This is a genomic window from Akkermansia sp. RCC_12PD (genome assembly GCF_036417355.1).
Classification (GTDB): Bacteria; Verrucomicrobiota; Verrucomicrobiia; order Verrucomicrobiales; family Akkermansiaceae; genus Akkermansia.
The window spans coordinates 2072621-2303306 of the sequence record NZ_CP143889.1; the positions used below are offsets into that span (position 1 = coordinate 2072621).

Genomic DNA, 230686 nt, shown 5'->3' on the forward strand with positions numbered 1-230686 from the left:
GTGCCTTCCGCTTCCGTAGTTGCGGAAGTGGAGAGGCTTTCCGATGCCCTTGTTGAGCATTATTGCCCGGAGTGGGATGAACGTATGAATGAGCTTATTGAAAGGATTTACGGTATTTCCGCCGAAGAAAGGGAGGTCATTGTTCAGGCAGTTTCTCCGGCTCCGGGCGGGAAGGGAAACAGGCCAGAATGACGATCAGCAGGAACCAGACGTTTCCCACGACGGCCAGAAACAGGGTGGTCGTGTCCATGCTGCCGTCCATACTGTACCGGAAACGGTCGAAAACCATCCATTTGATGAGGCCGGCGATTCCCAGCGCTATGTAGCCGTACCCCCATGCCGTATGGAATCCGGCGTCGCGGAGCCTTCTGATGATGGCGCTCCAGAAGGGGAGGTAGATAGCCAGGAATACGACCTGCATGGTGATGATGAAGTACATGAAGTGTTCCTGGGCTATGGCGTGGAATACTTCCTGGTTGTCCGTGGCAAGAAGTTCCTTCCACGGCAGGGACGCGAGGGTCAATATGGTTCCCGCGAAGGAGAAAAACAAGGCGCCGAGAAACAGGAACAGATTGAATCCCCAGAATTCGCGGCGGGAGGACTTGCCGGAGAAGTCGGCATATTTTTTCGTCAGGCACAGGATGAAGTTTTGCCAGAGGGAGGGGCGGATTGGAGCATTCATCATTTTTCTATTCATAGCACATGTCATGGGGAGGCGGCAATGGCAAACGGAAGATCAGGACTTGATTTTCAAAAGCATCCCCGTATGGTGTGCGTCCTGCAACCCTGATTTGATTCAATCATGATACCTGTTTGCCTGAGGAATTGCCTGTTCGGCGCGTGCTGGTACGGGGCCTTGAGTACGGCGAATGCCGGCATTCCGGCCATGCAGGGGCAGGAATTCCCTTCTCCATCTTTGTGCGGAACCGTTGTCCGTGGACCTGTCCTGTACCGTGATGATTTCTCCTGGATTCGGAAGGTGAAGCTGACCTTGATCGGCCAGTATCAGACAGCGGCCGTCAGCCCCAATGGCTCCAACAGGTTTTGTCCCGGTTCCGGAGGCCATAACAGCGAATGGCGGCGTGCCTATCTGGGGGCGGACATCCTGCTGGGCGACGGTTCCTGGCGCCTGTCGAACCTGACGAACGTGGGGGACCTGGAAGGCCGCCACCGTGAAGTGCGCGGAGAGTGGACGGGAAGCCATACGGAATGGTCCCTGTATGAACTTTATCTGGAAAAGACGCTGCCCGGCGTCAAGCTGCGGGCCGGCAAGCTGACTCCGCACCTGACTTCGGAATATTGTCTTCCTTCCTCCCGGATCAAGACGATAGAGAGGTCCGCCATCTGCAATGAACTGATTCCCATTTCCAACTGGGGGCTGGAAGCCAATTTCCAGAAGAATCCCAAAAGCCTGTATCATTCCTACGGTGTGTATCTGAATGCAAACGGGACGGATTTGACGGATGAAATCCAGTTCCATTCCGACGATAACGTGTTCGCCCTGGTCGCGATGAAGTGGAGTGTGGCTTCCCCCATGTGGGATTCCCAGAGCCTGGGATACCAGTACGCCCATAATTTTACGGAATGGCGCGGCAGAAAGATTGCCTCCGGTTCCGATTACCAGGGCCCCGGCGCGCAGGATGTGCTTTCCCTGAGCTGGGACGCCAAGCGCGGAAATCTGGCCGTGATGGCTAATTTGCTGGCCGGGGTGGGAATTGTGGGACAGCCTGGGGCCAAGAATGTGTACGGACTTGTTTTACAGCCTGTTTACCGGATTTCCCCGCATCTGGAAGGCGTTTTTCAATATCAATGTTCCTTTGGAAACGGCTCTGTGCGCCTGAACAGCCGTTATGTCCCTTCCGTGACGCGCTATCCCGCATGGGTGGACAGCATGAATTCCTTTTATCTGGGCCTGAATTGTTATTTGTGCCCGGAGTCCATTGATACGGTAAAGCTGATGCTGGGGCTGGAATACGTCACCAGCCATACGAATTCTGCCACGGCCAAGGCCTTTAACGGATGGTCCCTTTACGGGGCCGTGCGGTTCAAGTTCTGAAGATCCGGAGAGAAGCTCCCTCTTGAGTTTTTAAAAGCAGCGGGCTGGTAGGCAGGCAGTGCGGGAATGGGAACGTACCCGGGGGGAAGGTCGTCCCATACGGGATGGAGCGGTTTGGGTTCCGTTTCAAAAACCTCTCCGTTGAAGGATTTGATGATGGTTCGGAAGGAACCCTGCGGAGACGGACGGATTACGAAAGGACGCGGCGCCGATTCCGGAAGATTCATGCTCAAATTCACTTCTTCCTCATTCCATGCAGGCCAGACGTCTGCCGGAGCCGATATTTCACGGATTTCCGTATTGGTTGCGGAACGGGGCGTGTGGAAAAAGGGGCTGTCCGGGTCTCCGTCATTCAGCCAGGCTTCCTCGTCCGGCGTTTCCGTCGTGATGATCATGGCTTCCTGGGTGGTTGAATGGTTGAATTCGTACCCCGTCAGTCCGCCGCCATCCGCATCAGCCCTGTCGCTGTTCATATGGATATTGATGGAAACCTTGTTTTCCGGCGCTTCCTGCTCCTCCGGCGTCTGGAAAATGGCCGCCTGCCGCTTCAGCGCCTCCGGGGAGGTGCCGCGCGCGTATTTTGGGAAGAAAACGCTTTTGGTGTCTATTTTCCCCGGCTTGACTTTCACGGGTTCGTCGGACAGCTCAAAGATGTATTTCACAGGTTGTTCTTCTGCGTAGGCACCGTGAAAGGCGCCTTCCAGAAACGCCATAGCCAGACATGTCAGAAGATACAGGCATGGAGAAGTTTTCATGATAGGTGAACGACTCTGTTAGAACAGAAAGAAGGCAAATATTCAATGCTAAAAAGCAAGAAACTCAGCGCGCTTTCCGGGTGCTGGCTCTTTATTTGCCATACTACGAGGCCAAAACGGCGTTTCTGTCGTTTCTCTGCTTGGCAGCTGTGGGCGGCTGCCTTATGGTGAACGCATGATGAAGAAGATTTTCCCCTGTCTGCTGACCTTCCTGACTGTTTTCTGGTTCGGCTGCGAAAATAAGCCGTCCGGAGGAGAAAAAGAGCCGGTCCGTTCTGAGAAGAACGGGGAAAAACAGGCTGAATCTTCCGCAGACACGGGAAAGGCCGGAACCTGGAAAAACCGTCTTCAGGCGGCTTCCGAGGAGGCGGCGCGGGCCAAGGGAGACGACAAAAAACATGTGGAGGCCCTGAACGAGCTTGCCTCCCTGTATGCGGAAGGCCTGCAAAACGGCTGGGTTCATCCGCTGGATGTCCGTTCCTGGTGTGAATCCGTGGCGGAGTCTGGCGCCGGTTATTCCGGGGAGACGGTCATCGGAGCCCTTTTTCTTTACGGTACCGGAGTAACGCGTGATCCGGGCGCAGCCAGGGAATGGTTTGAATATGGCCTGGCCCGGCCCGGCAGCCAGCGGGGAAACGCCCTGTACATGCTGGGCATGATGTATTCCAAAGGGGACGGCGTCAATCAGGACCAGAACAAGGCCCTGGAATTGTGGCACAAGGCGGCGGATGAAAATCATCCGGGCGCCCTGTCCCTGCTGGGCCGCGCATCCATGGAAGGGAAGCTGGGCTTTGACAAGGATGCGGCATCAGGACTGGCCTTTCTGGAAAGGGCCGCCAACGGCGGGGATGTGGCGGCGTCCATGTATCTGGGGCGCATCTACGCCAAGGGGGAGGGAGTGGCGCAGGACATGGAGCGCGCCTTGAAATGGTACCAGCAGGCCGCTTCCGCCGGGGATCCCCATGCCCAGTATATCGTCGGGCTGGCTTATCTGGACGGTTCCGGCGTTCCCGTGGATGAGGGGAAGGCGTTCAACTGGCTCCGTCTGGCGGCGGGGCAGGAACACGTGAACGCCATGCTGATGCTTTCCGTCTGCTACAGCACGGGCAAAGGCACCCGGCAGGATGCGAATATGGCGGAAGTCTGGAAAAAGAAGGCTCTTGAGCTGAATAGCCGGAGGCAGACGCGGCAGAGAAACTCCAGCCTTACCCCGCCAAATGAGTAAGAGTCAGTTTTCCTGAATTTCCTGATGCAGGAATTTCAGGGCTTCCTTCCGTTCCAGAATGGCGAATCCCCGCTCGTCGGGGATGACGAGCAGCCCGTTCCGGTTTTCCAGAATGGCGTGAATCATGGCAAAGACGTGTCCCATGGCGCATTCGTCTTCCAAAATGAAGCGCAGCATTTTGGTGCGGTCTCCTATTTTTTTCAGAGCGCCGCGGTCGCGTTTGAAGGCTTTGCGCGCGTCTTCCGTCTCCATGACCCAGAACACGTCCAGCTGGGATTCCCCTTCTTCATCCAGATAGCTGCCTTCCAGCACATGGTCCGGGGCTTCTTCCGGAGCTCCGGACAGGTTTAGTTGAAAACAGGGGTCCAGGCGGAACATGGCCTGCTGGAGTTCTTCCCCGGAAGGCAGCGGGGCGTCCTGGACGAAAAGCCAGAATTCCTGGTCGTCCCCGAATGAAGCGGCGTGGGTCATGGGCCGGATTTTGGCATTCCTGCGCCATTTTCCCACAGGGATTTGTGACAGTTGGGAGCCGCTGGTTGATTTTTGTATGTTCAACGTCTTCCCGCACGATTAAAAACAGGGGCATGAGCGAGATTCCCGTAATGATGACCATCGCCGGTTCCGACTGTTCCGCCGGGGCCGGCCTCCAGGCGGACCTGAAGGCGGCGCACGCCATGGGCGCTTTCGCGCTGACGGCGGTCACCTGCATCGTCTCGGAAGTGCCCGGACTGGTGCGCGGCATTCAGGAAGTGGAGCCGGAACTGGTGGCCGACCAAGTCAGAATCAATCTGGAACATTTTCCCGTTGCCGCCGTGAAGACGGGGATGCTGTATTCTCCCTCCATTGTCCGCGCCGTGTACGGGGTAGTGAAGGATGCGGATATTCCCCTGGTGGTGGATCCCGTCATGATCGCGACGGCCGGCGACCGCCTGATGCGGGAAGAGGCCGTGGCCGTTTATGAGGAACTGCTCCTGCCGCGTGCCGCTCTGCTGACCCCCAATCTGGACGAAGCCGCCGTGCTGCTCCGTTCCTCCTCCAATCCGGAGCGGGATGAATTGCCGGAAGCCGCCGCCAGGCTGGCCCTACGGTACGGGTGCCCCGTGCTGCTGAAAGGCGGCCATCTGGCCGGGGACTGCCGCGACGTGCTTGCGGGGCCGGACGGCCGCATGCTGGGGGAATGGACGCGTCCGCGCGTGCGGGATGTCAGCACGCACGGAACGGGGTGCTCCCTGTCCGCCGCCATTGCCGCGCGTTTGGCGGCCGGGGACGGACTCGTGACTGCGGTGGAACGCGGGCTGGAATTCATCGCCGCCGCCATCCGCGACCATGTGCGCTGGGAGTGTCCCGTGCGCGTGGATGCGCTGAAGCTGTGGTGACCTTTTTCCCCGTACGGCCTTTGCGGGAATGGCGCCGTGATGCGGGGAAACCCGCTGAAGAGCGGATGGGAAAGCCGCCTTTCTGTGCCCTAATAACGCTTTGTGCTTGCGTATTGGATGCCGGATTGGTAGTCCTATCTGCGCCCATGTATGGCATGGAGCTTTTCAAAAATTAGTAATTATCATAGCAATATCACTATGGGACAGCAAATCCGCAAAGTCACCAAGCGCCGCAGACGTGCCGATTACCTTAAGCGTAAGAAGGAACAGGCCAAGTTGAATTCCAATACGCCTATCCGCCTGGCTACTCCCGTTGCCAAGGAAGCAAAGCCGGCCGCCAAGGAAGTTCCCGCCAAAAAGACCGCGGCCAAGGCTCCTGCCAAGAAGGCTGACGCGAAGAAAACGGAAACCAAGAAAGCGGAACCCAAGGCCGCTGCCGCCAAGAAGGCTCCTGCCAAAAAGCCGGCCGCCAAGAAGGAAGCCGCCGAGCCCACGGCTGAATAATTGTCCGCATAGCCGGGATTGCCCCCGTGCGTCCATCAAACGGTTTTACAAGCCGCCCCGCCTGATGCGCGGCGGCTTTTTGCGCGCCGCGTCATCTTCCGCATCCGGGCATATTCGCGGCACCGGGCGCAATTTTCCGGAAAATGTATTGACGCTTCACCCTTCGCGGACCTACATAGAAGGGAATATCATTCCGTTTTTCCGCCATGCGCCACGATACGACAGACAAACCCAAGGGACACCGCAATTACATCATCATTGCCTGTGATGTCCTTCTTTTCCTGGCCATGCTCAAGTGGCTTCCCGTGGAGCCTCAGATAGCCAAGGGGCTTGCCGTGCTGACGTTCATCGGCATCCTGTGGCTGACGGAGGCTTTGCATGTGACCGTAACTGCCCTGCTGGTGCCTGTTCTGGCCATGTTCATGGGCATTCTGCCGGGTGCCAGGGCGCTGGCCGGATTTGCGGACCCCACCATTTTCCTGTTTTTCGGCGGTTTTGCGATAGCGGGGGCTCTGCATGAACAGAAGATAGATTCATGGCTGGCCGGAAAGATACTGACCGTGGCGCGGGGGAGCCTGGGCATGGCCCTGGTTCTGATTTTCCTGGCGACGGCATTCCTTTCCATGTGGATGTCCAATACGGCCACCGCGGCCATGATGCTGCCGCTGGTAATCGGCCTGCTGGACCGCATTCCGAAGGAGAAAATCAAGACCACGGCTCCGTTCGCCGTACTGGGTGTGGCCTATAGCGCGTCCATCGGCGGCATGGGCACACTGGTGGGCTCTCCTCCCAATGCGATTGCGGCCCATGAGCTTGCCATGGGGTTTGCGGAATGGTTCCGCATTGCGATGCCGATTGTGGCCGTGTTCGGCGTGTTGGTGTTCTCCCTGATGTACCTGTTTTTCAAGCCCAACCTGAAGCTGCACGTGGATATGGCGCCCGCCATGGACGAGGAACGGCCTTCCGGCCTGGACGGAAAGCAGATCCGCGTTTTGATCCTGTTTGCTGTGATTGCGGGGTGCTGGATGGGCAGCGGTTTTCTTTCCTCCCTGCTGGGCGGCATTCCTTCCATGGATACGCTGATTGCCCTGTGCGCCGTGGTGCTGCTGCCCCTGTGCGGCGTCATCAACTGGAGCGGCATTGCCAAAAATACGGACTGGGGTGTGCTGCTTCTGTTTGGCGGGGGCATTACTCTCAGTACGGTTCTCGTTCAAACGGATGCGGCCAAATTCCTGGCAAACCAGGTTTCCGACCTGGCGATGGGGCAGAATCCCCTGATCATTCTGCTGATCATCAGCGTTTTTATTACGTCCCTGACGGAGTTTTGTTCCAATACGGCCAGCGCCGCCCTGGTGGCTCCGCTGATGGTGACGGTGGCTTCCGCCATGGGAATGTCCGCCACTCCACTGGTGCTTCTGGTAGGCATCGGCGCTTCCTGCGCATTCATGCTCCCCGTATCCACGCCGCCCAACGCGCTGGCCTTCGCCACGGGGAGAGTCCCCCAGATGTCCATGATCAAGGTCGGCCTGCTGATCAATGTGGTGCTCGTGTTCGTCAAGGCATTCTGGGCCAGGATATTCTGGATGTAACGCCGCCGGAAGGAGAAAATGGCCGGTTTCATGGGGCCTTCCGTTCTATCCGGGAGTGTTGTCCTACACCCTTTTCATGAGGCCTTTTCCTGCCGTTCCAGAGCGGCCTTCTTGTCCAGTTTGGCCAGTTTGGCGATCAGGTAGAAGAAGGAGGGAATGAAGAAAACGCCGATAAAGACGGCCGTAATCATCCCCCCGATCACGCCGATGCCCACCACCTGCCGCGCCGCCGCTCCCGCGCCCGTGGCCAGGGCCAAAGGAAGACAGCCCATGATGAAGGCGATGCTGGTCATCAGGATGGGCCGCAAACGGATTCTGGCCGCATCCAGGGTAGAGGTGAGCAGGTCTTTCCCCTGTTTGAGTTCCAGCACGGCGAATTCCACGATGAGGATGGCGTTTTTCGCCGCCAGGGCAATCAGCACGATGAGCCCGATTTCCGAGTAAATGTTCAACTGCTGGCCGAAAATCCACAGCGCCGCGAAGGCGCCCAGAATGGCGATAGGTGCGGTCATGAACACGGCGACGGGAAGCGACCAGCTTTCATACAGGGAGGCCAGGATCAGGAAAACGAATATGGCGGAGGCCGCGAAAATCATGCCGATGGTGATGCCGTGCTGTGCCTGTTTTTCCTGATAGCTCATGCCGGAATAGCCGTAGCCCATGCCTGCGGGCATCGTCTGGGCAAACACTTCCTCCAGGGCGTTCATGACCTGTCCGGAGGAATAGCCTTCCGCCGGCGTGATGTTAAGCTGGGAACTGTTGAACATGTTCTGGCGGATCAGGAATTCCGGGGCCCATCCATGCGTGACGTTGATGACGGAGTCCAGAGGCACCGGGTCCCCGTTATTGTTGCGCACGTAGAACATGGAAAGCTTGTCGATGCTGTCCCGGTACGGGGCGTCCGCCTGCATGTACACCTGCCATTCCTGGCCGTAGATGTTGAAGTTGTTCAGGAAGGTACTCCCCATGTACGCCTGGATGGTGGCATAAATCTCATCCACATTCATGTTCTGGAGGGTGGCCTGTTCCGTATTGACGTTCAGATTGTATTGAAGGTTGGAGGGAGACATGAAGTTGCTGATGCCCGCAATTTCCGGCCTTTTCCCGGCCGCCTCGATGAATTTGGATGTATTGGAGGCCAGGAATTCCTCGCCTATGCCCTGGCGGTCTTCCAGCAGGAAGGTGACGTCCCCGGACGTGCCCACTCCCGGAAGGGGGGGAGGAGGAACCACGTAGGCCATGCCGGAGGAAATTGACGCGTTCAGCTTGCTCTTCAGCCTGGCGGCGATGGCGTCCGCCGTCATGTCCGGGCCCTTCCGCTGGGACCAGGGCTTCAGGGAAATGAAGAAGAAGGAGTTGGAAGAGCTTTGGACAGTGCTGATCAGGTTGAAGCCGTTAACGGTGGTGACCACCTCCACACCGGGGTCTTCCCGGATGATCCGTTCCATCTCCGCGGACGTTTTCTCCGTGACATTCAGGGAGGTGTTGTCCGGCAGCTCCACACCTCCGAACAGATAGCCCTGGTCTTCATTGGGAAGGAAACCGGAGGGGATGAGTTTGGCCAGCGGAAAGAGCAGGGCGGTCATGGCGGCCAGCAGCAGGATGGACAGCCACATGCGGCGGATCAGCCAGGAGCAGGCATTGACGTACCAGTCCCGCGCCTTGTTGAATCCCTTGTTGAATATGTTGAAAAAGGGGCCCAGCAGCCAGATGGTGTCTGAATTGCCCGCTTTCAGCAGTCGGGAGGACAGCGCGGGACTGAGGGACAACGCGCAGAAGGCTGAAATGATGATGGACATGCCGATGGTCACGGCGAACTGCTCAAACAGCTTTCCTGATACGCCGGGGAGCAGCAATGTGGGAACGAACACGCAGGAAATCACCAGGGCCGTACTGACAATGGGGCCGGATACCTCCCGCATGGCTGCGATGGTGGCCGGCAAGGGCTTTTCTCCGTTGGAAATGTGGTTTTTCACCGCTTCCACCACCACGATGGCGTCGTCCACCACCAGGCCGATGGCCAGCACCAGCCCCATCAGGCAGATGGTATTGATGGAAAAGCCGAAGAACGGGAAGGCGATGAAGGCCCCGACGATGGAGACCGGAACGGCAAATGCCGGGATGAGTGTTCCGCGCCACCCCTGCAGGAAGATGAATACGACCAGGACCACGAGCCCCAGCGCGATGAGCAGGGTGCTGACAATGTCTTCAATCCCGGCGCGTACGGCCAGGGTGGAATCCAGGGAAACCAGGTAATCCATGTCCGGCGGCAGGTTGCTTTCCGCCAGAAGGGCCTTGATGTTGTCCACGAGCTGAATGGCGTTTCCGCCCGGCGCTTCGTAAATGCCCAGGGAGGCGGCCGGCATGCCGTTGACGGTGGAGCTGAGGCTGTAGGTTTCCGAACCCAGTTCCACGCGGGCGACGTCGCTCACCCGCACGATGGAGCTGCCCTGGCCGCGCACCACGATGTTTTCAAACTCCTCCACGGTCGTCAGGCGTCCGGGAGCCTTGACGGTAAAGGAAAGCTGCTGGTCCGGCGGAGCGGGCTGGGCGCCTATCTTCCCCGCCGGATTTACGGCGTTCTGGGCCTGGACGGCCAGCATGACGTCCCTGGCCGTGATGTTCAGGGCCGCCATTTTTTCCGGATTCAGCCAGATGCGCATGGCGTAGCGGCCGGAGCCGAAGACCTGGACATCCCCCACTCCGGGGACGCGCTTGATGGCATCCACCATGTTGATGTAGGCGTAGTTGGCCAGCCACAGGCCGTCATAGGTTCCGTTGGGGGAATAAAAGCTGATGACCAGGGCGGGCAGCCCGCTGGTTTTCCGCAGGGAGATGCCCAGTTCGCTGACTTCCGGCGGAAGCTGGGAGGTGGCCTGTCCGTAGCGCAGGTAAGAGAGCACCTGGTCCATGTTCGCCTCCGTGCCTGTCTCGAACAGGATCATCATGCTCATCTGCCCGTTGTTGGTGTTGACGGAGGTCATGTAGGACATGCCGTCCACGCCGGACATTTGCTGTTCGATGGGGGAGGCGATGGATTTGACCACCGTCTCGCAGTCGGCCCCGGGATAGGTGGCCGTCACCTGGATGGAGGGGGGGATGATGTCCGGGTATTCGGAAACGGGGAGGCGCAGAATGGAGAAGGCCCCCAGCAGGACGATGATGATGGAAAGGCAGAAGGAAAGAATGGGGCGCTTGATGAAGAAGTCGGCCATGGTGAAAAAGGGCTTATTGGTTGGAGGCAGGGACCGCTTTCAGGCGGGCGTCCGGATTCCGGGTGGCCGCCTCCGCCTGGAGAAGGCCGTCCACGACTACTTTGCTCTGCGGGGTGAGGGAGTCCGGCTTCAGGGGAGTGACCTGCTGCCGTTCCCCGATCTGGGCCCCGGCCTGTACGGGGACGATGGAGGGACGGTTGTTTTCATCCAGTGTGACCACGAAGAAGCGGCCCTGCGTGGAAAGAATGGCCTTGGCGGGCACCGTCAGCGCATTTTTAACGGTGGCGAGCTGCGCCGTGGCGATGATAAACATGCCGGGCCTCAGCAGGTAGTCCCTGTTGGGAAGGTTGGCCTGCACGCGGATCGTTCCCGTCTGGGGGTTGAATGCCCGGTCAATGGCTACGACGGTGGCTTGTTCCGGGTAGGTGCTGCCGTCCTTGAGCGTGATATCCAGCTTGCTGTCCGTGCGGATGCCTTCATCCCCGTTTTTTCCCGCCTGCTGAATCCATTCCTGCTGGGTGACGGCAAAGTTGACGCGGATGGGGTCCACGGAGGAGACGATAGCCAGGGCGCCGCTTTCCGGACTGACCAGGTCGCCTATGTTCGTCTTGGAGATGCCGGCGATTCCGTCAAAGGGGGCGTACAGGATGGTGTAGGAAAGGTTCTTTTTGGCCAGTTCCAGTGCAGCCGTGGCCTCCCTGACCTGGGCTTCCGCAGCGATGGCGGACAGGCGCGTGTCTTCATATTTTTGTTTGGAGATGGCGTTTTCCGCCGCCAGCGGCTTGTAAATCTGCAAGTCGTAATTCAACTGCTGCAACTGGGCCTGCGACTGTTCCAGCGTGGCCTGGGCCTTGGTTACCTGGTCCTTGAAAACGGTATCGTCAATCCGGAAGAGGACTTCCCCCTTTTTCACGACGGCGCCGTTGGAATAGTTCTGCGTTTGCAGGTAGCCCGTTACCTGCGGCACGATGGAGGCGTTGTCCACCCCGTCCAGATGGCCCACCCAGCTTCCCTTGACGGGAATGTCCATCGCGACCGGATGTTCATACGTAAGCGTGGGCATTTCAGGAGCCTGCCGTTCCGCTTTTTTACAGCCGGGAAGGAGCAGGCAGGTCAGGGAGAGAAAGGCGGCAAAAACGGAAATAGAGCCCGTCAGGCGTGTCAAGTCCATGCATGGATGACACGCCCGGGCTCCAGTTTGTTGAAAGAAGCGCGCCCGGAAGAGGACCGCATCCGTGTCATGCCGGAGGACACGGATGCGGAACAGCGGGCTGGATGCCGTTCAAGAACGGGGTTTTTCCGGCGTCAGGGCTCGGAATAGTTCCCCGGCCCACAGGACGATGGAGGTGCCCCCCAGAATGAGGCCCCAGTCCGTCCAGCTCAGCGGGACGACGTTGAACATTTTCCCGCCGAAGGTGACGATGACGTATTGCCCCGCCAGGATGAGGAACGCTACCAGGCCGAATCCGCCCATGCTGGCCCCCATGCGTGAAAAGGCGCTTCTGTTTGTATTGAATGCCTTGGCGTTAAACATGTTCCAGAATTGGAGAAGCACGAAGATGGTGAAGAACAGGGAAAGTTCGTAAGGTGTCAGTTCATGTTCTGGGGATGAAAAGTCCAGGTAGCTTCCCAAATAGCCGGAGACGCTGAACTGTGCCAGGCTGGTGATGTCCGTATGCTTGAAGTACTGGAGAAGCCCGAACAGAAAGGCCACGAACAGAAAGCCCACGCCCAGGATGTCCCTGCCCATGGGGCGGGTGATGATGTGGTCCGTGGCCTTGCGCGGCGGGTCCTGCATCACGCGTTCGTCCGGCGGCAGGGAGGCCAGAGCCAGGGCGGCGAAAGTATCCATGATCAGGTTCACCCACAGCATTTGCGTAACGGTGAGGGGGGATTCCGTTCCCAGAAAGGCGCCGATAAGTACGATGAGGCAGGCCGCCACGTTGATAGTCATCTGGAACACGATGAACCGCTGAATGTTCCGATACAGGGAACGGCCCCACATGACGGCACGGGAAATACTCATGAAGGAGTTGTCCAGAATGGTGATGGCGCTGGCCTCCTTGGCGACGGTGGTGCCGTCCCCCATGGAAAGGCCCACTTGGGCGGCGTTCAGCGCGGGGGCGTCATTGGTGCCGTCCCCGGTGACAGCCACCACCTGGCCTTTCTGCTGGAGCAGTTTCACCAGGCGTTCCTTGTCCATGGGCCTGGCGCGGCACATGATTTTGAGGTCCATCACGTGGTCCAGCAATTTTCCGTCCGGCGTCTGTTCAAATTCCACACCCGTCATTAGACGGTCCGGTGTGTCCGCTTCCGTCCACAGGCCGATCTGGCGGCCGATTTCCCGTGCGGTGCCCGGCGTGTCTCCCGTGACGATCTTGATGCTGATTCCGGCATCCATGCAGTCCTTCACGGCCTGCGGAACGTCGTCTCTGACGGGGTCGGAAATGGCGGTGATGCCCAGGTAAACCAGATCATGCCTGGCCAGTTTTCCATCTTGGAACACGGGGGCGTCATCATCCAGAATACGGTAGGCAAAGCCCAGCGTGCGCATGGCTTGGTTCTGGTAGGCCAGCAATTGTTCCTCAATGGCAGGGCGCATGGCGGCGGCGTCTGTTTCACCGTCCGGCGTGCGCACTGTGGCGCAGTTTCCCAGCACGATTTCCGGCGCGCCCTTCACATACAGTACTTTTTTACCCAGCAGGGGAGAGTCCACAACGGTGGCCATGTATTTGCGTTCCGTGGAGAAAGTGAGCTGTTCCAGAACGCGCGCGTTTTCCCGCAGGTCCAGGTAGTTTACTCCCTGGCCGTGCAGCCAGAGCAGCAGGGCGCCTTCTGTAGGGTTACCCAGGGCCTTGATTTGGCCGGGATCCGAATAATCCAGGAAAGCGGTGGAATTGACGGCAATGCCTTCCCGGATCAGGTTCCCCAGTTCGTCCTCCGCCGGGAGGGCGTCTCCCAGACCGTAGAAATTAGCCTTGTAGACATTCATCTGGTTGCGCGTCAGGGTGCCGGTTTTGTCCGTGCAGATGACGGTGGTGGCCCCCATGGTCTCGCAGGCGTGCATTTTGCGCACCAGGTTGTTGGCTTTCAGCATGCTTTTCATGCTGAGGGCCAGGCTCAGCGTGACGCTCATGGGCAGCCCCTCCGGCACCGTCACCACGATTACCGTGACGGCGATCATGATGGTGTTCAGAATGTAGCTGCCCGCGGCCAGCCAGTCCACCGAGCTTTCCAGATGGGTAAAGTACAGGGTAAGGCGGCCAATAATGATGAGGGCGGCAATGGCGTAACTGGCCCAGGTGATCAGGTCGCCCAGCCGGGAAAGCTGGCGGTTCAGAGGCGTTTCCACCTTGTTGTCTATCTGGGAGCCTTCGTAAACCTTGCCGTATTCCGTTTTGTCCCCCACGGCCGTCACTTCCATAATGCCGTGGCCGTCCACCACGGTTGTTCCCTTCAGGACGTGGTTGGAGGGATAGGTGGCGTCCGGCTTGAATTCGGCTTCCACCGTAGTTTTGCTGATGAGGGGCTCTCCGGTCAGCGTGGATTCGTTGACCTGAAGGGAAACGGCATCCAGAAGAACGCCGTCCGCAGGGACTTCCTCCCCGGTGTTCAGGACGACCACGTCTCCAACCACCACGTCGCGGCGCGGAATTTCGCAGATATTGCCGCCGCGGATGGCTTGCACCATCGTGTCGTCGTTGACCTGGTTCAGGATTTCAAATTTTTTGTTGGCGCTTACCTCAAAAGCAAAGCCTACGCAGGTGGCCAGCAGAATGGCCACCAGAATGCCGACAGGTTCCAGAAAGACGCTTGCCGGTTCCGCCCCGGAGAAAAATTGGTAACAGGCCACGCCTACGGACAGGACCAGGGCTACGAGGAGTATCTTGATGATGGGGTCGGAGAATTTTTCCAGAAACTGCTTCCACAGAGGTTCTTTTTCAGGGGGAGTCAGGATATTGACGCCGTATTTGTCACGGTTTTCCAGAACCTGCTTTTCCGTGAGCCCCTGGTAATGTGCTGTATTCTTCATGTCCGGAACGCCTGTTTACCCGATTCTGCTCCGGGATGGAAGTACATAGGGCGCTTTGAAGGGACTATGACGAGAGTTTTTACGGCACAGGCCCCTCCTCCGGGTATATTCTGAATTGCAGACTTGACTTTGAATGTGTTCCAGCGATTCTGATGAACCTATGTGGAACGATCTCTGCCATGGCTTCTCCATTCTTTCCGCCGCTTTTGCGATCGCCTGCCGGTCGTGGGGGTTCTGGATGTCCGTAGGCAGCGTGGCAGGGCTGGCCGCGGTTTACGTGTGGTGGAGGCGGAGGATGGTGCTGTGGGCTTTTTTCCTGGCTCTCCTGTTCCCTTTGGTCGTAGTGGGGATCGTCTGTTACAAGCTGATGGACAGGGACAGTTTTTTGTGCGTGGCGCAGCCGGAGGTCAAATCCCTGGCAGGCGTGTATAAAGTGGAATCCACTCCCCGCGAGCGGTGGTTTTCCCGCCCGGTGGAGCTGAACCGTTTTTTTCCAGGTCAGTTCATCCACCATCCAGCTCCATGAAGACGGAAGCTGCGAGATTTCCTCCTTTCCCCGCCGGGAATCCTGGGGATGGTGGATATCACAAACGGAGAACAGGGACGATTTGTCCGTGCTGGAGGAGGATCTCGTCTCCACCCACCGGGGCTCCTGGTCCCTGACGCAAAACGGGGGATATTACGCCGTATCCATTTCCTGCCCTCCCGGAAACGGCTATACGCTTTACCTGGGCGGGGAGAATGCGCAATGCCTGGTGATGCCCGTCAATCCCTCCAATCCCATGGAGGCGATAACGTTCGAGAAGGTAGGGCGGTGATAGGCAGCCTGGGAGGAAACGGGAGCGGTTGGGAAAAAACTTGGCACCGTATCCGTTTTTTCCGTTTGATGGCTTTTTACGACGGGATTCGTCCCCTCTTTTTGGGGGCGGGAGAGGCGCCTCACGTTAACAATATTGCCAGTTTAATACTCGGAAGAATGGCGGCTTCCATGCCCGTAAACGGGGCCCGGTTTGGCTCGCTTGCCTTGCGGGCTTCGTCCCGCACAGTCCGGACGACCGGATGAATAGCCGGTTTTCCGGCCTTGACGGTTGATAAGTTTCCGCAGCGCCGCGAATGGAAACGGTTCGTAAGCTGTTCCGCGGCTCCGGAAATCCGGAAGCTATTTGACTTTTCCTCCTTCGTAGACGAGTACCTCGAAGGGTTTCAGCGTGAATGTGAGTTCCTTGTCAATGTCAACGGTTTTTCCGGTGAAGCCGTCTAGGGGGCGCTGATCGTCAAAGGAGTCCTTGAAGGTGATCGCGCCCTTGACGTTTGCGGGAATGTCCAGGATGCAGCGCAGGGTGGCGGTCAGGCTCTTTTCCCGGTCAGAGGAATTGCGGAGGGCCAGCGTAGCCTTGTCCCTGTTCCAAGCGGCCCAGCCGTAGACGGAGCCTTCCTTGCTTTCCTTGTCCCATGGGTTGCCGCCCACCCAGTGCACGTCGTCCAGCACGTCCGCATTGCGGCGTATCCACTGGATGCCTTTGGCAAGTTCGTCCCAGAGCACGCCGTCATTGGCGTTCATCAGGTCGCGGTCCAGATAAAGTTCCTGAAGAGAGGTCCCGCAGGCCACGGCGCAACGGAGTTCCTTTTTTACGTTTTCCGGTTCCTTCGGCATGCAGTTGGGCGGACCGTGCCTGGTGACTATCAGGCCGTGCGTCATTATGGAGTTGATGGGCATCAGGGGAGAACCCTGGACAAATACTTCATGCACCAGGCGGTCGCGGTAGGTGATCCACTTGTCGCGGTTGTCGCCCACGCCGATGGTGCCGAAGTCGTTTTCCTGCCTCCAGACGGAATCCGCATAACGGAACCAGAAGGGGGAGGCCCAGGTGCCTACGGTGCAGTTGATATACAAGTTGCCCTTCTTTTTGCGAAGCGCCTCCACCACGTGGATGATACCTTCCGCATCTTCCTCGCTTCCGGGGCCTTTGGCATGGAAATGGGTGCTGATGCCGTCGAATTTGAAGTATTTCATGTTGTAGTCCTTCACCATCTGGGAGCAGCGGCCCACGAAGGCATCGAAGTATTCCTTGTTGGAAAGCTGGAAGTTGCCGATCTTGTTGTCCGGATGCTTGACGTTCCAGTGGGCGAGGCGCTTGCCTTTGGAGGTTCCATAGCCGCCCACCGGACCCAGCCATGCTCCGATGCCTGCCTTCTGCCTGGCGGTGGCGGCATCAATGCGCTTGAAGCCCTGCGGGAGCATTTTGTGGAAGTCCCACAGACTGTTGAATTCGTCCCACCCGTCATCCCATACGAAGGCGTCAATGGACGTGCCGCGTTTCTGGAAAAACTGCTCCTGCCAGTCTTTCAGCACGGCCAGGCATTGCTCTTCCGTCATGCGCCTGGCGGGGTCGGAATCGTTGTTGCGGTTGATGTTCAGTTCATACCAGGAGTTGTAATGGATGAAGGGGCGGTAAGGCATGGCGCGCTCCCGTTCCATGTACGCGAGGAAGGACCTGCGCTGCTGGCCGGGGGCGAAGAGGCCGATAACGGAGGATACGTTCCAGGTTTCCCTGGGCTGGAGGGTTGTCTTGCGGCTCCAGACGCCCTGCGCCATTCGGGAGTCCGCCGACAGGGCGTCTTCCTTCTCCGCGGTGGTTACGGGCAGGGAGAAAGTGATTTCCCCCTTGCTGGCGATCGGCTCCGTCTTTGTTTCCGCCCAGTAGCGCAACATGTAGCCGCCCCTGGCGGGAACCTTGACCTTGTAGGTATTGTTGGTGCTGGAGTCTCCCGTAGCGCCGGAATGGAAATCGGAATCAAGGACGGCTCCCTGCGCGGACAGGAGCTGCACCCCGGCGAGGTTCAGCTTGTTGTTTCCCCCGTCGCCCCCTGTGTACCGGAACGTAATCGTGAGATTGCCCTTGCCGCCGATGGAGACGGGGCCTTCCGCGGAGGCAAGATTGTCCCCGTACTGTTTTTTTAGTTCCCGTGGGATGTTGAAATTGCCCGTCCAGGAGTTTTTCACCCATTTGTCCGCTTTCCAGTCCGTGCCGCCGTCCCCGGCATTTCCCGCGTTTCCGGCAGTATTGATGCCCATGGGTGTTTCCAGCGCGGCGAATGCCAGGTCATTGACGACGAGCGCTCCCCTGGCATTGCCGGAAATGCGTGGTTCCCCGGCCTTCCCGCCGATGAGGTCATACTGCATGGCCACGATGTTTTTCATCTGAACGGGCTGGGTGCTCACCAGCCGCAGTTCCTGGCGCAGGTAGTGGGAATTGTCCCGCAGTACGGCGCACCAGGAAATGCGCAGCGTACCGTTCAGCGCCTGAAAGGTGGCCGTCAGGGCTTTGCCCGGGTAGCGTTCCGCGAGTCTGAACGCCTTGGGATCGGCCGGCAGGTTGGCGATTTTGACGTTGGCCGCCTTCAATTCGGAAGATTTGATGCTCCGTCCGTCTGCCAGGTTGACGATGAACAGTTCTCCTCCCGCCTTGGCGACGGGGCCCAGTTTGGACGTGAGACCGCCAAAGGAAATGCTGCCGTTTTTATCCAGGAATTTGGCTGTCAGGATACTGTTGGAAAGAGTATAGGCGGAGCCGGACTGTACTGCTCCGGCGGCTCCGGGAGGCGGTCCCGGGAAGACGACAGCCGCCGTGGCTGCGGACAACATGGCCGGTACGGCGGCCAGTATAAGAATTCTGTTGAGGAATTTCATGGAGCAGAATGAATAGAATTGCAGAAAATCATAAAGTTTGACGCTGTTTCTTCAAGGAAAAACGCTCCGGATAGCTGGCCGGCTTCCGGAGCGTTTTTCAATGCTTTCCGGATACGGGGAAAAACGGGCCTTTTTGCCGTGGCATGACACGAAAGCATTGATTTTTTGTCCTGCGCCCTGGGTCTAATCGGCATGTACAGGGTAGCTGATCAGATCGTTGAAATTTTGGAAAGGGCAGGCGTCAAGCGGATTTACGGCATTGTAGGGGACAGCCTGAACCCTATCACGGATGCGCTGCGGAAGAAAAAGACCATTGAATGGATCCATGTGCGGCATGAAGAGGCCGCCGCCTTTGCCGCGAGCGCGGAAGCCCAGTTGAGCGGGAACCTGGCCGTCTGCTGCGGCAGCAGCGGCCCCGGCAACCTCCATTTGATCAACGGCCTGTTTGACGCCCACAGGAGCCACGCTCCCGTGCTGGCCATCGCCTCCCACATTCCGCAGAGCCAGATAGGCCTGGAATATTTCCAGGCCACGCATCCGGAACAGCTTTTCAGGGAATGCAGTTCTTATGCGGAACTGATTTCCGAAGGGTCCCAGGCTCCCCGCATCCTGATGTCCGCCATCCAGCATGCGTGGGCCAGGCGCGACGTGGGCGTTGTCGTCCTGCCCGGAGACATCGCGGACGCCCCTGCGGAAATGGAGGACCTGGTGCATCTCCCCTCTTATACCTGTGAGCACGTCGTTCCGGAACACGAGTCTCTTTCCCTTCTGGCGCGGATGTTTGACGAGCACCACCGCATCACCTTTTTCTGCGGCGCCGGATGCGCCGGGGCGCAGGACAAGGTTGTCCGGCTTGCCCACCGCTTGAAGGCCCCGATCGCCTACACGTGGCGCGGGAAGGATTATTTTGAGCATGACAATCCCCTGGGCATCGGGATGACGGGGCTCCTCGGCTGGGGAGACGCCTACAAGGCCATGCACGAAAGCGACATGATCGTGCTGTGGGGGACGGATTTTCCCTATTTCAATTTTATTCCCACCAAGCCGAAGATCGTGCAGATCGACAGGCGCGGGGAAGTGCTGGGACGCCGCTCCCGCCTGGACCTGGGCATTTGCGGGGACGTATCCGTTACGGCGGAAGCGTTGCTGAACATGGTTCAGGAGAAAACGGATTCCGAGCATCTGGAGGCCTCCCTGAAGCGCCACGCCAAGGACGTAAAGGACATGAACGCGTACATGGAAGGCAACGACAAGGAGTCTCCCATCCGTCCGGAGCAGCTCACCACCGCCCTGAACAAGTATGCCGCTTCCGACGCCGTGTTTACGGTGGATACGGGCACCCCGTGCATCTGGAGCGCCCGCTTCCTTTGCGCGACGATGGGCCGGAGCATGATTGCCTCCTTCAACCACGGTTCCATGGCCAACGCCATGCCGATGGCCATGGGCGCGCAGAAGGAATATCCGGACCGCCAGGTGATTGCCCTCTGCGGGGACGGCGGCCTGTCCATGCTGCTGGGGGATCTCATCACGATCGCACAGTACAAGCTGCCGGTCAAAATCGTGGTGTATAACAATGGCTGCCTGGATTTCATCCAGCTGGAAATGCAGGCCGCGGGCCTGATTCCGTGGCAGATCGACCTGGACAACCCGTCTTTTTCCGCCGTGGCGGACGCCGTGGGCATCAAGGGGTTCCTGTTGGACAAGTCCAGCCAGGTGGACCAGATGGTGCAGACGTTCCTGAATTATCCGGGGCCGGCCCTGCTGGACGCCCATGTGGACCGGGATGCCCTGGCCCTGCCGCCCTATATCAGCGTGGGACAGGCCGCGGATTTCTCTCTTTCCATGATGAAGCAGACCTTCACCGGAGAGATCAAGCAGGTCTGGAATACGCTGGCGGGCAACAGGAAGCTGTTCAAGCCGTGATGTGCTGCGGACAATGGGCAGATGCCGGAGATTAAAGATGAAGTTGTCTTTTCTGTCTTTAATCCTTTGTCGTGGGTCACTCCATTGAAAGGGCTTTTTTCAGCGCTTCCGTCACCATTTTCGGGTTGGCCTTACCTCTGGCGGCTTTCATGACCTGGCCGGTGAGCCAGTTGAGGAGCTTGTCGTTGCCGCCCAGGATTTCCTGAACCTTGTCCGGGTTGGCGGCGATGACTTCCGCCACAATGCCGTCCAGGAAGGAGGAGTCCGCCTTTTCAAAGCCGAGCAGTTTGGCGGCTTCCGCCGCGGAGAGGTCCGGCACCTCCCACATTTTGTTGAAGACTTCCCGGGCCTGGTTGTTGGAGACCGTGCCGTCGTCAATGATGGCGATCAGCCCGCGGATGGCTTCCGGCTTTACCGGACATTCGGACGGGCGCATGCCTTTTTCGTTTAGGACGGAGGAAATGTTGTTGATTACCCAGTTGGCCACTTTCTTGCCGCTGGCGGCTCCCTGTGCGGCTTCTTCAAAGAAGCGGGCCAGCTCCAGGTCTCCTACCAGCACGTTGGCGTCGTATTCGCTCAGGCCGTATTCTTCCATGAAGCGTTTCTGCCGCTCCTGCGGGAGTTCCGGAATCATGCCGCGCACCTTGTCCAGAAGCGGGGCCGTGCGCACGGGCACCAGGTCAGGGCAGGGGAAGTAGCGGTAGTCGTGCGCGTCTTCCTTCGTGCGCATCACGGAGCTTTCCCCCCGTTCGTCGTCCCAGCGGCGCGTGGACTGCACCTGGGGAATGCCCATGTCCAGTTCTTCCGCCTGGCGCCGGATTTCGTAATGCAGGGCGCGGCGCACCGCGGACATGGAGTTGAGGTTTTTCATTTCCACCTTGGCGCCCAGCTCTTTCTGGCCTTTTGGCCGCAGGGAGATGTTCACGTCGCAACGCATCTGGCCCTTTTCCATGTCGGCGTCGGAAATGTCGCCGTAGTTCAGGATTTGCTGAAGGGATTTGAGGTAGGCGTAGGCTTCTTCCGGAGTGTCGATGTCCGGGTCGGAGACGATTTCCATCAGCGCGGATCCGGCGCGGTTGTAGTCGATCAGGGAATAGGTGGCGTGGTGGGTGATTTTGGCGGCGTCTTCCTCCAGATGGATGCGTGTGAGCTTGACCGTACGGAACGGGGGCACTCCGGCCTTGATCACGTCGTTGGGGTAGGACCACGGGTACAGAGGCACTTCGCCGCCCAGGCACAGGGGCAGGTCAAGCTGGGAGGTCTGGTAGTTCTTCGCCATGTCCGGGTAGAAATAGTTTTTGCGGTCCCACTGGGATATTTCCGGGCTGGAACAGCCCAGCATCAGCCCGGTCAGCAGGGTGCGTTCAATTGCGAATTCGTTCAGGACGGGCAGGGCGCCGGGCAATCCCAGGCAGGTGGGGCAGACGCGCGTATTGGGTTCAAAGCCAAAGCCGGTCTCGCAGGAGCAGAACATTTTGCTCTTTGTCTTGATCTGGCAGTGGACTTCCAGGCCAATGGTCACGATGTAATCTGAAATTGCCATAAAATTCGGAACGCTTGAATACCGCGGAAACTGTACGGGAGCCTCTTTCCCCTGTCCAGTAAAAAGGCCTGCGGCGGCAGGGTGGAGAGTTCTTCTTGATTGGGGGCGATTTTTTGTTGGACGTGAAGAGGCTTTTGAGTGCTTCTCCGTCCCGGTAGATACCGGCGTGCATTTCTTCCGTCACGAAGAACGTGTCCTTGAGCGAGTCCAGCCAGTAAAGGGTTTCTGAACATTCCTTCAGAGCAATATGGATTTTGAAAATGAAATCCATATTGCTGATGGCGCATTCAGCTTCCATCAGATTGGCCCAATGCCGGTGCCGTTCTTCAACAGTTGTTTGGAAAGTACGAATTCCTTCCTGTCATTGCACAAAAACTGCTACAGAGAGACAATGCACCCCGCAAATTTCCGGCTTTTTATTCTGGAGATTCCTTCCGTGTCACTCACCTCCCCACTCTTCACAAAATGCCCAGTTCCTTGAGCTGCTGGATGGGGCGTTCCGGCCATAGCTTGTTGGCGATGGGGCTGGCGGGGCTCGGATGGAGCAGGGTGCCGATGGTGAACGATTTGTCCGGCAGGAGCGCGGCGGCAGCCCGGAGTTTTTGCGTGGCGTACGCCCCCACGCCCACGAGGGTATGCGGATTCAGGATGGTGATGAGGGCTACCAGATGCCGCATGCACACGGCGTCCACGGCGGCGCGTTGTTCCGCGGGCAGCTTGTCCGGAGTGATGTTGGCGCCTGTGGCGCTCATCCAGACCAGGGGGCAGTAGTTGGCCACGTAGTTGTGGCGGAAGAAGTTTTCCGCCGTGCCGAAGGTTTCCGCAAACAGCCCCCACAAGCGGCGGCCGCTCACTTCCGAACGCGGGCAGTCAAACCCCTCCACGGGGCGTTTGGGGTGGGTGTGTTCCGGTCTGTCCACTTCTTCGCGGATGTGCATCCAGTTGACGACGGCGTCCACTTCTCCGAAGGGTACGCCCGTCTGGGCCATGCCGAAGGGGCCGGGATTCATGCCCAGGAAAAGGTGCCTTTTTTCACCGTTTCCGTATTTCAGGACGTATTGTTCGTGCGGTACCCATGCGTAGGAAAGCGGGTTGTAGGTGAAGTGTACGGGATCTCCGAACAGGAGCCGGGCTGTTCCGTCCCGGAGGTCGGCCGTGGCGTTCAGAATGGCGGATGCGGTGGCGTTCATGCTTTCTTATCATGGAGCCTTTTCGTTTATTGCGCCAGCAAAAACTCCGCGCTTGCATTATTTGTCCGGCACGGTAAGATTTCCCCCCGGACAAGTTAACCTTATTACTTATGAGTGGAATAGCCATTATGACATCGGGCGGTGACGCCGCCGGTATGAATCCGGCGATCAAGTCTGCCGTGGATCATGCCCGCCAGCTTGGAATGAATCCCTTCGTTGTCTATGACGGTCTGGAAGGGCTGATCGATGGAAAAATCAAAGAGGCTACCCGGGAACTGACCAGCGACATGATTTACCGGGGCGGAACTCTCCTCCGCTCCTCCCGCTCCAAGCGCTTTTTCGACTACGAATTCCGCAAGCAGGCCTACGAACATCTGAAGGAACGCAACATCAACAAGCTGATCATTATGGGCGGCGACGGCTCCTTCCGCGCCCTGAACGACTTTTTCAACGATTTTGAAGTGCCCTTCGCCGGCATTCCGGCCACGATCGACAACGACATTGCCGGTACGGACTACTGCCTGGGTGTGGATACGGCCCAGAACGTCATTCTGGACTGCATCGATTCCGTGCGCGATACCGCCCGCTCCCATCACCGTGCGTTCGTGATTGAGACCATGGGCCGCGACTGCGGCTACCTGGCGATGACCACCGCCCTGTGCAGTGCGGCGGATATTTGCATCGTTCCCGAAATTCCCTACGATCTGGAGTCCATTTACAAGCGCCTCCAGCCCGCCATCAACGAGGAAGGAAGCTGCATCATCGCCGTGGTGGCGGAAGGCACCCGCGTGGCCCAGTACCTCACCCGCTGGTTGACGGAACGCGCCGGCATGGATACCCGCCTGACTGTTCTGGGCCATGTACAGCGCGGCGGCTCTCCCTCCGCCCGCGACCGCCTGATGGGCACCCGCTTTGCCACGCGCGCCGTGGAAGCCCTGCACAAGGGGGACATCAACCAGATCATGGTGTACCACGACGGACAGTACGGCTATGCCTCCCTGGACGCCGTGGCCGGCCAGCAGTATTCCGTCAATCCGGACATCATCAACCTTTGCCGCGAATTGAGCTGCTGATTCGTTCCGCGGCCGGACGCATCTTTTTTCCGCCCATGCGCTTCTTTCTGGAAGCATGGGCGGATTTGTTTTGAAAAGCCGCATCCGTCCTAGTATCATAAAAGCGGAAATTTTCCTGAAAACAGTATGATGAGAGTTATCGTTACGGGCGGAGCCGGATTCATCGGCTCCAATCTGGTCAGGCTGCTGCTGGAGCGCGGCTGTGAAGTCCTGAACATTGACGCCCTGACTTATGCGGGCAACATTCATTCCCTGGATGACGTGGCGGACCTGCCCGCGTACCGTTTTCTGCATGCGGACGTGCGGGATGCCGAGCTGATGCGGCGCACCATGAAGGAGTATTCCCCGGACTGGGTGATGCACCTGGCGGCGGAATCCCATGTGGACCGCTCCATTGACGATCCGGGCGATTTCATTACCACGAACGTGATGGGGACTTTTTCCATGCTTCAGTCCGCCCTGGATTGCTACCGCTCTCTGGAGGGGGAAAGGAAGCAGCGTTTCCGTTTCCATCACATTTCCACCGACGAAGTGTACGGTACTTTGGGCCGGGACGGCCTGTTTACGGAAGCCACGCCGTACAGCCCCCATTCCCCGTATTCCGCCAGCAAGGCGGCCAGTGACCATCTGGTGCGCGCCTGGCACGATACGTACGGCCTGCCCGTACTGGTCACGAATTGCTCCAATAATTACGGCCCCTACCAGTTTCCCGAGAAGCTGATTCCCGTGGTGATCCTGAAGGCCCTGGCCGGGGAGCCCATCCCCGTGTACGGCAAGGGGGAGAACGTGCGGGACTGGCTGTATGTGCTGGACCATTGTGAAGCGCTGTTCACCGTCGTTTCTTCCGGGAAACCCGGGGAAACGTACAATATAGGCGGCAATAACGAAAAAACGAATCTGGAACTGGTGGAGCTGCTGTGCTCCCATCTGGATGAACTGCGGCCGCGCGCGGACGGCGGAAGCTACCGGGACCAGATTACTTTTGTCCGGGACAGGCCGGGGCATGACCTGCGCTACGCGATCGACGCTTCCAAGATACGCCGGGAGCTGGGCTGGGAGCCCAAGCAGGACCATTCCTCCGGATTCAGGAAGACCATCGAATGGTATTTGACCCATGAAGAGTGGTGGCGGCGCATCCTTTCCGGGGACTACCGTTTGGAACGTTTGGGAATTAATGGATAGGAGATTGATATGAAAGGTATTGTTCTGGCTGGAGGAAGCGGTACCCGCCTGCATCCCGTGACGCTTTCCGTCAGCAAGCAGCTGCTGCCCATTTACGACAAGCCGATGGTGTATTATCCCATTTCCGTGCTGATGCTGGCCGGAATACGGGAGATTCTCCTCATTTCCTCTCCGGAGGCCCTGCCGCTGTACCGCGAGCTGCTGGGTGACGGAAGCAGGTTCGGCGTGACTTTCGATTTCAAGGTCCAGCCCAAACCGGAAGGTCTGGCCCAGGCATTTATCATTGGGAAGGAGTTTATCGGGGGAGATACGGTGGCCCTGGTGCTGGGGGACAATATTTTTTACGGCCGCGGCCTGACGGAGAAGTTGAGAAGGGCCGCCGCCCTGGAAAACGGGGCGACCGTTTTCGGCTACCAGGTGCATGATCCGCAGCGTTTCGGCGTGGTGGAGTTTGACGAGGAGGGAAAGGCGGTCTCCATTGAGGAAAAGCCCGCTAATCCCAAGTCTGACATGGCCGTGACGGGGCTATATTTTTACGACAACCAGGTGGTGGACATCGCCGGGCAGATTCCCAAATCCGCCCGCGGGGAACTGGAAATTACATCCGTGAACCAGGAATACCTGAAGCAGGGGCTGCTGCGCGTGGAAAAACTGGCCCGCGGCTATACCTGGCTGGATACCGGGACGCACGATACGCTGCTGGAGGCGTCCATGTTCGTCCGTACGCTGGAGCACCACCAAGGGTTCAAGGTGGCGTGCCTGGAAGAAATCGCCTTTAACAACGGATGGATTTCCTCAGAAATTCTGCAGAAGCAGGCGGAAGCCATGCGCAACAACAGCTACGGCCAGTATCTGCTGGATTTGCTTCCTTGAGAGAAGAAGGGGATTTCCTTCCTTCTTCCGCGAATTCCATGCTCCGGCCAGAGAGAGGCCGGGGGAGGGATGCTACCTCCTTTGGAGATTCCCGCCGTTAGGGAAAGTGGATAGTCTTATGGCGGCCCGGTTTGTGTTGCTTCCCCCGGAATTCCAGGGAGCATTTTTTACCCTGCCTGGTATCTGCGGCAGCCTGTTCCAGTGTGGAGGGTGCGCAACCCGTCAAAGGAATCCGGAATGGGAATGGATGTCGTGATGCCGGCGGCTGCGACAGCGTGGAAAGTACATGCCTGGAACATTTTTCCCGGCCTCTTTTAAAGGCTGTTCCGGCTGATTCACTTTTTTTCTTCAGGAAAGCGGGGATCGTTTTTTTCAGGCATGGAGACGATCAGGGGAACGCAGCGGTATAATGTCCACGCCAGAAGGACGGAGAAGAAGCACAGGGCCAGTTCCAGTGCGCAGGAGAGCGCCATGAGTATTCCCGGCAGGAACTGCGGCGCCTTGGCCACCTGGTTCATCCAGAGTGACATGAGAAGAACGATCACGGCGCCTTGCAAGGCATAGCATGCCGCGAGAATGGCCCAGGCCAGGAAACGCTTCCTCCAGGCGACCGGATAGCCTTTTATGTACGGCAGGGAAAAAAAGGCGGTGGCGGCAGCCAGCAGGAATGTTGTTTCCAGAACCGTGTCTGCCGCCGTAAGCCTGACGACGGCAGGACTGGAGGACAGAAGAAGTAGGGCCGCATACAGGGCGGGGAAAACCATCAGGAAACTCAGTGTGCGGGTGACATAGTTGCCGCGCGATGCCAGCAGGGCGCGGGCGCCCCACGCGACAAGCACGGACAGGGAAATGATGGTGGCAATTTCCACCAGGAGCGCTGCGGGAACGCTCCATGCCGCGCTGCCCGGGAGATGAAAGAGTACGGGCATCAGCAGATGGTGCAGGACGGTCAGGACGATTCCAGCGCAGAACGCAAGCGCGCAGATGCGGACGGCCTGCCTGACGCCCGGATAAATCATCCAGTCTTCGGGGCGGGGGGAAGGGGAGTCGTTCGGCATGGCAGCGGCGGAGTCATGAAAAAGGGCCGCTTCCGGTGAGGAAGCGGCCCTGCGAGTTTAACGCGGAGACGCGAATGGTCAATGCGGATCAGGCGGAAAAGTCGGCGTTTCTCATGTCGCCGGTTTCCTGGAACTTGGTGTGCATTTCAAAGGCCTTGGCCAGGCAGTGGGGCGTATGGCCCTGAGGCGTGAGCGCGATGTACTGGCGCAGTTTTTCCTGATAGTCCGGATGGACGCACTTGGTGATGATTTCCTCCGCGCGGTCGCGGGGGCATTTGCCACGCAGGTCGGCCACACCGTATTCCGTGACGATGATGTCCACGTCGTGTTCCGTGTGGTCGTGGTGGGAAACCATCGGCACGATGGAGGAGATGGCTCCGCCCTTGGCCGTGGAGGGGCAGGTGAAGATGGTGAGGTAGCCGTTGCGGGCAAAGTCCCCGGAACCGCCGATGCCGTTCATCATCTGCTTGCCGAAGAAGTGCGTGGAGTTCACCTGGCCGAAGAGGTCCACTTCAATGGCCGTGTTGATGCAGATGAGGCCCAGGCGGCGCACGATTTCAGCGTTGTTGGAGATTTCCTGCGGGCGCAGAATCACCTTGGATTTGTAGAAGTCCAGATCCTTGTACATTTCCGCCAGCATGGCGTCGGAGACGGTCAGGGAGCAGCCGCCAGCGAAGGTGCAGCGTCCTTCCTTCATCAGCGTGATGACGGAGTCCTGAATTACTTCCGTGTACATCTGGAAGTTCGGAATTTTCTTGTTGCGGCCCAGGGCGCCCAGGACGGCGTTGGCAATGTTGCCTACGCCGGACTGGATAGGCAGGAAGGAGGCGGGAATACGCCCGGCTTCCAGTTCTTCTTCCAGGAATTTGGCGACGTTTTCACCGATTTTGTCCGTGATGGGGTCTCCAGGCTTGAAGGCGCCGATGCCGTCCGGTTCATTGGTGCGGACGATGCCGACGACCTTGGAGGGGTCGATTTTCCAGGTCAGGGAACCGACGCGTTCGGAAGGTTTGGTGAGGGGGATGGGCTGGCGGTTGGGCGGATCCAGCGGCATCATCAGGTCGTGCATGCCCTTGAGTTCCTTCGGATGGTAGGCGTTCACCTCCACGATGATGCGTTCCGCGAGCTCGCAGTAGGTGGGGGTGTTGCCCGCGCCGGTGGTTAGCGTGATTTCCCCTTCCGGAGTGATGTCCGCCACTTCAATGATGGCGGTTTTTACGGCGGGGATATGGCCGTAGCGCATGTACATGGCCGTGTGGGACAGGTGCATGTCGTTGTAGCGGGTGCGGCCGCTGTTGATGTTTTTGCGCAGGGCCGGGGAGGACTGGTAGGGCGTGCGGCAGTCCACGGCGTCCGCTTCCGCCAGGGCGCCGTCCGCGGAGGCGCTGGTGGAGGCTCCCGTAAAGATGTTTACCTTGAATGGACGGCCCGCTTCATGTTCCGCGGTTGCCCTGGCGGCGATGGCGCGGGGAACCGCCTTGGGTACTCCGGCGGCGGTGAAGCCGCTGAAGCCGATATTTTCACCATGTTCAATGAGAGCTGCTGCTTCTTCTGGTGTCAATTCCTTGTAACTCATGTCAGTTGATTTTTGTTGAATGAAAATGAAAGAATCCTCCGTATTTATGGAAAAGGGAGGGATAGGCTCATTCTTCCTTGAGCCTGTTGACCAGGTGTGCCGGAATGGTTCTGGCGCGGCCGGCTGGAAGGGATAACACAGGATTGCCCTGATCGTCAATCCCTGTAAATATTCCCTGGACGGTTTCGTCATCCGTGAAGACGGTCACGGGCCGGGGTTCCGCCCAGGCTAGGGCCAGGGAATCCCGCAGGGCGGAGATGCCTCCGCGTGAAAATGCGGTGAAAACCCGGTCCAGATGGGAGGCCAGAGCGGCCATGACATCGTGTACGGACGGGCAGTCCGGCAGCAGGTCTGAGAGACGGGCGGGCGGGTCCTGCACCATGCCGGCAATTCCGGTCACGTCATTGAAGACGTTGACGCCGATGCCGATGACCGCCATATGGTCCGAGGGGCGTTCCACCAGGATGCCCGCCAGCTTGGAGCGGTTCACAAGCAAATCGTTCGGCCAGCGCAGGCGGGCGGTCCGTATGCCCATGTCCCACAGCATGTTCAACAACGCAACTCCTGCGACCAGGGGCAGATGCCCCCAGCTGATTTCCGCGGAAGCTTCAGGCGGAGTATCCAGGGGAACGGTAAATGAGGCCCACAGTCCGCCTTTTTCTCCTATCCATTGGCGGTTGAATCTGCCTCGCCCTCCGGTCTGCACCCGGCAGACGGCGATATGCCGGGGCGGGAGCGTGCGGGCCAGGTCGTTGGTGGAAAAAGCCTCGGCCCATTCATGATAGGTCCAGTCGCCGCATGGTCCTTCCTCCTCTGCAGGAGTGGGGCATGGGGGTGTGGAGTTCATGGGATGGGCCGAGGCCTGGGATGATGTTTATTCAGGTTATCTCGCCAGTGTGGCGATGTAGTAGCCCGCGATGACGGCGGTGCCGATGACGCCCGCAACGTTCGGTCCCATGGCGTGCATGAGAAGGTAGTTGGAGGGATCGTATTTCTGGCCCACGTTGTGGGAGACGCGCGCCGCCATGGGAACAGCGGAGACGCCCGCGGAACCGATCAGGGGATTGACCGGGTTCTTGCGCCAGATGAGGTTCATCAGCTTGGCGGCAATGACGCCGCCGGCAGTCGCTACGCCGAAGGCTACGATGCCCAGAAGAATGATCAGCAGCGTTTCCGGCTGCAGGAAGCGGTCTCCCTGCATCGTCAGGCCCACGGAGGTGCCCAGGAAGATGGTGACGATGTTGATGATTTCATTCTGGGAGGCCTGCACCAGGCGTTCCGTAACCTTGCATTCGCGCATGAAGTTGCCCAGCATCAGCATGCCGATGAGCGGAGCGGCGTCCGGAATCAGCAGAATGGTGACGATGGTAACCAGCACGGCGAAGAAGAGTTTTTCTCCCTTACTGACCTGGCGCAACGATTTCATGCGGATGACGCGTTCCTTCTTGGTGGTCAGCAGCGCCATGATGGGCGGCTGTATCAGCGGGACCAGGGCCATGTACGTGTACGCGGCCACGGCTACGGCGCCGAGGAGGTGCGGGGCCAGCTTCATGGTCAGGAAGATGGAGGTGGGGCCGTCCGCACCGCCGATGATGCCGATGGAAGCGGCTTCTTCCGGAGTGAAGCGCATGAACAGGGCCATGAAGAAAGTGGCCGCCACGCCGACCTGGGCCGCGGCACCCAGAAGAAGGGTGCGCGGAGCGGCAAGCAGCGGGCCGAAGTCCGTCAGGGCGCCCACACCCAGGAATATGATGGGCGGGAAGATTTCCGCCTTGATGCCCAGGCCGATCCAGTCATACAGGCCGCCGTGGATGGAGGTGATCATGAATTCCCGGGTTTGCTGGCCTACGGCCACGTATTTGCCCGCGGCGGAGACCACCAGGGGTTCCAGCCTGTCGGTTTTCAGGTCCACCGGAATCCGGTTGCCGCTGGTGTCAAAGTAGTCCGTTCCCTGCTGGCGGACGACAATGGTGCTGGCTTCCCGCGTGAGCAGGAAAACGGGATTATTGACGTTGTCATCGCTGACATTGGAGAATTCCTTCAGGTTGGGATCAACCACCAGGCTGTCGTCACCCAGCGCCGCAGCATCCGCCTTGGCCCTTTCCTGGGATTCGCGCACGGATTTGATCTGGGAGACGGTCAGCTGCTTGCCAGGATAAACCTGCATGGGCTGGTGCATACGTTCCAGATATTGGGCGCGAGCTTCAGGCGTGGTGAGGTTGTCCGGCACCTTGATGGGCGCCTCCTGGAGCGGAGCTACATGAACGCGCAGATACCCCACGTTGTTCAGGGATGTAGCCGTAACCTGTCCCTTTTCATTGGAGGAAATGACCTGCTGGTTCATCTGGGAGATGAGCATTCCGTTGTCCGGAATGTTGGCGATGAGGGCGCCGAAGGCAATCGGAACCATCAGGAGCGGTTCGTATTGCTTGGCCACACCCAGATACAGGAGCAGAATGGCGATCCCCCACATCCCTACCATTTGCCATGATAGGGAGAAGATGCCCATCCCCTGTAAAAAGGTGATTAATGAATCTAAAAGACCCATATGGAATATTCGTTATAACGGGTTGTAGTCTGAATCAGGTTCCAGAACCACTGGTGGTTCCGGACGATTGCGGCCGGATTTAACCGATTTTGGCCAGGGGCTGCCCTTCCTGCACCGTGTCGCCTGCGCTTACGCAGAAGGCGGTAATCGTGCCGGCGGAGGGAGCGTAGATGATGGTGTTCATCTTCATGGCTTCCAGAGTCATGATCTGGTCGCCGGCCTTGACGGCGGTACCGGGGGCTACATCCAGGGAGACGACCTTGCCGGCAAGCGGGCTGGGAATGTCTCCGGCGCCGGCGGCGGCAGGAGCGGGTGCGGGGGCCGGAGCAGGGGCCGCAACGGGAGCGGAAGCTGCGGGGACCGGGGCGGGAGCTGCTGCGGGAACGGGAGCCGCCGTCGTGGAGGAGACCTGGTCCAGGAGTTCTACGGATACGTCAAATACCTTGCCGTCAACGGTGATGCGGAGTTTCTTCATAATAATGTATTGGTATGGAATGTTAAGTTAGATGCTGCCCGCCTGCAGGCGGGACTGTAGTATAAGGTGAATAATGGATTGATCACCGGGAGGGCCGGATGCGGTGGGAGGCGAAGATTTCCGCCCTGCCCGCGGCCGCATAGCCGGAACCCGGGGATTGCTTGATTTCCACGATGCGGTGGCTCATGCCGTCCAGGCCCGCATCCACGGCTGCGGAGATGACGGCCACCATTTCCGGCGTGAGCTCCGTCATGGCGGAGTCCACGGCTGCGGAGAGGAGGGCGAGCATTTCCGGAGTCATGCCCTGCTTGCCTGCGGCCGCGGTAGCGGCGGCAGGCACGGCGGCGGGGATAGCGGCCTTGGCTTTAGCCCTGTTCTGAATGGCGGCGGCTATGGAACCGCTGACAGTCAGGATGACGGCCAGGCCACCCAGGCACAGCATGACTACCATGATGCCTACAATCTGGTAGTTCAGATTGTTCATGACGTTGGCCATGCCCTGTGCGAAGGCGAGTGTTGTAAGTAGCATATGAATCCGTGAAGATGGATGTTAAAGCGGCATGTTGCCGTGCTTCTTGGCCGGGCGCACTTCCTTCTTGTTCAGCAGGGTGCGCAGGGCGAAGGCGATCTTGGCGCGGGTTTCTTCCGGATTGATGACTTCCGTGATCTGGCCCATGCCGGCGGCTACGTAGGGATTGTAGAAGGCTTCGCGGTATTCTTCCAGAAGCTCTCCCTGGCGCTTGGCCTTTTCCGCAGGGTCTTCCACGGCCTTGAGCTCGCGGCCGTAAAGCACCGGAACGGCGCCTTCCGCACCCATCACGGCGATTTCCGCGCCGGGCCAAGCGAAGACGGCGTCAGCGCCGAGGTCCTTGCAGCACATGGCGATGTACGCGCCGCCGTAGGCCTTGCGCATGATCAGGGTGACCTTGGGCACCGTGGACTGGGAATAGGCGAAGATAAGCTTGGCACCGTGGCGGATGATGCCGCCGCGTTCCTGGTTTTTGCCGGGCAGGAAGCCGGGCACGTCCACCAGGTTGACCAGGGGGGTGTTGAACGCGTTGCAGAAACGGATGAAGCGGGCGGCCTTGTCGGAGGAGTCGATGTCCAGGCACCCGGCTTTCACGTTGGGCTGGTTGGCGATGATGCCTACCACCACGCCGCAGATGCGGCCGAAGCCGACGACGATGTTTTTGGCGAAGTCCTTCTGCACTTCCAGGAAGTCTCCGTTGTCCACCAGGCGGCTGATGATGGGCTGCACGTCCAGGGGCGTGCGGTTGTCGCTGGGGATCAGGTCGTTCATGCCGCCGTCCATGCTCAGGTCCAGCGGGGTGTCCAGCTTGTGGGGAGGTTCTTCCGTGTTGTTGGCGGGCAGGAAGGACAGGAGGCGCTTCAGGATGTCCAGCGCGTGGGCGTCGCTGTCCGCGACGAAGTGGACGTTCCCGGAAACGGAAGCGTGGATGGCCGCGGAACCGATGTCGTCCATCGTGCACTTTTCATACGTCACCTGTTCGATTACCTTGGGTCCGGTGATGTACATGCCGGCGTTGCCGGAGTTGCGCATGATAATGAAGTCCGTCAGGGCCGGGGAGTAGGCCGCGCCGCCCGCGCAGGGTCCCAGGATCATGGATATCTGCGGAACCACGCCGGAGGCCAGCACGTTGTTGTAGAATACCTGCGCGTAGCCGGACAGGGCCGCCACGCCTTCCTGCAGGCGCGCGCCGCCGGAGTCGTTCACCGTCACCATCGGGATGCCGGCTTTCAGGGAGTATTTCTGCGCGTCTGCGATTTTCATGGCGTGCATGTAACCGAGGGAACCGCCCTGTGCAAGGAAGTCGGAAGCGGCGCAGGCGACGGGGCGCCCGTTCACCAGGCCGAAGCCGGAAACGACACCGTCGCCGGGGATTTCCTTCTTTTCCATGCCGAAGTTGTGGCAGTTGTGGCGCACGTGCATGCCTATTTCAGAGAAGGTGCCTTCTTCAAAAAGGTACCCCATGCGGTCGCGGGCGGTCATTTCGCCCTTTTCGTGCCTCTTGTCGATCTTTTCCTGGCCGCCGCTGAGGATTACCTTCTTGCGGCGGCTGTTCAGATCGTCAATCAATTTGGGATCAATAGCCATTTGTATAGTGATGTAGTATATTCAGGAAATATGTTTAGTGTTCGCATCCGCAGCCGCCGGGATGCTGGCAGAATTCAGTGAGCACGCCGAAGGTGCACTTGGGATGCAGGAAAGTGACCTGGGTATTGTGGGCGCCGGGCACGGGCGGATCATTCAGCACGATCAGGCCGGCATCCTTGGCCTGGGAGATGTTCCCGGCGATGTCGTTGGTCTTGAAAGCGATGTGGTGGATGCCTTCGCCCTTTTTCTCAATGGCCTTGGCAATGGCGCTTTCCGGAGAGGTGGGTTCAAGCAGTTCAATGTGGACTCCGGCAACGTCGAACATGGCGACGCGCACCTTTTGTGTGGGAACTTCCTCGATGTGGGGTTCTCCGAGGCCAAGTGCGTCACGATAATAGGGAACGGTAGCGTCAAGACTCTTGACGGCAATGCCGATATGGTCAATTTGCTGAATCATATGCGTATGGTGGTTATGAATGCAGGCATCAGCCTGCAATGCATCACGAGTCATTAAAGCGGATTTTTTTTAGAAGTGAAGCGAAAAGCGGAAAAATGGCGAAATCGCATCCGGGCCGTTTCGCCTGCTTGATTGCTTGCGCCGATCAGGTAGGATAGGGGCATGTTCAAGAGGGGATTAGCCATATTGCTGTTCCTGGCGGCTTGGTTTTCCGCCGTAGCCGCCTATGAACTCCAGCCGTCTCACGTGGCTGTGGTTTACAACGGGAAATCAATTCTGAGCCGCCGCATGGCCGTGGAGTATGCACGGGTGCGCGGCGTGCCGGAACGGAACCTCATTGCCCTGGATTGCCCCCAGGTGAACGAGATATCCAGAAAGGAGTTTGACGACCTGATCCGGCTCCCGCTGCTGAAGTCCGCGCGGGAGCAGAAGTGGTGGGTTTCTTCCGGAATTTCCTCTTCCCCCATGATGGATCGGAAGATTTTCGTGCTTCTCCTGATGTCCGACCTGCCGATGAAGATACGGCACGAGCAGCCTGTCCCGCCGCCGGGAAAGGATATCAACCAGATGAAGACGGACCGGGCCTCCGTGGATTCCGAATTGGCCCTGCTGGCGTTTGACGGCTATGAAAGGCAATCCTGGCTGGCAAATCCCTATTTCAATAAAAGGGAGGATTTTGTGGGCTCCGGGCTGCCTACGTTCCTGGTGTGCCGCATGGACGGTCTGACGGCTGCCACCTGCATGCGTCTGGTGACGGAACCTGCGGCCGTGGAAAAGAAGGGGCTGTGGGGGTGGGCCGTGGTGGACCGGGGCGGTCCCCATGCGGAGGGGGACAAATGGATGGACGCCGTGTTCAGGCGCGTCCGGGAGGCCGGGATTCCCGTGTATCTGGACGATTGGCCCCAGACGCTGCCCTCCAAATTTCCGCTGAGTCGGGACGTGGCCCTGTATTGCGGATGGTATGCGCCGGATGCGAACGGTCCGTTTGCCGATCCTTCCTTCCGCTTCCGGCCCGGAGCAGTGGCCATGCATCTTCATTCGTTCAGCGCGTCCGAGTTCAGGACGCCGGGCAGGGGTTGGAGCGCCGCCCTGCTGGAGAAAGGGGCCGACGTGACGGTGGGGAATGTGTATGAGCCTTTCCTGGGTGCGAGCCACCGCTTTGACGTGTTCGTGGACCGCCTGCTGGACGGCTATACCGTGGCGGAGGCCTCCTGGATGAGCATGTCCGTGGTTTCCTGGCAGGGTGTGGTATTCGGGGATCCTCTGTACCGTCCGTACGCCCGCATGAAAAGCATGGATGTGCAGCCTTCGGAAGAGGACCGCTATTTCCAGGGATGGTGGGCTTCCCGGCTCCAGTTCGGGGACCGCTGGCGGGAGCGGGCGGAACGCCTGCTGGAATCCGCGCGGAAGGCCCCGTCCTCCTTTCTTTATGAAGCGCTGGCCTTGGAATACCTGTACAGGAAGGAATATGTTCAGGCCGGGAACATGGTTTCCACCGCGCTAAGTTCCGCACCCGATGCCCGGGACCATTCCCGCCTTCTGCTGGAGTCCCTGCTGGTGGACCGTGCCCGGGGAGGGAACAAGGCGTGCCTGCTCCAGATGGACAGCGTCCAGGCCCGGATGCCCTCCGCGGACTTTCTGCCTGCGCTTGAGGAATGGCGCAGGAGGGTGACTCCCCCGCCGCCCGCCCCCGTTAAAAAATAAAATTGCGCCCGCATGTCAAATTTGGATTGCCTTTTAGGGGATTATGGACCATATTCTGCGTCCCGTAAGTTTTCCTTTTACTGATATTCACCAGCAACAGATAACACAAGATGAACATTATCAACAAAATCGAGCAAGAGCAACTCAAGGCGGATGTGACCCCATTTAACGTAGGTGATACCATCAAGGTTCACACTCGTGTTATTGAAGGCGGCAAGGAACGTATCCAGATTTTCCAGGGCATCGTGATCGCGAAGCGCGGTTCCGGCATCAATGAGGCGTTTACCGTCCGTAAAATTTCCTATGGCGAAGGCGTGGAACGCGTGTTCCCCCTGCACACCCCCCGCATCGCCAAGATTGAAGTGGTGAACCGCGGCAAGGTTCGCCGTGCCAAGCTTCACTATCTGCGCGGCCGCATTGGCAAGGACGCTATGATCGTCAAGTCTGCCACCCGGTAATTGGAAAGGCTGTTATATTTTGCTGGCCCGGTTCGTCGTGAGATGGACCGGGCTTTTTGCGTTTTTGTCGTTTGCTTCGTTGTGGTTCCTAGGGGGAATAGGGGGAGGTTGGGAAGAGAGGCGTTCTTTCCTTTCTGTACCCGGAACAGGCTATGGATGATTTATTCAGTTGCAGGACGGCTGCATCCGGCGGCTGCGGGCGTCCAGATAATAGATCATCAGGTTGGAAGCCAGCAGGCTTAGCATGAATACGATGCCGTTATAAAACAGAACAGGCCCCAGCATGGCGCTGAAGAGGGACTGTATGTCTTGAACGACCGGTTCCATGGGGAAGGAATCCGCCTCTTCCTGCCACCCTCCGAATGTCTCCATGAACGTGATGAATGGGTGGATCAAGGTATAAAGGAGTGTCAGGAGCGTGACGGGTACGCTGAGGGCCCAGGCTGTCCAGATGAGCACTTTTCCGGAAGTTTGGCTTGTCGGGGACAGAATGCTGTTGATGTTTAGCAGGGCTTTCACGGGCATCCACAGGTTGCCGACGGGAAGGATGAAGGAAAGAACGCATTTTGCAGGGCTGGGCTGCATGAGTTTTCCTCCAATGCGCCGGGCATCCCATGCCAGGCGGTAGATGAGCAGGAGCCAGCAGGCGAAACAGGCTATGGAAAGCGGGAACATGACCAACCCGATTTCCGAACCTGGATAGGTGATCTCCATGCCGGAGGGAATTGTATGGAGCGTCGCGAGTTCGGAAGCCATTTGCCCGATCATTTTCCGGACGGCTTCCTGAATCCAGGGACGCTGGACGAAGATGATGAAACACGTCCCGGCAATCAGGAACAGGGAAAGCGTTCCCAGCAGGAAAGGCAGCCATCTTCCCGCCCGGAAAAGAAGAGGATGAGGTCCGGGAGGGGATGAATTCATGGGGTTACTCCATTTCTTCCGGGGCTGGGGCGGGTGCCGGTTCAGCTTTTTCTTCCGGTCCGAACACTTCTACTTCCGTCAGGGCCAGTGGCCGGGCGGGGTTGGTAGATTCGATGCGCAACGCGCGCGCCTTGACCGGAGAGTCCAGCTTCCAGGTGCTGATGTTGGTGGATTTTTCCGAAGGAGTGGTGGTGAAGGTTTTTTCCGCGAGTACATTTTTTTCATTGTCGTACAGCATCACCTTGAATTCCTCCATGGTTCCCAGCAGGGTCAGGTTGGCGGGCGTATAAATGACGATTTTTTCCACGGGACGGTTGGTTTCCGCTCCGAAGTCGATGCCGAACCAGGCGCTCTTTCCTTCCACGACGCCGGTGGCGCTGATGGAAACGTCGGAAAGCCCGGAACTGGTATTTCCGTCCACGGCTTTTTCGGGTCCGTAGGCCGCCAGCATGTTGCGGGTGGAACTTTGGCGGACTTTCACGCCGGGCTGCACGCTCCAGTTGATTTCACCGGGTTCGGCGGGGACGTGGGGAGCTGATTTTTCAGGGGCAGCCGGCTGGGGCGCCGGGACTGGAGGTTGCGGAACGGAGGCTGCCGGGGCGGGAATGGCAGGGACTGCGGGCGCATGGTGGCGCGCTTCCTTGGCCGCCTTGTTGGCTTTCCGCACGACATCGGCTTTCGCCTCGTTTGCCTTTTGCACCTGTTCGTTGTAATCGCTGCGTATTTTCGCCACATCCTTCTTGTACAGGATGCAGGTATACGTCAGCACGATGCCCACGATCAGGGCCGGAATAAGATAATAATAAACATTTGACTGCCCCTTCCCCGATCCATTCAGGGCTATTGCGGGCTGGACGGCCGACTTTGCCGGCGCTGCGGAGATACCCCCGGCAGGGCGGGCGATGGCTTTGTCCAGGTCTGTGATGAATTCCCCCATGTCCCGGTAACGTTCCCGGGGAGATGGATTGATGGCGCGAGAGACTACGGCGTCCACTTCATCACTGCACCGAATCAGGGAGGAAGGCATGGCAAACTGTGCCTCTAGGGGAGTAGTGCGGGTCAACAGGAGGTAAAGCGTCAGCCCCAGGGCGTAGATATCCATGCCCGGAGTGAATGCGGGTTCCGCTCCCGTGACCCATTCCGGGGAGGCGAAGTCCCCCATGTCCACGGGAGGCTGGGCAGGATAAATATTGATGGGCAGCAGCAGCGCATCTCCGCCGTCGGGGCGCACGGTGATCTGTTTGGGCGTGATGCCTCCATGAAAGATCCCTTTCCGGTGCAGGGTCAGCAGGCCCTCCGCCAGGTTGCGGATAATCGTGAGTGCCGTCTGCGGCTTGATTTGCGGAATTTTTTCTATGTCCGCCAGGCGCGGATAGGGGGAATGGGCGGAGATGATGAAGGTGAAGGACCCGGCCTGTCCTACTTCATAAACGCGGAGAAGGCCCTGGTGGGATTGCTCCACAATGGCGCGGGAACGGATAACGAACTCGGGCGTCCAGCCGAAGACGTCCGCTTCTTCCGTAGGAACCAGCCTCAGGATAACGGGGGCGAAGTTGGACTTGAGCGTAGCGGAAAAAATTTGCTGCGGGCCTTTTGTTCCAATAAGCTGGATGTTTTCCAACTGGGGAAAGAGATTGGAAATCTGGTCCAGGGAAAGGAAGTCGTCGGAAGGCATGGAAGAGGGGAATTGTATTGGCGAATATTCTAGCTTAAAATCACCCGTGGAGGCAACTCCATAAGCAGGCATTTATGCCCGTTACGGTCTTTTCAGGATAATAGGAGGGGCGGGGTTGGTCTGCCAGACGGGCACGGCGGCGTTTGCTTCCGTTTCTTCCAGCACTTTTTTGCCCTTTACGTTGACGAGGTGTTCCCGGAGGATTCTGCGCAATTCCACTGCCGCGGCGGGATCGTCCTGAACGCTGTGTCCGGATGGGACGATTTTTTCGCTGACGCTCCAGTCCAAATGGGAGGAGCGGTATTTCACGATGCCGTCCGAGGAGTAGGGAGTGTTGTTTTTTCCTCTGTCCCCGATAATGGAATGGACCGGAATGGACGGATCGCAGCGTAGCTCGGACATATATTTGACCAGCGAGGAGTGCGGGGAAAGCTGGCGGATGCTGGTGAGTTCGTCTTTCAGTTGCAGAGGATTGAGCAGGAACATGCCCCGGCTGAGGGTTGCAATGCGGGTGGCTTCCTCGAGCACATCGGAGGGGAGGTCGATCAGGCGCTGGCCCAGACGGCCTATCCAGTTGTCCGCAAAGGTGGAGCCGCGGTGGGGAGTGGCCATGTACACGATGCGCGTGACTCCTTTGGCCGGGGTGAAAATGAAGTTGTTATGGAGCTGTTCCAGCGTATGGTCGTCGCAGTTCAGCGGGGTGAGCCCTTCCTTCCAGTTGTCCGCAGTCATGCTTTCAAAGGTTTCCGGAGGGAGTTCAAACAATCCTTTCATGAGGATCCACGGCTTGGTGGATGTGTTGAAGCGGGTGATGAGGCCGCCCATGGAATGCCCCACCATGACGATGTTGTTCATTTCCCTGGAGGCGCCGAGGGAATTGTATTCCTGAGTGAGTTCCGCCAGCGCGGCGCGCTGCCTGCCTGCCGGAATGGTCCAGGCCAGGCCGGAAGGGTAGCCGAAGAACCAGAACTGGTAGTTTTCCCGGATGACGGGGTCCACCAGCAGGCGGTTGGTGAGATTGGCAAAGGTAGCGGGGCCGGACATCAGACCGTGGGTGAAGAGGACGGGAATTTTCTTCGGATCGTAGGGTTCGGAGAAATAAAGTCCCATGGTGCTGATGGCCTTTTTGGGCCGGAAGGCGCCCAGCAGTTCCGTGCCGTCTGCGTCGGAGAGCTTCCAGAAAAGGGCGATCGGGACGGAAAAGTTGGCAGCCAGAGGCTGGCGCACCTTGTGGCGGCCGATGAGGATGTGCTCGTTCATCAAGCGAGGCAGGGTGCGGAGAGTGGGCTTTCCGTCCACCATGCGGTCAAAGTCCAGGATGGCCGTCAGGGTATGCACGTTGCCGTTGTCCCGGAGCATGTTCGCGTGGGGGCGGGAGGCCCCTTCCGGAGCCAGTCCCGCCAAGGGGATGCCCATTCCCTCCACGGTGACGGTTTCCCGCAGGCGGTAGGTGGGGTCCACTTCGTCGGACATGAAGATGGCTTCGTAATGCCAGGGATTGCTGTCCCTGGCATAGGGAGATTTTTCAATGACAAAGGGGAGGCTTTGGCGGGTGGCTTCGTCCATGCCGCCGTTGCGGCTGGCCTGCTTGAGGTGGGAGGCGAGTTTCCGGATGCAGGCGTTGTATTTTTTTCTGGCTTCCGGCCATTCATGGCTGCGTCTTGGGGATGAAAGAACGAGCCATGCCTCGCGGGCTTCCTGGATAGCCAGCGCATCGTCCTGATAATGGGTGTAGGGAGGCTTCTGCAGCTGACTGTGCACGGAACAGCCGGAGAGTCCCAGCATGAGGCCGAGAAGAATGACGAGAGAAGCCGTATTCATGGAGGGATGGACGGAGGGTGGGAATGGATCAGGAAAGCATTTCCAGCGCCCTGTTCATGGATTGGAGGAAGGTTTTCACTTCCTCTTCCGTGTTGTACAGGGCGAATGAGGCGCGGGTGGTTCCCGTGGTTCCCAATGAGCACATGAGAGGCTGGCAGCAGTGGTGCCCGGTGCGCACGGCTATTCCCATCTGGTCCAGAAGGGTTCCCAGATCGTAGTGGTGGATGCCCTCCGCCAGTACGGAAACGACGGCGTTGTGCGGCACATCCGGGGCCAGCACGGTCAGCTGCGGCATGGCCTTCAGTCCCTCCACGGCCATGTCCGTGAGCTTTTGTTCATGAGCGGCGATGTTGTGCAACCCCAGCCCGGATACGTAGTCCATGGCGGCGGCCATGGCGACGGCTCCTTCAATGTTGGGGGTGCCTGCCTCATATTTGAAGGGGATATCGTTGTAAACGGTTTTTTCAAAGGTGACTTCCTTGATCATTTCGCCGCCGCCCATCCACGGCGGGAGCTGCTCCAGAAGTTCCCTCTTTCCCCACAGGGCGCCGATTCCGGTGGGAGCGTACAGCTTGTGGCCGGAAAAGGCGTAAAAATCGCAGCCAAGTTCCTGAACGTCGACTTTCATGTGGGAGACGGCCTGCGCACCGTCTACCAGAACGATAGTGTCCGGCCTGTTTTGTTTGGCTAGGGCGGTGATTTCCCGAATGGGATTGACCGTTCCGAGCGTGTTGGAGACATGCCCGATGGCCACGATGCGGGTCCGGGAGGAAAGCAGCCGCTGATAGGCCTCCATGTCCAGCATCTGGTCCGGCATCAGGGGTATGACGCGGAGGACCGCGCCCGTGCGTTCGCAGAGCATCTGCCACGGGACGATGTTGGAATGGTGTTCGGCCGCGGACAGGATGACTTCATCCCCGGGTTTGACCATCCCGGATTTGGCAATTGTGTCCGCCGCCAGGTTGATGCCCATGGTACAGCCGGAGGTGAACAGGAGTTCCGCCGTTTCCGGAGCGTTGATGAATCCGGCGGCTGTTTCCCGCGCCTGTTCGTGCGCTTCCGTGGCCAGCTGGCTCAGGTAATGGGAGCCGCGGTGGACGTTGGCGTTCTGCGTTTCATAATAGCGTCGGGAGGCGTCCAGGACGACCAGCGGCTTTTGAGTGGTGGCCGCGTTATCCAGGTAAATAAGCGGTTTGCCGTGCACCTGGGTTTCCAGAATCGGAAACTGGGCGCGGATGGTTGCTGTATCAAGCATGGTTATTGTACAAGTGAAGGTTCTTTGCGCAGTTCGTCCCAGCCGCCTTCCAGAATGAAGACGGGCGCCCGGATGCCGTATTCCGGCTTTTTAAGTTCGTTAGCTACGGCTGTGCTGGAATTGCAGTCCCTGCTGCAGAAAATGACGATGCAGTATCCCTTGTCCTCCGCCGTCATCAGAGCTTCCATGGCATTGGCAAGCAGTTCCTGGTAATTGTCGTCCGCAGGGCGCACGGGATAAACGGGGGCCTGTGTAATGGTGTGGCGTTCGAAGTCGTCCTGCTTTCTGGCGTCTATCCAGACGATTTTTCCCGGCCAGTCCTTCAGCAGCTGGGAAAGGCAGACGTGCCCTTCCTCCAGCAATTCCGGATTGCAGGGCGGCGTGCGCAGCGGCTGGATGACGCGCAGGTCCAGCACGGCTATCCCCACGGCCAGAAGAAGTATGACCAGCAGAAGTTTCAGGGCGGTGGAAAAGGCGTCTCTCATGGCGGGGTATGATGGGAATCAGTCTTCCTTGATGGTCAGGAATCCCATTTGCCGCTTGTAGCGCGGAACAGTGGAGTCCGTCCGCACCCAGATGGTATTGAAAGCCGGCTTGTCCGTAGATTTGGGAGTGACGATGATTTTGTATTCCTTCCCTTTTTGAACGGTGACGGGCTCGTAGTCAAAAGCGTCCCCCGTCAGGTCAACCGTTGTCAGGTTGACGGGCAGTTCCTTGGAGATGGTGATGTGGATGGTCTTGGGGGTGGAAGGGGCCCCCTTCGTCCATTCCAGCTTGCGGGGCTCCATGCGGATGATATCCGGAATCTGTGCCCGGATGATCAGCTTGTAGGTGGAGCCGTTGGCGTGTACGGTCATGTCTTTGTCCACCGTACCGGAAAAATTGCCGGTTTTCATCACGGCTGTCACGGTTCCGGATTCCCCCGGAGCGTAAGTCAGCTTGTTGTCCGTGACCCCGGCGGTGGTGCAGTCACAGGAGACGTTGATTTTGCTGATGGTGACGGGAACGCCGGAAGTATTGGTGAAGGGGAACGCCGCCGTGATGCTGTCCTGGGCCGGGGCCACCTTGACGGGGACGACCATTTCCTTGAAGGACAGCTCATCCTTGCCGGAAGCGGCGCTTCCGCACAACAGCAGGCCTGACAGGATGAAAGTCCGCAAGGTCATGATCGTTTCAGGATGGGGTTGCCTCTTTGCTGCGGGAAGAGAAGATGCTGGCGATGAAGAAGATGATCGCCGCCACGAAGATGCAGGAATCCGCCACGTTGAAGGCTGGCCAGCGGTAGTTGATTACGGGAAGGGTGACGTCGATGAAGTCCACCACATAGCCGTTCAGCAGCTTGGTGAAGAAGCCGTGCGGCTGTTCGTAGGGAAGCAGGAACCCCTGCAGGAGGCGGTCCGTCAGATTGCCGGCCACACCTGCCAGCAGAAGCACGTACGCAAGCTTGAGCCATACCGTATGGAAAAAGTTTTTCCGGTATAGTATGATGAGGGCGATGATTGCCAGCACGGGAATGCCCAGGAAAACGTAGCTGGACCAGGCCGTTCCGTTCCCCAGGCCGAAGGCCACACCCGTATTGTGCACCCTGGTGATGTTTACCGTTCCATCAAGGAAGGTGATGGGCTCCAGATCCCGGAGGCGGTTCAGTGCGTCCACTGAATTCTGATTCAGGTCGGTATATCGTGCCATGTCTTCAGCAGGTACGGGACCGTTGGTGAAGAAATCGATGATGCCGTCGGCATGAACGTGCTGAAACCCCGGAAAATCGGGTATATAAGCATACTTGTGGGCATGCTCGTCCACATAATTCAGCGGAAAGCGATGGATGATCCACAGCTTGCTGACCTGGTCCAAAATGTACAGCCCCACGCCCAGCAGGCTCCACCAGAGCCAGCCGAGGTTTTTCTTTGTGCGGGGAGCGGAGTCCGTTTCCGTCTGGTTGTCCATGAGTCAGGGAAGGATTGTTTACGGTTCAGGAAAGTACTTCCGAGCAGCGTTCGCAGACATCTGTACCCTCTTCTTCAGGTTCATACCGGCGGCATCTTGGGCACATGGCGTGTTCCGTCCTGAGGGCAGTAGCGGCCAGTTCCGGACCGGTCTGGACACTCAAGCCCGCAATGATGAAGAATTCCGTGCAGAAGGCGCGGTCTTCCAGCAGGGCCACCACGTCCTCGCTTTCATTGGCGGGGACGGTGAGCCGGATGTCCGCTTCATTATTTTTGGAGAAGGTTTTGGCCTTTACCTGCTCTTCGATCGCCACCTGGATGACGGATTTGATTTCCAGCAGGCGGGAGACGACGGAGGAGGCTTCCTGCGTATCATATTCCGGCATGGGGACGGGGAAGTCCTGTTCATGCACGCTGCCTTCATAACCGGCGTATTCCCAGGCTTCGTCCGCCGTAAAGGCCAGGATGGGGGCCAGCAGGCGGCACAGGGCCTTGAAGATGATGGTCATGGCCGTCAGCGTGGCGCGGCGGCGCACGGAAGTGACGGAGTCGCAGTAAAGGCGGTCCTTCGTGGTGTCCACATACAGCGCGGACAGGTCGCTCGTGCAGAATTGGTTAATGACGCTGAACGCCTTGCGGAAGTCATAGGCCTCATAAGCCTTGAGCGTTTCACGGATAACGGCGTTGAGGCGTTCCAGAATCCAGCGGTCCAGGATGGGCATGTGTTCCGGAGAGACGGCCTGAGCGGCAAAGTCGAACCCGTTGATGTTGCCCAGCAGGATGCGCAGGGTGTTGCGCAGGCGGCGGTAAGGTTCCGTGACCTGCTTGAAGAGGTCTTCCCCGAAGGGGACCTCATTTTGCCAGTCTACGGAGGCGGCCCACAGGCGCACGATGTCCGCGCCGTACTTGTCGTAGTAATAGGCGGCGTCGATGGGCTTGCCACTCTTGGCGTCAGACTTGGAAGTCTTTTTCCCGGTGTCCTTGTCCACCACGAATCCGTGGGTCATCACAGCCTTGTACGGAGCCGTGCCGCGCCAGGCGACGGAAAGCATCAGGGAACTCTGGAACCAGCCGCGGTGCTGGTCCGTGGCTTCCAGGTACAGGTCCGCAGGGGCGTCCAGGCCGGGGCGGGAATCCATGACGGCCATGTGGGAGCTGCCGGAATCAATCCAGACGTCCAGTGTGTCCTTGCCCTTTTTCCAGTTTTTGGGAAGGCCCAGGCGTTCGCACAGGGCTTCGTCGGAAAGTTCAAACCAGATGTTGGAGCCGTGGGATTCCACCATGTCCGCGATTTTGCGCACCAGCGCGGCGTCCAGAATGGCTTTGCCGTCTTCGTCAAAAAAGACGGGAAGCGGGACGCCCCACGTGCGCTGGCGGGAGATGCACCAGTCCGGACGGGCTTCCACGGTACCGTAAATGCGGTTGCGGCCCCAGGCGGGCAGCCATTGCACCTTGTCAATCTGTTCCAGAGCTTGCGGGCGCAGCTTGTCCATGGAAATGAAGAATTGTTCCACCGCGCGGAAGATGATGGGTGTTTTAGAACGCCAGCAGTGCGGATATTGGTGGCGGTATTCCTCCACGCCGAAGAGATTGTTGTCCTTTTCCAGCATGGCGATGACGTCCTTGTTGGCGTCAAACACGTGTTTCCCCACCAGGGCGGGAACACCCACTTCTTCCGTGTATTTGCCGTCGTCGTCCACAGGGGAAAGAACGGGCAGCCCGTACTGGCGCCCCGCGTTGTAGTCGTCCGCACCGTGGCCGGGAGCGATGTGGACCGCGCCGGTGCCGGTGTCCGTCGTGACAAAATCCGCCAAAATGATTTTGGATGTGCGGGAGAGGAAGGGATGCCGGGCTTCGCAGTTTTCCAGTTCCGCCCCCTGGAATTCACGAATGGTTTCCGCGAGGGCCCAGCCCGTTTTCTGCGCGAACGCATCCAGAAGCTCTTTCACGATGATGAGGGTTTCCGTCTGGCCGTCCTTCATGAATTTTCCGGCCACATACGTGAAGCGCGGATGAAGGGCGATGCCTACGTTGGCGGGCAGTGTCCACGGAGTGGTGGTCCAGATGACCATGGAAGCCTTCAGCCCCAGGGGATTGTCCAGCAGCGGGAAGCGGACGAAAACGGAAGGACTGACCTTTTCCTTGTAGTCGATTTCCGCTTCCGCCAAGGCCGTATAAGCGCCGTAGGACCACTGCACGGGTTTGCGACTCTGGTACACGGCTCCGTCTTCCACCAGTTTGGCGAAGACACGCAGGATGTTGGCTTCATAGGCCGGGTCCATCGTCAGGTAGGGGTGCTCCCAGTCGCCGAAAACGCCCAGGCGGCGAAAGGAAGTCCGTTGAATGTCGATGAAGCCCTTGGCAAATTCTACGCAGCGGCGGCGGATTTCCGCGGCGTCCAGGTCGCGGGCCTTCTGCACCACCTTGAATTCGATGGGGAGGCCGTGGCAATCCCAGCCGGGAATGTACGGGGCGGCATAGCCGGCCATGGTTTTGGACTTGAGGACCAGATCCTTCAGAATTTTATTCAGGGCCGTGCCCATGTGCACGTCGCCATTGGCGAAGGGGGGGCCGTCGTGAAGGAGGAAACGGGGTGCGCCCTGTTCTATCCTGCGGGACAAAATTCGTTCGTACAGCCCGGTGTCTTCCCACTTTTTCAGGCGTACGGGTTCGTTTTTCGTCAAGTCTCCCCTCATCGGGAAGCCGGTCTTCGGCAACAGGATGGTGTCTTTATAATTTTTTTCGGGCGCACTCATGCCCGGAAAAAGTATCACCCGGTCCGTTTCCGGTCAACCCCGCGGTGCGGCACAGCCCGGACCTATGCCGTTCATTCCTCCCGCTTTCCGGAAGAATCCACCTCCGCGGTATTATCCGTTCCGCGGCTCGAGGCGTCGGCTGGCAGGATTTTCCGTTCGGAAAGCCATTTTTCGGCGTCCTCCGGCCACCGGTCGGTTGGATTGCCGCGCTTCTCCATGCCGTAGCCGTGCCCTCCCTTGGAATAAAGGCGCAATGTCACGGGAACTGCTTTGTCCCGGCAGGCCTTTTCCATGAATTTGCTGTTGGCGGAGGCTACGCCGTCATCCTGGGCGTGAACGAGGAAGACGGGCGGCGTGTTTGGCGTAACCTGCCGTTCGGAGGAGCACAATTCTTCCAAAGACGGGTCGGGCTTGGAGCCGATGATTTTGTTGCGCGTGCCCGGATGAGTATCTTTTGGGGCCATCGTGATAACGGGATAAATCAGCATGGCAAAATCCGGACGGGCGGAGACGGATCTGAGGGGATTGTCCGCTTCTTCCGGAAGTGTCTTGTTCCACAGTGTAGCGGCCATGGCGGCCAGATGGCCTCCTGCGGAAAAGCCCATGACGCCGATTTTTCCGGGATCGACGCCGAGTTTCCCGGCATGCTTGCGCGTCAGGCGCAGGGCCTGCCGGGCATCCAGCAGGGGGCCGGGAAATTTGCCTATGGCATTGTTTTCCTGGGAAACGCGGTACTTGACGACCACACCCACCATGCCATGCTCCGCCGCCCATCGGGCGATGTGCGCGCCTTCCTTGTCAATGGCCATGAGGGCGTAGCCTCCGCCCGGAAAGATGCACAGGGCCGGGCGTTTGTCCCGGGAGCGCCACCCGGCGGGAAAATAAAACTGCATTTGCGCTTTCCCCACGTCCGTGACCCTGGTGGGATCAATGTATTTTTCCTGCATGTCCGCCGCCTTGAGTTCCAGAGGAATCCCGTTGGAGACAAAGGAGGACTTCCCGGATTCCGCGGGCAATTTTTTGAGAGTGGCGGAAAAGGAATCCGCACCGGACGAGGCGGGAACAAAAATCAGCGAGACGGCGCAAAAAAGGGATGGAATGTTCATGGTTTGCTGGCAATGGAAATGATGAGTCCGGCAAGTCCCTGAACGACTTCCGCAAACTGGGGATAGTCCAGTTTCTCGGCCGTGTCGCTGGTTTCATGGTAGTCGTCGCAGCGGAGGAAGGCCGTATCCGTAACGGCAAAGGAGGGAATGCCCTCCTTCATGTAGCCCCAGTCGTCGGACCAGGAAACGCCATTCGTGTAATAGGGGAAGGAGGCGGAACGCACCGGGAACCGGCTCAGGGCGGCAAACTCGTCGGCACAGGAACGAGCGAAGTTTTTCCCCGTATTGGTGGACAGGAAAGCCACATAGTCGCAACGGTCCGGCAGTCCGGCCAGTCCGGCGACCACGGCCGACTTGCGCTTCTTGTTCACCCGCGGAGAATAGCAGCCAAGCGTTTCCAGGGCGATCATGCCGATGACCTTGTCTTTTCCCGGCCGGGCGGCGATGGATTTGGCGTGTACCACGCTGCCCATGGCGGGGGTTTGGTAAAAGGGCGGTTCCTCGTTGGCATAAGCTGCCAGGCAGACGTCGTGAAGAGTGTCGGAGACCGCCAGAATCCGGGCCACTTCCAGCAGGGCGGCTACGCCGGAAGCGTTGTCATTGGCTCCGGGCGTGCCCGTGCGGGAAGGTCTTGCGGGGCCGTGGTCGTGCCAGTTGTCCATGCCCACCTTGGTATCGTAATGCGCGCCGATGATGAGTGTTTTCGCGTTGGGGGAGCTGCCTTTCTTCGTGGCAATGATGTTGTACACGGTTCTGTCGCGCACGGCTCCGTATTCCCCGGAGCGGGGAATACGCACGGCCTGGCGCGTGACGGCATAACCCATTCCGGCCAGGGCCTGTTCAATGTATTGGGCGGAACGTTCCATGGTTCCTGCCTTGTAGGCGTTGCGTTCCCCGATAGTATCTGCCAGTTGGAACACATGCGTTCTCAAACGCTCTTCCGTTTGTTCCGTGTTCGGAATATTGCCGGAGCCGCAGGGCTGGAACAGCCGGGTGCAACAGGGGAGGGACAGGAGGAGGGCCATGACGGCCAGGACTGGAAGAAGGCACAGAGAGAGAAGAAGGGGCCGGTTCATAAGGGCGGAAGCGATTGAAACCATGCTAGCCCTGCGGGCGTCTGCTGTCAATGAACATGTTCCGCCGTCCGGAGGCTGGAGGTTATTTCCTGAACCTGTTCCCGGTACTGGCGTAAATGACGGCGAATGTAATAGCGGCGACAAAAAGAAACACGGCGATGGAAAGAAGTACGGGACTTTCCAGAATGGTGCTGATGATGCTGAGCAGCATGCAGAAAGCCAGGAAAAACATCAACTTGCCGGCGAAGCGGCACAGGGCGCGTTCATCGTACCGTTCTTTTTTCTCTCGGCTCATCAGATTATAACCGGCAATCAGAAAGGAGCATTTCTCCATGGAAAGAATGATTCCAAGGAAGATGAAAACTCCCATTATGACGACAGGTATCAGAAGAGGGGCATCCATAAAGCCGTAACGGATATTAGTGGCGTTTATTCTTTGCCGATTCCAAGGGGAAGGCAAGCTGCCAGTTCGACTTTAAAGACATACGCTTGAAAAAGGCATCTTTTATCAGGGAAAGGTCTGTTTTTGAAAAGAGAAAGAATATCGGCCTATCCTGTCGGGTTCTCCGTCCGTCAGAACAGGAAAACCGGATGAAAATGATATGAGGCCTGGCGTGGGTAATCAGAAATTCTCTGTTTTACATCTGCGTCGTTTACATGCACTAATTGTCTCTTTGCCTTCTGCTTCCAAAGATGATAAGCCACAAAAAATAGCTCAAGCATGCATTAGTTTCAATATGATTTTCATCACACTCAATAAGTATGCCTTCGTACAATAAATATATTTCAGCCTGATAACCCTTGGAACTGGCAATAGTTAGTTTTCTCCTATATAATTTTATGGTACATGTATCGCCTGACTTAGTTTTGACAATTATTTTTGGCTCAAGAGTACTTTAGCGTCATGCATGGAGATGTAATTTATTCTCTATGAGTGCGCAATAGATATATTTTTCGTTCCCATATTTCAGAGAAGAAGTTTAGAGAACTTATTCGTTTGTTTTCTCTTGATATTGAGGCCTCAAAAATATCAGTTTTCACAGGCATCAGTCGCAAAACAATCAATAAAATACTTCATGCCATCAGAGTAAGACTTGCCGAGCTATGTGAAGAGCAAGCCATTTTCTCGCAAGGAGTCTTTGAATGTGATGAGAGCTATTTTGGAGCCAGGCGCATTAGAGGTAAAAGAGGTCGGGGAGCAGCCGGTAAAATCATTGTTTTTGGCATCTATGAAAGATACACGGGAAGAGTTTATACATGTATCGCGCCCAACGTAAAAAGTCAGACACTAATTGAGATTATACGGAAGAAGATTCCCTTGAACTCGACAATCTATACCGATGGATTCCGTAGTTATTTGCCTCTTGCTCGATATGGATACCTCAAGCATGAAAGTATTGATCATGGCAAAAACGAATGGGCTCGGAATCAAATCCATGTGAATGGTATTGAAGGTTTTTGGGGCGTGTCAAAGACAAGGATGAGCAAGTTTAGAGGGCTCAGAGTATCTTTATTTTCTCTTCATCTCAAAGAATCTGAATACAGATTTAATCATTGACATGAAAATCTCTACCAACTCATTTTAACGAACCTTCGGAAAACTCCGCTAAAGTACTCTTGAACCAAATTCAAAAAAAGTATGGACGGGATAATTTTTTAAAGGAACTATTTACTTTAGTCTTGTATCAGTCGTTTTGGCTGCCTCTCCTGCCAATTTATTACCGAATATCAGCGTTAGCACCAATGCAACATTCCAACAAGATTATTCTACATAATTCCGATTTTTTAAATTATTATTTTGGTAGGAATTTTATTTTGCTTGTTGAAGAGAAAAATAAATAACTAAAGATGAATTTTTATATGATGATATCCATTATTTTTTAGTTAAAATTTATTCTCATAAAAATATGGGAATACATTATTATTTGACCAGTAGGAGCCATTAACCAATAATACATATTATCGTCATATTGTAATAAGTTGACGAGTGTAATAACTAATATAAAGGAAATTATAAAAATAATCGTTTTTTTAATGATGTTTTTCCGTTTTACAATATTTTTGAATATTAAATTTTCTATGAAAATAATAAAAAATCCAAATATTAGTGGAATAATATAGATGAGAGATAAATTAATATCTTCGTGATAATATGATTCTGGCTGTGTTTCAATTATAGGAAAAAAGATTAAAACGGAGTTGAAAATCATATAAATGAAACACAAGTTACTTATTTTTAAGCTCATATTTTATAATATTAACTATGAAATAGACGTTTAATTTTTATATTACAACAACATTCGCAATCTTTAGAACTTCCTTCGTTAAGGCAAGCTAGATCAGCTTCCAAATCTTTTAGAGAGTCAGCTATGACTCTTCCTAACTGAGCATCGGAAATGCTTCCCCACCAATTTTCAACCTGTGCAGTGAGAAGATCTGCTACTTCTTTTGCCGTACCTGTTCCTACTGCTGTCTATTTCCCACAATTCGTAGAAATAAGGCAGGTTGCATAGCAATGCTTAAATTTATCATCTTTAGTACTATGAAACCATGCTTTTATAAAAGCATGTGCAGCACAAGCAAGCCATAATGCAAAGCTAATACCTCCTCCCCATCCAGAAGCTGATTTTCCCAATATATCATATTTTAGAATCGGAGAATTCATACATAAAGTATACAAATTCCATCCACCTTGTTCAGCAATGGAATCACGATTAATCCATCTGCCGGTTAAGGGGTTGAGATGCCGATAATTGTAATAAATAAGTCCTAATTCATCATCCTCATACTCACAGGAAAAACGGAATTTGTTGTTTTGGGCCATATCTCCTTCCATTGTCAGAGGGGCACCAAAGGGAGTATACTCATAGCGAGCTCTCCGTGTTTGCAATCCGTCGAAAATAGAGGTGACATTTTTCAGAATATCATACATAAAATATAGATGTTCTTTAATTTCTGTCACGTTCTCTTTCTGGAATGTCATCATTAAGATGTGCGTAGTTTCCAGTTCCGTTGGCTCCCATAAATAGCTTTTCACCAGAATGGGGACCGGTTGCATCACGTCCAATTCCGCTATTTGCAGATAGTTTCGGTACAAATAATAAGTATGGCTGATATATGTTCCGTTGACTATTACTTTCTTTTCAAAGCGGCGTCCCATATAATCGTAATTGCAAACTACTAAAGTATAACCATCTTCGCTGGTAAAGGAAACAGGCCTGTCATTGCCATCGTAGCAAACATTCCAGATGCCCGTTGAGGTTTTCATCCTGGTCTGATTGCCGTCCGCATCATAGAGAGGGTCAAAGGAAACATCCGCCTGAATTATGTTTGTGTACTGGTTGAGACTGTTGGCATCGTAGGATACCTCTTCTTCCAGCTCCCGGGCGGTTTTGCGATTGCCGATGTTGTCGTACTGATAGGCAAAGTTGCCTCTTTGCTGTATCTGATCCCCTGTCAATTCACTTCTGCCGTTGTAGGTGAAGTCCCTGGTGGTTGCCGGAGTGGCAGCCTCCCATGAATCCTTTCGTTGAACGGGACGCATCAAGTGGTCGTACTGGTAGACATGTCCAGCCACCCTACCGCCATTCCCGGGGACCTCATAGCCGATGGAAGCCAGGAGATAGAGCTGGGGATGATAGGTATTCCTGCGGACCATGCCGTTGGGATAGGACAATTGATTGAGGAAGCCGCTGATCTGGTCATACTGCCAAGTGAAGGGAGTATCCAAGCCTTCCATATTCATCCCGATCATGGCACCTTGATGGCCATAGTCAAGATGGGAGTATTGCACGGTGCGGGTTCCGATCATCAGGCGGTATCCGCAGGGACGCCCAAAGGCGTCATACTCTTCCTGGATGCAGCTTTCCACGGTCCCAAAGGAATTATTCTGTTGGGTTCTTCCATAGGCATCATAGCAGAGTTCTCTGGTTCCTGAGGCATCGTAAACAGAGGTCATCTGCCCGAGGTGGTTGTAGGAGTAGAGCCATGGCTGGGTGTTGTCGCTGTGAGAGACGGAGACTAATTCCCCGGTGGCCGGAGCGTACTGATAAGTTGTCACAATGCCCCTGGCTTTGGTGAGTGTTTCCAGGCGGTTGAGCCTGTCGTAGGTTTTGGAAACACAGGAACCATTGGCATAGGTTTTCTTGAGTTCCAATCCCGTGGCTGCATCGTAGAGCCACCTGGTGGTGTCTCCGTCGGTGCGGCTGGAAGGATCGGTGGTAATATCGCCTTCATCCGTCCTGAAGGTGGTTAACGATGTCAAGCGTCCTGCTTCATCGTAAGCAAAGCAGGAGGGCTGTATGGCAGTGCCATATTCAGCAATCTTTCTGCCGCGGATGTCATAGGAATAGCGGGCAGTGTCTCCCAGAGCATTGGTAATACTGGCTGGCGCATCACAGCAAGGAGTGTAGGTAATAATGGTCATGTTGCCAGCTGTATCTGTTGTCTGAACAGCACGCCCAGCTAAGTCGGATTCTATTGTCATGATATTGCCCCTGGCATCGGTTTGCTTCAGCATCATTCCTGTGGAGGTATAGGAGCGTTCCTGTGAAGAGTGGATTCCTGCACAATTGGTTTGTCTTATGGTAAACCCATCGACTACCAAAGATTTAGCTATTATATCGGAAGTAGGGATGTGGCTGAATTGGGTGCGTTTGGTAGGGGCGGTGTATTCTGTCCATTGGATGCTCTGTTGTCCGTAGATATCAGTAGTAATTTTTTTACTTTCCAAAGTGGAATTCAGTTGAGAAACTATTTTTTCTATTATCTGAGTCAGGGGAAATCCTTGGGCATTGTAAGTGATAGTAGTTTGCACTTCGTAAACACCGTCTTCCCGTATCTGGTAGCACAAGGAGCTTCCTGATATCCTGTTTTTAGTGGGATCATGCGGATGCAATTCATCCAGAAGAATGGTCTGCCTTACGACATTGCCGAGTTCATTGTAGACAGTCATTGTAGGTGCCATATCTTCTGATTGAGATCGGACAAGCTGTCCCTTGTCGTTGTAGGTATTTCGGGTGACAATGAAACCTTCCAAAGTATTGGGCTGTTCCTGTCGGATAGTTTGACCGAATCCATTTTGAAGAGTTCGGGAAAGAACGACTCCCTGGGACAGGGTGGTGGTGAGGATGCCTTCCTGTGTCAACTCAAGCTGGGTTTCCATTTCCCGCTGGCCGGTTCCGGCCTGAAGGAGAATGGAGCCGTCATAATAAGTTTGAGTAATTAAAGTAGCCCCTGAAGGATTGGTAATGGTGGTGGTGAGTTGATTGTCACTGTATTGGGTCCTGGTCACACGTCCGAGGATATCGGTTGTGGAAATAACCCTTCCCAAATCGTCGTACTCCGTGCTTTCAACCGTCGTCAGGGCACCGACATCCTTTCGTGTGGAAATAATCCTTCCTGCGGCATCATAAATGTAGCTGGTGATGGTTTCAGGCGTGGTTTCCGTGGCGGAACGAATAGTTTCAACTAGTTGCTTGGCCGAGTTGTATGCGTAGCTGGTTGTGATGCCATCTTCGTCGGTTTCTCTCAAGGGACCGCAGCACATCCATTCCGTCGTGCGGATGCGTCCATTGCCCTTCGTCGTCTTGGTACGGCGAAGTTCAACATCGTATTCATAATCTTCCGAAGTAATTAAAGACCAATTTTCACCTGTGTGGACGTATTGCTCCTGTCTGGTGGTGGTGCCGTTTTCAGCGACGTATTGCACGGTTCTGGTACTTTGGCCGGGAACAATGCTCCCGTTTGCCTGGACAGTTGAGGTCACCTTGTGGGTAGCACCATGATCCGTGGTGGCTTCATAGGTATAGACGGTCTGAACGCCGTTGATACCCTGGCTCATCTTCTGTCTTCCCCGGGCATAAGGGTATTGTGTTGCTTCTCCATAAGTCTCCGAGATGCTTGTGTGAACCTCATCGGAGCCCAGAGCCGTCTCTGTAACTGTGGTCCGGTTGACTTCGTGGCTGTCTTCATAAGTGTAGCTCCTTTGGTCAGAACGGTTTCCGTTCCGTCCTGGGCAATGATGATTTCCCTTTCCGTTGCCGGCCTGAAATCATTGAAACGCAGGTCGGCATAGGTGGTACGTGTTCCTTTTTCTCCTCCTCCTGCCCACGGTGTTGCTTCCAGAACCACCCGGCCCTGGTCGTCGTACTCATAGCGCGTGTAGCCTCCGTCGGGCTTGATTTCCAATGACACGCGGAACTGGTCGTTATACGTGTAGAGTGTTGTTTGGGCCAGGGGAGTATCGTAGCCTTCCGTGCTGCTGATGGTCAGCCAGCCTCCGTCCGTGCTCTTCTGGACGGTGCGTACGCAGGATACGGGCGTTTCCTCGTTGATCTTGCGGTAGCTCTCAATCATTTCCCACTTGGAGCCGGGCAGGAAATTGCGCTCAATCCGCCGTACGATGCGCTCGTCCCCTTCACCCTGGGTGATAGTTACATTGTTGCCTTCCACTTTCCGCTCCGTGCGGAAGGCGGGCATGCCCTGCCTCTGCTCGGTGATGAGCATCACGGGTTCTCCATCCTTGACAGTATTTTCATAGCTGACCGTCTTGTAGGGAGTCCCGGAAGCAGCTACGCTCCGGGCGGTTTTGTTCACCTGGGAGGGGGAGTACCACTCCAGGGTGAGTTTGTTGCCTTCAGGCACTGCCTGGAGAAGACCCTGCGACTGGGACCAGATGCTTTGGATGGCGCCGGTGGAGGGATGGCGGTTGACCTGGAGTTTGGCAGCATAGGCTTCCGCCGTGGTTTCCACCCCGGAAGAAGAAATCAGGGAAACAACCTTGCCGGTGGAAGCCGAGAAGCGCAGGGTACTTCCATTGCTCTGGACCATGTCCAAATAGGCGGGATCCCCGTTCATACAGGGAGACTTGTCCTGGTTGAGCAGCCGGACCCTGTAGTTGAGTTTGCGTGAGCCTCCGGAAACGGGAGCGTCGGCGCTTCCGGCGTCGGCGCGGAAAGAGATGGAGCTGCCGGTGGGGCGCTTGACAGTTGCCTGGCGGGAAGCGGAGTCCCAGGAGCAGGTCCATTCGAGGGGATGCTTGTAGCGCAGTCCAATGGAGCATTGAGGATTGGCCCGGAAACTGAAGGAAGCTGCGCCGCCTCCTTCATCCCCGCCTCCGGAGTTTTCCCCGCCGACTTCCAGCATGCCTTCACAGTCGTCGGCATCATCCGGGTTGCCGCCGAAGGAGTGGCCTCCGGCAGAGTTGGGTCCTCCATTCTTGTCACACTCGGATTGAGCGCTTTCTTCCTCGCATTTGCAGGAACAGGGGCATGGACAGCCTTCTTCTTCCGGTCCGCTGGAGGAGGAAGAGGAATTGCTGCTGGAGCTGGAGCTGGAACTGCTTGACTTGGGATCAAACTCAAAATCATCCCCTCCCCCTTCCGAAGAGCTGCTGGAGGTGGTCTCTTCTTCCTCGTCCCGATAAAGATTGACCAGGGTGATGACTTCCTCTCCTTCCTTGTCCGGAGGAGTTACATTAGGGTCGAGGTAGGAATTAATATCGGGCGCCTCCGCCTTGTCGGAAAGAACGGCAATGCAGAACTCCTGTCCGGAGCCCAGGGCGGCATGGTGCTCATGGACGATTTGGCACCAGTAATACCCCTGTTCCAGCACGACGCTCTCCGGCTTGACGGAAAGGTCCTTTGCTTCGCTGGTCAGTTCCACATTCCTGAATGGGATGGCCAGGGAGATGGAGGAATCGGCGTCCAGGGAAAGGAAATAGGTACCGCGTTTCATGATCTTGAGGTACCCGGTCCATTCATGGCGAGTGTCATCGGAAGCGGAACGTGGGGAGATGAGAACGGGGGCGGTGATGCCGTTGACGTAGAAGTCGGCCTGCGGGAGTCCGTTGGCGAACATGGGAACGAAGGGATAGCGGGGTTCCTAGGTAATTTGGGTATTGTTCATTGTCTTGTAAACCAGTATTGTTAAGTGATTTGCGGACAATGTAGAACTTTCTGTCACCCAAATGAAAGACGCCTGAAACGTTAGGATTCATTTTATTTTTGAAATGGAAGGTAATACACAAGAAAAGACCTTATCCCTTCCGATAAATTTCTTAGAAATACCAGAATAAAAATGAAAATTGCGCTAGAATCAACGCCTTAATTATAGCCGATTGCCGGAACAGGAATTTATTCCATTTAAAAAATCCTTCTCCTGATTACATTAAAGTTTTAACTTTTAATGACAGGGATGGGAGTGGCCTACCTGGTTCAGAACAGGAAATAGCAGGAGCAGAACCAGGCGATAATCAGCAGGCCGCAGGTGAATTCAAGCAGAAGCCCCGTAAGCATCCCCAGGGCGGCGCCTGACCCGGCCTTGAATGCGGCGGCAATGTCCTTGCGGGCGAAAATAAGTTCGGCCAGGAGTGCCCCCAGGAACGGCATGACCAGAAGGCCGACAATGGGGGTGAACAGGATGGCGCCCACAATGGCTCCGATGACGGCGCCCCAGATTCCTGCCGAGGTACTGCCGAATTTTTTGGCTCCCATGCCGCCGGAAAGCTTGTCAATGACGAGTCCTCCCGCGACCAGAAGCGCCAGCACGGTCCACTCCCACCACGCCAGGGTCTGGCTGCCCATGACTCCCTGCCAGATGCAGCCGGCCGCAATGATGATGATGCCGGGCAGCATGGGAATAAGTGTGCCGATCAGTCCCATGCCGAACAGGAGCAGGGTGACGCACCAGATGAGGGTTTCAGAAAGTACCGGGGGCATGTTTTCGTTCTTAGCAGGAAGCGGGAGATGTGGCAAGGATTCTGCCCGGCTTGCGGCATGACGGAAAAACGCTGGTCGTCTGATGGATTGCTGTTGCAGTTTCCGTAGTCTGAGTATGCAATGCATGCCTATGGTTTTTTCCGGTTCTTTTTTACGGAACGGAGTCTTGTGTTCCTGTGCCCTGCTTATGGCAACAGTTTCCTTTTCCGCCGAGGTCCCGGAAGGGGATTCCGTCGCCATCCGGGAAATTGTCCGTCCGCTGAAAGCGCATGTGGGCGTTTCCGCCGTCATGCTGGACACGGGCGAATCCGTCTCTGTGGGGGACGAAGCTTTTTACCCCATGCAGAGCGTTTATAAATTCCCGCTGGCCCTGTCTGTGCTGAAACGGGTGGACCAGGGAGTTCTGGACCTGGATCAGAAGGTGAAAGTGACCAGGGACCAGTTGCCGGAAAAAACATGGAGCCCTTTGAGGGACCGCTTTCCGCAGGGCGGCGAGTTTCCACTGAAGGAATTGTTGCGTTTTTCCGTGCAGGAAAGCGACAATAACGCCTGTGACATCCTGTTTTCCCTGATAGGCGGCCCCGCAAACGTTCAAAAGGATTTGAAGGAATGGGGGGTGGAGAACATGAACGTCAAATACACGGAGGCGGACACACACCGGAATCATGAATGGCAGTATTCCAATTCCGCCCGTCCCACCGCCATGACCTCCCTGTTCCGGATGTTTGACGAGGGGAAGATATTGAAAAAGGATACACAGCTTTTTTTGTGGGATATGATGGCTTCCTGCGCTACAGGGGCGGAGCGGTTGAAGGGCCTGCTGCCGAAGGAATACGTGGTGGCGCACAAGACCGGAACGGGAGGAACGTTGCCGGACGGCGCCGTTTCCGCCATCAATGACGCCGGGATCATTGTACTGCCCGGCGGCAGGAGAATGGCTGTGACTGTTTTCGTGATGAATTCCAAGGATTCTCCCGCCGTCTGCGAGGGGACGATCGCTTCCGTAGCCCGCTGGCTGTGTACGGAATGGAAAGCCGCCGGAGGCGTTAAGAAGTGAACGTCCGGGCCGGGACATGTTTTAAGCTTGGAAAGGCCGCGTGCATCAGGCAAGGTGTGCCGCGTTATTCATGAAGAACCTATTGAGCCGGTACATCAGTCTGAGTCTGGCGCTGCGGTATTTGAATCCGCTGCGCACGTTCTTTTCCATCATCACCCTGATCTGCCTGCTGGGCGTCTCTCTGGGGGTGATGGTGCTCATTGTCGTGTTGTCCGTCATGGGAGGTCTTCAGAAGGAAATTCAGGGCAACCTGTTCGCGCATTCCCCCCATGTGCAGGTATGTTACAGGAATGATTTCGGTGTCCGTGAAGTGATTCCGGACTGGGTGGAGCTGAGCGGCAGGCTCAGGCACGTTCCCGGCGTCCAGTCCACGTATGCCCTGATTGAGGATTATGCGCTGGTGGACGTACAGGGGAAGCAGAGGCCCTGCTTTTTCCGCGCCATTGATACGGAAAATGCGGCACAGCTTGAGGATTTGAAGCATTTGATCGTTTCCGGAAATGCCGATCTGGACATGGGGGAAAAGGCAGTCATTTCTTCCATCGTGGCGGAGAACATGGGCCTGAATGTGGGCGATACCGTGCGCGTGTACACCACCCGGAATTTTCAGGAAATTTCACACGCCTATCAGCAGACGGAACTACCTCTGCTGGCGGAAAAAAACGCCGCGGAGCTGGATGAGCTGAAGAAATGGGGAAAATCTCTGAAAGCGGAGCAGGGGCGTGAAGAGGTGTCCCAGGCGTCCGTGGACCAGGCGTTCGCCACTCTGAACAGCCTGTTGGCCGTCCCCCGCAGGGATACGGAACGCTCCGGCCTGCTGGACATGATCGGCCTGCTCAATGAAGGGGAGGCCCTGGAGGGAGGCAAGGCAGCTTTTCCGGAAGGTACGGGCAAGGAATGGGAAGCTGTTTTGGCCGGATTCACCGCCGAACGGCGCAATGAGGCGGACATGGAATGCTTCCGTAAAATCAAGGAGCTGGTCATGCCCAAGGATTTGGAAGTCATCGGCATTTACCGCGCCTCCCAGCACACGCCCAGCCCGGACCTGTTCATTCCCCTGGTCATCGGCCAGGAATTGCTGGGGTATGAGGATGATGTGGTGCAGGCCGTGGCCCTGCGCGTGGATGATCCCTACCATGTGGAGACCATGCTGGCGCCCGTGATGCAGGCTCTGGAAAAGGAGAAGCCTGCTTCTTCCTGGGTTCTGGAAACCTGGCACGACCGGTTCAATTCATGGTTTGAACTGATGCAGAAGGAACGCATGATGATGAGTTTTGTCCTGTCGTTTATTTCCCTGATATCCGCGTTCTGCATCATGGCGGTGATGTTTACCGTTTCCATTCAGCGCAAACGGGAGATCGCCGTCATGAAGGCTTTGGGCGCCACGCCGTTCCAGGTGGTGCGCGTGTTTCTGTGGCAGGGGGTGATCATCGGTTTTGCAGGGGCCCTTCTGGGCGTTGGACTGGGGCTGCTCGTGCTGGAATACCGCATGCAGATCCAGGGTTTTCTGGCGGGAATAGGCTTTGATCCGTTCCCCGTGGCCTTCCACGGCACGGCGAATATCCCGGTGGTGGTTGATTGGGGGGAACTGGCATGGCAGGCGGTGAAGGCCTTTGTGATGGTCGTCGTGGCTTCCATCATTCCCGCTCTCATCACGGCGCGCCAGGATCCGGCCCGTTCCCTCCGCAGCATGTAAACGGAAGCGACTCATGGATATTTACTGGATTCAGGATCATGAAAAAAAGGGGCCTTTGCCGGAAGTGGAAGTCATTTCCATGCTGGAGGCGGGCCTGATCCCGGAAACCGCCCGCGCCTGGCATGCCGGGTGTGACGAATGGGTGCAAATACGTGAACTGCCTGTGATGAAGGAAATGTTTGACCGGAAAGATGAAGAGAAACGCCGAACCATGAAGGAAACCGCCCCCGGAGAGGATAGCGTGCTCACTGGACCGGAGGAATCCGGTGGTGAACGTTCCATGGCGGAGGCTGGGGAAAAATCTCCGGAGGCGGAAAATGAAGTGGTTCTGGTCGTTCCTTACCCTTACGTCCGTTTTCTGGGAAGGATGGCTGACGTGATGATGCACATGACGCTGTATCTGGCCCTGCTCAGGCTGTTCGGTATAGGATTCCAGCCCGGACTGCTGCCGGGCACGTATGAAGCTCTTCTTTACATCTGCCTGCCGATGACGCTTATTGAGGCTCTTTTCCTGAGCACGCTGGGTACGACGCCCGGCAAATCCATGCTCGGCGTTTCCGTGCGCGACTATTTGGGAAACAGGCTGTCTTTCTCCACTGCGTTCAGGCGCTCTCTGTTCGTGATGGTGCTGGGCCTGGGGTGTTTCGCCCCCACTCTGACGATGCTGGCCCTGTTTTTTTCCTGGTGGTGGGTACGCCGTTTCGGCTTCACGCCGTGGGACAGAAGACTGGGAACGACGGACGTATTGAACGAGCCCCTCTCCTTCCGCAAGGTGGCCATGACCCTGGCCCTGATCATTCTGTGTTTGCAGATCATGTACTTCCTGATTCTTCCCTGGCTTCCGGACATGGAGGCCTATGTGCAGGCGTCCTCGCAAATGTGACAAAAAGGCCGTTTTTGCGGGATTTAGTCTTTTCATCACCTGAAATTTTCTCATACTTGTGGCGCCATGCCAGAAATACACCCAACGGCGGTAGTGCATCCTACTGCGGAAATTGCGGATGATGTCAAAATAGGCCCTTTTTGCGTTGTCGGGGAGCAGGTGAAGCTGGGGCCCGGATGCGTGCTTCACAGCCACGTGGTCATTGACGGCCCGTCCTCCTTCGGCAGCGGCAATGAATTCTTTCCATTCTCCGTCATTGGGCTGAAAAGCCAGGACTTGAAGTACCGGGGCGAACCCACTTATCTGGAAGTGGGGGACAACAACGTTTTCCGGGAAAACGCCACTATCAACCGTGCTACGGATATTGGCGGCAGAACGCGGATCGGAAACAACAACTTGTTCCTGGTATCCTGCCATGCCGGTCATGACTGCCAGATTGGCAACCATGTCATCTTTTCCGGTTTTGCGACGGCTGCCGGGCATGTAACGGTGGAGGATTACGCCATTCTGGCGGGATGCTGCGCCGTGCACCAGTTCGTCCGGATTGGAGAGCATGCCATGGTGGGCGCTGTGGCCCGCGTGGCCCAGGACGTGCTGCCCTACACCATTGTAGAAGGCCATCCCGCCGTTACGCGCGCCGTCAATTCCATAGGCATGCAGCGGCGCGGTTTTTCAGAGGAAGACCTGCGGGCCGTGCGCATGTGCTATAAGAAGCTTTTCGTCAACAAAAAACTGACGGTGCATGAGGCCATCGAGGAACTTTTACAGTCTCCTTACGGGGAAAATCCCTGCCTGCAGCGCATCATTGAATTCGCGCAGACGTCGGAACGCGGATTCTGCCACTGAGGCTATGAAAACAGGTTTTGTCTTTGACCTGGACGGAACGCTGGTGGACTCCATTCCCGGCATTGCCCGCGGATTGAACCTGGCTCTGGAATCCTTGGGATGCCCGGAACATTCCGTAGAAGCGATTCGCGGAATGGTTGGGCGGGGCGCCCGGGAGCTGTGCGTGGCCGCCTTGCGTGGATATTTTAACGGACCCGTTCCGGAATCCGCCTTTGAAGCCTTGCATGCGGGTTTTATGCGGGAATACCGGCATACCTGGGAAAACGGAACAGTTCCTTATGCTGGCATTCGTGACATGCTCCTGCAACTAGCGGAAGAAGGCCATCCCCTCGGCGTTCTGTCCAACAAGCCGCACGTGGTGACCGTGCCTCTGGTGCATCACGTCTTTCCGGATGTGCCTTTCCGGATTGTAATGGGTTTTTCCGAGCGTTTTCCCCGCAAGCCGGAGCCGGATTCCCTGCTGTCCATCGTCCATGAATGGGGCAGGAAACCGGAGGAGGCATGCATGGTGGGAGATTCCGCCCACGACGGCAATACGGCCGTAAATGCCGGCACCCGGCTGGTCCTGGTAGGGTGGGGGTACAGTACCCGTGCCGCCCTCGACGCTTTCCATGTGCCTGTGTGCGGTTCCGTGCAGGAGCTGTCCTTTTGCCTGGAACATGAGGAAAACCTGCCGTTTCCGGTTCTGAAACAGGGGGACGAGGTTTCCGAATAGGCCGGAGGCCTGGTGCAGAAGCTTTGCGCAAAGCTTCTTTTTGTCCGTTTTCACTCTTCTTCCTGTACGTCTGTGCCCTTTGCCCGCAAGGTGATGTCTTCCAGACCGGAAGGCAGGTCCTTGGATGACGTGACGCCCAGATTCTTCAATTTCTGGGCCCGCGGAATGAACCGGTGCTCAAAGGAGGAAACGGTCTTGTTGTACTGGTTGACCGCTTGGTTCAGGCTTTTGCCCAGGGAGGAAAAATGCCCGGTGAGGATGGCGCAGGTATCGAACAGGTCCGTTCCCGCTTCAGAAATCTTTTTGGCGTTGTCCGCCAGTTGTTCCTGTTTCCAGCCGTAGGCTACGGTTTTCAGCAGTGCGATCAATGTGGAGGGTGTGGACAGGATAACCCTGTTTTCCGCGCCGAATTCGATCAGGGACGGGTCGGCTTCCAGAGCTGCCTGGAAAAAGGCTTCCCCCGGCAGGAACATGATGACGAATTCAGGGCACGGCGAAAACTGGGCGAAGTAGTTTTTGGCGCTCAATTGCTGCAAATGCTTTTTGACGTCCGCCGCGTGACGGCTCATCCACTGGCTCCGTTCCTCCTGCCTGTCTGTCTCTCCGGCATGGAGGTAGGCCGTCATGGGAGCCTTGGCGTCAATGATGATGGAGCGTCCTCCCGGAAGATGGATGACCATGTCCGGGCGGATCCTGTCCTCCTCTCGAGAACGGGTCTGCTGCGTGGTGAAATCGCAATATTCCACCATGCCCGCCAGTTCCACCACACGGCGAAGCTGGAGTTCTCCCCACTGGCCGCGGGCGTTGTTATGGTGCAGGGCCTGGGAAAGCCTGGCTGTTTCGTTCTTCAGGGCCTCATTGCCGGAAAGGATGTAGCGTATCTGGGTTTTCAGGTCCGCATAAGCGCCCACGCGCTCCTTTTCTATTTCTCCCAGGCGGGACTGGACCAACTTGAGGGAGTCACTCACCGGCTTGAGCAGGGACTCAATGGCCTGCTTTCGGGATTCCAGATCATGCCTAGCCTGCTGGTGCTGGTTCTGGAGACGCGTTTCCGCCAGATTGAGGAATTGTTTTTCCGAGTTGCGAAGGACTTCCGCACTGATGCCGGCAAAGGAATTCCTGAGCACTTCTTCCGCGGTGCGGAGCATCTGCGTCCTGTCCTCCGCCCGTTCCCGCCAGGAGAGGGATTCCGCCTCCAGGCGGACGGAACGATCCCGGTAGCGCAGCAGGGCGACCAGAAGCGCCAGGCAGGCAAGCAGGAGCAGGGCGGCCAGAAGCCAGGGAATGAAGGGGGGAATCATGGAAGGTGGTGGATCAGATGGGAGTGGCGTAGGGGATGCCGTCCGTTTCATCTACGGGTTCGGCCAGCGGAATGTTGTCATCGGAACTGTCGAGCGGCTCTGCATAGGGAATGTCTTCTTCCGAGCCCGGCTCCGCAAGGGGAATATGCTTTTCACACATTTTGGCCGGGGCCTGGTAGCCTACCGTTGTTTCATAATAGGCCGTTTTGGCGTATTGGCAGCCGGAATGGGCCAGTTGGTTGGATTCCCGGCATACGAGAACGGCCTGGCCTTCCGAGGCTGCCCTGGTGCGGATCGCGTTGGAGGGATAGCCTTCCTTTTGGGAGGCCAGCATGATATCCGTCCAGATGGGAAGAGCCAGCGTGCCGCCGTACCCTTTTTCCAGAATCTTGGTGGCGGTGTCAAATCCCACCCAGACGCTGCATGTCAGGTTGGAGGTGTAGCCTGCAAACCAGGCGTTCGTGTAATTGTTCGTAGTGCCTGTCTTGCCTCCGCACGGCGCCTTGAACCCCAGGGCGGTGATTCTGCCCGCAGTGCCTCCGGGCTTGCAGACCTGCTGGAGAATAGAGGAGGTGATATTGGCCGCGCGCTGGGAATAAACGGCGCGCCTGCTCTTGGTGATGGCAAAGCGCGGCTGTCCTTTGGAGTCCGTAATGTGGTCGATGATGTATGGCGTGGGACGCACGCCGCCGTTGGCAAACACACTGTAGGCGCTCGCCACGTCCAGGGGGGAGGCTTCCCAGGTGCCCAGGAACAGGGCTGGAGTCTTGGAGACGTTTCCATGGAACCCGGCCAGCTCGGCGGACTGGATGACGTTGCCCAGCCCGGCCCGGTTGCCGATGCGCACGGACATGGTGTTGCGGGAAAGAATGAGGCCGAAGGAGGCGGGTTTCATGCCGCGGTAGGTGCCGTCCGAGTTGCGGGGGGACCAGTTGGCTGCGCCGCGTATTTCCCCATGGGCGATGCGGTCGTCGGAAATGCGGGTATCCGCGGAATTGCCCTGCTGAAAGAAAGTGGCGTAAACGAACGGCTTGAACAGGGAGCCCGTCTGCCGCCGGGACTGGATGGCGCGGTTCAGCTTGGATTCCTCCGCGTCCCGTCCGCCGACAACGGCCAGAAGCGCTCCCGTGGCATTGTCCATCACCACGGCCGCGGACTGGATGTAATTGGGCATGGGGGGCTGGGTCTTTTCCCTCTGTTCCGCAGGAATTGCCTTGTAGGCGGCCAGAGCCGCCTCATATTCCGCCTTGGTGGTCAGCTTGTTTTTAACGATGCCGCGCTTCTCTCTTCTGGCCTGGAGGGAGGCTAGGTGCTTTTTGAAATCCTTCCGGCTTTCCAGAGCCGTCATGTGCTTGTTGATGATGTCCAGCGTGGCGTTCTGCAGGTCCAGGTCCAGCGTGGTATGGACCACGAGACCTCCCAGGCGGATGTCTTCCTCTTCCAGAATGGCGTCCAGCTCCCGGCGCACGAGGTCCATGGCGTAGTTTTCCTCGGACCTGGACTGCGGCGGATGCGTCACGATGGGTTCCGCGAGAGCGGCGGCGTATTGCACTTCCGTGATCTTGCCGGCGTCTTTCAGCAGCCCGAGCACGATGTCCCGGACTTTTCTGGCTTCTTCCGGGTGCTTGAGGGGGGAAAAATCATTCGGGCCGTAGATGATGCCTGCCAGCGTGGCGCATTCCGAAAGGGAGAGGTCGCGGGGCTCCTTGTCGTAATAGCCGCGGGACGCGGCGGCTATTCCCAGGAAGGTGTGGCCCCAGAAAATGCGGTTAATGTAGGTTTCCAGAATTTCGTCCTTGCTGTAGGTTGCCTCAATGCGTTTGGCCAGAGCTACTTCCGTCAGTTTGCTGTGCAGGTTGCGTTCCTGGTGGTTATAAGTGATTTTGGCAAGCTGCATGGTCAGGGTGGAGGCGCCCTGCGTGGCTCTTTTGTGCTTGATGACCTGGGCGACGGCGCGGCCCACGCCGATCCAGTCCACGCCGCCATGGTCGTAAAAGCGATTGTCTTCACGGAGCAGCAGTGCATCTATAAAAATGGGAGGAACTTCCTGGAGGGGAACGCGCCTGCGGTTCTCTCCGTGCAGGGTGCCGATGGTCCGGTTTTTGCGGTCGAGAATAACCGTGCGTTCCGGAATGTTGCTTTTCACTTCCGAAATGTCGTAGCGGTTGGAAATGGTACCGTACAGGAAAACGAGAATGGCACCGACGACGATGCCTACAAAGGAAACGCTCAACAGGATGCGGAGGGGCCAGCTGATGAACCAGCGGATATTGCGGGTCAGGGCGCCGATGAAGCGGAACGGCATTGTCAGCACGAACCACAGGGCTCCGAAGATGGTGAAGCCCGGTTTGCGCCGCTTTCCGGAAGGCCGGGAACTCCTTTCCGGAGTGGCTTTTTCTTCATCATACTCAACCTGGGGTGCGGGACGGGGTGCTTTCCGTGGCCGCGGGGAGGGCGCGCCATACGGAGAGGAGGAATCGCGCGGGCCTGCCGTTCTGCGGGTGGGGCCCGGAATCACGGCCGGCCGTGGCTCTTCTCCCGGCAGACCGGGATAGGAAGGGCGGGGCGGCTGCCTCTTTCTGCGGGCGGACCTGGCGCGGGAAGCCGGCTGGGCGTCCGGGATGCGTTCCCTCCAGGAGCCGGCGTTTCCTTTCCGTGATTTGTCGTCTGCACCCATCCGTGGAAAAATTTTATCATAAATATTTCGGATGGTCGAAGCAAAAGATAGTGTGCCATGTCGCAAATCCATAGACAAATCCTGTCCGTATTGAACGTTCTTGTAGTAGGATATGTCAAACCACCCGATTATCGATAATTTCATGATATCAAAACGCAGAATGGCGAGTTTTTATTACTTGGTCGTTGGGGGGCTTTTGCCCCTGTTATTCGCGGGGAGCGGCATCGCGGAGACTGTGCCGGCCATGGCAAACTTGCAAAAACAAATTCAACAGGTAGCTCAATCCGCCACCGCCGCTACGGTAGCCCTGGTTTCCGATGGAGGAGAAACGGGCAGCGGTGTCATCGTAAGTCCCCAGGGGCTCATTCTGACGGCGGCCCACGTGGTGGGCGGCGACGAGATGATGCGCGTGGTGTTTTCAGACGGGCGCGTGATGAAAGGCCGCGTTCTGGGAGCCAATTTTACCCGTGACGCCGCCATGGTGCAGATTCTTGGCGAAGGCACTTATCCTCATGTGGAACTGGGCGAGTCCGACGCGTTGCACGTAGGAGACTTCGTGGTGGCCCTGGGGCATTCCAAGGGATTTGACCCGGAACGCCGTGCACCCATCCGCATGGGAAGGCTCTGCACGGACGGAAAGCAGCGGTTCCTGATCTCCGAATGCACGTTGATAGGCGGCGATTCCGGGGGCCCCCTCTTCGATCTGTCCGGAAAGCTGGTGGGCATCCATTCCTCCATTGGGCCGATGCTGAAAATCAATAACCATGTTCCCGTTTCCGTCTTCCGCCATGATTGGGAGAAACTGCTCTCCGGCCGCCAGTGGGGCCAGTTGGGACTGCATCCCATGGCTGATCCGGACTCTCCCGTTCTCGGCTTTGCCATGATGGATGTGATGGGCGTGGACGGCGTCGTGGTGGAGGATGTGGTCGTGGACTCTCCTGCGGATGAGGCGGGAATCAGGCCCGGAGACGTCATTACGTACATGGACAGCCGTGGCCTGCGCTCCGTGCGCGACATGCTCCGGGAGCTGGGGCGTCACAGGCCGGGAGAAACGGTGCCTTTGGTCGTTCTCCGGAAAGGAACTGCCTATAAGGCCGACCTTACCTTCGGCAGGCGCGGTGACCTGATGTCCGGACTGAAACAAATGGAACAACCTCAGGGATGATGATCAGATACCTATTGACAGTGTTGGCTGCGGGTGCCGTGTGTGGACAGGAAATAGCTTCCCCCCTGCCCGCGGACCAGATGATTGCTCCGGAGGACAAGGCGGTGCTGGATGCCCAAGCCCGCCAGATCTTCCGGGATTGGGACAAGGTAGCCGTTCCCATCGGTAAATCCGTGGTGGCGCTTGTGGCCGGCAACCGTCAGGTGGCGCTGGGTACCGTAGTAGGCAAGGGAAAAGTACTCACCAAGTTGAGCGACTTGCAGAAGGAAAGGCGCCCGGTCATGCTGGTGGACGCCTCCGGAAAAGTTTATGATGCCAAGGTTCTATTTGCTCTTCCGGAACACGACCTACTGATGATGGATGTGCCGGGGCTGCCCGCACCGCCCATTGACCTGGACTCCTATGTGCAGGCCAAGGAAGGGGATATCATTGCCGCGGTATCTCCCACGGGACATGTCAGTGACTTCGGCGTGGTGTCCGTAGCCCAGCGCAGCCTGAGAGCGGACGACCAGCCTTATCTGGGCATCGTCTCCGATCCCCGCTGGGATGGCGAGGGCGTGATGATTGGCGGCGTGGAAGCCGGGAGCGGTGCCCACCGCAGCGGCCTTCAGGCCGGGGATGTGCTCATGAAGCTCAATGGAAAGCCTGTGGACGGGATGTATTCCATACGTGCGGCCATGGTGGGCGTACGGCCCGGGGAAACCGTTCCTGTGGAAGTGGTGCGCCAAAACCGGAAGGTTGAGGGGCAGCTTCTCACCGGGGCCAGGCCAAAAGTGATGAAATTCCCCCAGAAACGGCTGGACATGATGAATTCCATGGGTAACCGCATGAGTCTGAAGCGTGACGAATTCCCGCTGGTCATCCAGTCGGACATGACTTTGTTTCCGGAACGGGCAGGATGTCCGGTCATTGACGTCAACGGCAAATTCGTGGGACTAGCCCTGAGCCGTGCCGGACGGACGGAAACGTACATTCTCCCTTCCTGGATATGCCGGGAGCTGGTGGAGGGCGTGCTTCCGAAAGTGCAGCAATATCAGGCAAGCCGTGATGAAAATATCCCGGAAGCACAGCCGGTGGACGATGCTTATGACGCGCGCCGCCTGGAGGAAAACCGCCGGAAAGTGGAAGACAAGATGAGCCGTCAGGGCCTGGTGCCGAAGGTGTATTAAGGTGGGCGGAGGAATGGAAAGCCTGTGGACGGGGCCAGGGAGCCTTCCATGGTTGCTCATGCATGATGGCTTCGGAACGGAACGTCGTGTATCTCCTCGGCGGAAAGTCCCTTCGGAAAGAACTCTTCATGGTCTCCCGTTCTTTGAGGCATTCCTGAAAAAGTTCTGTTTTCTGTGCGGCGTATAAAGGTAATGGGTTACATTACCGGCTACCGGAGAAGTGGAAACAACGGACGAGGAGCGCTCCGTTTCCTGGAAATATGCGGGGTATCATCATTTTCCAGTTTCTTCATGTTAATCTGAATGCGGGAAGGAACCTTGTGTTGAATGAAACCGTCCCTGTCCGTATATTCAAACTCCACTTTCTCCGCATGGTCCGGTTCTTTCGGATACTGCCGGCTAATATTCGCGGAAAGACTGTCAATTCCGGTCCGTAAATGTTCAGAGCAAGGGAATCAAGTGCCACTGCCGTTCATTCGGCATCCGGTTTTCTCCCAGAGATTTCATGCAAAGAAAGTTTTCTACGCTGTCAGATAGGCAGCTGAGTTTCTTCAGCTTGTTCTTGATCCTGCCTGAATGCCGGTGAATTCCTTACGGATGTTTGCATCAGCCGATTTAGCTTTCTTCATAAGAATCCCTTGAATAGTCGTATTTATCAAGGTGATTATATATGTTGAATTCTTATCATTCCAAGAGCTACTTGAATGGCGATCTCCGGGACGTTCGCATGCCCCTGCCGGGAAAGAATGGAATGGAGGCGCTTGAATTCCATCCTCTCGGAAATGACCGGAGGACTCTCTGCATGGACTTTCCTGGAAGGAAGCTGAAAGGTTTCCCGCAGGAAGGACGGTATCCGTTATCGTGCTGGAGACGTGGCAACCGTTTTTTCCTTGAAAATCATCAGTTCTGAAAGAACGACGGTGCGTCCGGAAGCATCCGGAGAAATGATCATGACGACTTTGCGTCCGGGATAAGTGGTCAGCATCATGCCGCGTTCCTTGACCTTGACGACTTTTCCATCTTTAAGGCGTGCCATGTACGTCAGATTGGCGGGAGTGGAGCGGGCCGCGCTGGCTCCTGCCACATCCTTTCCAAAGACGTAGGTCGCCATGCTGGGGAGCTCAATGGCGCTTTTTTCTCCCATAGGAGGATTGGGCAGCTCCAGGGTGAACGTGCGTCCGGTGAGGTTCTGGATGTAGATGCAGTTCATCGGCAGTTCCGCTTCATTGATGAAATCCAGCGTGAACTCTCCCTTGCTGTTCTTGCCTACCAGGGCCAGCGTTTTGGGACCGAGATTATCCGGGAGCGGTTTGGAAACCAGCTTATTTGTCGGCATGCCTTTTTGGTCCAACCCTCCGAAAAGGGTAATGATCTTGCTCCGGGGATAAACGCTGCGGCGTCCTGGCAGCGCGGCGCGAAGTTCCACTTTTTCCAGTCTTTTGCCGTCAATGGGCATGTAAATGACTTCCGGGAGAGTCATCGGGGTTTTCAGCACGAAGCGAATACCGTTGACGGAAGCAGGGGAAAGAGACTTGTCCACCGTGTCTCCCGCAGGGGAATTTCTAGCCGGTTCAGGCGTTCTGGGTGCTGCAGGCTGGCGGGACTGCCCATGTACGAGGGGTACGCTTCCGAGGAAGCAGGAAAGGGTCAGGATGAATGGGATGCGCATATGTTCTGGAAAATATGAAGTGTAGGAAGAGAACCCGATACCAATTGTTTGACCGGAGCATTTAACCGGCACGGGAGCGGTTGGAAGACGGATGCTGCGGAGACAACGGCAAGTCAATAAAGCATTGTTGGGAATGCCAGTCTTGACGGGTTTTATATCCCTTGTGAAGTACATGAATGGGGAAGGCCGTGCAAGCTTAAAATAGGGATGTGGAATATTATGCAACAAGAAAAAACGAAACCTGGAGACGGCGGCCCGCAGATAAAAAGCCGCCGCGTTCCGGGAAAAGGAAGGCGGCGGCTGTCAATGATTGCCGAATGCTGAAAGAAAAGGGCGGTAGGAAAAGGGGAGGGATTCCCGGACAGGAAGCCCTTCAACCCATTTTTTACTTCTTTATCACACCTCTTCAGGTGAGAGCCATCGGAAGGAAACAATGTTGAAGCGTCGGCCAAAAGCCTTGTTCACCGCACTCAAATCCGTCGTTTCCAGCGCCCCGGTCTTCATGTTCACCTTCGTTGCCGCCGTCTCGGGACTGTTCACAGGGTCCACGTAGTTGATGCCACGCTGCACCACCGCCTCGCACCACGCACGGGAAAGCACCACTCCCTCCCGGCTCGTCACTTCCCCGTAGGCGCGGATTGTAAACGTGTCGTCGCGCGTCGTCAGGATGTTGCCCAGCACCGCAAGCACGTCCGACTGGATCAGGTAGCCGGGAGCCGCCGTGAAGACCGACCCCTTGGCCGCATCCGCGTTCGGATAACCCGCCTTGGGTGTGATGACCATGTCCGTGAGTTCGTCAAAGGTGCTGTTGATTGAGCTTTCGTCAATGGCCGCCTGAAGCGCCCCCTTCACCCCCATCTCTCCGCTCTGCAGGCGGCGGTTGATGAAGTCGGACATGTTCAGGAAGGGGCCCCTCTTCTTGACTTCCTTGACCATGTTGTCGGCCAGTGCGCGGATCTGCGTGTCGCTGAGCGTGCGCAGGTCCGACCAGGCCATGGCCTCCCCGTCGGGGATGCCGTTGGTGATGCCAATGGAGCCGTAGTCGTCCACGTGGGACTTGTTGCTGCTGGCCACCCCGAAGCGGGAGAAATTGGCCTGGTTGCCGCTCAGCACCGAGGGCCTGCCGTTGGAAGAGTAGAGGAGCTTGCGGTTCTTGAGGCCCATGAGCATGGCCTCCCAGGCTCTCCGGGAGGTGGAGTTGACGTTGAAGCCCCCGGCGATGGGCAGGTACTTGGCGGAGAGCTTGTAGCCCTCGTCGGTTTTGGCCAGCTCGTCGATGACCGCTTCGGCGGGCTTGCCCTGAAGGTCCGGGGAGAGGCGCCTGTTGGCAATGCCTGCGGCCTTGTTGGAGGAAGTGTCCGTGGAGAAGGCCTCCTTGAGGACGGCCTTGAGGTCCTCTTTGGCGGAGCCGCCGATGCTGCGGGGCCGCGCGGCCAGGGATGAGGTGAACCAGGAGTCCCAGAGGGCGTCGTTGATCATCAGTCCGTGGTCCCAGAAGTCTCCCAGGGAGGCGTCGCCCATGATTTCATTGTGGGAGAATACCTTGTCGGCAGGCAGCATGGGGTCGGCAAAGGAGTTTCCGATGCCCACGCCCGGAACGCCTGACTGGTAGGCGAAGCGCTTGGCGATGGCAGCCCTGGAATCGGTCTTGTACCATCCGGGAGTAAGCCTGAATCCTGCGAATCCGGCGAGGCTGGAGGGCTGCTGGAATGGGAGTTCGGCGGCCACAATCTTGTTGACCTGTTCGGCGCCGGGTCCGCCGAAGGGGGAGAGTCGGGTGCCGTCGTTGGAGAGGATGTTGGAGATGGTGATGGGGAAGAAGTCGCTGTTGGCATTTTTGACCTCGAACTGGTAGGGGCTGTATGAGCGTCCGAGTTCGGATGCGGTGGGCATCTGGCCGCCCCAGAAGAGGGGGCTGGAGTGCTGCCAAGTCTTGGCGCGGTAGTCCTTGCCTTCCGGGTAGGCTCCGATGACCGGAGGCTTGCCCCATTTTACTGAAACCCCGTAGTAGGCTACGAATGTGGAGTCCTCTGCCGCAGTACCGTAAAAGCCCCGGCGTTTTCTGTTGTCATCCGGTCCTTCATTGTCCAGGAACATGTCGGCCGGGAGCTTGACTTGATCAAGCAGGGGCTTTTCCCAGGCACCCCAGTTGAGGTTTAGGATAGCAGGCATGGCTTTGTCAAATACGGCAGGGTCACTGCCGTTTGATAATGAACCGGATTGGCCTAGCTGTCTGGGATTCATGATCCCGGAAACCATGACAAGAGTACCGAGTTTTTTGGATTGAGAGGAAAATTCATCCGTGTATTTCGTGCAGAGGACAATGTTGTGCGGCGTATAATTGAGGTCGTCCAGATCTTCCGCAAATTTAATGGACATCATGGCGGTGCCTCTGTCCTCATAGCCGCTTCCGGATAAATACTGATATTGAATACCGTCAGCCTGGTTGATGGCATAGGAACTGACCTGCCCCGGATCCTGAGTCCAGCCTTCCTTGAAGGCGAAGTTGTCCACGCGGATGTCATTTTTGTTGGCCTTGGACTGGGTGACCGCGTTGCCATGTTCAATTTTGGCTACGACAGGATGTGCAAAAATGACGATTTCTCCGGCTTTAAGTACGGAAGGTTCTCCCGCCTTGCCTACGCCGCCAGAAAGCAATTCCGAAGTTTTACGGAACGACGCTCCGAAGTCGGCAATCTGCCTGTTGTTGTAACCGTCATTGGGTGAATAGGGAGAGAATGGAGATTCGGAATAAGTCGCTGAAGAGGGATCCCAATTCTCAATCAGGTTGGCCTGCATGCGTGAATAGTTGTTCGTCTGCATGATCGGCATGTATCGGTGTTCCCCGAAGTAGGAGCCCCAGGGGCCGCCGTCCGCCCCGGTGAACGTCATGTCCACGTTGTACGGGTTCCACCACACGTACACCGGGATGACGGAGACGCGCACGTCAATGTGGCCGCCGCGGGAGCCGTGTTGGGCGTTGCGCTTGACGTAGTTGATCCCCACGAAGGAATAGAAGCGCAGCAGGATGGGATGGCGCATGTAGGTGTAGCGGTTGTCCATCATTTCCATGTTGGCGGAGGCGTCCGCGGCTACCAGCGTGCTGGGCGTCTGCCCATTCCATTGCAGTGTGGCGGAGGCATCCTGGCCGTCCCTTTTGGTTGAAGAGTCCCACACATTGGCCCACAGGTGGAGCTGGTTCCAGGAGCCTATCGGCCGGTTCTGTTCCGTCGGAGTTCCGTCCTCCGTGGCGTAGGGACGCAGGCCGATGTCCGCCGTATCTCCACGGAACTCCTCAGGCAGTTTTTCCTGGGAAAGAAGAATGTTCAAGTCCTTCTTCAAGCCACCGAATTTGGAATCCGCATTTATCTTTATAACCTCAATAAAACATTTGATTATAAATGAATAAAAATATTATTCCAATTCATCTCAGAGCTCAAATAAAGGGAAAATTCCGGTTCGGAAAACAAGGTTTCAGCATCCTTTTTCAACCAATTTTAGGCTTGCATGCACCCTCCGCTTTTTATAAGGTTCGGAGATAAGAATTGGCTTTTCGCCTTTCCATATTAGTGGATGGCTTGGCAACTCCAAACTAATAGGAAGACGTCTCGCTAAAAACCATAGCTTTTCATGAAGATCAAACCTTCCAAAAAACGCCCTATTAAACACGTCAGCAAGGGTTTCGCTCTCATTGCCACCATCACCTTGATGATGCTCCTGGCCCTCCTGAGCGTAGGCCTTCTTACCATCGCATCCTCCCAGGTGCGCATCTCCGAGAAACAGCTCTTCGCTGCTGAGGCCAAGTCCCTGGCCAGATTCTCCCTGGAAGTATCCCTGGGACAGCTCCAGTGCGAGCTGGGACCCGACCAGCGCGTTTCCGCCAACTCCGGCATTCTCTCTTCCGGCACCAGCGAAGGAAGCTCCCCCTACATCCTGGGCGCCTGGAACAGCTGGGACACCTGGCTCAACAGGAATAATTCCTCAGGCATGAGCATCGCTTCCACTTACGATACCGGCAGAAGCTCCATGTTCCGCCGCTGGCTGATTTCCGACCCCGACCTGCGCAGGCTCAGCACCCTGGAAGCCGGAAAAAACCTTCTGGGCCAAAGGACCCGTTCCAACCGCAATTTCCGCAGCGTCTGCCTGCTGGGCCCCGGCACCGCAGGGACTCCGGTGGGAGCCCGCAACCAGGACAAAAAGGAAATCTACGCCCGGCTGGTGCGCGTGGATGATTTTTCCAGGAATACGGGGCTGAAAAAGAATGCCAACAACCGCAAAAACATTGCCTGGTGGATTACGCCGGAAAACCAGAAGGCACGCATCAACCTGATGCCCCATGCCTCCCAGGAAAGCACCGACACGCTGACCGTTTTGCGCTCCACCTGGGATACCCCCGGCCCGGATCTGGACACCCTCAATATTGCCTCATTAATGTCGGAAAGCTCCAGCGACGATTCATCTGCAGCCAGAAAATTGATCTCCCGTGACACGCTTCTTGCCAACAGCAAAAACGGCCGCCTGAAAGACCTGGGAGAGCTTTACCATGACATCACCCTGGTTTCTTCCAGCCTCCAGACGGATTCCAAATTCGGCGGTTTGAAGAAGGACTTGAATATTATGCTGTCCCAGGAAAAACTGCCTGAGGAGTTCCGTGGAGATACGGCGGACATCGGCCTGCGTCCCTACGCCACGGAGGACGGAACTCCGACGGAACAGAACCGGCCGATAGGCTCCTGGAACCAGCTCCACCTGTGGGCCAATGTGTGGGACTCTTCAACCAAAAGGGACGGCCAGGATGCCTCCGCCGCGCTGGAATGGAATGGACAGACGCCCAGCACGCTGGTAGCCGCGGACGCTTCCGCCAACATGGGAATGATGGACAACCGCTACACCTACATGCGCCATCCCATCCTGCTGCGTTACTACAATTTCATTGGGACCTATCTGACAAAGAACGATTTCCAGGCCCAGAACGGCGGCTGGATCAACACGTCCGTCTCCGTCATCCCCGTCTTTGTCTGGTGGAACCCGTACAATGTGGACATGAAAATGGAAGGGGCGTCCGGCTCCCCGTGGGGTTCCTACTTCGGGGAACACCGTTTCATGCCCATGCTGTTTGCGGACAATGTCAACGGAAGCAGCCAGCCTCTTTCCGACTTGAGAAGATATACGGAACATCCGCTGACTCCTTACACCCAGGGTTCCTATGGCGCCGTAAATGACCGCCAGATTGCCGACTTCGGCGCTTCCTACAGAAAGTCGGCACGCCTGAACGACAGCACCGGAGAGGTAAACAAGGGGGACGTATCCATCCTCAAGGCCGGGGAAATCGTCGTCTTTGCCCTTCCCTCCACCACGCGTACCGACAAAATCCAGCAAGGAGCCGTTTACAAATCCAAAATCAACGGGAATGACATCCGGACGGACAACTTCGCCCTTCGGGAAGGCTGGCCGCAGGACCTGAGCGAGATGGCTTCCTACGGCGTCAACATTTATACGGGACTCCAGTACCAGTATTTTGAAAACACCGAATTCGACACGCCTACCAAATATACGTTCTGGGCCCGGTTTGCGGAAACGGATGATGAACTGGTGGGCAACAATGGCAACAAATCATGGGGCACTCCTCCCGACCATGTTCTGTGCCATAAGTATACGGACGAGTTTTCCTCGGCATCCAAAAAGCTGCGCACGTTTGTCATGGGCGCCGGGCTCATGAACCCCGGCCAGATAGGGAAGCCTACGACGCTCTCCGGCTCCTCCACAACCGATCCGGAAGTTTTCGCTAAAATCTCCCCTGCCATGCTCAACCTGAACTGGGGATTTGAAGAACAAATCATCCAGGCCACAAGGATTCCGACGACCGGATGGACCAACAATACCAGCGGAGACTCCAATGAAAACGATTCCAAGCGGGGCAAATTCGCAGAACCGGAATCCGGAGGACCGTATCCCTACTTCATCGCCTATTATGGAGTCTCCGCCAAATGGGGCAAGACTCCCGTCGTAGGCGCCTACCCGGAAGGCAAGGACTACCGCGCCAAGACTTGGCAGCACTCCAGCCCCCTCTTCTGGGGCGGCCAGATGCCCACCGCATCCGAACTCGGACGCTCATACAGCCCCTACCAGTTCGAGGTCAAGCAATCCAACAGCGACTTCTTCCAGATCACCATCTCCAACATCCTCTCCAACGACGGCACCCGACTCTCCCCCTTCGGCGGACCCGGCGCCGAACAGGTCAACAAGATTGTGGCCGCCGAACTCCCATTCCAGCAGCCCTCCAGCCTCGCCGGATTCGCAGGATTCAGGCTTACTCCCGGATGGTACAAGACCGATTCCAGGGCTGCCATCGCCAAGCGCTTCGCCTACCAGTCAGGCGTTCCGGGCGTGGGCATCGGAAACTCCTTTGCCGACCCCATGCTGCCTGCCGACAAGGTATTCTCCCACAATGAAATCATGGGCGACGCCTCCCTGGGAGACTTCTGGGACCACGGACTGATGATCAACGACGCCCTCTGGGACTCCTGGTTCACCTCATCCCTGGCCGCGCGGCCCCGCAGCATCGGCGGCTCCGCCAAAGAGGACCTCAAGGCCGTCCTCAAGGAGGCCTTCTCCACGGACACTTCCTCCAACAAGGCCGCAGGCATTGCCAACAGGCGCCTCTCCCCGGACCTTCAGGGCAAGCCCGCCGAAGCGGTCATCGACGAGCTGGCCAAAACCGACGAGGGCTACAAGCTCTCCGCCAAGTACCTGCCCATCGCCGGGGGCTTCAACGTCAACTCCACCTCCCGGAGAGCCTGGGAGGCCATGCTCATGGGCCTCAAGAACCGCAAGCTCCTCTACTCTTCCAACGGCAGGCCCTCGGTGCTGAGCGGCAACCAGGCCAATTTCTCCCGCTTCGGGGTGGCCAGCAGCAACAAGTCCCACGTGGACGACTACGGCTCCATTGGCATCACCAACGGCATCCCCGACGGGGAGGCCATGGCCTGGTCGGACCTGCGCACGCTCAGCGACACGCAGATCCGCGCACTGGCCGACAACATGGTCAAGGAAGTCAAGAAGAGGGGCCCCTTCCTGAACATGTCCGACTTCATCAACCGCCGCCTGCAGAGCGGAGAGATGGGGGTGAAGGGGGCGCTTCAGGCGGCCATTGACGAAAGCTCAATCAACAGCACCTTTGACGAACTCACGGACATGGTCATCACACCCAAGGCGGGTTATCCGAACGCGGATGCGGCCAAGGGGTCGGTCTTCACGGCGGCTCCCGGCTACCTGATCCAGTCGGACGTGCTTGCGGTGCTGGGCAACATCCTGACGACGCGCGACGACACGTTTACAATCCGCGCCTACGGGGAAGTGACGAGCCGGGAGGGAGTGGTGCTTTCCCGTGCGTGGTGCGAGGCGGTGGTGCAGCGTGGCATCAACTACGTGGACCCTGTGAACAGTCCCGAGACGGCGGCAACGAAGGTGAACATGAAGACCGGGGCGCTGGAAACGACGGATTTGAGTGCGGTGAACAAGGCTTTTGGCCGACGCTTCAACATTGTTTCCTTCCGATGGCTCTCACCTGAAGAGGTGTGATGCGTGGAGAAAAGGAGAGGGGTAAAGGTAACAGCGTTTGTCCGGAGGGAGTCCGTGGCACGCGTCGGGTTCCTTGCATGTCCCCAGGTTTTTCTTGTCCGTAAATTGTGATTCCGGGAAGGAATAATGCCCTTTAACGGGGAAGTTCGTGACGGCTGCGGAAGCACAGTCCGACGAAGAATGTTGCCAGGGTGCCGATGGTGACGCGCCAGGGAAAGGCTATTTCCGGAATATGCTGTTCCCAGGAAGCCGGGAGAGGAATGAGTCCGGTCAGAACAGCTATGACGATGAAGCCTGCCGCCATGGCAAGGATGTTGCCGGTGTCGTTGCCCCTGGTGCGGGTCAGCATTCCCAGCAGGAAGATGCCGAGCAGGGATCCATACGTGTAGCCGAAGATGCCGAGAGCAATTTGGATAATGCGTACTTCCGGATGATGTACTACGTACCAGGCCGTGACGGAGCCCACCATAATGAGCAGCAGGGAAAATCCCACCGTGCCCCACCGCACGCACCGGAGCAGCTGGCGTTCCGTGGCGTCCGGCTTGAAGATGCCCTGGTACCAGTCCTTCGTGGCGGTGGTCGCTAGGGAATTGAGTGCTGTGGACAGAGACCCCATGGCGGTTGCGAGCAGTCCGGCGATGAGTAGCCCGCGGACTCCGCCGGGCAGTTCATGAATGATGAAGTAGGGGAATACGTGCAATTTGGGCGTGTCTGCGGGCAGGGCTGCCGGATTGTACTGGTAAAAGACGTACAGGAGAATGCCCGTGAAGAGGAACAGGAGGACGATGGGGAAGTCCATCAGGCCGGATACAATGACTGCGCGGGTTCCGGCCTTGCTGTTTTTTGCAGCCAGCATGCGCTGGACCATGTCTTGGTCCGTCCCGTGTGTAGCCATCGTGATGAACGTAGCGCCCAGAAACGCTGCCCATACCGTATATTCCTGTCCCAGAATGTGGGAACACTGTTCCAGGAAGCTGAGTCCTTTTTCCGTTCCCCAGGAAAAGAATTTCCAGTCATCCCCTCCGTTCATGACGGCGGAAATGGAGTCCCAGCCGCCGGGAATGTGGGAGAACAGTATCCAAAGGGCGGAGAGCATGGAGACGCCGAGTACCGCCGCCTGAAGTACGTCTGTCCAGACGACAGCTTTCAGTCCGCCTATGGCCGTATAAATGGTGGTGGCAATGCTGATGATGACCAGAGCGGCGATGTAGAGCAGGACTATCTGTTCGGAATCTGCCGGAGTATTGGTGATAAACTGATAAGCAATGACAAGCAGAATGCCTGCAAAGTAGAGCCTGGTTCCGCTGGCCAGAACCCGGCTGATCAGGAAGACCATGGAGGCAGTGCGCCGGGTCAGCAGTCCGAACCGTTTTTCCAGATATTCATAAATGGAGACTACCTTATAGTCGTAATAAGGTTTGAGGAAGAGCTTGCCGACGATAATACGGCCCAGAATCGTGCCTATGCAGAGCTGGGCATAGGTGAAGTTGCGGGTATGGTAGCCTTCCCCCGGCGCTCCCAGGAAGGTGGCCGCGCTGATTTCCGCAGCCAGGATGGAGGCCAGGATGGCCCACCAGGGCAGGGAACGGTTTCCCAGAGCATAATCCGTCAGGGTTTTTTGTTTGCGGCCCGCGTAGATGCCAATGCCGAAGATGGCCAGAAAGTAGGTGGCTATGACGAGGGAGTCCGTAAACATGCCGGGAGAGGAAGAGTTTTTCCGGAATTTCAGCTCCGGAAAAACTCTTGCAGGTCAGGGATGGGATCAGGAGCGGCTTTTATATTCCAGCGCTGCAGAGACCAAGCCGGAGAAGAGCGGATGAGCCCTGTTGGGTGCTGACTGGAATTCCGGATGGTACTGGCAGGCGATGAAGAAGGGGTGGGTTGGGAGTTCCACTACCTCCACCAGTCCGTGCTCATCGTTGATGGCGCTGATGACCAGACCCGCTTTTTCCAGATCTTCACGGTAGGCTGGGTTGAACTCGTAACGGTGGCGGTGGCGTTCGTTGACGTTATCTTTGCCGTAAAGCTTGTGTGCCAGGGTTCCCGGTGTGATCAGTGCCTTGTAGGCGCCCAGGCGCATGGTGGCCCCCATGTTTTCAATGCCTTTCTGTTCTTCCTGAAGGCAGATGACGGGGTAGGGCGTAGCCTTGTTGAATTCCGTGGAGTTGGCGTCGTCCATGCCGCAAATGTGGCGTGCATATTCAATAACGGCTACCTGCATGCCCAAGCAGATGCCCATGAAGGGAATGCCCTTGGTGCGCGCATATTGTACGGCTTGTATTTTTCCTTCAATACCCCGGTCGCCGAAGCCGCCGGGCACCAAAAGGCCATCCACGGAACCGATCAGGGCTTCCGCTCCCTTTTCTTCCAGTTCTTCCGCATCCACCCGCAGGATTTCCACGCGGGCGTCATTTTCCGCGCCGGCATGGGTAAAGGATTCATAAATGGACTTATAGGCATCCTGAAGGGCGATGTATTTGCCGACAACGGCGATTCTTACGGAATGGCTGGGGCTGACGACCCTGCCTACGTAGCGCTGCCAGTCCGCCAGATTCGGGGGAGGGACGTCCAGTCCCAGGCGTTTTGTCACGATGCGGTCGATTTTGTCCTGGCTGAGGTCCAGGGGGCATTCGTAAATGGTGTTTTTCACGTCACGGAACGCAATGACATTTTTAGCCTCTACGTTGCAGAACATGGCGATTTTGCGGCGTTCGTCCTCGCTCATGTCGTATTCCGTCCGGCAGATGATGACGTCGGGTTGAATGCCGATTTCCCGGAGTTTTGCGACGGATTGCTGCGTAGGCTTAGTTTTCATCTCCCCGGCCGCCTTGATGTAGGGGAGCAGGGTGACGTGGATGAAACAGACGTTGTCCCGGCCCACTTCTAGGGCAAATTGGCGGAGGGCTTCCAGGAAGATGTGGCCTTCCATGTCTCCTACCGTGCCTCCGATTTCCGTGATGATGATGTCCACGTCGGATTTTTCCGTCACTTCATAGAGCCTGTTCTTGATTTCATCCGTAACGTGGGGGATGTATTGGACCGTCTTGCCCAGGTAGTCGCCGCGGCGTTCCTTTCTCAATACGTTTTCAAAGACTTGCCCGGAGGTGAGGTTGTTGAGGCGGGAAAGGCTGCAATGGACGAAGCGTTCATAGTGCCCCAGGTCCAGGTCCGTTTCCGCACCGTCATTCAGAACGTACACTTCTCCATGCTGGAACGGGCTCATGGTGCCCGGATCCACGTTGAGGTAGGGATCGAATTTCTGCAGGGTCACTTTCAGTCCGCAGCGTTCCAGCAGAGTGCCGATGGATGCGGCTGCCAAGCCCTTGCCCAGAGATGATACGACGCCGCCTGTGACGAAGATGTATTTCATGATAATGTCTGTTCCTAGTGTGTATTTAATAAAATCTGTTCGACCTGGGCCGCCTGTTCCGGCGTATCCACTCCCACGCTGACATGGTCCGTCAGGATGACTCTGATTTTGGCCCCATTTTCCAGTGCGCGCAATTGTTCCAGGGATTCCGTGAGTTCCAGGGGGGTAGGTTTCCAGCAGACATAGTTTGCAAGGAAGTCCCGGCGGTAGGCATAAATGCCAAGATGCCTGAGGGGCGGGGAAATACGTGAATTGCGGGCGAATGGGATGGCGGACCGGGAAAAATAAAGCGCATCTCCGCTGCCGGCAAGAACCACTTTTACAATGTTGGGATTGTCCAGGTCTTCTTCTCTGTCAATGGGGCAGGCGACAGTGGCCATGGGAAGGGCGGGATCTGTTGCCAGCACATCAGCCAGGCGGTCGATCAGGGCCGGATCAATGAGAGGCTCATCCCCCTGGATGTTGACGATGTGGGTGGCGGAAGGAAACGCTTGGACGGCTTCCGCCAGACGGTCACTGCCGCTGGGATGGCCCGGAGAGGTCATGATCGCCTTTGCCCCGAACGCCAGCGACGCCCCAAGGATACGTTCGTCATCCGTGGCAATGGCCATGTCGTCCAGCCGGCTGCAGCGGGCAACCCGCTCCCATACGTGTTGGACAAGTGGTTTTCCGGCAATGGGATGAAGAGGTTTGCCGGGGAATCTGGAAGAACCCCAGCGCGCCGGGATAAGGCCAATGATGTGTTGGAGACGGGCGGATGCCATGGAGAGGTTAAACGTTTCGGGACCTTATCAATTCCCCTCCGAATAGTCCAGCCTCAAGCAATGAAAGAAGACGGTTTTTCTGAAAAATGAAATGGAGTATTCAGCAGGGAATTCCGGAAGGGCTGGGGAGCGCGGCTTTTTCTTTCTTCTGCTGTATCATGAGAGGAACATATTCCCTGCGCATATGGATGGAAACGTACAATCCCTCTCTTTTGGCACAGGAGAACAAGACCTTGATGATTCCCAGTGAAATGATGTCCTCAGTAATAGAAGTACTTTCCCCGAAAATGAAAAAGAAACCCAGAGGACGGGTAAGGTAAATGGCTGTAACGAACAGAATACCTAGGCTGTATTTGCTGTAGCGGTAAATGCGGCCGACTTGCCATGCATAGACCATGCCAATGATGGATATGATGAAATATAATGTGAGACCTACATATCCAATGGTCTGAATAGTAGATACCGGGCCGCTGTGCCATAATCCGTTCCAGGCAAAGGAGAGCTGCTGGTTATTGGTGAGATGGTAAGCTTCTTCGTAAATGTTTGCTTTGAGGATATTGATGTCGCGCGCGAATCCATCGCCGAACACCTTATCCTGAATGAATCTTTCCCTGTCGTCAAAAGCCCATTTCCACATTTCAACTCTCCATTCGGTGGAAGCCAGTGCATTCTCCCTGGCCTGGGAATTGACTTCGAGAAATGGGAGGACAGATAAGATGCGTTGTATCCCAAAAGGAAGTTCAAGCAAGGTTTTTGAGGAAGAGAGAAGCATAAGCATACCTAGCCCGAGAAGGGGGACTACAATGCTGACAAACCATCGCTTGTAAAGTAAGCAGACGATAAAAAAGAGCAACAGGATAACGGCAAGGGTGGAACGGAACCCACTAATTAAAATGCCTGCGCATGCCGAGGCTGCCAACAATCCCCACCAGGGGCGTTTAATCATCTGCCATACAGAGTATTTTAAGATAAGCACTTGAAGTACCAGTGTGGAAATGGCCAGAAAAGATGAATTTCGTCCATCTTCATTCATTTCTGTTCCCACATTCCCCGCCATGCCTTCTGCTGACTCGGGAGAGAGTAATGCCCTTGCCGTTTGGACCAGTGTAAAGAAAAGGATCAGGGCAATAGACCATTGGAGTACTTTTCCTAGCTCCTGGCTGCTTGTTTTCAATGAAGACAGACATACATATGCCAGCAGCGCCTGCAGAAACATGATATAGCCCTTACCTCCATAGTAATCTTCCAGAATGTTTATTCCCAATCCAAAGGGATGAGTCAGAAAAACATAGGCAACATGGATGAAAAGAAGGAAAATTAAGGTATCCAGCAGAGGAATAGAATTCCAGGTCAAGCTGGAGCGTCTGAGCATGACATTCCATAAATAAAAGGGCAGCACGACAGAATAGGCGAATAGGGGAGCATAGGAATTAATTGAAAAAGGAATAAAGAGAGGAGGAATGAGTATCCAGAGATACCATACCTTTTCCTTCATCATGTATAGTCCTGCCAAGGCGAACGGGGCTATGGCAAGGGCAATGGAAACTGGATCGCCGTCTGCGGATACAAGGCCCCCGACAATGGCGAGAAGAATGGCAATGACTGAAATCAGTGTAATCTTGAATAAGTCGCCATTCATAACGCGGTCTGAAATTCTGTACGGGACAAACCGGCAGCAGAAAAAGATGGATGGTGGAGTATAGGGGATTCGAACCCCTGACCTTCTCATTGCGAACGAGACGCTCTACCAACTGAGCTAATACCCCTCTAGGAATTACCGGAGGCAAGCTACTCGACATCCTTGTGGAGATCAAGCACAATTGAATACAGGAAGGCAATTTTTTTATAATGCCCTTAAGCATATAGCGGCCCCTTTACTGCGGTGTGTTGAAAACCCGCGGAAATCAGAGGAATCCCTGATGAATTGTTGTTTCTTCGCCCCTATTGATAATATGCGGATGAAGTTCCGTGCTCAATAGGTTAGAATTTATTTTATTTCAGGCGGTCCTGATTTTCTTTCCTGTTCCGTGTAGCAGCAAATTTGTATCGCGGGAAGGAGAATGCTTTTTAGCAAGATCATCTTTCTCCGGATTTTGCCAAGGAGAGATTCCTCGTGATGACAGATCATTCCGGCAATGAATGCGGCAGAAGAATAACGCCTCCTTCCAAATGAAAAATAAGAAAGATGCCGTGGGGGATCGCCCGGTTCTTCCGGAACTCCGGTGTGGTTTAATGTTTTTGTTTGTTTTTGATGCGGTTTTTAAGATGGGCTTCTTCAATAAGACCGTCCATGTATAATCCTGTGGCTTGCGCCCTTCTGAGGCTTTGGGCTGCATTTCTCAAAGCAGGCAGCACCTCCTCATAGGATGGGACGCGTCCTTTCTTCAAGGGGGAGGCTTCCATGATGTGCCATCCCCATTTGCTTTTGACGAGCACAGGCGTGTTGTCAGGCAGGGAGGCAATGTCCAGATCCAAGGTTTCCGCAGTACGGGCCGGGTTGATCCAGCCCAGGGAGCCTCCGGCGGAAGCCGTCCGTTCATCTTCGCTGGTACTTTTGGCAAGCCGTTCGAAGGATTCTCCGGCCCGCAGGCGCGCCAACAGGGCTTCCGCCGCCTGCTTGACCTGATTGTCATCCTTGTGCAGGGTGGAGAGGAAAATGTGTCTGGCCTGCCGCAAATCCGGCGTTTTAAGCCTGTCCTTGACCAGATTGTAGTAGATTTTCAGTTCTTCGTCGGTAGGATCCGCAACCTTGATGGTTGCGCGGTAAAGCTGTTCCGTCTGCTTGAGGCGGGCGGCAATTTTCTGCCGGAGCTGCTCTTCGTTGAGTTTCTGGCCGTGGAGCATTTCCAAATATTTCTCCCTGTCGCCGTCAAAACGGGACTGGATTTGCTTTTCCGCCTGGGCGGCTTCCGCATTGCGGTTGGGGAGCTGCAAATCGTTGACCCGGGTTTTCAGGCGCAGGAGAGAGGAGCTGATGAGGTCATATCTAGCACGGGGGACCAGCTCCTTCTGCACATCCAGTTCATGGGTGAGCGTCATGCCGTCTCCCATGTCCAGCACGGCGGGCTGGCGCAGAATGCCCAGCTCCGCAATTCTCCTGTTCAGCTGGTTGGCGGTAAGCGGTTCTCCGTAAACTTCCGCGATGCGTTCGGAATTGTCTCCGGGCGGCCCCGGCATGGGTTTCAGGTAGGCATCCATCCTGCCCGCCAGGAAGCCGTGCCAAATGAACAAGTCCCCCACCAGATAGAGCAGGAACGCTCCATAGATCACGAGCTTGAACGTGAATTTTCCGGTGGGGGACATAAGGGGCAAGGTACGACGGAGGCTTAGTTTCCACCACCGGAATCCGCCAGACGGGCCGACTCGGGGGGCAGGAAGTTGCGGAACCTCTTCTTTTCAATGCTCTTCATGTAAGCTTCTTCCGGGGAAACGATGCCCTGCTGGAGCTTTTGCCAGATGGCGTCGTCCATGAATTGCATCCCCATGGATTTGCCGCCCACGATGACATCCGGAATCTTTTGCGTAGCGCCTTCGCGGATGATGGCGCCCACGGCGGGAGTGGCAAAGAGGATTTCATTGACGGCCACGCGTCCCGGCTTGTCGCTGCGCTTCATCAGGAGCTGGGCCACGACGCCGCGGAGGGAACCCGCAAGCATGGTGCGCACCTGTGACTGCTGATCGGAGGGGAAGACGTCAATAATACGGTCAATGGTTTTACTGGCGTTGTTCGTGTGCAGGGTACCGAAGACCAGAAGGCCGGTTTCCGCGGCGGTGAGAGCCAGGGAGATGGTTTCCAGGTCGCGCATTTCCCCCACAAGCACGATGTCGGAGTCTTCGCGGAGGGAAGCCCGCAAGCCGTCCGCGAAGGAAGGCGTCTGCAGGGGAACCTCCCTCTGGGTGACGATGGATTTTTTATTGGGGTGGACAAATTCGATAGGTTCTTCCACCGTGATGATATGCCGTGCCTGGTTGCTGTTGATGTAGTCGATGATGGCGGCCAGCGTGGTGGATTTACCGGAACCGGTGGGGCCGGTAACCAGCACCAGGCCGGACCTCATGTGGGCGAATTCCTTGACCACCGTTGGAACGCCCAGCTCTTCCAGCGTAGCGATTTTTGTGGGAATGAGACGGAAGACGGCGCCCAGTCCATGCTGCTGCTTAAAGTAGTTGCAGCGGAAGCGGGAAGTTTCGTCCATTTCATAGGCAAAGTCCAGATCGCCTTCTTCCAGATATTTCTGGAATGCCTGCGGGTCGCAGATTTCCGAGAGCAGGGTCTTGAATGCCTGGCCTTCCAGATTTTCATCAGAGATGGCGGAAATGGTGCCGTTGACACGGATTTTTGGGGGCTGGCCTTCGCTGAGGTGAAGGTCGGAGCCTCCGGATTCTACGAGATATTTGAAGTATTGGTCGATAACAGCCATAACAGGAATGTGTCAAAGTTAAAGGTTACTTGATGCCCAGGAAGGCTTTCATGATGGTTTTGTCTTCGGAGCGGAAGAGACAGTCGTCTGCGGTGATGAGCCCCGCTTGGTAAAGGGCCCTGAGTGAGTCGTCCATCAGAATCATGCCTTGGGCCTTTCCTGTCTGGATGCAGCCGGGAATCATGAAGGTCTTGCCTTCGCGGATGCAGTTGGCAATGGCGGGCGTGTTGACGAGCATTTCAATGGCGAGGGCGCGGCCGTTGCCGTCCGCCCGGGGAACAAGCTGCTGGGAAATGATGCCGCGCAGGGATTCACTGACCATGATGCGGATCTGGTCGCGCTGTTCCACCGGGAAGACGTCCAGCACGCGGTCCACCGTGCGGGCTGCGGATCCCGTGTGCAGCGTGCCGAGCACCAGGTGGCCCGTTTCCGCGGCGGTGAGAGCCAGGGAAATGGTTTCCAGGTCGCGCATTTCCCCCACCATGATGACGTCCGGGTCTTCACGGAGCGCGCCGCGCAGAGCCCGTGCGAAGGATTCCGTGTGCTTGTGCACTTCACGCTGGTTGACGTGGCAGTTTTTAGAGGGAATGATGTATTCGATGGGGTCTTCAAGCGTGATGATGTGGTCGTGGCGATCCTGGTTGATGAAGTCCACGATGGAGGCCAGCGTCGTTGATTTACCGGAACCCACGGAGCCCGTCACCAAAATGAGGCCGTTGGTGTAGCGGGTCAGAGGCACCACATAGTCCGTCGGCAGCCCGATTTCCTCCATGGTGCGGACTTTCGTGTTGATGATACGGAAGCAGATGTCGTAGCCCAGGCGCTGCTTGACAACGGAGGCGCGGTAGCGGCCGAAGTCGTTGGCATAGGCAAAGTCCACGTCGCCGCGCTGCTGAAGGCGGTTCCATTCAGGCTCCTCCAGAAATCCCCGGGCCAGGATTTCCGTGTCCTTGGGGGTGAGGTTGGGGGCTTCTTCCCAAATGGGCAGAAGCTGGCCGAACCGGCGCCATGTGGGGCGGCTGTTGACGGCAAGGTGGATATCGGAACAGTCAAAGTCCTGTCCAAGCTTAAGATATCCGTCGACGTGGGGCAAAATGTATTCGCTCATGTTTTGAATGCAGCAAACTGATAAAGCTACATACTAGCGGAAAGGGGCCTTTTTTGACCAGCAAAAAATAAAAAGTCCTCCACTTTCGGAACCGCCGTAAAAATAGCGTTTTTCCTTTGCCGGGCTGGGAGCCGTCAATGGCTCCGGAATTTGAACAGGCTGAGGATTTTTTTGTTGGCCAAGTCAAATCCCAGCTTTTTCAGGGAGGGGAAGGCCAGGGTAATCAGGATTTCAATAATGAACCTGAACATGGAGGAATTGACCAGTCCTCCGGGCAGGCCGGACAGGCGCGGACGCGCCGGGGCCGGATGGCTCTTTTTTCCCGTGAGCATTTTGATGAGTAGAATGCCTCCCACTGTGCCGACGATGGAGCCGATCACAGGAATGGACATGGCTCTTTTTTTCAGCTGCCGGAGATGGTCCGCCTGATGCTGCACCTTCTGGGTGAAAGCGTCGGTCTCATTGACGATGTCCAGCCGGGAAGTGGCTACCTGCATCAGGAGTTCGAGCTTTTTTTGAGAGCCATTTGCAGACATGATAAATCCGTTTTAAGTTCTTCCGCCGTAGCGGGGGCGATGGGAGTGACGCGAATGCGGCTGAACATGGCCAGAGCAATGGCGGCAACCAGAATGTGGAACCCGGCTGTCACGGCAAGCCCTGCGATGATGTTCCAATAATAGGCCATGATCATGGTCAGCAGGCACCATACGAAGAGGTAGCCGAAGAGGGCCATGAAGGCGGCCAGCAGGAGCAGGGCCATTTTTTGGCCCAGCCGTTTGGACGCTTCTTCCAGCTCCAGCTTGAGCAGGCCGTACAAGGCTTCCAAATGGGAGAGTGCGGCCGCACCGGCTTCCCGGAGAGAACGCGCCATAGCCATCCCTTCCTCTTTTTCCTCCATGACCGGGGTGACGAAGGTGCGTTTCAATTTGTCGATCAGACCCATGGCACGAATTGGACGGAAGGGGAAGCGCCATGCGCGCGGGACGCATGGCGCGGGACAGATTAACGGCGGCGGATGAGGAGTCCGATCAGGAGACCCACGCCCATGGCGATGAGCATGGACTGGGTGGGCTTTTCCTTCACGTATTCTTCACTGGCTTCATGAAGATGCTTGGCCTTGTCGCGGATGACCACTCCCTTTTCCTGGGCGTAATCGCGGATGGTGCCCGCCTGTTCCGTGGCTGCCTTGCGTATTTGGTTTACTTTGGCCGCAGCGAAAGCCCGGGCCTGGTGAAATCTGGTAACGGCCATGTCGCGGGCGGAGGGGCAGGAGCAGCTGGCATCCGTTGCTGTTACGGTCGGTTCAAGTTCGGTTTGATTGTCTTGCATGATTGATTAGAGTGTTAAGGTTGAATTCCTGTTGAAAACATGTCGGCTTACATGTGTTCGCCTCTCACATTAGGGATTTTTAGCATTCTTCCCACTAATGGCAAGTGTGTAAAATGGCTTCATGCGGAATTGTGGGCCGCCGTCAGCGTCGGCTGCCGGAAAAACCGCCGCGCGGGTCGGGCTTGATCTGGGGCTCGTTCGGGTTCCGGTAGCGGAGAATGCCGTAATCCCTCAGGTTGCGGATGAATTCCTGGGCGTTGGCGCGGAAGCGGGCGTCATAAAGCAGCAGGCCCAGGAAGCCCTGGTTCTTGCGTGCATCCGCCGTAACGGAGGCAATGTGGTCGGAAGCCTTGCGCAAGGCGGTGAGCGTGGAGGGAATTTCCTTGATGGCCGGATCCAGTCTCTCCAGCTTGTCTTCCACTCCGTCAATGATCTTGCGGGCATCCCGGATGGTTTCCTTCATGGAGACTATGGACGTTCTGGTTTCTTCCATCAGGCCGGGGAGTTCTTTCCCCGTCTTGTCCATGTTCATCAGTACGCCCTTGACGTATTGGAGGTTCTCCTGGTCCAAAAGGTTTTCATTGATGATCTTGGTGGTCTGCGACAGGCCCTTGGCCGCCTCGCTGATGTTGAGAAGGGCTTCGTCAATATTGCCGGAATTCTTTTCTATCCGTTTCAGGATGGCCAGGATTTCCTCGCTGGCCACCACGGCATTGTTCTTGAGCTTGCTGATGTCGCTCTCCGCCTGTCCCATGATGGTTTCATGAGGCTGGATGTATTGGTCCGTGGGTGGGGAAGGGGGAACGATTTCAATATACTTGTCTCCCAGAATATTCTGCATGTCTATGCGGAAGACGGAACCCACCTGGATTTTTACGCCGCGCTGGATGCTGGCTTCCAGCATCACTTCATTGCCGGAAGGCAGAAGTTCCGGGGCCTTGGTGACTTTTCCCACGGAAACGCCGCCCAGCCGTATCTGGGAGTCTTTGATGAGGCCCGCCGAATCCTTGAAAATGATGTTGATGGGGTAAGTTTGTTCCTTGGTGGTTTTCAACCCTCCAAAGCCCAGAATGACCCCCAGGATCATGAGTATTCCGGCAATCAGGAAAATGCCTACCCATGTTTCCGGTTTAAGTTTTTGCTTCATGTTGTGATGGCGGTTTTTCTATTGGTTTCTTTCCCGTTCCGCACGTTCCAGCAGAACCCGTTGAAAATTTTCATGCATTCCCGCCAGGGAGGCCCAGTCTTCCCCGGAATCCCCGTACAGGAACTTTTTCAGGACCGGATCTTCGGAATGCAGCAGTTCCTCCGGCGTGCCGGTCCAGTAAACCGTTCCCTCCCGGAGATAGACGATTTTGTCCGCAATGCGGATCACGCTGGGCATGTCATGGGAGACGATGACGGTGGTAATGCCCTTGTCCTTGCAGATCTGGCGGATCAGGAAGCTGATGCTGTCCGTGACGATGGGGTCCAGGCCAGCCGTAGGTTCGTCGTACAGGAGGCATTCCGGCGTCATGACGATGGCCCTGGCTACGGCCACGCGCTTGATCATGCCTCCGGAAAGGTTCGCGGGCATTTTTTCTTCCTGTCCTGAGAGTCCGACGGATTCAAGCGCCGCAGAAATCCGGGAATCCAGCTCTTCTTCATTTTTCAGCCCTGCTTCCTGCAGGGGAAAAGCTACGTTTTCCCCCACGCTGAGGGAGTCGAACAGGGCCCCCTGCTGAAACATGAATCCAATCTTGCTCCGGATTTCCCTTTTTATTTTTTCCGGAACATTGCTGATGCGCCTTCCGTCTATGTCCACATAGCCGTCCAGAGGGTTCATCAGGCCGTCCAAATGCTTTAAAATGACGCTTTTCCCGGCGCCGGAACCGCCGATCAGCGCCAGAAGCTCCCCCTTGTCCACATCAAAGCTCACGCCTTTCAGCACCTCCTGGGCGCCGAAGCTTTGTTTGAGCTGGCTTACGCGGATGAACGGCTGCATGGCTTTGGAATAAAGGTTACCTCATGAATCCCATGGGGAAGATGGAGTTGAGAATCATGGTCAGGATGAAGTTGGCAATGAGGAGCGCCACGGAGGCATACACCATGGCCTGCATGGTGGACTTGCCCACTCCCACGGCCCCGTTTCTGGTATTCAGGCCCTCCCGGCAGGAAATGAGGGAAATGATGAGTCCGAAGACCAGCGCCTTGACCAGCGCCACGATGATGTCCCCCATGGCTACGAATTTGCTCATGAAGTGCATCCAGTACGCCTGGTCCACGTTGAAAGCCGTAATGCTGACGATGAAGGCGGAGACGATGCCCACCAGCACGGCTTCCATCATCAGGATGGGCATGGAAATGAGCATGGCCTGGATGCGGGGCTTCACCAGGTAATCCACGGGGTCCACGTTCATGGACTTAAGGGCATCCACCTGTTCCGTTACTTTCATGGTACCAATTTCCGCGGCCATGGCCGATCCCACGCGTCCCGCAAGCATCAGCCCGGTGATGACGGGCCCCAGCTCCCGGAACATGCCCACCGCGACGACGGCTCCCCCCATGGTTTCCATCCTCACCGTCTGAAGCTGGAACAGGGTCTGCGCCTCCAGCACGGCACCCGTGAAGGCTCCGGTAATGATAACGACGGGCTGGGACTGCACGCCTATTTTTGCAATTTGTTCCACAAGGACGCGCATCCGGAACTTTCCGGTCCACATGCAGGCGCACACTTGGTACAGCAGCAGTCCGATTGATCCCAGACGATCAATCAGGCCAATGGCGGTGCGGCCAATCATGGTGGCTACATAGAACTGCATGGATCCTACTAATCACTTATTCCGTGCGAAGAGCAAGCGCAATGTACGCCACAAGGTTAAAAGGGAATAGGCGTGTCCTAGTCCGCCATCTGATGGATTGCAGGTACTTCCGGAGTGCCGGGAATGGAGCGCAGGAAGAGCCCGGGCGGCAGTTTTCTCCGGTCCCATTCCGTAGTACGGGCCAGCCTCTGCAACCTGCGTATTTCCAGTTCCCGGTCCAGCATGAGAGCCGCCAGGTGCGTGGCGGACACATGCTCCCTGTGCAGGCGCATGAGCAGGCCGTCGCGGAGGACCGCCTCCGGTGATGCGATGGCGAATTCAGGGAACAGGGCAGCCAGTTCGGATTCATACAGGTCTTTCAGCGGCATGAAATCCGCCGTGCAGGCCGCCCGGATGGCGCGGAGGTCCGTCGTGATGTCCGTTCCGTTCAGGGATGAGAGCAGAAGCGCCCCCTCTTCATCCGCCAATGCGCGCATGCGGCATGCGGAAAGACAGCCTTCTTCTGCGGAACCGGGCTGCACTTCACTCATGGGCGGCAGGCTGATGGTACGGATTCCCAGTCCGGCGGCCAGATGTTCCGCACGGGCAATGTCCTTTTCCGGCGTGCCGGACAAACGGGGAATGAATCCCGTGACAGGGAGATCGGGGAGTGATTTTTTCAACACATGGACCAGCAGGCTTGAAGAAGCGTTCTCCAGCAGGTTCAGGCATGCGGAGCCGCAGCCGGCCTTCAGGATGAAATCCGCTATCCCCTTGCGGAGCGCATGCCGGGTTTGCCGGTCCGGGGCAGGGAGTGGGGCGGTTCTGTCCGCTGGCGTTTCTGCCGGGATAACTGCCGCGTCCCGTTCAAAGAGCTGCAGCCTGGCGGCCAGCTCCCCCGTGCCGGACCACAGGGAGGAAGCTCCGGGTAGCATAAACGGACCTTCCCCTCCCGCCAGGCGGACGGTTGCTACCGGGAGGGCTGTTTCCAGCGCCAGACGGCGGCTTTCCTCTTCGTCCTGTTCCAGTTGTCCCTCATGCCAGGGAGCCGCAGGCATGCGCAGAAGCAGGCACGGCTTGAAAGATGGGCGTTCATTCTGTTCCCCCACGGGACGGACAGTAAATTCCCCGGATTCCTTTCCCCGGAACAGGCCTGCGGCCGGAGCTGAGTTTTTCTCCTGGCGTTCACCCGGGATGACGGCTTTCTGGGGAAGGAGACGGCCTGAGCGGAGCAGATAAAGGCGGATTCCTCCGGCATCCGGAGCGCCAAGCAGAAGGGGAACTTCCGCTATTTCACGGGCCAGATATTCAAAGGCGGCCTGGTGTTGCGCCCGAAAGCCGCTGCGCAGGGCCAGTTCCCCCGTGTTCATGCCCCCCAGGGCCAGAGGCGGGCAAATGACGATTTCCGCTCCCCGGTCCAGGCAGGTCCGGTACAGTTCCACGATGGCCCGGAGATTTCTGGGAAATTGGCCGGGAATGGTTTCCGGCTGGATCAGTCCTGTTCGCAACATGGTCCGGCAGGCTAGCCCATTCCGCGGTTCCGGACAAGCCGGGATACCGTGAATTCCCCATAAAGGGAATATTCCTGTGGAGTTTTTACAGCAAGGAGCTTGTCATGTCCGCGCTTCATGGTATGATCCGTCCCGATTGCCTGCCGTCCGTTGGCGGGGGCATCAGTCGCAACTATTTATGAGGGAACAGTCAACACAGGGGCAGGAACCCGCTGCGCAGAACATCGTGCATTTATGGCGCGAATACCTTCGCCCTTACAAGTTAACCCTGGCGGGAGCTGTGCTCGGGGGCGTTATCGCCGCCCTTTCCAGCGGCTTCGGCATTCCGGCGATCCTGCAGTCGGTATTCTCCGTGATCTTTGACGGAGAACCGCTCCCCGTCTATGCGGAACGCCTCATGCTGCTGTTCGTGCGGCCTGAGGAACTGCCCTGGCTGACCGTCTGGGCGGCGGCGGCCCTGCTGCCCCTTGTCGTGGTGGTCCGCGGCCTGTCTTCTTTCGTCAATGTCTATTTGCTGTCCAAAATAGGGCTGGGCGTGCTGGAAACCATCCGGCTCAAGGTGTACAGGAAATTTCAGGACCTTTCCCTTTCCTTCCACGACCGCTGCCAGCGGGGGGACCTGCTGAGCCGTCTGATGCAGGATACCCAGTTTCTCCAGGGCGCCCTGGTTCAGATTGCCAATGATCTGATCATCCAGCCCCTCACCCTGTTGGGTGCTCTGGGATTTCTGGTTTACAAGGCGTCCGTCAGCCAGCAGTTCCTGATTCTGCTGGCCAACATGCTCCTGGTGGGGGCCTGTGTGATCCCCATCCGCTATATCGGCAAAAAGATGCTTGTCCGCGCACGCACGGTGCAGGCCAGTCAGGGGGATCTTTCCTCCACGCTCCAGGAAAATTTTTCTTCCCAGCGGGACATCCGCGCCTTTGAACTGGAGCAGCAGCAGACCAACCTCTTTAAAAACAGGATACGCCGTTACATCCAGGCTTCCATCAGCGTGGTCCGATGGCAGAGCCTGCTGACGCCCCTGATTGAATTCGTCAGCGCCGTTGCCATGGCCGCCACCCTCTTTGTCGCCAACATGAACGGGATGAGCATGGGGGACTTCGCCTCCCTGGCTACGGCCATGTACCTTTGCTATGAGCCGGTCAAAAGGCTGGGAGCGGTCCACAACAAGGCGGAGACCCTCAAAGCCGGGCTGGAGCGCATTAATGAAGTGCTGCATGCCGCGGACGACGTTCCCGAACCGAAAACCCCGAAAAGTCCGGAAGAATGGAAGGGGGAAGTCGAATTCAACAATGTCTGTTTCAGTTATCAGGAAGATGCCCCTGTCATGCGGAATATTGACGTCCGCATTCCGGCGGGGCAGGTGGTTGCCCTTGTCGGTCCCAGCGGGGCGGGAAAAACGACTTTCATCAACTTGCTGTGCCGTTTTTACGACGTGCTCTCCGGTAGCGTGAAGGTGGACGGAGTGGACGTGCGGGAAATGAGCAAAAGGGACTTGCTGTCCCACATTGCGCTGGTGTCCCAGTATCCCGTCCTGTTCCGCGGGTCCGTGGCGGACAACATCCGCATAGGCCGCCCGGAGGCTTCGGACAAAGAAGTGGAACAGGCAGGGAGGATGTCCGCCGTGGACAGTTTTGTGAATGAGACTGGGGAAGGCTACGGCCGCCTGATCGGCGAGATGGGGGAAGGGCTCTCCGGCGGCCAGCGTCAGCGCGTGTCCCTGGCCAGGGCATTTCTGAAAGACGCTCCCATTCTGGTGCTGGATGAAGCCACGGCATCCCTGGACATGAAGAGCGAGGAACTGATCCAGAAGGAAATCGAGAAGCTGGCTTCAGGAAGGACCACCTTCATCATTGCTCACCGATTCAGCACCATCCGCATGGCGGACCGCATTCTGGTTCTGGAAGGGGGGCGCATTGCCGCGGACGGCACGCATGAGGAACTCATGGAAAAATCCCCCCTGTACCGGGATCTTTACACCAAGCAGCAAATGATTGCGGAAGAGGAAGGAGGCTCGTCATGTTAAGGCAGTTTTTCGAGTACGCGCGGTATTTGAAGCCGGTGGTGAAGCTGTTCATCGCCGCACTGGCCGCCGGAGCCCTTGCCGCCGCCGCCAGCGGCTTCGGCTTCCCCGTGATGATTGCCAAGGTATTCCCCGTGGTATTCGACAATACGCAAATTCCGCCGGAAATACATGACATCATTGCCCGGACGGTAGCTCCGGAACACATGCACGTCGCCGTGCTTGTCGCGGTGTGTTCCCTGCTTCCGCTGATATTTGCCATCAGGGGAATAGGCACCTTTTTCAACGTGTACTGGATCAGCATCGTCAGCATGAAGGTGCTGGAGGAAATCCGGCTGGACGCCTTTTCCAGGCTGCAAACCCTTCCCCTGTCGTTCATCGACCGCCAGAAGCGCGGAGACCTTATCAGCCGCCTGCTGAATGACGCCGCCGGCGTGCAGAGCGGCCTGGTTGTGGCGGCCAATGACATCATCAAGCAGCCCCTTACGCTGCTGGCCGCGCTGGGATTTCTCGTTTACCAGGTCTTCGTCAATCCGCATACGGCCATCGTGCTGCTGAATCTCGGGCTGATTGCCCTGGCGGTGTGGCCCATCCGCTTTTTCGGCCGCCGCATCATGAAGAAAGCCAAGCTGGCGCAGGAGGAACTGGGGAACATCACCGCCGCCGCGCAGGAAAACCTGGCGGCGCAGCGTGAAATCCGCTCCTACGGCATGCAGGAACAGCAGGTGGGATTATTCCTGGGGCTGATCCAGCGGTTCTTTCAAATTAACCTCAGGACGGTAAAATACAGGCATTTCCTGGTGCCGGTCCTGGAAATCGTAACGGCTCTGGGCCTGGGCATCCTGCTGGTGAAGGGAAATGAAATGGGCATGACCAAAGCCGAATTTACGGCCCTGGCCGCGGCTCTGTTCATGTGCTATGACCCGCTCAAGCGCCTGGGCGTCACCCTCACCAACCTGAAAAGCGCGTATGCCTCCCTGGAGCGCATCAACTACATTCTGAAAGAGCCCGACACCATGCCGGAGCCGTCCGACCCCGTTCCGCTGGGGCGTGCGGCGGGCAGGCTGGACTACGATCATGTTTCCTTCTCCTACGACGGAGCCCGCCATGTGCTGAACGGCATTGATATCCACATCCGCCCCGGTGAGGTGGTGGGGCTCGTGGGGCCCAGCGGAGCGGGGAAAACCACCTTCGCCAGCCTTCTGCCCAGGTTTTACGACGTCAGTTCCGGCGCCGTGCTTGTGGACGGCGTGGACGTGAGGGCCGCAACCCTGCACGACGTGCGCAAAAACATCGCCTTCGTCTCCCAGCATCCCGTGCTGTTCCACGGCACCATCATGGAGAATATCCGGCTGGGGCGCCAGGACGCCACGGATGAGGAAGTCATCGCCGCCGCCCGTTCCGCTTCCGCGGACGAGTTCATCATGGGCATGCCGGAGGGCTACCAGACCGTGCTTGGCGACGGCGGAAGCGGCCTGTCCGGAGGCCAGCGCCAGCGCGTGGCGATTGCCCGCGCGTTTTTGAAAGACGCCCCGATCCTGATTCTTGACGAAGCCACCGCCTCCCTTGACGCGGAAAGCGAGGCCCAGATCCAGCATGAACTGGACCGGCTGGTGGAAGGCAGAACGGCGCTGATCGTAGCCCACCGCTTCAGCTCCATCCGGGTGGCGACGCGCATTCTGGTGTTTGAGGATGGCCGCATCGTCGGGGACGGCACCCATGAGCAATTATATGCCTCCTGCCCCCTGTACCGGGAACTGTACGACCGCCAGTCCCTGTAAAGGGACTGCGGCGGAAGGGCCGGTTTTGCGGGAAGAAAGGGCCGGGCTTCCCTCCCGGCGGCTGGCCGGAGGAAATATGGCTGTTTTTTCTCAAGGCATGGAGGAAAGAGCTATTGTCAAACAGGATGCATGATGTAGTATTCCGCCAGCATGAATACATTGGACGAATCTCTGACGAACGCCGTGAAAGAGGGTAGGCTTTTGGAATCTTCCCTGACCAACATCCGCCTTCTTCTGGCGGGAACGAGGTCTCCCGTGGCGCGCCAGGCCGTGGAGGAGTTGGCCGCCGCCGGACAATGGCAGGAACTGAATGACCGTTTTTACAAAACCCTGGCTTTCGGCACGGGGGGGCTCCGCGGCCGCACCATCGGTAATGTGGTCACGACTGCGGAAGAGGGGAAGGGCGGCGTGAACGGCCGTCCGGAATATCCCTGTGTGGGAACGGCCTGCATGAACTACTTCAACGTGGGGCGTGCGATGCGCGGCCTGATCATCTATGTGAAAAAACACGTGGAGGCTACGGAGCCGGGAAGAAAGCCCCGGCTGGTCATCGGGCACGATACGCGCCATTTCTCCCGTGACTTTGCCGAATTCTGCGCCGGAATCGGCACGGACCTGGGCTGTGACGTTTATCTGTTCGACAGCCCCCGCGCCACGCCGGAAATCTCCTTTGCCATCCGTGAACTGAATGCGGACTCCGGCGTCGTGCTGACCGCCAGTCACAACCCCTCCCACGACAACGGCTTCAAGGCCTATTTCAGCGACGGCGCCCAGCTTGTCCCCCCGCATGACAAGGCGGTGATTACGGAAGTGAACGCCCTGACCTCGGAAGAATACGAACCCCTGCCGGAAAACCGGAGGGGAGAACTCCACGTGCTGGACTCCTCCTTTGACCGCATTTACATGGACAGGCTGAAATCCGTGCTTCTGCGCCCGGAACTCTTCGCCAAAGGAGGCGCCAAAATCGTTTACTCCAACCTGCACGGCACGGGCGGCCACATCATCGTTCCGCTGCTGAAGGAATTGGGCTGCAATGTGCAGACCGTGGCGGCGCAGGACGTACAGGACGGACGTTTCCCGACCGTGGCTTCCCCGAACCCGGAAAATCCGCCGGCACTGGCCATGGCCATTGAACAGGCGGACGCTTCCGGAGCGGACATCGTCATCGCTACGGACCCGGATGCGGACCGCATGGGCGTGGCCGTGCGTGGGGAAGACGGAAAAATGCACCTTCTGACGGGCAACCAGATCGGCTCCCTGCTGGCGTGGTACCGCTGCATGAGCATGTCGGAACTCGGCATCATCAATGACTCCAATCGTTCCCGCGCCGTCATGGTGAAAACATTCGTCACCACCGGGCTGCAGGACGCCATCGGCCACCACTTCGGGTATGAAGTGGTCAACGTACTCACGGGGTTCAAATACATTGCCCAGAAGCTTGGGAAATACGAGGAAGCCATCCCGGCGGAAAAACGCAGGGACTACCGCAGGATGAGCGAGGAGCAGACGCGGGCCCTGCGTCTGCAATACAGCCGCTACTTCGTTTTCGGCGGGGAGGAAAGCTACGGTTACCTGGCCCAGGACTTTGTGCGCGACAAGGATGCCAACTCCGCCGCCATCATCTTTGCGGAACTGGCCGCTTATGCGGAAAGCGCCGGAAAGAGCCTGCTGGAACTCCTGCATGAGCTCTTTGAAAAATTCGGCGTCTATCTGGAAATGGGCAAATCCCTGGTCATGGAAGGTGCGGACGGTGCCGCCAAAATTGCGGCCCTCTCCGCATCCTACTCCGCCAATCCTCCCGCGGAACTGGACGGCGTTGCCGTCAGCGGCATCCGTGACTTTTCCAAGGGGGACATGGTGGACGTGGAAGGCGATCCCATCCCTGCGGAAAAGATGATCTTTGTGGACCTGGCGGACGGCCGCAGCTTTGCGGTACGCCCTTCCGGCACGGAACCCAAGATCAAATACTACCTCTTCGGCCACGGGAAGCCGGGTGAGCCCGTGAAGGAGGCGCTGCCCAAGGTCCAGGCCTCTCTGGACTCCCTGTGGGCGGCCGTGGAAAAGGATGCCCGCACCCGTTCCGACAGCTAAATATTGTTAACAAATTCGCCCCGGCTACTACGCAATGTGGACGGGGCGAATTTATTTTCTTGCCAAAGGAGGCGGATTTGAGCAGTTTATAGTCCTTATGACATTTGCGGTTCAAAAACCCCTCTGCCTGGTTTCCGCTCTGTTTGCCGGGCTTATACTCTCCTCCTGCTCCTCTTCCCAACAACAAGTTGAAGCTCCTGCGCGCCTTCCCGCCTACAGCTTCGTTCCCGGGAAGACGGCCGTTCTCCACAACGGAAAAGCTATTCCCCCCAGGAATGCCCCCGTCCAGGTGAAACGGGCCATCGCAGCAGCCAACTCTCTAGTCAATAAACCCTACCGGATGGGGGGCGGCCACAGGAAGCACTATGATACTCATTACGACTGTTCCGGCAGCACCTCTTTTGTCTTGAAAGAAGCCGGCCTCCTGACTTCCACCCGCCATTCCAAGCTGTTCCTTAATTACGGGCAGAAAGGGTCCGGGGACTGGATCTCCGTTTATGCCAAGAACGGGCACGTTTTTCTGGTCATCTGCGGCCTCCGGTTTGACACTTCCGGCAGCGGCAGGCGCGGCGAAGGCCCGCGCTGGAGGGTGGACGGCCGGAACACCAGGAACTTCCTGGTGCGCCATCCTACGGGACTTTAACCCGTCCTCTGCGGTTTCAGGCCGTGTTTTTTGTGTATGTTCGCACGGGCTTTCTTGATCAATGAAGCCTGATGTGCTATCAGGTGTGAGGACGTTGATAGTTCCTTGACTTTCATGGCTAAGACAAAAATTCACGTAGGGCTTGAAATAGGTACGAGCAAAACCTGCATGGTCGTGGGCGAAGTGAAGCCGGACGCGACCGTGACGATCATCGGCGTGGGTGAAGTTCCTAGCGAGGGGGTGGTGCGCGGAGAAATAGAAGACACCTCCAAGGTCATCCAGTGCGTTTACGACGCCTGGAACATGGCCCAGGACCATGCGGATGTGGACATCATGACCGTTTACCTCTCCGTGACGGGGGCCCACATCGTGGGACAGAACAACCGCGGCACCTTCCGCCTGCCTCCGGATGAAAGCATCATTTCCCAGGAGCACATGGACGAGGTGACGGAAATCGCCCGCGACGTAGCCCTGGGACCGGAACAATTCGTCCTGCACCGCGTGCCGGGCCTCTTCTCCGTGGACGGGCAGGAAAACCTGACCAATCCCGCCGGACTGACCGGCAGGACGCTGGACATTGACTGCCACATCATTCACGGCATCAAATCCCGCATCACCAACTCCTTCCGCTGCGTCAGAGAAGTGCCTCTGGACATTGCGGACGTGGTCTTTGCGCCCATCGCTACGGCCCAGTTCGTGCTCAACAGGCAGGTGAAGCAGGCGGGTGCGCTCCTGATAGACATGGGGGCGGGCACCACGGACTATGTGCTGTATCTGGACGGCCAGCTCGTGGCCTCCGGCTGCGTGCCGCTGGGCGGGGACCATATCTCCAACGACATCACCCTGATGACCGGCATTCCCCTTCCGCAGGCGGAACTGCTGAAAAAGACGGAGGGTGACGCCAACAGCTTCTCCGGAAAAACCAATGAAATGGTGCGCGTGCGCGGGGAAGGCGGCATGAAGGACGCCGCGGTTGAACGCAACGTGCTCAATGAAATCATACGTTCCCGCCTGCTGGAAATCTTCAATCTGGTCAAATCCTCCCTGCCCAAGGACACCTTCAAGGGCAACCGCTGCCACGGAGTCTATCTGTGCGGAGGCGCCAGCCTGATGCGCGGCGTGGGCGAACTCGCCTCCCACGTATTCGGCGTGGCGATCAGCCGCCCAACGCTGTCCAAAAACGGAGCCCCCTCCTACCTGGACGACCCGCGGTATTGCACGGCCATCGGCCTGATCCGCTACGCCCAGATTCTGGACGCGGAGCTGCCGCCGCAGCGGAGCTGGCTGGGCCGCCTCTTCGGCCTCTTCTCCAAGGAACGCTCCTGACACCCCCACATCCCTATCACCATGCTGGACTTTTCTACACGGGAACCGGCCGCGCGGTCCGGAAAAACCTGCCTCTTCGGTGCAGGTTCCGCAGGCACCAAGGTCATGGAGGAAGTGCTGGCCCTGGCGCCGCAGACCTCCTCCGTATGCGCCATGAATCTGGACGCACGCCTGCTGAACGCCTCCTCCGTCCCCTGCAAGATTCATCTGGGCGCCAGAATCACCCGGGGGCTGGGATCGGGCGGGGACGCCTCCGTGGGCGCCCAGGCGGCGCGGGAAAGTGAATCCGCCATCCTGCGGGCCCTGGAAGGCTGCGACCTGGCCGTCATCGCCGCCGGGCTTGGCGGCGGTACGGGGTCCGGCGTGGCTCCGGAAGTCGCACGGCTTGCCAAGGAACAGGGCGCCTATGTCGTCAGCGTCGTTATCCGTCCTTTCGGTTTTGAGGGGGAACGCCGTTCCTCCCTTGCGGATGAAGCGCTGGCCCGGCTGGCCCTGTACTCGGACATGGTGCTGCGCTTTGACAACGACGCCATGGAAAGCCTGATTGATTCCGACAAGGGAGTGCTGGAAGCCTTCTCCGTCGTCAACGCCCTCATGGCGCGCGCCGTGCTGATCGTACCCTCCCTTCTCGACTCCTCCGGGAGCCTGCTCCAGGTTGGTCTGGACGACCTGCTGTGCGTGGCCGGAGCGGGGAAAGGCATCTGTTCCTTCGGCGTGGCGGAATCTTCCGTGAACGCCCCTGTGGAGGAAATACTGGCGCAGGTGAAAAATTCCCCCCTCTTTCTGGAAAAGCGCCTGAGTGCGGTGGACGATGTTCTGGTGCTGGTCCGCGGCGGAGCTTCCCTGACCCTCCAGCGTCTGGAAATGCTGGTGAACGGCATGGCGGAAATGCTGGGCGGTTCCGTGCGCCTCCATATCGGCGCGAGCGTGGCGGACGGCATGGATGACCGTCTGGCATTGACCGTACTGGGTGTCGTGCCGGCGGAAAAAACGGCGTCCCGCCCCGTTCCGCCCCTGAAGCCGGAAACGGCGGCACCTGTGGAACCGGAATTGGTGCCGGAGGAAAGTCTTTTTGCGGGGGCCGGGAAAACCATTCAGCCTTCTTTCCCCGCGGCGATGCCGGAACCCGAACCGGAGCGGCCCGTTCCCTCCGTCAAGAGCAATGAGCACGAACTGGAAGAGGAACTGGTGCCGGTAAGGTCGGTCCTCCCGGCGCCGGGTGCCGTCCCGCCGCCGGAAAGCCCCCTGGTGGAGGAAAAAGGCGGGACGGATGAAAAACCGGAGGAAGAACCGGAACCCGCTCCCGACATCAAGGGGCTGGAGGAAGGCGCTTCCCCCGCGGAGGGCGAGGAAGAACGCGCCGGGCACGGCTTGTTCGCCCGCGTGCGCCCCCTCATTCTGGACGGGGAAGACCTGGACCTTCCCCCGGCGCTGAGAAAAAGGAAACCGGACCAGAACTGATGCCTTCTCCCCGCGCGTCCAGGTTGTGGTTTTGGGCGATAATTCTCGCCTCCCTCCTGTATGTGGCTCTGCTCAGTTGGTGGAGTCCGTTCACGTCCGATACGTACCACCATGCCCTCACGGGCATGGAACACCGTTTTTCCTTCACTCTGGTCTGGGAACGCTGTGTGGATTCCTACATGACCTGGAATCCCAGGATAGGGGAATATCTGGCATTTGCGGTGGCGACGGCCGGCAAATGGCTCTTTATCCTGCTCAATCCCCTGGTGCAGGTCGGTCTGGCGCTGATGATGTTCTACCTGGCTGCCGGGCGGAGGGTGAACCCCCGCTCCTGGCCGGGCGTGCGGCTGTTCGGACTGGGCCTGCTCCTGCTGTTCACCTGTACGGCCCGTCCCGGCGTCACCATTTACTGGCTCTCCGGGGCAACCAACTATTCCTGGGCCGCCGCCCTGTGGCTGGGATTCCTGTGCCTGTACCGCGGTCTGGCGGAAACGGAAAACCAAGCGCCGTCCGGCTGGCGCAGGTGGGCGGCCGTGCTGGTTCTGGGATTCCTGGCGGGCATGACTAATGAAAACAACATCCCCGGGACGTGGCTCCTGCTGGGAATCTTGTTCCTCTTCGTCCGCGTGGTCCGGAGGAAAAAACTGCCGCTGTGGTTTTATGGAGGCCTTGCGGCGCACGTGGCGGGTTCGTGCTGCATGCTGTTCGCCCCCGGAGTCTCGGCCCGGATGAACTCCGCCGCGCCCGGCTGCGCCGTGCCTCTCTCCGGCATTCCGGACAGGCTGGAATCCGTTCCCGTCCTGCTTGCCAGAATGCATGAATACCTGGCGCTTCCCCTCTTGCTGGGCCTGGCTGCGGCCTGGATACTGTGGAAACATTCCGGCAGGGACCGGAAGGCGTTTCTTCCGTGGAGAACGGAAATGGGAACGGCAGCGGCCTGTATAGTGACGGCATATGCCATGGCGCTCTCCTTCTGTGCCGCCGTGATTCCGGCGGACCATGCCATGTTCTCTGCAACCGTGTTGTTCGGTACGGGCGTCATGGCACTGATCCATGTCTGGTACGGCCTTCCCGGCGCTGTTCCCCGTCCGCGGATATTCATTGTCTTCTTTCTGGTCTTCTCCAGCGCATGCGTTGCCTCCACGCTGTACGACCACCTGCTGATGTACCGCCAGCACCGGGAACGCGTCAACATGATTCTGAAACAAAAAAAAGCCGGAATCCGGGACCTTTCCGTTCCGCCTTTCTCCCGTCCGTCGCCCTGGTGTTCCTTCATCTTCTGGGTGGATTTGTCCGAATCGCCGGAGGACTATGTTAACCGTGGCGCGGCCTCCTACTATGGAATCCGGAGTATCAGGACAAAATAAAAGGGGAATAACTTCCTGCCTGTCTTCCTTTCTTCCGGTTGTTTTTTCCCTGCGACAAGGTACGGGTTGTGGAGCGTGGAAATGTGCGGGCCGCCCGGATGGAAACGGCCTGAAACTGGGAGGAAAAGAAAAAATGAAATACGGAAGCTGAATGGAAAATATCCCGTTGGGGGAAGCGCGGATGCGGAAAAAGTCAAATTGAGAGGCTGGTGGAGAGGCAAGGAAAAGCGGATTTACATCCGGCAGGAAAAAAGACTTTATGGAAACGGTGATTGCTTTTTGGCGGGAAACAGGTAGGCCGTGGAAGAACAAAACCTTCAGCCGGAATTCGGCCATGAGGAAACAAACGGTTGAATGGACTGGATAGCAAGGCGGAATACTTGGACGGAATCTTTGTGCAGAAATCATCGCGAACATAATCACGTCAGGGAAATGCGGTTTTCTTCTTTCTGCTGTCCGCTCTGATGGATATTCCAACGCTTGCCCAAACGGTTTAGTCGCACCTCATGTGAGGTGCGACAAAAGCCTTGTTGCTCCGGTCATGCGTCAGCCCGGTTTCAATCCACGCACCTCGTGTGAGGTGCGACAGTCATGGGACATCAAGATTTTTGATTACTGGTGGTTTCAATCCACGCACCTCGTGTGAGGTGCGACTAGTGGACGTGGTCGAAAATCTGGTCGCATTGGACGTTTCAATCCACGCACCTCGTGTGAGGTGCGACCCGACAGCCAAAAATGGATCATCGACCCCAGCACAGTTTCAATCCACGCACCTCGTGTGAGGTGCGACTGTCCATGATGCCGGGATACCGGTACAATATCAAGTTTCAATCCACGCACCTCGTGTGAGGTGCGACTCGCCTACCAAAGATGGATTGGCCGTACCATCAGGTTTCAATCCACGCACCTCGTGTGAGGTGCGACACATGTATTCGCCATTAAGCTGGTTGTAGTAGGCGTTTCAATCCACGCACCTCGTGTGAGGTGCGACCGCCTATCTCTCCGAGATTCTTAAACTTCTCTGGTTTCAATCCACGCACCTCGTGTGAGGTGCGACCTTGTGTCATACTTGCTATTGAGTGAGTTATGAAGTTTCAATCCACGCACCTCGTGTGAGGTGCGACGTCAATCTTTCTCCTTGTAATATCCCACAAAAGAGTTTCAATCCACGCACCTCGTGTGAGGTGCGACAAACTTATTTTTAGACTGTTTCAAAAATCGTTTTGTTTCAATCCACGCACCTCGTGTGAGGTGCGACGGCAGGGGAGGTATCCGGCTGATGTTCAGGTGGGCAGAGGATGTTTTGCGCCAACCTGTTTATCAGAGGGATATTTCCAACCCGCCGTTTATTGTTTCCATGATGTCAATATGCAGTCCTCAATAACTTGTAGCAATCGCCGGTGTCCCGGGAATTTTCTGTGAGCTTGAGGTTGGCGCTGTCCGGCAGAAGGGAGGCGGGCATGTTCCTTCTTTCTGCCCTGGCATTCCAAGGTGGAAGGGAGTTTATCCGGAAAGCTCAAGCGCGTCCAGTTTCCTTTCCGGTGAACAGGGAAGGAATGTTCTTTCCTTTAATCCATCGGGATCCGGTAGGAAGGGAGTTTCTTGAATTCGTCGCTTTGCGGACCCTTGTCCGTGGTGCCGTTGTTGGGGGCGGCGTAGGTGTCCAGCGTCATGGAGTCCGGATGGATGGTCAGGATGTAGTAGGCCGTGATGCCGGAACGGTACTGGAGGGTCTTGACCCGGGATTTTGTGGGCAGCAGCAGCGGCAGAGGCAGCACCTTGTTCCCGGCGGGGGCGCAGATGAGGGAGGTCAGCCTGTGCTTCCTGTCCGGGGAGGTAATCGTGTAGAGGTCGTGGGCGTGCAGGTGTCCCGTGACGACAAAGCGCACGCCGGCTTCCCGGAGGTTGCGGTAAAAGATGTTCTGTTGTTCGGCGGCGCTGTCGTTGTAGCGGCCCCACAGGCATTCCCGGAATTGCATGGGCGTTTGCAGGGTCCGGTGAGTGAACACCAGGCAATGGCGGGGGACGGAGTTCGCCTTGTTCCTGTTTCTCTTGATCCACGCGCTGAAGTCCACAAGCTGGGCCGGAGTCAGGTCGATGTCCATGAAGTACAGGGAGGCATTCTTGTGGCGGATGCCGTAGTTGAGCTTTCTGGTCGCCAGTCCCTTGGCCTCCTGTTTGCGGGTGGGCAGGAAGAGTTCGCGGAATTGAACGGCGCGCCCGGGAATGGCTTCGTGGTTGCCGCGCAGGGCGTAGAAGGGAATGCCTTTTTCCTCCAACATTTTGTTGAGTTCCTTGCGTTTGGCAAGTCCCTTGACGGGTGCGCTTCCCTGAATGTCCGCCATGTCGCCCACCTGGATGACCATGTCCACCTGGTGCTTCAGGATCTCTCCGTAGAGGGTCTTGATGAAATTGACGGCCACGCCTTCGCTTCCTTCCATGCGAGGGGGCGCGTCGTGCGTATCTCCGATGATGGCGATTTTCCAAGGTTCTTCCGCCCACGCAATTTGAAGCAGAAAGATGAAGAACAGGGCAATGAATCTCATGGCTTCCCCATTATTGTCAGGGATCTTCCTTCATGCCAGAAAAAAATCCCGGATGCGCCCTGCGGGTTTCATTCCCGTTCCTTTTGGAAAAGGAGGCGGCAAATCCCGTTTTCTTCCCCATCCGGCAGGGGAAGAGGGAAGGGAGCCGCATCCGGATATCATCCTGTGGAACGCCCCGGCTATGGACGGGCTGAAAAAAACAATGGACGTCGCGGTTTCTCCCCTGCGCCAGTCGGCATACCGGGGCCACGGTCCCCAAGAGCCGGGGCAGGCGCGGCGGGTTCCGGGAGAGGACAGAAAGCCCGGTCTTTTTCCCGGCTCGGAATGAAGCCCCCGGCGGCACTGCAAAGACTCGGTCACGAAAACAGTACGTCATGGGAAAGGGAATAAAAAGGACCGTCCCTGCCGTGAGGCGGAACGGTCCTGAAAAGGGGAAGAAACCGGGAGACGGAGGGAGTTACTGGACTTGCAGGTTTTTCGCCTGTTCTTCCGTGAGTTCGATGCAGTGCCAGGGCAGGCCGCGCTTGTTGAGCTCCTCCATGAACGGATCCGGGTCGTTCTGCTCCATGTTGAAGACTCCGGCTCCGGACCATTTGCCCGTGAGGATCATTTCCGCGCCGATCATGGCGGGAACTCCCGTGGTGTAGGAGATGGCCTGGGAGCCTACTTCCTCAAAGCATTTTTCGTGGTCGCAAATGTTGTAGATGTACACGGCCTTGAATTTGCCGTCCTTGACGCCGGTGATGACATTGCCGATGCAGGTTTTTCCCTTGGTCGTTTTGCCAAGGTCTCCGGGGTTCGGCAACACGGCTTTCAAGAATTGCAGCGGAATGATTTCCACGCCGTTGTACGTGACCGGGTCAATGCGGGTCAGGCCCACATTCTGCAGCACTTCCAGGTGCTTGAGGTAGTTCGGGGAAAAGGACATCCAGAATTGAGCCCGGCGGATGGTAGGGATGTGCTTGACCAGGCTTTCCATTTCTTCATGGTACATGCGGTAGATTTCATAGGTGCCCACTTCCTGCGGGCAGTTGAAGCTCTGGTGCATGCTCATGGCGGGCGTTTCCCGGAAGGCTCCGTTTTCCCAGTGGCGGCAGGGGGCCGTCACCTCGCGGATGTTGATTTCCGGGTTGAAATTGGTGGCGAAGGCCTTGCCGTGGTCGCCGCCGTTGACGTCGATGATGTCCAGCGTGTGGATTTCATCAAAATGGTGCTTGAGCGCCCAGGCCGTGAAGACGTTGGTCACACCCGGATCAAATCCGGAGCCGAGCAGGGCGAAGAGCCCGGCTTTGCGGAATTTGTCTTGGTACGCCCACTGCCAGGAGTATTCGAATTTGGCTACGTCCCGGGGTTCATAGTTGGCGGTGTCCAGATAGTTGACGCCGGTTTCCAGGCAGGCGTCCATCAGGGTGAGGTCCTGGTAGGGAAGGGCCACATTGATCAGCAATTGCGGCTTTACCTCCCGGATGAGGGCTACAGTGGAGGGTACGTCGTCCGCATCTACGGCATGGGTGGTGATGCTGATGCCCGTTCTGGCGCGCACGTCGTCCGCAATGGCGTCACATTTGCTTTTTGTGCGGGAAGCCAGGTGAATGTTCTGAAAAATTTCCGGCAGTTGAGCGCATTTATTGGCTACTACATGGCCTACGCCGCCTGCTCCGATGATTAAAACTGTATTCATGACAGGTCCAGTACATAAGGGAAAAGAGGCTGAAAGGCAATCCCGGAATTGGTGCAATAGTGTCACTCCCCCCGTGTTGCCGGAAGAGCGGATTCTCCCGCAAGCCGTCTTTCGTTTTACAAAAGGGAGAATGTTGAATTTTGGATATTTTTAAAAATGATTGGGATAAAGGGTGGCATCCGGCAGGCACCGTCTTAATGTGAAATCCTAGCCATGGCCAGATGCCTTCTGCCGATAGTTGTTGCCGATTGCACCCTGTTTTGCCGTGGAAGGATGGCTGACCGGTATGGACGCTGCCAGAAAGAAAGTTGCCGAACAGTATGGCATGGCGGGATTTCCGGTCCGTAGTGTTTGCGGATGCTTCCGGCAAGTCTTTCGGCGTTTTGTGGGGAAATGCCCAGGGAAGACGTTATAAAAGCCATGCAGAACAAGGAAGCCCTCCAGGCGGCGGAAATCTGCGTTGCGAAGGCTTCCACGGATGAGCCAGGTCGCGGCGTGGAATGTTTCCCGATTCCTTCCTATGGGAAATAAGGATGGCGTTTGATGGCCGTATTTGGTCCATCTGTCATTTTCACCGGATATGATGCGCCATTTTGGTTGTTTTCTAAAAATGATTGAACGGGAGATTGACGGCGTGTGTCCGACCCTTCAATATTGATTGTAGCTATGATTAGACAAATTCTGCCAATAGTTGTTGCCGCCTGCATCGCACCCTGCTTTGCCGCGGAGGGATGGCTGACCGATATGGACGCCGCCAAAAAGGAAGCTGCCGAACAGAAGAAGGACTTGATGATCGAGTTCACCGGTTCCGACTGGTGTCCGCCCTGCATGCAGCTCCGCGCCAATGTGTTCAGCAAGCCTGATTTCCAGAAGGAAGCTCAAAAGAACTTTGTGCTGCTGGAACTGGATTATCCGCGCGGCAAGGAACAGTCCGCTGAAATGAAGGCGGCCAATCAGAAGCTTGCCGAACAGTACGGCGTGACGGGATTTCCGACCGTAGTATTTGCGGATGCTTCCGGCAAGCCCTTTGGAGGCTTTGTTGGCGGAAGGCCCAGGGAAGACGTCGTGAAAGCCATGCAGGACGCCCTGAAGAATAAGGAAGCCCTCCAGGCGGCGGAAGCCAGCGTTGCGAAGGCTTCCACGGATGAAGCCAAGGTTGCTGCGCTAATGGAAGTTCTTAAGCTGGCCCCCAAAGAGTATGTGGACAATTTCTACGGTGACGTGAAAGCGGAAATCAAGAAGCTGGACAAGGACGACAAGTCCGGTCTGAAAGCTGCGGATGCCCACGCCGACCAGCTCAAGAAGGAACGGAAGGAAGTGCAGGATTACCTGGCCGGCAAAATGACGGCCAATACCACGCCCGCCGAAGCTCTTCAGGTAGTGAAGTCCTATCCCGACCGCGACAAACTTCTTCCGGAAACCCAGCAGGAATTGCTGATGATGGAATTCGGCACTTTCCTGAATTCTACAGGTGATGTGGACGGCGCCGTACTGATTCTGGACAAGGTCGCGGAATTGAAGCCTGGTACGGAAGCGGGCCAGCAGGCCCCCCGCATCAAGGCTGGAATCCTTGCCAACAAGGACCGGATCAAGGCTCAGATTGAAGCTGCTAAAAAAGCTCAGAACAAGTAGCTGACACTGTTTTTTCCCTCCTGATACGGGGGAGTGCCCCGCAACGGCCCGCATGGCCATTGCGGGGTTTTTTATGCTTGCGGAAGCCATTTGCGTGAACAAGTGCGGAAGAAACCTGCGCTGCCTGAGGAAATGTTGTTCCGTACGTTCCTTTGATGGTTTTTGCAGGAACGGGAAGCAGCTCGAAGGACGGCCCATGAGTCTTCCTATAGAATAAAAGCCGGCCCCGGATGATACCGGGACCGACTTGTTGCCTTGTCTGTTTCCTGATGTAAAAGAGAGGTTATTGAAGCTTGATGACGGTATCCCATTTGTCCCAGGACATGCCTTCGGGAAGCGTGATTTTGTACTGGCCGTCTTCCTTCTCCAGCTTGGCTTTCTTTCCGTTGAACTTGCCGTCCACGATTATTGTCGCCTTAGTGAATTTCTCACCCGTATCCTTGATGAACAGGTGTTCGGAACCTTTCAGTTCTTTTCCTTTCTGCGCAATCAGGGGGCTGACGTGGAGGTAAACGGTTTTTTTGCCGTTGCGGTTCATTTTGTAGCAGCTTCCGCCCCAGGGCATATCCTTGTAGGGGCCGCCGCGCGTGCCGTAGATAGCCTCACGGTAGGGGGCGATCCACTTGCCCATGGCCAGGAAGGTATCGGCCTGTTCGGGGACGAAGGTGCCCAGCGGAGTCGGCCCGATGTTGTAAAGCAGGTTTCCGTCCTTGACTGTGTTGTTGATCAGGAATTTGATGGATTCTTCCAGTGGCTTGACTTTGGCTTTGGAGGTGTAGGACCAGTTGCCTGTCCAGCGGGTGCCGGGAATGTCGGCCACTGTCATGCAGCTTTCCCAGGGAGTTTTGTCATTGAACGGTCCCAGCTTGCATTCCGGAGTCAGAAAATCGCCTTTCAGGTCTTCCGCCAGGGGACCCTTGTTGCCTCCTCTGGTGCCGTTCATGCGGTTGTTGATCAGAATGTCGGGCTGGTATTGCTTGATGCGGCGGATCATGGTGCGGGGATCCCACTGGTTGAGGGAGCTGTTGCCCAGGTTGTCGAACCAGATGATGTCCACCTGCCCGTAGCGGGTAAGCAGTTCGCTGATTTGTCCGAAGTAATATTCCAGATAGCGGTAATGCTGGTTGGTCAGGTAATAGGGGTTGTACCAGTCCCGTCCGGAGTAGTAGAAGCCTAGTTTAAGCCCGGCCGCATGCACCGCCGCTGCAAATTGGCCCACAATGTCCTTGCCGTAAGGGGTATTGGTGATGGTAAACGTATCGTAGGCAGAGGGGAAGTTGCAGAAACTGTCGTGGTGCTTGCTCGTCAGCACGGCATATTTCATGCCGCTCTTCCTGGCGACGGATATCCATTTTTTGGGGTCATATTGTTTGGGATTGAAACGGCGGTAAGTGGAATCGTATTCGAAATCCATGACGTTTTTCTTGCCGCTGTTGCTGTCAAAGGGACGGGCGGCATTGCGTTCCCAACTGATTTCCCGTTCCAGCAATGAGGAAGGGTTCCAGTGGATGAACATGCCAAATTTGGCGTCTCGGAACCATTGGAGCTGTTCTTCATTGGCCTTGAAGTCGAAGAGCCGGTTAATGGCTTCATTGACCAGGTCGCGGTCCTTGACCGGGGAGAAGATGTTTTTCTCCGGAGTGAAGACCACCAAGCCCTCGGCCATGGGCTGAAGCCGGAAATTGGGTACGGGCGCCTTCTCCTTGTCCCCCAGCCAGAGATTGAGTTTCAGCGCCCTGGCTGCGTTGCCTATTTCGTAGGCTTTCTGGCCCCCCGCTTCCTCCATGATCTCGTCGGGCAGTTCCTTTTTGAAAACGGCTTGAACAAAAGGCTGGTTTACATAGATTTTCCCGTTTTCCCGGAAGGGCCGGATATCTTCAGGAAGAGGCACCCGTTCGTTATTGACCATGGCGTAGGGTGAACCGTGGAGCTGGCCGGTTTCCACGGTGAAATAGACGGCGTCTTTGAGTTTTTCCGACAGCTCTTTCTGAAGGGCATCCACATTTTCCTGGTAGGTGTTGGCGGAATCAAAGCGGTTATTGATGCTTTCCGCCTGTTTTTCCGTGATCACCGGACCTATCCACGGACTGGCAATGGCGTCTTTCGTGCCGCTGCCCACGATGATGCGGAAGTACTGGCCTGCGTCCTTGTCCGTCAGCGTGTACGATTCCTTGTCCTTTCCCTGCTGGACAAGAATGGGTTTGCCGTTTCTCGAATCACTCCTTTCCCAGCGGATGACGGGACTGGCAGGTTCGTCGTCCGGGGTGCTGTAGCGGCTTTCCAACGTGGTTCCCGTTATTTCTTCCCCATTGATCCAGGCCCTGAGCCAGGGGGCCGTGTCTGCCGCCGCTGCCGCCAGGGAGGCGCCTGCAAACAAGGCCAGGAGGCAAAACAGATGATGTTTGAATTTAAACATGGAAAAATGATAGGGGGATATTCGGGAAAAGCCAGTTTGGAGTGCAGACGACCAGGAAAAGACCAGAATCACGTCAGCCCGCAAAGTGAATTTCTTTCAGGTGAAATCTTGCGTGGACAGCGGAAACCTGACAGAATCCGGCCATGCGCCTGTTCATGATTTTCTGCGTGATGTTCCTGCTTGCAGGATGCGACACGCATACCAGCGTGGAACGGGCGCAGGAAGACGGGATTCTGATTGTGGGTAATAACACGGAGCCCCAGAGTTTTGATCCGCACGTAGCCACCTCCGTTTCCGACTTCAAGATCATCAATGCCGTGATGGAGGGGCTGCTGCGCGGGGATTCCCGGAAGGATTCCGTTTTTCATCCCGCCGTGGCGGAATCGTGGGCGCACAATCCGGAAGCGGACGTATGGCGGTTTTTCCTGCGGAAGGATGCCGTGTGGAGCGACGGGACTCCGCTGACGGCCCATGACTTCGTGTATGCCTATCATCGCTTGTTGCATCCGGAATTCGGCGGCAGGTATGCGGATATGCTTTATCCCCTGAAGAATGCGGAGGCGTACAACAGGAATTTCCGCAGTCTGATTTTATGCGGTCCCGGCTCCGCATTTGCCGCGGAATACAGGCTGGATGCGGCCCTGATGGACTGCGTGGACTGGAAGAAGCTGGACGGCATGGATGCCCCGGAACTGGAAGAACTGGCCCGGGAGCCGTTCCTGATGGAATGGCCCGCCGGAATGCCGGCGGGTGCCGCAAAACGGATGGCGGCCATCATGCTGGAAGACGTCCGCGCCGGACGCCCTGATTTGTGGGATGCCGCGCATGTGGGCGCGCGCGCCGTGGACGACCATACCCTGGAGCTGGCGATGCGCTCCCCGATGCCCCAGCTTCCCCTGCTGCTTTTGCACTGCACCTGGTTTCCGGTCCCCCGCCATGCAGTGGAGGCCCATGGAGGCATGCTGAGCCGGGCGGGGGCATGGACCAGGCCCGGAGCGGCCGTGGGCAACGGTCCTTTTGTGATGGCGGAGCACCGTTTCAATGACTATGTGGAGGTGAGGCGGAATCCCCGGTACCGGAATGCCGCGGCGGTCCGCCTGAACGGAGTCCGCTTTCTTCCCACCGTGAACGGATTTACGGAAACCCGCATGTTTTTCAACGGCAAGATGCACGTGACCAACAACGTGCCGCCGGAGATGACGGCGTACGCACGGGAGCGCGGCGGCGCGGACTTCTGCCAGGACGATTATTACGTGACTATTTTTTACCGGCTGAATACCGGGCACGGGCCGTTGAAGGACGCCCGCGTGCGGAAGGCCCTTTCCATGGCCGTGGACAGGGAGGCGCTGGTGCGGGACGTGGTGTGCGGGGGAGGCCAGCCGTGCTTCGGCTTCACGCCGCACGGCGCGGGGTACAGCACGCCGCACGGCGTGGAATTCAATCCGGAAAAGGCGCGCGCCCTGCTGGCGGAGGCCGGGTTTCCCGGTGGGGAGGGATTCCCCCGGCTGGAATTGATGACTACTTCCCGCGAGGTGCAGAAGACGATGGCGGAGGCCATCCAGGGCATGTGGAAAAAACACTTGGGGATTCATGTGGAGATACGTTCCTGTGAATGGACCGCCTACAAATTCGCCCAAAATTCCATGCAGTATGATTTGAGTTCCTCCTCCTGGTCCGGGGATTACCTGGACCCGTCCAGTTTTCTGGATTTGTGGAGCGCCGCTTCCGGCAACAACAACACGGGCTGGTCACATCCGGAATATGAACGCCTGCTGGCGGAAAGCCGGGCCACGGGGGACCAGACAAAGCGCATGGCCCTGCTGGCCCGCGCGGAAGCCCTGATGCTGTCGGAATCCCCCGTGATTCCGCTGTACTGGGCCAGGCGCTCCTACCTGAAGAGGCCGGAGGTGCAGGGCTGGCATCCCCTCCTGCTGGACAACCATTTGTTTGAAGATATCAGCCTGCGCGCCCCGCAGGCCGCAAGAAAGGGGGAACGGCCGTGACCAGGATGATCCTGAAACGCATGGGGCAGGGGATCCTGGTCCTCTTTGTGCTGGAAACGGTGACGTTTTTCCTGATCCGCATGCTCCCCGGCCACCCCTTCATGGGGGAAAAGAAGCTGCCCGAACACGTTCTGCACCAGTTGCAGGCCAGTTACGGGCTGGACCAGAGCGCCCTTGTCCAGTACGGGCGCTATTGGTGGAACATGCTGGCCCACGGCGACCTGGGGCCTTCCCTGGTGAAGGAGGGCATCAGCGTGGCGGACATGATCGGGCAGTCCTTCCCGGTTTCCCTCCATCTGGGCGTCCTCGGCATGGTGATTTCCATCATGGTGGGGATTCCCGCCGGCATTCTGGGCGCCCTGTATAAAAACCGCTGGATTGACTGGTGGGTGATGCTGGTGTCCATGGCGGGCATCTGCGTTCCCGCCTTCGTCGTGGCTCCGCTGCTGGGCGTGGGGCTGGGTATGCATGTGCCCGGCCTGAGCGTGGCGGGGTGGGACACCCCCGGCTGCGTGCTGCTGCCGGCTCTGACGCTGGGTCTCGTAAACGCCGCCTACCTCGCCCGGCTGACGCGCGGCGGCATGCTTGAGGTTCTGAGCCAGGATTTCATCAGGACGGCCCGAGCCAAGGGAGCAGGGCCTTTCCGGGTAGTCTGGAAGCATGCCCTGCGTGGCGGCCTGATTCCGGCCATTTCCTATCTGGGGCCGGCTTTTGCCGCCATGATTACCGGCTCTTTCGTGGTGGAAACCTGCTTTCAGGTGCCCGGAATGGGCCAGCACTTCGTGAACGCTACCACGGACCGGGATTATTTCCTCATCCAGGGGCTGGTGTTGTTTTACGGCATTCTGATCGTCGCGGCCAATCTGGCTGTAGACCTGGTTCAGATGGCCGTTAACCCGAGACTGAGAGTGGAGTCATGAAAAAAGAAAGCCTGAACGTGCCGGAGGAACAGGGTTCCTCTCTGTGGAAGGACGCTTTTCTGCGGCTTTCTAGAAACAGTGCGGCCATGTGCTCCCTGCTGGCCCTGGTCCTGATCGTGGCCTCCTGTTTTCTGGTGCCCCTGCTGCCGTGGCTTCCGCATCCCAATGTGCAGGACCTGTCGCGCATCGCGGAAGCCCCTTCCTGGGACCACTGGTTCGGCACGGACCAGCTGGGGCGGGATCTTCTGGCGCGCGTGCTGTACGGCGGCCGCATCTCCCTGCTGGTCGGCGTGGTCGCCACGGGCGTGTCCCTGGTCATCGGCGTGGCGTATGGCTTGGTTTCCGGCTATGCCGGGGGCAGGCTGGATGCCCTGATGATGCGCCTGGTGGACGTGCTTTTCGCTCTGCCGTTCATTGTGCTGGTGATCATTTTCTCCCTCTCCGTGGAGGACCCTTCCCGGCAGCTCACGCAGTGGATATCCGACATTACCGGATGGTCCGTGGAAATGGTGAGCCCCATTACCGGGCTTATTCCGCTCTTCATTGCCATCGGTGCGCTGGGGTGGCTTACGCTGGCGCGTATCGTCCGCACGCAGACTCTGGAATTGAAAGGGCGGGAATTTGTGGAGGCGGCCCGTTCCCTGGGCTTAGGGCATGTAAAAATCCTCTTCCGCCACATAGCTCCGAATTTGTTCGGCTCCGTGATCGTGTACACGACGCTGGCCGTACCGGGAATCATGCTGCTGGAAGCCGTCCTTTCCTTTCTGGGATTGGGCGTAAAGGCCCCCAATTCTTCCTGGGGCACGCTCATCAAGGAGGGAGCGGACCGGATGGAAGTGAGCCCGGAACTGCTCCTGTTCCCGGCCCTGCTGTTCTCCGTGACCCTGCTGGCGCTGAATTTTCTGGGGGACGGACTGCGGGACGCGCTGGACCCGAAGTCCTCCAAGGATTGATTTTTTAAAAGAATGAAAGTTGCTTTGACGATTGCGATGCTGGTCGTTTCCAACGTCTTCATGACGTGGGCATGGTACGGCCATTTGAAGAAGGGTTCCCCGGTGGACGACAAACCCCTGCTGCTCATTATCCTGATGAGCTGGGGGCTGGCGTTCTTTGAATATTGCTTTATGATTCCCGCCAACCGTATCGGCAATGCGGGCGGCCTGAACGTGGCGCAGCTCAAAATTATGCAGGAGGTGATCACGCTGTGCGTCTTTGTGCCCTTCGCCCTGTTCTACATCGGGGAGAAATGGAAGTGGGATTACCTCTGGGCTTTCCTGTGCGTGCTGGGAGCTGTTTTCTTTGTCAATAGGGAGCGTTTGATGGGGTGACAGACTTTTTCCCTTCGTATTTCATGTCCAAAGTGGTCTTACTCTTTGTATATGAAAATTAAAATAATAACTATTCTTGCAGCAATGGCCGCCGTCGTCCTGGCCGCGGGCTGCCACCATCATGACCGCGACTATTACCGGCCCGGTCCCTCCCACCATTACAATCACAACAACCACGACAACGGCTGGCACAACAACCAGAACAGGCCCGGTCCCAGGCCGCGTCCGCATTACGCCGCCGTTCAGCGTACCACTTATCCTCACCTTTACCGTACCATCTGAGGCATCCGCCTTTTGCCCGGAGATTCCGGAGCACCGCATCCCGTGAACAGGGGCCTGCCGGTCTCTCCGCGGCGGATAAGTACACGGCAATATTCTTTCGGCTACATCCGTATGGCCATCCAGGCGCACGGACGGGAGGGAGCGGATTTGTTCCGGCGCATGGCTGCGGTTCCGGCCGGGCGTTTGCCGGGTCTAATGCTTCGCGCACAGGATATAAGCTTGAAAAGGTACGGGGCCCCCGGCACTCTATGCGCCAGATCAATGACTATAGATGAGCAATTAGACATGTTGATGGGCGGCACCGCCGTCGTGATCAGCCGTGAAGAGTTGAAGGAACGCCTCAAGCTGGGGCGCCCCCTGCGTGTGAAACTGGGTGTGGACCCTACTGCGCCAGACATTCACCTCGGTCATACGGTGGCCATTGAAAAGCTGCGCCAGTTCCAGGAACTGGGCCATCAGGCCGTCTTGCTCATCGGGGACTTTACCGCCACCATCGGAGACCCCAGCGGCCGTTCCGTGACGCGTCCCCCCCCTGTCCCGCGAACAGGTGCTGGCCAATGCGGAGACGTATACCAAGCAGGCTTTCAAGATTCTGGACCGGGACAAGACGGAAATTGTGTACAACGGGGACTGGTTCCGCAAGATGTCTTATGAAGAGGTGCTGAAACTCAATGCTCGCGTCACCATGCAGCAGATGCTGGCACGCGAGGACTTCAAGGCCCGCATGGAAAGCGGCAAGGAGGTGCGCCTGCACGAAATCCAGTATCCGATCATGCAGGGCTGGGATTCCGTGGAAATCCGTGCGGACGTGGAGCTGGGAGGCACGGACCAGTTATTCAACATTCTGGTGGGGCGCGATTTACAGAAAGAGCAGGGCATGATGCCCCAGATAGCCATGACGATGCCTCTGCTGGAGGGGCTGGACGGCGTGCGCAAGATGTCCAAATCCTACGGAAACTACGTGGGCGTGGATGAAGCGCCGGAAATGATGTTCGGCAAGATGATGAGCGCCAGCGATGAGCTGATGGACCGCTACTACCTCGTTCTTCTGGGGGAAAAGCGGGATATGGAACTGCACCCCATGGAAGCCAAAAAGCTGCTGGCCTGGAAGATCACGGCCCGCTACCATGACGCCGCCGCTGCGGACGCCGCGCGCGCGGACTGGGAAACCCGTTTTTCCAAAAGGGATCTCGCCGCCGCGGACTTGCCGGAAGTGGAGCTCTCCTCCCTGCCCGGCGGAATGAATGCTCTGGCCTTGGTGGGCTTCATCTTTGAAACGGTATTCCAGTTGAAAAAATCCAACGGCGTGCTGCGCAAGGAGCATTTCACTCCCGGCGCCATCCAGTTGAACGACGTCAAGGTGACGGACCCCTCTTCCGCGCTTGAACTGGCGCCCGGCAGCATTCTGCGTCTGAGCAGGAAGCACGCCGTGCGTTTCAAGTAAGGGGGGGAATTCCCTCCTCTTTCATCATTCTTTTTTCCATGCCGGGATTCCTTTCCAAATTGGACCGTTTCACCGTCGGCCTGGTGGTAAGCGTGAGCGCGGGGATTCTGGTTCCTTGTTCCGGCGTGTGGGATACCGTCTTCAGCCGCTTGAGCGATGCCGCCATCATCCTGCTCTTTTTCCTGTACGGAGCCAAGCTTTCCCGCCGCTCCGTGTGGGAGGGGCTGATGCACTGGCGGCTTCAGAGCCTGGTGGCCGCGAGCACTTTCGTGATCTTTCCCCTGCTGGGCATCCTGAGCATTCCCATGTGGAATGCCGTGCTGGGGCCCGACCTGTGCATGGGGATGCTCTACGTGTGCATGCTGCCTTCTACCGTCCAGTCCAGCATTGCGTTCACCTCCATGGCGGGAGGCAATGTGGCGGCGGCCATTTGTTCCGCTTCTGTTTCCAGCCTGCTGGGGGTGTTTTTGACTCCTCTTCTCGTGGGGCTGGTATGGTCGCGCGGCGGGTCGGACGGTGTGGACTTTTCTACCTTCCTGAACATTTGCTACATTATCCTGGTGCCGTTTGTGGCCGGGCAGGCCGCCCAGCGCTGGATAGGCAAATGGGTGGTGGCGCACAGGAACGTCACTTCCTGGACGGACCACAGCACGATCTGGCTGGTTATTTACACGGCGTTCAGCCATGCCATGATCAACGGCGTCTGGAAGAACCTGCCCTGGCTTTCCCTGGTGGAGGTGCTGGGGTTCTGCTCCGTTCTACTGGCGGTCGTTCTCTGGCTGACGGCTTTTCTTTCCCGCAGGCTCCGTTTTTCACGGGAAGACCGGATTGCGATCATCTTCTGCGGTTCCAAAAAAAGCCTAGCTACCGGCATCCCGATGATGAACGTGATTTTTGCCGGTTCCCCCATCGGTCTGCTGGTCATCCCCATCATGATTTTCCACCAGCTCCAGTTGATGGTTTGTTCCATCCTGGCCCGGAGGTGGGGCAGGGACCTGGAGGACAAGAAGGACGGTTCCCTGTAGGCAGGGAGAGCCGGGATGCCGATCATGGAACGCGGAAGGCTTCTTTTCACGCAGGAGAAGGCTGTTTGCCGGAAACCATGCGCATGGAAAATCCACCCGGCATGATTAATGGCTCCTGGAACAGGAACGAGGACATCTCTTTTCCTCCCTCCCTGGCCGGAAATCCTGCCGGAATCGTGAATTCCCTGTTCCCGGCGTTTCCGTCTGGAAAAGGAGTGTGCGTCAATTCCCGGTAAGGCGCAGGATTCCGTCATTCTGGATGTCCCTGCCCGGAACGATGGCATGGCTTCCCCGTTCCGGGATTTTTGCCGTTACGGACCTGTTGCGGAATTTGTCCATGAAGCGGTGGAAGGATTCCATGTCTTCCGGGACGATCTTGATTTCCGTATACGCGGGGTCGGCCAGCACTTCCGTAATGTCCACCCGGAAGGATCCCACTCCATTGCCGTCCGGAGTGTAGAATTCCAGGGATTCCTCCGGGGAATGGGGGTGCATGAAGAACAGGAAGAACATGATGCCCAGCGCAATCAGAGTGACGACGGTCACCGGAAGATTTTTTCTGAACGGTCTGATATGCATGTATTCTTCTCCTTTCTTTGGCAAGGTTATGGATTTTAAAGGGGCATGTCAACTCCTCCGGGCGGTTGCCATGACGCGGAAGGGAGGCGCGGTTTCTTCTTCCGCGGGGCACCGTTGCCGGGGGCGTGCCCTGAAAAAGGGTTGCGTCCGAGGGGCATTGTGGTAGCGTTTGCGTATAGACGGAGCCCTATGATCCTCCCCGTAAAGATATTGTCCGCATTGGCCGGATTGAGCCTCGCCGGGGGCGTTCATGCGCGCGTCTGGACGAATGACCGTGGTGCGACGGTCACAGCCGCGCTGGTGGCCGTCCGTGATGCGGAGGTGGACTTGAAGCTGAAGGACGGCCGGGTGGTCGCCGTGCCCAGGAACATCTTTTCCGGGGCCGATCAGGAATATATCCAGGAGTGGGTGAAGTCCGGAGGAACCTTGCCGGATACGGATGTCGGAAACGCTCTCGAAACGGGAAAAGGGGACGTGTCCTATACGCGTCTGGAGCCGAATTGGAATGCGGACTGGCCCCAGAGAGCGGGTCTGGCCGGCTTTCTGCTCGTGAAAACCGTTCAGGAGACGGACGACCTGAGCATTTATGAGACGGACCATTTCATTATTGAATCCCCCGGGCGGCTGGCCAAGCCGGAACAGGAGGCCCTTGCCCGGAGATTTGAATCCATTCTGCGAACTCTGGCGGCGGTCCCCCTGAATCTGACGGTGGCGCGCAAGCCCTCCCGCAAATATCTGGTCCGGGTGTGTTTCAGCGAGGAAGAGATGGAAAAGGTTCCCGGCCTCCGGAACGGCAGGCTCAAATTTTCCCCCACCAGTTTTACGGCTCTGCTTCTGCGGGACAAAAAGGGCAATCCGGTCAACCCGGATGCGGTGGATCCCCGTTTTGCCGTTACCCACTGGGTGATGCAGTCTCTGGATGTGGAGCACTGGCTGGTGGACGGTTTTTCCGCCTATATGGCGTTTCTTCCCAGGGAAAAAGATGAAACCGTCTTCCGGAAGGTTCCCGGAAGGCTGGCGGCCATGCTGCCACGCAGCCTGCGTGCGGGACGGGATTCCCTCCCGGCGCTGGAGGACCTGCTGGCGCGGGACTCCTCCCATTCCGCCTCCGGACATGACCAGACTCCAAAGGGAAAAGGCACGGAATACTGGGCCGATCTGCTGTGGACAGTTTATTGGTGCCATCTGGAAGGGGAGGGCAGGGCCGACAGGCTCAGGCGCTACCTCATGGCCTGGGATGCGGAAGAACAGGAAAAGGCCCGTGCCGTTCTGCTGGACGGCAAAAGTCCGGTGGAGGTGCAGAAGGACATGGCGGAAGCCTGGAAAAAGTTTGGCGTAAAGCTGAAATTTGCGCAGCCTTCCTCTCCCTAGAGGAAGGCGCAGGATTCTCCGGCCCGTTGAGGCGGTGCGGGAAGAAAATCCCTGCGGAGAATGGGCGGGGCGTTGTTCCGTTTAAATGGTTCCGTTGAGTTTTCTGCCTATCCAGAACAGGGAGAGCAGAACGAGCAGGGCGGCCAGTGTGTAGGGATGGCACCAGATCAGGATGCGTTTTTCCATGGGAGGCGGCACGGGCAGATCCTTGATTTCCCGGATAAGCTGCTGGATTTCTTCCGCTTTCACCATGCGGCCGCGCGTAATGGAAGTCATTTCCTCCATCAGAGCGGTATTGATGGGCTGTCCGATTTTTTCCAGCGTTTCATTCATGGTGATGACAGGCAGCATGACAGCTTTGTCAGGCTGGTCGGACGACGAAGCCGCCAGTATCCATTTGCCGGGACGGTTGATTTTGACGGAGGCGGTGAAGGAACCCCAGGTGTGGTCCATGTTTTCCATCTGGACCCGGCTCGTTGTGCCTTCCGGTGCGGTGATGTCCAGGAACACTTCTCCGTTCTGAAGGGGTGCGCCCTGCTTGTCAGATACCATTGCCGTGACGGTCAGGGTATCTCCCAGGCGCGGTCGTTCCGGGTTGGGAATCAATCGGATCCGTTCTCCGGCGGCCATGTTGCGCTGGTAGCTCATCCAGCGCGCCACCTGGCTCCAGAACCGGTAATGGTATTTGTCCTCCACCCCGCGCCGCCAGCGCCAGGCAGAATCCGTGCCCATGAACAGCACCTTCCCGTTTCCGTAGGACTGGGTGACGATCAGGGGTATGCGCCCGTAGGCATTCTTGTCTGCCGCGTGTACGGCCAGCACGGTGGTGCCCGCCTTGGGGCGTTCCACGGGTGCGTACCAGTTGAAGCCCGGCAGGTTGCGCCAGACCTCCTCGTTTTCACTCTCCGTGTCCGCCAGCATGGTCAGCAGGGAGCCGCGGCCTTCCGGCGTGAGAATGAGCGGGGACGGGCCTGCCTGGGTGGTGCCTTCCGGCTTGTTTGTGAGGAAGGTGACGGGAATCAGGTCTGCCAGCTCCGATTGAAGAAGTTCCATTTGCTTGCCCTGGTATCCGGGCAGGAAAACAATGCCGCTGGCCTGCTGTTCCACCATCCCCTTGAGCAGTTTGGCCTGTTCCGGAGTCAGCCCTTTGCTCCCCATGCCCACGTCGCCGATGAAGATGACGTCGTATTGGGCCAGTTCCTCCATTTTCTCCGGGAATTTGACCAGGTACCCGGGGCCTTCTCCCATCTCCTTCAGTCCGGGGTGGAATAGAAGGGTGTGGACGTCCACGCCCGGATCGCGGTACAGGGCGTTGCGGATGAAACGGTATTCCCAGCGCGGCAGCGTGTCGATCACCAGCACCTTGATGGACTCCCTGCGCCCGGCGATGCTGAAGGAGGAGGCGTTGTTGATACGCACCCGTTCCTGCGGCTGGATGGGAAGCTTGAGTTCCAGCGTTTCGGAACCTTCCTTTTCTATTTTCCACAGCACGGCGTCGGATACTTCCCCCTGCGCCGGGATGGTGACCGTTCGGGTGACGGCCTTTCCGGTGTCTTTGGAAGACAGGGTAAGGGTTGCCCTGACTTCCCTGCCCAGAGTGCTTTTAATCGTGAAGGGGATTTGCACCGTTTCCCCGATGATGCCGTAAGTGGGGGCTTTCACATCCTGGAGGGCCAGGTCCGGCAGGGGAACGGAGCTGCCGGCGGGGATGATGAACAGGGGGATGCCGCGCGAACGCATCCTCTGCGCCTGTGTCAGCACGGAGGAGGAAGCATTATGGCTGCCGTCCGTGAACATGACGACCGCGCGGAGGTTGTCGGAAGACTGCATGGCTTCCTCCAGCGGTTTGGCCAGATCCGTAGATGCCAGGGCGTAATCCTGGGAATCCGGGGCAGGCTGGACGCTGAACGGGGCATTTTCCACTACATGGGTTTCTTTCAGGGAATCCGTGCTATGGCCTTTGAGCAGTTCCCGGACATACGCAGAGCGGGCAACGACGTGCTGGGGGGTGATTTCCACGTCCTGGGTCTCCATGGAACCCGAACGGTCTTCCAGGATGGAGACCTTGGGCTTTTCCTTAGGCTCTGAAATGATGACCCATTCCGGCTGGAACAGCAGGAAGCATATGGCTCCCAGGATGACCAGGCGCAGTATTTCCAGTTTGAACGTCAGCGGGCGGGGATTGCGCTTGCAGGAAATGCGGCTCATCCATATTCCGGCCGCCATGACCAGAACGGCCGCGGCGACACTCAGGACGGTGGGTTGAAGGCTCAGGTTCATAGGCGGTTGGCGGGGATGGGGCGTTTGGCCGTGCGCTTGGGCAGGCAAAGGAGGGCTTCCAGAAGCAGGCACCCCAGGGCGATCAGCAGGAACAGCTTCCAGGCTTCCTGCACCAGGGAGGGATTTTCAACGCCGCCCTGCGTGGCACTGATGGCGGCGTCCGGCAGGAGGATGTGGATTTTTTCATCCGTGATCTGGTCAGGATTGTCTTCCGACCACGGCCGGTTGACGGCATAGGTCTGCGCACCGAGGCGGTAAACGCCGGCTGTGTCCACGGGAGAACCGGAGGGATGGGAGCCCTGCGCGTCGTCCATGCGCATGGGAACATCCGTAGCAGACTGGGGCAGGGCGGGATCATTCACGCGCAGGGAAATGGCGGAGGAAAAGCGTTCCGCGCCGCGGTCCGCCATGCGCTGGAGAAGGGGGAGCAGCAGGTGGCCGTCCGCCAGATTGGACCAGGAATATTTGGGCAGGGTGGTCAGGAACAGGGCGGAACCTGCTCCGGCCCTGACCTGGCCCAGGGCACAGGTGCCGTCGTCCCAGGAGGCCAGAACGCGGTATTTGCCTGCCAGGGGTTTCCGGCGGATGGCGCGGAGGCGGTTGGCGGGGATGGAAGTCTGATCCGTGCCGTCCCGGAGGAAGCCGCGCTGGCGGTCCCAGGATTCCACGCGGAAATACTCGTCGGCCGGGGCCATTTCCATCGCCCCCCAGGAGACACCCAGGAACTGGCGGCGCGTGCCGTGGGCCGTATCGTCCGGAAGGAAGAGAACCAGGCCGCCTTCTTCAATGAAAGTCTTGAGCTTCTCTTCCATGTCCGCCCGCGGGGGGGGGCCGTGCCAGATCACCAGGGCCTGGGAGGAAAGGTTGAGCTGTCCGGAACGCACGGTATTCGGCATGGTGGCCTTCCTTCCGGGAAGTCCCGGGGGGGCGGCCATCAAGGAGAGGATTTTGCCCGCTTCCCCGGAAGGTCCGTTGATCAGGATGTTTGCCAAGGGCTTGGGAGCGAAGGTGAAGAAGGAAATGTCGTCCCTGGAAAAATCGTCATGGGGCAGGGAAACGTAGCCGAAGCCGGATTCCTTGTCCTGCGGCAGGGGGATTTCCTTGCGGATGGTGGTTGTTTCCCCGGCCAGCTGGAGGGTAGAGGTAGTTACAGAGTTATTTACGGAAATGTTCACTGGAACTTCCTCCGGCTGGTTGGGATCGAAACCCTGCCGTAAAATCTCCATGTCCAGCACCAGCCTGCCGTTGTTGATCTGGGCCTGCGTGATTCTGATGCCTCGGTTGGTTTCCGGCCTGTCTCGCAGCGCCATGATACGGATAGAAGGAGGAATGGGAAGAGCCGCCAGCCTCTGGCGTACGCTGGACCATACCGGAGAATTGGGCCGCCAGGAGGACGATTGCATGTCTGAGGCAATCCAGATTTCCGTCTTTCCGGAGGCGGATTCCTCCAGATAGGGAATGGCCTTCTGGAGCAGGGAGGGGATGTCCGCTCCGCCGTCCGTCACTTTGCTGACGGTCAGGTCTGCCAGGGCGTCCGGTGCGGGAATCTGGGTAATGGTTTCAGTGGTGGAGTCAAGGAGGGACAGGCGGCAGCTTGACAGTTGGTCAAAGGTGGATTTCACCAGGGGCGGAACCGTGTCTCGCAGAGAATTGGTCTTGTCCGGCCGTGCATCCATGGAGGCGGAACGGTCCAGCACGAGGAGCACTTCATTCAGTCCGGAACTCCCCCAGCCAAAGAAGCTGCCGAGGAGGGGACGAGCAAACGCCGTCACAAGAGCCACCACGGCCAGCACGCGCAGGGCCAGAATCAGGTAATGCAGCAGCTTCTTGGTTCCACGGGTTTCCCTGGCCGCGCGAAGCAGGAATTCCATGGCCGCCCAGTGCACGGACCGGTGGCGCCAGCGGTTGACCAGATGGATGATGATGGGAATGGAGGCTGCGAAGAGAGTCCAGAGCAGCCACGGAGAGGTAAAGGACATAGGAGGATAGGGGAGTTACGGGTTGAGGAACGGGTTCAGGTAGAAGGAGGAGCCGGCAGCAGCTGGCGCAAGATGTGCAAAGTCATTTCTCCGGTGCTTTTGAAGGAATCCACCCCCAGAATTTCCATGTTGTCTCTGGAGGTGTGCCACCAGTTGCCGTCCTGGAAATCGTCAATCAGGTTCAGCGTATCCATGCCCAGTTCCATGAAGGGGACGTGGTCGTCGATGATGCCGTAGGCGGAGACTCCCCATTCCACAGGAGAATAGCCCAGTTCGCGAATGGCGAGGGAATAAACCCGGTACATGGACTGGGGCGTCATGGCCGGAATCCTGATCTTTTTACCCTGCCGGCCCACCATGTCCAGGTTCACCATCCACTCCGGCAGCGGTCTCGGCAGAGAGGACGCATAAAATTTGGAGCCGTACAGGCCGTCATCGCTGTCAATGTGCTGGGAAAAGCTTTCCTCTCCGTCGAAAAACACCAGTTCCAGCTGTCCGGCGCGTGTCGGATCCCGGGAAAGGATGCGGGCCGTTTCCAGAATGGCGGCTGCGGCGGAAGCTCCATCATTGGCTCCGGTAAAGTCGGGAATGCCCGTTTTGGTGTCAATATGGCAGGTCAGCAGTCCGCGGACCGGAGTCTTGAAATCCGGATTTTTCCCATAGCGGGCCCGCAGATTGACGAATTGGGTTTGTCCTTGCGGAGTAGGCGCTTCAAAAGCCTGTTCCACGCATTCCCAGCCATGCTTGGAAAGCTCCCTTTTCAGATAGTCCAGCTGCTTGCGGTAGCCGGGGGAAGACGGCCTTCTGTCTCCCATATCCGTAATCCGTGCGGCATGGTACATGCAATTACTGCCGAGGAAATTGTCTGTCTCCTGCAATTGGGCGGGTATGGTCTCCTGATGGGCTTCCCGAGTTTTTTCAGGATTGCCGCACTGCACCAGCAGAGCCGTCAAGAAAATGAGTCCAATGCGGGGCATCATGGAAGAAAAGGGGTGCGGGGTTATCAGGAACCAGCCCATTCATCCTGGCCCAGAAGTTCCAGGATACGGGTGAATTCGGACTTGCTGGAAAAAGTGATCTCGATGGAGCCTTTGCCTCCCTGTTCAGAAATGCTTACCGGTGTGCCGAACTGCTTGGCCAGCACCCCGGAAATTTTCTTGTACTGTGGTGAAGAGGGCTTCCTGGGAGGAGCCGGATCAGGCGGGTTGAGAATCTTCTGAATGGCCTTTTCCGTCTGGCGGACAGTGTAGCCTTTGTTTACGATGTCGCGGCCAAGCTGAATCTGCTGGTCCTGATTCTTCAGGGAAAGGAGCACTTTGGCATGTCCCACGCTGATGAAGGAATTGCCCAGCATGTCCTGGACGGCCCGCGGCAGGTCCAGAAGGCGCATGCTGTTGGCTACGGCCGCGCGGGATTTGCCCACCCGTTTGGCGATGTCTCCCTGCTTCATCTTGAATTCCGCCTTGAGGCGCATATAGCCGGCGGCCTCTTCCAGCGGACTCAGGTTTTCGCGCTGAAGGTTTTCAATCAGCGCCAGTTCCAGCACGTCCTTGTCCGTAGCCTTCCGGATGATGGCGGGTACGGTGGAAAGCCCCAGAATCCCGGAAGCGCGCCAGCGCCGTTCCCCGGCGATCAGCTCATACTTGTTGTCATCCGTTTTGCGGACGATCAGGGGCTGGATGATGCCGTGTTCCTTGATGGAATCCACCAGTTCAGCCAACTGCTCTGGCGTGAAAATGGCGCGCGGCTGGAGCGAACTGGGGATGATGGAGGCATGGGACAACTGATGCACGACGTCTCCCGCCTGGGGAGTTGCCAAGGATTCACGAGACAGATTTTGATTGATGAGGGCGTCAAAGCCTTTCCCCAGAGCCGGTTTTGCCATAACTGGAAAAAGACTATCATGATCCGCCTCCGTTTTCAACAGGGGATTTGTCTTCCGTGGCAGGAAATTCGGAAAGCGGCCGTCCGGTGTGCGTTTGAGTGGCAGACATTTGGAAAGTTCAGGATTCGGTAAACGGTTTGGAATGGATGAAAAGGTGTGCCTTTTTCCTCTATGCCGGATGGCGTAAACCCTGAATAAAATCATGAACCAACCGAGTGAAGAACAAAAACGGGCCGCCTTGGAAGCGGGAAGGGAAGGAATGAAAAAAGCCTACGAACGCAGCCGGGAAATGTCCCATCTTTCGTGGTGGGAACGCCTTCTGTGGATCATCCTGGCCGGGGCGGCCGCTGCGGCTTCCTGCCTCCTGTCCGGCTGCGGCCATTCCGTGAAACTGGGGCCGGAAGGAGCGGTCATCTGCAAGGATGGAAGCTGCCTGACGATGTCCCATGGCGGTTTAACCTTTACGCAGGCCGTTTCCGATAAAGACGTTCCGCCTGTTGTGCAGGCGAAAAACAAATAAGAAAACCGGCGGCCTTGTCCGGCGCAGTATATCATGAAGAATGCCATTGAACTGGCGGAGGCCTATTACCGTGCCGCGGGCAGGACGGTCCTGCACATGGAAGAGGATGGTCTCCGCCAGGACGTCTACATCCGCACGCGCTGCCTCGTGCTCCTGGCACGCCGGGTGGATTCATCCGCTCCCGTGGCGCAAATCCTGAACCTGCATTTCCGGTTCCCGCGCCGGCGGTGCGACGCCTGGCATCTCCACTTCCTGTCGGGCGATGCGAGCCTCCTTTTGCAACATGAACGGGAAATCCTTTCCCTGCCATGGATTCTGACCCAGCACGGAAAACGCGGGGATGGCCGCCTGGTGAAGCTGTCTTCCTCCCGCTTCTGCCGGCTTCTTAAAGCATGTGGAAATGCGGTTTGTCATTGAACAGGTTTCTTTCTGGAAGAACGTCGCAAAAGTAAAAATGGGAGAGATATCTATATTAAATCCCGGCAAGCTGCAGCTTGCCGGGATTTTCGCATCGAGAGAAATGTTTCGGGTGGTCTCTCTCGTGGACTGGCCGGAGGTACAAGGCAGGATTGCGGGTTTTCAAGCCACCCTCTCCGGTTTTTCTTTCCTCCGGCTTTATCCATGTTTAGTCCTCATGGTGTAGTGCTTTTATCAAGCAGAGCGCGGGCCATGTACGATTCGGTCAGCAGTTCTGCTCCGGTGAGCTTGGACGTGCCTACGTTGGCAACGGCTACATTGGCGGCCATGCGGGCAACATAGTCTTTCTGGTCATGCAGGCGAGTGTCAATGCCCGTGAAAAAAACTGGTTTGTCCGTGCAGGGCGTATTGCCGTCAAGAAGCGCCATGCTTAGTCCCGAGGCCATTGCCAGGCCATTCAACGTCTTGTCTTCACGTGCATAGGGAACAAGAGGACAGAGGCGCACCGCTTTGTCAAGTGCCCGTACAGCAGGAGAGGACATCAGGATGCACCCTCCTCCGAAGGGACCGTCAAGAGTGCTGTGAGTGCCATAATCCACTCCTTGCAGGATCAGGGTATTGAGAGTTGCGGGATTGAGCACCAGGGTATCGGCATCCAGCTTCAAGACATAGGGGGCTTCTGTTTCCCGGAGGCTGCGCCTGTATTCGGACAGCAATCCCCGCAAACAGGTGCGACCCCGCAAGTTGCCGCCCCGCTCCCAGTGGGTAGGGCGGTATTGAATTTGCGGATGGTTCTCCAGGTCCTGCTGCATGGAAGGAGGTATGGGGTGCCGGGCATCGTCGAGAATGGTGATTGGCGATGCGGTCCACGCCCGGCGAGCTGCGGTTACGGCATAGGGCAATGTGTGGGCATTGCCCGCATAAGTAACGATATGAATATGGAGTAAGTGAGCCATAGGGATTATTGAGTGGTGACGATTCTGTTGGAGAGCACGAGATTGCCGTCTTTTAATCCGGAAAACTTGATTGTATCCATGAATTCTATGGGTGACGGTGATGATATGACACAGCGCGATGTGTTGATGCGCATCTCGTTGTCTGTAATGCTTACATATGTTGTACCCCATCTTCCATACTCCAGAGCAGGGGTTGTGATATTCACACACGTACCTACCTCGACCGTGCTTTCAGGGGTGGTAAGATAGAGTACGCCCACACCTGCCGTAATTCGGACGGCTGTTGCATGAATGTTGTCTTCACCAAACCAATATCCGTTTTGACTGACAAAACGGTTTGAAGCTACGCCATAATTGGGGACTTCTACATATCCGGATACGACAAGGAGCGAATTGCCGACGGAGACATCCAGCACATCGCCAACCTGAACATGTGGCCCATTATCCGTGGTGGAGGCAGTAAGCACCGGATTGCCCGATTCATCGCGGATATTGACCTGTCCTCGATAATGGGAGAGATCGGCACTTCCCGACGAAGAAAGCGTATTGCCAGCCATTGTAAGGTTGGAACCTAGGGAAATCATCCCTTTTGATCCTCCGATGGAACTGACGGCGTACTGTGCAATATTGTCGGCGGTGAGGGTTGTTTTGATTTTATTTTCCAGAACGGCGACACGGGCTTTCAATGTGGATATATCGCTCTTGTCATTCCATTTTTCTCTTTCTTCCATTGTAATATGGGCAGTGGCATTTTTGGCATGGTCATTAAGACCTTCCTGTGTTGCCACGGGAATTCCGCTGATAGTAATGCTGTTGTTCATGGTTTGATTTTAGTTGTGTGGAAATTGGAGAACATCAGCGCCGTCCCAGTCTTGAGGAAGAATTTGCATGATCAGTATTTGAAAACATGCATCATCCAGGGTATTTTTCATTCTTACACGAAAGTCAGACGATATCAGTTGTCTCAGAAAATTTTTTGTTATTTTCTTTAGAGTCAATGGCTCTGTCTGGATCAATCATGTTTATGTTTAAGAGTTCCTGTTGTTTGCCTGATGAAACGGGAATGTCTGTTTCCATTCCGATAAAAGGTTGGAGCCATGTAGAAAAAATATCATCCTGCCTGCTGCGTTAAGGCTGTATGGTATCATTGGCAGGTATTGCATGGCATTTTTTGTGGTGTTCGGCTTGGTGTCCATGTGAAAAAAAGTGAGTTGTTACCAACAGGAAAAGATTCATCACTGACTTGCAATAGTGGTGAAGAAGCATCCTTCTGGGAATGCATCAAGGTAGTTAAAGACGGGTTTATTCAGCTCCGACGCTTCACGCAGGATGATATTTCCCAGGAACAGGCAGAAAATTTCAATGAAGTGGTAGCCCGAGTTGCCGTTTTATCCGACGAATGGAAGGCGCTTCAAGTCTGGGCATATCTGGACCGGGTCATCAGCTCACCTGGACAGGAAGGAGAAACATTTCCGGAATCCAGGGATGCAGTTGCTCTGACCGTGGAAGCAGCCAACGTCCAGGGAGGATGGAGACTTTTCATCAGTCAGGATGATGCGGAGTTCATGATCATGGACGGGGCGGCAGTGGCGTTGTCCAACCACTTCACAACAATAAATGACAAGAAATAATCATGAATAGCCTTAATACAGTAAACGGAGTTCTGGTGGCGGCACAGAGTGACTTTGCCGGCCATGTAGAAGATAAGATGATCCATCTTGCGGAGGAGGAACGTACCGCTTGGAATGAAGCTGCTGCTATTCCGGAGGCCTCCAATACTTTCACCGGTGACAATATACATTCCGGGACTGAAACGTTCGATAGTATCGTTAACATTAATCATGATATAATAACCAATGGTAAATCTCTTAATTTATTCCTGTACCAACAGGCTTTATTATAAGGGATTTTCAAGCGAATAGAAATACAACGCTGGAGGATGTCGGCACGATGGGGGAAGTTATACAGTATAATTGCACCGGAAGTAAGCTGGCCAATACAACCACAATGAATGGGTGGAGCTCGATACCTTCACAATCTGTTGCAGATACTAGTGATGTATCTTTTTTCGCCTATAGCTCAAGATTCTCGTGGCAAACGGTACCATTTATAGCAATTTGTCTGTGCTACTCCGCGGAATCAACACTCCCGGCATGTTTTTATTTTTGTTGGGCGAGGGAGAAGGCAGTGACGAGGTGGTAGCGGACGTGTTAAGAAAATATTTTGTTAAAACTTTAACAATTAAAGATATACCGATAAGGTTGGCGTTTGTTGTCGTTACAGAAGATGGGAGACTTCGCGTCACGACGAGTGTAGAGGAGTACTATTTTCCATCAGCGCTTTATCACCTGTTTTTCGTATGTACCCATCATCCAAGAATAAAAATCGCTTTATCACTGATGGATAAAGACGGCTTCGGCAAAGACTACATGGAGACCTCGTCTGAATACGCAGGATTGCCGCCCAAGGTGTTCGACCTAGGGAATTGTTCGTACGTATCCCGGTTTGTTGGATACGCAACCTTGAAACAAGAGACCTTTGCCGGTAGCCTGATTCCGCTCATTTTACCCTTAAGAATCAACAGTAGTTACCTGATTAACAATTTAATTTCAAAAAATTCATGAAAAAAATAAAAATTCGGAAGAACATGAATATCAGTGAAAAACAAGCAGTCCTCAGAGGAAAGCAGGGCATGAAGAATGCCTATGAAAAAAACAAAACAAAAATTGGTCTGAAATGGTGGGAACGCCTTCTGTGACTAAGCTTGGCGAGGGTGTCTACAGGTGGACCAGAAATACTGATGCATGTCCATCTTTTTCTACTCCTGCGGTCTCAACATAACATTTTTCCACATTGATATGGGGCTGTATTCCTTTCTGCAAGAAAAAGCAAACCCCTCAAGTTGTAAACTTGAGGGGTTTATAATGGAGCCGCTTGTCGGATTTGAACCGACGACCGTCCGCTTACAAGGCGGGTGCTCTACCACTGAGCTAAAGCGGCGCAATGAATGGATGCGCACATGTCTACAGAAGATGTCCCTCCCTGGCAAGCCGAAAATGGGCGGCAGAGGGAGCCTTCCGTATTTTAAACGTGTCAGGCGTCAAACAGGGAGCCCTGCTCCAGGGGCGGTTCCGCGGATGAATCCGGGGCAGGGCGAGCCTGATCCTGAGGCCGGGGCTTTTCTACCGGAGCAGATACGTTTTCCGCAGGCTCCGGCACGCCGGCAGGTGCGGATGGTTCCTCTTCCGCGGTTTCGTTGCCGGCTTTTGCCGCAGGCATGATGCGGGAAACGCGTTCCACCGGATGCTTGGTGATGATGTTGCCCTGGGCGCCGCGGTTCTTGATCCGCATGTCCGCAAAATGGAAAGGTCTGATCAGGTTGCGGAGTTTCAAGACGGCTTTCAGATAAACGTTCACACTGATTTGTTCACTGTCCTGCTCCGTTTCATGCACGGAAAAGTGGAAGATGCGCGTTCCCTTCGTTCCGCGTGTCAGGGGATATTCCTTGTCTCTGGTGAACCCGCCTATCCGGAAGCGCTTGGCATAAACGGGGCCGTCTTTTCCATCCCGGTAAATCAGGTTGAAGACAGGGTCGTCACCCTTTTTGATGATGGAAATATAGAGGGGGTTCTTTCCGGCGAAGAATTTGTCCTGAATGCGCACGATTTTCAGGACGCCTGCATTGTCTACAATCAGGACGTCGTCCAGCGTGGAGCACTTGCACACGGGATTTCCCTTCTTGACGCCGAAACCGGCAAAACCTTCTTCGTCAATATACAATGTTTCATTGGCCACGGCTACCTGGGCCCGGTTCACGGAGCCGAAGGAGGAGATTTCCGTCTTCCGGGGATAGGCCGCTCCGTATTTTTTGCGGAGGGATTCAAACCAGCGGATAGTGAATCTGGTAAGCTGGTTAAGGTTTTTCTGCGTCTGGTCGATGTCGGCCTCCAGCTGCTGAATGTGCTGGTCGGCCTTGAAGGCGTCGAATTTGGAGATGCGCTTGATTTTGATTTCCGTCAGCCGGATCAGGTCGTCCCTGGTAATGGGACTGCGCAGTTTCCTGGCGAAGGGCCGGAGTTCCCTGTCAATGGTATCCAGCACTTTCTCCCATGTCTCACAGTCCTCAATAGTCAGGTAAATGCGGTTTTCAATAAAAATCTTTTCCAGACTGGCCTGATGCCATGCCGCATTAAGTTCCTGAAGGCGTATTTCCTGTTCCTGCCGCAGTGTTTCCTTGGTAGCATCCGTGTTGTAGCGCAGGATATCGCTGATGCGCATGAACCGGGGCTTGTCTTCCACAATGACGCACGCATTGGGAGAGACGCTGACCTCACACGCGGAGAAAGCGAACAGCGCCTTTTTGGTCTGTTCCGGATCAACTCCGGCGGGCAGGTGAATCAGAATATCCACATGCTGGGCCGTATTGTCTTCAATGCGGGCTATTTTGATTTTCCCCTTTTCCGCGGCGGAAACGATGCTGTCAATCAGGATTTCCGTGGTGACGCCGAACGGGATTTCCGTGATGCGGAGAAGTTTTTTTGATTCTGTAAGAATGCGTGCCCGTATCCGTACCCGGCCCGTGCCGCGCTCCCCGTCGCGGTAATTGGTGGCGTCCATGATTCCCCCCGTGGGAAAATCCGGCAGAAGTTGGAATTCCTGTCCCCGCAGGTGGGCGATGGAAGCGTCAATCAATTCGTTGAAATTGTGGGGCAGAATTTTGCTGGAAAGGCCCACGGCAATACCTTCCGCACCCTGCGCGAGCAGAAGAGGGAATTTGACGGGCAGGCTCACGGGTTCCTTGTTTCTGCCGTCATAGGAAAGCTGCCATTCCGTGACCTTGGGGCTGAACACCACGTCGCGGGCAAAGGGCGTGAACCGGGCTTCAATGTACCGGGAAGCCGCCGCAGGGTCTCCCGTCAGAATGTTTCCCCAGTTTCCCTGGGTGTCGATGAGCAGGTTCTTCTGGCCCAGGCCTACCAGGGCGTCCGCGATGGACCTGTCCCCGTGCGGGTGGAATTTCATCGTATCGCCGACGATGTTGGCCACTTTGTTGTAGCGCCCGTCATCCAGCCGGTCCATGGCATGCAGGATGCGGCGCTGGACGGGTTTGAATCCGTCATTGATTTTTGGCACGGCCCGTTCCAGAATAACGTAGGAGGCGTAATCCAGAAAGTAGTCGGCATACATGCCTTCCACGGACTGGCTCGCTGGTGCGATGTGGGCGGGTTGAGTCACGGCGAGGAATATTAAAGGATTTGTCCTGGAGGGGCAAGTGCGATCTCCGTAAAGAAAAATAACCGGCCTTCCTGAAAGAAGGGCCGGTTATCGGTAGGATTAAATTGATGTAAAAGTTCAGGCTGATTTGGATGTAATCTTGTTCCTGAGGTCGTCTGCTTCAGCGCGGAGGGATTCAAGCTTGGCGGTTTGAGCTTCAAGTTCAGCTATTTCTTCCAGAACGGCTGCCAAGCGGCGCAAATCTGCAGGCTGTGCGGAAGAGAGGGGCTGGCTCTTGGCAACAGGAGCATTTTTGGTGCCGGGTTTGCGGCCTCTCTTCACCTTGGAGGCTTTAATCCAGCTGGAGATAGTGACCGTGCTGATGCCGAATTTTGCGGCGGCTTCCTTTTGGGCACCTCTTTTATTTTGCGTTTTCCGTTCGGCGATAAAATCAAGAACGGCCTGCTTTTCCTCAGGCGTATAACGCCTACGGTTTTTTGTATTGTTGGAGTTCATGGTATGACGAGTGGCATATATTTAATAAATGCAGCCTTTGCGATCAAGGAAAAATAATATGTTTTTTGACATAATTTAAAAGACTGTTTGAAAAATTAAAGGATGATGTACGATTCAATCATGGTTTTCACATTTCCAGCCTTGTTTGTAACTAAAAAAATTAATGGTTCTTAATGTATCCATGAAAAAAATCTTGTTGATTGCACGGTTTTTCCCGGGCGGATATTTTTGGTCCGCTTCATGGTTTGTCGGCCCTGGAGAACCCGTGCATCCATGCTTCCGGAGGGCGTTTCAATGAATGTAACGGGGGGCGTTGGTTACGGATTTTGAGGTTGCAGGGCCAGGGCGGATCATGTAAATTCAACCCAATCTCTCAGTATTTCCATTCCAATTATGACTGATCAGCCCGAATCTCAGCCGTCTCCTCAGGCGCCCATGCGCCGCCGTTTGGTGACGGCCGCACCTGCAGCACAACCCAAAGTGAAATTCGCATCTCCCGCTGCGGAAGGCGTGGAAGTGGCCAAGCCGCGTTTTCTGACTCCGGAATTGCAGGCCAAACTGGCCCGGGAGCAGGAAGAAGCTGCGCGCCGTGCCGCGGAGCAGGCGGAAGCGGACAGGATAGCTGCGGAAAAAGTCGCTGCTGAACAGGAGGCCGCACGTATTGCCGCAGAAAAAGAAGCTGCCAGAATGGCAGCGGAAAAGGAAGCCGCCAGAGTCAAGGCGGAGCAGGAGGCTGCAGAGGCCGCGCGTATGGCAGCGGAAAAGGAGGCTGCCCGTTTGGCGGCGGAAGAGGAACGGGCCACGCTGGCAGCTGAACAGGCAAAACAGGAAGAAGCTTCCAAGCCCCTGGCTGATCTTTCGGTGGATGCCCAGATACAGGATGCCCTTGCAAAGGTGGCGGAAGCCCAGAAGGCCCTTGCAGAAGCCCAGGCTGTGGCTTTGGCTCAGGCTGCCGGAGCGGCAAAGCCTAATATGGGAGTTACGGAATCCCGGGAGTCTGCCCCGGTCCCGGCAGCCGGAAGCGTTCCCAAACTGAAAGTTTTAAAAACACCTTCCGCCTCCGTTGAAACGTCGGAGACGCCCGCACCCGCCGCTCCGGATGCGGGAGCTCTTCCCAAGCTGAAGGTTTTAAAATCATCCGTGGCCTCTCCTCCGGCTTCTTCCGCCGTGGCCGCTCCGGCCTCTCGTCCGGTTCCGGCGGCGTCCGCGGCGCCTTCTCCCGGGACGCCCCTGCCGGGAGGAGGCATGCAGCCCCCTGCCGAAGGAGAAAACGCCAGGGAAATGGCTGCCTCCGTGGACAAGTCCAAATCCCTGCTTCGCGGGATCGTCTACGGCGTGTGCGCCCTGGTTCTGATGGCTGGCGGCGTGGGGATTTACGCCTGGCAGACCAACGCCAAGAAGGATCAGGTAGAAGGTGAAAACGCCCAGTTGAACAAATTGGTGATGGAAGGCGCCAAGCTGGGGCGCAGCCGCCTGTTTGACTCCAGGAACCTCGGACGCGTGCCGGATGTGAAAGTCGTTCCCAATGAAGAGGACGCCGCACTGCTTCTGGATAACGTGAGAGGCGTGAAGGGGCACCGGGACAACTGGCCCGGTGCGGCGCATCTGGTTTCCATCATGGCCCAGATGGATGACAACATTGCTCGGCAGGTGGTCGGGGACATGAAGAAAAACGTCCGCGACTACAGCAAGGAGAAATACGCCATGATGGTGACGCTGCTGGCCAAGTCCTCCAGCCCGGTCATGCGCGAGTTGCTCAAGGATTTGTACGACTCCATCAGCGACAGCAAGAACAAGAAGGTGCAGGACAAGCAGGCCGTGGTGCTCCAGTACATGCGCTTTTCCATGAAGCTGGACGACCTGGATGACGTCATGAAAATTCTGCAGCAGAAAAACGTTTCTTCAGACTTGGTCTCTTCCGCATTCCGTACGGCGCGCTATCTTATTGACGAGGCTCCGGAAGCCAAGCGCGTCGGGCTCTCCTCCAAGCTGCTGCGGTACCAGCAGGGCATGCCGGAGGAAAATCTCAAGATCCTTTACAGGCTTCTTGCCCGTACCGGAGACCCCAAGGTGCTGGACATGATGGAAAAAAGCTACAAGGAGGACCCCAAGAAGGCTCTGGTCATTGTCACGGCCTGGGGGGACTGGAATACGGACGATGCCGTTCCCTATCTGTTCCGGGCATGGAAGGATGAGTCCCTGCACTCCCGCGTGCGCTCCCAGGCGCATGACTCCATTCTCCGCGTGCTGTCCGTGGACCGTGATCGCGACGACAACGCCACCATCAAGTTGTTCGAACCCCTGATTGCGGACGCCAAGACGAGCGATCGCCGCCGTTTCCTGGTTTCCGCGTTTAAGAGGCTGAGCAACAGGCCTTATGTCATTCGGCTGCTCGGCCGCATCAAACAGACGGCGGAAGAAAACAGCAATAAACTGGATTCCCGGCTGCGCTCTGCGGAAGAAGCCCTGATGAAGGCGGAGGCCAAATACAAGAATAATCCCAACGATGCGGCGGCCAAGGCTGATTATGAAGCCAAGAATAACGCGGCTAATGATTTGGCCAATGAAAAGGCCGGTGAGGACAATGTCATTGCAGATGTAGAAAAGGCTCTGGAGAAAATCAAGAAGACGCCCGCTCCCGTCAAGCGCGCCGGCAAGGCGAAGGACGACGATGACGAGTCTTCCGTAATCAAGACAATGTAGATCCAGTTTAAGACTGGTTTGGGAACCGGAAGGAAGCCTCCTTCCGGTTCTTTTTTTCTCTTTTCCCGTGATTTGTTTCAGGAAACTCTTGTGAAAATTGCCCGTCGCGTGCCCGTTCCGTTTTTCTTCCGTCTGAGGCAGCCTGGAATCCGGAAATAAAGCTTGGACAGGGGCCGCTTTTCCTGTTCGTCCAGAGTGATGACGTTTGTTGCGGCTGGCGATGGGCAACCCCGGAAAAACCGGGTGTTCCGCGGAAGAAGACGGGAATTGTTTTTACAGAAAGCACCGGGGTTACATCAGCAATCCCGCCTGATAGACGACGGTAGCCGCCACAAAGCCCATCAGCGTGAGCCCAGTGAATTGAGCCAGGGCGAACCACCAGGTGCCGGCTTCGCGCTTGGCAACGGTTACGGTTCCTATGCAGGGCAGGGCAATCAGGCAGAAAATCATGATGCTGATGCCCTGCAGCGGGGTATAGCTGGCTTTCAGCCGGGCGTTCAGGGTTTGCTGGGCTTCCGCACCGGAATCTCCGTCCTGCACGGCGTAGAGAATCCCCATTTGCGTGACGAAAATCTCCTTGGCCGCGAAGGCTCCCAAAAGTGCGGAATTCACTTTCCAGTCAAATCCCGCCACCCTGGTGACGGGTTCCATCCAGTGGCCTATTTGTCCGGCATAGGAATGCTCCATGGCTGCGGCCGCATTTTCCACAGTCCCCTCTTCCGGCCTGGGATATGTATTCAGGAACCACAGGATGATGGAAGCCCCGAGAATGAAGGTGCCCGCTTTCCTTACGTACATGAAGGCGCGCGACCACATGAGCAGGCCTACTTTCCGCAGGGAGGGGATGCGCAGCTTTTTCAAGCGATGGGGTGAGTCCCTCTGCACGGTCTTGAAAAAGGTGTTTTTCAGTAGCCGGGCGCATAAAAGGGCCAGCAGGATGCCGGCGGCATAAATTCCAAATAGGACAGTGGCCTGCAGATGGGAAGGAAAGAGGGCGGAAACGAACATCATGTAGATGGGAAGCCGTCCCGCGCAGCTCATCATGGGAAGTATGGCGATGGTGACAAGGCGGTCATTGCGCCCCTCAATTCTTCTGGTGGAGAGAATGGCGGGAACCGAACATCCGAACCCAAGCAAAAGGGGGGCGAAGCTGCTGCCGTTCAGCCCCATGATTTTCATGATGCGGCTCATGAGGCGCGAGACCCTCATCATGTAGCCGCTGTTTTCCAGCACCGTAATGGCGCCGAACAGAAGAACCACATTGGGCAGGAAGGCCAGGACGCCGCCCACGCCTCCTACGACACCCTCTCCCAGCAGGGACTGCAAACCGGGCCACGGTTCCAGCAAGCGGCAGGCCCAGATGCTGAACATCTGTGTTCCCGTTTGGACCAGCCTGACGAGAGGGTCGCCGATGGCAAAGCTCAAAAAGAAAATGAGATAAACGAGGCCCAGGAAAATGAGCGCCCCCCATACCTTGTGCATCAGTATGGCGTCCAGTCTTGCTCTCCACATGTTGTCCCGGACGTCTTCCTCCCCTTCCATAAATTACGGGGGTAACTTAGAGCCTCCTAAGTTGACAGGCAAGCATAAAAATCCGGAACGGAGTCGGACACTGGGACGGCGGCAGGCAATTCCGCAGGAATCAGCGGCGTGTGGCGCCAGCCAGCCCCTGGATGAAAAGAACGGCCGCCGTACAACAAAAGATGATGGTAGGCAGCCACTGCAGCATGTACAGAGGGTCCGTAGAGTCATTGCCGTAGGAAGGGAAGATAAAGGCAAGAACCAGGCAGGCCGTGGACAGCAGCCACGCCATCCAAGATGCGGCGGGGACGGTTCTGCCCGTTTTTCCGGCGGGCAATTGCTTGAGGATTTCTTCAACAGGCCTTCGCGTGTCCGGGTTTCGGTCGGAAGCGGGCGGAACGTTTTTTCTTTTGACGGGAGGCAGCGGAGCCGTCTTTTTTGCCGGGAGTTCCGGCCCCGACAGGGAAGCGGAAGTGGGGGCTTCCCCGAAGGGAAGCCCCGTTTTTACGTAAATCAACGCTCCACATGAGGCACAGTGCATGCCGGTTTTCGCGTCCAGATCGTCCGGGTGGGCGTATCCGTGCCCGCACAGGGCGCATGTAGCGGATTCTTTCATGATTCAGGCTGAAGGGCTGTTAGTCGTCCAGCGGAAGCAGATCCACCAGGTCGGCCTTGGTTTCCGGTCTTTGGCGGATTTCCTGCAGCTTGGCTTTCATCTGCTCGCAGATGTCCGGATGCTGCTCGGCCAGATTGTTGAGTTCCTTTGGGTCCTTTTCCAGGTCAAACAGGCTGCCGCCTTTCGGGGACTTGCTCATTTTCGCTCCCAGTCCGTTGAGCCCGTCGCGGATGGCTACGCCGGCGGGAATGAACTTCCATTTGCCGTGGCGGATGGCCAGCGCCTTGCCGGTGCTGTTGATGACGTGGTAATCGCGGCCCTTGGCGGATTTGCCCAGCAGGGCGGGCATCACGTTTTCAGAGTCGCGGAAGGAATTGGACTTGCCGGGTTCCAGGAGCTGTTCCAGGGAGGCGCCCAGGTCCATCTGGTTGAGCAGGGCCTTGCTCGTGGTTCCGGGTTTGATTACACTGGGCCATTTGACAATGAACGGAATGCGGGAACCGCCTTCCAGAATGCTGTATTTTCCGGCGCGGAAAGGACCTGCCGGGGAGTGGGTGGCATTGTCCCGGATGGCGAAATCCTTGTAGCCGTCGTCCAGCACAGGGCCGTTGTCGCTGGAGAAAATCACCAAGGCGTCCTTTTCCAGGCCGGCTTTTTGCAGAGCTTCCGTGATGCGGCTCACGCATTCGTCCAGCTCCACGGTCACGTCACCGCGTACGCCGTGCTGGCTCTTGCCCACAAAGCGTTTTTCCGGGCAGCGCGGCACGTGGATGTCGTGCGTGGCGAACATCAGGAAAAACGGTTCCTTGGCCTTGGCGCTTTTCTGGATGTATTCAATGGCCTTGTCCGTGATCACATCAGCGTTTTCCTCATCCTTCCACAGGGCGCTTTTGCCGCCTTTCATGAAGCCGATGCGACCGATGCCGTTGATGACAGCCTGGTTGTGCCCGTGACTCCACATGAGCTTGAGCTGGTCCTTGTTGTCTTTCCCGTTCGGAAGGCCGGGGAAGTTGTGCTGGTAGGACACTTCAATGGGATCGTTCGGGTCCAGATTGCGGACGTTGCCGTTTTCCAGAATCACGCAGGGAACGCGGTCGCCCGTGGCGGCGAAGATGAAGCTTTCATCAAAACCGATTTCATTTGGGCTGGGGGCGATGTGCTTGTTCCAGTCAATCTTTTTTCCCTTTTCTCCCAGGCCCAGGTGCCACTTGCCTACCATGTAGGTCTTATAACCGTGGGATTGGAGCATCTTGGGTAGCGTGGGCTTCTTGGTGTCGATAATCAGGGCGGCGTCTCCGGGCAGAATGCCCGTGCCTTCCTTGCGCCAGGGATATTCCCCCGTAAACAGGGCATACCGGGAAGGTGTGCAGACGGAGGTGGTGGAATAGGCGTCCGTAAAGCGGACGCCCTGTTTGGCAAGCTTGTCTATGGCAGGGGTGGGAATCCCCTTGGCTCCATAACAGCCTATGTCTCCGTAACCAAGGTCGTCAGCGTAAATCATGACGATGGCTTTGGGAGGATTGATCTTGGATGCGGCCACGGCCGTGCAGGCGGTTGCCGCGGCCAGGGTCAGCATGAGGTGTATTGCGGGTTTGTACATGGTTTGTTGTTGTGTGTTGTTAGGATAATGCAGGAGATTCTTCAGAAGGAGGTGAATGTGGCGGTGGAGGCGGTTCCGTCATGGGGCGCATGCTGGAATTCTGCCAGATGTACCGCTTGTAAAGAACCTTAATGGCTGCCGTGAGGGGCACCGCCAGCAGGGCGCCGATCAGGCCGCCGAGGATAAGCGTCCAGATCAGCACGGAAAACATGACGGTGAGCGGGTGGAGTTCCACGGAATCCCCCACGATTTTTGGCTGGATGATCCATCCGTCAAACTGGTTGACGGCCAGGAAAATGCCGGAAACGATCAGGACGTGCTGGAAATCCCCCCACGTGAACCAGGCCAGCAGTACCGCAGGAATAAAGGCGCTGATGATGCCCAGATACGGGATGATACCCAGCACGCAGACCGCCGCGCCGATGGTGACGGCATACGGCAGTCCGACCAGCTTCAGGCAAATGGCGATCAGGATGCCTTCAATGATGCTCACAAGCATCTGACCGCGGAAAAAGGAAATCAGGTAGCCGTTGATTTCCTCCATTGTGTCCACCACGTCCTTCCGGAATTTGGAAGCTTTGAGGGGAAGGATACTGGGCCATTTTTCTTTAATTTTATCAGCTTCCAAAAGAAAATAAAAGGCAAAAATGGGCGTGATCAGGATACTGACCATGATCCCAATGGAACTGTACAGGACACGTCCGCCGGACGTGAGCCAGGTCATCAGTTTTTCCTGGTAGAAGGAGGAATTGATGGTCATGTAAGCCCCCAGTTTTTCGCGGGCCGTCTGGGCGTTCCTGAGCTCCTGCTCTTCCTCTTCCGCGTAATTGCCGGCGTTCAACTCTCTCAGGCTGGTTTTGTAAACGCTGTCTATGGTGCGGGAAATGAAGGGAATCTCAATCGTGGAATCAATCAGCTCGGAGGTCTTGTTCCAGAGTTCCATCCGGTTGTCGATCAATTCATCCGTCTGCCGGATAAGCGGCGGCAGGATGGTAGCACCGAATCCCACCAGGATGGCTAGAGCTGCACCCATAACCGTAATGACGGCCCAGGGCCGGGAAAACCGGCGGCGTACAAGCCAGGAGACGATGGGCTCCAGCAGATAGGCAATGACGGCGGCGATCAGGATGGGAAGAAGAACGGGTTCCAGAAACCCCAGCAGCTTCACCACTTCAAAAATGACAAAGGCGGCGATGCCAAGCATCACCAGAAAGGAAACTCCCGTCAGGGCATACCAGCAGATTCTTCTCTGGAAAGGGGAAGGGATGCTGCGGGCGGCCGGACGATGGATGGAATTCTGATGCTGCTTGTTCATGCCGCGTGTAGAGAGAAAATGGCTGAAGGACGTGCCGGGTTACGCAGTGGGGGCATCCCCGGTTTTCCTGCCTGGCGCCGGAGAAGATTCGGACGGATTTAGCGATGGGTTGGGAGACGTCTGCTGCGGTTCCGGCTGCTGCGATTGTTCCTGTTCTTTTTTTTCCTGTTGTTTCACATGGGCCTCGAATTCCTGTTCCGTGATTGCCTGGGGAGTGGGATGATAGTCCCCGGCGGGCGGTGCGGCCGGCACTTTCCAGTGAATATACACGAGTTTGTTTTTGCGCTGCACCAGGACGGAGGCCTGCGCTCCGCGTTGAGTGGTAACATACTCTACGAGGTCGGGATAGGGATTCTTTCGGCCATTGATGGAAACCAGGACATCGCCTGTTCTCAGACCTGCGTTCCAGGCCGGGGACCACTCGGCCACAAAGGCCTTCATGGGGCCGTTCCCGTTCCGGTCCTGAATGAAGGTTCCCCCCATCAGGTTGAAGGAGGAAGGCCCGGGCATCGGGTGGCTGGTGGAGCTGAAATAAAGGGCGCATCCCGGTCCGTCCAGCCAGAACTGGCGGGAAATCAGCGCCCCGTAGCCCAGGATGATGTCAATGTCATCCGGGATGCCCATCACCTCCGGATTGGCGAAACTCTCACAAAGAAGAATATTCTTCAACTCAAGCTGGCCAAGCTGGAAGGAGCTCACATGCATGCACTCGTGGGCGTAAAATCCGCCCGCCGCCGGACTGTAGCCGGAATAAACACTCACAAAGGCATCCGGATAGGCCTGCTTGATGGCGTTCCAGCGTTTCTTGGAAATATAAACGGCGTGGGGTGCTCCCGTGTCCAGAATGATGCGGCGTCCGTGTTTGTCTGCAATTTGCGGATAATCGGCCCCCGGAATCAGGGCCAGCTTGTGCCAGGACCGTATTCTGGAAGGCAGTTTATTGAAAAAACGGTGGGAACGTTTGGGGTAATTAATGTTCCAGACATACTTCCTGATGCATTCCCATCCCAGCAATCCGTCGTAGGGTGCCTGGTCCACCATTACCACATCCTGCTTTCTGGAAATGGGCTCTCCATTCTGCTTCAGGGAAATGGGGACATTGGCCGTCCGCATGGCTCCCCGGCCGCGCAGACGCGCGCCGATGGACTCTACCGCCGGTGAAAAAAGAAGTGAAGTCTGGACCGCCCCCGTATCCACCCCCATCATCAACTGGGTTGAGGAGCTCCATGCAAGGGCTACAGGAGTGCCGTCCAGCGGGTTGGCTGCGTCGATGGGCGGCGAACTGCTGTCCTGGATAGGCCGGTGCGATACGCAGGAAACGCATAGCATGGTTGCCAGAAGCATGATGGAGGAACGGAACATAAAGCATTCCATTCATAACAAAAACATCAGGGGCTGGCAAGGTTTCCTTCCTGCTTATGAAGCTTTTTGACGGCATCGGTCCGTAAGACTTGCAACAGGACGACAGTTTGATAGGGTAGGAACATGATATTCAGGATATTGGCGTATGCGTTCCTTTTGGCGCCCTTGTCATGGGGAGAGGTTCCGGTGTCTCCGGCTCCCCCCGTTTCCGCCCCTCCGGAGCTGCGCCTGCTGCAGGCGTGTGTGGAAAAAGGCGGCGGCAGCGTCATGGTTTCTCCTTTTTCCCTGTATGAAGTTCTTCGTTATGCGCTTCCTGGGGCGGCGGGAGAGACGGAAAGGCAGATAGCGGCCGTATTGCCCGGAGACGGGGCAATCAGGAAGGACTGGACTTTTCTGTCGGAGGATTTTTCGCGGTTGCTGCGCTGTTATTCCGCCAACCGCATTTTTGCAGACCGGACCGTAGAACTAAAAGACGCCTATAAAAAGGCCGTTGGGGCGGACGGTGCAGTTCTGGCTCCCTTCCATGAAAATACGGCGGCAGCCGTGCGGCAGGTGAACGCCTGGGCGGCAAGGAACACGGAAAACCGCATCAGGCATCTTCTGAATCCGCGGCAGATGAGTGACCGGACAGTGCTTGTGCTGGTGAACGCCATGTATTTGAGGGCGTTTTGGGACAGTAAATTTGAAGGAAAGGATACCAGGCCGCGGACTTTTTTCCGGGAAGACGGCACATCCTGCAAGGTGCCCATGATGAAACAGCAGGTTTTCATGGAAGGAGGATCTTGGCCGCGGCAGGGAGGAATGTATTATGAAAAGGACGGCGTGCGGGGGGCCTCCCTGTTTTTCGCCGGCGGAAAGGGTGCGCCCGTTTTCATGGCCGTCCTCCCTCCGGATGGACGCAGGCTGAAGCAATTCATAGCCGGGCTGGCGGCAGAGGAATGGAACGGCATCCTGTCCTCCTTGTCCGCCCGCCATGCCGTGGAAAAAATGCGGGAACCCGGCGCGCCTCCCCTGGAACAATATGCCAGATATCATCTGCGGCTGCCCCGTTTCTCCCAGTCTTCCCATACGCTCTCCATGAAGGAAGCTCTGGAGGCTTTGGGAATGAAAGACGCGTTTAACGAGCGCGCCGATTTTTCACGGATGGGGAGCTGCGCGGGACAGCCGTTGAAAATCCATGACGTGTATCAGAAGTGCGCGATCAGGGTGCGGGAGGAGGGGTTGGAGGCATCCGTTTCCTCCTCCGGGGCAATGGATCCTTTTGCCGGCCCTCCTCCCCGCGGCAAGGGGCCGGAGATAGAATTCAACCGTCCCTTCCTGTGGCTCGTTTACAGTCCGGAGGACAGGGCCGTGCTGTTCATAGGGACATATGAAGGACCGGAATACGAGAGGAAGGAAGGAAAGTCATGAAGTTTGCGTGCTCCCAAAAATCTTGATTTTCGCAGGGGCCCGTATAGGGTGGAGCGGAGCCGTTATGACGATCCCCACCTTTGAAGAGGCCGTGAGCCGCATTGTGCAGAAAGACCCGCGTTTTGCGGAAAGGGCGTATTTCTTTCTGAAGGAAGCCCTGGACTTCACCATGCAGCGTATAGAAGAGCAGGAAAACGGCGCGCAGCGCCACGTCAGCGGGCAGGAACTGCTGGAGGGATTCCGGGACTATGCCCTGAGCCAGTTCGGCCCCATGGCTTCTACCGTGCTTAAGGAATGGGGAATACGGAACGGCGGTCATGTAGGGGAAATGGTCTTTTTATTGATTGAAGAGGATGTCTTCTCCAAACAGCCGGAAGATTCCCTGGACGACTTCAAGGGATTCATGAGTTTCCGCAAGGCGTTTGAAGAGCCTTACGAATTTCAGGAACAGACTAACTGACATGTCGAACTCCGTGACAATGGAACCGGATGTACGCTGGCCTGCCGAATGGGAACCGCAGGATGCCGTCTGGCTGTCCTGGCCGCACCGCGGGGATTTGTGGCAGGGCGGCCTGGACGAATTGCAGCGGATGTACGGCCTTGTGGCCGCCACCATCGCTCCGCATGCGCAGGTGTGCGTGAATGCGGCGGAGGCTCTGCATCCGGCCATCAGGCAGATTTTGCAGGAAGCCGGAGTGGAAGAGGAACATTTCCGCCTTTTCAACCACCCCGCCAATGACGTTTGGTGCCGCGACCACGGCCCCATCTTTGTACAGGATGTGCGCGACGGTTCCCTGATGCTGGCTGACTGGCAGTTCAATGCATGGGGCGGCAAATTCGCTCCCTGGGATCTGGACAACGGCATTCCTTCCATGGTCGGCTCTTCCTTGGAGCTTCCCGTGCGCAGCTCCCGGATGATATTGGAAGGAGGAGCCATTGAAGGCAATGGAGACGGTCTGCTGATCACGACGGAAGCCGTCCTGTTGAATCCCAACCGCAATCCGGACTGGAGCCGCGCGGAGATTGAGGCGGAACTGCGGCGCATGCTGGGTGTGCACACGGTATTCTGGCTGGGCTCCGGCATTGAAGGGGACGATACAGACGGCCATATTGACGACATGGTGCGTTTCGTCGCACGGGATGCGGCGGTATCCATCGTGGAGCCGGACTCGTCCTCCCCCCATTACCGCGCTCTGGCGGAAAATAACGAACGTTTGCAGGACCTGAGATGTTTGGACGGCAGCCGGGTGGAAATCGTTCCCCTCCCCATGCCGGAACCGCTCAGGATGGAGGATTGGCGGCTGGAACAGCTTCCTGCCAGTTATGCCAATTTCCTCATCGTCAATGATGCCGTAGTGGTGCCCGTATTCAACCAGCCCCGGAATGACGACCGTGCGTTGGGCATTCTGCGGGAATGTTTCAGCGGAAAACAGGTAGTGGGCCTGGATGCCCGCAAGCTGGTCCTGGAAGGGGGCGCCATCCACTGCATCACGCAGCAGCAGCCCAAACCGCGGAAGGAGGCTCCATGAGTGGAGACGGCGTCGTCATGGTGGATGTGATCCTGCCAATGGAAAAGGCGGGGGATGAAAAGGCGCGCCGCGCCGCCGCGGCTGCCAGGCTGGGCATTTCTCCTTCGCGCATCCGGGAACTTCGCCTGGTGAAGGAATCCATTGATTCCCGGCAGAAGAAAATCCTGTTCCAGTTGCGGCTGCTGGCAGGCGTGGATGAGCCGTTGCCGCCGGAACACTTGCCTTCCCGGGATTACCCCCCTGTCAGGGGCGCCGCTCCAGTGGCGTTGATCGTGGGATTTGGCCCTGCCGGAATGTTTGCCGCCCTGCGCTGTCTGGAACTGGGCGTCAAGCCCGTGGTGCTGGAACGGGGAAAAGACGTCTCCTCCCGTCGGTTTGATTTGGCGCCCATCATGAGGCAGGGCCGGGTGATTGAGGACTCCAACTACTGTTTCGGGGAGGGGGGAGCAGGCACGTTTTCTGACGGCAAGCTGTTTACCCGCGCCACCAAGCGCGGCCCCGTGCGGGATGTCTATGAGACATTTGTGGCTCATGGCGCTCCGCGGCAAATCCTGACGGACGCCCATCCCCACATAGGCTCCAACCTGCTGCCTAATGTTGTCAAGGCCATCCGGAAATCCATTCTCCAGGCGGGCGGGGAGATCCACTTCAACGCCAGGGTGGAGCATTTGCTCCGTTCCGCAGACGGCCGCCGCGTGCGTGGAGTTGCTTGTGCGGACGGCCGGGAATTTGAAGCAAACGCCGTTCTGCTGGCTACCGGGCACAGTGCCCGCGATGTGTACCGCATGCTTTTGGCGGACGGACTTGTCCTGGAGCAGAAACCATTTGCCGTCGGCGTGCGCATTGAGCATCCGCAGGCGTTTGTGGATGCCAGGCAGTACCATTTGAATCCGGGTCAAAAGCGGCCGGAGCAGCTCCCGGCGGCGCGCTATTCCGTTACCGCTACCATTCAGGACCGGGGCGTCCACTCCTTCTGTATGTGTCCCGGCGGATTCATCGTTCCGGCTGCCACGGAAAATGATGAAGTGGTGGTCAATGGCATGTCCCTGGCCCGGCGAGACTCTCCCTTTGCCAATTCCGGCTTTGTCGTCAGCGTGCATCCGGAAGATACGGAATTTTTCCACAGGGAGCACGGCGTGCTGGCGGGCGTAGCCTACCAGAAAGCTCTGGAGACGGCTTCTTGCCATGCGGGCGGCGGCATGCAGAAGGCTCCCGCCCAGAAAGTGCCTGACTTTCTGAAAGGGCGCATGTCTTCTTCCCTTCTTCCAACCAGCTACCATCCGGGCATTGTGCCTCATCCCCTTCATGAACTGCTCCCGGCGGAAATCGTCTGGCGCATGAGGGAAGGGCTGCGGATGTTTGATCATAAATGGCGCGGATTTGCGGGAGAATCCGCGCAGCTGATAGGCTGTGAAACCCGTACCAGTTCTCCCGTGCGCATTCCCCGTGATGAACGTACGCTGGAACATCCCGGACTGGAAAGGCTGTATCCGTGCGGGGAGGGCGCCGGTTATGCTGGAGGCATTGTCTCCGCCGCTCTGGACGGTCGCCGTTGCGCGGAAGCCCTGGCGCAGCAGGTGCAGGGTTGAATTGTTTCTGCGGAAAGTACGTCCGGATGATGTGGAAAAAACACGTATTTCTTTTATAATACTTATGTAATGAGCATCTTATGCGGCGTATTCCTTACCTGCTTTCCCGCCATGGCTGGCAGACGGTATTCGGCCCCTCAGGAAATGCGGGATATCATGGGAAAGTCTCTTTGAAGGCAGCTTGCTGGAAGATGGTTCTTTTTAAAAAAATCCCGGAGAGGGAGGTGTAGAAGCGTAAAATAAAAAAGAAAAAGGTAAGGTGGCAGGTTTCCGAACGATTGGATCGTTACGGTGTCCAAGTATGAATCATGAAGACATTCCGAACTCCCCTCTTATTGTGCTGTGTGCTGGCGTTATTGCCCTGCATGTCTCAGGATGTGGCGGCTCTGGCTATGCCTAATGTGGATCTGGAAACGCAGGAAGGAAGAAAAATGGAGGATGAACGGGCGGCCATACGCAAATTCTTCGTGCTCTTTTATCTGTCTGCCATTATTCCCGTGATGGAAAATCAGGGACGCATCAGGAAGGAGGAGGACATCTACCCTCTCATGCTGAAGGTATTTCCGGAGAAGGAATTGAAAGCGTGCCCCGAAAAACTTCAGAAGCTGATGAATGACAAAATACAGGGTGTAAAGGACATGCTGGCGGGCAAGAAGCAGATGAAGCCGGAACCCTTTGATCCGGAGGAGCCTGAAATAGTCGCTTTTCTGGCGGTATACGGCATGGAAGACCTGGACCAGCAGATCATGAACTGGATGGGGAGGCAGATAGGCTCCGAAAGTGACGGAAAGCTGGAATCCGTCATCCAGGCATTCCGGCACTTGAAAGACGGGGTGGAATCCGGAAAAATAGTGATGCCGGAAAAAGTGGAGGAATAAAAATGTGCCGCAAACCGGAAAACGGCATCAGAACCGGGGTGCTTTCCTGTTAAAACGCGGTGCCGTGGCGGATGCCCAATAATGCAAACCGGAAGGTGGGGAAGGAATCCTGTTGTTCGCAGGCAAGGAGGCATGTATTGTAGTTTTATAAAAATGTTCCGGTGGCGGTTTTTCCCCTCGATTTTCCGGGTCCATGTTTCTCCACCTTTTTTATCCTTTTTCGGGTGTACTGTCACGCCTTGAGTTTTCTTCTTTTCAGGAAAATCCGTTGGTTCATGGAATAGGGCGGCAGGCTCGCTCCCTCTCCACCCCCATCCTGCCGGGGATGATCACCACGTGAAGAAGATACGCGCTCAGTAGCTTAAAGTTCTTCGATCACGTCAAACACCTGCCGCCAGCTTTCCAGGGAAGCCTCCAGCCCGCCCAACGCCAGCCCGCGCTCCCGCGCCGCGGCGGCCATGTCCTCCTGGTAGTGGGGCTCCCACGCCATCTTCGTCGCGAAGGCGATGAAGTCGCCGGGGCTTTCGCACAGCCACCCGGTGCGCCCGTGTTCGATCATCTGCTCCCAGCCGCCCCGCTTGTCCACGATCAGCACGCTGCCGCTGGCCATCGCCTCAAAGCCCACGCGCGGCCAGTTCTCCGTCGTGTCCGTCGGTTGCAGCACGATGTGGCAGCGGCGGTAGAACTCCTGCTGGGTGAGCGATTTCTGGTCGTGGAAGGTCTCCACCCAGTCGGGAGGCTTGCCGGTTTTACCCTCGCTGCGCGCGTCGAAGCCGAGGAAGGTTCCGCGTTTGGGTACGGGGGAGGCGAAGTGTTCGTAGATAAGCCACGTGTCCTTGCTGAACTTGTCTTCGTCCTGCCGGGAGATGTGCCCGGCCCCGAACCAGTCGGCAGGCCTGTCGGCGACGTAGGGAAAGGCGGAGGAGTCGAAGTACGGGCGGAAGGTCATGAAACGGATGGACGGATCGCCGTTCAACGCTCTGAGGCGGGGCATTACGCTTTGCCGGACCTGGTCGTTCTGGTAGAGAAAGAGGGCGATGTCCCCCCGGCTCATGGCTTCCTTCTCCTTGCCGAAGAGCCAGGTCATGCAGTTCACAAAGACGGTCCGGCGCGTCCTCTTGCGAATCTCGGGCAGCGCGGCGAGGAAGTCTTCATTGCAGAAGCTGATGACGGGCGCGTCTTCCGGAATGGCAGCCCAGTCGTAGGCGTCGTGGATAACGTGGCGGCGCTCCGTCATCTCGCCATAGAGAACGGCCTTGCGGACGTTCTTTTGGGTGGGAATGAAGTGGAGCGTTACCCCCAGTGCCTCCCAAACCCTGACCTGATGATACAGCTCCGCCCCCGCCCCGCCATAGAGGGAAGGAAAACCGACGATGTAGAGGGCTACTGACATTAAAGGAAAAGTCTCTGCTTATATTCCTACACATCTTGCATGTCCTGTACCGCAGAAGCCCCTGCACCTATTTATTCAGCATGGTCGAGACTTCTATGAAAATTGCGTACTCTTTAAACAAACATTTAGAAAAAAGAAGCTTTGATTTGTCTAATGACAGGTAGGCCAGAAGAAATGAGTCAATTGTTTTTGGGCTGTCTGAATTGGGCAATTAACTGACGTTTAAAATCTAAAATAACTAAATCATTCTCGTTTATATCGATTGCCCAACACGCCAAAGAAGAAGCGTGTACCATTCCTACGAGTACCCATTCATGTGATTGATATTGGTAGATGTATATATCTTCTTTGATGACACCCGACGCTCTGTCATGGGCGAACGCAAGATATCGTCTATCCTTGCTGTATATCATTCTTATAGTACCGAATTTCCCTGCAAAAGATTGCTTTATTGCTTCTTCGTTGGGAGCACTCTCAACGAGGTTGATTTTATCTTCTTTTGCCATGGAGAAAAAAGTAAATGTTAATGTCAAATATATTAAAAATCCGGTGCGCATAATACTCCGCAGTCTTGTTGATAAAGATTGAGTAATCCCAATTTATGTCTAATGTTTCGTCCTTTGAGCATTTTTCGCTTTCTTCTACTCAATTATCTTCTCTTTTACTTTGTACATTAAAGTAAATATTTCTCGTTCGGCAACGTTCTATACCTTTGAGAGTTAAATGTGTAATAAGCGTATAATTGATAGCAAGATATATTATAAAAATCTCTGATGATGCATGAAGGACATTATTGAGGTTTTTACTTCCAGAAAGGTAAATAAATGCCATCAAACACATACCCGTCTGAAAAAGAAAAAATAATATAGAAAGAGCCCGTCTGCAAAAGAAACATATTCTCGCACTCATTTTATAAGTGATTAATTTTTTCAAGGAACAAATTTTACCAAGACAATTTCCAGTTGAACATTGTGAATTAACGATCAATGGTGGTGATTTTTTAATTTTTGACAGCATTTTTTCATACTGATAAAATAGCTCTCTGGATGCAAAATACCAAGTCGGAAAAATAGAAGCTAAAAGCAGGACTACAACAACTAAAACCTGATCATCTTTAGGTGTTGAATAAAGAAAATCAAATAATTCAGTATTTTCTATAATGTAAAAATATGACGCGGCATATACGTTTACCAGAATAATAGGTATAGCTAAGCAGCATCCTAAGAAGATAAATACCATAAACGTTTCAAAAAACGGAAGCAACCATTTTTTCATTTCATTGCCCTTAGATTGATGATTTAATTGGATTTCTTATTCGAAACATTCATATTTTCTGTTTAGTCTTTCCATGGCATCATCTCCTTGATCTCCTAGTTCAATTAGAAATGTACCTCCCTCTGAAGAAATACTAGTAGCCGCCTTATTTGCGGCGGTAGTCAATTCCTCGGTAAGTGGAGAACTGAGCTGCGAGTTGGCTATTTTTCCACAAATACCGCCGAAGAAACAACCGCATTTTGTAGATATATATTATTACGCCCTTTTTCTTTAAAGCTTACTTGGTACTTTGAAAATATATGGTTTTTTATCTGATTTACCTTCTTCAGAATTACTTTTTAAGATAATGTGGTCTTTCTTCCAATCATAGACCTCCCAAGAAACGCGGTCGTTATTACTTTCCGGGGTTTGATATATCTTTTTCAGATAAGGCTCCTTATCCAATAGTTGATAAATTGTAAGTATATTTTCTTTAGAAGCGAAATTATTACAGATAACAAAATGTGTATTATCTAAAGAAGACAAATAAATTGTAAAGCTTCTAATGTTGTTTTCAAGGACAAGTTGAAATGAGTCATCAGTTTTAGAAAATATTACGTACCCTTCATATAATTTTTCATTTGTATAACTGTCTAATGATTCTATCTTTTTAAGATAGAACAAAGAATCTGATAGTCCAATCTTTTTATTACTCGTCAATAATTCATGTGTAAATGTAGAACAATATGAATTATGAGATAATAAAACAAAAAAAACGATAATAGAAATGAACTTCATAAATCTTTATGCGTAATGACTACGGTCAGGGATCATATCCATTGTTAGTTCCGAAAAGGAAGATGGACAAGGCTCGCAATAAGGAACCTCAATAATAATTACGCCTTTTGTCGTTATATTCCTCCTGCTTTTTTCCGGATCCCAAATATCAATCCAATCACCAGGGCCTGCTTTTTTGGGATGTTTTTTATTAAACGCTTCTACATCGGAAACCGTACCCATAAAAGCGGACTCTCCTTTAGGCCAAACAATGACTTTAGCTCCAAATGGAAGAGCCCATTTATCAGAACGTTTAGGGAATTGTTTCTTTCCAAAATGGCCGATAGCTATATCGTGCGGCTGAAGAATATTATTACGTGTGCCAACTCGGTCAGAAGACAAAATCCCCTGTGGGTTGTTGTTCATCTACCTTTTATACCCTTTTTCAGGGGTGCTGTCACGCTTGGAGTTTTCTCTTTTCCTGGAATCTCGTCGGTTCATGGAATAGGGTTCCAAAACCTGATCCTTCTTCATCCCATCCAGCCGGATAATTACTACGTGAAGAAGGAAGCGCCCCCCAACAACAGCCTTCAGAGCTCTTCGATCACGTCAAACACCTGCCGCCAGCTTTCCTGGGAAGCCTCCAGCCCGCCCAACGCCAGCCCGCGCTCCCGCGCCGCGGCGGCCATGTCCTCCCGGTAGTGGGGCTCCCACGCCATCTTTGTTGCGCAGGCGATGAAGTCGCCGGGGCTTTCGCACAGCCACCCGGTGCGCCCGTGCTCGATCATCTGCTCCCAGCCGCCCCGCTTGTCCACAATCAGCACGCTGCCGCTCGCCATGGCTTCAAAGCCGATGCGAGGCCAGTTCTCCGTCGTGTCCGTCGGTTGCAGCACGATGTGGCAGCGGCGGTAGAACTCCTGCTGGGAGAGCGATTTCTGGTCGTGGAAGCTCTCCACCCAGTCGGGGGGCTTGCCGGTTTTAGCCGCGCTACGGGCGTCGAAGCCAAGGAAGGTTCCGCGTTTGGGTACGGGGGAGGCGAAGTGTTCGTAGATGCGCCACGTATCCTTGCTGAACTTGTCTTCGTCCTGCCGGGAGATATGCCCGGCTCCGAACCAGTCGGACGCCCTGTCGGCGACGTAAGGAAAGGCGGAGGAGTCGAAGTACGGGCGGAAGGTGATGAAGCTGATGGCAGGATCGTCGTTGATGGCTCGGAGGCGGGGCGCCATGCTTTGCCTGACCTTGTCGTTCTGGTAGAGGAACAGAGCGATGTCTCCCCGGCTCATGGCTTCCTTCTCCTTGCCGAAGAGCCAGGTCATGCAGTTCACAAAGACGGTCCGGCGCGTCCGTCTGCGAATCTCGGGCAGCGCGGTGAGGAAGTCTTCATTGCAGAAGCTGATGACGGGCGCGTCTTCCGGAATGGCAGCCCAGTCGTAGGCGTCGTGGATCACGTGGCCGCGCTCCGTCATCTCGCCATAGAGCGCGGCCTTCCGGACGTTTTTTTGGGTGGGGATAAAGTGGAGCACCACCCCCAGCGTTTCCCAAGCTCTGACCTGATGATACAGCTCCGCTCCCGCCCCGCCATAGAGGGAAGGAAAACCGACGATGTAGAGAACCGTCATAGTTGAGCGTAGAATCCCAGAAGCGTGAATCTTCTCATCAATATAAACTTATTGGCGAATTATGTCTGAAGTGCTCCGGGAGCTTAATACCATATGGTCTAATCGATTTATTCTATATCTGATGTATATTAGTTACGGAAGCGCATGAATCCATTCTTTGGTAGATGAGTGAATTAATATTTGGGATGTGTTTTCCGGTAAAATGTGGCGGCGTTTTGTTGTATCAAAATACATAGCATCTTGATCATTTTTACATTCGATAATATAACCGTTACCTTTCGATTCACTGTATTTCAACCTGCGTCCAGGTTGAAAATCATACAAGACGTACCGTTCAATGTCTTCTGCCCAATCTTTCATCAGACCGGAAGGATACATTTCTTGCTGAGATTGAGAGCCGGCATACCATTTAGTGAACATAATATTTCGAAATAGTTTCCGCCCTTTTTCTTCTTCTCTTGCCGTATGAAAGTTTTTGTCCTCAAAAGAACCCAATAACAATCCCCCATAATATCTCAATTCTCTATAAAAAGGCAACATGTATTGAAATGATCTTTGATCGTTCATGATACTTGCAATATATGAGGCCCGAGCAAATAAACTAAATGCATATCTCTCTATTATTTTATTCGGAACTTTCCAAAGAGGAGTGGCAATAAGTTTTGTACGACGGTATAGAGACATCAAATGCCGAAGAGTACATACCTCAATATGAATATTACTCCCGCAACAAGAAAGACGTGCCCTTAGGATACTTAAATTGATGGGAGGTATATCACATTTGCTTTTATTATCTGCTGAGCGTGGAACAATAGAAAAAAATCTCTTGCATACTCGTCCAATAATATTCATATCCGCAAAACCGAATAAAACGACGCTCAAAGGAAGAAACGCAAGATTGTTGTTGGGATCATCTTCTCTTCCACCTTTGAGAATAAATCCCCTCTCTGACAGGCAATTCTCATAGCTTCTCCAAAGTACTAGCCAGCCTTTGAGGGATTTGGATTTAATTGATGAGATTTCGAAAATAAAATCTGGAGTGCGGAGACAAGAATTCTGAAATTCTTTACTATACGGAGAAATGGAAATTTCAAATCCAAAATACTTATGCCGTTTGTCCATAGTATTATTATTTAGTCGAATATAGAAAATATTCCTGCCACAGCAACTATTGCAACACATGCAACAGCCTGGGCTGGAGCTGTTGCAATAATCGCTGCTCCAATAGCAACGGTACCAACAACAACAGCCGCTCCAACAGCAACTTCCTCTATAGATAAGCTACTTGGTTCCAATTCACGCTCAGAGTTCCTTTCTGGTTGCAAGATAATTTCTTTAGGCTTTGGCGTACCTGAACAGCAACACCAAAAACGATCGAATTCTTTTCCTAAATTTTGAGGAGAGATATAATCTTCTGTGGCTGATGACATATGTTCTGGCATAAACCACGCTCCTGGTGTTACGCAATAGCATTTGTAATGATATGAACCTTTACATTTTCCTTTATATCGGCATTTTGTAGGACTTACTGTTGAACCTTCAGGGCATCCTGGTTTCTGTGAAGAAAGACCAATCCAATCTATGTATATCCCAACATGATTGAATAGGTATCCATATAGATTAACGCCTCCCTTTTCCATCAGAGGATCTTTATTAATCCACCTGCCGTCAGTGGGATTATAGTACCTGAAATTGTACTGCACAAGTCCCGTTTCTTCATCGAAGTACTCGCTGGCGAACCGGAACGGATTCATCTCTGCGGCATTGCCTTCCATCTTCACGGTCGAGCCGTAAGGGCCGTATTCATACAACGCGCGGCGGCCTGCCTGGATGCCGAAGAGTGCCGTCGTGTTCTTCAAGGCGTCGTGCGTGTAGAAAAGGTCTTCCACGTAGGTTCCCGTTTCATCGAAGACGCTCATCGCCAGCACGCGCGTTGCGATCGGTTCCATGGGATCCCACAGGTAAGTTTTCCTCAAAATGGGGGCCACGGTTTCCGAAACGTTCATGGCATCCAGTTCCGCAATTTGTAGGTAGCCGTTATAGATGAATCTCTTCTTTGACATCAGGGTTTCTCCCTCATAGACAGCTTTCTCGACGCGCCTGTTCAAGTAGTCGTACCGGCATTCAACGCGTTTGCTGCCCTGCGTAAAGCTCGTGGCCTGGTTCAGGGCATTGTAAACAACGGTCCATTCTCCGGTGGCGGTTTGCAGTTTGGTCTGATTGCCGTCGGCATCGTAGGTCGGCGCGAAGGGAGGCTCCGTACCTTCGGCGATGGCCGTGTACTGGTTAAGCTGGTTCGTTGTGTACGCCGTGGCGGGAACATCCGTACCCTCGTGTGCCGTCTTGCGGTTGCCGATGTTATCGTAATCGTAGGCGAAGGTACCTCCCCGGCTCATCGCGTCGGCAATGAGTTCGTTTCTGTCGTTGTAGCTGTAAGTGTGTGTGAGGTCGGGCGCGGGCGCGTTGAAGTAATCTTTTTTCATCGTGGGGCGGCCCAGTTCGTCGTAGGCGTAGTCGGTTTTGGCCGGGTAATTTTGGCCGCCGGGGCGCAGGTAGTCGATTTTCACCGGGAGGTCGCGCTTGTCTTCGCGCGTGTACCACCGTTTCAAGGTGTTCGGGTAGTCGAGGGTGTCCAGAAGGCCGTTCTCGGCGTTGTAGCCGTAGGTGAAGGGTTTCGCGACGGCGTTCAACGAGACGGTCGAGAGCCGCCCGGAGGTGTCGAAGCTCCACGCGGTTTGCAGGGCGGTGCTTGCCGCATAGTTCAGATTGTATCCCGATGGCCGCCCCAGAGAGTCGCGCTGGAAATGGAGAGCGCTTGCTACAAGGCCGGATGTGGTTTCCGATTCCGTTTCATTATATGGGGTGTAAGCGATGGTGCGCGTGCCGGAGTCGTCCGCAATCTGCGTGAGCAGGTTCAGGTGGTTGTATGTGTAGCCGATGGCGGGCGTGGCGTCGTTATGGCTGACGGAGACGAGGCTGCCCGTCTGAGGGTCGTAGGCATAGGTCGTCGTCAGAGGGGTGCCTTCTTTGTCTACGGTCCGGGCCTGGCGTTTTTCCGCCAGCCTGTTCCAGTTGTCGTAGGCGTAGCTTTCACCGTGGCCGTCGGCGTAGGTTTTTGCGGTGACCAGGCCCGTAGCGTCGTCGTAGCTCCATGTCGTCACGTCTCCGTCCGTCCGTTCGCGGGGGTCGGCAGTGATGTCTTCCTCATCTGCCCGGAACGTAGTCAGAGTCACGAGCCTGTCGGCCTCGTCATAGGCAAAGGCGGAAGGCTGGATTCCCGTGCCGTATTCGGCGGTCTTGCGTCCGCGCAGATCGTAGGCGGAACACGTCGTTTTGCCCAGCGCGTTGGTGATACGGGAGGGTTGCGCAGTGGCCGGGTCATAGGCTGTCGTGGTCGTATTCCCGGCAGCATCGGTGACGGACGTTTCCCTTCCGGCGATATCATAATGTACGGTGGTGGCATTGCCCCGGGCGTCCGTATGGGTTTCTGTCCTGCCCGTTGCCGTGTAGGAGCGCGAGGAAGTCGTGACGATGCCCGCATGGTCTTTCCTGGACAGGGCATAACCGTCCACAACGACCGTTTCGGCGACGATGGATGAAGTCGGCGTTTGTGTTTTGGCCGTCCGTTTGGAAGGCGCCGTGTATTCCGTCCATTGCACAGTGTCGTTGCCCCGGGGATCCGTGGCAATGCTTTTTTGTGCAAGAGAAGCAGATAAGGCGGAGAGGAGCGCCGCCGTACGTTGCGCAAAGGAATCTCCCTGGCTGTTGTAGTTGGTTGTGGCGATGATGCGGTAGACGCCGTCCGCACGTTGCTCCCGGGAATAGGCGTATTCGGTGATGAGCGAGTTGGAGGGCGTAGGAGCTTCCTCCAGTTTCAACGTCGTTTTGACGAGGTTTCCAAAATCGTCATACTCATAGAGGACGGGGGCCATGCCTTCCACTTCCTGCCGGAGGAGTTGGTTCTTTTCATCAAAGGTGTGCCTTTTGTGGATGAGACCGCCGTTGGCGTTGGCTTGCGAGATTCGTATGACCTGATTCCAACCGTTGGTAACGGATTGCTCTTTGAGTAACGCTTCTCCCGCCTTCTGGGGGAGCGTCGTACTTCGAACTACTCCTTCCTCCGTGGCTTCGGTGGTGTATTGTACATCCCGCTGCCCGATTCCGTGCCGTCGCAGGACGGTTCCGTCGGGGTGTTTCTGGGTGATGAGCGTCGCTCCGGTGGGAGTCGTCATGGTTTCCGTCAATCCGTCTTCACTGTAGGCATGCGTCGTTTCCCGGCCCAGGATATCGGTCTCGCGGGTCAAGCGGCCCAATAGGTCGTAGGCACGGCTTTGCGTGGCGCTCATCGGCCCCACGTCTTTACGGATCGAGGTGATTTTGCCGAGTGCGTCGCGCGTGTAGCTGGTGATGGTTTCCGGAGTCACGACGGTCGCGCCGTCAATCACTTCGGAGCGTATTTCTTCCACGAGCTGCCGCGCGGTGTTGTATGAGTAAGTCGTCAAGACACCGTCTTCGTCCTTTTCCCACAACGGGCCGCAGCACATCATCGCGCGTTCGGTTACGCGACCGTTGGCCCGGGTGCGCTTCGTCCAGCGGTTTTCAGCGTCGTATTCGTAGGTGGCGGCGTCGGTCATCGCCCACGTGCCGTCTGTCAGCAGGGCGTACTGTTCGTAGCGCATGTTGTTGCCCTGTTCGGAGACGTAGGTGACCTTGCGCGTGCTGTGGCCGGGCACGGGTTCCCCGGCAACCCGCGTTTCAGCGGTGACCCGGTAGAGGGCTTCATACTGATCGGTCGGCTCGTAGGCGTAGTGCGTTTGCACGCCGTCGATGCCCTGGGTCATCTTCAGGCGGCCCCGGGCGTGGACGTTCGAGGCCGTGCCGAGCCAGGTTTCTTTCACTTCGAGGCGTTCGCCTTCCGCTCCGAGGGCGGTAGTGTGTTTTTCGACGCGACGCACGTGGTCGGCCTCCGTGTACACGTAGTTTGTTTCCCACAGGTCGAGGGCCGCGGCCGTCAGGGTCGCGCGCTGGGTGAGGATGTCCGGGTCGGCCTGGGTGTTGTCGCGGTAGGTGGTGTAGGTGGCCTTGTCGCCGCCTCCCGCCCACGGGACGCTGGAGACGACTTCGCGCCCGAATTGGTCGTAGGACCAGGTTTTCACGCTGCCGTCGGGAGCGGTTTCTTTCGCCTTTTTGCCCATGCCGTTGTAGGCGTAGGTGGTTTCGCGAGCGTAGGGAGTGCCGTAGCCCTCGATGCGGCTCATGCAGAGGTTGCCGTTGCGCGTGACGGCGTAGGTTTCGCAGACGCGCGAGATGGGCGTGCCGTGTTCCCCTCGCTGGATGGTGGTGATGAGTTTCCACGTATCGGGAGAAACGACCTGCTTTTCTTTCAGGGTGTAAACAGCGTCGTCTCCTTCTCCCTGTGCCATGTTCCAGGCTCCGTCCGTTCCCTGCCAGTAGCGGGTGGTGTAGGGCATGCGGCCCGCGGTCTGTTCGGTGACGGCGAGTTTGCCCGTCGCCGCGTCTCCCGAAATCGTGAAGGTCTTAAATGGGCTACCCGTGACGGGGTAGAGGCCGGTCGTGCTGTTTTTGGCTCCCACCTGTTCGGGGAGGTAGAGGGCGATGCGGTAGCCGGTGGACGTAATGTCTTCGATGTTCGCGAGTCCGTCCCACAGGTTCCAGATTTGGCGGATGGAGCCGTCGGCGGCGCGCACGATGTCGAGTTTGCCGTCGAATTCTTCTTTAGTGTAGGAAGCGCCGTTTTTGGCGGTGTAGCCGGTGGCGTATTTCAGCGAGGAGGCCGCACCCGCCGAGTAGCTGACGGTGTGGCCCGCGTTCGAGCGCACGCTGAGGCTGTAGTCTACGATGCTCCGTGCCGATCCGATCGTTTGCCGGAACGAGGCGGAGCCGCCCCGTTTGGCCGATCCGCCGATGGGACCCACGCTGCTGCTTCCCGCACTGCCGCCGCTGCCCGCCGCGTAGCTGAAGTAGTTGATCTTCGTCCCTCCGCTTTGGAGCTGGAAGGCGGTGTTTGGGCCGATGCCCGCGGACGGAGCCGCGGTGATTTCGTTCGCCATCGGGTGCCAATAATTTAACGCGCGCGGCGACCAGAGTTCCGGGGAGAAGGTGCGCCCGACGATTTCAAGGAGCCCCTGAGGAAGGCCCGTCATGCCCCGGAAGGAACCGAAGTTCGTGCGCCAGAGCATCTCCGCCTTGCGCGTTTGCGTCACGACGCGTTTGCCTGCCGTTGAAGAGGCGTAGGCCGACATGGAGGCGCGCCCGCTGCGTGCCGCCGGAGTGTTGCTGCTGGAGCCGCCTGCGTTTTCTTCACACGCGCAGGGTTCTTCCTCCGGGTCTTCGCCGTTCTCCCCCTCGCCGTTGTCGTTATCCGGACATGGATTACTGGAGCTGCTTTGCGAGTCGCTGCTGCTCGGGGACGTACTGCTGCTGCATTCGCACGGGGTATCCTCGCCGTCGTCGTCCGTGTCGACGGGTTCAGGGTCGTCTTCATCAGGCACGTAGGAGGAGGAGGACCCCGATCCGGAAACCTCGACCTCCACCGAGTACGCAAGGATGGCCAGGTTTTTCCAGTCCGGCGGCAACGCGACGTTTTCATACGTCATGCTCACCTTGTGATAGCCGGGTTCAATCGGGAAAGACTCGTTTTTTTCTCGGTACTGGCCCCCGTGATGTTCGCCTTCGCCCGGTATTTCGACCCCCTGGCCGTCAACCATGAGCGAGCCGTTGTCGTCCACGCCGAGCATCACATGGCAGGTGGCGGTTTCCCCCGGCTGAAGCGGTTCTACATAGATGTTCCAATCCCAGCTGTCGCTGAACGGGCCGCTTTCTTTGTTGAAGGGCTCCGGTGCGCCGCCGGAATTGGAACTGGCTCGGTTAGTCAAGGGATTGACGTCGTCATTGAAGCGATGGGTGTTCATTGTTCTGGAATAGTTGAGGTTGAAATATAAATAAACTGTCGGAAACGAGGATCGGCTACAACAAAACTCCGATAGCATTTTCTCTATAACAAATCGCGGCTCGCATGGCAACTATTTTTTTTAGAGAAAAATTGGTATTTTTTCAACCATGATTCCTTTCCTTAAAAAATCATCAATCAAAAAAATAACTCATTATCATCACGATGCAGACTTATCCAACAAATGGGGCCATGGCCGGATAGCTTTCATAGTGGATGCACCGTATCCACGTACGGTCAAGGTTGCGGGCATGCTTCTGAGCCTGGAGATAATTGCTAGTGATCCTCCGGCTTGTGGACGAATCTGCTCCATCTGTTTAAAGACGTGGAGCATCTCGGCTTGTTGCTATTTAGGCCATCGGTCCAGGGAATCATTCTTCCTTCCGGCCGCCGTTTGTTCCGAGCACTCGGGTTGCCCTAATGATCGGGACAAGCCTTACGTCAATCAGGAAGTTGAAGAATTCATTTCTCCGAACCCAGAGACCCACGGGCGCCGCGTTATCCCCGTCATTTGCCGGGAAAAGAAGGAAGCCGGGGCTACGGACTGCCTGCCGCCCGTCATCAGGAAACACAACCTGCTGGCTGCTGATATTTTCGACAGGGGAAAGGAGAGGACATCCAGCGACGTGATCGCCAAAATGATCGAAGTTGATCCCGAGATCCTTGGGAATCGCTGGGAACGGAAGCAACGGAAAAAAGATTGAAGGAACGCCTGCTGGCCAAAAGGAAATGGCGATCAGTGGAGGGAAGACTGGCGTATGATTTCAGAGGAGCGGTCTGGAAGTGGAAAGCGGATTGCGAAAGGGAACTCCGGAAATAAGGGAAAGTATCTGACGAATTATACCGTCATCATGAACAGGAGATGAGCCTTTTGTTGAGCAAGTACCTGTTGAAGGAAGCCGTGATGAGCCATTCTTTTAATGGCTCATCACGGAAAAGGAGTCCAGGGACTATTCATCTGTTCTTTGGCTGTTGATTCCGTCAGGTGTGGACAAAAAGGAGATGCTGGATTATTTAGAAGGGAATAGAAAAAGGATGGAGTGTTAGGGTACCAATCGGAGCAGGAGATGGGAAATATATTTAAAATTAAAAAATTTAATGAAGCACATGCGTAAAAAATGGGTCGTGATGCCGGGGTTATTATGGCATTTCACCGGATTGCCGGTTTTTCCTCTTTCCGTAGCTCAGGACGTGGCATCTCCGGAGATGCCGAATGTGGATGTGGAGACGGAGGCGGGCAGGCATATGGAGAGGGACCGGGCTGCCATATGCAGGTTTTTTATGCTCATGTTTCTGGAGAGAAATATTCAGAGGGCCGAGGTGGAGGATGACCATGCCGTGGATTTGCAAACCAGGCTGAAGCATGAGCTGAACGCCATTCCAGGCAAGGCGCTTGCCGAATGCCCGGAAGACTTCCGGCTGGCGATGGAAAAATGGAAAGATGCCTGTGAGAAGGAACTCGCGGAATCGGGATCGGTTTCTGACGAATTGCGGTATATGATGGCGGAAAGCATGAAGCTGTTGATGGGAAAATACATGGTAGATGAGGTCCTGAATACATCCATTCCCCGATTGCTGTTCCCCTTTAATGGAGAAGGGCAACCCGATAAAAAGGAACTGTTGGAGTATTATAAGGATTTGAAGGAAAAAATAGAATCCGGCAAGGTTGTTATACCGGTAGAAACGTAAAGGGACGAAAATAGATAGAACCAGGTGAATGTCATGTCTGGAAACCTAGCTTCCATGTTGCGTTTATTGTTGTGGTGCAGCCTCGGCTTGCCGGGGCTGCCTGCCTCTGTTGCCCAGGATGTCGTTGTCTCCGGTGAACCGAATGTTGACCTGGCCGGCCTGTCCGATGAGGAAAGGAGGAAAATGATTCTGGCCATTTCCAGGATGGAAATACTGGAGCGGCTCATGCAGGAGATTTTTTTCCTGGAAACCGAAAAAACCGGAGCGGGAGCTAGATTGTTTGGTCTGCTGAAGTTCAAGCTTGCCTCTGTTTCCGGCAAGGTTTTGGAAGCGTGTCCCGACGATTACCGGCAGGCATTTCAGGCCTGCATGGAAGCTGGCCGTGACTTTGTGCGGCAATTTGAAGGAGTGGAAATGGAAGAGCCGCAATTTCACAGGGAATATTCCCGGTACCAGGGCAAATGCCGTGCCATCATGCAGCCTGTCAAGTCCAAGTACAGGCTGGAGGAAGCCCTGGCTGACCCCATCATATTCCTTCGCCGGGAGATAGACCCTTTCAGGAAGGACAAGGCGAAATTGCTGGAGCGCTTCAAGGTTTTGAAAAGACAGGTGGAGCAGGAAACATTCACATTCCCGGAAATAACGGAACAGGAAAGGGAAAAATTTGGAATGAGAATGATTCTTTATTGATTTTTAAGGGTATATTTGAAACATGTAGGGACCATGAATGTTATAAAACTTGTTTTGCTGGCAGGGACGGCTGCCTCCTGTCCGTTGGGTTCGGCGGGAAACAGGGATATCATGGAACCGGATATGGCCAATGTGGATGAGGAGATGGAGGGATTCCGGAAATCGCGCATGGCCATCGTGAGGTATAATGTGCTGCTTGAATTGTGCTGTAGGATCGTTTCACTGGAATTGAAGGAACATCCGCGGCTGCCTGATGGGAAAATCAAGTACAGGAAAATGTGTGACCTGATTCCTCAATCGATTCTGGCACAATGTCCCGCAGATTTTCGGCAATCTTATGTGGAGGTCCTTGAAGGTATAGAAAAAAATCTAAGTGATAATATTTCATGGGGGGGAACTCCGGAAGGCAAGGAAATGTTCTCCAGGCTGGAAGAGGCTAGGAAACGGTTTAGTGACCAGTATGACCTGGAACCTTTAATGCGTCCTTTGATTGATTGGCTGGACGGTCAGGAAACTCGCCGGGAAGGAGAAAGCCCTCAGGAATATCTGAAACGTCTCTACCAATTAAAGAGTGATCTTGAATCCGGGAAATGGGTTATTCCCGAAGGTTTGCCGGGAGAAAAGCCGGGACCGGAATGCATGAAATCGGTCGCCGGACAGTAATTGCCCGGGAAACGGCTGATGCCTGAAAGGCGTGAAGCATGCGGGGAAAAAGAAAATGCGGGGACGTAGTGACGGACCGGGAATTGGATTGGCGGCGGAAAATGGGGGCAATCCCGGATTGGCATTTCTCTTGATGGATGTTAAAATAAAAACAGTGATGAATTTATGGAAATGGATTCCCGTGGCGGTGGTGTCGTGCTGTTGCAGTTTTGATACAGGATATGGCCAGGACATCGCGGCGCCGGATATGCCTGATGTGGATGAGTACCGGAAAACGCCGGAATTTGAGAAAGATCGCCTGGCCATAGCCAGGCAAGCGATCATAGGGAAATTATGCTTGGAGATTGCGGGAATGGAATTGGACATGCAGCAGAAGGCCTTGGATGAGCGTCTCCTATTGCAGACGATGATGGAACTGTGGCCTGAGAAAACGTTGGACGACTGCCCGCAGGACTTCCGTGAAGCATGGTTGCAGAGCAGGAAAGTATTTAAAATGTGGTTGAAGGATGACAACGCATGGGAGGAAACGGAAGAAGGCAGGGACGTGATGCAGCAGCTGCAAGACTCCATGAAAAGGGTTGAGGAAAAATATGGTTGCCAGGTTTTGGAGCAAGCCGCCGACAAATGGCTGGAGGCCAATGGTGCGGTAAAAAAGGAGGGAGAAACGCCGGAAGAGTACCTAAAACGTCTGAATCAGTTGAAAGAGGATATTTATTCCGGGAAATTGGCTGTTTCTCCTGAATTGTTGAATCAAGAAGACGAGTGGAAAGATGAGGAAGAGTAAAAAGCGGACATCTGTCCTTATATTTGTCAGGTCAAATAAGCCATGAAGCTGGTAAAATGGTTTCTTGCGGCAGGATGGGCATGGTACTGCGTTGTCAGTCCTGTCCGGGGACGGGATGTAGGGGGTGCGGAGAAGATGAATCCGGATGTTCCGGACAATTTGGACCGGCGGCAAATGAAGGATCGGGAAGCCATACAGCGGTTCATGATCGCACTGATGCTGGAGCACATGGTTCTCAAATGGAGCCGGAAAGATGCTGAGCATGATGTTGAGGCCATGAGGCGTGAAATGGCTTCTTTTCCGATCAAAGCCCTGGACAGGTGTCCGGAGGATTTCAAGGAGATATGGAGGGATATTCTGTTTACAAGCATCAGGGAAAAGGTTCCTCTGAAGAAACTGCCCGCGGACGATCTGAAAAAGCTGGAATTTCAGATGAGGGTGTACATGGATAAATACAATCTTCAGCGGTTTGCGTCTTCTCCCGCCTTGTTGAACTTCGTGCTCCTCACCTTGAATCCGCGGAACATTGGTAATCCTGACAAAAAGGACTGGAGCAGGCGTGCGGCCGGTCTCCGTGCCCGTCTTGAAACCGGGAACCCTCCCGTGCCTTCCGTTGAAGAAATGATGGAATGGTCCGGGAATTGGGAGAGGAAACATGGATTCGGCGGAGAGGACCCCTGGGAGGATGACGGGGAAAACGGTTATAATACGCTGCTGTGGTATGTTTTCGGATTATATGGAGATGAAGATGAGGAGCAGGACGATCCTTTCTCCTGATTCCCGTGATCTATCATGATCCCCTGCCGGAATGGAATCTCCATCCGCGGAGCCGTTTTTTTCAGGTTAAGTCTTGCCAGGGCAGGGGGCTTGGGGCCATAATCTGAAAGTTTCACAACCGCACGCACAGCCATGAAAGTAATCGTCATCTACGGCAGCCCGAATGATAAGCCCTTTATGGAACCCGCCCGCGAATATTTCGCACAGGAAGGAGTCCCTTATGAAGAAACGGTTTTGTCCGCCCACCGCGACCTTCCGCAGCTCATCAAATTCCTGGAGGATCTGGAAGCCAGCGGGGAAAAGGCCGTCATCCTGGCCGTGGCCGGCCTGTCCGCCGCCCTTCCCGGAGTGGTCGTCATGAGCTGCTCCCTGCCGGTCATCGGCGTACCGGTTCCCGGAGGCCCCCTGAACGGCATTGACGCCCTGCTGGCGATTGCCCAGTGCCCGGGCGGCGTGCCCTGCACGACGGTAGGCCTGCACAAGAAGACTCCCGTGAACGCCGCCATGGCCGCTCACCGCATTCTGAAGCTGGCGGGGCTGTAAGTATCCACTCTTTCCCCTTCCGGCTGATGACTTCTCCTCCGTCACAGGAAATCGTGTTGGACGAGCAGGAAATTTCCCGCGCGCTGGAGCGGATGGCCCACGGCATCGTGGCCCGCTGCGCCGGGGAACCGCTCGCCATTGTCGGCCTCCTCAGCCAGGGGGACATCATCGCCCGGCGGCTGGTGGACAAGGTCAAGGAACTGGGCGTGGACGCCCAGTACGGCGCCATTGACATCTCCCTGTATCGGGACGACATCTTCAAGCTGGAGGCGCGCCCCTCCCTCCGCTCCTCCAATCTGCCCTTTTCCACGGACGACATGAGGGTGGTACTGGTGGACGACGTGCTGTACACGGGCCGCACCATCCGCGCGGCTCTGAACGCCCTGTTCGACTACGGCCGCCCGGCACGCATTGAACTGGCCTGCCTGATTGACCGCGGCGGCCGGGAAGTCCCCATCCAGCCGGATTACACGGGCCACGTGCTGGACCACGCTGGAGCCAAGGTCGTCGTCAGCATGAAGGAGGCCGACGGCGTGGACCGGGTGGTCATCTCCGGCAAATAGACAGTTTCAACCCATTCCCTGACTTTCATGAATCCCCGCAAGGACCTACTCAACATCTCCTCGTTGACCGACGAGGAAATCCATACGCTGCTGGATTCGGCCGGACCGATGAAAGAGCTCTTCACCAAAAGCGTCAAAAAGGTGCCTGCCCTGAAAGGGAAGTCCGTTTTGACGCTTTTTTATGAACCCAGCACCCGCACCCGCTCCTCCTTTGAGGTGGCGGCGGAACGCCTGTCTGCGGACGTGACCAACTTCACCGTATCTACCTCCTCCGTGGTGAAAGGGGAATCCGTCCAGGACACGATCGCCACGCTCCAGGCCATGAAGGTGGATTACGTCATCGTGCGCCACTACAACAGCGGCCTTCCGAACGTGATCGCCCGCCATACGAACGCCAGCGTGGTCAATGCCGGGGACGGGGCGCATGCTCATCCCTCCCAGGCCTTGCTGGACTCCTTCACCATCCGGGAAATGTTTCCGGACGTCCGGGGCAGGCGGGTGCTGATCGTTGGGGATATCCTGCATTCCCGCGTGGCGCGTTCTACCTCCATCCTGATGAAAAGGCTGGGGATGGAAGTGGCCTACCTGGGACCGGGCTCCCTGGTGCCGCGCACGGAATATTCCGGCATTCCCCGCTTTTCCGATTTCAACGAGGCCTTTGCCTGGAAGCCGGACGTCATCTATCTGCTTCGGGTTCAGAAAGAGCGGCAGGACGCCCCCTTCTTCCCCAGCGCGCGGGAGTACAACAAAATATACGGCGTCACGGAGGAGCGGCTGAAACGCATCTCCGATGAAGGGCTGTACATCATGCATCCCGGCCCGGTTAACCGCGGTGTGGAAATCTGCGACCTGGCAATGGACTATGAGCGCTGTCTGATCAACCGCCAGGTGGAAAACGGAATCGCCTGCCGCATGTCCATCCTGTACCATCTCACTCCCCAAACCCAGCATTGATCCTTCATGAAAACTTCCGTACTTATTCGCAATGCCCGGATGGCGTCCGGCTCCTGTCCGGCGGATATTCTGATTTCCGGCGGGGTGATTTCCGGGAAGGCCCCTGCCGGAACTCTTTCCGCAGACTCTGCTGAAACAGTCATTGATGCTGCCGGCAAACTGGTTCTTCCCGGCCTGTTTGACATTCACGCCCACCTGTGCCAGCCCGGACGGGAAGACAAGGAACGCATTGCCACGGCAACGGCGGCGGCCCTCCACGGCGGCGTGACCGGACTGATGGCCATGCCGGATACCGCCCCCGTGATGGACAATGCCGCGCAGATCACCACCTTCATGGAAATCTGCCGCACGGACGCTTTGGTGGACGTCATTCCCTCCGGCTGCCTGACCAAGGGGGACGGCGGTGAAGAGCAGGCCTCCTACGACTCCCTGCGGGCGAAAGGCGTGCGTTTTATCACGGACGGCGACCGCGCACCGGACAACATGTTGCTGCTGTACCGCGCCATGCAGTACGCCAGCAACCTGAACCTCACCTTTGCCCTGCGCGGGGACGTCCCGGCCCTGACGGCCAGGGCCGCCATGCATCCCGGCACCACTTCCTACCGCCTGGGGCTGGCGGGCTCCCCGTCCTGCGCGGAGGAAATCGGTCTGGAAACGATCATCCGCCTCTCCGTGGACACGGGCAACTCCCTGCACGTGCAGACCGTCTCCACCGCCGGAAGCGCGGACATCCTGCGCCGCTGCAAGCCGGAAACGGCTGGATTGAGTGCGGAAGTGGCCCTGCATCATCTCCTGTTCACGCATGAAGACGTGGGCTGTTACGACACCAACTATAAGACCCTTCCGCCTCTGCGCGACCGGAAGGACGTGGACGCCCTGATTGAAGCCGTGAATGACGGCACCATCGACTGCATCGTCTCCGACCACACGCCCTGCACGCCATTCTCCAAGCTCCAGGACTTCGTGGTAGCTCCGCAGGGCATGATTGCCCTGGATACCTTCCTGCCCGCCATCTACCAGTATCTGGTGCAGACCGGCAGGATGTCCTGGGAAACGGTTGTTCGCGCTTGCAGCGACGCCCCCCGCAGGCTCATGGGGCTCCCCCCCGTTTCCCTGGAGGAAGGCGTCCCGGCCAATCTGGTGGTATTTGATCCGGAAGGAGAGACGCCCGTCACGGACGAAACGTTGCGCAGTCGCGCCCGCAACACTCCCTTCCTGGGCAAAACGCTCCAGGGAAAAGTGGAAGCCGTAGTCTTCGGAGAGCAAACCTACCTCTTTTAAAGGGAAGCGGAGAGTTTTTGTCGTCTATCAACTATTAACTAAACTGCCCTTGCAGCCTGTTGCCCGCGTCAGCACCTGTTATCCGGAAAAATTCGGCGTTCCGCGTCAGAGCGGGCTGGTGCCCGGTGCCCGTGCACGGCTGGTGTTTGAGCCGCAATTCCGGAATCCTGAATCCGTGCGGGGACTGGACGGATTCTCCCATTTGTGGCTGCTTTGGATATTCAGTGAAAACCTGAGGGAAGGCTGGAGTCCGACGGTTCGGCCTCCCCGCCTGGGCGGTAATGTGCGCATGGGGGTCTTCGCCACGCGCGCCCCGTACCGTCCCAATCCCATAGGACTGTCCGCCGTCAGGCTGGACAGGGTGGAAATGCATTCCCGGGACGGTCCTGTGCTGCACCTCTCCGGCGTGGACTTGGTGAATGGCACGCCCATTCTGGACATCAAGCCCTACGTGCCGCAGGCGGACTGCATCCCGGAGGCTTCCGGAGGATTCACGTCCTCCCCCTTTCAGCGGCTGGAAGTGGAAATTCCGCTGGAGCTGGCCGCCTCCGTTCCTCCGGAGGAACTGGCGGCGCTGAAGGATACGCTCTCCCTTGACCCGCGGCCGCAGTACCAGGACGACCCGGAACGGGTATACGGCCTTTCCTTCTCCGGCTGGGAAATCAAATTCAGGGTGGAAGGCGTCCGGCTGTACGTACTTGCGCTGAGTTGAAAGTGGTAGTTAAAAGTTAATAGTTGATGGATAGCAAAAACTTTCCGCTTCCCCTTTAAAAAGGTAGGCCGTTCCGATATAGGGGGCGCTCTTTCCGGAGATTTTTCCTTCCGGAACGGGGTTTTGTTTTCCGTCCCGCCTTCTTATGGTATTGGACGCTTTCCGTAACCCCTGACTCCGTGTTCTTTCATGGAATGCCGGGAAGTGGCGCCTGCCGGGAAGAGGACTAGTCGCATATGCATTATAGTTGTCGCCCTTGTGGCGCTCCTTGTGTACATCTTCCTATAGAACCGGCGTGCCACGCTTATTCCTTCGATTGCCGTTCTTGTCGTTCTCATCTCCACCTTATGCCGGTTTCCTGTGCCGGAGTTCACGCCGGACACCCTCTCCAGGTTGAGCCTGGAGATGGCACCCTGTGCACAGATTGGCCTGGGGATGCTGGCGGGGTGGGCGGCCAAAATGCCATCTTGATCGTGGAATTTGCCAATCTGGAAATGCAGCGCGACAAAGGCCTGATGGAAGTCCCTCCGGCGATCGCCCTTCTGAGCCTGCGGCCCATTCTGATGGCTTCCCTGGTTTCCATTCCGGGCTGCATTTCGCTGATGATCTCCTCCGGTTACGGAGTGCTGACATGAAACGCCAACGGTACAGTGGTCGTCATCGGCATGGGGGTATAGGTGGGCCTTTTGCTGATCTCGTGTTTTTATGTATTCGTCATGAATCTGTTCCGTATCAACTTCTCCCTGAATGAATTGAAGGAGGATCGGATGAAACGGGAACGCGGGAATACTTGGCTGCGCACAAAAGCGATGTTCCCTAAAGCTGACGGTGAAAAAGGCATTGTGCCCTGTTCCCTCCCGGGAAGAGGAGGAAATAAGGCCTCTTTCCTTCCGGCGGGCAGTCCGGCGGAAGAATTTTTCCTGAATCATCCTGCGGAAGGTGTGAAGGCGTGGATGGGATATGAATCGTGCCGGACTTGCCTTCCCAGGCAGTGGGGAGTAAACTTTTCCACCAAGGCGGGGAAGCTGTTCCTGTCCGGTTGAGAGGAATGAAAGGCGAGCGGCACATAATTGAAGCATTTGAAAAAAACTTCCGTGATTACGGGGAATTGGGGGCATCCGTTTCCATTTGGAAGGAGGGGCGGGAAATTGTTTCCCTGCACTCCGGATTTGCCGTGGCGGATGAAACGCGTCCGTGGACGGAACGTTCCCTGGTGCCCGTTTACTCCGCGACCAAGGGACCCGCTTCCGCAGCCCTGCTGCTGGCTCTGTACCAGCAGGGAGCCTCCCCGGAGATGAGCATGGGGGAACTGTGGCCGGAATTCCCGCTGCCGTATGCTACGATTGCTCAGATGATGTCCCACCAGTGCGGTTTGGCCGCTTTCTCCCGTCAAGCTGATGTATTCGACCATGAAGACTGCGTGCGCGCCCTGGAGGAAACCACTCCCGCGTGGCAGCCTCCCGAACACGGCTACCATCCGCATACCTACGGCGTCATGCTGGACGAACTCATGATCCGCCTGACCGGGGAGCGTCTTTGGGCATACTGGGATGAATACATCCGCCGCCCCTTGAATCTGGACTTCTTCATCAGGCTGCCGGAATCAGAATTCAGCCGGGTGGCTGTCCTTTACCCCGGCAAAATGGACATGTCCAACATGGGAACCCCGTTCTATCTGGAATACATGAAAAAAGGTACGCCCGTGAACCGTGCGTTCAACACCCTGATTGGCCTGAACAGTGTGCGGCAAATGAACACTCCGGAAGCGTGGACTTCCGGAATGCCTGCCTTTGGCGGGGTGGCTTCCGCTCGTGGCATGGCTCAATTTTACCAAGCCTGCCTGGGCCTGGATGAACTGGAGGTATTCCCGGAAACCGTGCGTGGCTGGATGAAAGAAATGGTGGTTGACGGGCCGGACCTGACCCTGAAAACGCCTACCGCCTTTTCCTGCGGATTCATGCACGACCCCGTGGACCTTTCCACGGGCCGCAAGCTGCGCCATCTATTCGGTTTCGGGGGCTTCGGCCATGCGGGGGCAGGCGGCTCCCATGCCTATGCCGACCCGGAATACGGTCTGTCCTTCGGCTACGCCATGAACCGTATGGACTTGAACGTGCTCCCCGGAGTGAAAACCCGGAACCTCATCAGTGCGGCAATGAAGGAAATCCATGAAGATGGGGGCGATTTTGACACCTGATTTTTCAGGCGGGAAGAAGGCTCTTCTTTCTACTTTGCGGTTGCTCCGCTATCTGCCTTGTTGAGCTTCTGTCTGGCCTTTTCATGGTCCTGTTCGGCAGCCTTGCGGTACCATGTCAACGCTTCCTTCCGGTCCGGTTCGATTCCATGGCCTCCTTGATCATAGATCAATCCCAAAGAGTATTGGGCGTCCGCATCTCCCTGCCGGGCTGCCTGGAGGAACCATTTGGCCGCCTCCCGATAATCTTTTTGGACGGAATCTCCATTAAAATACAGTGCTCCTAAATTTTTTTGAGTATCAATCTCATTTAGCAAAGCGCTTTTGATCCACCATTCCCGTGCTTTTTCAAAATCCTGTTGGAGGTTGTTTCCTCCCAGGACATATAAATTGTCTAAATTGAGCAAGTTGGATGTATCTCCCTGTTCAGCCCGGATAGTCAGGTATTTGGCTGCTTTCCCGTAATCCTTCTCAAGTCCGGGGCCGCCAAGCATGTACAATTGTCCCAAAAGATCAAGGGATTCCCGGTCTCCTTCGTCTGCCAGCGGCTGTATCCATTTGACCGCTTCTCCATAATTTTTTTCGAGCCCCGGCCCTCCCGTCATATACAGATACCGCAAAAAGGGAATTGCTTTTTTATTTCCATGCCTGGCGCTGAGTTGAAACCATTTTTCCGCTTCCTTCCAGTTCTTTTCCAATCCCGGCGTTCCATTCATGTACAATTCTCCCAGGATGCACATGGAATCCGGATTTTTCTGTTCAGCACTGATTAGTAACCATTTAAGAGCCTTCTTTTCATCTTTTTCCATGCCCGGCCCCCGTCAGGTATAGCTGTCCCAGAAGGAACAAAGCTTCCTGTTGGCCTTGCTGCGCACTTGACTGGAACCATTTGGCCGCTTCCTTGTAATTTTTTCTACGCCCAGTCCCTGCATGTAAAGGCCCACGAGATTATACTGGGCAAGGGGATGGTTCTGCATGGCGCTTGCTTTCCAATGTTTGAACGCTGCGTGCTCATTGCGTTCCACGCCTTCCCCTTGGATGTAGAGAAGCCCCAATTCGTTTTGAGCTCCGGCATGGTGTTGGGCAGCGCTTTTCCGCAGCCAGCGAACGGCCTGCTCTGCGTCTTTTTTGACGCCACTGCCGGATTCATATGCTTTGCCGAGTAAATACTGGGCTTCCGGAGAATCCAGATTCGCAGCTTCAAGGATAAAGCGGTATCCTTCCTTTTTATCCAGAGGAGCTCCCTCAATGCCGTGAATATAGAGTTGCCCCAGCCTTAACAGTGCGTCCCTGTCTCCCGGCTGCATCTGCTGCTTCAATTGGCTGGCATCAGTTCGCAATTGTTGTATTTGCGCGTATTTTTTTGCAGCTTGAACATTTCCCATTTTGGCTGCGTGGCTGAAGCATTGTTCGGCTTTCTCCATGCTTGCCAGAGGATTATCTTTTTTGCACAATAAAAGATAGAAATTACCCATCTCCGTGTAGTATTCAGGATCCTTTGATTCCTTGGCTGCCTGCTCCAGATATTTCAAAGCAAGAGGGACATTCCTTTCCACTCCTTCTCCGTTGATATAAGCCAGAGATAAGAATTTCAGGGCGTCTGCATGGCCTTACCGGGAAGATTGGCGGGCCAGTTCAAGAGCCTTTTCCATATCTTTTTTGATTCCCAATTTTCCATGATAGGTAAAATAGGCCAGGTTATACTGACAATCTGCATCTCCTGATGAAGCACCTTTTTTCAGGGCTTCGATGGCTTTTTGCATGTCCTTTTGGCAACCGAATCCTTGATAATAGCAAGTAAAAAGAGTGAAATAAGCATGAGGGTCATTTTGTTGAGCTGCTTTTTCAGCCCAGAAGAACGCTTTATCATAATCTTTTGGGATGCCATTTCCTCTTCCATAGCAGGTGGCCAGGGAAGATTGGGCAGACGGGTCTCCTTGTGCTGCCTTTATTTCCAATTCTCGGATATGTTCTGGAGAATAGGCAGGCTTTTCCGATTGAGCCTTCTTGGGCGGGATTTCTTGGACTTTTACGTGTACAGGCTGTGCGGCCAGAGAAAATTGGCTCATACAAAATGAGATTACCAATAAGATCATGATAGATGCTTTCATACAGTGATATTCTGGAAATTAAAAATCAATACGTACTCCTGCAGAAAATACCCCGTCGGAGTCTTTTTCTGTTATTTTTTCTTCTCCCTTCAAGTAAAAAGATACGTTGTCATACGGTTTATACTCTACGCCTCCTTCAATTTTTATGAAGGCAGGCGGTACTTTTGGTACGATATCCTGATTTACGCTTAATAAGGCATGGTAACGTATTTTACCGTCTTGGCTAGAACCAGATGATTTAAGTGAAGCTAAACAGGCAGCTTTGAGAGGATTGGGTGAAAGATCCTGTAATGTAACAGACGCGTCAAAGCTTAAACTTTGAGCGATCTTGGTTGTATAATTCAAGCCTACAGATGGAACATACCGCTCCTGGCTGAAGCCATCTTCCCAGTTGCCGCTGAACGTCCCATTTAGAGTCAATCCCTTCAGTATTTCCCCCGACTTTATATGAAGTGAGCCCTTGCATTTATCATCTTCCTGCTGTTTCCAATTCACCCGATGCAGAAAGGGTGAAAAAAGGTACTTTCAATATCGTCAGTTTTGAAAAATCGACACTGAACGTAGGAATATCATCTCCTGGTGTTAATGTAACTCCTAACCGGGAAGCCCGCAGGATGACAGTAAGGGCGTTCCAAATCCAAATATTTTGGAATGCTCTTGTTGTCTATATGATATTTCCGGTCTGAAACCGGCTTCCTACTGAAAATTGAAGATATGAATTGTTTTTTTACCGCTTTCCCATATGGCTATTTTACTTTTATCATTTGAAAAGCAAAATGTTAATCGATGGGATCCTGATAAAATATGTCTCCCTGTCACCTTTTTGTCTTTTGTATTGATGAAGGCGACTGCCGTTTTAAAGTTCCAAGGTGCGACAAACCTTCCTGCATAAATGAATGTAACCGCCAGCAGAGTTCCATCATCGGACAGAGAGGGGGTGGATATCGCCCAGCGTTTTTTTTCCAATCCAAGGGAATCGGGAGTTATATCCATTACTTTTTTTTCTCCCTGATAAAAGGAAAAAAAGGCAGTGGAGGGGTAGGAAATGCAAGCCCGGGTCATATCAGACGACAATATGCTATTAAAAGAACTTTCTCTCTCAGAATTTTTAAATAACGGAGTAGACTGTCCAAAAAATGCTATACATCCCGAATCAACAGAACTTACAAGCGATGGCTGTCCATGAGGTGAAAGCTTGTATCCCCCTTGGATAATAATATTGATAGATTTTTTTTGTAATAAAAAATCATATCTTTTCATTAATTCTTTATACCTTGCAACGCATAATTTAAGCGATTGGAAGCTGTCAGGTATTATTGATAAAGAATAAAGCAAAGGAATGTACTTTCGGGCTGTGCCATTGAGTGTGATATGAGCTGAAGTGTCTGAAACAGCTTTTGCAGATATTTCATGGTATGCTTTTCCCCATGGCGAGTTTCCTGCTAATATCACGCGTTGTACTAGTTTGGCATTCTTGAAGCCTAAATCATGGATTTCCGCATATTCGTCATTCCATGCAGCAAAATATTTTCCGTCATTTGAAAATGACATGGTAGGATGTGCTCCGTGATCATTGATACAGTCGTCTGGAAATTCAGAGATATCCACTTTTGATATCATTTGGTCCTCAGAGAATATATGTTGATTCCCGAATGCGGCGCAGGTAATAATAAAGGTTGAGCCGAAGAGCATTTTATATAAAGGCATATTTATAGTATTCATTGACAATTTCCACCATGTTTATTGATTTCTTTTCGATAAAAGTGACATTTGCATTTTTTAAACCAAGATTTTAAAAATAGATCAGAATGCGTTTTCGTATATTCCTTTGCTTGTTGTCTTCGAATATCCACATCATCAGCTCTATCTCCTGGTTCTACTCTTGAAAATGGATTAATGATTCTCCAGAATCCTCCGTGTCCCCCCTTGAATCCCATAGAACCGAAGGAGACAGGAAACATTTGAGGATCATCTGGAGATCCTTGAATTTTTCCTACAACAGATTTTTTATTTTCATCTAATTCTACTTTATGTGCATAATAATCCTGCCACATATGGTTTAAATGTCCAAGAATTTCTAAGGCTTCTTTACACTCATCAGAAGATACTTTTTCCTTGGAAATTTTTTTGTCGAATTTCTTGGATTCTGCAAGAAGCATTGCGATATAATTATCTCTAGCTTCTTGATGTGTTTCTTTAGAGTCCAATCCTGTACAGTAATGATAAGCTTGGGTTTTTCCCATTTCTCCAGAATCCGTATCGACATTTGCTTCAACAATGACCTCCAATAATTTTTCTTTGATCGTGAGTGAAATTTCTTTTTCTTTGACAGTAAGGATAAATTTATATGTAGAAAGAGGGCGTCTTGTCAATCTCCTGTGCCGCCTAGAAAGCCATAACCCTTGATAATCATTGTAAACATAAGGAGAGTTGGAAACAAAACCATATAAATTTTCCCCTCCGTTTTCAGCAATGGGATCACGGCTGATCCACCTGCCGTCCAGGGGATTGAGATGACGGTAATTGTAATAGACAAGTCCCAGTTCATCGTCCATGAACTCGCAGGAAAATCTGAACCTGTTGTCCTGAGCCATGTCTCCCTGTGCCGTGATGAGGGCACCAAAGGGGGCATACTCATAGCGGGCCCTTCGTGTCTGCCGGTCATCAAAAATGGAGGTGACATTCTTCAATGCGTCATGGGTGAAGAAGAGATGCTCTCCATCTGCCATTCCGTTTTCCTTCCAGCATGTCATCATCAGAATGCGCGTGGCTGCCGCTTCCGCCGGATTCCACAGATAGCTTTTTTCCAGCACGGGCATGGGATGCATCATGTTTAGCTCGGCAACTTGCAGATAACCTCGATACAGATAATGAGCATGGCTCGTAATGGCTCCGCTGACAGCAACTTTTTTCTCAAAGCGACGTCCTTGATAGTCGTAGCCGCAGGTGACGGTGATCCGGCCATCTTCACTGGTGAAGGAGACGGGGCGGTTGTTGGCATCATAGGAAACTTCCCAAATGCCCGTTGAGGTCTTAATCGTGGTCTGGTTGCCGTCTGGGTCGAAGGAGGGTGTGAACAGTTCTGTCTCCCCAGTCACGTCCGTGTATTGGTTGAGTTGGTTGGCCTCGTAGGATACCTCTTCCTCCAGCTCCCGGGCGGACTTGCGGTTGCCGATATTGTCGTACTGATAACTAAAGCTCCCATCCTGACCGATCCGGTCTTCTACCAGTTCACTGCGGTTGTTGTAGGTGAAGTCCCTGGTGGTCGCCGGAGTGGCAGCCTCCCATGAATCCTTCCGTTGGACAGGACGCATCAAGTGGTCGTATTCATACTTGTGGGCGGCAACTGTTTGCCCATTCTGAGTCTTCTCATAACCGATGGAGGCCAGGAGGTTGAGCTTGGGATGGTAGGTGTTGCTGCGGACCATGCCGTTGGGATAGGACAATTGGTTGAGGAAGCCGCTGGTTTCATCATATTCCCAAGTAAAGGGAGATGCCAAACCTTCCAGATTCATCCCGATCATGGCACCTTGATGGCCATAGTCAAGATGGGAGTGCTGAATGGTGCGTGATCCAAGCATCAGCCTGTATCCGGCGGGGCGTCCGAAGGCATCGTAGTCTTTCTGGATGCTGCTTTCCACCTGTCCAAAAGAAGTGTCCTGAATCATTTTGCCGTAAGCGTCATAGGAAAGTTCTCTGGTTCCTGAGGCATCGCAAACAGAGATCATCTGCCCGAGGTGGTTGTAGGCATAGAACCAGGGCTGGGTATCATCACTATGGGAAACGGAGACTAATTCTCCGGTGGCCGGAGCATACTGATAAGTTGTCACAATACCCCTGGCCCTGGTGAGTGTTTCCAGGCGGTTGAGCTTGTCATAGGTTTTAACGGTACAGGAGCCGTCGGCATAGGTCTTCTTGAGTTCAAGCCCCGTAGTCGCATCGTAGAGCCATGTAGTGGTGTCTCCGTCGGTGCGACCGGAAGGATCGACCGTGATGTCCCCTTCGTTCGCTCGGAAAGTAGTCAGAGCAATTATTCGATCAGCTTCGTCGTAGGAGAAACAGGCCGGCTGGATGGCGGTACCGTACTCGGCTGCCTTTCTTCCTCGAATGTCGTAGGAATAGCAGATGGTTCCTCCCATGGCATCAGTAACGCAAGAAGGGGAATCACAGTAGGTACTGTAGGCAATGGAGGTCATGTTGCCTTCGGCATCCATTGTCTTAACAGTACGCCCGGCTAGGTCGGACTCTGTTGTAGTAACATTGCCGCGGCCGTCCGTCTGCTTCAGAATCATGCCTGTAGAGGTATAAGAGCGTTCCTGTGAGGAATGAATGCCTGCATGGTCAGTCTGGCTGACGGTAAACCCGTCGATAACGAGAACTTCAGCCACAATATCCGAAGTTGGAACACGGCTGAACCGGGTGCGCCTAGCAGGAGTAGTGTATTCCGTCCACTGAACGCTTTGCTGCCCATAGACGTCAATGGAAAGTATTTTACCTTCTGGCACAGGGTTCAGTTGTGAGATCAGGGATTCTCTAATCTGTGTGAGGGGTAGTCCTTCGGCATTATAGGTTGTGGAGGTTTGTATCTTGTAAATGCCGTCTTCCCGAGTTTGGTAGCACGAGGAGCTTTCCGCAATTCTATTTTTTGTAGCGTCATCCGGATGGAGTTCATCCAAAAGAACGGTTTGCCTTAGGATATTGCTGAATTCATCGTAAACAGTTACTATGGGAGCCATGTTTTCATTCTGGAAATGCACAAGCTGGCCTTTTCCATTGTAGAAGTTTCTGGTCATGATAAATTTCCCTTGGGTATTGGGCTGTTCCTGGCGGATAATTTGACCGAATCCATTTTGAAGAGTTCGGGAGAGGACAATTCCATGGGACAGGGTGGTGGTGAGGATGCCTTCTTTCGTCAACTCAACCTGGGTTTCCATTTCCCGTTGTCCCGTTCCTCCTGCCCAAAGGATAGCGCCATCATAGTACCTTTTTGTCACCAGAGTGGCACCGGAAGGCAGTACTTCCGTTATGGCAAGCTGATTCTGACTATACTCGGTCCGGGTGATGCGCCCAAGAACGTCCGTTGTGGAAATAGTTCTTCCCAAGTCGTCGTACTCCGTGCTTTCAACTGTCGTCATGGCGCCGACATCGTGCCGTGTCGAAAGAATGCGTCCCGTAGCATCCCGCATGTAAGAGGTAATCGTTTCAGGCGTGGTTTCCGTACCTGAACGTATGGTTTCCACCAGCTGCCTGGCAGAGTTGTAGCCATAGGTGGTCACGATACCATCTTCGTCGGTTTCCTTTAACGGGCCACAGCACATCCATTCCGTTGTGCTGGTCCTGCCGTTGCCCCTGGTGGTCTTGATCAATTTGAGTTCGGCATCGTATTCGTAGTCTTCAGAAGAAATTAGAGACCAGTCTTCACCTGTGTGGACGTACTGCTCTTTTCTCGTGGTCGTGCCATTTTCAGCGATGTATTGCACGGTTCTGGTACTTTGACCGGGAACAATGCTTCCGTTTGCCTGAACAGTTTCCGTCACCTTGTGAACACCCCCATGGTCTGTGGTGGCTTCATAGAAATAAATCGTTTGCACTCCATCAATGCCCTGATTCATCTTCTTCCTGCCTCGGGCATAGGGATACTCCGCCATTTCCCCGTAGGTCTCCGAGATGCTTGTGCAAACCTGGTCGGAACCTAGGGCGGTTTCCGTCACCTCCGTTCGGCTGACTTGCGGAGTATCCACATACGCATATGTTTTTGTTCTCAAAATAGTTTCCGTGCCGTCCGGAGTGATAATCACTTCTTTTTCCATTGTCGGCCTGAAATCATTGAAGCAAAGGTCGGCGTATTCAGTACGCATCCCTTTCTCCCCTCCTCCTGCCCACGGCGTAGCTTGCAAAACTACCCGGCCCTGGTCGTCATACTCGTAGCGCGTGTAGCCTCCGTCGGGCTTGATTTCCAAAGACATGCGGAACTGGTCGTTGTACGTGTAGAGGGTGGTCTGCTCATTGGAAGTATTGTAGCCTTCCGTGCTGCTGATGGTCAGCCAGCCGCCGTCGGTATACTTCTTCACTGTACGCGTACTGCGGGAAGGCCGGGAATCATTGATGCCCCTGACCGTTTCAATCCGCTCCCACTTGGCGCCGGGCAGGGCGTTGCGTTCAATCGTGCGCACGATGCGTTCATCTCCTTCTCCCTTGATGATGCTTATTTTGTTTCCTTCCTCGCGGCGTTCGATAACCCGCGGTTCCTGCCCGGCCCGTTGATTGGTGATGTAAGTCACTTTTACGCCATCCTCCATGGAAGTTCTATAAACGGCCGTCTTGTAGGGCTCTCCGGTAACCACAAATTCCCCATCATGGGATGCAGAGACATTCCCGGGAGCGTACCACTCCAGGGCAAGGCTGTTGTTTCCGGGAATGCTGCGCATCAGCCCCTGAGCCCGGGAATAGACGCTGTTGAGAGAGCCGTCCGGGTTGTAGGCCACTTGGACCTTGCGGGCATACTCCTCGGCGGTCATGACGTGTCCCGAAGAACTGGTGACCGAGACGACCTCTCCGGTAGAGGAAGAGAAGCGCAGGATCATGCCGGAAGGAAGCGTCATATCCATGTAGGCTGGGGTATCCTGGGTATTGGGAGTGAGATCTTCGTTGAGCAGCCGTATCCGATAGCTCAGTTTCCTGGAGCTGCCGACGGGAGAAGCGTCGGAGCTTCCCGTTTCCGCCTTGAAATAAATGTGACTGCCTGAGGGGCGCCTGACGGTGACTCGTCTTTCCTCTTGAGAGAAGGAGGCGCTCCATGCCATGGGGTGGTTGTAGCGCATGGAAGGCCCGCTGTTGGAGCTGGGGGTAAGGGGAGTGGAAGAACGGGCCATCCTCATGAATCTGGCAGGAGGAGGAGGCGGAGGGCCTCCTGCAGAGGGGGGATTGACACAGGCATTTCCCTGGCAGTCCTGTTCATCGTCGGGGTCGCCCGGAGTGGGCTGTTGCTGGACGCAGTTTTCATCGCCTTCTTCGTCGCACGCATCGCATGGGCATGGGCATGGACATGGTTCTTCCTCAGTGAGCGGTCCGCTGGAGGAAGAAGACAAAGAACTGGAGCTGGAACTGGAACTGGAACTGGAACTGCTTGACTTGGGATCAAACCCAAAATCATCCCCACCCCCTTCCGAAGAGCTGCTGGAGGTGGTCTCCTCTTCCTCGTCCCGATAAAGATTGACCAAGGTGATGACTTCCTCCCCTTCCTTGTCCGGAGGAGCCACACTGGGATTGAGGTAGGAATTGATGTCAGGCTGAAGCGTGGGTATAAGTCTGCCACGGCGATGCCTACGTTGGCCACGGCTGTGTGCAGATCCGCTTCCGCCGCGATGACGTCGGGCCTGCGGCGCAGCAGTTCCGAAGGCAGACCCACCGGAACCACAGGCGTTTTCTCAAACACGGCCGCCTTCGGCATAGTCAGTTCCATGCGTGAGTTGTAAGTGCCGAGCAAGACGGAAAGCTGGTTTTTTGCAGAGGCCACCTGGGCAATCAGGGCGGGGATGTGGCTTTCCGTGGCGGCGACGCTGGAGGTAGCCTGTTCCACGTCCAGTTGGGGAGCAAATCCGGCTGTGTGGCGCTTTTCCGCAATGGTGAGGGTGCGGCGCTGGATTTCCAATTGTTCCCGGGCGATGCGGAGCTGTTCGCAGGCGGTGATCCAGTTGAAATAGGCCGTGGCCACGTCCGCCAGCAGGGAGGTGTGTCAACTACTGCTATCTGCACTTGGATTCCTGTTATTCCGTTTCCAGTTCAATATCCAGTTTTGATAATTTGGAAAACAATTCCAGATTCAACTCAAGAATGACTTTTTTATTTTTTGTTACTTACAACTAATTTATTGTCAATAATTTTCCATTCGTATACAAGATTCTCGATCCTTGGTAAACGCAGTATTTCCACAAGAGAGAATTCTTGATCCCCCTTTTTTTTGAATCCAAAAATACAAGAATGGAAATATCTTCCGTGCGTACTTTTTTCTATATTTGACATGCACCAGAGATTGGTGCCGCGGACTTGTGAAATTACAGGGTTGGGTGTCCATATTTCCGGCTGTGGATCTGATGCCCCGGCAGGGCTGATCCAGCATAAAACATATAACATTATTTTCAGTTTTCCGTACATATTGCTCTATATCCTATTCTGCTAATTCTGTTGCTCCTGAACCTTGAGGTCCTTCTTCTTTTACCCTGAATCTGAAAAAACGGAATAGGTTAATGTACATGGGGATCTGCATACTGGCTCACCAAACTATTTTCTTAAATTTTTATCATGCGTTGGATAGTATTTTCCCAATGCCCATCAACCTTAGTTTGTAAAGAGTGATGTATAATTTATTTAACGAGAGTTTTTCCAAACTGACAGTTCATATAACAGTAACTGCGGACATAAGTCTCTCCTGCTTCTGCAGGCTGTCGTTTTTATTAATCACATGATTATATAAATAATAACTAATTGATAAATTTAATTTTAGTCACAATAGCCTCCTTGACATCACTGTTCTTCCATTTACGCTGAGAGGAAAAAAGAGATTTTTCATATTTTAACGATATTTCAATTTTTTGATATCCGGGAATTGTCTTTTCGATATTAAAACGTAGTTTTTTCAATTTTCCTGGTGGTTCATCAATAAACTGGGCATCACGTAAATCAAGTCCTAGGCCGGCTAACGTCTCTTTCACGCTCTGTCCTGTAGGAAAATACCCATGCATACAGATCTTGGAACTATTTTCACTGATTATATTTAAAGAACTCTGTTTGCAACTAGAAAAAAGAGCAACCGATAAAAAAAGGATTGATAACCTACTCATAAACAAATTAATTTTTGAGAATAGCCATTTCGGGGAACTTTCCATCTTTATTGCAAGATTCGTAATAACATAGGCCGCAATCTTTAATAGCTTTTTTAACACCGGATTCAACACATTTCTGAAAGGATACAGATTGAGACGCATTGAACCCTTTTTTCCACTTATCACAACAATCTGCACATTTTTTGGATTTTTTAGTATCTCCAATCATCATAATATAGATACATCCTCCAGCCATGACTATTATGTATTTCCCGCTATGGTTATTGGTCAAAAAATTGATATCTTCACATGAAAATGAGACATTTTCGTATCCACCTTCATCTACCGAATAAGGATGCGTATGGAAAGTCCCTCCCATTTCTTCTCCACTGCCGGGTGTAGGAAAATCACCGAAACTTCCACTATCATTTCCTTTTCCTCTGCGGATACTTGATCCTATTCCTCCCGCCGGGCGGATAATAGAGCCACCCTGTTCAGTAACAGTTCCGTCTTTGTTAAAGCTATCTTTCCATGCTTGGTTAAATTCTTTAAGCCACTCTGGAGGTAATAAAAATACATCTGCACATTCTAGTCCAAGAATATCGAACATATTTTTTGGAGAATTCTTAATAAAACCATAAATATTCCATCCTCCTTGTTCCTGGATGGGGTCTCGATTAATCCATCTGCCATCAGCGGGATTGAGGTGGCGGTAATTGTAATAGACAAGTCCCAGTTCATCGTCTGCATACTCACAGGAAAACCTGAACCTGTTATCCTGAGCCATGTCTCCCTGTGCCGTGAGGAGGGCACCAAAGGGGGCATACTCATAGCGGGCCCTTCGTGCCTGCTGATCGTCAAAAAGAGAAGTGACGTTCTTCAGGGCGTCGTGCATGAAGAAAAGATGTTCCTCCATTTCTTGTCCATTTTGCTTCCAATGTGTCATCATCAGGAGGCGCGTGGCTGCCGGCTCTGTCGGATCCCATAGATAGCTCTTTTCTATCATTGGCTCAGGATGCATCAGGTCCAATTCAGCTATTTGCAAATAGCCTCGATATAGATAATAAGCGTGGCTGAATGTATTCCCGTTGACGGTGACTTTCTTGCTAAAACGCCGACCCATGTAGTCATAGCTGCAATCAATGACCATACGTCTGTCTTCACTTGTGAAGGAGACAGGCCTGTCATTGGCATCGTAGCAAACATTCCAAATCCCCGTTGAGGTCTTGATAGCAGTCTGGTTGCCGTCAGCGTCGTAAGTAGGCTTGAAGTCCTGTTCTCCCTGGGCAATCTTCAAGTACTGGTTGAGAGGGCTGGATTGATAGGATATTTCTTCTTCCTGTTCCCGGGCAGTTTTGCGATTGCCGATGTTGTCATAGCAATAGGCAAAACTTCTTCCTTGGCTCATCTGGTCTTCAATCAACTCGCTGCGGCTATTGTAGGTGAAGTTTCTGGTGATTGCAGGCGTAGCCGTGTCCCATGAATCCTTCCGTTGAACGGGACGCATCAAGTGGTCGTACTGGTAGACATGTCCGGCCAACATGTCGCCAGTCCCGGCATCCTCATAGCCGATGGAGGCCAGGAGGTTGAGCTTGGGATGGTAGGTGTTGCTGCGGACCATGCCGTTGGGATAGGACAATTGGTTGAGGAAGCCGCTGGTTTCATCATATTCCCAAGTAAAGGGAGATGCCAAACCTTCCATATTCATCCCGATCATGGCACCTTGATGGCCATAGTCAAGATGGGAGTGCTGCACGGTGCGGGTTCCGATCATCAGGCGATATCCGCAGGGACGCCCGAAGGAATCGTAGTCTTCCTGGATGCAGCTTTCCACGGTCCCAAAGGAAGTCTCTTGTTGTATCCTGCCATAGGCATCATAGCAGAGTTCTCTGGTTCCTGAGGCATCGCAAACAGAGGTCATCTGCCCGAGGTGGTTGTAGGCATAGAACCATGGCTGGGTGTTGTCGCTGTGGGAGACGGAAACAAGCTCTCCGGTAAGGGGAGCGTAGGCATAGGAGGAAACAATGCCCCTGGCTTTGGTGAGTGTTTCCAGGCGGTTGAGCCTGTCGTAGGTTTTGGAAACATAGGAACCATCGGCATAGGTTTTTTTCAATTCCAGTCCCGTGGCTGTGTCGTAGAGCCATGTGGTGGTGTCTCCGTCTGTGCGGTCGGAAGGATCGGAAGTGATGTCGCCTTCTTGTGCCCGGAAAGTGGTGAGGGCTACCATGTGGTCGGCTTCATCGTAGGCAAAGCATGCGGGTTGAATGGCGGTGCCGTACTCGGCGGTCTTTCTGCCGCGGATGTCATAAGAATAGCAGGTAGTGCCTCCCGTGGCATTGGTGATGCGGGCGACGGCATCGCAGCAGGGCATGTAGCTGGTGGTGGTGACGTTGCCTGCAGAGTCGGTGACTTTGCAGTGACGCCCGGCAAGGTCGGTTTCGCTGGTGGTGATATTTCCCCTGGCATCGGTCTGCTTTAGAATCATGCCTGTGGAGACATAGGAGCGGTTCTGTGAGGAATGGATGCCTGCGTGGCTGGTCTGGCTGACAGTGAACCTGTCAACCATGAGAGCCTCCGCGACGATAGTTGAAGTGGGAATGCTGCTGAATTGCGTGCGCTTGGTGGCAGCTGTGTATTCCGTCCATTGGATGCTCTGCTGTCCCAAGACATCGGTGGAAATAATTTTGCTTTCGATGACGGAATCCAGCTGTGATACCATGTTTTCTGTTACTTGAGTCAAGGGACGTCCCTGGGCGTTGTAAGTTGTAGCGGTTTGTACCTGGTAGATTCCGTCTTCTCTGAGCTGGTAACGCATAGAGTTTTCCGTGATTCTGTTTTTAGCAGGTTCATCAGGATGCAATTCGTTTAAACGAACGGTTTGCCTGACGGCTCTCCCCAGTTCATTGTAGTCAGTAATGGTGGGAGCTATGTCTTCTACTTGGGATCGGACAAGCTGCCCTCTGGCGTTATAAGTGTTGTTAGTTGCCACGAAGCCTCCCTTCGTGTTGGGTGTTTCCTGCCGAACGGTTTGACCAAATCCGTTTTCCACGGAGCGGGAAAGAACAATTCCTTGGGACAAAGTTGTGGTGAGGATGCCTTCTTCGGTCAATTCAAGCTGTGTCTCTACTTTTCCCTGTCCGGTTCCTCCCAGCCAGAGAGTGGTGCCATCGTAGTATCTCTTGGTAATCAACGTGGCTCCTGTGGGAGTGGTCACGGTGGTGGTAAGCTGGTTATCATTGTATTGGGTACGTGTTACCCGCCCCAGTATGTCGGTGGAGGAAATGACCCTTCCCAGATTATCATATTCTGTACTTTCCATAGTGGTCATGGCCCCTGTGTCGCAGCGTATGGAAATAATTCTACCGGTAGCGTCTCTCGTGTAGGATGTAATGGTTTCGGGCGTTGTCTCGGTAGCCGAGCGTATGGTTTCCACCAGCTGCCTGGCAGAGTTGTAGCCATAGGTGGTCACGATACCATCTTCGTCGGTTTCCTTTAACGGGCCACAGCACATCCATTCCGTTGTGCTGGTCCTGCCGTTGCCCCTGATGGTCTTGATCAATTTGAGTTCGGCATCGTATTCATAGTCTTCAGAAGAAATTAGAGACCAGTCTTCACCTGTGTGGACGTACTGCTCTTTTCTTGTGGTGGTGCCGTTTTCAGCGATGTATTGGACGGTTCTGGTACTTTGACCGGGAACAATGCTCCCATTAGCCTGAACAGTTGAAGTCTCTTTGTGGAGAGCACCATGATCCGTGGTGGCTTCATAGGTATAAATGGTCTGAACACCGTTGATGCCCTGGCTCATCTTCTGTCTTCCCCGGGCATAGGGATACTGTGCTGCTTCCCCATAAGTTTCTGAAATGCTTGTGTGAACCTCATCGGAGCCCAAAGCTGTTTCGGTCACTGTCGTGCGGTTGACTTCGGGGTTGTCTTCATAAGTGTAGCTCCTTTGGTTCAGAACGGTTTCCGTTCCGTCCTGGGCAATGATGACTTCCCTTTCCGTAGCCGGCCTGAAATCATTGAAACGCAGGTCGGCGTAGGTGGTGCGCGTTCCCTTTTCTCCTCCGCCTGCCCAGGGCATGGCCTGCAGAACCACACGGCCCTGATCGTCGTACTCGTAGCGCGTGTAGCCTCCGTCGGGCTGGATGATCAATGACACCCGGTACTGGTCGTTGTACGTGTAGAGTGTCGTTTGGGCCAAGGGGGTATTGTACCCTTCCGTACTGCTGATGGTCAGCCAGCCTCCGTCGGTATACTTCTTCACCGTGCGCGTACTGCTGGAAGGCCGGGAATCATTGATGCCCCTGACCGTTTCAATCCGCTCCCACTTGGAGCCGGGCAGGGCGTTGCGTTCAATCGTGCGTACGACGCGCTCATTCCCCTCCCCTTTGATGATGCTCACCTTGTTGCCTTCCTCCCGGCGTTCGATAACCCGCGGTTCCTGCCCGGACCTCTGGTTGGTAATGCGGGTTACCGTGACGCCTCCTTCCAGGGAAGTCTCGTAGAAAGCCGTTTTATAGGGCTCTCCGTTAACCACAAATTCCCCATCATGGGAGGCAGAAACATTCCCGGGAGCGTACCACTCCAGAGTGAGGCTGTTGTTTCCGGGAATGCTTCGCATCAGCCCCTGGGCCCGGGAATAGACGCTGTTGAGCGACCCGTTCTGGTTGTAGGTGACCTGAACCTTGCGGGCATACTCCTCGGCGGTCATGATGTGTCCTGAAGAACTGGTAACCGAAACGACTTCTCCGGTGGAGGAAGAGAAGCGCAGGATCATGCCGGAAGGAAGCACCATGTCCATGTAGGCGGGAGTGCCCTGGATATTGGGAGTGAGGTTTTCATTGAGCAGACGTACACGATAGTCCAGTTTTCTGGAGCTGCCAACGGGAGAAGCCTCGGCACTTCCTTCCGGGGCCTTGAAATAGATATGGCTTCCGGAGGGGCGTTTGACGGTGACTCGTCTTTCCTCTTGAGAGAAGGAAGCGCTCCATGCCATGGGGTGGTTGTAGCGCATGGAAGGCCCGATGTTGGAGTTGAGGCTGGAGGGGGTGGAAGATTGCGCCATCCTCATGAATCTGACCGGAGAAGGAGGAGGGGGACCTCCTGCAGAAGGGGGATTGACACAGGCATCACCCTGGCAGTCCTGTTCGTCATCGGGATCGCCCGGAGTAGGTTGCTTTTGGACGCAGTTCTCATCGCCTTCCTCGTCACAGTCACAGGGACAGGGGCATGGTTCCTCTTCGGTGGGCGGTTCGCTGGAGGAAGAAGACAGGGAGCTGGAACTGGAGCTGGAACTGGAGCTGGAACTGGAGCTGGAACTGGAGCTGGAACTGGAGCTGGAACTGGAGCTGGAACTGGAGCTGGAACTGGAGCTGGAACTGGAGCTGGAACTGGAGCTGGAACTGGAACTGGAACTGGAACTGGAACTGGAGCTGGAACTGGAACTGGAACTGGAACTGGAACTGGAACTGGAACTGGAACTGGAGCTGGAACTGGAACTGCTAGACTTGGGATCAAACTCAAAATCATCCCCTCCCCCTTCCGAAGAGCTGCTGGAGGTGGTCTCTTCTTCCTCGTCCCGATAAAGATTGACCAGGGTGATAACTTCCTCTCCTTCCTTGTCCGGAGGAGTTACATTGGGGTCGAGGTAGGAATTGATATCGGGCGCCTCCGCCTTGTCGGAAAGAATGGCAATGCAGAACTCCTGTCCGGAGCCCAGGGCGGCATGGTGCTCATGGACGATTTGGCACCAGTAATACCCCTGTTCCAGCACGACGCTCTCCGGCTTCACGGAAAGGTCCTTTGCTTCGCTGGTCAGTTCCACATTCCTGAATGGGATGGCCAGGGAGATGGAGGAATCGGCGTCCAGGGAAAGGAAATAGGTACCGCGTTTCATGATCTTGAGGTACCCGGTCCACTCATGGCGAGTGTCGCCGGAAGCGGAACGTGGGGAGATGAGAACGGGGGCGGTGACGCCGTTGACGTAGAAATCGGCCTGTGGGAGGCCGTTGGCGAACATGGGAACGAAGGGATAGCGGGGATCCGGAGTGTTGTCGGTATTGTTCATTGTCTTTTAAATCAAAGTTGTTCAAATGATTTATAGACACGGTAGAACTACCGGTCGCCCAAATGAAAGACGCCTGATACGTTATTCCGGAAGAAAGAATTTTATTTCTGCACAGTGTGATACCATACATCTCTAAAAGAAATCAGGTAGAAGAATCTCTTGGATTCTCCTACCTGAATCTTTGATTTAATAAATAGTATTTTAACTAATATATTAGTAATTAAATATTAATAACGATTTTACATTTTTTCTATTGCGGCAGGGTCTCTTTATTCCCGAACATACTCTTTGGACGGAAGCTGGCCGTTGAGGCGTTTCTCCCTACCATCCGCCGCCCAGGGCGCGGGCAAGCTGGACAATAGCTTTGCGGATATTCTGGCGCATGGTGACCAGGGATTCCTCCGAACTGAGCCAGGAGTTTTGCGCGGTAATCACGTTGAGGAACTCTGTTTCACCGCCCTGGTAGGATTCCATGGAAATCCTGAACGCTTCCTTGTTGGCTTCGTTTTCCTTTTGCAGGTATGGCATCTGGGAGGTGTAATTGCCGTAGTCGATGAGGGCTTCCTCAACCTCGGAGACAGCGGTAATCAATGTCTTGCGGTAGGTTTCCGCCGCCTGTTCCGCCGCCGCCTGCTGGGCGCGTACGTTGGCGCGCAGGGCGCCCCCCTGGAACAGGGGCTGTACCAGGTTGCCTCCCAGAGACCACGCATTGTTGTTTTCCCGGAAGAGCTGGGCGAAGTCGTTGCCGCGGCCGGATACGGAACCCGTCAGGCTGAAGCGCGGGTATAAGTCTGCCACGGCGACGCCTACGTTGGCCACGGCTGTGTGCAGATCCGCTTCCGCGGCAATGACGTCCGGCCTGCGGCGCAACAGTTCCGAAGGCAGTCCTACCGGAACTACGGGCGTTTTCTCAAAGACGGCTGCTTTCGGCATGGTCAGTTCCATGCGTGAGTTGTAAGTGCCGAGCAGGACGGAAAGCTGGTTTTTTGCAGAGGCCACCTGGGCAATCAGGGCGGGGATGTGGCTTTCCGTGGCAGCGACGCTTGAAGTTGCCTGTTCCACGTCCAGCCGGGGAGCAAATCCGGCAGTGTGGCGTTTTTCCGCAATGGTGAGGGTGCCGCGCTGGATTTCCAGTTGTTCCCGGGCGATGCGGAGTTGTTCGCAGGCGGTGATCCAGTTGAAGTAGGCCGTAGCCACGTCTGCCAGCAGGGAGGTGCGGACAGCGCAGGCGGAAGCTTCCGTGGACATCAGGGAGGCGCGGTACGCCTCAATGGAACGCCGGTTGCCACCGAAGAGGTCCAGTTCCCAGGAGGTGGACGCTCCCAGGGTAAAATCCTGAGAGGTGGAGCTGCGGAAGCCCCGGTCCGGGGACAGACTCCAGCCGGCGCTGGCGTCTGCGGAGGGCAGAAGGGAGGCTTGCGAGATGCGGAGCCTTTCCCTGGCTTCCCGGATGCGGAGCAGGGCCACCTTCATGTCCGGATTGTTGTTGAGGGATGTGGAGACGAGGCGGTTGAGCTGGGGATCGCCGAAAATACGCCACCAGGAACGCAGGTCTTGGTCCGTGCTGTGGGGAGGCTTGGCCGCTGCCCAGGAGGCCGGCAGGTCGTTGGCCGGGCGCTGGAAGTCCGGCCCCACCATGCAGGAAGCCAGGCAGCATGCGGTCAGGAGTGGGATGTATTTGAACATGGGTGACATGAAAAAGGGAAGGGGTGAATGGTTATTCGTGGCGAAGGGCGTCGATGGGGTCCATTTTGGAGGCTTTCCAGGACGGATACCAGCCGAAGACCAGCCCGATGAGTACGGAAACGCCTACCGCCAGGACCATGGCTTCCGGGGAGGAGGCCGTAGCCCAGTTCATGGTCCGGCTGACGACGGTGGAGATGGCCTTGCCGAGCAGGATGCCCAGGGCGCCCCCGACCACGCAGAGCAGGACGGCTTCCAGCAGGAACTGGCGCATGATGTCCTGAGGCCGGGCGCCCACGGCCATGCGCAGGCCGATTTCCTTGGTGCGTTCCGTGACGGAGACCAGCATGATGTTCATGATGCCCACGCCGCCCACCACCAGGGAGATCATGGCCACGATCATCAGCAGGTTGGTCATTACTTCCGTGGTGCTGCTCATGGCGCGGGACATTTCAGCCATGTCCCACACGCGGAAATCATCCAGCTGGCCGTCCTTCAGGCTATGCTTGGCGCGGATGACCTCCGTGATCTGGTCGATGGCTTCGGAAGAACGTTCCGGGTCCGCAATCTGGGCCATGATGAAGTCAATGTTGTTGAAGCGGCGCGGATGCGGGGCATCCGTGTACGGCTGATCCGTCGTCTCTGTATAGTAATCTACGGAAGAAGAGGTATACTTGTCTGCCCGGTTGAACGTAGTGGTGGATTTGCTGGAAGATGCCGAGGTGGAGCCGCCCCCTAGGCCCTGCAGGCGGTAGCGAATGCTCGTCCAGGGCAGGATGATGGAGTCGTCCTGGTCGCGGCCCATCATGTTGGCTCCTTTTTTCTTCAGGATACCGATCACCTTGAACATGACGTTCTTGATGCGGATATCCTTGCCCAGGGGGTCTTCATCCCCGAATAGTTCCTTGGCAACCGTTTGGCCGATGACGCAGACGCGCCTGGCCTGCTCCACATCTTCATCGGAAAAGGGCTGGCCGCGCTCCATGTCGTACCAGCTTTTGATTTTCAGGTATTCCACGGAACCGCCTTCCACGGTTTCCGGGCTCCAGTTCTTGTTGCCATAAATCACTTGGCCGCTGGCGCGCACCACGGGAGTGGCGCGGAGCACCATGGGGCAGTCCTTCATGATGGCCTCGCAGTCCGCATTGGTCAGTGAGGCTCTGCCGCCGGCGCCAGTGTTGACTCCGCTCTTGGAGATGGCTCCGGGGCGGATGTTCAGCGTGTCCGCCCCCATGGAGGCGATGGTGCTCTTGATCTGGAGCGTGGACCCCTGGCCGATTTCCACCATGGCGATCACCGCGGCAATGCCGATGATGATGCCCAGAATGGTGAGCGCGGCGCGCATGGGATTGCGCACCAGGGCCTTGATGCAGGTCTTAAGGAGGGGAAGGAATTTCATACGTCTTCTTTACTCAGCTTGTCGGAAATCCCTTCGCAGATCAGTCCGTCTTCCATATTAATGGCCCGGTCCGTAAAAGCGGCTATTTTGGGGTCGTGCGTGACCAGGATGACCGTGATGCCCTGCTGGCGGTTGAGATCCTTGAACATGTGCAGCACTTCCTTGGAGGTGGTGGAATCCAGGTTGCCCGTCGGTTCGTCCGCCAACAGAATGCCGGGGTTGTTGATGAGGGAGCGGGCGATGGCTACGCGCTGCTGCTGGCCGCCGGAAAGCTGGGCCGGGGTATGGTCCATGCGGTCGGACAGGCCCACCAGGTTCAGCAGTTCCGTGGCGCGCACCCGCATGGCTTTCATGCTCAGCGCAGGGTGGGCGTAAACGGCGGGCATCATGACGTTTTCCAGGGCCGTGGTGCGGGAGAGCAGGTTGAAATTCTGGAAGACGAAGCCGATGCGCTTGTTCCGTAATATGGCCCGTTCCGCCGGGTTGAATTTGGCTACGTCTTCCCCGGCTATGTAATAGTGGCCGGAAGTGGGACGGTCCAGACAGCCCAGAATATTCATCAGCGTGGACTTGCCGGAACCGGATGCCCCGGTCAGGGAGACGAATTCCCCTTCCTTGATGTCCAGAGTGATGCCTTTGAGCACCGGGAGGTCTATTTCTCCAAGATGGTACACCTTGGTTATGTCACGTAAGCGGATCACGTTATTGAATGCTTGAAGCGGTAAAAGAATTGTTAGGCGAGAATGGCGGCAGTTCCGGATCAGGGACGCGGAGGCGGGCCGCCCTTGCTTCCCCCGGGAGCCTGGCTGGTGTTGCCCGTGCTCGGCTTGCGGCGCGGCGGCATTTTGGGCGCGAAGGGATTTTCCCCGCCCGCAGAGGCGGACGGTCCGTCGCCGGAATTGCTGGAACGGTTTAAAACCTGGGCCGTAGAAACGATTTCCATACCCTCCCGGAGCGTTTCCCCCTTGACCGGGGTGAGCATGCCGTTGCTTTCCCCCTTGGTGACCAGGTGGGGGTAAAGGACATTATCCCTCAGTTCCCAGATGACGGCTTTTTTCTCCTCTCCCTTCTGGACGGGAGCGGCCAGTTCCGGCAGCATCTCTTCAAAAGCGGCTTTCTGTTCGGCGGTAAGCAGTTCCGGATCCGGACGGAAGCGGAGGGCCGCATTGGAAGCCAGCAGGGAATTCTTGATGTCCTGGACAATGAATTGCACATTGGCCGTCAGATAGGGAATGAGAAGCTTGTCCGGGTTGGGAACGTCAATGTCCACGATGTAAGTAACCACGTTGGACGTCATCGTGGCGTCCAGCCGGATCTTGTCCACCGTCCCCTTGAACTTCCTGCCGGAATGGGCGTCCACGGTGAATATCACGTCCTGGCCTTTCTTGATGCTTCCGATGTCCGCTTCATTCACGGCGGCCCATATTTTCAATTTGGAAAGGTCCGTGGCGATGTAGAACAGGCTGGAGGCGCTCATGCTGGAAACTACCGTCTGGCCGATGTTGACCAGGCGTTTGATCACCACCCCGTCCACGGGAGATGAAATAGTGGTGTATTCCATGTTCCGCATTTCCTTTTTCAGGGCGGCTTCCGCCTGCTTGAGGGAGGCTTCCGCTTCCAGCAGGGAGGCTTCCGCCACGGCCACATTGGCGCGGGCGGTCTCTTCATCTGCAATATACTGGTCGTAGCTGGACTTGGACAAGGCGTCCCCCGGTCCCAGCTTTTCCGCACGTTCCCGGTCCAGCTTGGCTTGGTGGTGCTTGGCTTTGGCCTGCTGGATGTCCGCCCTGGCCCGGGCTATTCCGGCCTGGGCCTGGGCCTTGGAGGCTTCCGCCTTCTGCACGTCCAGCTGCACAGGCAGCTTGTCGATTTCCGCCAGCATCTGGCCTGCCTTGACCGGGCTGGAATAATCCACCACCTTGCCGTTCAGATCCTTGCCGAACTCCATGATGATGCCGCTTACCTGGGCGCCCACGTCCACCAGTTCGTCCGGTTCCGTGACGCCCGTGGCATCAATGGTAATCATCATATCTCCCCTGGTGAGGGGCTCTGTCTGATAATCCACCTGGAGCGGTTCGTTCCCCTTCCATTGCTCCCAGGCGAACCAGGCGCCTCCAAGAACGGCAATGACGATGATGATTTTGATGAATCCCTTCACGACTATAATATACTTCGCAATAATGAAAAAGTTGCACACATGTTAAAACTTTTTCGTAACGGAGGGTATCCTCTCATGATTTCAGGACGGGTCAAGGATACTCTTCCGAATGTGAACAGTTATGGTATATTAACTAATAATATTACATTGTTGTAATGCGGGGCCTGTTTCTTACAAAAATGAAAATCAATGGAAAGGTGGAATTTCTGGATTGGAATACTACCCATTATTAATAATAAAAATGTTATGGCATTTCCTGAAATTTGGCACGTTTTTTGCTAAACCAATGATGAGAGATCGCTTGATCCGGAAATAACAATCCATCCGTATGTACAAGAATGATTTAATTGATTTGTTGTCCGCACTGCTTCATTTTTTCAATCGTCCTGGCCGTATCCGTACGGCGGAGGAACGGGAGCGTCGTGCGGCGGAATATCTGAAATCCATGATTCTCCATGCCCGCATGCGCTCATTCTGAAGTGAACGGAAAGCCGCTTCCGCCCACAATCTGCATGGGGAGGGGGGATTCACCATTTCAACTTGTCAGGAGCCGTGAGGAACAACGGAGAAGCTGCTCCAGGACAAAGGCTGCTTGAGCCGCCCTGTGCCGGAGGCATCAGTTGTGCCAGGGGTCTTCCTGCCGCATCCCTTGCAATGATGGCATATTCATTCCACTAATTCATTAATATAACTGGCTCATGGGAAAGATGAGCGTGCGGCATTCGGCCGTTCCCGTTTCAGGGAGATATTCCCGGTTGCCATGTATTATATATGGCATGGGGTTTTTCACATGGGCCGCAGTGAAAATTTTAGTTGGTTGCCGTGAACTGTGAAAAATAAATACTGGTTTAGAAATTCAGATGAGTACTTGCACCTCAGCGTATGAATATGCCTGATATTTCGTTAGATATTTTCCTTCGGATTGCTTTGATGCGCATCACTTCTCTGGCTGTTGAAATTCGTAGGAACCATCCTCTTGGCGGACAAAGCTCTCTTCTCCCCATTTCTCCCACTCCAGCACGATTTTTTCCGGGGAAATGGAAAGAATCTTCGCCGCATCATTATTGCTTACCCTGTTGCCGCATGTTCCAAAAACCCGGAAGGCGTCACTCCATTGCGGATGCCGGAGACCGAGAACATATTCAAAAGAATCAACATCATGGGAAACGTTCGTGTTGGCTTTCTGGAATGCTCCGTCCAGCATGTATCCCCGCGTGACGGAAGCATTGGCCTTCTGCACGATGATATGGTGGGTGATCTTCTTCTTGGCGATAAAAGGCGCGATGTTGCTATACCCGTTTTCAAGCATCAGCTTGTGGATGAAATTATCCTCGCTGAAGCCGATATTTCCATGTCCGGGTATGTGATCCCACCGTTGCACGATTGGATGAATCATTTCAGGATGTTCTTCACAGGCCATAAGGCGTTCCATCACGGAACGGGTAAGTACCATGGATGCTCCGAAAACATAGTAAAATTCCTTTTGGAGTGAGGAAATTCCGCCGTATTTGTAATGCACCCAGCTCCAATCCTTGAAACAACTGCAATGGTGTTGGGGTATTTCCGAATGAAACTCATTAATGGTAAGAAGATAATCCCGTCCGTAAAAATCGTCGTCATCTATCTTAAGGAATAATTCATAATTCGTTGTGTCCAGTCCGCGTATGGTGTCTGCCAAATTGGAAAGCTGGTTCTTGTTGGGAAACCATCTCAGAGTAAGACGTCCCTCGTCGATGAATTCCTGGAATTGGGGAATAAGAATGGACTGGAAGATAAAGCTGGACATTCCTTTAACGGCGACGAACAGATGGAAATTCCGGTACGACTGATGCATCATGCAGTAAATCTGCCTTTGCAAATCTTCAAACCGCTTGTAGGAAGACAGGCAAAGTGCCATTTTTCTTTCCCTGTAGCTGTACAGGGTTGATTTGTCAAAAAGGCGGGTTCTTGGTTTTTGGTAAAAGCAATTGTACTTCGTCACCATGATACTCAGCTCACCGTTTCCATTGGCCGCCTCCAGGGCTGTATCTGGGGGGAGGCGGCAGGTAGAAAAAATCCGGGCGACTTTTTCCCTTTTTGAAGCGGGAATGACCAGGGCATGCGTTCCACATACGTAGGCGGAACCGGCAGTATGACCGGAGGTGGCGTAAGGTTCGAACTCAATTCTTTCCCACGGGCAGGGAGGCTTGGGCGCTTCCTGGCTGAACTCGTGAAAAAGCCGGAAGACATCAACTTCCGGATGGCTTTTGACCATCTCCTCAAGAACAGGCTGCAACCTTTCCTCCGGAATGGCGGGGGTGGTATTACTTTCTCCAAAGATAATGAGATCGTCTTCCCTGAATTGAGGATCCAGAATCATGTTGGCAAACGAGATACGCAGCACACGTACATAGGGTTTGTCGCAAGCCTCCGGATGCATCCCGAGAAATTCCGTAAACTCCTCGCAACGCGTATCCAGCAGTTTTTCCACTTTCTGGGAAACAGGATAGCTGGCAGCCTGATATCCCAATTCATTCAACTCAGCGCTTCCTTCAAGAATTTCTCCCGGCGCTTGGAGCAGCACGCATTTCATACTCGGATGACCGTTTATTAGGAATTAAAAGGCTTCATTGCTTCCACGCAGGATGTTTCCAGATCCTTGAATGCATGTCCCTGTTGGGTTGCATGCTTTTCCACGCCCTGCAGATGGGGATGGGAAGACTCTCCCAGGGAGCAGATGGAAATCTCATATCCCAGGGATTCGAGAATGGCAGCCAATGTTTCCGCTGTCCATAGGGCCTTGTGATGATGGTTTTCAATAATGTTGCGAAGGGCGCTTCCCGGGGAACCGTCCCCCCCAATGATTTTCCTCTAAAAATCGGATATATTCGGGAGTGGATCGTTTGGCGATGCGGAGCAAATCCGGGAAAGAGAGCCGCAGTACTCCTCCCGGTTTGAGTGTGCGCCATGCTTCCTTGAAAAAGCCATATGCTTCCGCTGGCAAAACATGTTCAATCATGTGTTCCAGGAAATAGGCGTCCACACACCCATCTTCCCAGGGCAGGGGACGCGTAATGTCATATTTGGAAAGATCCAGGTTGATCCAGCCGGGGAGTATGTTGGTACCGCAGCCCATCTGGATGAGAAACAGCCCGGAAGAAGATTCGTCCACATTTCCGGTCACCTGTTCCGGATATAAAACAGCCGGCAAATCAGGCTGCCCCGGCTTTCTTGACAGAGATAGAGATGACCCCGAATAATTCTCTCCATCACGAACCAGGATTTCTTCCGGCCAGTGGAACCATTTCAGAATTAACTTTTTTGAACCATAGGCAATGTATTGCCCTGAACAACCTGTTTTTTCCCGCCGGAAAGTGCCATCCCGGTAAAAGAGCAGGGAATCCGTCCAGTGGGCATGCCTGCCTTCATACACCGTAATGGGGAAGAAATCCTGGAAATCTTCCGTTCCTTGAAAATGCTCGGGAGGGCACCAGTGTGCGGTAACCACATCGTTGTCCTTCATGGGATACGGAATGGAATTCATGTTCAGGCGGTTGCTGGCAAGTGTCCTTGCCCCCAGTCGCAGGGCCAGTTCTCCAAAAATAAGATTTTCCGCTCCGGTAGATGGAATATCGGAGTAGGCGACTATTTTTTCCACCATGCTTCTGGAAAGAAAATATCCCGCTCTTCCGCTGGGCGCCCCTTTTGCCTTCAACGACGAATCGCCGATCAGATCGTATCGGTCATCCACCAGGGCCGCCAGACGGTCCAGCGCCACATAGGTATCGTCATCACACTTGAACAACCAGTCAAAATCGTAACACTCAAGGGCGTACCGGAAGAAAGCCAGGACTTTTTCCGGCAAATGATCGTAATCGTCATTCACCCAAAGAGCGATGACGTCCTCCTCTTTTTCCGGCGTTTCCCTTCTTCCGAGAAAGAACCGGCATTCGATTCCGGGAACACTCTGTGCCATCCATGTTTTTCTGACGGTCTCCCTTTTTTTCTCCGTATTAGCGCAAGTACAGATGCCCACGAGAATGGACACCTTTTTTTTGCTTCTGGGTGAGGTGGGAACGGCGGCCCGTGGCATATGCAAATCCAGCAATTGCCCCACAATGCTTTCCTTGTTGACGTTTTCCAACGTATCAGGCTCGCGCCGGAGCATCTCTCCCCATAAATGAATAGCCCAGGAATTCCGCAGGGCGGGGCTGTCGAGTTTGACGGCTCCGTTGTAACAATTCCTCCAGACCGTGTAATGCAGCGGATAAATGCTTAAACTTGAATCGGCCATGCCGAGCAGTTGGAAATAGGCAAGGGTCCGGGTAAAGCCTTCCGGTCCCGCATTCCCCCACATGGCGTGTTTACGGCGAAGGACCGGATCGGGGAAATCAATTTTGAATTGACGTTTGGCTTCCAGCTCGCCGGGAGTATCCCAGGGCATGGGAGCAGTAGGATCTTCCGAGACCTCTCTGAGGCATTCCATGACGGGATGGTGGGGAGGAAAGCCGATCACTCCCACTGCAATCAGACCGGATTCCTGTTCCGCAAACCATGGAAGCTGTTTCGGCAGGTTCGGGGAAAGGCAGGCGACGTCGAGATCTGTCCAAAACCCTCCCTTTCTCTCAAGCCATGTATTGCGGAACCAGTCTGCAAAAGGGGCAAGACTCCCGTTGTCATGCCGGAAAACCAATTCTTCGGGAATAACCTCGGAGGCATCCTGAACAATGGCCTCTTCGGGAATGTTTTCATAATTTCGGTAGGTGAACAGCCGGAACGGAATGCCGTGGCTCAGATAGGAACGGATGCATAATTCTGCCAGGGGGGGCAGCGTTTCCCCGATCCAGAGACCGGCGACTTCTCGTTTTTGCGGACAGGTGGAGGTGGAATGCATGATTGGAAAAAATATAACTGGTTATTCAGGGAGCCTTTGATTTGGTCAGAGATGGCGTTCCGGGCGGGATCCATTGCTGAATTCCCGCTTAACCCTCTTTGAATGGATATCTTCATCTTTCTCCATCCCTGCCATGATGCATGATTGATGCACTGCCGCCTGCCTTTGGTTCCCCATGCCGGGTAGACAAAGCTCCGTGTTTGCATGCAATCCTGTGGGAAGGGAGCCGGATGATTGTGGGCCGTTTCAATTCAATTGAGAGAGTTTCAGACGTTTCATCTTTGAGATAATCAATGGCCTAGAAATAGCCTCTCTTAAAACGGGAACAATGAAATACCTGTAAAGGAACAATGTGCCACCGGGAAACAGGCAGGCGGCAATGAAGATGGCAATCGGGAGAAGAATAGGATTTGAGAAGAGAAATGTTTAAAAGGTGTTCATGTTCTGGAAAGGATGCTCCTTTTGAAAATGGCATCAAAAAGAAAAATATTGTCCTCAGGTAGATCGGAAGGTGTAAAAGAGAAATTTATTTTTTGATTATTCAAAGGAAAACTCCTGGGACTGGAATTGGTTTTTAATTCCATCAATTTTACGCCAAATACAAGCAATAACAGGTACATATGCTTCAAATGGAAATTGTAGAAAATTCTTATTTATATAAGAAATTTTATTTTTTTATTTTATCGGATTAGTTGCTGATTCCAGACTTACCTGTACTGGTGAGTCATCTTTTATATTCTTGATATTCGTATGAAAAATTAATTCCTCACAGGAAATTTACGGGGAATTTCCGAATAAGGAAATAAACATGGCTATCTGATCAGTGCCTGGCTCTGGACGAAAAACGACTGTCCCATTTTCGGGGAATGAAACATCCTTCTCTTGTGCCCTTTTCTCTGTGAAAGCGGATCCAGACGTTCAATGGCGAGGAAGCGAATGAATGCGCACTTGGAAAGCATTTACAACATGCTTCCGTAATGGGCCGGATACGGGATGGAATTCTTTAAACGCCTCTTATCCGGCCGTCTTGCGCCATTTTTTAAAGACACCGCTGCACCGTCTCCGGCAATGAGCCACGTTCCCGTGTCTCAATAGAGCGGGGACTTCCGTCGCTGTTTTGACTTTTCCATATAGGACATAGTCAGCCCTGCGCCGGGGCTGCCCCCATTATGCTGTAATATCGGTTCGGGCCACTTTGCCGGGTGATGACGAGTGCAGCAGCCAATTCCCTGTATACTCCATGCTGGTTGATTATCCAAGACGTTTTTGGTTCCTTTTTCAGACATGGGCCGGATGAATGAACCTGAACAAGGTACAGGAAAAGCCGGGCCACCGGAGAAAAAAGCTTGAAAGTGGTGCCCCGTGCCGGAGTGTCAGCGGGCGTTCCGGTCAAGCCATTCCTGCAGAATAGGGAGATCCGCCGGCGCCCAGGGCAGGGAAGGAAGGGAGAGGCTGGAAAAGAACCCCAGGCTTTCATGTTCCAGAGGAATGGGCAGGCGGCCTTCCTCCGGTTCGCACAGAAATGGGATAAGGCGTATGGTCCGGTCTTTCTCCCGGTGCAGGACGGGAGTCATCGGACGCACCGGGTGGATGATGCAGCCGAGCTCTTCCCGTATTTCCCTCACGATGGCATCGCGCGCATCTTCTCCCGCTTCCAATTTTCCGCCGGGAAATTCGTACAGCAGCCCGTTTGATTGCCCGCGCGCCTTTCTTGCGGCCAGGAGCAGGGTTCCGTGCGCGGAGCGCAGCGTGATCAGGGCGCAGCAAACGTTCAGACAGGTCATGGTATCTTGAAATCAAGCGTGTGAAGGTTCATGGTGCGGGAATCCGTATCCAGGATGCCGAACCCGAGTCGGCCGGTCCTGCCCTGCAATTCTCCGGGATTGGCGATCAGGCAGTTTCCGGCCATCTCCTGCAAGGCCTGGTGGGTGTGGCCATACAGGGCGGCGTCCACATGGCCCTTGCGTACTTCCTGCCATGCGTACTTGGGGTAATGGGAAAGGGAAAGATTCATGCCATACCGGGTGATAACGGCATGTCCGGGATGGAGCCGCGCCGCCGGAGATGCGGCCGCCATCTGGTCCATGACCGGCAGCTCGTAATCGTTGTTGCCCGGTACGGCGTCCAGCGGAAGCCCTTGCGTCAGCTCAAGCAGGAGCCGGAAGCTCTCCGGAGTAGTGCAGTCCCCTAGGAAAATGAAATGGCCGCAGCCCTGCCGATGCATCTGGCGCATGGCCGGCTCCAGATGGTCCGTACGGTCGTGTATGTCGGAGAATATTCCTATCTTCATGATACTTGGGAGCCCATGGCGTGGATGGGCCACGCGAGCAACTCATCCGCCAGGGGGGGCAGGGGGGGCTTTTCCCCTTTCTTGTGCAGCAGGCAGGTGAAGCCTCCGGCTCCGGCGCCGTGGAAAGGCATGAGGCGGTAGCAGGCTTCCTCCGTCAAGCCGGAATGGAAAGGCTCCAATTCCGGCACGGAAACGGTCTCCAGTTCCGGATGCCTTTTCAGCAGGTACAGCACGTTGCGTTCATTTTCCTCCGGGGCGTAGGTGCAGGTGGTATACAGCAGAAAGCCTCCAGGAGCCAGGCATTGCAGGGCGGCCAGCAGGATGCCCCTCTGGCGTTTGGCATTCCCTCCGGTGGCGGCTGGGTGGAAACATCCGGGATTGGGGATGCCCTTGGCAAGCAGGGACTGTCCGCTGCATGGGGCGTCCGCAAGGATAAGGTCAAAGCAGCCCGGAGCCTGTTCCGCCCACTGGTCCGGGCGCAGGCGCTGCGTGTACAGGTTCAGGAATCCGCAGCGCAGCAGGTTGTGCCGCAGGATGCCCAGCCGGCGGGGGTGTACCTCGTTGGCGATGTGTTCGCCCGGAGCAACTCTTGCCTGTGCCAGAATGCTTTTCCCGCCCGGGGAGGCGCACATGTCCAGGCAGCGCTCCGGACGGAAGGGCAGATGCTCCAGGGGAGCGGTTTCCCAGACGGAGGAAAGGTCCAGCGGGTAATAAAAACCGTGCCCGTAATCCGGCAGGGAACCGGGTTTGGCCTCCGTTTCCCCCTCCGGCGGAACAACGACGCGGGGATGGCTCCAGGGCCGGGAAACTGCATCGGCTGGAACGGGCGGCACGTAACCTTCCGGAGCCCTGGGGGTGATGACCAGGGCACTGCGGGAGCGGTTCCCCGCCTGCATGGCCTCCAGAAAATCCTTTTCCTGGTCCGGGGAAAGTCCCAGCTTGCCGGCAAGTTTGAGTATCTGTGAGGACACGTGATCAGACCCGGAATGTTTCGCCGAAGTGGGTATTGAGAGCCAGATGGGCGGACCCCAGAATGCCGGCTTCCGTGCCGAACTGGGCGGGAAGGATCGTCAGGCTCTCCGCCAGCGGGGCGGCAAGCTGCGTTCTCATGATCTCCTGGAGCGGCTCGAACAGCAGTGTTTTGGCCTTGGCTACCCCTCCGCCGATGATAATCGCCTCCGGATTTAGGAGATAACAGCAATTCATCAGGGCACAGGAAAGTTTCACGGCCAGATCCCTCCATACCTGGGCGGCCACTTCGTCCCCGGCCAGTGCCGCTCGCTCCAGGGCAATAGGGTTGCAATCCACAATGGCCTTGTCAATGCCGTGGCTGGCATACAGGGTTCTGGCATCCGCCGCAATCTCCCGGTTTCCTACGTAATCTTCCAGGGAGCCGCGGTTGCCGTAATGTCCCAGCCTGCCGCGGTAGTCAATGCTGGTCTGTCCCAGTTCCCCGGCTGAACAGGTGGCTCCGCGCAGCAGGTCGCCGTTCACGATCAGTCCGCTTCCAACCCCGGTCCCCAGCGTCAGGCAGACGAGGTGCCGCTTCCCTCTTCCCGCGCCCAGCTTCCATTCCGCATACGCCATGCAGTTAGCGTCGTTCTCCACATACACCGGCAGTCCGCAGGCCGCCTGGAGCATCTCCCTGACCGGAACATTGTTCCAGCCGGGAACGTTGGTAAGCGTATAAACGGTGCCTTGGTAGAAATTGACGAATCCGGGCATCCCCATGCCGATGGCCTGCACTTCCGGGTGATTCAGGCGCAGCATGTTCACAAACTGGGCTATGGCTTCAATCAGCTGGTCGGGGTTGCCGTACTCCTGGGTGGCGATGGAAGGCGCATGGGCGATCACTTCCGTCCCCCGGACGACGCCCAGCTTGATGGAGGTGCCTCCGAAGTCAATGCCGATGGAGGGAATGGTTGAAGCTGTCATATAATAGAAATATAGAAATTGAGAGGCGCGATGGAAAGTTTAAAACAAGTACTCGCCCGTTAAAAAGCGGAAGAATTCCACCTCCCCGGCAGGGAAAAAGGATGACTTGCTTCATGGCTGAATTTTCTTGAATGAACATTTGCGGGCATGTAGTGTCTCATAGTCTAGTCAGTTGGGCGGTGCAGCCCTCTGTTCGTCAAACATCGTCAACCTCAGCCCATAGATACACTTCATATGCCTACTCCCAAGAAAACCGATAGCAAGACTGCCTCCAAGGAAGCTGCGGCTCCCAAGAAAAAGTGCTGCAGGAAGAAAAAGGACGCCGAACCGGAAAAGAGCGCCAAGACCGCCACTCCCGCTCCCGCTGTGGCATCCCCTCCTAAAAAGGCTGTGAAAAAGGCTCCCGTCAAAAAGGCGGACCCCGCTCCGGCTCCTGCACGGAATGAACTTACGGACGAACAGACGGAAGCCATTGCTGCCGCCAAGGCGGAGCTGGCGGCCAACCCCGAGTGGGAACATTTTGTCAAAATGCAGCGTCAGCATCTGCTGGACCTGCGCGACAAGTCGCTGGACAGCATGAACGGCGTGGCGCGGGACACCCTCCGCAACCATCCGGAAGGCAGTGAAGCCTCCGGATCCGGCGAGCACCAGGCCGACGCCGGAAGCGACGCCTATGACCGCGACTTCGCTCTCAGCCTTCTTTCCAAGGAGCAGGACGGGCTGTATGAAATTGAGCAGGCCTTGGCCCGCATTGACAACGGCACATACGGCATTTGTGAAATGTCATACAAGGTCATCCCCATTCCCCGTCTGGAAGCCATTCCGTTCGCCCGGCTTACCGTGGAATGCCAGGCGCAGTGGGAAAAGGAAAAAGGGCAGAACGCCCGGTTCCGCCCCAGGGTGGCCCTCGGCTTTGCGGGAGGACAAAATGATGTAGATTTATCTGTTTCTCTTGACGATGATGAAGAATAGTGTATAAATCCTCCCCCGTAACACATTTTCATCATGCCTAGAGACATCATCATCCTCGAATGCACAGAGGCCAAAGCCGAAGGAAAGCCCACGTCCCGCTACGTCACCACGCGTAACAAGAAGAGCCTGCGTACTCCCGGCCGTCTGGAAAAGGTTAAATACAACCCTTTCCTGAAGCGCCGCACGCTTCATCGTGAAATGCGCTAACCTGCCGGCTTAGTTATCTATCTCTTATTATTATGTCCACTGAACCCAAGACTGTAGAACGTCGTATTCGTTTCCGCACGTGCAATCGCCAGATGCCGCGCCGCCGTCTCGACATCCCGATGGACCAGGTCAATCTGCTCAACCCTGATTTCCTGTCCAAGTTCACCTCTGAAACCGGCAAAATCCTTCCCCGCCGCGTGACCGGGCTGTCCGCCAAAATGCACCGCAAGATCACCCGTGAAATCAAGCGGGCCCGCGCGATCAACCTTCTGCCGTAACAAGCCCAGGGGAAACCTCTTTCGGTAAGAAATTGTCTTTACAGGCGGGAGTTTGTCCAGTACCGGGCAAACTCCCGTTTCATTTCCAGCCACCATCCCTTTCCGTATGCAGGAACTGAAAGATACCCAGTCGGAGGCGGACACCCGCAACATCTCCATTGACCGCGTAGGCGTCAAGGGCTTGCGCTTCCCCATCCAGATACAGGACAAGCTCAACCGGATTCAATCCACCGTGGCGACGGTCTCCCTGGCCGTGGACCTGCCGGAAGAATTCAAGGGAACGCACATGAGCCGTTTTGTGGAAGCCCTGCACCAGCATGGTCCCCTCCTGGACGTGCATACCGCGCTCTCCATCCCCCGTGAACTGCTCGGGCGGCTTTCCGCCAGCCGTTCCCATGTGGAAATGGAATTCCCCTTCTTCCGGGCCAAGGCGGCTCCCGTCACGGGAAGGGAAGGCCTGATGGACTATGTAGTCCGTTTTGAAATGGAAGCGGAGGCGGGCGACAGGCTGGCGGACTTCAAGCTCACCGTCGTGGTGCCCGTAACGACCCTCTGCCCCTGTTCCAAGGCCATGAGCAGCTACGGCGCCCACAACCAGCGCGGTATCGTTACCTACTCCGTGCGCTTTGCCTCCCGGCCCGTCTGGATTGAAGACCTGATTGACCTGGTGGAATCTTGCGCCAGTTGCTCCCTGTTCAGCGTGCTCAAGAGGCCGGATGAAAAATGGGTGACGGAAAAGGCATACGAAAATCCCGTCTTTGTGGAAGACCTGGTGCGCAACGTAGCGCTGAAAACGCAGAGCCACTCCGCATTCAGCTGGTACCGGGTGGAAGCGGAAAACTTTGAATCCATCCACAACCACCAGGCTTATGCCGTGATTGAACGGGATCTGCGTTCCTGAGCTCTCTTCTTAACGGATATGAATGACAACTGGTGGGCTCTGGCATCCCTCGTCCTCTCCCTTGCATTCACGGGACTGGGCTGGCGCCTGCTTGCCTCCGGGCGCAGATTCATGTACGCCCACCTGTGGATGGCGTGCCTGCTGGCCCTGCAAACGGGGGCACTCTGCGTCAAGGCGTACCAAACGGGAATGTGCCCCATCCGGGGAGCGTCGGAAGTCATCTTCTTTCTTTCCTGGACCATCAATCTGTTCTACCTCCTTCTCGGCCGTGCGTACCGCATGTCCGTCCTGGGCATCTTCACGGCGCCCGCCATTGCCGTGCTGACGGCCCTCTCCCTGCTGATCGGCCTGTTCGGTCCGGATGTGCAGGGCGTGCATGACTTCTGGGTGACCGCCCATGTAGGGGTGGCCATGATGTCTTACGGAGCCGGAGGACTGGCCGCCGCCGCGGGCGTGGCCTTCTGCATGCAGGACGCCTGCTTGAAAAGAAGGCAGATCCCCGGCACCTGCCGTCTTCTGCCGCCCATCCGCACGCTGGAAACCAGCATGAAACGCCTCCTGCTGGTAGCCTTCGTCCTGCTTCTGGCAGGGGAATGGCTCGGCTGGCAGGGGAATTTGCCCATCCATACGGCAAAAACAGTTATTGTCATTTTACTGACGCTGGGTTACTCCGTGCTGTTGTGGCTCATCTATCGTCGCGGCATGCCGGGCAGGGCGCTGGCCTATTGCTGCGTGGTCCTCTTCCTGGCGTCCATGAGTATTTTTCTGGTGAGCAGATGAGAATGGTTTGTCTAGGCTTGAATCACCGGACCGCCCCCGTGGAAATAAGGGAGCGGTTCTCCGTGCCGTCCCACAGGCTCCAGAATGCGGGAAAAAGCATCCGGGAACTGCCGGGCGTGGAACAGTGCGTGGTGCTCTCCACCTGCAACCGCATGGAAATCTACTACTGGTCGGACAACCCGGAAAACGCCAGGGAGCATATCCTGTCCCACTTCCTGGGAGACGGCCGCGGCAAGGTGGACATGGCCTCCCATTTCTACTGCCACCAGGGGGCCTTCGCCCTGGAGCACCTGTGCCGCGTGCTCAGCGGGCTGGACTCCATGGTGCTGGGGGAAACGGAAATCTTCGGCCAGGTGAAAACCGCCTACCAAATGGCACTGGATGCCGGCGTGACCGCCGCCTGCGCCAACAAAACCTTTCAGAAAGCATTCACCATAGGCAAGCGGGTCAGGACGGACAGCCAGATTCATGCGGGAGCCACATCCGTGGGTTCCGTGGCCGTGGAACTGGCGGAACAAATCTTCGGAGACCTGGGAGGCACCCGCGTTCTGATCCTGGGGGCGGGCGATATGAGCCGCGTCACCGGCCGCGCCCTGCGTGCCCGCGGCGCGGAGGGCATTTACGTAGCCAACCGCTCCTTTGACCGCGCCGTGGAACTCGCCGGAATGATCGGCGGCCAAGCCATCCGGTATGATGCCTGGGGGGAATACCTCAGGGACATTGACGTGGTGGTGGCCGCCACGGCCGCCCCCCACTGCATCATCACGCGGGAGACGCTCCTGCCCCTGCGGGCGTCCCGCAAATACCGCTCCCTGTTCCTCATCGACATCTCCGTACCGCGCAACATCTCCCCGGACGTGGCGGACATTGACGAAGTGTACCTTTACGACATCGACACCCTGACTCAGCTTGCGGATGAAGCCAAGCTCAGCCGGGAGCTGGAAATCTCCCGGTGTGAAACCATCATCCGGGACGGCATCTCCAAATACTTTCCGGACACCGCTCTCTATGACCAGTAAAAACACCCTCATCATCGGCACCCGCGGAAGCGCCCTGGCCCTGGCCCAGGCGGACATGGTCCGCGCCGCCCTGTCCGCGCTCCATCCGGGACTGGACATACGCCGGGAAATCATCCGCACCACCGGAGACCGCCGTACGGACGTGCCGCTGGCGGATGTGGCCAGGGTCTCCGGCATCGTGGACAAGGGAATCTTCATCAAGGAACTGGAAACGGCCCTGCTGGAAGGCCGCATAGATGTGGCCGTCCACAGCCTCAAGGACGTGCCAAGCGAACTTGCCCCGGAATTCCGCCTGCCTGCGGTTCTTCCCCGCGCTGCGGCGGAAGACGTGCTCATCACGAAGGAGCCGGACTGGAACGGCCGCGGAACTCTTGCCACCGGAAGCGTCCGCCGCCGCCTCATGGCGCGTACGTACTGGGGAAGGCAGCTCCGGTTTGAAGACCTGCGGGGCAATGTCCCCACCCGTCTTGAAAAGCTTGTGGAGCATCCGGAATGGGATGCCGTGATCCTGGCAAAAGCCGGGCTGGAACGCCTCGGCCTCTACGCGCCGGAAACGGTGGTGCAGGGCAGAAAACTCTACATGCGCCCTCTGCCCGTGGAAGCCTTCATTCCCGCTGTGGGGCAGGGAATCGTCGGCATGGAATGCCGTGCTTCCGACCGGAAAACGAAGGAACTGCTGGCCGGGATCAACGATGCGGAAACCTGCGCCTGCGGCATGGCGGAACGCACCTTCCTGGTGCGCCTGGGCGCCAGCTGCTCCACCCCCGTGGGCGTGCACGCCTGCCTGGAAGGGGATGAACTGGTTCTGCGCGCGGCGTACTACGTGCCGGGAAGGGAAGAACCCTTCGCCGTCGTTGTCCGCGGGGACCGGAACGCTCCGGAAGCCCTGGGAATTCTGGCCTTTGAAAAACTGGGCCTGAACTGACGGCGGAAGCTTTTCCGCTTCATCCGGGATACGGCGGGACGGAAAAAAGGTTCCGGAGTTCATCCGGAACCTGAATCAGGCAGTAAGTACACCAGGATTAATGTTTTTCCTTGTGACTTTCCTTGGAGCTGGAGCTTCGCTTGTCGCTCATAAACTGCCCTGTTGAAGCATCACGCTTGACGTGCTGCCCGGTCTTGTGGGTAGTGGACCCGGAACGCTTTTTAGAGCTGCTCCTGTGATCGTCTCCCATATGGGAACTTGTTGCCATTGATATTCACCTCCTTTCCATTTTCTTCACCTGTTGATAAACGAGAGAAGAAAGCCGTCCTTCCATAGGCTGGTGCATACAGCGTACAGGGCTGCGATTCATGCCTGCCATAAAAATAAGCGTGCATTCATGAGGAAGCGTACTGTAGAAGGTAATCCTTCAGGGCGCATGCTTCGTTATGCTCTGTATCCTTTGCTGCGTACAGGAGCGTCAGCTTCCCCTTGCGGGCCAGTTGGCTGAGATGTGAAACAGCCTCTTTATTCCGGTCCAGTTCTTCGAAATACTTTTTCCGGAAACCGTCCCATTTGGCCGGATCATGGGCGAACCATCGGCGCAATTCCGTGGAAGGGGCGGCTTCTTTCGCCCATTCGTTCCAGGAAGCCTTCTCTTTGGAAATGCCGCGGGGCCAGATCCGGTCCACCAGAACGCGGTCTCCGTCTTCCGCCTCCTGCGGATCGTAAATGCGTTTGATTGAAATGTTCATGTTGGGGAAAATGATGTCTGTTAACGGCAATAGAGCATGCGGAATATCTTTTTGTTGAGTCCGTGCGGGACATGCCGCGCCGCATGCGTCGGGGTGATGCCGGGAATCGGAAGGCCTGTTGCTCCGGATTTACGGCCGGGAAAAAGGCCGTGCGGGCAGGGGAGGAAGAATTGGAAACAACGGGTGCCTGAACCTGTTAAATCAAAAATCCATCATCGCTCCGGTTTTGCCGCTCTAGACCGGATATCCGTCGTTGGCTTCAAGGGTGCAATCCATGACAGAATTCCGGTTGCCGGTGAAGGTTTTTCTGGAAAAATACCGTTTTCATGGATGCTCCGTCACGCAATCCGTACCAAGTTTTCCTTATCTTCCTGCGCCGGAAGGCAATGGCCCTTTTCCGGACCATGGGATTTTCCCGTGAAACAGCCGCCGTCGGGAAAAAGAAAAGGGAGAGGCGGGGAAAACTGCTACTCCTTCCATGAATCGTCGGGAACCGCGCCGCGGGCTTGAAGCGTCTGGATCACCATGTTGACTTCATTTCTGCGCTGGGCGTGTTCCTGCCGCATGGCGGCATCCTCTATCCGGTAATAGTTCCAGAATCTCACCTGCTTCTCCATCAGGTCTTTTACTGCAAGCGCCATGGACAGGGCCTTGTCCGGGGAATGGGGGGCGGTGGAAATGCACCAGGTATATAGAACATTGGCATAAGTCGTAGTCCAGGCATACATGCGGTCGTCAAACCGTGAAAAAGACACATAGGGACGCAGCAGCCTTTCCGCTTCCCTGTATCGTCCCTGGTGCATGTAAAGCAGCCCCTTGGCCGCCATCAGGGCATGGTTGCCGGGACTGAGCAATTCCGCCTGCTCTTCCTGCCGTTCCAGTTGGCGGAGCCGTTCGGTTCCGGAAGCCGGGGAACTCCCTGCGGCATGCAGGATATTGCGCCGCACAAGGTCCGGGTCGTGGCTGGCGGCGGCCGCCTGTTCCAGCATGGGCATGCCGTCGGGAGAAGATGCGGGAACCGCCTGCCAGGATGCTTTCCAGGTCGGGAAGGCTAGGCAGGCATACCACACGGACAGCGCCGCCAGCAGAAGGGCGCCTGTTCCCAGAACCAGGCGTCCTCCGGCTCGTGAAGCCTTTACTCTGGAGAAAGACGCGGTGCAGGAAAGGCCGCAGCACAGGGCGGCGGCGCCCGCAAGCGCCGGATTATGCCAGATAAACTCTCCGTAGGCGTGGGCGGCGGCAATGCACAGCGCACAGAAGGCCGCCGGCCCCAGGGGATTGACTTGGGGATGTTCGGACGCCAGCCGGAGTACGCTCCGGAAGCCCAGGGAAATGAACAGGAGCAGCAGGGCAAGCATCACGGCGAGTCCGGTGTATCCGTAATCGCAGGCGGCCTGTGCATACTCATGATGGGTGAAATTGGGAAAATTGGGAAACGGAAAAAATTCCACGGCCAGATTGGTGAACATCCGGCTGCCGTGGCCGAAAAGCGGGGCCTGCTCCGCCAGGGACCACGCCAGTTTGGAAAGGGTAATCCGGTTGCCGAAAGTGAAAACATCCAGAATCGACGTCAGGTTGCCCGCTCCGTTCGTCAGGTCCAGCACGACATAGGCCGTGCTGAAAAAAAGCAGCAGGAAAAACAGGATGGCGGCCGTATAAAACTTCCTGTTATTGCGGAAAACGCTTGAAGTATAGATAAAAAAACAGAGCGTCACGCCGATCAGGGCATTCGGAAAAGCGGCGCGGGAGCCGCATGTGAAGGAAGCAACCACAAGCAAAAGCCCCGCAAACAGATGGATTCCCCATTTTTTGGTGCTTGCCATGCTCCAGGCGCACAGGAAAAAGCCGGTAACGGACAGAAAATGCGCGGAAAAATTCTTGTATCCGAACAACCCGGTTCCATCGGTTTCCGTTCCGAACAGGGAATAATCCGGCCTGAACCAGGAAGTGCCCGTTCCAGTCATGTTCTGGTAGGCCCAGAGTGCGGCATTCAGCAGGCCCAGGACCGCCGCCAGCGTTGGGAGGACGCTTTTTTTCCCGCTGTCAGCTCCGGCACAGGTGCCTGCCATGAACATCACCAGCGCGGTCACGATCAGGGTCAGGTCTGCCACGCTCTCGTAAAACCAGGGGGAAAACCAGGCTCTCAGGAAAAAATAGCCTCCCCCCAGTCCTGCGGCCAGCCATCCGGCAAGTCCGGGGCTGGGCACTTTATATCCCCGTATGAGGCAAAAGCAAAACACCAGCAGCGCGGCTGTCAGAAAACACGACGGAATGAAAAAGGTGTGCCATTCTCCGCCTGCCGCAGTGGTGGCCAGGGCAGTATAAAACAGGGCCAGCAATGCCGTCAGCGTCCTGCCGGCGGCGGTTTCTGCAATGCGTGGAGCGGAAGGTTTGCTGGACGTCGATTCTGGCATGGGCTGACGGGAAAAATCGCCAGCACTATAACCGCAGCGGGAGGGCTTGCCAAGAGCAAGCTGCCTGCGTGCACATGGAGCGTCTCCAGGACAGGCCCTGCGAGGGATAAAGAGATTGCTTTCTTCGTTTTTACCTTTATCCTTTTTCCGTTGTCTCATGGAACGGATCTGCGCCATTTTTTCACATTACCGTAGAATCTCCCTCACGGAAGTGTGCCTGCGGAGACTGGCGCGGCAGACTGTTCCGCTGCACCGCGTCGTGGTGGCGGACAACGGGGCCGGAGACGGCACCTTGGACGGTGTGAAGGAACAGGCGGCGGCCGGGGCCTATCCGTTCATACTGGAAGTGATTGACATGCCTGGGAATACGGGTAATGCCGGCGGCATAGCGCGGGGACTGGAACGCGCTTTTTCCTTCCCGGATGTGGATGCCGTCTGGATTTTGGATGACGACTCCTGGCCGGAGCCGGACGCTCTGGCCTGTCTTTTGTCCCATAAGCCCGGAACGGACGGCATGGAATGGCCGTGTGTCAGGGTCTGCAAGGTAGTGGACCTGGAGCAGGACGGAGAACTCTCCTGGCCCATGGTGCTTGTGGACGAAAAGGATGGACGGCGTATTCATGTAACAAGTCGCGACACCCTTCCGGATGCCCCTTTCCTTCTGACCGGCGGAGCTTTCCTGGGAGCCCTTGTTCCCCGTGAAATCCATGACAAGGTCCGGGGGCCGACCGCCGGGCTTTTTATCCGCGGGGAGGATGAGGAATACCCGTGGATCATTTCCCACGCCGGATTCCGCACTTACCTGGTCAGCGGCTCCATTCTCCACCATCCGCGTCCCGCCACCGGGCTGGTGCTCGTGGAAGTGGGAGGCAAGGCCTTTTACTATGAACCGGGACTGGATGCGTGCCGCCTTTACTACAAGGTGCGCAACTGGGCATGGCTCCAGAGGTTCAAACATCCGCATTCCCCCCTCTTCAGATGGGCGGCATGCGCCGGATATGCAGCCTTGTGCGGAGTGCTCATCGCAGTATATAACTCCTGGAGCCCGTCCAAATTCAGGGCCGTATGCCTCGGGGTGTATCGTGGCGCCTGCGGACGGCTCGCCGGGCCGGATGAATAATTCCTTTTACTCCGTCATGCCTGCATGCCGAATTTCCGTTTGATCTCCGGAATGGAATAATTGACCAGAGTCGGCTTGCCCGCCGGGGTGCAATACGGAACTTCGCAGGCCAGCAGCTCCTTCAGAATGGCCGGAGCGCGGTGGGGGGAAATGCGTTCCTTCCAGGCGGACTTCTTGGCAATCTCCGCAATGAACGTTTCATACGCCATGCGTTTGGCGTTGCGGCTGAACTCGGACTGGGTGAGGCGGTCCACCAGCTCCAGCAGGAACGCCTTGGCGTTGTCCAGTTCCAGCAGGGCCGGAATGGACTCTATCCTGATGGTATTCTGGCCGAAGGGCGTGACCGTCAGCCCCGCTTGGTCAAAATGGGGCGCAAACTGCTGGATGACGGCGAAATCCCGGGGGTCCAGGTCCAGCATCACCGGATCGAGCAGATGCTGGGAAGGCATGGGGGCCTGCCTGTGGGCCCGCAGCCGTTCAAAAATGATGCGCTCCCGCGCAGCCTTGGGATGCATCAGCACCAGGCCTTCCGGCGTCTCGAACAGGGCGAACTGCTGGTGCAGAGTCCCCAGATACTTGAAATCGGCGGAAAGATCCTTTTCCGTCCTCCTTTCCGTACCTGGCGCGGCATCTGGCCGGGAACACGCCTTGTCCTGAAAATCCAGGCGTCCCTGAGTAGGGGGCACCTGTCTCAGGGAAATGGGCCGGGCAGGGGAAATCGGAGATGTTTCCGATGTCCCCTGAGGCCGCTCCATTGGTGAAGTAAAAACCGGAATTTTGGGCGGGGAAATGGTTACGGGAGAAGGGACCATTGTCTCAAATTCGTTTCCGGCGGGACCGGGCGGCGGGAATGGCTCGGAAGGCTGTTCGTCCGGTGTCGGTGCGGCTGGGAGGGGGGCCTGCCGGGCATGGCGCTGCAGGGTATTGGCAATCGCCTCCACAATGGTATTCACCACATCGGCGGCGCGTCGGAACCGCACCTCCTTCTTGGCGGGGTGGACGTTCACGTCCACCAGGGCAGGCTCCACCTCCATGTACAGGAACAGGGCCGGATGCAATCCCGTGGGGAAGCCCCCGTAACCGTCGCGGATGGCCCGGTTGATCAGTTGGTCTTCCACCGGGCGGGTGTTCATGAACACATACTGCCCTTTTCTGGTGCGCCTGGCCTCGGAAAGCGGAAGCAAGTACCCGCTGACGGAAATGCCGGGGCCGGTGGTGGCCTCTATCGGAATCAGGGCCGCCGCCGTGGCGGGGTCCGTCAGGGCGGAAATGCGCACCCGCAGGTCCGTGGTGGCCGGAAGATCGAACACCAGCTGGTCGTCTCTCCTGTAGGTAAAGCGCACCTGGGGGAATGCCAGCGCATGGAGGCGTATCTGGTGTTCAACGTGGGAAGCCTCCGTTTCCGCGGACTTCAGGAACTTGCGGCGTGCCGGAGTATTGTAAAACAGGTCGGCCACCTCAATGGCGGTGCCGGGAGACACCCCGGAGCTCCGGGGTTCGTACTCCATCCCGCCGTCAATCCGCACTTCCCAGCCTTCCAGGGCCTGCTGCTGCCTGGTGCAAAGCTTGAAGCGGGAAACGCTGGCGATACTGGGGATGGCCTCTCCCCGGAAACCCAGATGGGTGATTTCAAACAGTTCCTCCAGGGAGGAAAGCTTGCTCGTAGCGTGACGCTTGGCACAGAGACTGGCGTCTTCACGGCTCATGCCGCATCCGTCGTCCGTCACCCTGATCAGGCCCACACCTCCGCGGCGGATTTCCACCCGCACGGACTTGGCCCCGGCGTCCAGGCTGTTCTCCACCAGCTCCTTGACGACGGAGGCCGGCCGTTCCACGACTTCGCCCGCCGCCACCTGGCTGGCGAGAGTGGGAGACATGACATGAATGGTCGGCATGGGTGAAGTAAAGTAAAATATTGATGATGAAAAACTCAGCCGCCGGCAACGATGGAGACCACTTCTACCGTATCCCCCGGAACAACCGTAACACGGGAAAAATCCCGGGGCAGGAGTGCGGAACCGTTGTGTTCCACCACCACTGGATTTCCCTTCATATTCAGGAGTTCCAGAAGCCGTATGACGGAACAGGGTTCCGCCAGAAAATAGGGGACGCCGTTCAGGATAATGCTGTCTTGGGCGGTCATTGCGTTCACACTATAGCACAGCGTGCCGGAAAAGCCAGAAACATACCTTGCGAATGGCGTAAAAAGTTCCTGTTCAAGGAATAAGATAAAAAGAAAACTGGCATCGCGTACGGGACTCGAACCCGTGTTGCCCGCGTGAAAGGCGGGAGTCCTAGACCGCTAGACGAACGCGACTTGAACCGGTTTTTGCAACATCTTGGAGGCGGGAGCGGGAATCGAACCCGCGAATGACGATTTTGCAGACCGTTGCCTTACCACTTGGCTACCCCGCCGCTGATGCTGTGCGCGGATACTAGGAGAAAGGTCTTCCGGTGTCAATCTTGTTTTTGGAAAAGATACCTTGTTTTTTAGCGGAAAGCTTCTGAAAAAAGCCCTTCATTTTTTCATGGGCGGCATTTTTGATTCACGAATGCCTCCCAGCCCTGCGGTGAGGTCGAGGGGCATCAGCCGGATTTCCCGTTTCTGTTCATACAGGACCTTGACGCCCACATGGCTGTAATCTTCCGGAAAAGTGCAGGTAATGGGACGGGATATGGTGCCGTCGCCGAAAAAATAAACGGCATTTTCCGTCTTTACGGAAATGGACCGGTTTTTTTGGTCAAAAAATTCCATGCAGGTATAGGGAAATTCCTCAGGATAGGACAGGATGATGGTCCATTTTCCTTTCTCCACCTTGCGGGCCGCGGTAAGGGTGACGCGGTGCATGGATTCCATGTTCGCTATGTCATCGTCGTTCGTAAGAAAGGGAGGAAATGACAGGAGGATGTCGCACGATTCCCCTTCTTTCAAAGCAAGGTCTTCCGCTGGAAGGGAAGACAGGTGCGAGCACATGAGTGGCACCTCTCCTTTGATATGTATCCAGCGGGTTTCGGGAGGGAGGGGAGTTTCCAGGGAAATGCCCAGGTTGAACGTTCCGGATTCTTCCTTCCGGTTGTAGGAATCCAGAGTGATATAAATGCATCCTATATTCAAGAGCGTTCCTGAAGAATTCCGGATGTCCAGATTCCCCCCCTGCATTCTGATATCCGGAAGGTACAGCTTCTTTTTGGCGTCCAGAACAGCCGGGGCATTTTGATAGCTGATCTTTAAATTGAAAAAAAGGAACTCGCGGGAGGTGTCCAGCGGCGCCAGTTCTACCCCGCTTCCTTTCAGAACGGGGATCGGTTTTCCCCATGAAAGGGAGAAAACGGAAAAAACAATCAGTGAAAACAAGAGCTTCATGGATTCATTTTCTTTAAGGGTGAGGCACTTCCGTCAAATCCGATGTTGAAGTTGACAGGTATTTCCGTTGTTCCGCTTTCATCAAAATACGAAAGCGTCACCAGGAGGGTTCTGGTATTTGGCCGGAACAAATAGATAAGACGCAGAGGCTGTTCGTTTTCCGCATTTTGTCTGACAGGGATCTCCATCATTTTAGGGTGAAAAGGCGTTCCGTCGGGATACTGGAAAGTGATGGAATGCAGAATGACCGGACTATTGCTTCCGATATCGACGGAAAACAACGGGCTGTTCGCCTCCTGTCCGGCTGATGAAATCCTGAGATGGATGGGATTTCCGGTTTTGGGATGCCGAATGATGGACGGAGCTTCTTCAAATTCAATTTCCTGAGCCGGAAATTTCAGCACCTTACGGCCCATGGGGATGGAAATATTCCCTGAAATCCGTATCCACTCGGCTTGAACACTGGGAAGGGAATTCGTCTGGATGCTCAGCTCCGCTTTTCCTTCCGGGGCATGGAAGGAATCATTTTCGTAGGACAATTCGGGAATGACCCGCACGTTCCGGATGCCGAGCTTTTTTCCCGTGGAATCAACCACTGCCAGACCACGTGCATCTGGGGGCGTCAGGGGAACCCCTCCACCGGAGCAGGACAGCTTGAAGGACAGCGTCAGGGATTTGTCGTTTTTCTGATGGACAATCCTCATTTCCGAGAAGACGAGACTGTCCCGCGGCAAATCTTTTTCCCCGTCCCCGGCGGGGGACGAAAGGGAGGCGCAGAGAAAAAACAGGAGGAATGCGGTTGTTTTCATAGGATATTTTCGTAGGGAAGGGGCAGTTACCTGGCCGATGGCGCCTGTCTCTTGCTGAGAGTTCCCGCCAGGCCGACGGTCAGGTTGAATGGGAGGCTTTTATTTTTAAACTTATCGGGATCTATGTAAAGAATTCTGGCCTGCAGGCGTGAGTAGGCTCGCGGAAAAACGCATTCCATAGAATAACCGGCCCCTCCCCCTCCCGCAAAAGCGCTGCGGGGCCTTAAGGAAAAGAGGACATGAAGTCCCTGTTCATCAAGGAGTTCCAGACCGTAAAAACGGAAGGTAGCGATGGCACTCAAATGGATTTTCCATAATTGGGAATTATTTCTGTAGGTTTGCAGAAGTTCCGCTCCCAGGGTAACAGTTTCGCTTTTGCATATTGCCAGGTCCGCTACCGGTCCTTCCGGAACCATTTCACTGTCTATTGCGGAAAACTCTTCCTCCATGCCATCCCTCCAGAAAAGTTCTCTGGGAATTGAAGAGGAGAGGGAACAGCAGCGAAGTGGAACATTTCCGCGGATATGTATCCATTTGGCGGTTTTGGCGGGGAGTTCCTTGAAAAAAAGAATCACATGGAACTGGTTGTCCGGACAATCTTCTTCATCTACTTGGAGGAAGTTTTTTCCAACTATCATCAAATTGTCGGGAAGAAGTCTTTTCCCTGTTGAATCAACGACATTCAGCAGAAGGTAGGCTTTTGGCGGGAATTCCATGATGGATTCTTTTGCCGTGTGGGTGACGCTGCATGTAATTTTCATGCAGGGAACATCATTGTCGGTAATAATTTCAAGAGATTCAAATTCCATGTGCGCTCCCTCAAGGGCGGGAGGCGGATCGCCGAAGGAGCAGGGAAAAAGGAAAGCAATCGCCAGGTACAGTAACATTTTCATGGAGGGAGCCGGTTTGTCAATGGTTCTGGAAAATTTCCCCTCCCAGGCTGACGCGGCAATGGATGGGGAGTTTTTCCGGCTGGAGGTTTCCAAAATAGGAGAGATGGAGCTGCATAGTGGTTTCTTCCTCCGGAATGTTGAAGACGAAACATTCCGGAAGTGTCTTCTCGAAAAGACGGAGGCTGTTGAATTTTTTATAGGAGGCAGGCGGTGTATTCCCTCTTTGGGGTGCAGTCAGGGAAAGGGAATGAATGGTAAAAAAATCCGGGGCGCGAATGAAAAGCTTCCATGCCAAATGGGGACCGCCCCATGATGCCAGATAATGGCATGCCCGGATATGGACGGAGTTATCCCCGACGATCTCCTTTTTTTCCGGAAGGGAGAAATGAATCTCCTCTCCATTTACGGTAAGACCGGAAACCGGGGCCTGGCGCACTTCCGAGGCCATCAGCAAAGGAACGTGTCCGGATATTTCCACCCAGGCGGCCTGGGCGGATGGAGGGGTATCCGTTTCAATGGAAATGGCGGCTGCCCCGTTCCAGCCCATGTTGTCTTTTCTTTCCTCCTCCGAGTCCAGGACGGGATCTACAAAAATGCGTGACACCCGCAGTCTCTTCCCCTGGGAGTCCGTGATCTTCAATCCTTCCGTAGTGGATGGCGAGAAAGGTATCCTTTTCCCGGAAAAGAACGCCAGGAAATTGAAAGTAATCTTTTGGCGGCGGCCTGCTTGTTCCAGCAGAAAGCCGCAAAACTTCACAGGCTTCCCGTCCTCCGTTTTTTCTGGAGTACCGGAGGCATGGCAGGGGAAAATACCCGCAAGAATCATGAACAGCAGGATGATGGGCTTCATAAATATTCAGTTGAAAAGATGCGGTTATGTTAGGGTTCTGTTTTTCCCTTGTTGAGTGATCCCCCTATTCCCAAACTCACGTCGACGGATACGTGTCTTGTTTCAAAATTGCGCGGATCAAGATACAGAATCCGCACCTTCAGTTTTTCATGAGAGCGCGGAAGAACGAGATATTCATAGGTGGAGGTTCCTCCTCCCCCGCTGGCGCTGAACCCGCAAAGAGAGGGCGGCATGCCGACGGGGACGGGCCGTCCCTGCATGTCTTCCAGTTTCAAATCCCGGTACCGGAAATCGGTGGGGTAGGCCAGCAGGAATTCCCAGACGTCGGTACCATCCCGGCCGCCGTCCACGTCTTTCCTCTTCTTCACGGATAATGTCAGGAAACTCATCCGGGAGGGGTCGGCCACATCATCCTGCAGAGCGCTGTTTTGCGGAAGAGGTATTTTTACCTCTTCCGGGTGAAGTAGATCAACCTCTGCCGGATCCGTGGATGAATATTCCGTACAGGTGACGGGCACATCCCCCCGAATGCGCAGCCACTCCGCGTCTTCCGGGGGCCATTCGGAAAACGAGAATTGGATAATGAACTCTTTGTCCTGATTCAGTCCCTTTTCTGCCTTCATGGAAATCAGAATATTGTCCGGCGTATAGGTCTTTCCCGTGGAATCCGTAATGGAAAGGCCGGGAAATGGTTTCCCGGATGCAGGGATGATGCTGGCTTTCCCCCGGTATGTCCCGTCCAGGGTCACCATGCAGTATTTCTTCTTTTCCGTGTGGTCTGTCCCGGTCAGGAAAGATGCGAACTCCGTCCGTGAGCCTTGCAGCAGGGGAGTATTGTCAGCAGACGCGGCCACGCAGGAAAGCGGCAGAAACAGCAACAGGTATTTCATAGGGAATGGGTGTTGGATGAGAGAGGAACAGACAACGGAATCCGGTAGCTCCGCCTAAGGAAAAATCTGGATCATGGCATGTTCTCCGGGGTGTTTGGGGGAGGGCGCTTGGTGGCAAGCCGGAGGCGGGAAGAACGTTTTTATTTAGCCGCAGGGACTTTTTCCTTGTTAAGGGGGCCTCCCATTCCCACGCTGGTGTCAACAGGCACTTGCCTGATTTCAATGTAGCGGGGATCGGCATGCAAAATGCGCACTTTCAGTTGTTCATAGGGGCGGGTAAGGGTGAAATATTCGGAGCGTGTCGTTCCGCCGCCGCCGCTGCACAATCCTCCGGAAAAACGTTTGAAGGGAATGGGCCGCCCTTGCATGTCTTCCAGTTCCATGCCGCAGTAGCGGAAGCTGTCCCGGTGGCCCAGGCTGAATTTCCATTGGAAGCCTTCCTCTTCCTTACCCTCCCACTTCTCCACGAATAATATCAGGGTCTCCGTTCGTGCCGGGTCTGCAATGTCGCTCTGCGGGATGTCATTCCCCACAACGGGAATTTCCGTTTCTCCCGGGTGAATCAGATCGACCTCCACCGGATCCAGGGAGGAAGCTTTGATGCACACCACGGAGACATTCCCCCGGATGCGTAGCCATTCCGCATGTTCCGCCGGCCATTCGGAAAGAGAAAAGCGCAGATGGAACTCTTCTTCCCGATTCCACTCTTTTTCCCACGCCGGCTCAATCAGAACATGATTCAATGCATAGGTTTTTCCTGTGGAGTCCGTGACGGAAAGATCGAAAGGCCTTTCCTTGGATATGAAGACCACACTGAGGTGTTCCAGAGGCCTTCCCTTCAGGGACAATATGCAATAAGGCTCCTTGGTCGTACCGTTGACTCCCAGGGAGAAGGAGTTGAATTCCAGATGGCAGAGCGGTGGCGGAGGCGCCTTGTCCGCAGCGGCGCCCAGGCAGGAGAGAGAAAGGAACAGCAGCAGGGATTTCATGGAGTGGGAGTGTTGGAAGGTGAAGATATCGGGCCTCCGAGCCCGATTGTCTGGTCCATGAGAATGTTCATGGTTTTCTTTCCGGACAGGCAGAAAATCCGGATGAGCAGGGTCTTTTCCTGTTTGGGGATGGCATGGAACCAATTCATTTCCCATTGATGACCGGATTTGTTGCCAAAATGGCTATGATGGCGGGCGTCCGGAGGGAGCTCCTTTCCCACGTGGTCTTTCAGGGAAAGAGAATGGAAAAGAATGTCCTCATCCCCGGCAATGGTTAGCCGCCAATAGGTAAATCCTTCCACGGGAATCAGCCCTTCATGGACTTGGGCCTTGACCGTGATGCTTTTTTTCTTTCCTTCCCTGTCCCGTTCAGGCAGAGGGATGGAAACGGCGTCTCCACCCAGGGTTATTGCCTGCCAGGGAAGCGCCTGCTTTTTGTCCGCCGCCAGAACGGGAATGGCTCCTTTCAGGGAAACGGACGTGGCCCGTGCATCCGGCAGGGAATCGGATGATAAATACATGTCCACCGTATAATCTTCCGCAAAATCTTCCGTATCGGCGGGTTTCAGGTGATGTAAAAAATCAATGCCCCGGAAGGAAAGATCCTTTCCGGTACTGTCGGTGACGGTCAATGCATCGGAAGCCAGGGGAAGGAGCGGAACATGCCCCGCTTGAGGCGTGATCCGGAAGGAAAAGGAAATGCCCGGATGGCCCTTCCTCTGGGAAAGGGACATTCCCGTGAAAAGGGCCTCCCATGGTCCTGTCTCCGGCTGCGCCTGCGCCGCGGGCAGGAATGCCAAGGACAGGAGAGCCGCGCGGCAAAAGTGCCATCTGCTTTTCATGCCGGGAATTAACGGTTGGAGAGCAATTCCTTCATGTCCGGCAGGCGGAAATGCAGGGGAGGAAGTTCCGTGCCGTAGGCGGCGGACTTTTCTTTCCGCAGGTTTTCCGCTTTTTCTTCCAGAGTACGTGCGGCGTTGAGAATCTTGCGCACTTCCTGGCGTCCACGGCCTATTTTGGAAGCGGCGCGTACGGGATCGGGCGTCAGTTCGGGGCCTCCCTTGAGGTATTTTTCAAAATACTGCTGGTAGTGTTCCGCCAGTTCCCTTCCGCGGGCAAACAGTTTCCTGTCTTCCTCCACAAAGGCGACCAGGTCCGGGTCCACGTCCCTGGTGCTCAGGTCTGCAAGGTCTTCGTCCCGGTCCTTCAGTATCTTGGCCGCCTGCCGGCTGCTTTCCTCCAAGCCCGGAAGAGTCGGATTCTTCTTCAGCTTGAGTAGCCGTTCCGCCAGTGCGTCGCTTTTTTCGGAATATTCCGTATTGATATCGGCCACCTTTTTACAGTAGGAGACGGATGGGTCGCCGCAGGAAATCATCAGAAATGCCGCCAGCAGGGGAACCAGGCGGCGCATGCAGGTCAGGGGAGTCATGGTTCTCTTTTAGCATTTCCTCAAACGGAAGCAAGAAGCTTTCGTGAAAATGAACGGACTGGAACAATTGCGGAAGGAACTGACGAACAGCAGATTTTCTTCACGGCCGCTCTTTCTCTACCGGGAGCGGCAATTCCACCACGCCGCAGCTGGAGCCGGGAACCAGCAGGATTTCCACTTCCAGGGGCAGTGTGGTGTCCGCCAGGAATCCCTCCGGAATGGAAATGCCGATAGGCTTGGAGCTTTGTCCGGGGGCGACTTTCTGCGGGGCGAAAATGTCCAGCACGACACGTCCGTTTTGAAGCACATTGAGTTTGCTGAAAGAGAAGGACTGCTCCTTGCACGTATTGTGCAGGGTTACGCCTTTGAGCGTTGCGGGGGCAAAGGGGCCGGGAACCGTGAATCTCAGAATGGTGGAACTTCCCGCTTCCACAGGAAGGGGAAGCCAGCAGGCGGCAATGGCCGACTGGAGGTTCAGGCTGGACGTCAGGTAGCCGGAGCCGTTGAGCCGTTCCATCATCAGGCGGGAGAGTTCCGTGGAAACGGGCATTCCCCAGCCCTGGGAGTACATCAGGGAAAGCAGGTACGCGGCTTCCTGGTCTCTGTACTGAAGCGCCATTCTCAGAAATCGGGCGGCCTGGGCGTAATCCCTTCTGGCCAGGGAGGGTTGCTGGGGTAGCCCGGGAAAGTAGGACGGAATGTCCATGAGCATGACGCCCAGATCCTTCATGGCCTCATAACAGCCTCCCGTGGCGGCCCGGTAAAGCCATTCCACGCCGTTTTCCGGTCTGGCGCCTCCGGGAAAGTCCGGTGCCATCAGCGCCTTGGCGAGCGCATATTGGGCGACGGGGTAGCCTTCCCTGGACAGTTGTTCCACTGCCGCCATATTGTCCGCCGTCACTTTCAGGCGTTCCGCGGTTCTGTTGCGGCCGGACGCCGGGGAGGAAACCAGGCGCATCAGCTCCCGGTAGGCGGGGTCCTCCCGCAGGGACTCGTCCTGAATGGCCGGGGCCGCAATGATGCGGATTTTTGGGAAAACCTCTTCCGTCCGGGACGGGTCTCCCTTCAAACAGGCCATCTGCACGGGAACCGGTTGCTGGGCGGCCGTTTCAAAGGCATACGTGTATGTTCGGTCCGTGTACAGCAGAGGGAGGGCCGGGAAAAAAAACGTGGTGGTGGACTGGCCGGGAACCGGGAATGAGGGAATGGGGTTGAGGGAGCGGTCCACCAAAACGCCGTTGGAATCCCGGATGGTCAGGTAGAGGTCCTCCCTGCCGTCCGGGGAAGAGGAAATCTGAAGGTAAATGCAGGAAATGCGCAACTCTTCCGGCAAGGGAGAAGGCAGGCTGGAACTGCTGAGCATGCTGTCGTCCAGCCGGAGCTGGAACTGGGACGTTTTCCGCTCTTCCAGGGAAGCATCTTCCGCGATTCTCAGTTCCGGAATGCGGATGGAGGCCAGGTCCCGCGGGGGGATGGCCGGGAGTTTTTCCAGCCCGTTGGAGGCAGGCTGCTGGATGGCGTCCTTGATCGTGTTGATCGTTGTGCCCATGGGGGCCTGTTTCAGGTAATCCAGCAGGTAGAACGCCGCGGCGCCTGCCAGCAGCGTGCATGCGCTGCCCACCAGCAGGTACATCACTTGGCGGTTGCGCCTGATGGTGCGGGCTGAAAGCTTGCGAACGGCGGAGGAAGTGCCCGTGGCCCTTCCGGAAGGCGTTTTTTTGCCTGAACTTTTTATAGCGCCCAAACGGTGTGTCGGCTGGGCATTGTTGATCTCCGCGCGGGTCAGCTGAATGGTGGCGGAGGATTCTTCTCCGGAAATGGAGCAGATGTCATTGATCCACTCCCGGGCGTCCTGATAGCGGCAGTTGATCTGCGGGGCCAGCGCCTTATCCAGGGAAAGCAGGAACTGGCGGGAATACAGGCGCATCAGATGCGGATTGCTGTGCAGGGGAGGCATTGTGTCTTCCGACAGCCGTGCTTCCGCCCGTTCCGGAGGATGCCCGGTGAGCAGGGCGTAAAAGGTAGCCCCCACAGAATAAAGGTCGCTCCAGGGGCCTATGTTCGTCTTGCCCAGGGCCTGTTCCGGGGAGGAGTACCCCTGGGTGGTCAGGACGGTGGCGGTGTGCAGCTTCAGGGCGTGGCGCGCCGCGCCGAAGTCAATGAGAACGGGCGTCCCCTGTTCCGTCAGCAGGATATTGCCGGGCTTGATGTCCCGGTGGTAAATGTGGCTGGCGTGCAGGTATTCCAGGATGCGCAGAAGGCGGGTGAGCAGGCCTTTCAACTCGTCCTCCGTGTAGCGGTGGCCGGTGGTATGGAGCTTTTCCCCCAGATAATCCAGGGACAGGCCCGTGATGTGCTCCATGGCGAAGTAGGCCGTGCCGTTGGCCTCGAACACGGACAGGATTCTGACGATGCCCGGATGATTCAATTCCGCCAGGGTCTGGGCTTCGCTCAAAAAGCTCTTCAGGGCCCAGGTGTAGTTCTCCAGGTCGTGTTCGTTGTTGGGCCTGATATGGCCGGTCAGCGGGTCGCGGTAGGAACAGCTTGCGGGGAAATTCTCCTTGATCACTACATTCCTGTTCAGGAACAGGTCTTTGGCCAGATAGGTAATGCCGAAGCCTCCGCTTCCCAGGACACTGAGAACTTCATACTGCTCCAGCCGCGTGCCGGGAGCCAGCTCCCGCTGATAGACGAAAAATGCGCCCTTTTCCTCCGCATGGGGAAGAGGGGGCCTGCCGGGCAAAATCTCTTCCAGGCCTGTCGCCGGAGGGGGAGGCGGAGCTTGCCCTGTCGTCGCGGGCGCGGCGTCTGTCTGGCCTTCTTTTGCTGGCATGGGAAAAATTCCGGAAACGGAAACTGCGGATATTTTCCTATTCCGCTTCCTGCAAGTCAAGGTGAATGCCTGTTCCACCCCTGGAAGGCTGGAATGGAATTCAGGACTTGTGACGCTTGACGAATTCCCGTGCCGCCTTCAGGTAGGCCTCCGCCGCCGGGCCGGAGGGATCGTGTTCGAAAATGGTATGGCCGAAGCTGGGCGCTTCGCCGAGCCTGATGGAACGGGGAATGACCGTCTTGTACAGCATCCTGGGGAGGTGCTGTCCCACCTGTTCTATCACTTGCCGGGAAAGGTTGGTGCGGCCGTCGTACATGGTCATCAGGACACCTTCATGCTTGATGTGGGGGTTGGCTCCGCTGGCGCAAATCTGCGCGGTCACATGCAAAATCTTGGCAAGGCCTTCCAGCCCGAACCATTCGCACTGGAGGGGAGTAAGCACTTCATCGCAGGCGGCCAGGGCGGAAGTCATCAGCACGCCCAGGGAGGGGGGCGTATCCATGATGCAGTAATCATAGGAACCGGATTTGCGCAGCGGGGCGAGCGTTTCCCGGAGCCTGGTCAGATGGTCGCCGGCCCGCGCCAGCTCTATTTCCACGCCGGCCAGGTCCATGGTGGCTGGAATGATATCCAGCCGTTTTCTGCCGGAAGGCCGGATGCACTGTTCTGCAGGAATCTGGTTGAGCAGGGCCGGGTACAGGCTGGCCGTCTCCCGGGTTTCGATGCCCAGGCCGCTGGTAGCGTTGGCCTGCGGGTCCAGGTCAATGACGAGGATTTTCTTTTTCAACTGGGCCAGGGCGGCGGCCAGGTTGATAGCCGTGGTGGTTTTTCCCACTCCTCCTTTCTGGTTGGCGATGGCGATGATTTTCATGAGGAAAACGGTGCAATGGCACGGTAGCACAATGCGCTCCCCTTTCAAACATTTTCCTGAATGGGAGAAACAGTAAAGCCGCAGTCCGGGGGAAAGCCGTTCCTCGATGATGTGGCCCCGCCGCGAGAAAAGGCTTTCTTCGTCAGGGAGCCGAAGGGGCGAGCGGACGTTCCGAGGAAAGAACGAGGCGGAACCCCAGGGTGTCGTCCCGCGTGTTTTCGGGCAGCGGAGTGCGGATGCCGGTGGTGAGCTGCTTGGGGCGGAAAGACAAATAGCTGCCGCCGCGGGCCACTCCGTGGTTGCGTATGGGAAGGTTTTCAGGGCCTCCGTAATTGTCGTCCACCCACTCCATCACGTTGCCTTCCAGGTCATACAGGCCCAGGCGGTTGGGTGGGAATGACCTGACTGGGGCGGTGTAGGGCTGGCCGTCCTCGTAGTCCACGATCACGCGGGAGGAGGGAAGGTAAATCAGGGCGGACTGGTCCGCAAAATTGCCTGTTCCATTTGGCGGGGGCCAGGAGGTCCCCCACGGAAACACCTCCTTGGAATGGTCATGCGGCAGCGTTTTTTCATAGGGAGACGCTCCCTTTTCCTCCCCCAGCTGCATCCAGGCGCTCCATTCCGCGTCTTTGGGCAGGCGGTAGGAATCGTGCTGGTCAATCAGCCCCTGGGCGCGCTCCCTGTTGGTGAGCCATTTGGCAAACGCCCGCGCGTCCTGCCTGCTCACATTCACCACCGGGTGGTCCTCTTCCTGGGGGAACCCCGGCTTGGCCGGCGCTTTGCGGTCCGTGGCTTTCAGGAACTGCTGGAAATCCTTGACGCGTACTTCATGGGCCATCGCCAGCGTATTGCTCCCCGCAGGCACCAGGTCCATCCCCAGGCTGTTGGTCCAGGGGACGCCGAACACCACAGATTTATCCGGTTCAAGCTGGAGAGAAAGGTACAGATCCTGCGGATCAAGCCCTCTGCGCCGCATCGTGGCGTGCCCCGGCAGTTTGATCTCAATCACGTAAGGGACCTGGTTGACGTATTCCTCAATGGGCGTCCTGCCGATGAGCCTGTTATTGAAAAACACACTGGCTCCCGGCGGGTTGGTTGTGACGGTGATGGGAACCTGGAAAACGCGGGTGACGTTCAGGATGTACGTGTTCCGTCCGTCTGTCCGTCCGGAACCCTGTGGCCCCGGGTCCGCACTGATGGAAAACTCCTTGCCCAGCAGCCCTTCCCGTTCGCACTTCTTGTTCAGCCAAGCCAGGTACGCCGTAATGCCGTCCTGGGTTAGCAGGGCCAGATCCTTTTCCGGATGACCCGGCTGCACCTGTTGCCGCTGCATTTGAAAATTGCCCTGCTGCTTGTCTTCCTTCAGGAACTTGTTGAACAGGGCGGCCGTCAGAGGCGTCTCCGCCACGTGGCGCGTCTCCGCCGGAAGATAGGTAACGCCCTCCGTATCCTTCCAGGGCTGCCTGTCCGTGGGGGGATGGTACTCTTTCAGGATTCCTCCCAGCGCCAGCGTGGAACCTCCGGCAACGGTCCCCGTTTCCTCCTTGTCCGCAAATCCCGACTTCTTGATGGTGTACACGACGGTGGTGCCGGCAGGCAATTCGATGGGGCCGTAAGGCGTTTCATCCAGATAATTCCCGTCGGCGTCATAGACGGACGCCCCCGCCGGAGAACTGGTGACTAGCACGTACCCGTTCTTGGACTCTTCCTCCGGCGCGGATTGTTGGGAATGCGCTTCCGCCGGGGTGTCCGGTTCCTGTGCGTGCTGCTGTTCGTTGAGCCATAGGACTCCCCAGTACGCCGTCAGGCCGCCGGCTATGGCGGCCCCCAGCAACTGGAAGGTGCGTCTGAACTTACGGCGGCTTTTCTTCTGAAGCCGGAAGCGGGACGGAACTTCGTACCCCCTCAAGGCGTCTATCTTCTCCGCCAGCTCCTCCGCGGAATCGATCGTGCACTCCTCCACGCGCGGTTCCGCGGCCTGGCAGATAATGGTGTTGAACGCCTGCCACTTTTTCTGCACGGTGCCTGCCGGCAACTCATCCGGCAGTTCGGGAAAATCCATGCGGTCCTTTCCGGTGCTGATCTCATACAGCACTTTGGCTAGGGCATACACATCCGCCCTGCGGGTTCCGGGACCGTCCGGAGGAATGAACCCCTCCGTGCCGACAAAACTGCGCTGGTCCAGATGGGCCACCAAGCCGATGTCCGCCAGTTTGGGCCGCCCGTTCACGAAAATGACATTGGCGGGCTTGATATCCCGGTGCGTCAGGTTCTTGCTGTGCAGGTACAGCAGTGCGTGGGCAAGCTGGCTGCCCACCTCCAGGCAATAATCCAGGGGAAGGGGCTTGTTGCCGGAAAACTTCTTGTCCGTTTGAAGAGTGCGGGGAATATACTCGTCCGGGTTGATATGGACTCCTGTGCGGGCGTCGTCGCCCAATTCCATCACGTAATAATAGAAGGGGGAGCCTTCGTCGTGGCGGCCCACATGCAGGATGTGCACCAGTCCCGGATGGTTGCGGGCGATAGGTTCGTATTGAAGAATGCCCTCAAACTCCCGGTTGAAGGTCCGTTCGTCCTCAAAATCCTCCCTCCAGACGATTTTGACGGCCCTCCACGCGCCCGTCAGGGCTTTTGCCAGCCAGACCTCACCATACGCTCCGCTGCCGATCTGGCGAACCACTTCATGGTCAGGAATGGAAGGGGTGGGACGCACCACCCGTTTCACGGGCAGTGTCGGCAGGTTGCCGCCGGGTACGGGTGATGCGTCCGAAGTCATGAGCAGGCCGGGAAATCAGGAAATGATGCCCAGGTTCTTGCCTACTTTGCAGAAGGCTTCAATCGCCTTGTCCAGCTGTTCGCGGGTGTGGGCGGCGGAAATCTGAGTGCGGATGCGTGCCTGTCCCTTGGGGACCACGGGATAGAAGAAGCCTACGGCATACACGCCTTCGTCCAGGAGCTGTGCGGAAAACTGCTGGGACAGGACGGCATCCCCCAGCATCACCGGGGAAATCGGGTGATCCTTGCCGCCGATGGTGAAGCCGGCGCCGGTCATCGCGTCACGGAAATATTTGGTATTGGCTTCCACGCGGTCACGCGCTTCCGTGGAACCTTCCAGAAGGTCCAGCACCTTGATGGACGCGGCTACGATCGCCGGGGCCACGCTGTTGGAAAACAGGTATGGGCGCGCCTTCTGACGCAGGACGTCCACCACTTCCTTCGGGCCGGAAACGTAGCCGCCGGACGCGCCGCCCAGGGCTTTGCCGAGTGTCCCCGTCGTGATATCTATCTTGCCGAACAAGCCGCGGTACTCATGCGTCCCGCGTCCCCGCTTGCCAAGGAAGCCCGTGGCGTGGCAGTCGTCGAAATGGACGATGGCGTTGTATTTGGCCGCCAGTTCGTGAATCTTGTCAAGCTGGGCAATGATGCCGTCCATGGAAAAGACGCCGTCCGTGGAAATCAGTTTGACTCGGGCGCCGGCGGCATCCGCTTCCTGCAGCTTGGCTTCCAGGTCTGCCATGTCGTTGTTGGCGTAGCGGAAGCGCTTGGCTTTGCAGAGGCGTACCCCGTCAATGATGGAGGCATGGTTCAGGGAATCGGAAATAATGGCGTCGTCCGCAGTCAGCAGCCCTTCAAACAGGCCGCCATTGGCGTCAAAGCAGGAGGGGAACAGAATTGTGTCTTCCGTGCCCAGGAATTCGGAAAGGCGTTCCTCCAGCTGGCGGTGCAGGGTCTGAGTACCGCAGATGAAGCGGACGGACGCCATGCCGAACCCCCATTGGTCAATCGCCTTCTTGGCCGCTTCCATCACTTCCGGATTATTGGCCAGGCCAAGGTAATTATTGGCGCACATATTGATGACGGAGCGGCCGTCTTTCAGTGTTACCTGGGAATACTGCTGGGAGGCGATAAAGCGTTCTTCCTTGTACAGGCCTTCTTCGCGAAGGCCGTTCAGCGTGGTCGTCAGGATATTCTTGAACTCGGGGGTATACATGTCAGATAATGGATGAATTGAAACAGTCAGCAAATAAAAGGGCAGGAG

187 protein-coding genes, 4 tRNA genes, 2 pseudogenes and 1 CRISPR repeat array (1 of these 194 only partly in view) are annotated in these 230686 nt (G+C 55.9%); of the genes and pseudogenes, 77 read left to right on the plus strand and 116 right to left on the minus strand.

From position 1 onward, the window contains the following. Positions 1 to 192, plus strand: the end of a protein-coding gene (locus V3C20_RS08805) for an Eco57I restriction-modification methylase domain-containing protein (RefSeq protein ID WP_149874466.1). The gene continues 1878 nt to the left of window position 1, outside the view; the window shows 192 of its 2070 coding nt (coding positions 1879-2070); the start codon falls outside the window, past its left edge; it ends in the stop codon at positions 190 to 192. Here the strand turns inward: V3C20_RS08805 and V3C20_RS08810 are convergent. Further along, a complete protein-coding gene (locus tag V3C20_RS08810; protein ID WP_161981423.1) occupies positions 137 to 685 on the minus strand; it encodes a DUF805 domain-containing protein in 549 nt (182 codons plus the stop codon). The two genes, V3C20_RS08805 and V3C20_RS08810, sit on opposite strands and share 56 nt — an antisense overlap. A gap of 117 nt (positions 686 to 802) precedes the next feature. On the opposite strand from V3C20_RS08810, the gene V3C20_RS08815 reads away from it, so the two are divergent. Next, positions 803 to 2056: a hypothetical protein gene (locus V3C20_RS08815; RefSeq protein ID WP_130084735.1), complete on the plus strand. Its 1254-nt coding sequence runs from the start codon at positions 803 to 805 to the stop codon at positions 2054 to 2056. Here the strand turns inward: V3C20_RS08815 and V3C20_RS08820 are convergent. Then, positions 2029 to 2811, minus strand: coding sequence for a hypothetical protein (locus V3C20_RS08820; protein ID WP_130084734.1), 783 nt, complete (start codon positions 2809 to 2811; stop codon positions 2029 to 2031). The two genes, V3C20_RS08815 and V3C20_RS08820, sit on opposite strands and share 28 nt — an antisense overlap. Before the next feature lie 175 nt (positions 2812 to 2986). Here V3C20_RS08820 and V3C20_RS08825 point away from each other — a divergent pair, with 175 nt between their 5' ends. Then, complete coding sequence (locus tag V3C20_RS08825; protein WP_130084733.1) at positions 2987 to 4036, plus strand: tetratricopeptide repeat protein; 1050 nt, start codon at positions 2987 to 2989, stop codon at positions 4034 to 4036. A gap of 3 nt (positions 4037 to 4039) precedes the next feature. Here V3C20_RS08825 and V3C20_RS08830 read toward each other — a convergent pair whose 3' ends face one another. Further along, positions 4040 to 4507 (minus strand): hypothetical protein, encoded by a 468-nt coding sequence (locus V3C20_RS08830; RefSeq protein WP_130084732.1) that lies wholly within the window; start codon positions 4505 to 4507, stop codon positions 4040 to 4042. A 113-nt stretch (positions 4508 to 4620) separates the two neighbouring features. Between V3C20_RS08830 and thiD the strand changes: the two genes are divergently transcribed. The 3 genes from thiD (at position 4621) to V3C20_RS08845 (ending at position 7505) form a co-directional block, all read left to right on the plus strand. After that, positions 4621 to 5412 (plus strand): bifunctional hydroxymethylpyrimidine kinase/phosphomethylpyrimidine kinase, encoded by a 792-nt coding sequence (gene thiD / locus V3C20_RS08835; protein ID WP_161981424.1) that lies wholly within the window; start codon positions 4621 to 4623, stop codon positions 5410 to 5412. A gap of 198 nt (positions 5413 to 5610) precedes the next feature. After that, positions 5611 to 5916 (plus strand): hypothetical protein, encoded by a 306-nt coding sequence (locus V3C20_RS08840; protein ID WP_130084731.1) that lies wholly within the window; start codon positions 5611 to 5613, stop codon positions 5914 to 5916. A gap of 206 nt (positions 5917 to 6122) precedes the next feature. Beyond that, complete coding sequence (locus V3C20_RS08845) at positions 6123 to 7505, plus strand: DASS family sodium-coupled anion symporter (RefSeq protein WP_130084730.1); 1383 nt, start codon at positions 6123 to 6125, stop codon at positions 7503 to 7505. A 74-nt stretch (positions 7506 to 7579) separates the two neighbouring features. On the opposite strand, the gene V3C20_RS08850 is transcribed toward V3C20_RS08845, so the two are convergent. From V3C20_RS08850 to V3C20_RS08860, 3 genes are all read right to left on the minus strand, one after another. Beyond that, entirely contained in the window at positions 7580 to 10720 is a 3141-nt protein-coding gene (locus V3C20_RS08850; protein WP_130084729.1) for an efflux RND transporter permease subunit, read from the minus strand. 13 nt (positions 10721 to 10733) lie between these two features. Next, complete coding sequence (locus tag V3C20_RS08855) at positions 10734 to 11891, minus strand: efflux RND transporter periplasmic adaptor subunit (RefSeq protein WP_130084728.1); 1158 nt, start codon at positions 11889 to 11891, stop codon at positions 10734 to 10736. Between the two features lie 111 nt (positions 11892 to 12002). Beyond that, positions 12003 to 14753 carry a calcium-translocating P-type ATPase, PMCA-type gene (locus V3C20_RS08860; protein ID WP_130084727.1) on the minus strand — a complete coding sequence of 917 codons (2751 nt, stop codon included), beginning with the start codon at positions 14751 to 14753 and terminating at the stop codon, positions 12003 to 12005. A gap of 160 nt (positions 14754 to 14913) precedes the next feature. Here V3C20_RS08860 and V3C20_RS08865 point away from each other — a divergent pair, with 160 nt between their 5' ends. Together V3C20_RS08865 and V3C20_RS08870 are read left to right on the plus strand one after the other, a co-directional pair. Then, positions 14914 to 15279, plus strand: coding sequence for a hypothetical protein (locus V3C20_RS08865; protein WP_330935354.1), 366 nt, complete (start codon positions 14914 to 14916; stop codon positions 15277 to 15279). 88 nt (positions 15280 to 15367) lie between these two features. Further along, positions 15368 to 15571, plus strand: a complete 204-nt coding sequence (locus V3C20_RS08870; protein WP_330935355.1) for a hypothetical protein — start codon at positions 15368 to 15370, stop codon at positions 15569 to 15571. Positions 15572 to 15912: 341 nt separating this feature from the next. On the opposite strand, the gene V3C20_RS08875 is transcribed toward V3C20_RS08870, so the two are convergent. Further along, complete coding sequence (locus V3C20_RS08875) at positions 15913 to 18444, minus strand: hypothetical protein (RefSeq protein ID WP_130084725.1); 2532 nt, start codon at positions 18442 to 18444, stop codon at positions 15913 to 15915. 192 nt (positions 18445 to 18636) lie between these two features. Between V3C20_RS08875 and V3C20_RS08880 the strand changes: the two genes are divergently transcribed. Continuing rightward, the gene (locus V3C20_RS08880) at positions 18637 to 20367 is read left to right on the plus strand and encodes a thiamine pyrophosphate-dependent enzyme (RefSeq protein ID WP_130084724.1); all 1731 of its coding nucleotides are present in this window, start codon (positions 18637 to 18639) and stop codon (positions 20365 to 20367) included. Positions 20368 to 20443: 76 nt separating this feature from the next. On the opposite strand, the gene gatB is transcribed toward V3C20_RS08880, so the two are convergent. The 3 genes from gatB to V3C20_RS08890 form a co-directional block, all read right to left on the minus strand. Continuing rightward, positions 20444 to 21910, minus strand: coding sequence for an Asp-tRNA(Asn)/Glu-tRNA(Gln) amidotransferase subunit GatB (gatB, locus tag V3C20_RS08885; RefSeq protein WP_130084723.1), 1467 nt, complete (start codon positions 21908 to 21910; stop codon positions 20444 to 20446). Beyond that, positions 21807 to 22208, minus strand: coding sequence for a four helix bundle protein (locus V3C20_RS13455; protein ID WP_202975684.1), 402 nt, complete (start codon positions 22206 to 22208; stop codon positions 21807 to 21809). The genes gatB and V3C20_RS13455 overlap by 104 nt, the downstream gene beginning before the upstream one ends. A 160-nt stretch (positions 22209 to 22368) precedes the next feature. Then, positions 22369 to 23100: a uracil-DNA glycosylase family protein gene (locus V3C20_RS08890; protein WP_130084722.1), complete on the minus strand. Its 732-nt coding sequence runs from the start codon at positions 23098 to 23100 to the stop codon at positions 22369 to 22371. A gap of 110 nt (positions 23101 to 23210) precedes the next feature. Here V3C20_RS08890 and V3C20_RS08895 point away from each other — a divergent pair, with 110 nt between their 5' ends. From V3C20_RS08895 to rfbA, 3 genes are all read left to right on the plus strand, one after another. Continuing rightward, positions 23211 to 24173 carry a 6-phosphofructokinase gene (locus V3C20_RS08895; protein WP_130084721.1) on the plus strand — a complete coding sequence of 321 codons (963 nt, stop codon included), beginning with the start codon at positions 23211 to 23213 and terminating at the stop codon, positions 24171 to 24173. A gap of 129 nt (positions 24174 to 24302) precedes the next feature. After that, complete coding sequence (gene rfbB / locus V3C20_RS08900) at positions 24303 to 25355, plus strand: dTDP-glucose 4,6-dehydratase (protein WP_130084738.1); 1053 nt, start codon at positions 24303 to 24305, stop codon at positions 25353 to 25355. A 9-nt stretch (positions 25356 to 25364) separates the two neighbouring features. After that, on the plus strand, positions 25365 to 26228 hold the full coding sequence (gene rfbA, locus V3C20_RS08905; RefSeq protein ID WP_130084720.1) for a glucose-1-phosphate thymidylyltransferase RfbA: 864 nt from the start codon (positions 25365 to 25367) through the stop codon (positions 26226 to 26228). 335 nt (positions 26229 to 26563) lie between these two features. Here rfbA and V3C20_RS08910 read toward each other — a convergent pair whose 3' ends face one another. The 8 genes from V3C20_RS08910 to mce all read right to left on the minus strand — a co-directional run bounded on the left by V3C20_RS08910 (position 26564) and on the right by mce (position 34458). Continuing rightward, positions 26564 to 27286, minus strand: coding sequence for a hypothetical protein (locus tag V3C20_RS08910; RefSeq protein WP_130084719.1), 723 nt, complete (start codon positions 27284 to 27286; stop codon positions 26564 to 26566). 88 nt (positions 27287 to 27374) lie between these two features. Beyond that, positions 27375 to 28862, minus strand: a complete 1488-nt coding sequence (locus tag V3C20_RS08915; protein WP_067568994.1) for a succinate CoA transferase — start codon at positions 28860 to 28862, stop codon at positions 27375 to 27377. A 67-nt stretch (positions 28863 to 28929) separates the two neighbouring features. Then, positions 28930 to 29709, minus strand: a complete 780-nt coding sequence (locus tag V3C20_RS08920; RefSeq protein ID WP_130084718.1) for a biotin--[acetyl-CoA-carboxylase] ligase — start codon at positions 29707 to 29709, stop codon at positions 28930 to 28932. Positions 29710 to 29745: 36 nt separating this feature from the next. Continuing rightward, positions 29746 to 31410, minus strand: coding sequence for a sodium ion-translocating decarboxylase subunit beta (locus V3C20_RS08925; RefSeq protein ID WP_130084717.1), 1665 nt, complete (start codon positions 31408 to 31410; stop codon positions 29746 to 29748). A 79-nt stretch (positions 31411 to 31489) separates the two neighbouring features. Beyond that, positions 31490 to 31885, minus strand: a complete 396-nt coding sequence (locus V3C20_RS08930; protein WP_192907218.1) for an acetyl-CoA carboxylase biotin carboxyl carrier protein subunit — start codon at positions 31883 to 31885, stop codon at positions 31490 to 31492. An 82-nt stretch (positions 31886 to 31967) separates the two neighbouring features. Then, entirely contained in the window at positions 31968 to 32414 is a 447-nt protein-coding gene (locus V3C20_RS08935; RefSeq protein WP_130084715.1) for an OadG family transporter subunit, read from the minus strand. A gap of 21 nt (positions 32415 to 32435) precedes the next feature. Continuing rightward, positions 32436 to 34001 carry an acyl-CoA carboxylase subunit beta gene (locus tag V3C20_RS08940; RefSeq protein ID WP_130084714.1) on the minus strand — a complete coding sequence of 522 codons (1566 nt, stop codon included), beginning with the start codon at positions 33999 to 34001 and terminating at the stop codon, positions 32436 to 32438. 34 nt (positions 34002 to 34035) lie between these two features. After that, positions 34036 to 34458 carry a methylmalonyl-CoA epimerase gene (gene mce, locus V3C20_RS08945; protein ID WP_130084713.1) on the minus strand — a complete coding sequence of 141 codons (423 nt, stop codon included), beginning with the start codon at positions 34456 to 34458 and terminating at the stop codon, positions 34036 to 34038. A 162-nt stretch (positions 34459 to 34620) separates the two neighbouring features. Between mce and V3C20_RS08950 the strand changes: the two genes are divergently transcribed. Both V3C20_RS08950 and rplS read left to right on the plus strand, forming a co-directional pair. Further along, positions 34621 to 36162 carry a TIGR03790 family protein gene (locus tag V3C20_RS08950; RefSeq protein WP_130084712.1) on the plus strand — a complete coding sequence of 514 codons (1542 nt, stop codon included), beginning with the start codon at positions 34621 to 34623 and terminating at the stop codon, positions 36160 to 36162. A gap of 110 nt (positions 36163 to 36272) precedes the next feature. Continuing rightward, positions 36273 to 36620: a 50S ribosomal protein L19 gene (rplS, locus tag V3C20_RS08955; protein WP_067568978.1), complete on the plus strand. Its 348-nt coding sequence runs from the start codon at positions 36273 to 36275 to the stop codon at positions 36618 to 36620. A 165-nt stretch (positions 36621 to 36785) separates the two neighbouring features. Here the strand turns inward: rplS and V3C20_RS08960 are convergent, their stop codons facing one another. From V3C20_RS08960 to V3C20_RS09010, 11 genes are all read right to left on the minus strand, one after another. Beyond that, entirely contained in the window at positions 36786 to 37541 is a 756-nt protein-coding gene (locus V3C20_RS08960) for a DUF4328 domain-containing protein (RefSeq protein WP_130084711.1), read from the minus strand. A gap of 4 nt (positions 37542 to 37545) precedes the next feature. Continuing rightward, complete coding sequence (locus tag V3C20_RS08965) at positions 37546 to 39216, minus strand: discoidin domain-containing protein (RefSeq protein ID WP_161981425.1); 1671 nt, start codon at positions 39214 to 39216, stop codon at positions 37546 to 37548. 81 nt (positions 39217 to 39297) lie between these two features. Then, positions 39298 to 41037 carry a hypothetical protein gene (locus V3C20_RS08970; protein ID WP_130084709.1) on the minus strand — a complete coding sequence of 580 codons (1740 nt, stop codon included), beginning with the start codon at positions 41035 to 41037 and terminating at the stop codon, positions 39298 to 39300. 28 nt (positions 41038 to 41065) lie between these two features. Further along, entirely contained in the window at positions 41066 to 42292 is a 1227-nt protein-coding gene (locus V3C20_RS08975) for a cysteine desulfurase (RefSeq protein WP_130084708.1), read from the minus strand. 2 nt (positions 42293 to 42294) lie between these two features. Then, positions 42295 to 42777 carry a rhodanese-like domain-containing protein gene (locus V3C20_RS08980; RefSeq protein WP_130084707.1) on the minus strand — a complete coding sequence of 161 codons (483 nt, stop codon included), beginning with the start codon at positions 42775 to 42777 and terminating at the stop codon, positions 42295 to 42297. A gap of 18 nt (positions 42778 to 42795) precedes the next feature. Next, entirely contained in the window at positions 42796 to 43458 is a 663-nt protein-coding gene (locus tag V3C20_RS08985) for a DUF1573 domain-containing protein (RefSeq protein ID WP_130084706.1), read from the minus strand. A gap of 7 nt (positions 43459 to 43465) precedes the next feature. Next, positions 43466 to 44239, minus strand: coding sequence for a signal peptidase II (locus tag V3C20_RS08990; RefSeq protein ID WP_130084705.1), 774 nt, complete (start codon positions 44237 to 44239; stop codon positions 43466 to 43468). Positions 44240 to 44264: 25 nt separating this feature from the next. Beyond that, positions 44265 to 46994, minus strand: coding sequence for an isoleucine--tRNA ligase (gene ileS, locus V3C20_RS08995; RefSeq protein ID WP_130084704.1), 2730 nt, complete (start codon positions 46992 to 46994; stop codon positions 44265 to 44267). 71 nt (positions 46995 to 47065) lie between these two features. Beyond that, a complete protein-coding gene (locus V3C20_RS09000; RefSeq protein ID WP_130084703.1) occupies positions 47066 to 48100 on the minus strand; it encodes an alpha/beta hydrolase in 1035 nt (344 codons plus the stop codon). Then, a complete protein-coding gene (locus V3C20_RS09005; RefSeq protein ID WP_161981426.1) occupies positions 48097 to 49176 on the minus strand; it encodes a M28 family peptidase in 1080 nt (359 codons plus the stop codon). The genes V3C20_RS09000 and V3C20_RS09005 overlap by 4 nt, the downstream gene beginning before the upstream one ends. Before the next feature lie 82 nt (positions 49177 to 49258). After that, positions 49259 to 49579, minus strand: a complete 321-nt coding sequence (locus tag V3C20_RS09010; RefSeq protein ID WP_130084701.1) for a DUF3784 domain-containing protein — start codon at positions 49577 to 49579, stop codon at positions 49259 to 49261. Between the two features lie 531 nt (positions 49580 to 50110). On the opposite strand from V3C20_RS09010, the pseudogene V3C20_RS09015 reads away from it, so the two are divergent. After that, positions 50111 to 50731, plus strand: a pseudogene (locus V3C20_RS09015) (IS1595 family transposase); the annotation flags it as partial. 918 nt (positions 50732 to 51649) lie between these two features. Here V3C20_RS09015 and V3C20_RS09020 read toward each other — a convergent pair. The 3 genes from V3C20_RS09020 to V3C20_RS09030 form a co-directional block, all read right to left on the minus strand. Further along, positions 51650 to 55018, minus strand: coding sequence for an RHS repeat-associated core domain-containing protein (locus V3C20_RS09020; RefSeq protein ID WP_149877615.1), 3369 nt, complete (start codon positions 55016 to 55018; stop codon positions 51650 to 51652). After that, positions 55015 to 57036 (minus strand): hypothetical protein, encoded by a 2022-nt coding sequence (locus tag V3C20_RS09025; RefSeq protein ID WP_330935356.1) that lies wholly within the window; start codon positions 57034 to 57036, stop codon positions 55015 to 55017. Before V3C20_RS09025 ends, V3C20_RS09020 begins: the two co-directional genes overlap by 4 nt. 356 nt (positions 57037 to 57392) lie before the next feature. Further along, entirely contained in the window at positions 57393 to 57896 is a 504-nt protein-coding gene (locus V3C20_RS09030) for a DUF456 domain-containing protein (protein WP_161981440.1), read from the minus strand. Positions 57897 to 58083: 187 nt separating this feature from the next. Between V3C20_RS09030 and bla the strand changes: the two genes are divergently transcribed. From bla to V3C20_RS09055, 5 genes are all read left to right on the plus strand, one after another. Then, positions 58084 to 58953 (plus strand): class A beta-lactamase, encoded by an 870-nt coding sequence (gene bla / locus V3C20_RS09035; protein ID WP_161981441.1) that lies wholly within the window; start codon positions 58084 to 58086, stop codon positions 58951 to 58953. A 70-nt stretch (positions 58954 to 59023) separates the two neighbouring features. After that, positions 59024 to 60649, plus strand: coding sequence for an FtsX-like permease family protein (locus tag V3C20_RS09040; RefSeq protein WP_130084912.1), 1626 nt, complete (start codon positions 59024 to 59026; stop codon positions 60647 to 60649). A gap of 13 nt (positions 60650 to 60662) precedes the next feature. Further along, positions 60663 to 61532: an RDD family protein gene (locus tag V3C20_RS09045; protein WP_130084913.1), complete on the plus strand. Its 870-nt coding sequence runs from the start codon at positions 60663 to 60665 to the stop codon at positions 61530 to 61532. Between the two features lie 66 nt (positions 61533 to 61598). Beyond that, entirely contained in the window at positions 61599 to 62378 is a 780-nt protein-coding gene (lpxA, locus tag V3C20_RS09050; RefSeq protein WP_130084914.1) for an acyl-ACP--UDP-N-acetylglucosamine O-acyltransferase, read from the plus strand. A gap of 4 nt (positions 62379 to 62382) precedes the next feature. Continuing rightward, positions 62383 to 63093: an HAD family hydrolase gene (locus tag V3C20_RS09055; protein WP_161981442.1), complete on the plus strand. Its 711-nt coding sequence runs from the start codon at positions 62383 to 62385 to the stop codon at positions 63091 to 63093. A gap of 50 nt (positions 63094 to 63143) precedes the next feature. Here V3C20_RS09055 and V3C20_RS09060 read toward each other — a convergent pair whose 3' ends face one another. Next, positions 63144 to 64394 carry a DNA recombination protein RmuC gene (locus V3C20_RS09060; protein WP_161981443.1) on the minus strand — a complete coding sequence of 417 codons (1251 nt, stop codon included), beginning with the start codon at positions 64392 to 64394 and terminating at the stop codon, positions 63144 to 63146. 13 nt (positions 64395 to 64407) lie between these two features. Next, entirely contained in the window at positions 64408 to 67071 is a 2664-nt protein-coding gene (locus V3C20_RS09065; RefSeq protein WP_161981444.1) for a transglycosylase domain-containing protein, read from the minus strand. A gap of 244 nt (positions 67072 to 67315) precedes the next feature. Between V3C20_RS09065 and V3C20_RS09070 the strand changes: the two genes are divergently transcribed. Both V3C20_RS09070 and V3C20_RS09075 read left to right on the plus strand, forming a co-directional pair. Continuing rightward, positions 67316 to 68236 carry a trypsin-like peptidase domain-containing protein gene (locus tag V3C20_RS09070; RefSeq protein WP_161981445.1) on the plus strand — a complete coding sequence of 307 codons (921 nt, stop codon included), beginning with the start codon at positions 67316 to 67318 and terminating at the stop codon, positions 68234 to 68236. A gap of 23 nt (positions 68237 to 68259) precedes the next feature. Further along, positions 68260 to 69405 (plus strand): PDZ domain-containing protein, encoded by a 1146-nt coding sequence (locus V3C20_RS09075; RefSeq protein WP_161981815.1) that lies wholly within the window; start codon positions 68260 to 68262, stop codon positions 69403 to 69405. Positions 69406 to 70261: 856 nt separating this feature from the next. Here V3C20_RS09075 and V3C20_RS09080 read toward each other — a convergent pair. Further along, a complete protein-coding gene (locus V3C20_RS09080; protein ID WP_130084920.1) occupies positions 70262 to 71074 on the minus strand; it encodes a hypothetical protein in 813 nt (270 codons plus the stop codon). Positions 71075 to 71470: 396 nt separating this feature from the next. Next, positions 71471 to 74416: a hypothetical protein gene (locus tag V3C20_RS09085; RefSeq protein WP_330935357.1), complete on the minus strand. Its 2946-nt coding sequence runs from the start codon at positions 74414 to 74416 to the stop codon at positions 71471 to 71473. 288 nt (positions 74417 to 74704) lie between these two features. Between V3C20_RS09085 and V3C20_RS09090 the strand changes: the two genes are divergently transcribed. Next, positions 74705 to 78655 (plus strand): hypothetical protein, encoded by a 3951-nt coding sequence (locus V3C20_RS09090; RefSeq protein ID WP_330935358.1) that lies wholly within the window; start codon positions 74705 to 74707, stop codon positions 78653 to 78655. Between the two features lie 133 nt (positions 78656 to 78788). Here the strand turns inward: V3C20_RS09090 and V3C20_RS09095 are convergent, their stop codons facing one another. The 15 genes from V3C20_RS09095 to V3C20_RS09165 form a co-directional block, all read right to left on the minus strand. After that, on the minus strand, positions 78789 to 80351 hold the full coding sequence (locus V3C20_RS09095; protein WP_130084582.1) for a sodium:solute symporter: 1563 nt from the start codon (positions 80349 to 80351) through the stop codon (positions 78789 to 78791). 66 nt (positions 80352 to 80417) lie between these two features. Then, complete coding sequence (locus V3C20_RS09100) at positions 80418 to 82025, minus strand: CTP synthase (protein WP_130084581.1); 1608 nt, start codon at positions 82023 to 82025, stop codon at positions 80418 to 80420. Between the two features lie 14 nt (positions 82026 to 82039). After that, positions 82040 to 82789 (minus strand): 3-deoxy-manno-octulosonate cytidylyltransferase, encoded by a 750-nt coding sequence (gene kdsB / locus V3C20_RS09105; protein WP_130084580.1) that lies wholly within the window; start codon positions 82787 to 82789, stop codon positions 82040 to 82042. Positions 82790 to 82889: 100 nt separating this feature from the next. Continuing rightward, complete coding sequence (locus V3C20_RS09110) at positions 82890 to 84428, minus strand: hypothetical protein (protein WP_130084579.1); 1539 nt, start codon at positions 84426 to 84428, stop codon at positions 82890 to 82892. Between the two features lie 51 nt (positions 84429 to 84479). Further along, positions 84480 to 84555 (minus strand) — tRNA-Ala (locus V3C20_RS09115). 463 nt (positions 84556 to 85018) lie between these two features. Further along, entirely contained in the window at positions 85019 to 86092 is a 1074-nt protein-coding gene (locus V3C20_RS09120) for a peptidylprolyl isomerase (RefSeq protein ID WP_130084578.1), read from the minus strand. A 23-nt stretch (positions 86093 to 86115) separates the two neighbouring features. Then, the gene (locus tag V3C20_RS09125) at positions 86116 to 87210 is read right to left on the minus strand and encodes a type IV pilus twitching motility protein PilT (protein ID WP_130084577.1); all 1095 of its coding nucleotides are present in this window, start codon (positions 87208 to 87210) and stop codon (positions 86116 to 86118) included. Positions 87211 to 87235: 25 nt separating this feature from the next. Further along, positions 87236 to 88318, minus strand: a complete 1083-nt coding sequence (locus tag V3C20_RS09130; RefSeq protein ID WP_067573776.1) for a type IV pilus twitching motility protein PilT — start codon at positions 88316 to 88318, stop codon at positions 87236 to 87238. 134 nt (positions 88319 to 88452) lie between these two features. Beyond that, on the minus strand, positions 88453 to 88815 hold the full coding sequence (locus V3C20_RS09135; protein ID WP_067573774.1) for a hypothetical protein: 363 nt from the start codon (positions 88813 to 88815) through the stop codon (positions 88453 to 88455). Beyond that, complete coding sequence (locus V3C20_RS09140) at positions 88815 to 89261, minus strand: phage holin family protein (protein ID WP_130084576.1); 447 nt, start codon at positions 89259 to 89261, stop codon at positions 88815 to 88817. The genes V3C20_RS09135 and V3C20_RS09140 overlap by 1 nt, the downstream gene beginning before the upstream one ends. A 59-nt stretch (positions 89262 to 89320) precedes the next feature. Continuing rightward, positions 89321 to 89647 (minus strand): DUF883 family protein, encoded by a 327-nt coding sequence (locus V3C20_RS09145; protein WP_067573770.1) that lies wholly within the window; start codon positions 89645 to 89647, stop codon positions 89321 to 89323. Between the two features lie 142 nt (positions 89648 to 89789). Further along, positions 89790 to 90794 carry an MlaD family protein gene (locus V3C20_RS09150; protein ID WP_130084575.1) on the minus strand — a complete coding sequence of 335 codons (1005 nt, stop codon included), beginning with the start codon at positions 90792 to 90794 and terminating at the stop codon, positions 89790 to 89792. Positions 90795 to 90812: 18 nt separating this feature from the next. Next, positions 90813 to 91631 (minus strand): ATP-binding cassette domain-containing protein, encoded by an 819-nt coding sequence (locus tag V3C20_RS09155; RefSeq protein ID WP_130084574.1) that lies wholly within the window; start codon positions 91629 to 91631, stop codon positions 90813 to 90815. 16 nt (positions 91632 to 91647) lie between these two features. Next, positions 91648 to 92448, minus strand: a complete 801-nt coding sequence (locus V3C20_RS09160; protein ID WP_130084573.1) for an ABC transporter permease — start codon at positions 92446 to 92448, stop codon at positions 91648 to 91650. 77 nt (positions 92449 to 92525) lie between these two features. Beyond that, positions 92526 to 93938 (minus strand): hypothetical protein, encoded by a 1413-nt coding sequence (locus V3C20_RS09165; RefSeq protein ID WP_130084572.1) that lies wholly within the window; start codon positions 93936 to 93938, stop codon positions 92526 to 92528. A 178-nt stretch (positions 93939 to 94116) separates the two neighbouring features. Between V3C20_RS09165 and V3C20_RS09170 the strand changes: the two genes are divergently transcribed. From V3C20_RS09170 to V3C20_RS09200, 7 genes are all read left to right on the plus strand, one after another. Beyond that, positions 94117 to 95967 carry an ABC transporter ATP-binding protein gene (locus tag V3C20_RS09170; RefSeq protein ID WP_130084571.1) on the plus strand — a complete coding sequence of 617 codons (1851 nt, stop codon included), beginning with the start codon at positions 94117 to 94119 and terminating at the stop codon, positions 95965 to 95967. Then, positions 95961 to 97745, plus strand: a complete 1785-nt coding sequence (locus tag V3C20_RS09175; protein ID WP_130084570.1) for an ABC transporter ATP-binding protein — start codon at positions 95961 to 95963, stop codon at positions 97743 to 97745. Before V3C20_RS09170 ends, V3C20_RS09175 begins: the two co-directional genes overlap by 7 nt. A gap of 150 nt (positions 97746 to 97895) precedes the next feature. After that, positions 97896 to 99836 carry a phospho-sugar mutase gene (locus V3C20_RS09180; protein WP_130084569.1) on the plus strand — a complete coding sequence of 647 codons (1941 nt, stop codon included), beginning with the start codon at positions 97896 to 97898 and terminating at the stop codon, positions 99834 to 99836. A 97-nt stretch (positions 99837 to 99933) separates the two neighbouring features. Then, entirely contained in the window at positions 99934 to 100479 is a 546-nt protein-coding gene (locus V3C20_RS09185; protein WP_130084568.1) for a peptidoglycan endopeptidase, read from the plus strand. 114 nt (positions 100480 to 100593) lie between these two features. Next, the gene (gene ftsA, locus V3C20_RS09190; RefSeq protein ID WP_130084567.1) at positions 100594 to 101805 is read left to right on the plus strand and encodes a cell division protein FtsA; all 1212 of its coding nucleotides are present in this window, start codon (positions 100594 to 100596) and stop codon (positions 101803 to 101805) included. A 21-nt stretch (positions 101806 to 101826) separates the two neighbouring features. Further along, positions 101827 to 103266 (plus strand): hypothetical protein, encoded by a 1440-nt coding sequence (locus tag V3C20_RS09195; RefSeq protein ID WP_130084566.1) that lies wholly within the window; start codon positions 101827 to 101829, stop codon positions 103264 to 103266. Further along, positions 103266 to 104633 carry a DUF6056 family protein gene (locus V3C20_RS09200; protein ID WP_130084565.1) on the plus strand — a complete coding sequence of 456 codons (1368 nt, stop codon included), beginning with the start codon at positions 103266 to 103268 and terminating at the stop codon, positions 104631 to 104633. The genes V3C20_RS09195 and V3C20_RS09200 overlap by 1 nt, the downstream gene beginning before the upstream one ends. Positions 104634 to 105120: 487 nt before the next feature. Further along, positions 105121 to 105891: direct repeats of the CRISPR family, unit length 33 nt; unit sequence GTTTCAATCCACGCACCTCGTGTGAGGTGCGAC. 310 nt (positions 105892 to 106201) lie between these two features. Here V3C20_RS09200 and V3C20_RS09205 read toward each other — a convergent pair. Beyond that, positions 106202 to 107179 (minus strand): metallophosphoesterase, encoded by a 978-nt coding sequence (locus tag V3C20_RS09205; RefSeq protein WP_130084564.1) that lies wholly within the window; start codon positions 107177 to 107179, stop codon positions 106202 to 106204. Here V3C20_RS09205 and V3C20_RS09210 point away from each other — a divergent pair. Further along, a complete protein-coding gene (locus tag V3C20_RS09210) occupies positions 107178 to 107507 on the plus strand; it encodes a hypothetical protein (RefSeq protein ID WP_130084563.1) in 330 nt (109 codons plus the stop codon). The genes V3C20_RS09205 and V3C20_RS09210 overlap by 2 nt on opposite strands. 129 nt (positions 107508 to 107636) lie before the next feature. Here V3C20_RS09210 and V3C20_RS09215 read toward each other — a convergent pair whose 3' ends face one another. Further along, complete coding sequence (locus tag V3C20_RS09215; protein WP_130084562.1) at positions 107637 to 108860, minus strand: saccharopine dehydrogenase family protein; 1224 nt, start codon at positions 108858 to 108860, stop codon at positions 107637 to 107639. 666 nt (positions 108861 to 109526) lie between these two features. On the opposite strand from V3C20_RS09215, the gene V3C20_RS09220 reads away from it, so the two are divergent. Then, positions 109527 to 110492, plus strand: coding sequence for a thioredoxin family protein (locus tag V3C20_RS09220; RefSeq protein WP_130084561.1), 966 nt, complete (start codon positions 109527 to 109529; stop codon positions 110490 to 110492). A gap of 283 nt (positions 110493 to 110775) precedes the next feature. On the opposite strand, the gene V3C20_RS09225 is transcribed toward V3C20_RS09220, so the two are convergent. Next, a complete protein-coding gene (locus tag V3C20_RS09225) occupies positions 110776 to 112908 on the minus strand; it encodes an alpha-L-fucosidase (RefSeq protein ID WP_130084560.1) in 2133 nt (710 codons plus the stop codon). Between the two features lie 143 nt (positions 112909 to 113051). On the opposite strand from V3C20_RS09225, the gene V3C20_RS09230 reads away from it, so the two are divergent. From V3C20_RS09230 to V3C20_RS09265, 8 genes are all read left to right on the plus strand, one after another. After that, positions 113052 to 114911 carry a peptide ABC transporter substrate-binding protein gene (locus tag V3C20_RS09230; RefSeq protein ID WP_130084559.1) on the plus strand — a complete coding sequence of 620 codons (1860 nt, stop codon included), beginning with the start codon at positions 113052 to 113054 and terminating at the stop codon, positions 114909 to 114911. A 5-nt stretch (positions 114912 to 114916) separates the two neighbouring features. Beyond that, on the plus strand, positions 114917 to 115831 hold the full coding sequence (locus tag V3C20_RS09235) for an ABC transporter permease (RefSeq protein ID WP_130084585.1): 915 nt from the start codon (positions 114917 to 114919) through the stop codon (positions 115829 to 115831). Then, entirely contained in the window at positions 115828 to 116784 is a 957-nt protein-coding gene (locus V3C20_RS09240; protein ID WP_130084558.1) for an ABC transporter permease, read from the plus strand. The genes V3C20_RS09235 and V3C20_RS09240 overlap by 4 nt, the downstream gene beginning before the upstream one ends. Positions 116785 to 116796: 12 nt before the next feature. Next, on the plus strand, positions 116797 to 117159 hold the full coding sequence (locus V3C20_RS09245) for a DMT family protein (RefSeq protein ID WP_130084557.1): 363 nt from the start codon (positions 116797 to 116799) through the stop codon (positions 117157 to 117159). A gap of 84 nt (positions 117160 to 117243) precedes the next feature. After that, positions 117244 to 117441, plus strand: a complete 198-nt coding sequence (locus tag V3C20_RS09250; protein WP_149873794.1) for a hypothetical protein — start codon at positions 117244 to 117246, stop codon at positions 117439 to 117441. A 285-nt stretch (positions 117442 to 117726) separates the two neighbouring features. Further along, positions 117727 to 118095 carry a hypothetical protein gene (locus V3C20_RS09255; RefSeq protein WP_330935359.1) on the plus strand — a complete coding sequence of 123 codons (369 nt, stop codon included), beginning with the start codon at positions 117727 to 117729 and terminating at the stop codon, positions 118093 to 118095. Beyond that, entirely contained in the window at positions 117989 to 118885 is an 897-nt protein-coding gene (gene tyrS, locus V3C20_RS09260) for a tyrosine--tRNA ligase (RefSeq protein WP_330935360.1), read from the plus strand. The genes V3C20_RS09255 and tyrS overlap by 107 nt, the downstream gene beginning before the upstream one ends. Positions 118886 to 118923: 38 nt before the next feature. Continuing rightward, positions 118924 to 119910 (plus strand): bile acid:sodium symporter family protein, encoded by a 987-nt coding sequence (locus V3C20_RS09265; RefSeq protein ID WP_130084554.1) that lies wholly within the window; start codon positions 118924 to 118926, stop codon positions 119908 to 119910. Between the two features lie 222 nt (positions 119911 to 120132). Here the strand turns inward: V3C20_RS09265 and V3C20_RS09270 are convergent, their stop codons facing one another. After that, complete coding sequence (locus V3C20_RS09270) at positions 120133 to 120489, minus strand: hypothetical protein (protein WP_130084553.1); 357 nt, start codon at positions 120487 to 120489, stop codon at positions 120133 to 120135. 189 nt (positions 120490 to 120678) lie between these two features. Here V3C20_RS09270 and V3C20_RS09275 point away from each other — a divergent pair, with 189 nt between their 5' ends. Then, entirely contained in the window at positions 120679 to 121860 is a 1182-nt protein-coding gene (locus tag V3C20_RS09275; protein ID WP_161981407.1) for a hypothetical protein, read from the plus strand. 81 nt (positions 121861 to 121941) lie between these two features. On the opposite strand, the gene V3C20_RS09280 is transcribed toward V3C20_RS09275, so the two are convergent. Genes V3C20_RS09280 through V3C20_RS09295 form a run of 4 tightly spaced genes read right to left on the minus strand, consistent with a single transcriptional unit; the run spans position 121942 to position 128004 of the window. Beyond that, complete coding sequence (locus tag V3C20_RS09280; protein WP_130084551.1) at positions 121942 to 124140, minus strand: glutamine amidotransferase; 2199 nt, start codon at positions 124138 to 124140, stop codon at positions 121942 to 121944. Next, on the minus strand, positions 124137 to 126119 hold the full coding sequence (locus V3C20_RS09285) for a BatA domain-containing protein (protein WP_130084550.1): 1983 nt from the start codon (positions 126117 to 126119) through the stop codon (positions 124137 to 124139). Before V3C20_RS09285 ends, V3C20_RS09280 begins: the two co-directional genes overlap by 4 nt. A 35-nt stretch (positions 126120 to 126154) precedes the next feature. Next, complete coding sequence (locus V3C20_RS09290; RefSeq protein WP_161981406.1) at positions 126155 to 127099, minus strand: M28 family peptidase; 945 nt, start codon at positions 127097 to 127099, stop codon at positions 126155 to 126157. Positions 127100 to 127122: 23 nt separating this feature from the next. Beyond that, positions 127123 to 128004, minus strand: a complete 882-nt coding sequence (locus V3C20_RS09295) for a ParB/RepB/Spo0J family partition protein (protein ID WP_161981405.1) — start codon at positions 128002 to 128004, stop codon at positions 127123 to 127125. Positions 128005 to 128206: 202 nt separating this feature from the next. Between V3C20_RS09295 and V3C20_RS09300 the strand changes: the two genes are divergently transcribed. Then, positions 128207 to 128524 (plus strand): hypothetical protein, encoded by a 318-nt coding sequence (locus V3C20_RS09300; protein WP_130084547.1) that lies wholly within the window; start codon positions 128207 to 128209, stop codon positions 128522 to 128524. Between the two features lie 33 nt (positions 128525 to 128557). Beyond that, entirely contained in the window at positions 128558 to 128941 is a 384-nt protein-coding gene (locus tag V3C20_RS09305) for a hypothetical protein (RefSeq protein WP_130084546.1), read from the plus strand. A 215-nt stretch (positions 128942 to 129156) separates the two neighbouring features. Here the strand turns inward: V3C20_RS09305 and V3C20_RS09310 are convergent, their stop codons facing one another. The 3 genes from V3C20_RS09310 to V3C20_RS09320 all read right to left on the minus strand — a co-directional run bounded on the left by V3C20_RS09310 (position 129157) and on the right by V3C20_RS09320 (position 130974). Beyond that, complete coding sequence (locus tag V3C20_RS09310; RefSeq protein ID WP_130084545.1) at positions 129157 to 129897, minus strand: hypothetical protein; 741 nt, start codon at positions 129895 to 129897, stop codon at positions 129157 to 129159. Positions 129898 to 129902: 5 nt separating this feature from the next. After that, entirely contained in the window at positions 129903 to 130718 is an 816-nt protein-coding gene (locus V3C20_RS09315; protein WP_130084544.1) for a hypothetical protein, read from the minus strand. Between the two features lie 124 nt (positions 130719 to 130842). Beyond that, positions 130843 to 130974 carry a hypothetical protein gene (locus V3C20_RS09320; RefSeq protein WP_275124803.1) on the minus strand — a complete coding sequence of 44 codons (132 nt, stop codon included), beginning with the start codon at positions 130972 to 130974 and terminating at the stop codon, positions 130843 to 130845. Between the two features lie 119 nt (positions 130975 to 131093). Between V3C20_RS09320 and V3C20_RS09325 the strand changes: the two genes are divergently transcribed. The 3 genes from V3C20_RS09325 (at position 131094) to V3C20_RS09335 (ending at position 132521) form a co-directional block, all read left to right on the plus strand. Beyond that, positions 131094 to 131528 carry a hypothetical protein gene (locus V3C20_RS09325; protein WP_130084543.1) on the plus strand — a complete coding sequence of 145 codons (435 nt, stop codon included), beginning with the start codon at positions 131094 to 131096 and terminating at the stop codon, positions 131526 to 131528. A 2-nt stretch (positions 131529 to 131530) separates the two neighbouring features. After that, positions 131531 to 131800 (plus strand): hypothetical protein, encoded by a 270-nt coding sequence (locus V3C20_RS09330; protein WP_130084542.1) that lies wholly within the window; start codon positions 131531 to 131533, stop codon positions 131798 to 131800. A 187-nt stretch (positions 131801 to 131987) separates the two neighbouring features. After that, positions 131988 to 132521 carry a hypothetical protein gene (locus V3C20_RS09335; RefSeq protein ID WP_130084541.1) on the plus strand — a complete coding sequence of 178 codons (534 nt, stop codon included), beginning with the start codon at positions 131988 to 131990 and terminating at the stop codon, positions 132519 to 132521. A 301-nt stretch (positions 132522 to 132822) separates the two neighbouring features. On the opposite strand, the gene V3C20_RS09340 is transcribed toward V3C20_RS09335, so the two are convergent. The 3 genes from V3C20_RS09340 to V3C20_RS09350 form a co-directional block, all read right to left on the minus strand. Then, positions 132823 to 132897, minus strand: a tRNA-Thr gene (locus tag V3C20_RS09340). 93 nt (positions 132898 to 132990) lie between these two features. Further along, on the minus strand, positions 132991 to 135132 hold the full coding sequence (locus V3C20_RS09345) for a DNA gyrase/topoisomerase IV subunit A (protein ID WP_238623856.1): 2142 nt from the start codon (positions 135130 to 135132) through the stop codon (positions 132991 to 132993). Between the two features lie 117 nt (positions 135133 to 135249). Continuing rightward, a complete protein-coding gene (locus V3C20_RS09350; protein WP_130084540.1) occupies positions 135250 to 135627 on the minus strand; it encodes a hypothetical protein in 378 nt (125 codons plus the stop codon). 393 nt (positions 135628 to 136020) lie between these two features. On the opposite strand from V3C20_RS09350, the gene V3C20_RS09355 reads away from it, so the two are divergent. Further along, positions 136021 to 138330, plus strand: coding sequence for a hypothetical protein (locus tag V3C20_RS09355; protein ID WP_130084539.1), 2310 nt, complete (start codon positions 136021 to 136023; stop codon positions 138328 to 138330). 291 nt (positions 138331 to 138621) lie between these two features. Here the strand turns inward: V3C20_RS09355 and V3C20_RS09360 are convergent, their stop codons facing one another. From V3C20_RS09360 to V3C20_RS09380, 5 genes are all read right to left on the minus strand, one after another. Further along, positions 138622 to 139842: a ferrous iron transporter B gene (locus V3C20_RS09360; protein WP_161981404.1), complete on the minus strand. Its 1221-nt coding sequence runs from the start codon at positions 139840 to 139842 to the stop codon at positions 138622 to 138624. Positions 139843 to 139972: 130 nt separating this feature from the next. Further along, complete coding sequence (locus V3C20_RS09365) at positions 139973 to 140467, minus strand: hypothetical protein (RefSeq protein WP_130084537.1); 495 nt, start codon at positions 140465 to 140467, stop codon at positions 139973 to 139975. A gap of 19 nt (positions 140468 to 140486) precedes the next feature. Then, positions 140487 to 142067 carry an arylsulfatase gene (locus V3C20_RS09370; RefSeq protein ID WP_130084536.1) on the minus strand — a complete coding sequence of 527 codons (1581 nt, stop codon included), beginning with the start codon at positions 142065 to 142067 and terminating at the stop codon, positions 140487 to 140489. Between the two features lie 19 nt (positions 142068 to 142086). Then, positions 142087 to 143382, minus strand: a complete 1296-nt coding sequence (locus V3C20_RS09375) for an AI-2E family transporter (RefSeq protein ID WP_130084535.1) — start codon at positions 143380 to 143382, stop codon at positions 142087 to 142089. 39 nt (positions 143383 to 143421) lie between these two features. Next, positions 143422 to 144726: a PDZ domain-containing protein gene (locus tag V3C20_RS09380; RefSeq protein ID WP_149873795.1), complete on the minus strand. Its 1305-nt coding sequence runs from the start codon at positions 144724 to 144726 to the stop codon at positions 143422 to 143424. A gap of 141 nt (positions 144727 to 144867) precedes the next feature. Between V3C20_RS09380 and V3C20_RS09385 the strand changes: the two genes are divergently transcribed. From V3C20_RS09385 to V3C20_RS09405, 5 genes are all read left to right on the plus strand, one after another. After that, positions 144868 to 146154, plus strand: a complete 1287-nt coding sequence (locus V3C20_RS09385) for a serpin family protein (RefSeq protein ID WP_130084533.1) — start codon at positions 144868 to 144870, stop codon at positions 146152 to 146154. 64 nt (positions 146155 to 146218) lie between these two features. Then, complete coding sequence (locus tag V3C20_RS09390; RefSeq protein WP_130084532.1) at positions 146219 to 146614, plus strand: Minf_1886 family protein; 396 nt, start codon at positions 146219 to 146221, stop codon at positions 146612 to 146614. Position 146615: 1 nt separating this feature from the next. Continuing rightward, complete coding sequence (locus V3C20_RS09395) at positions 146616 to 147683, plus strand: agmatine deiminase family protein (RefSeq protein WP_238623855.1); 1068 nt, start codon at positions 146616 to 146618, stop codon at positions 147681 to 147683. Further along, positions 147680 to 149272: an FAD-dependent oxidoreductase gene (locus V3C20_RS09400; protein ID WP_130084531.1), complete on the plus strand. Its 1593-nt coding sequence runs from the start codon at positions 147680 to 147682 to the stop codon at positions 149270 to 149272. The genes V3C20_RS09395 and V3C20_RS09400 overlap by 4 nt, the downstream gene beginning before the upstream one ends. A gap of 308 nt (positions 149273 to 149580) precedes the next feature. Beyond that, on the plus strand, positions 149581 to 150150 hold the full coding sequence (locus tag V3C20_RS09405; RefSeq protein WP_130084530.1) for a hypothetical protein: 570 nt from the start codon (positions 149581 to 149583) through the stop codon (positions 150148 to 150150). A 361-nt stretch (positions 150151 to 150511) separates the two neighbouring features. On the opposite strand, the gene V3C20_RS09410 is transcribed toward V3C20_RS09405, so the two are convergent. The 8 genes from V3C20_RS09410 to V3C20_RS09445 all read right to left on the minus strand — a co-directional run bounded on the left by V3C20_RS09410 (position 150512) and on the right by V3C20_RS09445 (position 162125). Next, the gene (locus V3C20_RS09410) at positions 150512 to 151543 is read right to left on the minus strand and encodes a glycosyltransferase (protein ID WP_130084529.1); all 1032 of its coding nucleotides are present in this window, start codon (positions 151541 to 151543) and stop codon (positions 150512 to 150514) included. Positions 151544 to 151722: 179 nt separating this feature from the next. Beyond that, a complete protein-coding gene (locus tag V3C20_RS09415) occupies positions 151723 to 152049 on the minus strand; it encodes a hypothetical protein (RefSeq protein WP_130084528.1) in 327 nt (108 codons plus the stop codon). 139 nt (positions 152050 to 152188) lie between these two features. After that, positions 152189 to 152818 (minus strand): hypothetical protein, encoded by a 630-nt coding sequence (locus V3C20_RS09420; RefSeq protein ID WP_130084527.1) that lies wholly within the window; start codon positions 152816 to 152818, stop codon positions 152189 to 152191. A gap of 270 nt (positions 152819 to 153088) precedes the next feature. After that, entirely contained in the window at positions 153089 to 153595 is a 507-nt protein-coding gene (locus V3C20_RS09425) for a hypothetical protein (RefSeq protein WP_330935361.1), read from the minus strand. A 6-nt stretch (positions 153596 to 153601) separates the two neighbouring features. After that, positions 153602 to 154000: a hypothetical protein gene (locus V3C20_RS09430; RefSeq protein ID WP_130084525.1), complete on the minus strand. Its 399-nt coding sequence runs from the start codon at positions 153998 to 154000 to the stop codon at positions 153602 to 153604. 164 nt (positions 154001 to 154164) lie between these two features. Next, entirely contained in the window at positions 154165 to 154890 is a 726-nt protein-coding gene (locus V3C20_RS09435; protein WP_240042793.1) for a glycosyltransferase, read from the minus strand. A 435-nt stretch (positions 154891 to 155325) separates the two neighbouring features. Beyond that, entirely contained in the window at positions 155326 to 156315 is a 990-nt protein-coding gene (locus tag V3C20_RS09440; RefSeq protein ID WP_130084523.1) for a hypothetical protein, read from the minus strand. An 11-nt stretch (positions 156316 to 156326) separates the two neighbouring features. After that, positions 156327 to 162125: an RHS repeat-associated core domain-containing protein gene (locus V3C20_RS09445; RefSeq protein WP_130084522.1), complete on the minus strand. Its 5799-nt coding sequence runs from the start codon at positions 162123 to 162125 to the stop codon at positions 156327 to 156329. A gap of 148 nt (positions 162126 to 162273) precedes the next feature. Here V3C20_RS09445 and V3C20_RS09450 point away from each other — a divergent pair, with 148 nt between their 5' ends. From V3C20_RS09450 to V3C20_RS09515, 14 genes are all read left to right on the plus strand, one after another. Beyond that, positions 162274 to 162867 (plus strand): hypothetical protein, encoded by a 594-nt coding sequence (locus V3C20_RS09450; protein WP_130084521.1) that lies wholly within the window; start codon positions 162274 to 162276, stop codon positions 162865 to 162867. Positions 162868 to 163270: 403 nt separating this feature from the next. After that, positions 163271 to 163852 carry a hypothetical protein gene (locus V3C20_RS09455; RefSeq protein WP_130084520.1) on the plus strand — a complete coding sequence of 194 codons (582 nt, stop codon included), beginning with the start codon at positions 163271 to 163273 and terminating at the stop codon, positions 163850 to 163852. Between the two features lie 33 nt (positions 163853 to 163885). Then, entirely contained in the window at positions 163886 to 164542 is a 657-nt protein-coding gene (locus V3C20_RS09460) for a hypothetical protein (protein ID WP_149875605.1), read from the plus strand. 33 nt (positions 164543 to 164575) lie between these two features. Next, entirely contained in the window at positions 164576 to 165205 is a 630-nt protein-coding gene (locus V3C20_RS09465; protein WP_130084518.1) for a hypothetical protein, read from the plus strand. A 31-nt stretch (positions 165206 to 165236) separates the two neighbouring features. Continuing rightward, positions 165237 to 165989, plus strand: coding sequence for a hypothetical protein (locus V3C20_RS09470; protein ID WP_130084517.1), 753 nt, complete (start codon positions 165237 to 165239; stop codon positions 165987 to 165989). 42 nt (positions 165990 to 166031) lie between these two features. Continuing rightward, positions 166032 to 166766: a hypothetical protein gene (locus V3C20_RS09475; RefSeq protein ID WP_130084516.1), complete on the plus strand. Its 735-nt coding sequence runs from the start codon at positions 166032 to 166034 to the stop codon at positions 166764 to 166766. A gap of 132 nt (positions 166767 to 166898) precedes the next feature. Continuing rightward, positions 166899 to 167309: an AIR carboxylase family protein gene (locus tag V3C20_RS09480; RefSeq protein ID WP_067573659.1), complete on the plus strand. Its 411-nt coding sequence runs from the start codon at positions 166899 to 166901 to the stop codon at positions 167307 to 167309. 26 nt (positions 167310 to 167335) lie between these two features. Beyond that, the gene (gene pyrR, locus V3C20_RS09485) at positions 167336 to 167872 is read left to right on the plus strand and encodes a bifunctional pyr operon transcriptional regulator/uracil phosphoribosyltransferase PyrR (protein ID WP_130084515.1); all 537 of its coding nucleotides are present in this window, start codon (positions 167336 to 167338) and stop codon (positions 167870 to 167872) included. Between the two features lie 27 nt (positions 167873 to 167899). After that, the gene (locus V3C20_RS09490) at positions 167900 to 168826 is read left to right on the plus strand and encodes an aspartate carbamoyltransferase catalytic subunit (RefSeq protein WP_067573654.1); all 927 of its coding nucleotides are present in this window, start codon (positions 167900 to 167902) and stop codon (positions 168824 to 168826) included. Between the two features lie 6 nt (positions 168827 to 168832). Beyond that, entirely contained in the window at positions 168833 to 170107 is a 1275-nt protein-coding gene (locus V3C20_RS09495; protein ID WP_130084514.1) for a dihydroorotase, read from the plus strand. Positions 170108 to 170156: 49 nt separating this feature from the next. After that, a complete protein-coding gene (gene tsaA, locus V3C20_RS09500; RefSeq protein ID WP_130084513.1) occupies positions 170157 to 170819 on the plus strand; it encodes a tRNA (N6-threonylcarbamoyladenosine(37)-N6)-methyltransferase TrmO in 663 nt (220 codons plus the stop codon). A gap of 473 nt (positions 170820 to 171292) precedes the next feature. Then, the gene (locus tag V3C20_RS09505; protein ID WP_161994011.1) at positions 171293 to 171454 is read left to right on the plus strand and encodes a hypothetical protein; all 162 of its coding nucleotides are present in this window, start codon (positions 171293 to 171295) and stop codon (positions 171452 to 171454) included. Positions 171455 to 171535: 81 nt separating this feature from the next. Then, positions 171536 to 171862 carry a hypothetical protein gene (locus V3C20_RS09510; RefSeq protein WP_130084511.1) on the plus strand — a complete coding sequence of 109 codons (327 nt, stop codon included), beginning with the start codon at positions 171536 to 171538 and terminating at the stop codon, positions 171860 to 171862. Between the two features lie 5 nt (positions 171863 to 171867). Continuing rightward, positions 171868 to 173016 carry a serine hydrolase domain-containing protein gene (locus V3C20_RS09515; RefSeq protein ID WP_130084510.1) on the plus strand — a complete coding sequence of 383 codons (1149 nt, stop codon included), beginning with the start codon at positions 171868 to 171870 and terminating at the stop codon, positions 173014 to 173016. Positions 173017 to 173045: 29 nt separating this feature from the next. On the opposite strand, the gene V3C20_RS09520 is transcribed toward V3C20_RS09515, so the two are convergent. From V3C20_RS09520 to V3C20_RS09550, 7 genes and pseudogenes are all read right to left on the minus strand, one after another. Continuing rightward, positions 173046 to 173753 (minus strand): tetratricopeptide repeat protein, encoded by a 708-nt coding sequence (locus tag V3C20_RS09520; RefSeq protein ID WP_330935447.1) that lies wholly within the window; start codon positions 173751 to 173753, stop codon positions 173046 to 173048. Positions 173754 to 173771: 18 nt separating this feature from the next. Next, a pseudogene (locus V3C20_RS09525) lies at positions 173772 to 173825 on the minus strand (hypothetical protein); the annotation flags it as partial. Between the two features lie 9 nt (positions 173826 to 173834). After that, a complete protein-coding gene (locus V3C20_RS09530; RefSeq protein ID WP_275124804.1) occupies positions 173835 to 174608 on the minus strand; it encodes a tetratricopeptide repeat protein in 774 nt (257 codons plus the stop codon). 15 nt (positions 174609 to 174623) lie between these two features. Beyond that, on the minus strand, positions 174624 to 175109 hold the full coding sequence (locus tag V3C20_RS09535; protein WP_161981402.1) for a tetratricopeptide repeat protein: 486 nt from the start codon (positions 175107 to 175109) through the stop codon (positions 174624 to 174626). 33 nt (positions 175110 to 175142) lie between these two features. Then, positions 175143 to 175619, minus strand: a complete 477-nt coding sequence (locus V3C20_RS09540; protein ID WP_130084506.1) for a hypothetical protein — start codon at positions 175617 to 175619, stop codon at positions 175143 to 175145. A gap of 201 nt (positions 175620 to 175820) precedes the next feature. Continuing rightward, positions 175821 to 176846 carry a hypothetical protein gene (locus V3C20_RS09545; RefSeq protein ID WP_130084505.1) on the minus strand — a complete coding sequence of 342 codons (1026 nt, stop codon included), beginning with the start codon at positions 176844 to 176846 and terminating at the stop codon, positions 175821 to 175823. After that, positions 176843 to 181726, minus strand: a complete 4884-nt coding sequence (locus V3C20_RS09550; protein ID WP_330935362.1) for an RHS repeat-associated core domain-containing protein — start codon at positions 181724 to 181726, stop codon at positions 176843 to 176845. The genes V3C20_RS09545 and V3C20_RS09550 overlap by 4 nt, the downstream gene beginning before the upstream one ends. A 457-nt stretch (positions 181727 to 182183) precedes the next feature. On the opposite strand from V3C20_RS09550, the gene V3C20_RS09555 reads away from it, so the two are divergent. After that, positions 182184 to 182333: a hypothetical protein gene (locus V3C20_RS09555; protein WP_162532071.1), complete on the plus strand. Its 150-nt coding sequence runs from the start codon at positions 182184 to 182186 to the stop codon at positions 182331 to 182333. Positions 182334 to 182709: 376 nt separating this feature from the next. Further along, positions 182710 to 182961: a hypothetical protein gene (locus V3C20_RS09560; RefSeq protein ID WP_240047050.1), complete on the plus strand. Its 252-nt coding sequence runs from the start codon at positions 182710 to 182712 to the stop codon at positions 182959 to 182961. 643 nt (positions 182962 to 183604) lie between these two features. Here V3C20_RS09560 and V3C20_RS09565 read toward each other — a convergent pair. Both V3C20_RS09565 and V3C20_RS09570 read right to left on the minus strand, forming a co-directional pair. Then, positions 183605 to 183964 carry a hypothetical protein gene (locus V3C20_RS09565; protein ID WP_130084925.1) on the minus strand — a complete coding sequence of 120 codons (360 nt, stop codon included), beginning with the start codon at positions 183962 to 183964 and terminating at the stop codon, positions 183605 to 183607. Positions 183965 to 183971: 7 nt separating this feature from the next. After that, positions 183972 to 189017 carry an RHS repeat-associated core domain-containing protein gene (locus tag V3C20_RS09570; protein WP_149875244.1) on the minus strand — a complete coding sequence of 1682 codons (5046 nt, stop codon included), beginning with the start codon at positions 189015 to 189017 and terminating at the stop codon, positions 183972 to 183974. Between the two features lie 172 nt (positions 189018 to 189189). Between V3C20_RS09570 and V3C20_RS09575 the strand changes: the two genes are divergently transcribed. Further along, positions 189190 to 189531 carry a hypothetical protein gene (locus V3C20_RS09575; protein WP_330935363.1) on the plus strand — a complete coding sequence of 114 codons (342 nt, stop codon included), beginning with the start codon at positions 189190 to 189192 and terminating at the stop codon, positions 189529 to 189531. Positions 189532 to 190334: 803 nt separating this feature from the next. Here the strand turns inward: V3C20_RS09575 and V3C20_RS09580 are convergent. The 11 genes from V3C20_RS09580 to V3C20_RS09630 form a co-directional block, all read right to left on the minus strand. Further along, positions 190335 to 191699, minus strand: coding sequence for an efflux transporter outer membrane subunit (locus tag V3C20_RS09580; RefSeq protein ID WP_161981292.1), 1365 nt, complete (start codon positions 191697 to 191699; stop codon positions 190335 to 190337). A 31-nt stretch (positions 191700 to 191730) separates the two neighbouring features. Next, positions 191731 to 193095: an ABC transporter permease gene (locus tag V3C20_RS09585; protein WP_130083881.1), complete on the minus strand. Its 1365-nt coding sequence runs from the start codon at positions 193093 to 193095 to the stop codon at positions 191731 to 191733. Beyond that, entirely contained in the window at positions 193092 to 193796 is a 705-nt protein-coding gene (locus tag V3C20_RS09590; protein WP_130083880.1) for an ABC transporter ATP-binding protein, read from the minus strand. Before V3C20_RS09590 ends, V3C20_RS09585 begins: the two co-directional genes overlap by 4 nt. Positions 193797 to 193855: 59 nt before the next feature. Beyond that, positions 193856 to 195253: an efflux RND transporter periplasmic adaptor subunit gene (locus V3C20_RS09595; protein ID WP_130083879.1), complete on the minus strand. Its 1398-nt coding sequence runs from the start codon at positions 195251 to 195253 to the stop codon at positions 193856 to 193858. A 937-nt stretch (positions 195254 to 196190) separates the two neighbouring features. Then, positions 196191 to 197825: a hypothetical protein gene (locus V3C20_RS09600; protein WP_130083878.1), complete on the minus strand. Its 1635-nt coding sequence runs from the start codon at positions 197823 to 197825 to the stop codon at positions 196191 to 196193. Between the two features lie 17 nt (positions 197826 to 197842). Further along, on the minus strand, positions 197843 to 198010 hold the full coding sequence (locus V3C20_RS09605) for a hypothetical protein (protein ID WP_330935364.1): 168 nt from the start codon (positions 198008 to 198010) through the stop codon (positions 197843 to 197845). A 37-nt stretch (positions 198011 to 198047) separates the two neighbouring features. Next, complete coding sequence (locus V3C20_RS09610) at positions 198048 to 200126, minus strand: methyltransferase domain-containing protein (RefSeq protein ID WP_330935365.1); 2079 nt, start codon at positions 200124 to 200126, stop codon at positions 198048 to 198050. A gap of 1373 nt (positions 200127 to 201499) precedes the next feature. Further along, the gene (locus V3C20_RS09615; RefSeq protein WP_130083876.1) at positions 201500 to 201910 is read right to left on the minus strand and encodes an NUDIX domain-containing protein; all 411 of its coding nucleotides are present in this window, start codon (positions 201908 to 201910) and stop codon (positions 201500 to 201502) included. Then, on the minus strand, positions 201907 to 202416 hold the full coding sequence (locus V3C20_RS09620) for a metallophosphoesterase family protein (RefSeq protein ID WP_130083875.1): 510 nt from the start codon (positions 202414 to 202416) through the stop codon (positions 201907 to 201909). Before V3C20_RS09620 ends, V3C20_RS09615 begins: the two co-directional genes overlap by 4 nt. Next, the gene (locus V3C20_RS09625) at positions 202413 to 203387 is read right to left on the minus strand and encodes an RsmB/NOP family class I SAM-dependent RNA methyltransferase (protein WP_130083874.1); all 975 of its coding nucleotides are present in this window, start codon (positions 203385 to 203387) and stop codon (positions 202413 to 202415) included. The genes V3C20_RS09620 and V3C20_RS09625 overlap by 4 nt, the downstream gene beginning before the upstream one ends. Positions 203388 to 203391: 4 nt before the next feature. Beyond that, positions 203392 to 204351, minus strand: coding sequence for an ROK family protein (locus V3C20_RS09630; protein WP_130083873.1), 960 nt, complete (start codon positions 204349 to 204351; stop codon positions 203392 to 203394). Between the two features lie 234 nt (positions 204352 to 204585). Between V3C20_RS09630 and V3C20_RS09635 the strand changes: the two genes are divergently transcribed. The 7 genes from V3C20_RS09635 (at position 204586) to hemC (ending at position 209433) form a co-directional block, all read left to right on the plus strand. Further along, complete coding sequence (locus V3C20_RS09635; protein ID WP_192907214.1) at positions 204586 to 205323, plus strand: TraR/DksA family transcriptional regulator; 738 nt, start codon at positions 204586 to 204588, stop codon at positions 205321 to 205323. A 33-nt stretch (positions 205324 to 205356) separates the two neighbouring features. Beyond that, a complete protein-coding gene (gene rpmG, locus V3C20_RS09640) occupies positions 205357 to 205530 on the plus strand; it encodes a 50S ribosomal protein L33 (protein WP_022396979.1) in 174 nt (57 codons plus the stop codon). 32 nt (positions 205531 to 205562) lie between these two features. Further along, positions 205563 to 205808, plus strand: coding sequence for a 30S ribosomal protein S18 (gene rpsR, locus V3C20_RS09645; RefSeq protein WP_192907213.1), 246 nt, complete (start codon positions 205563 to 205565; stop codon positions 205806 to 205808). 106 nt (positions 205809 to 205914) lie between these two features. Beyond that, positions 205915 to 206709, plus strand: coding sequence for a GTP cyclohydrolase FolE2 (gene folE2, locus V3C20_RS09650; RefSeq protein WP_215434895.1), 795 nt, complete (start codon positions 205915 to 205917; stop codon positions 206707 to 206709). 18 nt (positions 206710 to 206727) lie between these two features. Then, positions 206728 to 207489 carry a cytochrome c biogenesis protein CcsA gene (gene ccsA / locus V3C20_RS09655; RefSeq protein WP_067573364.1) on the plus strand — a complete coding sequence of 254 codons (762 nt, stop codon included), beginning with the start codon at positions 206728 to 206730 and terminating at the stop codon, positions 207487 to 207489. Positions 207490 to 207506: 17 nt separating this feature from the next. Further along, a complete protein-coding gene (gene hemA / locus V3C20_RS09660) occupies positions 207507 to 208508 on the plus strand; it encodes a glutamyl-tRNA reductase (protein WP_238623810.1) in 1002 nt (333 codons plus the stop codon). After that, entirely contained in the window at positions 208498 to 209433 is a 936-nt protein-coding gene (gene hemC / locus V3C20_RS09665; protein ID WP_161981291.1) for a hydroxymethylbilane synthase, read from the plus strand. The genes hemA and hemC overlap by 11 nt, the downstream gene beginning before the upstream one ends. A 395-nt stretch (positions 209434 to 209828) precedes the next feature. Here the strand turns inward: hemC and V3C20_RS09670 are convergent, their stop codons facing one another. Continuing rightward, positions 209829 to 210185, minus strand: coding sequence for a DUF488 domain-containing protein (locus tag V3C20_RS09670; RefSeq protein ID WP_130083869.1), 357 nt, complete (start codon positions 210183 to 210185; stop codon positions 209829 to 209831). A 467-nt stretch (positions 210186 to 210652) separates the two neighbouring features. Then, the gene (locus tag V3C20_RS09675) at positions 210653 to 212599 is read right to left on the minus strand and encodes an O-antigen ligase family protein (RefSeq protein ID WP_161981290.1); all 1947 of its coding nucleotides are present in this window, start codon (positions 212597 to 212599) and stop codon (positions 210653 to 210655) included. Positions 212600 to 212756: 157 nt separating this feature from the next. Between V3C20_RS09675 and V3C20_RS09680 the strand changes: the two genes are divergently transcribed. Further along, on the plus strand, positions 212757 to 213719 hold the full coding sequence (locus V3C20_RS09680; RefSeq protein ID WP_130083867.1) for a glycosyltransferase: 963 nt from the start codon (positions 212757 to 212759) through the stop codon (positions 213717 to 213719). Between the two features lie 14 nt (positions 213720 to 213733). Here V3C20_RS09680 and mutL read toward each other — a convergent pair whose 3' ends face one another. From mutL to kbl, 16 genes are all read right to left on the minus strand, one after another. Next, on the minus strand, positions 213734 to 215614 hold the full coding sequence (gene mutL / locus V3C20_RS09685) for a DNA mismatch repair endonuclease MutL (protein ID WP_130083866.1): 1881 nt from the start codon (positions 215612 to 215614) through the stop codon (positions 213734 to 213736). 35 nt (positions 215615 to 215649) lie between these two features. Continuing rightward, complete coding sequence (gene thiS / locus V3C20_RS09690) at positions 215650 to 215862, minus strand: sulfur carrier protein ThiS (RefSeq protein WP_130083865.1); 213 nt, start codon at positions 215860 to 215862, stop codon at positions 215650 to 215652. A gap of 98 nt (positions 215863 to 215960) precedes the next feature. Continuing rightward, positions 215961 to 216036 (minus strand) — tRNA-Glu (locus V3C20_RS09695). Between the two features lie 23 nt (positions 216037 to 216059). Beyond that, positions 216060 to 216134 (minus strand) — tRNA-Cys (locus V3C20_RS09700). 103 nt (positions 216135 to 216237) lie between these two features. Further along, positions 216238 to 217083, minus strand: a complete 846-nt coding sequence (locus V3C20_RS09705) for a hypothetical protein (protein WP_130083864.1) — start codon at positions 217081 to 217083, stop codon at positions 216238 to 216240. After that, positions 217080 to 217892 carry a hypothetical protein gene (locus tag V3C20_RS09710; protein WP_130083863.1) on the minus strand — a complete coding sequence of 271 codons (813 nt, stop codon included), beginning with the start codon at positions 217890 to 217892 and terminating at the stop codon, positions 217080 to 217082. Before V3C20_RS09710 ends, V3C20_RS09705 begins: the two co-directional genes overlap by 4 nt. Before the next feature lie 26 nt (positions 217893 to 217918). After that, complete coding sequence (locus V3C20_RS09715) at positions 217919 to 218785, minus strand: hypothetical protein (protein WP_130083862.1); 867 nt, start codon at positions 218783 to 218785, stop codon at positions 217919 to 217921. Positions 218786 to 218801: 16 nt separating this feature from the next. Then, positions 218802 to 219635 carry a hypothetical protein gene (locus V3C20_RS09720; RefSeq protein WP_130083861.1) on the minus strand — a complete coding sequence of 278 codons (834 nt, stop codon included), beginning with the start codon at positions 219633 to 219635 and terminating at the stop codon, positions 218802 to 218804. 29 nt (positions 219636 to 219664) lie between these two features. After that, a complete protein-coding gene (locus V3C20_RS09725) occupies positions 219665 to 220525 on the minus strand; it encodes a hypothetical protein (protein ID WP_130083860.1) in 861 nt (286 codons plus the stop codon). Positions 220526 to 220665: 140 nt separating this feature from the next. After that, positions 220666 to 221514 carry a hypothetical protein gene (locus tag V3C20_RS09730; RefSeq protein ID WP_130083859.1) on the minus strand — a complete coding sequence of 283 codons (849 nt, stop codon included), beginning with the start codon at positions 221512 to 221514 and terminating at the stop codon, positions 220666 to 220668. Continuing rightward, complete coding sequence (locus tag V3C20_RS09735) at positions 221511 to 222356, minus strand: hypothetical protein (RefSeq protein ID WP_130083858.1); 846 nt, start codon at positions 222354 to 222356, stop codon at positions 221511 to 221513. Before V3C20_RS09735 ends, V3C20_RS09730 begins: the two co-directional genes overlap by 4 nt. A gap of 8 nt (positions 222357 to 222364) precedes the next feature. Further along, on the minus strand, positions 222365 to 222943 hold the full coding sequence (locus V3C20_RS09740; RefSeq protein ID WP_130083857.1) for a hypothetical protein: 579 nt from the start codon (positions 222941 to 222943) through the stop codon (positions 222365 to 222367). Positions 222944 to 223043: 100 nt separating this feature from the next. Then, entirely contained in the window at positions 223044 to 225776 is a 2733-nt protein-coding gene (locus V3C20_RS09745) for a protein kinase (protein ID WP_130083856.1), read from the minus strand. 100 nt (positions 225777 to 225876) lie between these two features. Beyond that, the gene (locus tag V3C20_RS09750; protein ID WP_130083855.1) at positions 225877 to 226647 is read right to left on the minus strand and encodes a ParA family protein; all 771 of its coding nucleotides are present in this window, start codon (positions 226645 to 226647) and stop codon (positions 225877 to 225879) included. Positions 226648 to 226789: 142 nt separating this feature from the next. Next, entirely contained in the window at positions 226790 to 229423 is a 2634-nt protein-coding gene (locus tag V3C20_RS09755; protein WP_130083854.1) for an SUMF1/EgtB/PvdO family nonheme iron enzyme, read from the minus strand. A gap of 15 nt (positions 229424 to 229438) precedes the next feature. Continuing rightward, the gene (kbl, locus tag V3C20_RS09760; RefSeq protein ID WP_130083853.1) at positions 229439 to 230638 is read right to left on the minus strand and encodes a glycine C-acetyltransferase; all 1200 of its coding nucleotides are present in this window, start codon (positions 230636 to 230638) and stop codon (positions 229439 to 229441) included. Positions 230639 to 230686: the final 48 nt, after the last annotated feature.

Coding starts and splice junctions, on each gene's coding strand:
- V3C20_RS08810 (WP_161981423.1), bottom strand. CDS start 685: ATGATGAATGCTCCAATCCGCCCCTCCCTCTGGCAAAACTTCATCCTG.
- V3C20_RS08815 (WP_130084735.1), top strand. CDS start 803: ATGATACCTGTTTGCCTGAGGAATTGCCTGTTCGGCGCGTGCTGGTAC.
- V3C20_RS08820 (WP_130084734.1), bottom strand. CDS start 2,811: ATGAAAACTTCTCCATGCCTGTATCTTCTGACATGTCTGGCTATGGCG.
- V3C20_RS08825 (WP_130084733.1), top strand. CDS start 2,987: ATGATGAAGAAGATTTTCCCCTGTCTGCTGACCTTCCTGACTGTTTTC.
- V3C20_RS08830 (WP_130084732.1), bottom strand. CDS start 4,507: ATGACCCACGCCGCTTCATTCGGGGACGACCAGGAATTCTGGCTTTTC.
- thiD (WP_161981424.1), top strand. CDS start 4,621: ATGAGCGAGATTCCCGTAATGATGACCATCGCCGGTTCCGACTGTTCC.
- V3C20_RS08840 (WP_130084731.1), top strand. CDS start 5,611: ATGGGACAGCAAATCCGCAAAGTCACCAAGCGCCGCAGACGTGCCGAT.
- V3C20_RS08845 (WP_130084730.1), top strand. CDS start 6,123: ATGCGCCACGATACGACAGACAAACCCAAGGGACACCGCAATTACATC.
- V3C20_RS08850 (WP_130084729.1), bottom strand. CDS start 10,720: ATGGCCGACTTCTTCATCAAGCGCCCCATTCTTTCCTTCTGCCTTTCC.
- V3C20_RS08855 (WP_130084728.1), bottom strand. CDS start 11,891: ATGGACTTGACACGCCTGACGGGCTCTATTTCCGTTTTTGCCGCCTTT.
- V3C20_RS08860 (WP_130084727.1), bottom strand. CDS start 14,753: ATGAAGAATACAGCACATTACCAGGGGCTCACGGAAAAGCAGGTTCTG.
- V3C20_RS08865 (WP_330935354.1), top strand. CDS start 14,914: ATGTGGAACGATCTCTGCCATGGCTTCTCCATTCTTTCCGCCGCTTTT.
- V3C20_RS08875 (WP_130084725.1), bottom strand. CDS start 18,444: ATGAAATTCCTCAACAGAATTCTTATACTGGCCGCCGTACCGGCCATG.
- V3C20_RS08880 (WP_130084724.1), top strand. CDS start 18,637: ATGTACAGGGTAGCTGATCAGATCGTTGAAATTTTGGAAAGGGCAGGC.
- gatB (WP_130084723.1), bottom strand. CDS start 21,910: ATGGCAATTTCAGATTACATCGTGACCATTGGCCTGGAAGTCCACTGC.
- V3C20_RS13455 (WP_202975684.1), bottom strand. CDS start 22,208: ATGGAAGCTGAATGCGCCATCAGCAATATGGATTTCATTTTCAAAATC.
- V3C20_RS08890 (WP_130084722.1), bottom strand. CDS start 23,100: ATGAACGCCACCGCATCCGCCATTCTGAACGCCACGGCCGACCTCCGG.
- V3C20_RS08895 (WP_130084721.1), top strand. CDS start 23,211: ATGAGTGGAATAGCCATTATGACATCGGGCGGTGACGCCGCCGGTATG.
- rfbB (WP_130084738.1), top strand. CDS start 24,303: ATGAGAGTTATCGTTACGGGCGGAGCCGGATTCATCGGCTCCAATCTG.
- rfbA (WP_130084720.1), top strand. CDS start 25,365: ATGAAAGGTATTGTTCTGGCTGGAGGAAGCGGTACCCGCCTGCATCCC.
- V3C20_RS08910 (WP_130084719.1), bottom strand. CDS start 27,286: ATGCCGAACGACTCCCCTTCCCCCCGCCCCGAAGACTGGATGATTTAT.
- V3C20_RS08915 (WP_067568994.1), bottom strand. CDS start 28,862: ATGAGTTACAAGGAATTGACACCAGAAGAAGCAGCAGCTCTCATTGAA.
- V3C20_RS08920 (WP_130084718.1), bottom strand. CDS start 29,709: ATGAACTCCACACCCCCATGCCCCACTCCTGCAGAGGAGGAAGGACCA.
- V3C20_RS08925 (WP_130084717.1), bottom strand. CDS start 31,410: ATGGGTCTTTTAGATTCATTAATCACCTTTTTACAGGGGATGGGCATC.
- V3C20_RS08930 (WP_192907218.1), bottom strand. CDS start 31,885: ATGAAGAAACTCCGCATCACCGTTGACGGCAAGGTATTTGACGTATCC.
- V3C20_RS08935 (WP_130084715.1), bottom strand. CDS start 32,414: ATGCTACTTACAACACTCGCCTTCGCACAGGGCATGGCCAACGTCATG.
- V3C20_RS08940 (WP_130084714.1), bottom strand. CDS start 34,001: ATGGCTATTGATCCCAAATTGATTGACGATCTGAACAGCCGCCGCAAG.
- mce (WP_130084713.1), bottom strand. CDS start 34,458: ATGATTCAGCAAATTGACCATATCGGCATTGCCGTCAAGAGTCTTGAC.
- V3C20_RS08950 (WP_130084712.1), top strand. CDS start 34,621: ATGTTCAAGAGGGGATTAGCCATATTGCTGTTCCTGGCGGCTTGGTTT.
- rplS (WP_067568978.1), top strand. CDS start 36,273: ATGAACATTATCAACAAAATCGAGCAAGAGCAACTCAAGGCGGATGTG.
- V3C20_RS08960 (WP_130084711.1), bottom strand. CDS start 37,541: ATGAATTCATCCCCTCCCGGACCTCATCCTCTTCTTTTCCGGGCGGGA.
- V3C20_RS08965 (WP_161981425.1), bottom strand. CDS start 39,216: ATGCCTTCCGACGACTTCCTTTCCCTGGACCAGATTTCCAATCTCTTT.
- V3C20_RS08970 (WP_130084709.1), bottom strand. CDS start 41,037: ATGAATACGGCTTCTCTCGTCATTCTTCTCGGCCTCATGCTGGGACTC.
- V3C20_RS08975 (WP_130084708.1), bottom strand. CDS start 42,292: ATGCTTGATACAGCAACCATCCGCGCCCAGTTTCCGATTCTGGAAACC.
- V3C20_RS08980 (WP_130084707.1), bottom strand. CDS start 42,777: ATGAGAGACGCCTTTTCCACCGCCCTGAAACTTCTGCTGGTCATACTT.
- V3C20_RS08985 (WP_130084706.1), bottom strand. CDS start 43,458: ATGACCTTGCGGACTTTCATCCTGTCAGGCCTGCTGTTGTGCGGAAGC.
- V3C20_RS08990 (WP_130084705.1), bottom strand. CDS start 44,239: ATGGACAACCAGACGGAAACGGACTCCGCTCCCCGCACAAAGAAAAAC.
- ileS (WP_130084704.1), bottom strand. CDS start 46,994: ATGAGTGCGCCCGAAAAAAATTATAAAGACACCATCCTGTTGCCGAAG.
- V3C20_RS09000 (WP_130084703.1), bottom strand. CDS start 48,100: ATGAACATTCCATCCCTTTTTTGCGCCGTCTCGCTGATTTTTGTTCCC.
- V3C20_RS09005 (WP_161981426.1), bottom strand. CDS start 49,176: ATGAACCGGCCCCTTCTTCTCTCTCTGTGCCTTCTTCCAGTCCTGGCC.
- V3C20_RS09010 (WP_130084701.1), bottom strand. CDS start 49,579: ATGGATGCCCCTCTTCTGATACCTGTCGTCATAATGGGAGTTTTCATC.
- V3C20_RS09020 (WP_149877615.1), bottom strand. CDS start 55,018: ATGAGCCAGGGTATCAACGGCGTTCAGACCGTCTATACCTATGAAGCC.
- V3C20_RS09025 (WP_330935356.1), bottom strand. CDS start 57,036: ATGTTCGCCAACGGACTCCCGCAGGCCGACTTCTACGTCAACGGCATC.
- V3C20_RS09030 (WP_161981440.1), bottom strand. CDS start 57,896: ATGCCCCCGGTACTTTCTGAAACCCTCATCTGGTGCGTCACCCTGCTC.
- bla (WP_161981441.1), top strand. CDS start 58,084: ATGGCAACAGTTTCCTTTTCCGCCGAGGTCCCGGAAGGGGATTCCGTC.
- V3C20_RS09040 (WP_130084912.1), top strand. CDS start 59,024: ATGAAGAACCTATTGAGCCGGTACATCAGTCTGAGTCTGGCGCTGCGG.
- V3C20_RS09045 (WP_130084913.1), top strand. CDS start 60,663: ATGGATATTTACTGGATTCAGGATCATGAAAAAAAGGGGCCTTTGCCG.
- lpxA (WP_130084914.1), top strand. CDS start 61,599: ATGCCAGAAATACACCCAACGGCGGTAGTGCATCCTACTGCGGAAATT.
- V3C20_RS09055 (WP_161981442.1), top strand. CDS start 62,383: ATGAAAACAGGTTTTGTCTTTGACCTGGACGGAACGCTGGTGGACTCC.
- V3C20_RS09060 (WP_161981443.1), bottom strand. CDS start 64,394: ATGATTCCCCCCTTCATTCCCTGGCTTCTGGCCGCCCTGCTCCTGCTT.
- V3C20_RS09065 (WP_161981444.1), bottom strand. CDS start 67,071: ATGGGTGCAGACGACAAATCACGGAAAGGAAACGCCGGCTCCTGGAGG.
- V3C20_RS09070 (WP_161981445.1), top strand. CDS start 67,316: ATGGCAAACTTGCAAAAACAAATTCAACAGGTAGCTCAATCCGCCACC.
- V3C20_RS09080 (WP_130084920.1), bottom strand. CDS start 71,074: ATGCGCATCCCATTCATCCTGACCCTTTCCTGCTTCCTCGGAAGCGTA.
- V3C20_RS09090 (WP_330935358.1), top strand. CDS start 74,705: ATGAAGATCAAACCTTCCAAAAAACGCCCTATTAAACACGTCAGCAAG.
- V3C20_RS09095 (WP_130084582.1), bottom strand. CDS start 80,351: ATGTTTACGGACTCCCTCGTCATAGCCACCTACTTTCTGGCCATCTTC.
- V3C20_RS09100 (WP_130084581.1), bottom strand. CDS start 82,025: ATGAAATACATCTTCGTCACAGGCGGCGTCGTATCATCTCTGGGCAAG.
- kdsB (WP_130084580.1), bottom strand. CDS start 82,789: ATGGCATCCGCCCGTCTCCAACACATCATTGGCCTTATCCCGGCGCGC.
- V3C20_RS09110 (WP_130084579.1), bottom strand. CDS start 84,428: ATGAATGGCGACTTATTCAAGATTACACTGATTTCAGTCATTGCCATT.
- V3C20_RS09120 (WP_130084578.1), bottom strand. CDS start 86,092: ATGTCCCCCACCGGAAAATTCACGTTCAAGCTCGTGATCTATGGAGCG.
- V3C20_RS09125 (WP_130084577.1), bottom strand. CDS start 87,210: ATGGCTGTTATCGACCAATACTTCAAATATCTCGTAGAATCCGGAGGC.
- V3C20_RS09130 (WP_067573776.1), bottom strand. CDS start 88,318: ATGAGCGAATACATTTTGCCCCACGTCGACGGATATCTTAAGCTTGGA.
- V3C20_RS09135 (WP_067573774.1), bottom strand. CDS start 88,815: ATGCAGGTAGCCACTTCCCGGCTGGACATCGTCAATGAGACCGACGCT.
- V3C20_RS09140 (WP_130084576.1), bottom strand. CDS start 89,261: ATGGGTCTGATCGACAAATTGAAACGCACCTTCGTCACCCCGGTCATG.
- V3C20_RS09145 (WP_067573770.1), bottom strand. CDS start 89,647: ATGCAAGACAATCAAACCGAACTTGAACCGACCGTAACAGCAACGGAT.
- V3C20_RS09150 (WP_130084575.1), bottom strand. CDS start 90,794: ATGAAGCAAAAACTTAAACCGGAAACATGGGTAGGCATTTTCCTGATT.
- V3C20_RS09155 (WP_130084574.1), bottom strand. CDS start 91,631: ATGCAGCCGTTCATCCGCGTAAGCCAGCTCAAACAAAGCTTCGGCGCC.
- V3C20_RS09160 (WP_130084573.1), bottom strand. CDS start 92,448: ATGCAGTTCTATGTAGCCACCATGATTGGCCGCACCGCCATTGGCCTG.
- V3C20_RS09165 (WP_130084572.1), bottom strand. CDS start 93,938: ATGTTGCGAACAGGACTGATCCAGCCGGAAACCATTCCCGGCCAATTT.
- V3C20_RS09170 (WP_130084571.1), top strand. CDS start 94,117: ATGAGGGAACAGTCAACACAGGGGCAGGAACCCGCTGCGCAGAACATC.
- V3C20_RS09175 (WP_130084570.1), top strand. CDS start 95,961: ATGTTAAGGCAGTTTTTCGAGTACGCGCGGTATTTGAAGCCGGTGGTG.
- V3C20_RS09180 (WP_130084569.1), top strand. CDS start 97,896: ATGAATACATTGGACGAATCTCTGACGAACGCCGTGAAAGAGGGTAGG.
- V3C20_RS09185 (WP_130084568.1), top strand. CDS start 99,934: ATGACATTTGCGGTTCAAAAACCCCTCTGCCTGGTTTCCGCTCTGTTT.
- ftsA (WP_130084567.1), top strand. CDS start 100,594: ATGGCTAAGACAAAAATTCACGTAGGGCTTGAAATAGGTACGAGCAAA.
- V3C20_RS09195 (WP_130084566.1), top strand. CDS start 101,827: ATGCTGGACTTTTCTACACGGGAACCGGCCGCGCGGTCCGGAAAAACC.
- V3C20_RS09200 (WP_130084565.1), top strand. CDS start 103,266: ATGCCTTCTCCCCGCGCGTCCAGGTTGTGGTTTTGGGCGATAATTCTC.
- V3C20_RS09210 (WP_130084563.1), top strand. CDS start 107,178: ATGGCTTCCCCATTATTGTCAGGGATCTTCCTTCATGCCAGAAAAAAA.
- V3C20_RS09205 (WP_130084564.1), bottom strand. CDS start 107,179: ATGAGATTCATTGCCCTGTTCTTCATCTTTCTGCTTCAAATTGCGTGG.
- V3C20_RS09215 (WP_130084562.1), bottom strand. CDS start 108,860: ATGAATACAGTTTTAATCATCGGAGCAGGCGGCGTAGGCCATGTAGTA.
- V3C20_RS09220 (WP_130084561.1), top strand. CDS start 109,527: ATGATTAGACAAATTCTGCCAATAGTTGTTGCCGCCTGCATCGCACCC.
- V3C20_RS09225 (WP_130084560.1), bottom strand. CDS start 112,908: ATGTTTAAATTCAAACATCATCTGTTTTGCCTCCTGGCCTTGTTTGCA.
- V3C20_RS09230 (WP_130084559.1), top strand. CDS start 113,052: ATGCGCCTGTTCATGATTTTCTGCGTGATGTTCCTGCTTGCAGGATGC.
- V3C20_RS09235 (WP_130084585.1), top strand. CDS start 114,917: ATGATCCTGAAACGCATGGGGCAGGGGATCCTGGTCCTCTTTGTGCTG.
- V3C20_RS09240 (WP_130084558.1), top strand. CDS start 115,828: ATGAAAAAAGAAAGCCTGAACGTGCCGGAGGAACAGGGTTCCTCTCTG.
- V3C20_RS09245 (WP_130084557.1), top strand. CDS start 116,797: ATGAAAGTTGCTTTGACGATTGCGATGCTGGTCGTTTCCAACGTCTTC.
- V3C20_RS09250 (WP_149873794.1), top strand. CDS start 117,244: ATGGCCGCCGTCGTCCTGGCCGCGGGCTGCCACCATCATGACCGCGAC.
- V3C20_RS09255 (WP_330935359.1), top strand. CDS start 117,727: ATGTTGATGGGCGGCACCGCCGTCGTGATCAGCCGTGAAGAGTTGAAG.
- V3C20_RS09265 (WP_130084554.1), top strand. CDS start 118,924: ATGCCGGGATTCCTTTCCAAATTGGACCGTTTCACCGTCGGCCTGGTG.
- V3C20_RS09270 (WP_130084553.1), bottom strand. CDS start 120,489: ATGCATATCAGACCGTTCAGAAAAAATCTTCCGGTGACCGTCGTCACT.
- V3C20_RS09275 (WP_161981407.1), top strand. CDS start 120,679: ATGATCCTCCCCGTAAAGATATTGTCCGCATTGGCCGGATTGAGCCTC.
- V3C20_RS09280 (WP_130084551.1), bottom strand. CDS start 124,140: ATGAACCTGAGCCTTCAACCCACCGTCCTGAGTGTCGCCGCGGCCGTT.
- V3C20_RS09285 (WP_130084550.1), bottom strand. CDS start 126,119: ATGTCCTTTACCTCTCCGTGGCTGCTCTGGACTCTCTTCGCAGCCTCC.
- V3C20_RS09290 (WP_161981406.1), bottom strand. CDS start 127,099: ATGATGCCCCGCATTGGACTCATTTTCTTGACGGCTCTGCTGGTGCAG.
- V3C20_RS09295 (WP_161981405.1), bottom strand. CDS start 128,004: ATGGCAAAACCGGCTCTGGGGAAAGGCTTTGACGCCCTCATCAATCAA.
- V3C20_RS09300 (WP_130084547.1), top strand. CDS start 128,207: ATGAACCAACCGAGTGAAGAACAAAAACGGGCCGCCTTGGAAGCGGGA.
- V3C20_RS09305 (WP_130084546.1), top strand. CDS start 128,558: ATGAAGAATGCCATTGAACTGGCGGAGGCCTATTACCGTGCCGCGGGC.
- V3C20_RS09310 (WP_130084545.1), bottom strand. CDS start 129,897: ATGGCTCACTTACTCCATATTCATATCGTTACTTATGCGGGCAATGCC.
- V3C20_RS09315 (WP_130084544.1), bottom strand. CDS start 130,718: ATGAACAACAGCATTACTATCAGCGGAATTCCCGTGGCAACACAGGAA.
- V3C20_RS09320 (WP_275124803.1), bottom strand. CDS start 130,974: ATGGAAACAGACATTCCCGTTTCATCAGGCAAACAACAGGAACTCTTA.
- V3C20_RS09330 (WP_130084542.1), top strand. CDS start 131,531: ATGAATAGCCTTAATACAGTAAACGGAGTTCTGGTGGCGGCACAGAGT.
- V3C20_RS09350 (WP_130084540.1), bottom strand. CDS start 135,627: ATGAACTCCAACAATACAAAAAACCGTAGGCGTTATACGCCTGAGGAA.
- V3C20_RS09355 (WP_130084539.1), top strand. CDS start 136,021: ATGACTGATCAGCCCGAATCTCAGCCGTCTCCTCAGGCGCCCATGCGC.
- V3C20_RS09360 (WP_161981404.1), bottom strand. CDS start 139,842: ATGTGGAGAGCAAGACTGGACGCCATACTGATGCACAAGGTATGGGGG.
- V3C20_RS09365 (WP_130084537.1), bottom strand. CDS start 140,467: ATGAAAGAATCCGCTACATGCGCCCTGTGCGGGCACGGATACGCCCAC.
- V3C20_RS09370 (WP_130084536.1), bottom strand. CDS start 142,067: ATGTACAAACCCGCAATACACCTCATGCTGACCCTGGCCGCGGCAACC.
- V3C20_RS09375 (WP_130084535.1), bottom strand. CDS start 143,382: ATGAACAAGCAGCATCAGAATTCCATCCATCGTCCGGCCGCCCGCAGC.
- V3C20_RS09380 (WP_149873795.1), bottom strand. CDS start 144,726: ATGCTTCTGGCAACCATGCTATGCGTTTCCTGCGTATCGCACCGGCCT.
- V3C20_RS09385 (WP_130084533.1), top strand. CDS start 144,868: ATGATATTCAGGATATTGGCGTATGCGTTCCTTTTGGCGCCCTTGTCA.
- V3C20_RS09390 (WP_130084532.1), top strand. CDS start 146,219: ATGACGATCCCCACCTTTGAAGAGGCCGTGAGCCGCATTGTGCAGAAA.
- V3C20_RS09395 (WP_238623855.1), top strand. CDS start 146,616: ATGTCGAACTCCGTGACAATGGAACCGGATGTACGCTGGCCTGCCGAA.
- V3C20_RS09400 (WP_130084531.1), top strand. CDS start 147,680: ATGAGTGGAGACGGCGTCGTCATGGTGGATGTGATCCTGCCAATGGAA.
- V3C20_RS09405 (WP_130084530.1), top strand. CDS start 149,581: ATGAAGACATTCCGAACTCCCCTCTTATTGTGCTGTGTGCTGGCGTTA.
- V3C20_RS09410 (WP_130084529.1), bottom strand. CDS start 151,543: ATGTCAGTAGCCCTCTACATCGTCGGTTTTCCTTCCCTCTATGGCGGG.
- V3C20_RS09415 (WP_130084528.1), bottom strand. CDS start 152,049: ATGGCAAAAGAAGATAAAATCAACCTCGTTGAGAGTGCTCCCAACGAA.
- V3C20_RS09420 (WP_130084527.1), bottom strand. CDS start 152,818: ATGAAAAAATGGTTGCTTCCGTTTTTTGAAACGTTTATGGTATTTATC.
- V3C20_RS09425 (WP_330935361.1), bottom strand. CDS start 153,595: ATGAAGTTCATTTCTATTATCGTTTTTTTTGTTTTATTATCTCATAAT.
- V3C20_RS09430 (WP_130084525.1), bottom strand. CDS start 154,000: ATGAACAACAACCCACAGGGGATTTTGTCTTCTGACCGAGTTGGCACA.
- V3C20_RS09435 (WP_240042793.1), bottom strand. CDS start 154,890: ATGACCTGGCTCTTCGGCAAGGAGAAGGAAGCCATGAGCCGGGGAGAC.
- V3C20_RS09440 (WP_130084523.1), bottom strand. CDS start 156,315: ATGGACAAACGGCATAAGTATTTTGGATTTGAAATTTCCATTTCTCCG.
- V3C20_RS09445 (WP_130084522.1), bottom strand. CDS start 162,125: ATGAACACCCATCGCTTCAATGACGACGTCAATCCCTTGACTAACCGA.
- V3C20_RS09450 (WP_130084521.1), top strand. CDS start 162,274: ATGATTCCTTTCCTTAAAAAATCATCAATCAAAAAAATAACTCATTAT.
- V3C20_RS09455 (WP_130084520.1), top strand. CDS start 163,271: ATGCGTAAAAAATGGGTCGTGATGCCGGGGTTATTATGGCATTTCACC.
- V3C20_RS09460 (WP_149875605.1), top strand. CDS start 163,886: ATGTCTGGAAACCTAGCTTCCATGTTGCGTTTATTGTTGTGGTGCAGC.
- V3C20_RS09465 (WP_130084518.1), top strand. CDS start 164,576: ATGAATGTTATAAAACTTGTTTTGCTGGCAGGGACGGCTGCCTCCTGT.
- V3C20_RS09475 (WP_130084516.1), top strand. CDS start 166,032: ATGAAGCTGGTAAAATGGTTTCTTGCGGCAGGATGGGCATGGTACTGC.
- V3C20_RS09480 (WP_067573659.1), top strand. CDS start 166,899: ATGAAAGTAATCGTCATCTACGGCAGCCCGAATGATAAGCCCTTTATG.
- pyrR (WP_130084515.1), top strand. CDS start 167,336: ATGACTTCTCCTCCGTCACAGGAAATCGTGTTGGACGAGCAGGAAATT.
- V3C20_RS09490 (WP_067573654.1), top strand. CDS start 167,900: ATGAATCCCCGCAAGGACCTACTCAACATCTCCTCGTTGACCGACGAG.
- V3C20_RS09495 (WP_130084514.1), top strand. CDS start 168,833: ATGAAAACTTCCGTACTTATTCGCAATGCCCGGATGGCGTCCGGCTCC.
- V3C20_RS09510 (WP_130084511.1), top strand. CDS start 171,536: ATGAATCTGTTCCGTATCAACTTCTCCCTGAATGAATTGAAGGAGGAT.
- V3C20_RS09515 (WP_130084510.1), top strand. CDS start 171,868: ATGAAAGGCGAGCGGCACATAATTGAAGCATTTGAAAAAAACTTCCGT.
- V3C20_RS09520 (WP_330935447.1), bottom strand. CDS start 173,753: ATGTGCATCCTGGGAGAATTGTACATGAATGGAACGCCGGGATTGGAA.
- V3C20_RS09535 (WP_161981402.1), bottom strand. CDS start 175,109: ATGATCTTATTGGTAATCTCATTTTGTATGAGCCAATTTTCTCTGGCC.
- V3C20_RS09545 (WP_130084505.1), bottom strand. CDS start 176,846: ATGAATACTATAAATATGCCTTTATATAAAATGCTCTTCGGCTCAACC.
- V3C20_RS09550 (WP_330935362.1), bottom strand. CDS start 181,726: ATGACGCTTCCTTCCGGCATGATCCTGCGCTTCTCTTCCTCTACCGGA.
- V3C20_RS09565 (WP_130084925.1), bottom strand. CDS start 183,964: ATGAGTAGGTTATCAATCCTTTTTTTATCGGTTGCTCTTTTTTCTAGT.
- V3C20_RS09570 (WP_149875244.1), bottom strand. CDS start 189,017: ATGAGGATGGCGCAATCTTCCACCCCCTCCAGCCTCAACTCCAACATC.
- V3C20_RS09580 (WP_161981292.1), bottom strand. CDS start 191,699: ATGTTCAAATACATCCCACTCCTGACCGCATGCTGCCTGGCTTCCTGC.
- V3C20_RS09585 (WP_130083881.1), bottom strand. CDS start 193,095: ATGAAATTCCTTCCCCTCCTTAAGACCTGCATCAAGGCCCTGGTGCGC.
- V3C20_RS09600 (WP_130083878.1), bottom strand. CDS start 197,825: ATGAAATGCGTGCTGCTCCAAGCGCCGGGAGAAATTCTTGAAGGAAGC.
- V3C20_RS09610 (WP_330935365.1), bottom strand. CDS start 200,126: ATGCATTCCACCTCCACCTGTCCGCAAAAACGAGAAGTCGCCGGTCTC.
- V3C20_RS09615 (WP_130083876.1), bottom strand. CDS start 201,910: ATGACCTGTCTGAACGTTTGCTGCGCCCTGATCACGCTGCGCTCCGCG.
- V3C20_RS09620 (WP_130083875.1), bottom strand. CDS start 202,416: ATGAAGATAGGAATATTCTCCGACATACACGACCGTACGGACCATCTG.
- V3C20_RS09630 (WP_130083873.1), bottom strand. CDS start 204,351: ATGACAGCTTCAACCATTCCCTCCATCGGCATTGACTTCGGAGGCACC.
- V3C20_RS09635 (WP_192907214.1), top strand. CDS start 204,586: ATGCCTACTCCCAAGAAAACCGATAGCAAGACTGCCTCCAAGGAAGCT.
- rpmG (WP_022396979.1), top strand. CDS start 205,357: ATGCCTAGAGACATCATCATCCTCGAATGCACAGAGGCCAAAGCCGAA.
- rpsR (WP_192907213.1), top strand. CDS start 205,563: ATGTCCACTGAACCCAAGACTGTAGAACGTCGTATTCGTTTCCGCACG.
- folE2 (WP_215434895.1), top strand. CDS start 205,915: ATGCAGGAACTGAAAGATACCCAGTCGGAGGCGGACACCCGCAACATC.
- ccsA (WP_067573364.1), top strand. CDS start 206,728: ATGAATGACAACTGGTGGGCTCTGGCATCCCTCGTCCTCTCCCTTGCA.
- hemC (WP_161981291.1), top strand. CDS start 208,498: ATGACCAGTAAAAACACCCTCATCATCGGCACCCGCGGAAGCGCCCTG.
- V3C20_RS09670 (WP_130083869.1), bottom strand. CDS start 210,185: ATGAACATTTCAATCAAACGCATTTACGATCCGCAGGAGGCGGAAGAC.
- V3C20_RS09675 (WP_161981290.1), bottom strand. CDS start 212,599: ATGCCAGAATCGACGTCCAGCAAACCTTCCGCTCCACGCATTGCAGAA.
- V3C20_RS09680 (WP_130083867.1), top strand. CDS start 212,757: ATGGAACGGATCTGCGCCATTTTTTCACATTACCGTAGAATCTCCCTC.
- mutL (WP_130083866.1), bottom strand. CDS start 215,614: ATGCCGACCATTCATGTCATGTCTCCCACTCTCGCCAGCCAGGTGGCG.
- thiS (WP_130083865.1), bottom strand. CDS start 215,862: ATGACCGCCCAAGACAGCATTATCCTGAACGGCGTCCCCTATTTTCTG.
- V3C20_RS09705 (WP_130083864.1), bottom strand. CDS start 217,083: ATGAAGCTCTTGTTTTCACTGATTGTTTTTTCCGTTTTCTCCCTTTCA.
- V3C20_RS09710 (WP_130083863.1), bottom strand. CDS start 217,892: ATGAAAACAACCGCATTCCTCCTGTTTTTTCTCTGCGCCTCCCTTTCG.
- V3C20_RS09715 (WP_130083862.1), bottom strand. CDS start 218,785: ATGAAAATGTTACTGTACCTGGCGATTGCTTTCCTTTTTCCCTGCTCC.
- V3C20_RS09720 (WP_130083861.1), bottom strand. CDS start 219,635: ATGAAGCCCATCATCCTGCTGTTCATGATTCTTGCGGGTATTTTCCCC.
- V3C20_RS09725 (WP_130083860.1), bottom strand. CDS start 220,525: ATGAAATACCTGTTGCTGTTTCTGCCGCTTTCCTGCGTGGCCGCGTCT.
- V3C20_RS09730 (WP_130083859.1), bottom strand. CDS start 221,514: ATGAAATCCCTGCTGCTGTTCCTTTCTCTCTCCTGCCTGGGCGCCGCT.
- V3C20_RS09735 (WP_130083858.1), bottom strand. CDS start 222,356: ATGAAAAGCAGATGGCACTTTTGCCGCGCGGCTCTCCTGTCCTTGGCA.
- V3C20_RS09740 (WP_130083857.1), bottom strand. CDS start 222,943: ATGACTCCCCTGACCTGCATGCGCCGCCTGGTTCCCCTGCTGGCGGCA.
- V3C20_RS09745 (WP_130083856.1), bottom strand. CDS start 225,776: ATGCCAGCAAAAGAAGGCCAGACAGACGCCGCGCCCGCGACGACAGGG.
- V3C20_RS09750 (WP_130083855.1), bottom strand. CDS start 226,647: ATGAAAATCATCGCCATCGCCAACCAGAAAGGAGGAGTGGGAAAAACC.
- V3C20_RS09755 (WP_130083854.1), bottom strand. CDS start 229,423: ATGACTTCGGACGCATCACCCGTACCCGGCGGCAACCTGCCGACACTG.
- kbl (WP_130083853.1), bottom strand. CDS start 230,638: ATGTATACCCCCGAGTTCAAGAATATCCTGACGACCACGCTGAACGGC.